We start from the raw sequence: 227,988 nt of genomic DNA on the forward strand, positions 1-227,988 counted from the left end.
AGGAGATCATGTCCCTCTCCGATGAGATCGTCGTGCTCTACAACGGCAGGCTCGCCGGTCCCTTCCCTCGTGGCGCCCTGACGAATTTCGAGATCGGTGCGCTCATGGCTGGACACGATCCTGCGGATGCGGCCGAGGCTCAGCTCATCCCGGAGGAGAGGTGACATCGATGGCTCGGCAGATCCTGGTCGCCGACCACGTGGTCGTGGGAGACGAGGCGGGCACCGTGCTCGAGCCCGGAATCGTCGTCGTGGCGGACGGGCGCATCACGGAGGTCTCAGCGTGTGTCGGGCCGAGACCGCGCGGAGAGGACGTCGTCGATCTGGGGCGCAGCGTTCTGCTCCCCGGACTCGTCAACGCGCACGCGCACACGCCGATGTACCTTCTCCGCGGAGTCAGCGAAGGGCACTCCCTGCTGACGTGGGAGGGCTGGCTCGGAGCCATACGGTCGCGCGAAGAGCATCTGACTCCCGACCTGCTGCCCGCCGCCACCCGTGTCGGGTGCGCGGAGTTGATCGGCAGCGGGACGACGGCGTTCGCGGACCAGTATCTGTTCGCCGAGGCGTATCTCCCCGAGATCGAGGCTTCGGGCCTGCGTGCGCGCGTGGCCTACGGAATCGTCGACCTCGGCGACGACGCCCGGGCGCAGGCATCGCTCGCCGCGGCAGCCGACTTCGTTGCTCGGAACCAGGAGCACCCGGTCGTGAAGGGGTGGGTGGGGCCTCACGCGTTCTTCGTCGACAACCGTGTCGAGACGATCGAGAGCGAGCTAGCCATCGCGCGCCGGCACGGCGCCGGCCTGCACGCCCACTACGCCACCTCCACCGAGGAGGACGACGTGTGCACGGAGCGCTTCGGGCGCGGCGCACTGACGCAGCTTTCTCGTATGGGAGTCCTGGAGGTACCGGTGATTCTTGCGCACGCGAACAGGATCCGCGTCGACGAGCTCGGCGTGATCGCAAGCACGGGGGCGACCATCGCCGTCGCCGCCTCGGTCGCGATGATCTCGGGAGCAGCAGCGCCGCCGGTGCGCGAGGCGATGGACGCCGGCGTCAACGTCGCCATCGGCACCGACAACGTCTGCGGAAACAACAACTCCGACATGTTCGAGGAGATGCGCACGCTCGGCAAGCTCGCCGCCTTCGTCGCGCAGACGCCCGACACCATCACCGCTCGGGAGATCCTGACTCTGGCGACCGTGAACGGACACCGTGCGCTGGGGGGAGGGCCGGACGACGGTCGTCTGGTGCCGGGAGCGGTCGCGGACCTGATTGCCCTTCCCGTTGCGGCGCTGCACCGCGGGCCGACGGGCGCACAGTCGGTGCACTCGGCGCTGGTTTACGGCGCATCGGGTTTCGATACCAGCCACGTCATGACCGCAGGTCGTTTCCTGAAGCGCGACGGGGAGCTGACCACGATCGACCTCGATGCCGCGATGGCCCAGCGCCAGGCGGACTTCGACACCCTCGCGGCCCGCATCGCGGCTCGCTGAGAGCGGAATCCATAGGAAGGACCTCACCATGCCCGTTCCCCATGTCGAAGACCCCTGGACGCGCGTCACGAGTGTGCGCGGGTACGCGGCCGATGAACTCATCTCCGCGTTGCAGAAGTCCATCCGCCGTGGAGACCTTCGTCTGGCCCTGCACATCGCACGCGAGATGTACGAGACGAGCCCGGAGCTGGAAGCTGTCATGTGGTCGCGACTGTGCGTCATCTCGGCCGAAGACGCCGGCGACTCCAGCTACCGCGAACCCGTCGTGGTCAATGCCCTCTTCCAGATGCATGAGCGTCTCGACCGGGCGGCGGGTGACCGATGGCTCTTCGCGGTGCACGCCGTGCGTTTTCTCGCGGAGTCGCTGAAGGACCGCACCTCCGACGAGTGGGCGAACCTCATCCCCCTGCTGCGGGAACGCGTGCAGCGTCCGTTCGAGATCCCCGACTACGCCCTGGACGTCCACACGCGTCGTGGCCAGCTCGCGGGTCGCTCCGTCGACGACTTCTGGGAAGAGGGTTCGCAGCTGGCCCATGAACGACCCGGGCGCGACACCTCCGCACGCGACGAACTGCTGGCGCTACGAGCCGCTCAGCGCGAGACCGCGTCGTCCCATCCCTGAGCCACACGGGCACGGATCCGCTCGCGCAACTCGGGCGGGGCGAAGCTCGCGTCGGCGGCGGCGAGACTCGCGTCGCGAAGCTGTGGCATCGACCAGCCGAACGCCTCGCTGACCCGCCGCATCTCGCGCGTCACGCTCGTCGCGCTGATCATTCGGTTGTCGACGTTCACGCTCACGCGCACTCCCACGGCGGCGAGCAGGTCGATCGGATGCTGGGGGAGAGCGTCCACGACATGCCCCACGTTGGAGGTGGGACACAACTCGAGCACGATCGCGTCGTCGATGATCTGCTGGGCGATCTCTCCCGGCTCCAGGTCGGCTGCGCTGCGTCCGATGCGGTGCCAGCTGTCTCCCGCTGCTCGCACGTCGAGCCGGACGCCGGCCAGTGCGATGTCCTCGGCGAGCCGTGCTCCGTGACCGATGCGCTGGGCATGACACAGGGCGACGGCATCCCTGATGCTCTCCGCCCCATCCGCCTCGCCGGCGTGGACGGTGCGGGAGAGGCCCGCTCGCGCGGCATCCTCGAAGATGCGAGCGTGGTCGCGAGCGGGGTGGCCCTCTTCGTGTCCTGCCAGGTCGATCCCGACGACACCGGCGTCGATTCCCCGCCGAGCTGCGGCGAGCACGGCTGCGCCGGCGTGAGCCGTGCGCATCACCGAGAGCACCTGACGCACGACGATCTCGTGACCCCCGCGTGCGGCGTTCACGGTTCCCTCCGCGATCCCGTCGGCGACGGCGGACACGGCCTCGTCCATCGTGAGCCCGCCCGCGAGATGCTTCTCGGGTGCCCATCGTGTCTCGGCGTAGACGACGCCGTCCGCGGTGAGCGTCTCGACGTACTCCGCCGCGACCCGTCGCAGCTGCTCCCTGGTCTGCATCACCGAGGTGCTGAGCCCGAAGAGCAGTTCCCAATCTGCGCCGGGTTCCTCTTCGGCGAAGTGGGAGAGCCAACGCTGCAGGGCCGCGGGCGTGCGTCGTGGAGTCGCGACCCGCGCCTCCTCGGCCAGTTCGAGGATCGTCGCGGGGCGCAGAGAGCCGTCGAGATGATCGTGCAGGGACACCTTCGGTCGTCGCACCAGCGGGTCGTCCGCATCCACCCAGAACGTCGTCATGCGCGCCACCTCTCGTCGTCTCGATCTCCGTCGCCGCCAAGGGCATCGGCCAGTGTGCTCAGTCGCCACCCCGCGGTGGCCGGCAGCAGGATGCCGCGCAGCTCATCGACCGCGCTCCACTCCGGCCACGAGAGCTCCCCTGTTGCAGCGCAGAGCGCGCCGACGAGGGCCGGCACGCTGTCGGCGGTGCGGGCGAAGGTCAGCGCGAGGGGGATGCCCGCCTCCGGATCGCCGTCCGCCAGCTCCGCGAGGGCAAGGGCCAGCGGGAGGGTTTCGGCGGCGACGCCGCCGAACGAGTAGGTGCGCGGGGCGACGGTGCGCTGCAACGCAGGCAACGCGGCGAAGGGGCGCCGTGCCTCGGCGACGATCGCGCGGGCGGCATCGAGGTTGTCGCGGGTCCACGCATCGTCGGCGAGCTCGGTGCGCGCGGCGTCGATTCCCTCCCTGAGCGGTGATCCGCCGAGCACGGTGGCGATCGCGGCAGCCAGCGCGCGGGCGGCGCTGATGCCTTCGTCGGCGTTCGTGATCGATGCGTATGCGCCGGCGTGCGTCGCAGCCAGCGCCGCATTCCCCGCGAAGCGGATGCCGAACGGGACCGCGGCGGCCAGGGCGGTGTCGTCCATCCGTGCGGGATTGTCGCTTCCCGTTCGCGGCGGCTTGTCGCCTCGCGCTGCGACGCGGACGGCGTTGCGTGCGGCGATCCCCATCCACGCTTGCGGATCCGCGTGCACCGAATGCCACGTCGCGAACATGACCGACGACGGCGTCGCGCCGTCGTCGGCGGCATCCGCGTCCAGGATGGCTCGAGCTGCCACCGAGGCGGTCTCCGCATCGTCGGTGGCCACGACGCCGTTTCGATCGGCGAGCGTCGGCGTGAACGGCAACAGCGGGTGGCTGACCTGCTGGGCGTCGAGCTCGGAGGTGCGCTCCCACAGTGCGCCACGCACCCACGGCGTGCGAACGGAGCGGTGGTAGTCGGCAGGGAGCCCCAGGGCGTCCCCGACGGCGAGAGCGAGGAGAACGGATCGTGCCCGGGCGTTCATGCCGCACCGACCAGTCGCGACGCGAGCGTCGACAGGCGTGTTCCTGCCGTCGCCGTGATGCACCGGCCGCGTACGCGGTCGACGCGCTCAGTCCATGCCGCGGGAAGCGCTGCGGTGCCCGTCATGGCTCCCGCAATGGCGCCGGCCATCGCCGCGATGGTGTCGGAGTCTCGTCCGATGTTCACTCCCGCGAGGATGCAGGGCACCGGGTCGGCACGTCGTGACTGCAGGATGCCGAGCGCGAGCGCGAGCGCCTCCGGGGCGAGATCGGCCCAGGGATAGTGGGGGAGTGCGAGTTCGTCGAGCAGATGTGCATCGACGGCATCCGGGTCGTCTTCCGCGCGCGCGATGTCCAGCGCCCTCACCGCCCAGCGGCGGGTCCAGCTGTCAGCGGGCAGAGCATCGACGGCTGCGTCGCGCACAGCCGCCCAGGGCGCACCCGTCATCGCGGCGGACACGGCGGCGGCCATGGCCCGGGCCGCGTGGATGCCGTCGCCGTAGTGACTGATCGCGGCATCCTCGGCGGCCAACCGGCAGGCCTCGGCGGCGTCGCCGGCGCACAGGATCCCCCACGGCGCGACGCGCATCGCCGCGCCGTCGCTGTCGCGTTCGGCATTGCGGATACCCGTATCCGGCGGCGTCCTTCGGTCGAGGAGACCGCCGAGGGCGATCATCTCGGAGAACCCCGCTCCGGCGAAGCCGCGGTCCTGCTGTGCGAGGGCCGTGCGCCACGTCGCCGCCGTGTCCGCCGCCGTGCTCGCACGTCCGTGGGTGATCGCGGTCCACGCGGACAAGACGGCGTACTCGGTATCGTCCGTGCCGGCCTGATCCTCCGTGAGAAAGCCGCTCACCGATCCGAACCGTGCGCGAATCGCCGCGCGCGACATGCCCTCGGTGGGAGCACCGAGAGCGTCTCCGGCCGCGAGTCCCCACAGACACGCCCGCGCGCGGTCCTCGCTCTCGTTCGAGACCGTGTCCGAGCGGTCCATCCGAACCTCCATCGCCGAAGTATTGCACAAATCGATTTGCATGGTGTCGCATAGGAGCATGGACATCCCTCCGCGGTTCGTACTGGACACCGATATCGGGACGGACGTCGACGACGTCCTTTCCCTGGCGATGCTGTGGGGCGCGGGGCGCCCGCCCGAACTCGTCACCACGGTCTACGGCGACACCGCCCTGCGCGCGCGGCTGACACAGCGGTACGCGAGGCTCGCGGGGCGCGACGTCCGTGTGCGTGCAGGCGAGCCGGTCCCGCTGTCGGGTCGCGAGGTGTGGTGGGCGGGCACCGAGGGCAGCCTCCATGACGGCCTCGACGGCGAGGCATACGAATCGGGCGCGGCCGTCGAGGCGATCGTCGCGTGTGCGCGAGAGGCGCGCGGTGCGCTCGATGTCATCGCGATCGGGCCGCTCACCGACATCGCTGCGTCGATTCTGGCGGATCCCGTCTTTGTCGCGTCGGTGCGCCGCCTCTGGATCATGGGCGGAAGTTTCGCCGCCGAACCGTTCGAGCACAATCTGCGCAGCGACTCCGCGGCCGCTCGCATCGTTTTCGACAGCGGGATCCCCATCCGTCTCGCGCCGCTGGAGGCGACGCGACAGGTGCGACTGACCCCTGCGCACCGTGCCCGTATCGGCGCGGCGGGGCCGCTCGGGGCCGCCCTTGAGCGTGACATGCGTCAGTGGTGGGACTACTGGGGCGAGACCTGGGGTGTGCCCCACGATCCGCTCCTGGTCCTCGCGGCCCTCGACGAGGATGCGTTCGGCTGGAGCGTGCCCGGTCGTGTCGAGATCGAGGTCGGCGGCGACCAGGACGGGGCGTCGAGGTTCGTGCCCGACCCGACAGGTGCGACGGTGCTGATGGAGCGCCTTGACGCCGATCGCGCGGCGGAACGCATCGTGGACCTTGTCGTAGCGGGCTGCCGCCCCGGCGGGCTACCGCATGCTCAGGGCGGCCACGACCTCCGGTGAAGCGGGTGGCGTGGAAGCGAGCAGGGAGACGAGCATGTCGGCGAAGCGGGCTCCGTCGATGGCGGTGGGTGCGTCCACGTTGGGTTCATCCGAGTTGGCGTAGAACACCGTGGCGCCGCGGGTGAGGTCACTCGTCGTCTCGACGTCGACCCGGTAGGCGCGCTGCGAGATGATGAGGTCTTCGTCGAGCGCGAGGGCGACCGACAGCGAATCGGGATGGGTGGAGCCCTCGATCCCGACCGCGACGTCGAAGTCGAAGGTCGCCTGATTCGCGCGCACGAAGAAGGATGAGAGCGCGGTACCGAGAGCGGCGATGCGATCGATCTGCGCCTGATCGAAGACGGCGTCGCGCAGGGTTACAGGGTCCCAGGTGAGCATCTGGATGCGGCCGAAGCCGGCCCCGAGGACGATGGCGGCCGCCTCGGGGTCGACGTAGATGTTGTACTCCGCGGCCGGCGTGATGTTGCCGCGGCCGTTGATGGATCCGCCCATGATGGTGAGCCGGTCGACCCGACCGGCGAAGCCCGGGTCCTTGCGCACGGCGAGGGCGATGTTCGTCAGCGGCCCGATCGCGACGATCCGCAGTTCGCCCGCGTGCTCCTTCGCGAGGCGGATCAGCGTGTCGACCGCGTGCTCGTCGTCCGGTTCGGCCCCGTCGGCGGGGCGACGGATGCCGCCGACGCCGTCGCCGTGCACCTCAGATGCGCTCACCCACGGGCGCAGGAGCGGCACCGTCGCACCGAGGTGGACCGGCACCTGCCCGCCTCTCCCGGCGAGATCGAGGGTAAGCAGCGCGTTGTGCACCTGCTGGTCGAAGCCCACGTTCCCGGCCACGATCGTCACCGCCCTCAGGTCGGCATTCGGATGAAGCAGGCCGACCAGCAGGGCGAAGCAGTCGTCGGCGGCGGTGTCGGTATCGATCACGAGAGGGATCACAGGTTCTCCGGAGGGCGGCGTGCAGGGGGCGGTGTCATCCTTCCTGCGGTGGCGTCGTCGTGCCCCATCGGCCGGTCGGTTTTACACACAGGTAATCAGATGGACCCCTCGATGACATGCAAATCGATTTGCATCTTAGGAAGGGGGATCTTCCCGGATCGGAGTACGGCATGGCCAGAGTCCTGTTGGCGGGAGAATCGTGGTTCGTCCACGAAATCCATCAGAAGGGGTTCGACACCTTCACCGCCTCACGCTACGAGGAGGGCGGGGGCGAGTTCGTCGCGGCGCTGACCGGGGCGGGGCACGAGGTCACGCGCATACCCTCGCATCTCATCGCCGATGAGTTCCCCGAGAACGCATCGAGCATCCACGAGCGATGGGATGTGGTCGTGCTCTCGGATGTCGGCGCGAACACCTTCCTCCTGCCGCCCTCGACATTTCGCGAGTCCCGTGTCGCAGCGGACCGGCTCGCGGCCCTGCGGGACTTCGTGCGGGACGGCGGCGGCCTGGCTGCGATCGGCGGTTACCTCAGCTTCTCCGGCATCGATGCGAAGGCACGGTGGGGGCGCAGCGCGATCGCCGACATTCTTCCGGTCCGCGTACTGAGTCGCGATGATCGCGTCGAGGTCCCGCAATCGATCGCGCCCGTCGTCTCCGGGGACCACCCCGTCACCGCCGGATTGGAGAGCGTGTGGCCCGGGTTGCTCGGATACAACGAGGTCGCCATGCGGGAGGGGGCCCGCCTGCTCGCCTCCATCGGCGATGACCCGCTGCTCGTCGTCACGGAGGCCGGGCGGGGGCGCGCAGCCGCCTTCACCTCCGATCTCGCGCCGCACTGGTGCCCGCCGGAGTTCCTCGCGTGGGCCGGGTACGCCCGGCTGTTCGACCGTCTCATCAGTTGGCTGGCTCGGGAGGAGCTCGCATGACCACGCCTCACATCAACGCACCTGAGGGAAGCATCGCCCCTCTCGTCATCATGCCGGGAGACCCGCGCCGAGCCGCCCGCATCGCTGAGCGACACCTGACCGATCCGGTGCTGGTCACCGATGTGCGCGGAATCCTGGGATTCACGGGAACGCACGACGGTGCACGGATGACCGTCATCGCCTCCGGCATGGGCGGGCCCTCCATGACGATCTACGCGACCGAGCTCGCACGGTTCTACGGAGTGCAGCGCATCGTGCGTGTCGGCACCGCCGGTGCCATGCGCCCCGAGGTCGCGGTGTCCGACGTCGTCATCGCCGCCGGAGCACACACCGACAGCGCCATGACGCAGTCGCGTGTGCCTGGGGTCGCGTTCAGTCATATCGCCGACGTGGGTCTCATGCAGGCCGCGCTCGCCGCGGCAGGGCGGGCGGGCACCGCGGTGCACGCCGGCGCGGTCTTCAGCTCCGACCACTTCTATCTCGACCGCCCCGAGCTCACCGCGGCTCTCGCCGCGCACGGAACCCTCGCGGTCGAGATGGAGGCGGCGGCGCTGTACGCGGTGGCGGCGGCCGAACGCTTCGCCGCACTGGCCGTGGTCACCGTCAGCGACCACCTGCTCACACAGCAGGCGATGACCTCGCTCGAACGTGAGACTGCCTACGAGGGTGCGCTCGCGCTGGCTCTCGCTGCACTGCTCGCCGACCTGCCTCCCGGCGCCTGAGAACCTGGCTCGCGACATCGGCGGCAACGAGGTGTTCGACGTGCGCACGCGCCTCGACGCCACCGTGCGCTTCGTCTGATCGCACGAGCGGGGACCGGATGCGGGGAACAGCCCGCCGCTAGCGTGGAGGCATGGACCCGATCGCCGCGACCTTCCTCATCCTGGGGCTTGCGGTGCTCGCGTTCCTCTCGGGCCGGGTGCCTCTGGAAGTCGTGGCGACAGGCGTCGCTCTCGCCCTCTGGGCGACCGGTGTGCTCACGCTTCCCGAAGCGCTCGCCGGGTTCGGCGACCCCACGGTGCTGTTCATCGCGAGTCTGTTCGTCGTGGCCAGCGCGCTCGAGAGAAGCGGCATCACGCGCTGGCTCGGGGGACTGATCGTCGCACGCGCCGGCCATCGTCGCGGCCCGGTCATCGCCGCACTCGGTGCGCTCGTGGCGGTGCTGACCGCCTTCCTCAGCATCAACGGCGCAGTGGCAGCCCTGGTGCCCGTCGCCACGGTGATCGCCCGGCGCGCCCGTATTCCCGCGTCGAAGGTGATGATCCCGCTGGCCTTCCTGGCATCGGCGGCCTCGCTGCTCACGCTCACCGGGACGCCGGTGAACGTCGTCGTCTCAGAGCTCGCCGAGGCCGAGACCGGCCGAGGGTTCGGCTTCGCGGAGTTCGCGCTCGTCGGGCTGCCCCTGCTGGGTGCGGCCGTCGCCGTCATCATCCTGTTCGGGGACCGTCTGCTGCCCTCGCGACCCGACGCCCTCGCGGATCCCGCGCCCGGGCCGCGTGAGTCGGAGACGCTGTCGCTGGTTCCCGAGACCGTACGCACGGGCGCCGTGCGGACCGTGCCGACGGGGATGCGGCGGGGAGCCCGGCGCACCCTCGTGATCACCGGCATCATGGTCGTGCTGCTGGCGACGGGAATCGCGCCGCCGGCGGTGTCGGGCCTCGCGGCGGCCGGTGCCCTCGTCCTCACCCGCGTCGTCACGCTGCCCGCCCTGTATCAGGATATCTCGTGGACGACGCTGGTGCTCATCGCCGGCATGATCCCGCTCTCGGCCGCCTTTCTGCAGACCGGGGCCGCGGAGGTCGTGGCCGACGGCGTCCTCCGCGTCGTGGGCTCGGCCGATCCGCACCTCGCGCTGCTCGCGGTCTGCGTCGTCACCGTCGTTCTCGGCCAGTTCATCTCGAACGTCGCGACGGTGCTGATCGTTGCGCCGGTCGCCACGGCGATCGCGGTGAACCTCGGGGTCAGCCCCGTCACCTTCCTCATGGCGCTGACCGTCGCGGGCGCGGCGTCCTTCCTGACACCCCTCGCGACGCCGGCCAACTTGATGGTGCTGACCCCCGGCGGATACCGGTTCGGCGACTACTGGCGCCTCGGACTTCCGCTCGCCCTGCTGTTCCTCGCCGCGGCCGTGCTGTACGTGCCGCTCATCTGGCGGTTCTGAGCCGACGCCTATCCGGCTCTGGCAGGCTGAGGCGGTGATCACCGACGCAGCGCGCGAGTTCCTGTCCGAATACCACCTCGCCACGCTGTCGACGCTGGACCGGCAGGGCCGCATCCACTCGGTGCCGGTCGGCATCACGTACGAGGACGGCATCGTGCGGGTGATCGGCTCCCGCGGCACGCAGAAGTTCCTCAACGTCGAGCGCACCGGCCGCGCCAGCGTCAACACCGTCGACGGTCGTCGCTGGCTCAGCTTCGAGGGGTCGGCTCGCGTCGTCGAGGATGCGGATGCGGTCGCCCACGCCGTCGACCTCTACACCCGTCGCTACCGCGAGCCCCGTCCGAACCCCGACCGGGTCGTGCTGGAGATCACCGTGGAGCGCGTGCTCGGCTCTCCCGACTTCCGCGCCTGAGCGCCGTCGGCCGGATCGCTCAGACCAGGCCGAACAGCTCGAGCGGGTGCGTCAGCCGCCACCAGGGGCTCGGTCCGTCCACCTCGCCGTCGAGCACGACGTCCACCGTCGATGCGTTCTTCGGGCCGGTCGCGACGAGAGACCCGACGACCTCGCCCTGCTCGTGCACGTCGCCGAGGTCGAACGAGGTCGCCAGCGACGCGGCGGAGCCGTTCCACAGCACCACATCGGCGTCGGACGCGGTCACGATCGGAACGGTCGTGCCCCAGCGCGTCTCCACCCGTCCGACCATCGTGCCGGCCGCAACCGAGGGCGTGAGCTGCAGCTCCTGCTCGACCTGGGCGAACAGCGCGCGCGTGACCGCATCCCGCGTCTCGACGTCGGGCTGTCCGAGCGTCGCGGCGTAGATGCGCACGGTGGTGTCGCCGATCGTGACGTCCTTCGCGGCGAGCAGGTTGTACGAGTCGAGGGTGCCCGTCTTGAGGCCGACGACGCCGGGGTCCGCGAGCAGGTTGTTCGTGTTCTCGACGAGGCCCGCGCCGGGAAGCTCGACGGAGGACGTGCGCACGATCTCGGCGATGACGGGGTCCGCCATCGCGCGCTTGGCGACCTCGAGCAGAGCCTCGGGGGTCGCCGTGTTCTCGGCCTCGATGCCGGCGGGGCCGGCGATCGTAATCCCCGCCAGGCCGTGCGCGGCGAGCCAGTCGTTGGCCGCCCGTGCATAGACGGCGTTGTTGGGCCAGATGGTGTCGGCCAGGCGGTCGGCGTAGTTGTTCGCGGAGCCCATGAGCATGCCCTGCAGCATCTGGTACTCGGTGAGCGTTCCCCCCACGGGAACATCCAGCGCCGATTCTCCGTTGCGGCGGTACGACCAGTATTCGCGCTCGTCGGCGGCGCTGAAGGCGAACTCCCTGCCTTGTTCGCCTGTCGCCAGAGGCATCTGGTCGAGGACGACCATCGCCGTCACGACCTTGGTGATACTCGCGATCGACCGGGCATCGGCGCTGGACGCGATGGCGGAGCCCACACCGTCGACGACGACAGCGGCGCTGCCCTCGCCCGGCCACGCGCCGACTGCCGCTGCCGCGGGTGTGGGCTCGACGGCCGACGCCTGCACGGTGGGGGCGATCGCATGCAGCGGCCAGAGGAGAGTGGTGCCGCAGTACGCCGCGATCACGGCGACGATCAGCGCGATCGGAACGAGGACCCCGGGGCGCCACGGGGTGCGGCGCGGGGCGCGGGCGAGCAGGTCCGCGGCGACCGGGGTGAACGACGCCGCGCCCGCGGCCTCGAGCTGCGGAACCGCCTGGGACACGCGGGTGACGGTGATCTCATCGACCCAGCTCAGCGCCGTGGTCACCGGCGGCACCACGACCGGCACCGACGCGGTCGCATCCTGCGCGGGAAAGTAGGAGTTCTCCATCGCGGTATCCGTGGACGTGTCGTCGAAGCTCGCGGCCGCGATCATCGCCGGAGTGGATGCCGCATCCGCCGGTACGCGCGGCACGTCGATCTGGAGGTCGTCGGGCGGCAGCGGCGCCTCGTCGACCGGCGGCTCAGCGCGTCCGCCGCGGCGCAGCGAACGCCGAGTGGGCGGGGTCGGGCCAGTCACGGTCACTCGCCTACGGTAGCGCGAGCTGCGGGTCTATACTCGGCACGTCAACCACGGGAGTCCGGTGAGCCGGGCTGAGAGGAAGCGGATCCACGCTTCGACCGTCGAACCTGATCCGGATCATGCCGGCGCAGGAAGGAGCATCAATGCACACGTCCACGTCCACATCCGCTCGTCCTTCTCTCACGTCCAGGTGGCGCTGGCGGGTCGTCGACATCGTCGTCGCCAGCGTGATCGGCGTCGCCGCCGGCGTCATCTTCTGGGTCTGGGGTCAGGCCTGGACGCCCCTGAGCACCGCGCTCGCGTTCCTGCCGGGACTCGAGGGGCTCCTCGCCGGCGGCTGGCTGTTCGCAGGGGTGCTCACCGCCCTCATCATCCGCAAGCCCGGCGCCGCGCTGTACGGCGAGGTCGTCGCCGCGGTCGTCTCCATGGCGCTCGGCACGCAGTGGGGCTTCACGACGTTCATCTGGGGCGTGGTGCAGGGTGTGGGTGCCGAACTCGGCTTCGCGCTGTTCGCCTACGCCAACTACCGGCTCTGGGTCGCGCTCGTCTCGGGTGCGCTCACGGGACTGGCTGTGGCGCTGCTCGACACCAACTTCTCCTCCATCGCCGCCTACGACGCGGGCCCCCGCGCGATCTACTTCGTCTCGGCGATCGTCTCGGGCATCCTCATCGCGGGGCTCGTCTCGTGGCTGATCGCCCGTGCGCTCGCCGCGACGGGAGCGCTCGACCGGTTCGCGTCCGGACGTCAGGCGCGCATCGTCGAAGCCGCCGACGCGGCGTGACTCCCGGCGCGCGGGTCGTCGGCCGCGGGTGGGGCTGGCGGCACGCGGGTCGCAGGCGCTGGGCCGTCGCCGACATCGACCTCACGATCGAGCCCGGCGAGCGGGTGCTGCTGCTGGGAGCGAGCGGTGCGGGTAAATCGACGCTGCTGCGCGCCTTCGCCGGTGTGCTGGGCGGCGACGAGGACGGCGAGGCGGCGGGGGAGCTGACCGTCGACGGCCAACCCCCCGCATCCGTCCGCGGCGTCGCGGGCATGGTGCTGCAGGACCCCGACGCGCAGGTCATCCTCGCCCGCGTCGGCGACGACGTCGCGTTCGGGTGCGAGAACCTCGGAGTTGCGGCCGGCGAGATCTGGCCGCGGGTCGGTGAAGCGCTGGATGCGGTGGGGCTGTCGGTGCCGCTGGACCACCCCACATCCGCGCTGTCGGGCGGGCAGAAGCAGCGGCTCGCGCTCGCCGGCGCGCTGGCCATGCGCCCGAAGCTCCTCCTGCTCGACGAGCCGACAGCCAACCTCGATCCCGACGGCGCTCGGCAGGTGCGGGATGCGGTCGCCGCCGTCGCCGCCCGCACGGGGGCGACGCTCGTCGTCGTCGAACACCGCGTTGACCTGTGGGTCGATCTCGTGGACCGCGTCGTCGTGCTCGCGCCCGAGGGCGGGGTGCTGGCGGACGGCGTTCCCGCCGACGTCTTCGCCACGGCGGCGGATGCCCTGACGCAGGCCGGGGTGTGGGTGCCGGGAGTTCCCGTCGAGATCACCGGGCGCCCGCGCACAGCCGAGGCATCGCCGCTCGTGGTCGGCGCCGGCCTCGCGGTCGGGCGGCGGATCGGACGCCGCGAGGCGCTCGCGGCCGCATCCGGGATCGACGTACAGCTGAGCGCGGGACGGGCGCTCGCGATCACGGGAGCCAACGGCGCCGGCAAGTCCACGCTCGCGCTCACCCTCGCGGGACTGCTGCCGTCGATCGGCGGCGAGGTGCGAGCGGCGGATGCGTTGGCCGCCGGCGTCGGACCCGATCCGTCCCGGTGGCGCGCGGCCCAGTTGCTCACGCGCATCGGCACCGTGTTCCAGGAGCCGGAGCATCAGCTGCTCACCGCGCGCGTACGCGACGAGCTCGCTGTGGGTCCGCGTGCGCTGGGTCTCTCCGAGTCGGAGGTGGCCGCGCGGGTCGATCCACTGCTCGAGCGTCTTCGCCTGGGACGCCTCGCCGAGGTGAACCCTTTCACGCTCTCCGGCGGGGAGAAACGCCGCCTGACCGTCGCGGCGGTCCTCGCGACCGCGCCCCGCGTCATCCTGCTCGACGAACCGACCTACGGGCAGGACGCGCGCACCTGGCGGGAGCTCGCGGACCTGATCGACGAACTGCGCTCCGACGGCACCGCGATCGGCTTCGTCTCGCACGATCCCGCCCTCGTCGGGGCGCTCGCCGACGACGAGCTGCGGCTGGGTCGGGCCTCATGAGCCTGTTCGCGATCGACGCCTCGGCCAGCCCGTTGGGCCGGATCAACCCGGTCGCCAAGCTCATCGCGACCCTCGTCGTCTCCGTCACCCTCTTGCTTTCGATCGACCCTGTCTCTGCGGCCGTCACTCTCGCCGCCACGCTCGTGCTCCTCGCTTTCTCGCGGCTGCGGGCGCGCGAGGTCTGGCTGCGCGTGTGGCCGATCGGCGTCGCGGCGCTCATCGGCGGCGCGGCGACGGTGCTGTACGGCCGGCCCTCCGGCACGGTGTTCTTCGAGTGGGGGCTCGTGCGTGTCAGCGAGGGATCCCTCTTGCTCGCAGCCGCCATCGTTCTGAGGGTGCTCGCGATCGCGCTGCCGTCGGTCGTCCTGTTCATCACGACCGACCCGACGGACCTCGCCGACGGTCTCGCCCAGTTGCTGCGCCTGCCCGCCCGGTTCGTGCTCGGCGCGCTCGCGGGCCTGCGTCTGGTGGGGCTGCTCGTCGACGACTGGCGCGAGCTCGCCCTGGCCCGGCGTGCACGAGGGGTAGCTGACCGCGGCCGCATCCGTCGATTCCTCGGTCAGGCGTTCGCCCTCTTCGTGCTGTCCATCCGCCGCGGCACGAAGCTTGCGACGGCGATGGAGGCCCGCGGCTTCGGGTCGGACGCACCGCGCACCTGGGCTCGGCCGTCGCGGCTCGGCTGGCGCGACGCGGTGCTGCTCGCCCTCGCGGCGGTGATCGCCGCCGCATCCGTGACCACAGCGGTGCTCGCCGGCACCTGGACCCTGGTCTTCGCCCTCTGACGCCGCGGCGCCCCGCGCACGTTCCCCTGTCTCAGATCGAGCCGCAGGCGTCGATCTGAGACAGGGGAACGAGAGGTCCGCGTGCTCGCCTGTCACAGATCGAGCGCGGTGCGTCGATCTGTGACAGGCGAGCCGGGGTGGGGTGGGGCCAGGGGAGCAGGCGAGCGGGGTGGGCGGGCTGCGGAGCGGTCGGAGAGGGAGGGCGTGACGGTGGGACCCGGTGCCGCGTAGGGTGGAACCCGATACCGACGTACGAAGGAGAACGTATGGATGTCGCGGGTGCATCCGCGCTGGTCACGGGCGGCGCGAGCGGACTCGGCTGGGCCACGGCGCAGAGACTCGCCGCCGACGGCGCGCACGTGGTCCTCGTCGATCTGCCGTCCTCGGCGGGCGCGGAACGGGCGGCCGAGTTGGGCGGCACGTTCGCCGCGGCAGACGTCACGAGTCCCGAGCAGATCGCGGATGCGGTCGCCGCCGCATCCGCCGTCGTGCCTCTTCGCGTGGTCGTCAACTGCGCGGGCATCGCCCCGCCTGCCAAGGTGCTCGATCGTGAGGGTGAACCGACGCCGCTCGCCGACTTCGAGAAGCTCGTGCGCGTGAACCTCGTCGGCACCTACAACGTCATCGCCCAGGCGTCTGCTGCCATCGCCCGCACCGAGCCGACCGCGGGAGGTGATCGGGGCGTCATCGTGAACACGGCGTCGGTCGCCGCGTTCGACGGTCAGATCGGGCAGCCGGCGTACTCCGCGTCCAAGGGCGGCGTGCACGCGATGACCCTGCCGATCGCGCGCGAGCTCGCCCGCCACGCGATCCGGGTGGTCACGATCGCGCCGGGCATCATGGAGACGCCGATGCTCGCGGGTCTGCCGCAGCCGGCGCAGGACTCGCTCGGCCAGCAGGTGCCGTACCCGGCCCGCCTCGGGCGCCCGGACGAGTATGCCGGCCTCGTGGCCGAGATCGTGCGCAACGGCTACCTCAACGGCGAGACGATCCGTCTCGACGGCGCGATCCGGATGGCTCCGCGATGAGCGCCGATTCGATCCTGGTGGAGGTGGCCGACGGTCTCGCCCGCGTGACGCTGAACCGTCCCGATCGCCTCAACGCGATGGACTTCGCGATGGGCGAGCGCTGGCGGGATGCCGCACGACAGGTCACCTCCGACCCCGCGGTCGTCGCCGTGCTGCTGGATGCGGCGGGGCCCGCGTTCTGCGCCGGCGGCGACGTGATCTCCATGGCGACCTCCGGCGCCGCAGGCAGCGATGTCACGGCCGCCGCGTACGTGATCCACGAGGGCATCCGCGCATTCACCGAGTCCCACGTGCCCGTCGTCGCGGCGGTCCAGGGGGCGGTCGCCGGCGGAGGGCTCGGCCTGATGCTCACGGCGGACTACATCGTCGCGGCGGATGTGGCGAAGTTCGTCAGCCGCTACGCCAACATCGGTCTCACGCCCGACCTCGGTGTCTCGACCCTGCTGGCCGCCGCCGTCGGCCCGCGTCGCGCGCTCCAGCTGCTGCTCCAGGACCGCACGCTGTCAGCAGCCGAGGCGCTCGAATGGGGGCTGGTCGCCGAAGTGGTCGCCGACCCCGCCTCCCGCGCTCTCGAGATCGCACGCTTCTGGCTCGAGGGTGCGACGGGCGCGTTCGGCCAGGCCAAGCGGCTCGTCCGCTCCGGCGCCGACCGCTCCTTCGCCGAGAACCTTCACGACGAGGCGCACACGATCGGTGCCGCCTTCGACACCCCCGAGGCGAAAGCCCGCATCCAGGCGTTCGCCGCCGCATCCGTCCGCCGCGGGTGAAGCCGACGCTTCAGACGTACCGAGGAGACCCCATGACCGAACAGAAGCCGCTCGCAGGCAAGACCATCCTCATGTCCGGCGGTAGTCGCGGCATCGGCCTCGCGATCGCGCTGCGCGCCGCGCGCGACGGCGCGAACATCGCCCTGCTGGCCAAGACCGACACCCCGCATCCGAAGCTCGAGGGCACGGTGCACACCGCGGCGGCGGCGATCGAGGAGGCGGGCGGGCAGGCGCTCCCCCTCGTGGGCGACGTGCGCAACGAGGACGACATCACGCAGGCCGTGCTGACCGCGCACGGGGAGTTCGGCGGCATCGACATCGTCGTCAACAACGCGTCGGTCATCGACCTGTCGGGCTCTCTCGAGCTCGCGACGAAGAAGTACGACCTCATGCAGGACGTCAACGTGCGCGGCACGTTTCTGCTCTCCCGTGCCGCGGTGCCGATGCTGAAGGATGCGCCGAACCCGCACATCCTGTCGCTGTCGCCGCCGCTGAACCTGTCGCCCAGGTGGCTCGGCGCCCACACGGGCTACACGCTCGCGAAGTACGGGATGACGATGGCGACCCTCGGCATGGCTGCGGAGTTCGCGGATGCGGGCATCGCCGCCAACACGCTGTGGCCGCGGACGACGATCGCGACCGCCGCCGTGCAGTTCTCCCTGGGCGGCGAGCGGATGATGGCCGTCAGCCGCACGCCCGAGATCTACGCGGATGCGGCGTACGAGGTGATCACGCGACCTGCGCGCGAGTACACGGGGCAGACGCTCATCGTCGAGGAGGTGCTTGCCGAGGCGGGCGTCACCGACCTCTCGGGATACGCCGCCGTGCCCGGCACGCCCGATTCGGCGATGTTCCCCGACATCTTCCTCGACTGAGCGCGGGCGCCCGCTCGCACCTGGCACTCAGGGACGGCCTCCTACCCTTGCGCAGTGTCATTCTCCGCGCATCGACCCGGCCGATTCGGCTCCGACGGCCGCATCGACCTCGAATCGCAGGCCGAAGAAGAAGCGTTGTATCTGAGCGACGTCCGTCCCTCCGACGACGTCTCGACGGGTCCGACCGAGGTGATCGACCCGATCGACGAGCCCGAGGTCGAGGCGTCCGTTCCTGACCCCGCGCCTCCCGTGGTGCGCGAGCGCCGGAGTCCGCGCCGCCGTCCCCGGCGGCCCCTCTCGCGCACCCTCGCCGTGCTCGGCGGCGCCGACGGAGAGGTGCTCGACGACGTGCCCGGCGAGACGCCGCGCTTCGTGCAGATGTTCTTCGTGCTGGTCGGCACCGCGCTCGTCTCCGCCCTCTCGATGGGGTTCGCGCTCGTCACCGGTGTGCAGATCGCCGTCTGGGCCGCCGTGCCGCTCGCGATCATCTGGGCGCTCATCATCTTCAACCTCGACCGCTTCCTCACCTCGACGATGCGCTCGACCCGCAACGTGTGGCGCCTGCTCGGTCTCGCGTTCCCGCGCGTCATCATGGCCGCACTCATCGGCATCGTCGTCGCCGAGCCGCTTGTGCTGCAGGTCTTCCACAACGACATCGCCCGAGAGGTCAACTCGACCAACGTGGTGCAGGCGCAGTCCGACCAGGATGCGGTCACCAACGGACCCGAGAAGCAGGCGCTGGATGCCGCATCCGCCTCGCTCGCCGCCCTGCAGAACCAGGCGGCCACCGGTATCGTCGCGGGAACCTCCTCGACCTCGGCCGAGTCGGTGGCGGCGCAGGCGAACGTGGACCAGCTCACCCAGCAACTCGCCGACCAGCAGAAGGTGATCGACCAGGCCCGCGCGCTGTACCAGTGCGAGCTGACCGGCGAGGGAGCGGGCACCGTCCCCGGCTGCACCGGGGTGCAGGGGTCGGGCACGAGCTCGGACGCCGCCCAGGCGCAGCTGACGCAGGCGCAGTCCGCATACGACGCCCTCGCGACCCAGCTCAGCCAGGCGCAGGCCGCCCTCACCGCGGCCAACGCCGCCGGAACGGATGCGGCCGCCGCATCCGCCGAGCAGAACAAGAAGCAGGCCGAGGACCAGCTGCCGGCGGCGCAGGCGCAGTACGACGCTGCTCTCGCCGCCTATAACGAGCGCGCCGCATCCATCGCCGGCGGCAACGCGCAGGCGGTCGGGCTGCTCAGTCAGATCAGCGCGCTCGAACGGCTCTCCGAGCGCGAGCCGACCCTGGCGTGGGCGCACTGGCTCATCGCGGCGCTGTTCTTCATGATCGAGCTGCTGCCCGTGCTCGTGAAGGTGCTGACGAGCTTCGGTGACCCGTCCATCTACGAGAAGGCCGATGCCCTCCGCCGGCAGGTCTCCCTCGACAGGGTGACCGCGAAGACGTGGCACGAGCGCGCAGCGATCGTCACCGCGCCCGCCCCGCCCGCATCCGGCCCTACCGCCGCCGCGGCGCCGTAGCGCTAGCGGCTCGGGACCGCCCCTCCACCCGCGAGACTGCATTTCGAGCACGAGATCACGGGTATTACGCGTGATCTCGTGACGGAGATGCAGTCTCGCGCGCCGGGAGGCTCCGCGGATGCGGTTCCCAACGGAGCACGGCGTCGAGCAGGTCCGCGGTGGGGTGGAGGCCGTCCAACCGGAGTGTGGGCTTGCCGAGCGCGGCGAGCCACGCTTCGTGGGTCGCTCGGCTCCGCCCCTCAAACGCCGGATCGTCGTAGCTCTGCGCCCAGTCCCGGAAGGCGTGCCAGGCCGGGTCATCGAGGGGGCGGCCCTCTCGCCGGCGCCGCTCGCGTGCCTCGAGCCGCCGCATCCGTTCCGCCGGATCCAGTGTGACGAAGACGACCGCGTCGCATTCGGCGGCGATGCTGTCGCCCCAGCCCATCATCGATCCGGAGAGCACCCATGCCGGCCGCGGCGCGAAGATCGCCCGCATGAGCGACACCCGATCGGCATCCGCCCGCTTCTCGGTGAAAGGCGGATCTGTGGGAACCCAGAAGTAGTCATCGGCGTCCGCGTGCGGCACGCTCCAGGTCGAGGCGAGCGCCGCGCCCAATGTGGTCGTCCCGCTGCCGCTCGCTCCGAGGATGTGCACCCGTCCGCGTTGCATGTCTCTCATCCTCGCAACGTGTGCCGCATCCGTCACGCCGTTCTGTGGGTGGGGCCGGGTCAGGATGCGGTGGCGTGCCGCATCCGTTGCCGCGCCCACGTGCCGCCACGCAACTCGGGCAGGGAAAGGGGGAGCCCCGGGGTCAGATGAGGCCGTGGCGAGCGAAGGCGTTATGGATGCCGTCGTCGAGCACCGCGGTCGTGACTTCGTCGGCAAGGTCCTTCAGCTCCTGCGCGGCATTGCCCATCGCGATGCCCGTGCCGCACACCTGGAACATCTCGACGTCGTTCCAGCTGTCGCCGATGCCGATCGCGTCGGCGGCGTCGATGCCGAGGTGGTCGAGCACCGCGGTGATCGCCGAGCCCTTCGTGACGCCCTGCATGCCGATCTCGCCGTTGGTTCCCCCGGGAAGCGGGATGCTGCCGGGGACGACGTGGAAGCGGTCACCCAGTTCGGACTGCGCGCGAGAGACCGCATCCGTCGAGTCGCTGAGGAAGACCGCCTTGGCGACGCGGGTGCGATCGATCGTGGCCAGATCCCGGAAGCGCGGTGCGCCCTGCGGTGCCGTCTGCGGCCCGTCGCCGGCGGGCCGGGGGCGCAACGAGGAGAGCATCGCGGCGACGGCGGCCTGAACCTCGGCGGATGCGTACACGGCCTCCTCGGTCTGGAGGAAGTAGTGGATGTCGTGGGAGCGGAAGAACCGCTCGAGGCGGTCGACCGCATCCGCCGGCATCGGATCGGCGACGATCTCCTCGCCGCCTGCGATCGCATATGCGCCGCCGTTGGTGATCGCGCCGTCGAAGCCGATCTCCCGCACAGCCGGGTGGATGTCGCCGGCCGAGCGTCCGGTGCTCAGGTACACGAGTGCGCCGCGTTCACGGGCGGTACGGATCGCGGTCACGGTGGACGGGGCGATCGTGGTGCCGTGATCGAGGATCGTGCCGTCGACGTCGAGGAATGCGATGCGGGGAGGGGTCACGATGATCCATTCTCCCCGCTTCCGCCTGGGAGGCGCGTCGGGGTGGGTCGGCAGGACGGCGTGCGCGTGTGCCCACGAGACGTCCGCGAGGGGACGCCCGTGGGCACACGCGCGGCGAGTGGCGTCAGCGGGTCAGGCTGGCGCCGTTCGTACGGATGACCTCGGCGTACCAGCCGAACGACTTCTTCTCGAAGCGATCGAGCGTGCCAGTGCCGTCGTCGTTGCGGTCGACGTAGATGAAGCCGTACCGCTTGCTCAGCTGGGCGGTGGAGGCGCTGACGATGTCGATGCAGCCCCAGGAGGTGTAGCCGAGCACGTTCACGCCGTCGGTGATGGCCTCGCCGACCTGCACGAGGTGGTCGTTGAGGTAGGCGATGCGGTAGTCGTCGATGACGGTCTTGACGCCGTCGACCTCGACCAGCTCGTCCTTGGCGCCCAGGCCGTTCTCGACGATGAACAGCGGCTTCTGCCAGCGGTCCCAGAACTGGTTGAGCACGAGGCGCAGACCCACGGGGTCGATCTGCCAGCCCCACTCGCTCGCTTCGAGCGTGGGGTTGGGCACACCGCCCATGATGTTGCCCTCGCCGGTGACCTTCTTGGCGGGGTCGGCGGTCTGAGCGACGGACATGTAGTAGCTGAACGAGACGAAGTCGACCGTGTTGGTCAGGTCTTCGCGGTCCTGGTCGGTGATCTCCAGCTCGATGCCCTTCTCGCGGAGAGTCCGCAGGAAGTAGCCGGGGTAGGCGCCGCGGGTGTGCACGTCGCCGTAGACGAGATTGGAGTGGTCGAAGTCCATGACCGCGACCGCATCCGCCGGCGACGGGGTCAGCGGGTACACCGGCATGGAGAGCACCATGCAGCCGATCTGCGCGTTCGGCGCGACCTCGCGCGCGATGCGCGTGGCGCGGGCGGATGCGACCAGCTCGTGGTGCATGGCCTGGTACAGCTGCGTGTCGGTCAGCTGCTCCTTCGGGGTGTTGATGCCGCCGGACATGAACGGCGCGTGCAGCAGCGAGTTGATCTCGTTGAAGGTCAGCCAGTACTTCACGCGCGAGCCGTAGCGCTCGAACAGCGTGCGGGCGTAGTTCTCGTAGAAGCCGATGAGGCGGCGGTCGGTCCAACCGTCGTAGGTCTCGGCGAGGTGGAGAGGCGTCTCGTAGTGCGAGATCGTCACGAGCGGCTCGATGCCGTGCTTCTCCAGTTCGTCCAGGACGCGGTCGTAGAACGCGAGGCCCTCCTCGTTGGGCTCTGCTTCATCGCCCTTGGGGAAGATACGGCTCCACGCGATGGAGAAGCGATAGACGCCGAAGCCCATCTTGGCGAACAGCGCGATGTCCTCCGCGTAGCGGTGATAGAAGTCGATGGCCTCGAGCTTGAGGTTGTCGGCCGTGGGCTCAGCCGTGCGCGGGCCGACGATGCCGCGGGGCATGACGTCCTGGACCGACAGGCCCTTGCCGCCCTGATCGTAGGCGCCCTCGACCTGGTTGGCGGCGGTGGCGCCGCCCCAGAGGAAGCCTTGGGGGAACGGGGTGGTGGTGCTCATGGTTCTCTTCCGTTTCGTATCTGGGATGCGGCGTGCGGGCGGGAGCATGCGCCCCGCCCGCACGGGGTGTCACTTGGCTGCGACGGCCTGCTCGACGGCCACGGCGAAGAACAGCGGCTCGCCGTGCGCGATCGGACCGGATGCCGGCGAACCGATGGTCGGGTACAGATCGGCGTTGGTGACGATGACGGGGGTCGTCAGGTCGTAACCGGCCGCGGCGATCGCCTCGAGGTCGAACTCGACGAGCAGGTCGCCCTTGCTCACCTGCTGTCCGCTGGTGACCTTGAGGCTGAAGTGCTCACCCGCGAGCTTGACGGTGTCGATGCCGACGTGGATCAGCAGCTCAGCGCCGTCTGTGTGACGCAGGCCGATGGCGTGGCCGGTCGGGAACGCGGCGACCACGGTCGCATCGAACGGGGCGTAGAGTGCGCCGCTGCGCGGGATGATGGCGACGCCCTGGCCGAGTGAGCCGTCGGCGAAGGCGGCATCCGGCGTCTCGGACAGCGGCACCACGGTGCCGTCGACCGGGCTGAAGACCTCGAGATCGGTGCTCTCGGCGGGGGCGACGGCATCCTCGGCCGGCTCCTTGAAGCCCACGATCACCGTGAGCAGGAAGGGCACGACGATGGCCGCGCCGAGGCCGAGGGCCAGGAAGACCATGTTGCCGTTGCCGAACAGCGCCGGCAGCGCCAGGCCCGAGGGGACGACGAAGGCCGTGGAGAAGACCCCTCCGAGGGAGATGATCGCGCCGCCGATCGCGCCGCCGGCGATGCCGAAGGCGAACGGGCGCTTGAGCGGGAGGTTGATGCCGTAGATCGCCGGCTCCGTGATGCCGGCGAGGAAGCCGGAGAGTGTGGCGGGTGCGGCGAGGGACTTGAGGTTCCTGTTGCGTGCACGCACCCACACACCGGCCACCGCCGCCGCCTGGGCGAGCACCGCGGCGAAGACCGGAGCGATGAGCAACATCTGCCCCGTGGTCTGGAGCTCGAGCTGGAACAGCGGCACGAGACCCCAGTGCAGACCGAAGATCACGAACACCTGCCACAGGCCGCCCATGACGGCACCGCCCAGCCACGGCACGGTCTCGAAGACCCAGCCGATGCCCGAGCCGACCCAGCCGCTGATGATCGCGGAGATCGGGCCGATGACCACGAAGACGAGCGGCACGGCGATGAGCACGACGATCATGGGGGTCACGAACCGGCGGACCGCGGCCGGGAGCTTCGCGTAGAGGAAGCGTTCCGCGTGGCTCTGCAGCCAGACCACGATGATGATCGGGATGACGCTCGAGACGTAGTTGACCATCGTGAACGGGATGCCGAAGAAGGTGAGATCCGGCGCTCCGACGAGCGCCGTGACGCTCGGGTACAGGAGCGCGCCGGCGATGGCGAGCGAGGTGAACTCGGACGCCTTGAAGTACCGGGCGGCCGTGATCGCGAGCGCGAGCGGCAGGAAGTTGATGAACGCGTCCGACAGGGCGTTCAGCACGACGTAGGTCGAGGTGGTCGTGTCGATCCAACCGAACGTGACGGCCGCCGCCAGGAAGGCCTTCAGCAGTCCGGTGCCGGCGAGGGCCCAGAGCGCGGGTGTGAAGATCGCGGAGATCATCGCGATGAAGCGGTTGAACAGGTTGCCCTTCGGAGCGTCCTGTGCCGGAGACGACGCCCCGCCCGATCCGCCGAACTTGGAGATCTTGCCGATCTCCGCGTACACCTCGGGCACCTCGTTGCCGATGACGACCTGGTACTGGCCGCCGGCCTGGGCGACGGTGACGACGCCGGGAACGGCCTTGATCGAGGCCGCATCCGCCTTGCCCTCGTCCTTGAGGACGAAGCGCAGTCGGGTGGCGCAGTGGACCAGCGAGGTGATGTTCTCCTCGCCGCCGACGCCCTTCAGGACGCCTGCTGCTGTCTTCGAGTAGTCCATCTCGGACTCCCTCTTTCCGCCGCATCAGCGCGGCACTCGCGTGGGTGACGCGCCGGGTCGGGCCGTTTCCGGGCAACAAAAAAACCTGAACTCGTTCACCGCCGATCAAGACGATGTGAGTTCAGGTTTTGCCTGCTGCCGCAGTAACAATCCGTCGCGTCGCAGGGCATCTCCGCCCTGCGCGAGTTACCGTAGCACCTCTTCGATGCCGCCGCCACCGTCGCTCGGGTCGGCCTTGGCGCCGACCTGCGCGGCCAGCCGCTCGACGTGCACGATGAGGTACAGCAGCTCCTCGTCGGTGAGGTCGGAGCCTGTCGCCGCGCGCACATAGGCCTTCACCTGCTCGGCGATCGCGTAGGAGCGCGGATAGCTGTGCTTGGCGAACTCGAAGAACGAGGTGTCGCTCGATCGCAACATGGTCTTGGACACCAGCCGCTGCAGCAGGAACTGCACGTGCAGGATGAACCGCGCGTAATCGGGGCTCTCGACGTCGAGGGTGACCCCGAGACCCGTCTCCACCGTGGTCGCCACGTGTTGCACGCGTCGGAACAGCAGGGCCGCCGTGCCATTGGGCTCGTCGCGGGTCGCGTTGAGCAGGTGCATCGTGAGGAAGACGGCCTCCTCGGGCGGAAGCTCGCGCTCGAGCGCCGTGCCGATGTGGGCGGCCATGTGCTCGGCGGCGCGGAACTCGTGCGGATGCAGCACCCGCAGCTCGGGCATGTGGGTCGCCGGGATGCGCACGCCCTGGTCGAGGCGTTCGAGCACGTACTGGATGTGGTCGATCACCGGGATGACGAGGCGTCGACCGAGGTGATGGCCGAGTTCGCGCTCCGCGAGGTCGACCGCGCCGGTCACCGCTTCGATGACCGGATAGGGCACATCCGTGAGCAGCTGACGCTCTCGCTCGCCCTCGGCGCCGGAGTCGAGGACGAACGTCTTCTCGACCTTCGCCGGGTCCAGCCGGTCCTCGGGCTTCAGCTGGAATCCCAGCCCACGACCCATGAGCACGCGCTCGCGGCCGTGCTCGTCGATCGAGATGACCACGTTGTTGTTGAGGACCTTGTGCGCGACGACGTGATTCTCGCGCGCGCCGTCGCGCCCTTCGGGTGAGGGCATGCGTGCATCCTAATGGGGTCGGGGACTCCTGGCCCGGCCTCGCGCCGTTCATCGAGCGAGCATCCGTTCGTCGAGTGAGCACCTCATCGGATACTCACTCGCGCAATGAGTGCTCGTTCGACGCGGTCTGTCGGCGCTGTCGCGCCCAGGGCCCTGGCAGCCGCGCACCGGTAGCCTGGAGGGTATGACCGACCAGCCTCCCATCCGCACGACTGTGCCGCGCGATGCCGCATCCGCCGTGCGCCAGGTGCGCCCCCGCACCGAGGGCTGGTCGCAGCAGAAGGACGAGAGCGGCCGGCCGCTCCTCCAGTTCGCCAGCCCCAAGCGCGGCAAGCCGCCGGTGCACCTCGCCGACCTCACGCACGAGCAGCGCGCCGAGAAGCTCGTCGAGCTCGGGTTCCCGAAGTTCCGTGCGGCGCAGCTCGAGAAGCACTACTTCACGCACTATACGAGCGATCCCGCGCTCATGACCGACCTTCCCGCATCCGGTCGCGAGGAGCTCGTCGCGGGCCTGCTGCCGCCGCTGCTGACCGAAGTGCGCCGGCTCGAGACCGACCGCGGCGACACGATCAAGTTCCTCTGGAAGCTGCACGACGGCGCCCTCGTCGAATCCGTGCTCATGCGTTATCCCGGCCGCATCACGCTGTGCGTCTCGTCGCAGGCCGGATGCGGCATGAACTGCCCCTTCTGCGCGACCGGTCAGGCGGGCCTGACCCGCAATATGAGCGCGGCGGAGATCGTCGAACAGATCGTCCGCGCCAACCGGCTGATCCGCGACGGCGGCCTCGGACCCGCCGAGCACCCGGACGAGCGCGTCACCAACATCGTGTTCATGGGCATGGGGGAGCCGCTGGCGAACTACGCCCGCGTCATGCACGCGGTGCGGGTGATGACCGACAAGAAGCACGGTCTGGGCATGAGCGCCCGCGGCATCACGGTCTCCACCGTGGGGCTCGCCCCCGCCATCCGCAAGCTCGCCGACGAGGACATCCCGGTGACCTTCGCCCTTTCGCTCCACGCGCCCGACGATCAGCTGCGCGACGAACTCATCCCCGTGAACTCGCGGTGGAAGGTCGACGAGGTGCTGGACGCCGCGCGCGGCTATTTCGAGAAGACCGGCCGGCGCGTGTCGATCGAGTACGCGCTGATCAAGGACATGAACGATCACGCGTGGCGCGCGGATCTTCTGGCTGAGAAGCTCAATGCGCGCGGTCGCGGCTGGGTGCACGTCAACCCGATTCCGCTGAACCCCACTCCCGGATCGGTCTGGACCTCGTCCGAGCGCCCGGTGCAGAACGAGTTCGTGCGGCGGCTGAACGACGCCGGCATCCCGACGACGCTCCGCGACACCCGCGGCAAGGAGATCGACGGGGCGTGCGGGCAGCTGGTGGCGACCGAGGAGGACCAGGCGGTCGCCGCGGCGACCCCGGTCGACTGATCCGCCGCCGATAGCCCCCCGGTGGCGCCCCCGACGCGATAGCGTCGTCGCACAGGGGAGGGTGCGATGCCGCAGATCGTGTGGGTGATTCTGTTCGTCCTCGTGTTCGCGAGCGTCGCTGCCTGGGTCGCACGCCGGCTTCTGGGGATGCCGATCGGGTGGATCCGGCCCTTCGTGACCGGAGTGCTCGTGGTCATCGCCGGCGCCCCGCTGGCGCTGTGGGCCCTGCAGCAGGCGGACGTCGTCGACGGCGACGTCCTCACGGTCGACGACGCGATCGGCGCGCTGTTCCTGCTGCTGACCATCGGGTGGCTTTTCGCGGTCGACGTCATCGCGATCGTCGCGCTGGAGTTCCTCTGGCCGACCAGGCCGCTGCGCAATCCGATCGTCGTGGTGCGGGAGATGTTCCGCCGCCGCGACCGCGCGCGCCGCTACGCCGAGATCATCGCGATCGCCTCTCGGCACGGGCTCGGCGTGTATCGCGGCAGGCATCGGCCCGATCGCGAGGAACTGCCGGCGGCGATCGTTGCGGCGCTGAACGACGCGGGCGTCACGTTCATCAAGATCGGTCAGGTGCTCTCCGCCCGCGACGACGTGCTGCCGCCGGAGTTCACGACCGCCCTGTCGACGCTGCAGATGGAGACCGTGCCGATCCCGTGGGCCGAAGCACGCCACGCGATCGAGACGCAGCTCGGCCGGCCCCTCGAGGAGGTCTTCGCGCGCGTCGACGAGACGCCGTTGGCGGCCGCATCCGTCGCGCAGGTGCACGCGGCGACGCTGCAGGACGGCCAGGAGGTCGTCATCAAGATCCAGCGCCCGAGCGCGCGCGCCCAGGTCGCGACCGACCTCGACATCGTCGAGCGTCTGGCGGCGGATGCGGAACGCCACACGACATGGGCGCGCGACTACGGCGTGACGGCGCTGGCCGCGGAGTTCGCGAGGTCGCTGCGGGAGGAGCTGGACTACCGCATCGAGGCGGCGAACAGTGAAATGCTGCGCGGGGCTGCAGCCCGCTCGAAGCTCACCCCGCTCGCCGTGCCGAAGGTGTACGCCCAGTACACGACCGCGCAGATGCTCGTGCAGGAGCGCGCCGAGGGCATCCCCTTCGGACACGTCGATGCGTCGACGCTGGACCCGGATGCGGCGACGAGGATCGCTGACGGAGTCGTCGACGCCGTCTTCGAGCAGATCGCGGTGCGGGGCGTCTTCCACGCCGACCTGCATCCGGGCAACCTCATGCTCGCGGCCGACGGGACCGTCACCCTCATCGACTTCGGCTCCGTCGGAGTGCTCGAGAAGAGCATGCGCCGCCTGCTGCTGCCGCTGTTGGTGGCGATCGCGAACGAGGACGACGTCGCCGCGACCGACATCGTGCTCATGCTCGTGACCCCTCCCGACACAGACACCTTCGACCAGGTCGCGCTGCAGCACGACATCGGCGTGATCCTGACCCGCATGCATAACGCGGGAGTGGACCAGAACGTCTTCGCCGCCCTCGTGGACGTCATGCGGCATCATCGGCTCGCTCTGCCGCCCTCGCTCCTGCTGGTCTTTCGCACACTGGCCTCGTTGGAGGGGTCGCTGCGGCGCCTTCGTCACGACTACGACATGGTGGGCCGTGCGCTGTCGCAGGCGCCCGCCTTCACGCGCGCGTTGACCTCGCCGAGGAGCTTCGCACTCGCGGCGCAGACGCAGGCGGCGATCGTCGGCGAGCAGCTGCGGCGAATGCCGCGCACGATCTCGACCCTCAGTCAGCAGCTCGAGGACGGCACCTTCTCGGTGCGTCTGCGCAGCTTCGACGACGCGACCGGTCGAGGGTTTGTCGAGCAGCTGTTCTCGCGCTTCACGACCACGCTGGTGGGCATCGCCCTCGTCATCTCGGCGGTGCTGCTCGGTGTCTCGGATGCGGGGCCGCACCTGACCGCGCAGGTGCCGCTGTTCCCGTTCCTCGGCGCGGTGGTGGGACTCGGCGGGCTGCTCCTGCTGCTGCGCAGTCTTCGCGCCGCCTTCGAGCGACGACGATAGGGCTCGGGCGACCCTCACCGTCTCAGACCCGGCTAGCGTGGACGGGTGCGGCGAAGAAGCGACGGGATGCGGCGATGACCGCGTACAGCGCGGGGCTCCTCCTCTTCCGACCGGACACCGCCGAGGTGCTGATCGCGCACATGGGTGGCCCCTTCTGGCAGCGCAAGCAGGCGGGGGCGTGGTCGATCCCGAAGGGGGAGTACGACCCCGCATCCGAGGATGCGCTCGCCGCGGCCGAGCGGGAATTCCACGAGGAGCTGGGGCTCACTCCACCCGCCGGCGAACGGGTGGAGCTCGGCGAGTTCCGCTACTCATCGGGCAAGCGCCTGCGCGTCTTCGCGCTGGACGCCGACGGCTTCGCTCTCGTCGGCATGCGGTTCGGGGAGTTCGCGCTGGAGTGGCCGCCGCACTCGGGGCGCATGGAATCGTTCCCCGAGGTCGACCGTGCCGAATGGGTGCGGGTGGACGATGCACGAGACCTGTTGGTTGCCGCACAGCGTCCCGTGCTCGACGCCCTCGCCCCGCACCTGGACGGGTAATGCTCACGACGCATTGTGTATACCCAAAGAGCTCTGAGTGTCGAAGAGTGGCGCCCAGGCGCTGATTGTGCATACACTGTGCGAGTTCATCGGACGGTGCCAGAGGAGGCGGGATGCGGGCCAGTGACCGTGCGTACCGCACTCTTCTCGAGCAGATCCAGTCCGGCGAGCTGGCGCCGGGAACGGTGCTCGCCGAGGTGGAGCAGGCGCGCCGGCTCGGCGTGAGCCGTACTCCGCTGCGAGAGGCCATCGGCCGGCTCGCCGCCGACGGCCTCGTCGCACAGGCCTCGCCGCGGGTCACCGTCGTGACCGACATCGACGCCGACGACATCCGCGCCCTCTTCGCCGTGCGCCGCGCGCTCGAGGAGTCCGCGGCCCGCATCGCGGCGGAACGCGTCGCCGACGGAGCTCCGGGCGAGCCCTTCGCCGCGCTCGCCGAACGCTGGTCGGCCGAGGACCCCCAGGCGGATGCGGACGCCTACTACGCCACGATCGCAGAGTTCGATCAGGCGCTGGACGCCGCCGTCGGCAACGACTATCTCATCGCCGCGCTGCGGACCGTGCGCACCCACCTCGTGCGGGTGCGCCGCCTCGCGCGCGACAACCCCGCACGCCTCGCCGCCTCCGCCGCCGAGCATCGCCTCATCGCGCGCGCGATCGCCGACGGCGACGCCGAACTCGCAGCCCACGCCACCCACGTGCACCTGCACCACGCCCTGACCGCCATCCTCGCGTCGCTCGCCGACGCATCCGACGCCCCCCGCGTCGCACGATCCACCCCGGGAGCAGCATGATCACGCACCACCTCCGTGTCCACACGAGCGAGGAGAAGCTCGCCCGCGAAGGCCAGCTGGCCTGGCACATCGCCGAGGTCGCCACCGACCCCGTAGCGGTGGAGCCGGATGTCGTCGACATGATCGTCAACCGCCTCATCGACAACGCGGCGGTCGCCGCCGCATCCCTTACCCGCCGACCCGTCGTCGCCGCACGTCAGCAGGCGCTGGATCATGCCGTCTCGGTCGGCGGCGCCGGTGCGACGGTGTTCGGATGCGCGCTCGAGCGCCGCACCTCGCCCGAGTGGGCAGCGTGGGCCAACGGGGTCGCCGTGCGCGAGCTCGACTATCACGACACCTTCCTCGCCGCGGACTACTCGCACCCCGGCGACAACATCCCGCCGATCCTCGCCGTCGCGCAGCACGTGGGCGCCGACGGGGAGGCGCTCGTGCGGGGCATCGCGACCGGGTACGAGATCCAGATCGACCTCGTGCGCGCGATCAGCCTGCACAAGCACAAGATCGACCACGTCGCACACCTCGGCCCCTCGGCGGCGGCCGGTATCGGCACGCTGCTGGGCCTGGACACCGAGACGATCTCCCAGGCCGTCGCGCAGGCGCTGCACACGACCACCGCGACCCGTCAGTCCCGCAAGGGCGAGATCTCCACCTGGAAAGCCCACGCCCCCGCGTTCGCCGGCAAGATGGCGGTCGAGGCCGTCGACCGCGCGATGCGCGGCGAGACCTCCCCGTCGCCCATCTACGAGGGCGAGGACGGCGTCGTCGCGTGGCTGCTCGACGGCAAGGATGCCTCTTACGACGTGCCGTTGCCGGCCGCGGGCGAGCCCAAGCGGGCGATCCTGGACTCGTACACGAAGGAGCACTCGGCCGAGTATCAGGCGCAGGCGTGGATCGACCTGGCGCGCAAGCTCGGCACGGAACGGCCCGAGCTTCGCGACCCCGCGAATGTGGCCTCGATCGTGCTGCACACCAGCCACCACACGCACTACGTGATCGGCTCCGGAGCGAACGACCCGCAGAAGTACGACCCGACGGCTTCTCGCGAGACGCTGGACCACTCGATCCCGTACATCTTCGCGGTCGCGCTGCAGGACGGCACCTGGCACCACGTCGACTCCTACGCGCCCGGGCGCGCCGCGCGTGCGGACACCGTCGAGCTGTGGCACAAGGTCACCACCGCTGAGGACGGCGAGTGGACCCGCCGCTACCACTCCGAGGACCCGAACGAGAAGGCGTTCGGCGGGCGCGTGGTCATCACGCTCGCCGACGGATCGGTCATCGAAGACGAGATCGCGGTCGCCGACGCGCATCCGCTCGGCGCCCGCCCCTTCGCGCGCGAGGACTACGTCCGCAAGTTCCGGCTGCTGGCGGAGCCCGTGCTGGAGGAGGCGGAGATCGAGCGGTTCCTCGAGCTCGTGCAGCGCCTGCCGGAGCTGACCGCCGACGAGGTGCGCCAGCTCTCGATCGTCGCGAAGCCGGGGCTGCTGCTCTCGCAGCCGGCGCCGAAGGGGCTGTTCTGATGCTCGGGTCGAGCGCCTCCGCATCCGACAAGCGCCGCGCGTTCCGCGCCGGCCTCGCATCGGGCGAGCTGATGCGGCTGCCGGGTGCCTTCAACCCGCTGTCCGCGCGCCTGATCGAACGCAAGGGCTTCGAGGGCGTCTACATCTCCGGCGCGGTGCTGTCGGCCGATCTCGGTCTTCCCGACATCGGCCTGACGACCCTGACCGAGGTCGCCGGGCGCGGGGCGCAGATCGCCCGGACGACGGAGCTTCCGGCGCTCATCGACGCCGACACCGGATTCGGCGAGCCCATGAACGTCGCCCGCACCATCCAGATGCTCGAGGACGCCGGAGTCGCCGGGGCGCACATCGAGGACCAGATCAACCCGAAGCGCTGCGGGCACCTCGACGGCAAGGCCGTGGTCGACGAGCAGACGGCGCTGCGCCGCATCCGTGCCGCTGTGGATGCGCGCCGGGACCCCGACTTCCTCGTGATGGCGCGCACCGACATCCGCGCGATCGAGGGCCTGGATGCGGCGATCGACCGCGCGAAGGCGCTCGTGGATGCGGGAGCGGACGCGATCTTCCCGGAGGCGCTGGCGACCCTCGACGAGTTCGAGGCGATGCGCAAGGCCGTCGACGTGCCGATCCTCGCCAACATGACCGAGTTCGGCAAGAGCGAGCTCTTCTCGGTCGATCAGCTGCGCGACGTGGGCGTGAACATCGTGATCTGGCCGGTCTCGCTGCTGCGCATCGCGATGGGCGCCGCCGAGCGCGCGCTGGACGAGCTCGTCGACAAGGGGCATCTGCGTGACAAGGTCGGTGAGATGCAGCATCGCGCCGAGCTCTACGACCTGATCGACTACGAGCAGTACAACAGCTTCGACGACAGCATCTTCACCTACACGCGTCCGTGACGCGCGGCCCAGCACAAAGGAGTGACATGACCGAGCAGGAGCAGATCCGGAAGGGACTGGCGGGGGTCGTCGCGGACGAGACCGCCATCTCCAAGGTCAACCCCGAGACGAACTCGCTGCTGTACCGCGGCTACCCCGTGCAGGAGCTCGCCGCCACGCAGCCGGTTGAGGCGGTCGCGTACCTGCTGTGGCACGGCGAGCTACCGAGCGACGACCAGCTCGCGGAGTTCCGACGGGCCGAGCGGGAGCACCGGCCGCTGATGGCGGCCGTGCAGGCGGCGATCGAGCTCGTGCCGCTCGACGCGCACCCGATGGACGAGGTGCGCACCGCGCTGAGCGTGCTCGGCGCCGCGGATCTCGCCGGTGTCGCGTCGGTGCTCGATGCGGTCGGCACCCCGGAGGAGAACCTCGCGCGCAGCCTCCGGCTGTTCGCCGCACTCCCGGCGATCGTCGCCTACGGTCAGCGCCGTCGCCGCGGACAGCTCCCGATCCCGCCCCGCGACGATCTGGACTACGCGGCGAACTTCCTCTGGATGACTTTCGGTGAAGAGGCGGATGCGGTCGTCGTCGACGCCTTCAACCGATCGATGATCCTGTACGCCGAGCATTCGTTCAACGCGTCCACCTTCACCGCGCGGGTCATCGCCTCGACGCTCAGCGATCTGCACTCCGCGGTCGTCGGCGCGGTCGGCGCGCTGAAGGGTCCGCTGCACGGCGGCGCGAACGAGGCGGTGCTGCACATCTTCGACGAGATCGGCGAGGCGGAGAACGTCTCCGCCTGGCTCGACGACGCACTCGCGAACAAGCGCAAGATCATGGGCTTCGGCCACCGCGTCTACAAGCGGGGCGACTCCCGCGTGCCCACCATGAAGGCGGCGCTCGACGATCTCGTCGCCCACTACGACCGACCGGATGTTGCCCGCCTCTACGACGCGCTCGAGAGCGAGTTCGTGGCGCGCAAGGGCATCTATCCCAATCTCGACTATCCGTCGGGGCCCGCCTACAACCTCATCGGGTTCGACACGGTGACCTTCACCCCGTTGTTCGTCGCAGCGCGCGTGGTGGGGTGGACGGCGCACATCATGGAGCAGTACAGCCGCAACGCCCTCATCCGCCCCCTGTCGGTCTACACCGGCCACGAGGAACGGCACGTCGCGGGCTACGTCCCCGACGACGCGGCAGAGCATGTCAGCGAGCGGCCCGAAGAGAAAGGCTGAGACCGTGCGCGAGGCGGTGCTGGTCGACGCGGTGCGCACGCCCTCGGGCCGCGGCAAACCCGGGGGTGCGCTGAGCGGGGTGCACCCCGTGGATCTCGCGGCCGGCGTGCTGCGCGCCCTCGTCGAACGCAGCGGTCTCGACGATGCGCTCGTCGACGACGTGCTGCTCGGCTGCGTCAGCCAGGTCGGGGAACAGTCGACGAACATCGCGCGCCAGGCCGTGCTCGCGGCCGGGTTCGCCGAGACGGTGCCCGCCGCGACCTTCGATCGTCAGTGCGGCTCTGGCCAGCAGGCCGTCCACTCGGCGGCGCAGGCGATCATGGCGGGGGCGGCGGACGTCGTCATCGCCGGCGGCGTCGAGTCGATGAGCCGTGTGCCGCTGGGGTCGGCGGCCGCATCCGGATCCCCGGTGTCGCCGCTGCTCGGTGAGCGCTACCCCGACGGTCTCGTGTCGCAGGGCATCTCCGCCGAGCTGATCGCTGCGAAGTGGGGTCTGTCGCGCGAGGCATTGGACGCGTACGCCGCCGAGTCCCACCGCCGCGCCGCGTCAGCCGCTGCGGAGGGGCTGTTCGCCTCGCAGATGGTGCCCGTCGAGACGCCCGCAGGGCTCGTCGAGGTCGACGAGACGGTCCGTGCGGCCACGACAGCGGCGGCGCTCGCGGGGTTGCCGCCGGCGTTCCGCACCGATGCTGCAGCGTCCCGCTTCCCCGAACTGGAGTGGCGCGTCACCGCCGGGTCGTCGTCGCCGCTGACCGACGGCGCGTCCGCTGTGCTGCTCATGAGCGCCCAGCGCGCGGCGGAGCTCGGTATGCGGCCCCGTGCCCGCCTGCGTTCCTTCGCCGTCGTGGGCGACGATCCGCTCATGATGCTCACCGCGCCGATCCCGGCGACGCGCCGCATCCTGGATCGTGCGGGGCTCACGATCGACGACATCGACGCGTACGAGGTGAACGAGGCGTTCGCCTCGGTGCCGCTCGCCTGGCTGGACGAGCTCGGCGCCGACCCCGCGCGTCTGAACCCCTGGGGCGGCGCGATCGCGCTCGGGCACGCGCTCGGCTCGTCCGGGACTCGCCTGCTGGGAACCCTCGTCGCGCACCTGGAGCACACCGGTGGGCGCCTGGGGCTCCAGGTCATGTGCGAGGGCGGCGGGATGGCGAACGCGCTGATCGTCGAACGGATCTGAGGAGAATTCCCCGGGGGTCGACCCTGCCGAACCCGCGAGCGCTCATGCCACGATGGGCAGATGAGCACCTACGAGACGATCCTCGTCGAGCAGCACGGACGCGTCGGTTGGATCACCCTGAACCGTCCCGACGCCCTCAACGCCCTCAACTCGACCCTGGTCGGTGAGCTCGCGGCGGCGGTCGCAGCATTCGACGCCGACGAGGGCGTCGGGGCGATCGTGCTCACCGGGAGCGAGCGCGCGTTCGCCGCGGGCGCCGACATCAAGCAGATGGCCGACAAGTCGACGCGGGACATGCTCGTGGACAACCCGTTCGCGGCCCTCGAAGGCGTGGCGCGGGCTCGGACGCCGCTGATCGCGGCGGTCGCCGGCTTCGCCCTCGGTGGCGGGTGCGAGCTCGCCATGATCTGCGACATCATCCTCGCCGCCGACACCGCGCAGTTCGGTCAGCCCGAGATCGCGCTCGGAGTGATCCCGGGCCTGGGCGGAACGCAGCGGCTCACCCGTGCCGTCGGGGCGTACAAGGCCGCCGAGCTCGTGCTGACCGGCCGGCGCATGGGGGCCGAGGAGGCCGAGCGTGCGGGACTCGTCTCGCGCGTCGTTCCCGCGGCCGAACTACGGGATGCGGCGATGGAGGTCGCCCAAGCCGTCGCCGCGAAGTCACTCCCGGTCGTCTACGCCGCCAAGGAGGCCCTGCGTGCCGCGCAGGAGACGACGCTGGCGGAGGGTCTCCGGTTCGAGAAGCAGAGCTTCGCCACCCTCTTCGCGCTCGAAGATCAGAAGGAGGGGATGGCCGCCTTCCGCGAGAAGCGTGCGCCTGAGTTCCGCCATCGCTGACACCGAGTGTCGTCTAGACTCGTCCTGTCGAAGGAGCACCGCCCCATGAGAATCGTCGTGCTGGTCAAAGAAGTCCCCGACACCTACGGTGACCGCGTCCTGGATCTCGAGACCGGACTCGCCGACCGCGCCGCCAGCGATCGCGTCATCGACGAGATCGGGGAACGCGCCCTCGAGGCCGCACTCTCCTATGCCGACGCGCATCCGGGCACCGAGGTCGTGGCCATGATGATGGCCACCGAAGAGGCGACGCCCACCCTGCGCAAGGCGCTCGCGCTCGGCGCGGGCTCCGCCGTGCAGATCGTCGACGAAGCGCTCCGCGGTGCCGACCTCGGACTCACCGCCCAGGTGCTCGCCGCCGCCATCGAGCGGACCGGTTTCGACCTCGTCATCGCGGGCAACCAGTCCACCGACGGCGTGGGCGGCGTGATCCCCGCCATGATCGCCGAGCGGCTCCACGTGGCCTCGGCGACGGGCCTTGCCCGCGTCGAGCTCGCCGAGGACGCCGTCGAGGGTGACCGTCCCGGCGACGGCGCCGTGCGCCGCATCCGTGCCGAACTGCCCGCCGTCATCTCGATCACGGAGGCCATGCCCGAGGCGCGGATGGCGGGCTTCAAGGGTGTCATGGCAGCGAAGAAGAAGCCCATCGAGACAATGTCGCTCGCCGACCTCGGGATCGACGCCGATGATCCCGAGGCCGCACGCTCGATCATGATCGCCATCGCCCCCCGCCCCGCGCGGGCAGCGGGGCAGGTGATCGTCGACGACGGCGACGGTGGCAACCGCCTCGCCGAGTTCCTGATCCAGAACCGCCTGGTCTGAGAGGTGACGACGATGACCGACTTCGCCGACGACGCCGTCCTGGTGCTGCTCGAGGCCTCGGCAGCAGGGGGACTTGCCGCATCCGGGGCCGCACTCATCGGGGCCGCATCCCGCGTGGGGACACCCGTCGCGCTCGTCGTGGGCGATGCGTCGCTCGCCAAAGCGGCCGGGCAGTGGGGCGCGGGCCACGTGCTGGTCGCGCCCTCCGGCGAGGGGCTCGGCCTCGCCGAGATCGACGCACTCGCCGCCGCCGTGGCCCAGGTCGTCCCCGAAGCGGTGCTCGTCTCTCACTCGCTTGACGGGCGCGATGTCGCGGGTCGGCTGGCGGCGCGGATCGGTGCGGCCCTGGCCGTCGACGTGGTCGGCCTCGATCGCGACGAGGAGGGGATCATCGCGCACCACTCGGTGTACGGCGGGGCGTACTCCGTCGACGCGGCGGCGACGTTCGGGCCGCTCGTGGCGACCGTGCGTCAGGGGGCAGTGGAAGACCGTGCGGCGGCGGTCGAGTCGGTCGTGACGGAGCTCGCCGTGGCTGCCTCCGGTGCGCCGACCGCATCCGTGCTGTCGGCCGAGGTGGTGGAGAAGTCCTCGTCGCGGCCAGAGCTGCGAGGAGCGACGCGGGTCGTCTCGGGCGGACGCGGACTCGGATCGGCGGAGAAGTTCGCCCTCGTGGAACAGCTCGCCGATGCGCTCGGCGCCGCCGTGGGCGCCTCTCGCGCGGCGGTGGATGCGGGCTACATCCCCTACGAGCATCAGGTCGGCCAGACCGGCGTCTCGGTGTCGCCGCAGCTGTACGTCGCGCTCGGGATCTCGGGCGCCATCCAGCACAGGGCGGGCATGCAGACGGCGAAGACCATCGTCGCCGTCAACAAGGACGCCGATGCGCCGATCTTCCAGATCGCGGACTTCGGTGTCGTGGGCGACGTGTTCCAGGTGGTGCCGCAGCTCATCGACGCCCTCGCGGCGAAGCGAGGCTGAGCGTGGAGGATCGCCCGCGTCGGGTGCGCCGGGGACTTCCGCGCGTCGCCGGCGGGGAGCCGTGGCCCCCCGCATCCTTCGTCGCGGCTGTCGCCACCGCGGATGGTGCCGACGGTTCCCCTGTCGCGAGTGGTGGCGACGTCGCCGGTGGCGCCGATGCCCCCGATGCTCGCGGCGTCCCCACGTCGCCTCTTCCTTCGCCTGTCACAGATCGCGGGGTACCCCCGCGATCTGTGACAGGCGAACATGCTCAGCGACCGATGCGCCGAGGGCTGCCGAGGACAGCGGGGGGTGATCCGTGGCCCCCCGCCTCGGTTGTGCTCGCGTCTGCCGCCGTTCAGGTATCCGGATCCGGCGGCGCGGCCGGCGGACCTCCCGCAGGGGAACGGGGGGCCAAGCACGTCCGGCGGGGACTGCCTCGCGTTGCGGGCGGCGAGCCTTGGCCTCCGGCGGGGAGGATGCGGCCGGCCGCCTCTCCGGCGCGCACCACGGACGCGGCCGCCGCCACCAACGCGGCCGCCGCCGCGGCACCCGCATCCGCCACGGAGTCCGCCGCCGCCGCGGACACCGCACCCGCCGCACCCGTGACGCCCGCATCCGTGACGCCCGCCGGAGCGGCGCCCGCCGGAGCGGCGCCCGTGTCGGTCACGCCCATGGCGAGTGTTCAAGAGACGCGACCTGCGCCGGAATCGGGCGCGGAGCCGCATCCGGAGTCCCTCGAACAGGGGAGTATGGACGTCGAACGGATGCGGGAGCCGCTGCCGTTCACGCCGACCGTCTTCCCCGGACGCGCCGCGTTCGAGCGCCCGGCACCGAGGCCACAGCCCCGCCGCTACGGTCCGTTCACCGCATTGCAATGGCTGGGCGCCTCCATCGTCGCCGGCGCGGGGGTGTTGTTCGCGCTCGCGATGATCGTGTTCGCGACGCGGTGGCTCGTCTCGCTAGACCCGCTGCGCGACTTCCTCGCGACCTACCCGGGCGAGTACCACCTGCCCGAGAGCGCCCCCGTGGGGCTTCCCGCATGGCTGGGGTGGCAGCACTTCCTCAATGCGTTCTTCATGCTGCTGATCATCCGGTCGGGTCTGCAGGTGCGGCGCGAGAAGCGACCGTCAGCGTTCTGGACGCCGCGATGGAACAGCAAGCGCAAGACGAGCCTGACGATCTGGTTCCACCAGTCGCTCGACCTGCTGTGGCTCGTGAACGGGCTCGTGTTCCTCGTGCTCCTGTTCGTGACGGGGCAGTGGATGCGGATCGTGCCGACCAGTTGGGAAGTGCTGCCCAACGCTCTGTCGGCGATGCTGCAGTACGCGTCGTTGGACTGGCCGACCGAGAACGGCTGGGTGAACTACAACAGCCTCCAGCAGCTCGCCTACTTCACCACGGTGTTCGTCGCCGCGCCGCTCGCGATCCTGACGGGGGTACGGATGAGCGGACTGTGGCCGCGCAAGGCGGAGGCCCTGAACCGCGCCTATCCGATCGAGTGGGCGCGCAAGGTGCACTTCCCGGTGATGCTCTTCTTCGTCGCGTTCATCATCGTGCACGTCGCTCTCGTCTTCGCGACCGGTGCGCTGCGCAACCTCAACCACATGTACGCCGCGCAGGGGTCGACGGATCCCACCGCCTACGCGGACAACTGGGCCGGGTTCTGGATCTTCGCCGCATCCGTGCTCGTGATGACGGGCGGATGGATCGCCGCGCGTCCTCTCGTGCTCGCACCCATCGCGCGGCTCTTCGGCACGGTCAGCTCCCGCTGATCCGCGTCTCCGGTCAAACGGCCGCGAGACTGCATCCTTGCCACGAGATCACGGGTGAATACCGTGATCTCGTGACGAAGATGCAGTCTCGCGAAAAAAGCGGGGCGGCGGATGCGGGCCCCGAGTCAGCGGGTGAAGCGGACCTCGGTCAGCGTCTCGCCGAGGAACGGCTCCGTGTGTGTCGCGCCGTCGAGGGCGAAACCGTTGCGCGTGTAGAAGCGGTGGGCGCGGGGGTTGTCCTCGGCGACCCAGAGATACAGCCCTTCGCCCTCCTCGACCGCGGCGTCGAAGAGCTTCTGGCCGATGCCGGTCCCGTGCCACGCATCCAGCAGGTAGATGAAGTACAGCTCGCGCTCGCGCGGTGCGTCTTCGTCGCGCGCGGGGCCCGAGCCCACGAAGCCCACGATCTCGCCCTCCACGAGCGCGGCGGACATGCGGTAGTCGGGGCCCTGCTCGGCCCAGTGGGTCCAGAGCTCGGCGAGCCTCCGGGGCGAGACGCGCTCCAGTGCGGCCTTGCTGATCAGGTGGTCGTAGGTCTCGTGCCAGCACGTGGCGTGCACGCGACCGAGGGCTTCGGCGTCCACATCGCGTACCGGGCGGACGATCACATCGGTGGTGAGGTCGGCTTCCATGGCCAGACTCTACGCGGGCGGCTCGAACGGCGGAAATCGACTGCGCCGGGTCATTGCGGGCCACCAGCGACGAGCCGGATGCGGCCGCCGCCGCTGTCGGGATCGCACAATCGAATCCCGCCGCCGTCTGCCTTCTCCTACGATCTGTCGTCGTGAACGTGATCTGGCGCACCCTGCTTCTGCTCGCCTCCTCCCGCCGCCGTTACCGTCGCGAAGGTGCGATGGACTCGCTCGGCGTCGGCCGTATCCGGCTGACGACGCTTCCCACCGACCTCGACGTCGTGGGGCACATGAACAACGGGCGGTACCTGTCGCTGTTCGACCTCGGACGCTTCGACCTGCTCATGCGCACCGGGCTCTGGGACCTCATGCGCGAGCGCGGCTGGTACCCGGTCGTCGCCAATGCGACCATCAGCTATCGCAAGTCGCTGCACCTGTGGCAGCGCTTCGACGTGGAGTCACGCGTCATCGCCGCCGACGACCGCGCCGTCTACCTCGAGCACCGCGCTGTCGTCGACGGCGAGATCTACGCACAGCTCATCGCGCGCGGACGGTTCGTGCGCCGCTCGGGCGGCACGGTCGGTCTCGCGGAGCTGTTCGAGGCGCTCGGGCAGGATCCCGCCACCGTGCCTGCTCCCGAGGAGTGGATGCTGCGCTGGGCCGAGGATGTGGCACTCCCCTCGACGCGTCGCCCCGCCCCCAGCATCTGGCGCTGATCCGGCGCCGCCGGCGGGCTCGTGTCACGCCCGTGGGGCCGCAGGGCCCCGACGTAGGCTGAGCGCATGTCCTCCAGCACCGAGGCGGGGGCGCCACGAGCGCCGCGTCCCGCATCCCTCGCCGACGACGCGGTCACCCTCGCGCGCCGTTGGGTCACCGAAGCAGCAGACGCCCATGCCGACCCCGCCGCGGAACGCCTCGCGGGAGTGCTGCGCGACCCCAACGGACTCCCGTTCACGATCGGGTTCGTCGACGGCGTCATGCGTCCCGAGAGCCTCTCCGCCGCGGCGGCGAACCTCAGCCGCATCGCTCCGCTCGTGCCCGACTTCCTGCCCTGGTACCTGCGCTCCGCGGTGAGGGTCGGCGGGGCGGTCGCCCCCGCGGTGCCGACGCCGGTGGTACCGATCGCCCGCCGCGCCCTTCGCGACATGGTCGGCCACCTCATCGTCGATGCGCGCCCCGAGAAGCTCGGTGCGGCGATCGGCAAGCTGCGCGAAGGCGGCGCGAAGCTGAACCTCAACCTGCTGGGCGAGGCCGTACTCGGCGAGAACGAGGCACGGCGCAGGCTCGACGGCATCCACGAGCTCATCCGCCGACCCGACGTCGACTACGTCTCGGTCAAGGTCTCGGCCATCGCCGGGCACATCTCGCTCTGGGCCTTCGCCGAGGTCATCGAGCGCGTCGTCGAGCGTCTGCTGCCGCTGTATCTGAGCGCCGCCGCCGACGGCACCTTCATCAACCTCGACATGGAGGAGTACCGCGACCTCGACCTCACGATCGCGGTGTTCACCCGCATCCTCGAGGACGAGCGACTCTCAGCTCTCGAGGCGGGCATCGTGCTGCAGGCGTACCTGCCTGACGCGCTCCCGGCTCTGCGGGAGCTGACCGCGTGGGCCCGGCAGCGCGTCGCGGGCGGCGGCTCCGGCATCAAGGTGCGTCTGGTCAAGGGCGCGAACCTTGCGATGGAGCGCGTCGATGCGATCATGCACGGCTGGCCGCAGGCGCCCTACGACACGAAGCTCGACACCGACGCGAACTATCTGCGGTGCCTCGACTGGGCGCTCGATGCCGATCACGCCGCCGCGGTGCGCGTGGGTGTCGCCGGTCACAACCTCTTCGACGTCGCCTACGCGTGGCTCCTCGCCGGAGAGCGGGGCGTGCGCGAGCGCATCGAGTTCGAGATGCTCCTGGGTATGGCCGCCGGTCAGGTCGCCGCGGTCTCGCGCGAGGTGGGCGCCGTGCTCCTGTACGTGCCGGTCGTGCGTCCCGACGAGTTCGACGTGGCGATCAGCTACCTCGTCCGCCGACTCGAGGAGAACGCCTCCAGCGAGAACTTCCTCTCCGCCGCGTTCGATCTCGACACCGATCCGGAGCTGTTCGCGCGGGAGCGCGACCGCTTCCTCGCCTCGATCGAGCGGTCGACGGATGCGGCGCTGCGCACCGGGCCCCGTCGCGGGCAGAACCGCCTGCAGAGCGCGCCGGATGCGGCCGAGCCCGCCATCCTGCGCGACCCGGCACCCACGCAGGAGGTCGCCGGCCTCACCCAGGCAGTCCTCGGCATCGCCGCCGACCGCACCGAACCCGACGCGCACTCCGTCCTGTTCGGCGGAGCGGAGTTCGTCGAGACGGCGGTCTTCTCCCCGCGCGAATCGAACGCCGGCGTGCACGGCGCGCCCGGTTTCCGCCCCGCGGCCGACACCGATCCGGCGCTTCCGGCGAACCGCGAGTGGGCGCAGCGCATCATCGAGCGGATCGAGACCTCGACCGCCGGCGACGCGACCATCGGCGGCGCCCGCGTCGGCGACACCGACACGCTCGAGCGCACGATCGCGCGAGTGCGTGACGCGGCCGCCGGCTGGGGGACGCTGCCGGCAGCCGACCGTGCCGTGGTGCTGCAGGCGGCGGCGCGCTCGCTCGAGGCGCGCCGCGACCTGCTCATCGAAGTCGCCGCATCCGAGACCGGCAAGGTGCTCGCCGAGGCGGATGTCGAGGTGAGCGAGGCGGTGGACTTCGCCAACTACTACGCGGCGACCGCGCGCGAGTTGGATCGGGTCGCCGGCGCCGTCTTCGTCCCGGCCCGCCTGACGGTCGTCGCGCCGCCGTGGAACTTCCCTCTCGCGATCCCCGCGGGAGGTGTGCTCGCGGCCCTCGCGGCCGGATCCGGAGTGGTGTTCAAGCCCGCCCCGCAGGCGCGCCGCTCGGCGGCCGTCGTCGCCGAAGCGCTGTGGGATGCGGGCATCCCCCGCGACCTGCTCGCTCTCGTTGACATCGACGAGGGCGAACTGGGGGAGCAGCTCATCGCCCACCCCGCGGTGGACCGTGTGATCCTCACCGGGTCCTGGGAGACCGCGCAGTTGTTCCGCTCCTGGCGGCCCGACCTTCCGCTGCTGGCCGAGACGAGTGGCAAGAACGCCATCATCGTCATGCCGTCGGCCGATCTCGACCTCGCCGCATCCGACCTCGTCAAGAGCGCGTTCGGGCACGCCGGACAAAAATGCTCCGCCGCATCCCTCGCGATCCTCGTCGGATCGGTGGGACGCTCGACCCGCTTCGCGCGCCAGCTCGTCGATGCCACGCGCTCCCTCGCGGTCGCGTCGCCCGCCGACGCCGCCGCCGAGATCGGCCCGGTGATCGAGCCGCCGCAGGGCAAGCTGGCGTGGGCGCTGACCACGCTCGACGACGGTGAGAAGTGGCTCGTGGAGCCCGAGCGGATCGACCAAGCGCCGGAGCTGGCGGGTCGGCTGTGGCGTCCCGGCATCCGCACCGGGGTCGCGCCGGGGTCGCGCTTCCACCTCGAGGAGTTCTTCGGGCCGGTTCTGGGCATCATGCACGCGTCGTCGTTGGCCGAGGCCATCGAGTTGCAGAACGCCGTCGCCTACGGCCTGACGGCGGGCCTGCACACCCAGAACCCCGATGACCTCGCGCTGTGGCTCGACCGCGTCGAAGCCGGCAACCTGTACGTGAACCGGGGCATCACGGGCGCGATCGTGCAGCGCCAGCCGTTCGGCGGCTGGAAGCGGTCATCGGTGGGCGCGGGCACGAAGGCCGGCGGTCCGAACTACCTGATCGGCCTCGGCAGCTGGCGACCCACCGCCGCCGGCGGATCGACGACGTTGCACCTGCGCGGGCTCGACTCGCGCATGACCGCCATCATCGAAGCCGCCCAGCCGTCGCTGGACTACGAACGGTTCGAATGGCTGCGCCGTGCCGCGCTGTCGGATGCCGTGGAGTGGGATCGGGAGTTCGGCCGCATCAAGGATGTGACGGGCCTCGGCGTCGAGCGGAACCTGTTCCGGTACCGCTCGGTCGATGCGGCCGTGCGGGCGACCGCGGGCGCGGAGGTGCAGGAGGTGCTGCGCGTCGCTCTCGCCGCCCTGCGCGCGGGCTCCGCCGCATCCCTCAGCACGGCGACGGGGCTTCCGCCTGCCGTGCGCCGCGCGCTGGGCGAGGCGGGCCTCACGGTGCACGTCGAGACGGACGCGCAATGGATCGAACGCCTGACCCGCGCCGAGGCGGATGCCGCCGGTATCAGCGTCAAGCCGCGCGTCGCGCGGGCACGCCTGGTGGGACCCGCATCCGAGACCGAGATCCTGCACCGCGCCCTCGCCGAGGCGATCGCGGGAGACCCGGATCTCGCCGTCTACGCGAATCCGGTCACCACGGCCGGGCGGCTCGAGCTGCTGCCGTTCCTGCACGAGCAGGCCATCGCGATCACCGCGCACCGTTTCGGCAACCCCGACGCCTGGAGCGAAGCCGTCATCTGAGCATCGCCCGGGCCGGCCGCCCTGTCGTTGCGCCGGCCGGCTCCCGCATCCATGTCCCACTTGCCGCAGAAATCAGCCCCGATTCCTGCGGTAAGTGGGACATGCCGTGCGGTAAGTGGCGGCAAGTGGGATATGCCGGGCGGGGCGCCGTCGTCGGTCCCGCCGGTGAGAGCGGGGCCGACGGAACTCAGTCGCGGACGTCGCGTCTGGTGAGCGGTCGGTCCGCGGTGGGCACGGGGCCGGTGTCGGGCGCGACCAGCGCACCCGCATCCGCCGCCGCGGCCTGCGCGAGCACGGCCGGATCGTGGGCTTCGGATGCGGCGGCCGCCTCATCCGCCGCCTCCTGCAGCGCGGACTTCGCCCGCAGCGGCGGTGTGCGGAAGAACAGCGTCAGCACGAAGGCGAGCAGCACGACACCCAGCGCCACGCGGTAGACCACCGTCGCCGAGTCGTTGAACCCGACGAGGATCGGCGCCGTCAGGCGGGGGTCTGCGCCGTTGAGGAATGAGGTGTCGTTCATGACCGAGCCGTCGAAGCTCTGGTCGTCGTTCTTCGTGGCGAGAGCCTCCTGCACCTGCGGCACGGCCTGTGCGACGAACGCCTCGCGGGCGGCCTCGTTCGACAGATCGACGGATGCGGCACTCGCCGCCTGCTGCAGGTTCGCGACAATCGGGTCGTAGATCGTCTTCATGATCGCCGCGTTCTCGGGCGCCTGAGTGACGGCGGGATCGAGCGCCGCCTCCAGCGCGTTCGTGACGGTCCCTTCGTCGGCGAACGAGTTCTGGATGTTCGCAGGCACCAGCGTGAACAGGAGCGAGAGGAGCACGGCGGTGCCGAGGGTTCCGCCGATCTGACGGAAGAAGGTCGACGCGCTCGTGGCCACACCCATGTCGCGCAGCCCGACGGAGTTCTGGCTGGCGATCGTCAACGTCTGCATGAGCTGGCCGAGGCCGAGGCCGAGCAGCAGCATGGCGCCGGCGAGGAACCAGTACGAGCTGTCGACGCGGAGGAAGGTCAGCAGCACGTATCCGCCCGACAGGAACAGCGTGCCGAGGATCGGGAACATGCGGTACCGACCGGTGCGCGCGATGATCTGACCGCTCGCGATCGAGGCGATCATGAGTCCGAGGATCATCGGCAGCATCTGGAAGCCGCTCTCGGTGGGCGTGGCGCCCAGCACGAGCTGCAGATACAGCGGCAGCGTCAGCATCGCACCGAACATGCCGAAGCCCACGAGCACGCCGATGACGGTCGCCATCGAGAACGTCGACGAGTGGAAGAGCGTCAGCGGGATGAGCGCATCCGTCTTCATGGCGCGCTCGACGAACACGAACGCCACCGCACCCAGAGCGCCCACGACGTAGCAGGCGATCGCGATGGGGGAGTCCCAGCCCCACTCGCGGCCCTGTTCGGCCACCAACAGCAGCGGGACGAGGGTGACCACGACGAGTGCCGCACCCCACCAGTCGATGCGCACGGATTCGCGCGGGTGGTGCGGAATGTGCAGGAAGCGCACGACGATGAACAGGGCGATGATGCCGATGGGCACATTGATGAGGAACACCCAGCGCCATCCGGCGATCCACAGGATCTGGTTCGCGCCGGAGAAGAGCCCGCCGACGAGGGGGCCGATGACGCTCGAGATGCCGAAGACGGCCAGGAAGTAACCCTGGTACTTGGCCCGCTCGCGGGGCGCGAGGATGTCGCCCATGATCGCCAGGGGCATCGACATGAGACCGCCGGCGCCGAGGCCCTGTACCGCGCGGAAGGCGGCGAGCTGCACCATGTCGGTCGAGAAGCTCGCGAGCACGGAGCCGACGATGAACACGATGATCGCGAAGAGGAACAGCGGTCGGCGGCCGAAGATGTCGGAGAGCTTGCCGTAGATGGGTGTGGCGATCGTCGAGACGATCAGGTAGGCCGTCGTCACCCATGCCTGCAGGCTCAGCCCGTGCAGGTCGTCGCCGATCGTGCGGATCGCCGTGCCGACGATCGTCTGGTCGAGGGCGGAGAGGAACATGCCGGCCATGAGGCCGAAGATCACCAGCAGGATGGCGCGGTGCGTCATCACGGGCTGGTCGGTGCGCGCAGTCTCGGACATGGAGCCTCCGGTGGGATGAGGCGGAAAAAGTTGACTATCCGCAACTATCGGACGTCTGATCATAGACCCGTCGTGTATCCGCAGGGCGCCAGGGGCGGGGTGCCCCGAGGGCGAGCGGCGGAGTCGCACCAGTACAACGTTGTACAGTGAGCGGATGGGGGAGCGATGACACCGACACTGCACGACGTCGCCCGTCTCGCCGGGGTCTCGATCAAGACCGTCTCGAACGTGATCAACCATCACCCGAACGTGCGTCCCGCTACGCGTGAGCGCGTCGAGCAGGCGATCGCGGAGCTCGATTACACCCCTAATCTCACTGCCCGGAACCTGCGCAGCGGGCGAACCGGCGCCTTTGCGCTCGCGGTCCCGGATCTGGGGCTGAGCTACTTCGCCGAGCTCGCCGCGACCATCATCCAGCAGGCGGAGAGTCGCGGGGTCGGCGTGCTGGTCGAGCAGACCGGCGGCGACCGGGAGCGTGAGATCGAGCTCTTGCGCTCGCCTCGGCGCGGCCTCACCGACGGGCTCATCTTCAGCCCCTTGGGTATGGGGCAGGAGGATGTGGCGTACCTCGACGTGCTCTATCCGCTCGTGCTGCTGGGTGAGCGCATCTTCGACGGCCCGAGCGATCACGTCACCATGCAGAACGTGGCGGCCGCGCGCGCGGCGACCGAGTACCTGTTGGCCCAGGGGCGGCGCAGGATCGCCGTCGTCGGCGCCCACGCGGGCGAGGTCATCGGTTCGGCGGGTCTCCGGCTGGCGGGGTACCGCGAGGCCCTGGATGCGGCGGGCATCGCCTACGACGACACGCTGGTCGGCTACACCACGATGTGGCACCGCGCCAACGGCGCCGACACCATGCGCGAGATGCTCGATCGGGGGGTCACGTTCGATGCGGTCTTCGGATTGAACGACACTCTGGCGCTGGGCGCGATGCGCGCCCTGCAGGAGTTCGGACTGCGCGTTCCCGACGACGTGTGGGTCGTGGGCTTCGACAATCTCGACGAGGCGCAGTACTCGATCCCTTCGCTTGCGACGATCGATCCGGGGCAGGACTGGATCGCGCGCACGGCCGTCGAGACGCTTCTCGCGCGCATTGCGAGCCCCGGTGAGCAGGGCCCCGCGCGGCGGCTGCTGGCCGACTTCCGCCTCGTGCGCCGGGAGTCGGCGCCCGGCGACGCGCCGCGCGACTGACCTCTTGACACAGTCCGTCCCCGCGCGGCATCATGCATTTACAACGTTTACTTACAACGTTGTAAAGCGGGTGCAGCGTGGCACGGGAAGATGCCGGGCTGACCGCATCCACTGACGCGAGACACAGTTGTCCGCACCGCGAGAGGAAGCACACAGCCCCATGAAGAACAGACTCATCGCCGGCTTCGGCGTCGTCGCCGTGGCCGCCGCGGCGCTCACCGGATGCGCGGCATCCGGCTCCGCCGAGGCATCGTGCACGAACAAGATCCTCAAGCCCGACGCCACGCAGGTCTCGGTGTGGGCCTGGTACCCGTCCTTCGAGGACGTCGTCGATCTGTTCAACGAGAACCACGACGACGTCCAGATCTGCTGGACCAATGCCGGTCAGGGCAACGACGAGTACACGAAGTTCTCGACCTCGATCGAGTCCGGTTCGGGCGCTCCCGACGTCATCATGCTGGAGGCGGAGGTGCTCTCGAGCTTCTCCATCCGCGACGCGCTCGTCGACCTCTCGCAGTACGGCGCAGCAGACGTCAAGGCGAACTACACGGATGGTGCCTGGAAGGACGTCTCCAGCGGTGACGCCGTCTACGCGATCCCGGTCGACGGCGGCCCGATGGGCATGCTCTATCGCAAGGACATCCTCGACAAGTACGGCATCGCAGCGCCGACGACGTGGGCGGAGTTCGCGGACGCCGCGCAGAAGCTGAAGGATGCCGGAGCCCCCGGCGTCCTGGCCAACTTCCCGCCCAACGGTCGCGCCTTCACGCAGGCGCTGTTCGCGCAGGCCGGTTCCGCGCCTTTCCAGTACGACAGTGCGTCGCCGCAGGACATCTCGATCGACGTCAACGACGCCGGCTCCAAGAAGGTGCTCTCGTACTGGCAGGACCTCGCCACCAAGGGGCTGGTCGCGGTCGATGAGGCATTCACCGCGGACTACAACACGAAGCTGGTGGACGGGTCGTACGCGATCTACGTCGCCGCCGCCTGGGGTCCCGGCTACCTCCAGGGTCTCGAGGGGACCGACGAGAGCGCACAGTGGCGCGCAGCTCCCATCCCGCAGTGGGATGCGGCCCAGCCGGTGCAGGTCAACTGGGGCGGTTCGACCTTCGCGGTGACCAGTCAGGCCAAGGACAAGGAGGCGGCAGCCACCGTGGCCAAGGAGATCTTCGGCACCGAGGAGGCCTGGAAGATCGGTATCGAGAAGGCGGCGCTGTTCCCGCTGTGGAAGCCCATCCTGGAGTCGGACTACTTCCGCGACCTCGAGTACCCCTTCTTCGGCGGGCAGCAGATCAACAAGGAGGTCTTCCTCCCCGCGGCGGCAGGCTACAGCGGCTTCACCTTCAGCCCGTTCCAGAACTACGCCTACGACCAGCTGCAGCAGCAGGTGACCGCGGTCGTCGTGGATAAGTCCAAGGATGCCGCGCCCGCACTGGACGATCTCCAGACGACGCTCGAGCAGTACGCGAAGGATCAGGGCTTCACGCTCGGCTGATCGGCCGGTGGGCCGGCCGTGTGTCGGCCCACCGCATCCGCCCGTTCGTCCACGCCCGCAGGGAGCTCTCATGTCCACGCACGCCATCGCCGCGCCGCGACGCGCCAGCGGCCACATCCGCCGCCAACGCGTCGGCTGGCTCTTCATCGCCCCGTTCCTCGTCGTCTTCGCCGCCTTCCTCGTGTTCCCGCTGATCTACGCGTTCGGGATGAGCCTGTTCAGCTCCACGCTGGCCACCGGCACGAAGTTCGTCGGCATCGACAACTACCTGAAGGCTTTCACCGATCCGCTGTTCCTGGGCGGGCTCGGGCGAGTGGCACTGTATGCGATCGTCATGATCCCGGCGCAGCTGCTGGTCGCTCTGGTGGCGGCCCTCGTTCTCGACAACCTCGCGACCTGGCTCTCCAAGCTCTCGCGACTGCTGATCTTCGCCCCGTACGCGATCCCCGTGGTCATCGGCGCGCTGATGTGGAGCTTCCTCTACAGCCCCCGCTTCGGCCCGGCAGGGACCATCTTCGGATTGTTCGGACTGGATGCGCCGAACTTCCTTGCGAGCGACACGATCTTCGGCAGTCTCGTGAACGTCGTGACATGGCAATGGTCCGGCTACTACATGATCGTCATCTACGCCGCCCTGCGCTCGATCGACCCCGCCATCTACGAGGCGGCACGCATCGACGGCGCGAGCGGCTGGCAGATCGCGACGCGCATCAAGGTGCCGATGATCTCGTCCTCGATGGTCATGGTCATCACGTTCGCGCTGATCGGCACCCTGCAGTTCTTCACGGAACCGACGGTGCTGAGATCGATCGCGTCCGGGGCGCTCCCCGCGGAGTACACCCCCAACATGTACGCCTATGCGCTGGCCTTCAGCTACAGCCAGTTCAACTACGCCTCGACCATCGCGTTCTCCCTCGCGATCGTCGTCTTCATCGGATCGTTCGGGTTCCTGTTCCTGACGCGCAAGCAGAGCGGACTGAAGTGATGGCCATCCCCACTGCCGTGACAGACCACACCCGCGCCGTCGTGACCGCAGGCACCCCACGACTCGACCGCGCCGCGCGCCGCGATGCCCGGCGCCACCGCATCCGGATGCAGGGTGGACGGCGCATCGGCTCGCACGTCCTGCTGCTGATCCTCGCCCTGTACTTCGTCATCCCGATCTGGTGGCTGTTCGTAGCCTCGACCAAGAGCACCGGCGGCCTCTTCTCCAGCCCGGCTTTCTGGTTCGACGATCCCGCCCAGTTCTTCACGAACCTGGCGGGCCTGTTCGAGCACCAGGGCGGTATCTACTGGAGGTGGCTCGGCAACTCGTTCCTCTACGCGTTCGTGTCGGGTCTCGGAGCGACGGTGGTCGCGGTGCTCGCAGGCTACGGATTCGCCAAGTACCGCTTCCGCGGGCGCGGGTTCGTCTTCGGCATGATCCTCGGCTCGGTCATGGTGCCGCTCACGGCCCTGGTCATCCCGCAGTTCATGCTGCTCAGCCAGTACGGGCTCGTGAACACCGGCTGGGCCGTCATCCTGCCCTCGCTGCTGAATCCCTTCGGCGTCTACCTCATGCGCGTGTACACGCAGGACACTGTGCCGGACGAACTGCTGGAGGCGGCGCGCATCGACGGTGCGGGGGAGTGGCGCACCTTCACCCGGATCGTGCTGCCGCTGCTGCGCCCCGCGATCGTCACGGTGCTCCTGCTGTCGATCGTGGGCACGTGGAACAACTTCTTCCTGCCGCTGGCGATGCTCACCAACCCCGACACTCTGCCGGTGACGGTGGGCCTCAACCGCTGGCTCGCCCTCTCGAACGCCGGGGCGGGCGGCGAGCAGGTGTGGAACCTCATCACTTCCGGCGCCTTCATCTCGGTGCTGCCACTGCTGCTGTCGTTCCTGCTGCTGCAGCGCTACTGGCAGGGCGGCTTGACCCTCGGCAGCGTCAAGTGACCGCATCCGGCCGCGAATCGACCCCGACCTCCTCGACAGAAAGCACATCCATGCCCGCTGCACGCCTCACCCTCGACCCCGCGTTCGCGATCGGGCCGATCCGCCGCAAGATCTTCGGCGGGTTCGTCGAGCACCTCGGCCGGCACGTCTACGACGGCATCTACGAACCCGGTCACCCCACCGCCGATGCGGACGGGTTCCGCCAGGACGTCATCGAACTGGTGAAGGAGCTCGGCGTCGACACCATCCGTTACCCCGGAGGCAATTTCGTCTCGGGCTTCCGCTGGGAGGACTCGGTCGGTCCCCGCGAACTGCGCCCTCGCCGACTCGACCTGGCCTGGCACTCCACGGAGACCAACGAGGTGGGGCTGCACGAGTTCTCCTCGTGGTTGGAGAAGGTCGGCAGCGACCTGATGATGGCGGTCAACCTCGGCACCCGCGGCACGCTCGAGGCGCTCGACCTGCTCGAGTACTCCAACATCCGCTCCGGCACCGCCCTCAGCGAGCGTCGCATCGCCAACGGGCGCGCGGAGCCCTTCGACGTCCGGATGTGGTGCCTGGGCAACGAGATGGACGGACCCTGGCAGCTCGGCCACCGCTCGGCCGATGACTACGGCAAGATCGCCTCGCAGACCGCGAAAGGGATGCGCCAGCTCGACCCCGACATTCAGCTCGTGGTGTGCGGTTCCTCCAGCGCGCACATGCCGACCTTCGGCGAGTGGGAGCGCGTCGTGCTCACTCACACTTACGACGACGTCGATCTCATCTCGTGCCACGCGTACTACGAGGAACGCGGCGGAGATCTCGGCAGCTTCCTCGCATCCGCGGTCGACATGGACGGCTTCATCGAGACGGTCGTCGCCACGGCCGACCACGTCGGAGCGGTGCGGGGATCGAGCAAGCGCATCGACATCTCGTTCGACGAATGGAACGTCTGGTACATCGACCGTTTCCACGGCGTCGACAAGATCACCGGCATCGACAACTGGCCGATCGCCCCCCGTCTGCTCGAGGACATCTACTCGGTGGCGGATGCGGTCGTGTTCGGCAACCTGATGATCTCGCTCCTCAAGCACGCCGACCGTGTCGCGAGCGCCTCGCTCGCGCAGCTGGTGAACGTCATCGCCCCGATCATGACCGAGCCGGGCGGTATCGCCTGGCGTCAGAGCACGTTCTATCCCTTCTCGATCACGTCCCGGCTCGCGCGGGGCGAGGCGCTGCGACTCACCCTGGACGCCCCGACGTACCTGACCGAGGCGTACGGCGAGGTTCCCCTCGTCGACGCCGTCGCCACCCACGATGCCGAGAGCGGATGCAGCGCCGTGTTCTTCGTCAACCGGTCGACGACCGAGTCGATCGAGGTCTCGGTGGACGTCACCGCGCTCGGAGAAGTGGGTGTGCTCGAGGCGCACACCCTGTCGGATGACGATGTGTACGCGAAGAACACGCTCGAGGCCCCCGAGCGCGTCGCGCCCCGGGTGAACGACTCGGTCGCGCTCGCGGACGGCGTGCTTACGCTCTCGCTGCCGCCGGTCTCGTGGAGTGCGATCGCCCTCGGCTGACGCTTCCGCCTGGGGAGGCGGAGGAGTGGCGGCGGGGGAGCGAACGCGCGCGGGCACCTCCTCCGCTCGCCGCGCGTTCGTCCTCCCGCCGCCGGGTGATCAGGCGTCGATGCCCACAGAGAACGACAGCCGCTCGATCTCGTCCGCGGACAGCTCCAGGTCGGCCGCCTTGGCGCTGTCGGTGATGGATGCGGCGCGCCGCGCACCCGGAATCGGGATCACGGTGTCGGCGAGCGCGAGCTCCCACGCGAGCACCACCTGCTGCGGGCTGACGCCGTGTGCCTCGCCGACCTCGGAGAACACGCGGAAGCGCTCGCCGACCGAGCGTCCGCCGCCGCCGGTGCCGCCGAGCGGGCTCCAGGGGAGGAACGCGAGTCCCGCATCCGCGCAGTGGGTCAGCTCCTTGTAGCTGCCGGGGTGGCGCGGCGAGAACTCGTTCTGCACGCTGACGAGCGCATCGCCGAGCACCTCCTGGGCGATCTGGATCTCCTCGATGCTCGCGTTCGAGATGCCGAGGGCCCGCACCTTGCCCTCTTCGTGCAGGGTCTTGAGGTTCTGCATGATCTCGCCGTAGACGATCCAGCGGTCGGGGCGGTGATACTGGTACAGGTCGATGACGTCGGTGCCGAGGCGGCGCAGCGACGACTCGACGGCGCCGCGCAGATAGGGGAGCGAGCCGTCGCGGCCGAAGTCCTTCTCCTCGGTGCGGGTGATGCCGCCCTTCGTCGTCACCACGATCGACGATCTGTCGCCGCCCCAGGAGGCGAGGGCCTCGGCGACGAGCTCCTCGTTGTGCCCCATCGCGTCCCAGCTGGGGGCGTAGATGTCGGCCGTGTCGATGAGCGTCACGCCGGCGTCGAGGGCCGCGTGCACGGTCGCGATCGCGCTCTGCCGGTCGGGAAGTTCGTTGTCGTTGTTCATCGAGAGAGGCATGGCTCCGAGGCCGATGGCCGAGACGGAGAACGGGCCGAGGGTGCGCTGCTTCATGGGTCTCCTTCGACAGGTGGTGTGTTCTCCAGACTGGCACGACCGCATCCGGCTGCACGCTTCCGGTCGCGAGGCGTCTCGTCGTGCGAGAATGTCATCCGGCGTGCCCGTGTCGCCGGCTCTCTGACAGCTCCGCCGGGCCCCAGGACAGCGTCCGCCGTGTGCCGAAGGAGCTGAATGTCCACCGCATCTGTGCCCTCATCCCGTATCGCCCAGCGTCGCAGCTACCTGATGTGCCGTCCCGAGCACTTCACGGTCAGCTACTCCATCAATCCGTGGATGCGGCCTGCCGACCCGACCGACACGGCCAAGGCCGTCGCGCAGTGGCAGACGCTGCACGACGCCTACGTCGCTCTCGGCCACGAGGTTCGCCTCATCGACGGCGTGCCCGGGCTTCCCGACATGGTCTACACGGCCAACGGCGGCTTCGTCATCGACGGCACCGCCTACGGCCCGAAGTTCCGCTTCGCGGAGCGCGCCGAGGAGGCGGAGCCGTTCATGGACTGGTTCGCCGCCAACGGGTTCCGCGTCGCCCGGCCCGAGGAGGTCAACGAGGGCGAGGGTGACTTCCTGCTGGTCGGTAACACGATCCTCGCCGGCACCGGCTTCCGCTCGACCGGTGACAGCCACCGCGAGGTCGGAGAGGTGTTCGGCCGTGAGGTCGTCTCGCTCACGCTCGTGGATCCGCGGTTCTACCACCTCGACACCGCGATCGCCGTGCTCGATCCGGTCGAAGGTCCGGGCGGCGTCGAGAAGGCGAACATCGCCTACCTCCCCGGTGCGTTCGACGAGGAGAGCCAGAAGATCCTCGCCGAGCGCTACCCCGACGCCATCCGCGTCTCGGATGCGGACGGCGACGTCTTCGGGCTGAACTCCGCCAGCGACGGCTACAACGTGTTCATCTCGCCCCGCGCGAAGGGGTTCGAGGCGCAGCTGCGCGAGCGCGGCTACAACCCCGTGCTGATCGATCTGTCCGAGCTGCTGCTCGGCGGCGGCGGCATCAAGTGCTGCACGCTCGAGCTGCGTCGATGACGTCGATGAAGGAGACCGACATGTCCGTGCTCGACACCACCACGAGCGACATCATCACGGCCGAGGACGCGCACCTCGCCCACAACTACCACCCGCTGCCGGTCGTCATCTCTCGCGCCGAGGGGTCGTGGGTCACCGACGTCGAGGGCAAGCGCTACCTCGACCTGCTCTCGGCGTATTCCGCCCTCAACTTCGGACACCTGCATCCCGCGATCGTGGCGGTCGCGCAGGAGCAGCTCACGCGCCTCACGCTCACCAGCCGGGCGTACCACAACGATCAGTTGGGCGTGTTCGCCTCGGCGCTCGCCGAGCTCTGCGGCAAGGACCTCGTCCTGCCCATGAACACGGGTGCCGAGGCGGTCGAGACCGCGATCAAGGTCGCCCGTGCGTGGGCGTACCGGGTGAAGGGCGTCCCCGCGGGCGCGGCCGAGATCGTCGTGGCAGGCGGCAACTTCCACGGGCGGACGACGACCATCGTCGGCTTCAGCGACGACCCGGAGGCGCGCGGCGATTTCGGTCCGTTCACGCCCGGGTTCGTGGCGGCGCCGTTCGGCGACGCGGACGCGCTCGAGGCGGCCATCACCGACAACACCGCGGCCGTGCTGATCGAGCCGATCCAGGGTGAGGCGGGCGTCATCGTGCCTCCCGCCGGCTACCTCGCCGCGGTGCGCGAGATCTGCACCCGGCGCAACGTGCTGTTCATCGCCGACGAGATCCAGTCGGGCCTCGGCCGCACCGGGTACACGTTCGCGTGCGAGCGTGAGGGTGTCGTGCCCGACATGTACGTGCTCGGCAAGGCGCTCGGCGGCGGCATCCTTCCCGTGTCCGCCGTCGCGGCCGACGCGGCGGTGCTGGGCGTCATCCGTCCGGGCGAGCACGGCTCGACGTTCGGCGGCAACCCGCTGGCCGCGGCCGTGGGGCATCGTGTGGTCGAGATGCTCGCCACGGGCGAGTTCCAGCAGCGCGCGAAGGCCCTCGGTGAGCACCTCGAGACACGGCTGAACGATCTCGTCGGCCACGGCGTGACCGCGGTGCGTGTGGCGGGACTCTGGGCCGGCGTCGACATCGACCCCGCGCAGGGGACCGCGCGGGAGGTCGCCGAGCGACTGCTCGGGCGCGGCGTGCTCGTGAAGGATACCCACGGTCAGACCATCCGCATCGCGCCGCCGCTCGTCGTGCGCGCGACGGAACTCGACTGGGCGATCGAGCAGCTGAAGCTCGTCTTGACCGCCTGACGCGCGTCGTCGCCGCCCGATCCCGCGGGTGGCCCGCCTGACCCCTCGGGTGGCCCGCCCGCCCGCCCGGTGTGCCGCCCATGTGGCCGGTGGCCCGCCCGCGCGGCCGGTGTGCCGCCCATGTGGCCGGTGGCCCGCCCGCGCGGCCGGTGTGCCGCATCCCCCTGCGTGTCTCGGTTGTGCACGTTTGGGGTGCGCTGCGCGTGCATAAGTGAGACACGGATGCGGGTGCACCACCGGCACCGCCACCGCCACCGGCACCGCCACCGCCACCGCCACCGGCGCGGGGCGCGGCACGGATGCGGCGGGGCGCGGCGAGTTCCGCCCAGCGGAAACGGGACATAGCCAGGGCGGGAAGCATCCGCGATGATGGGGGCATGGCGATGGCGCTGGAGGGGACGTCCGATGACGGTGCGCGCTCTCTGATCGACCGGGCTTTCGCCATCCTCGGCACGTTCCAGGGCGGCCGCGTGCGTCAGTCCCTCTCGGACATCTCCCGCCGCACCGGGCTGCCGATCGCGACCTGTCACCGCATCGTGAAGCGCCTCACGGAGTGGGGTGCGCTGGAGCGAGACGCCGACGGGCGCTACAACATCGGCCTGCGTCTGTGGGAGACCGCATCGCTCGCGCCGCGATCGGTGGGGCTGCAGCGCCTCGCCCGGCCCTACCTGCTCGACCTGTACGAGACGACGGGATACGCCGCGCACCTCGCGATCCGCGAGGGGTTGGAGCTCGTCTCGATTGAGCTGCTGCAGAGTCCGCGTCGGCCCGCGGCGAGGCCCCGCGTCGGGAACAGGTATCCGCTGCACGCGACGGCGATCGGCCTCGTGCTCCTCGCCCACGCGCCCGAGGAGGTGCGGGCGGAGGTCCTCGCACGCCCGCTCACCGCCTTCACCTCGCGGACCTACACCGACCCGGTGCTGCTCGAGCGTCTACTCGCCGACATCCGCCGCAGCGGCTACGCCGTCAGCGACCGGCAGGTGGACAACGTGCACATCAGCGTGGCCGCTCCCGTCTACGCCGCGGACGGCTCCGTCGTCGCCGCGTGCTCCCTCGCTTTGACCGAGCAGGATGTGGACGGCAAGAACATGATCCATCTGGTGCGGCTGACGGCGACCTCCATCTCGCGGCAGCTCGCCGCGGCGGGGTATGCCCGCCCCGAGTCCTGATCCTCAGCGTGTGAAGGCGCTCAGTCCCGTGACGGCGCGTCCCACGATCAGCGCGTTCATCTCCCGCGTGCCCTCGAACGTGTAGAGCGCCTCCGCGTCGGCGAAGAAGCGGGCGACGTCGTTGTCGACGCGGATGCCCTCGGCGCCGCAGATCTCCCGGGCGAGGGCGACCGTCTCGCGAGCGCGGTCGGCGGCCCAGCCCTTCACGAGCGCGGCCTGCATCTCGTCCGCGCCGCCGTTCTGGCGGGCGTCGGTGATCGCCACGGCCAACGCGAGCGTCGCGGTGGCGTTGCCCAGCATCCGCGACAGCTTCTCCTGCACGAGCTGGAACCCGGCGATCGGCCGTCCGAACTGCCGTCTGCGCGACGCGTAGGCGAGCGCCGCCTCGTACGCGCCGATCTGGAGCCCTGCCGCGTTCCACGCCACGACGAACCGCAGATCGGCGAGGATCGCGGCGAGGTCGGCGAACGAGTCGATGCGCTGCAGCCGGTCGCTCTCTGGCACACGCACGTCGCGTAGTTCGATGTCGCCGTTGCGCACCATCCGCAGCGCGATCTTGCCCGTCACATCGCGCACCGTCACGCCCTCGGCTTCCCGCGGCACGAGGAACGCCTTCACCCGGTCGTCGGCGGTGTCGCGGGCGACGACGACGATCACCTCGGACAGCGCCGCATTGCCGATCCACCGTTTGTGCCCGTCGATGCGCCACGTGTCGCCCTGGCGGGTCGCGGTCGTCTCGAGGCCGCCGGCGACGTCGGAGCCGTGGTCCGGCTCGGTGAGCGCGAAGCATCCGGTGAGATCGAACGAGCGGATGCTCCGATCCCACCGCTCGACCTGCTCGGGGGAACCGCCCCGGCGCACGAGCGTGCGGAACATGCCGACCTGCCCGCCGTAGAGGGTGCCGATCGACATGTCGAAGCGGGCGAGCTCGAGGTGGCGGAAGCCCACGTACAGCGGCCGCGGTTCGCCGTCCGCGTCGATGATCGACGGGTCGTCCTCGAGGTGCAGCGCCGCGATCTCCTGTCGGAGGTGGGCGGGGCAGTGCGCGTCCTCCCACCAGGTGGCCAGATGCGGGCGGGCGCTGCGCTCCAGCAGCTCCCTCAGCTCGCTGAGCTTGGCCGCCTCGGCATCCGTCAGCCGCGCGGCGTAGCCGAAGACGTCGGTGGGAGCGCCCGTCACGACAGTCCCAGCAGTCGGGCGGCGTTCTGCTTGACGATCATCTCGTGTACGTCGGCGGGGAACTCGAGCGTCTGCACGTCGTTGAGCCACCGGTCAGGGGTGAGGGCGGGCATGTCGGAGCCGAAGAGCATCTTGTGCTTCAGATACGTGCGCGCCGCCCGCACGAGCGCGGGCGAGAAGTACTTCGGCGACCAGCCGGAAAGATCGATCCACGTGTTGAGCTTGTGCGTGGCGATCGAGAGCGCCTCGTCCTGCCAGGGCACGCTCGGGTGGGCCATGATCACCTGCAGATCCGGATGCCGGGCCGCGACGTCGTCGAGGAGCATCGGGTTCGACAGCGAGAGTCGGAACCCCCAGCCTCCGGGGGTGCCGGCGCCGGCGCCGGTCTGTCCGGTGTGCACGATGATCGGAACGCCGAGCTCCTCGATCGTCGAGAACAGCGGGTCGAACTCCCCGGCGGACGGGTCGAAGCCCTGCACCGAGGGGTGGAACTTGAAGCCGCGGACGCCGAGCTCCCCCACTTGGCGACGTGCCTCCTCGACCGCCGCATCGCCTTGCAGCGGATCGACGCTGCCGAACGGGATCAGCACGTCGGCGTTGCGGTGGGCGCCCGCGGCGAGGTCGTCGATGCTGTTCGGGGCGTGGCCGAGGTTGGTGGTCGCGTCCACCGTGAACACGACCGCCGCCATCTTTCGTTCGCGGTAGTAGTGCGCGGTCGCATCCACCGTGCGCGGCGGTTCGCTGCTGCCGAAGTACGCCGCCATGGCGGCGGTCAGGGCGGGCGGCGATGCGGTGCGCCCGCTGTCGTCGATCTGCACGTGCACGTGCACGTCGATCGCGGTGACGGCATTCAGATCGATGGTCATCGTGCTCCCTGCATCCGTTCTGCCTGTTCGGCGGCGGCGTCGGCCTTGACGCGCGCGAGTTCGATCTTGCCGGTCTGGCTGCGCGCGAGTGTCGAGCGCACGAAGACCTGGCGGGGCTTCTTGTATCCGGCGAGGCGCTCGTCGAGGTAGGCAGCGAGGGCGTCGAGGTCGACGGCGACGCCGGCGACGGGCACGATCATCGCGGAGACCACCTCGCCGAATCGCGGATGCGGCAGACCGAATACGACGGCGTCGTCGATGTCGGGGTGCGCGAGCAGCTGCTCCTCCACTTCGGCCGGGAAGACCTTCTCGCCGCCCGTGTTGACGACGGCGCTGAGCCGGCCGAGGAGCTCGATCGATCCGTCGCCGCGCGCCAGGGCCCAGTCGCCGGGCATCACGTAGCGGTGCTCGCCGATCGTCGGGAAGGTGCGCGCGGTCTTCTCGGGGTCGCCGTAGTAGCCCCGGGGGAGGACGCCGCGGAAGGCGAGGATGCCGCGGGCGCCGGCGACCGGCGGGATCTCGGCGAGATCCTCGTCCAGCAGCACGGTGCCCGGGGTCAGCATGAGCTTGGCGGGCAGGTCCTCGGCGGTGCGCGTGATGCCGAACGCGAACGGACCGCCCTCGCTGGAGGCGAGCAGGTCGACGATCATGACGTCGCCCTGCTCGTGCAGCCGACGCTTGACCTCGTCGCTGAAGCGCATCCCGGAGCTCATGATCGAGTCGATCCGGCCGAGACCCCGCCCGTCGGCCTCGACGGCGTCGACGAAGGGGAGCGCGACGGCGTCCCCGGCGACCACGACGCGCGTCACCCCGTGCTGGTGCACGAGGGCGAGGGCGTCGGAGACATCCAGGTGGGCGTTCTCGAGCAGCACGATCGTGCCGCCGAGGGCGAGGGTGCCCATCGTCGTGGACTGCGCGGTGCCGTGCAGCATCGGTGGCAGCGGCAGCGTCACGACCCGCGGGGTGGCGGGGTCGGTCGCGATGCGCGTCGCCTCGTCGAGGTCGTCCGGCGGGTCGATCCCGATGACGCCCCACGTCGACTGGCGGCGCGCCTGCAGCAGGGTGTCCATCTCCCAGACGACGGCCTTGGGAGCGCCCGTCGTGCCGCCCGTGTAGAGCCGCAGGTCCGCGCCGCGGGGAGCGGGCACCGGGATCTCGCCGCCCGCCGCGACGATCGCGGCGTAGTCCTCAGCGCCGGGGATGGATGCTGCGCCGTCCTCGTCGTCGACCGCGATCAGCCGCACGGCGGGGTCGAGCCCTGCCACGGCCTCGGCGGCGACGGTCGCGAGCGAGGTCGGCGCGATCAGCACCTTGGCGTCGCAGTCCTCGAGGAGCGCTCGCACCTCGCCCGCCCGGTAGCGGTAGTTGATCGCGACGGGTGAGGCGCCGACGGCCAAGCATGCCCAGAAGAAGGTGAGGTACTCGACCCGGTTGTACAGCAGGAGGGCGGCGGCGTCGCCGAGGCCCACGCCGCTCTCGCGCAGGTGCCGGGCGAGCGCACCCGCCTCGGCGGCGAACCGCGCGTAGCTGAGGCGCCGGGTCGGCGTGGCGATGGCGGTGCGGTCGGGGTCCGCCTGCGCGATTCTCGCCCACAGATCGCTGTAGTGGATGCCGATCACGCGTCCTCCCTCCGCGACGGAGGTCCCGAAGGCTGCGCCTGTGCGGCGAAGCGGTCGGCCCAGGCGGCATCGATCTCCTCCGCGCTCCACCCGCCGTCCCGATGGTCGGTGTCGAGCACCTGCGGGTGGGCATAGAGGGTGAGCCGATCGCCGCCGATCCCGATCGCCTGGCCCGTCACGTGCGCTGCGCGCTCCGAGGCGAGCCACACCACCAGCGGTGCCACGTCGTCGGGGGTGCCCAGGGCCTTCTCGCGGCGGAGCTCCGGCGGAACCGGAAGGCCCGCGAGGTGGTCCTCCCACGCCTGCGCGTACGCGGGGATCGTGGCCGTCATCGGTGAGAGCGCCGTCGGGACGACCGTGTTGACGGTGATGTCGGCGCGGGCGAGTTCGAGCGACCACGTGCGCGCCATCGCCACGATTCCCGCCTTCACGGCCGCATAGTTGGTCTGGCCGAAGCTGCCGAACTGGCCGGCCGGCGAGCCGATCAGAATGATGCGCCCGCCCTCGCCCTGCTCGCGCAGGAAGGATGCGGCGGCCCGGGCGCACGTGAAGGTGCCGCGCAAGTGCGTCTCGACGACGAGGTCGAACTCCTCATCGCTCATCTTCCACAGCACCCGATCGCGCAGCACGCCGGCGTTGGCGACGAGGATGTCCAGCCTGCCGAAGGCGTCCACGGCGGCGCGGACGAGCTGCTCGGCGGCGGCCGTCGAACCCACAGCCGCGACGGCTGCCGTGGCCGACCCGCCGGCGGCCCGGATCTCGTCGACCACGGTGTCGGCCGATGCCGCATCCACGTCGTTCACGACGACCGCAGCGCCCGCGGCCGCGAGGGCGAGCGCGTAGGCCCGGCCGAGGCTGCGGCCCGCGCCGGTGACGACCGCGACCCGTCCGTCGAGACGAATGCCGCTCACCGGAAGTGCCTCAGGATCAGTTCGGCGACGACTCCGGGCTTGGCGGAGCCCTCGACCTCGAACGTCAGCGCGAGGGTCACCTGCAACGCGTCGCCGCGGTCTTCGACCTCGGCGATGCGACCGGAGAGGCGGATGCGTCCGCCCGACGGCGTGGGGGCGGGGAAACGGATGCGGTCGAACCCGTAGACGATGCCGGCGCTGGCCCCGCTCACGCGGTAGATCTCGCGCAGGGGCAGCACCACCATGCTGAGGGTCAGCATGCCGTGCGCGATGCGCCCTCCGAACGGCGAGGCGGCTGCGGCGGCCTCGTCGACGTGCAGCGGGTTGTCGTCGCCGGTCAGATCCGCGTAGACGTCGATATCGTCCTGCGTGATCGGGTACCAGGAGGACGGGCCCAGCTCTCTGCCGCGCGCGGCGGGAAGGTCCTCGATCGCAATGGCGTCGGTCGTCATCGGGTCTCCTCTTCTCGGATACGTCGGGGGATGATGATGGCCCGACCGGTGATCTCGCCTCGTGCGAGCGCCGCGTAGGCGGCGTCCGCATCCTCCAGGTCGAAACGGCGGGTCACGAGTCGGTCGGTGTCGAAGGCGCCCTCGGCGGCGAGGCGCACGACGGCGGGGAGGTCTTCGCGGGTGCGCGCGCCGAACGAGCCGACGATCTGCTGTCCGCGACGCACGAGAGGCGTGATCTCGACCTGCGCCCGGGTGCCGGCGGCGGCGATGCCGATCGCGACGAGGCGCGCACCGTCGGCGAGCATCCCGAGCCCCTGCTCCAGGGTCTCGGCGCGGCCCAGCGCCTCGAAGACGACGTCGGCCCCGCCCGACAGGGCGCGCACGGCCGCGATCGGGTCCTCGATCGACGCATCGACGGTCGCGGTCGCGCCCAGCTCGCGGGCGCTGCGCAGCTTGTCCGCCGCGATGTCGACCGCGATCACCTCGCGTGCGCCCGCCGCGAGGCACAGGGGGATGAGGCTCGAGCCGATCCCTCCGACGCCGATGATCGCCACGGTCGTCCCCTCGCCCACCTCGCCGGCACGGAAGACGGCGCCGTAGGACGTGAGCCCCGCGCAGCCGAGGATGCAGGAGGTTTCGGGATCGAGCTCGGGGGAGAGGGCTGCGAGCGCCGAGATCGGCACCACGCAGTACTCGGCGAGACCGCCCATCGAGTACATCGCGAGGAACGATCCGTCCGGCATCCGCAGCCTGCTGCGTCCGTCGAACAGCGTGCCCTCGAGGCGGTTGCGTCGGAAGAACTGCTCGCACAGGTCGTCGCGACCGCGCAGGCACGCCGGGCAGGTACGGCAGGGCATGATGAACCCGGCCACCACCGTGTCGCCGATCTCGAACGACGTGTCACTGCCGCCTCCGATCCCGACGATGCGTCCGCTCACCTCGTGGCCCATCACCGCGGGGCGCGGGAAGACGACCTCGCCCTTGATCACGTGCAGGTCGGTGTGGCAGACGCCGCACGCGGTCACCTCGAGCAGCGCCTCGTCGGGGCCGGGCTCCGGGACGGCGATCGTCATCATCCGCATCGCCGGGCGGTCGTCCTCCAGCACCGCTGCCCGCATCGTCGCGGGGATGGGAGTCAACACGGATCGTCCTCGTTCCTGTGGTCTCCCAGCATCCTGTCCGCTGCCCTCCGGACGAGCACGCACTCTTCCGTGGAGTGAAAACGGGCCTCCGGTCGGGGTGAGCCTGCGTGTCATCCTGACCGCCGCGTAACTGGCGCGACGAAGGGAGAGCGAGATGGCACCGCAGGAAGCGCTGCTGGATCCGACCGGGATGGGGGCGGGCGCCGACGACGGCACACTCGCCGCTCGTCCGGTGAGCCTGCGAGGGCTCCGGGTGGGGCTGCTGGACAACACGAAGCCGAACGCCACGATGCTGCTGGAGGAGATCGCCGCGATCCTCCAGCGCGATCATGCCGCGGGCGAGGCGACGCTGTACACCAAGGACTACTTCGGGACCCCCCTGTCCGAACCGCTGCTGGAGCGCATCGCGGCGGAGAACGACATCGTGATCACCGCCGTCGGCGACTGTGGCAGCTGCTCGGCGGCGACCGTCGCCGACGGGATCATGTTCGAGCGCGCGGGGGTGCCGACGGTGTCGATCACCTCGGACTCGTTCTTCATGTCGGGTCGCGCGATGGCCTCGGTGCAGGGATTCCCGGGGTTCGAGTTCACCGCCGTCGCGCATCCGATGGCGAGTCTGACGGAGACCGAGGTGCGCGAGCGTGCGGCCGCGGTGATGCCCGAGGTCCTGCGGATCCTCGGCGTGGAGGAGGGATGACGATGATGCTTCTGACGGACGAGACGCCCACGGTCGACGCCGACCGCGTGCGCGAGCTGGTCGAGTACTACTACGAGAACGACTGGACCGACGGCCTGCCCGTGGTGCCGGCCACCGAGACCCTTCTCGGGGAGTTCCTCGCCGCCACGGACCGCGGCGCCGACGAGGTGCTGTTCACGATCTCGCACCTCAACCGCTCGATGACGGTGCGTCTCGCTGCGATCAACGCGGCGATGGCGGGATGTCGGGCGGACTACTTCCCGACCGTGATCGCGGCATGGGAGGCCATCGCGAAGGAGCCGCATCCGGCTCGCGGGATCTGGCAGTCGACGACCGGCACGGCGCCCATGCTCGTGGTCAACGGCCCGGTTCGCGAGCGGATCGGCCTGAACGGGAGTGGCAACGTGTTCGGATCGGGCTTCCGAGCCAACGCCACGATCGGACGCGCGATCCGGCTCGGATGCATCAACGTGTTCGGCCTGCATCCGCACAAGCTCGACCAGGCGACGCAGGGCACCCCCGCGAAGTACTCGGCGTGCATCGCCGAGAACGAGGAGCAGAGTCCGTGGGAACCGCTGCACGTCGAGCACGGCTTCGCGCCCGATGACGATGTCGTCACGGCGTTCGTCATCCGCTCGGTCGTGCACATCGAGGCGCGGCACACGCAGGAGCCCGAGCAGCTGGCGCGGGACCTGATCGACACGATCGCCCGCACCGGTGCGCTCATCCACGAGTACACCAGCGCCCTGCTGGTGCTCACCCCCGAGCACGCGCAGGTGTTCGCCCGAGCCGGCTGGAGCAAGGACGATCTGCGGTCATTCGTGTTCGAGAACGCCCGTCGCGCCCGTGCCGAGCTCGCGGCCGTCGGCAAGGACGCCCTCTCGCACAAGACGCGCTGGCGGTTGCCGAGCACCCACCCCGACTCGATGCCGGACACGGCGAGCACGAGCGAGGACCCTGACACGGTCGCATCGCTGCACAACCCGAGCTCGGTGCAGATCATGGTCGCCGGCGCCGACAACGCGGGCGTCTCGGCTGTCGTGGAGATCTTCACCCTGAACCCGCCGCGCGAGATCCCCTTCTCGCAGAGCCGGATCGGAGCTGAGCGATGAGCGCCGTAACTTCGGTCGACGAGGCTCTCGCCCCCTTCGGGGAGATGATGGGAGCCGACGGGTATCTGCTCAGCTGGGAGCCTTCCGGCGACGATCGGATCGTCGTACGCATCGCGGCGGGCGAGGGGGCCTGCGCGGACTGTCTCGTGCCGCTGAGCGTCATGGAGGCGATCATGGGACAGGCGCTCGCGCCCACCGCCTACGAGCTGGATCACGTCGTGCTGCCCGAGGGCGCCGCGCACTGAGCGGGCCGCGATCATGCACCTCACCGACGAGGAGAAGCGCATGCGCGACGGCGTCGAGGGCGACGCCGTCGCGGTCGCGATGGACCTGCTGATCCGCTACGGCGATGCGCTCCAGGCCGAGCGGTTGGTCGCCACCCGCAACGTCGCCGGAACCATGACCCAGCCCTCGCCCGCCAAGGCGAAGCTCGTGGCCGAGGGCGGGTGGGCCAAAGCGTTCGCGGTCATGAACCTCGACAGCGATCGCGAGCTCGACATCCCCTCGATGCGCGTGCCCACGTGTCAGCTGCAGCACGGGTTCGGCGCCGACGCGGAGGGACTCACCCGCTACCCGGCCGACAGCATCCGGCTGCAGGAGGATGCGGAGTCGTACTTCACCGACCGCGGGGTCCGGGTACTGGGCACCTGCACCCCTTATCAGGTGGGGAACCTTCCCGCCCTCGGCGAGCACTGCGCCTGGATGGAGTCCTCGGCCGTCGTCTACGCGAACTCCGTGCTGGGCGCCCGCACCAACTGCGAGGGAGCGGCATCCACCGGCGCCGCGTCGCTGACCGGCCGCATCCCGTACTGGGGCAACCATCTGCCCGCGAACCGTCTCGCCACCCACCTCGTGCGGGCCGAGACGCCCGTCGAGGGATTCCGAGAGTGGGGGCTGCTCGGCTACTTCGTGGGCGAGCTCGTCCAGGAGGCGAGACCGGCGGTCGTCGGCTCGCTCGCGCCGGCATCGGATGCGGACCTCAAGCACTTCGGTGCGGCCACCGCGACCTCGGGCGGTGTGGAGCTGTACCACCTGCCCGGTGTCACGCCGGAGGCGCCGACCCTGGAGGCCGCGTTCGGAGGCGCCCGGTTACCCGACGCGGTGACCTACGGCCAGCGGGAGCGGCGGGCGACATACGAGACGCTCAACGCGCAGGGCGAGAGCACGGAGGTCGATTTCGTGCTGCTCGGCTGCCCGCACGCCTCGCTCGCCCAGATGCAGGAGATCGCGGGGCTCCTCGAGGGGCGTCGCCTGGCCGACGACGTGCAGCTGTGGATCATGCTGCCGCGTGCGCTCGCCACCGACGCCCTGCGTCGGGGCTGGACGCGTACGATCACCCGCGCCGGCGGGCGGGTGCTGACCGAGTCGTGCCCCGCGATGTCGCGCGCCGCCCCGCCCGGCACCCGCGTCATGGCGACGGACTCGGCCAAGCAGGCCCACTACCTTCCCGCGATCCTCGGCATCGAGGCGTGGTTCGGCACGACGCGCGAGTGCGTGGATGCCGCCGTGACGGGCCGCTGGCGGGGGGAGCTGACGTGATCGAGCTGGTGGGCCGGGGGATCGTCCCCGGACGCGTGCGCGCGCCGGCGCTCGTGACGCGGGAGCCGATCTCGGGCTTCGGGGGCATCGACGTCGCGACCGGCACGGTGATCGAGCCGCGGCACGAGCTGTTCGGGCAGTGCTTCACGGGTCGTGTGCTCGTCTTCCCCGGCGCCAAAGGCTCCTCAGGGTGGTCGGGGTTCTTTCAGAGCACGCGACTCATGGGCACCGCTCCCGCCGCGCTCGTGTTCGATGTGATCACGACCAAGGCCGTGCTCGGTGCCATCGTGACGCGGGTTCCCACGGTCGTGCAGGCCGCCCCCGCGCCTCTGGACACGATCCGTACCGGCGACGTCGTGGACGTCGACGGCGACACCGGCCGGATCGTCGTGATCCGGACCGACGGGGTGGCGGTGCATTCCGGTGAGTGAAAAGGTGGTTGGACCCCGGCGTACTGGTTCGCAGACTCGTCGTGTCGCTCGCAATGGCGTGAGCGGATCATCCCGACACAGGAGTCAGACATGATCACAGCAGTTCGTCGTCCGAAGGCCCGCCGTCTGTCGCTGGTCGCAGCGTCGCTCGCGGTGGGCGCGCTCGCGCTCACGGGATGCGGCGCAGGCGCCGCGGAGGAGTCGGGCTCCACGCCCGGCGCGGGCGGTGATCTCGGCTCCATGACGGTGGTCACGTTCCTGCCTCTGGAGTCGTTCAGCTTCGGCCCGGAGATGTTCGCGTACTCGGGCGGGTACTTCGAGAAGCACGGGCTCGATGTGACGCTCCAGCCGGTGCAGGGCACGTCGGCCGCCATCCAGTCGCTGCTCGGCGGCGCGACCACCCTGACCCGTGCGAGCACGGTCGACGTGTTCCCGCCGATGGCCGACGGGCAGCCGATCCGCGCCGTGGGCACGATGGCCTACAAGTCGAACCTGCGCATGATCTCGGTCGAGGACAACCCCATCACGACCCCCGCCGACATGGAGGGCAAGGTCATCGGAATGGGCTCGATCGGCGGCACCAGCGAGAAGCTGTTGAACCTCACGCTGGACGACGCGGGCATCGCGGAGGACACTGTCACCCGCCAGGCCGTGCCCGTCACGGCGGCGACCCTCGAGGTCGTGCGCCAGGGACAGCTCGACGGCTACATCGTCAGCCTCGACACCTCGCTCGCCATCGGCCAGCAGAACCCGGATGCCGTGGTCGACGATGCCGGACTCGGCGACGCCCCCGACATCCAGACCTGGATCACGACCGAATCCAACCTCAAGGACGAGAAGAAGGTCGCGCAGATCGAGGCGTTCATGGCCGCCATCCGAGAGGCCGTGCAGGACATGATCGACGACGCGCCGAACGACTTCGCCAATGTGCTCAAGACACTGCGCGACAGCGGCGACTGGAACTTCCCGGCGCTCGCCGACGACAAGATCGCGGCGGCCGCACTCGAGATCTACACGACGCAGACCTGGGTCGATGCCGACGGCGGCGTGCCGCTGCTGGAGAACAACCTGGATGCCTGGCAGGCGACGTACGACACCTACGTCAAGGCGGGGATGCTCGAGGGCGGCCAGAACCCGGGCGACTGGATCACGAACGACTACGTGCCCGCGGGCTGAGCACGGGAAGGAACGATCATGAGCAACGACACCGTCGTCACGGCCGATCCGCCGCTGACGGAGACCGCGACGCAGCCTCGTCTGCGCATCCGGGGCGTCGGGCGCGACTTCCAGACCCGGGCGGGGGTGACCCACGCCGTGTCGGGCGTCGACCTCGACATCCAGCGCGGCGAGTTCGTCGCCCTGATCGGGCGCTCGGGATGCGGTAAGACGACACTTCTGCGCATGATCGGCGGCCTGCTCGCGCCGACCGCGGGGTCGATCGAGGTCGACGGCCGTCACCTCTGGCGCGACGGGCGCGTCGAGCCGTCCGCCGTGACCCGGCTCGGGTTCGTGTTCCAGGAGAGCAACCTGTTCCCCTGGTTCTCCGTGCTCGACAACATTGCGCTGCCGCTCAAGCTGCGCGGAGTCGGCAAGGCGGAGCGCCGGGCGCGCGCAGCGGAGTTGGCCGACCTCGTGGGGCTCAAGGGGTTCGAGCGGTCGTATCCGCGTGAGCTGTCGGGCGGGATGCGCCAGCGCGCCGCCATCGCGCGCTCGTTGAGCACCGAACCCGATCTGCTGCTCATGGACGAGCCCTTCGGGGCGCTCGACGCGCTGACGCGCGAGCGGATGAACCTGGAGCTGCAGCGCATCGTCCTGCAGACCACTTCCACGGTCGTCTTCGTGACGCACGACATCCCGGAGGCCGTCTTCCTCGCCGACCGGGTCGTGCACATGACGCCGCGGCCGGGCCGCATCCGACAGATCCTGACCGTTCCGGACGCCAAGCCGCGCGACATCGAGCTGCAGACGACGCCCGGATTCAACGACATCGTGCGCAGCCTTCGCCACGACCTCGACGAGGAGGAATGAGCGCATGACCACCGTGCAAGCGCCCCCGGACCAGCCGACGACCACCTCGGTCGTCACCCTCGAGCGCCGCCGCGCCCGCGCTCGAACGATGAAGATCCTGCCGTGGATCGTGACCCCGGCCCTCGTCGTCGTGATCGTCGGCCTGTGGCAGCTCTACGTCAGCGTGTTCGAGGTGAACCCGTTCGTGTTCCCGCCGCCGGCCGCCGTCGGCGAGGCGTTCGTCGCACTCGTCTCCGACGGCAAGACGTGGGCGGAGGCGGGGGTCACCGTCACCGAGATCCTCGTCGGCTTCGCCGTGGCCGTCGTCCTCGGCGTGGTCGTGGGCGTCGTCCTCGGCAAGCTCCCGTGGCTCGAGGTCAGCATCCGCCCGTTGATCGTCATCGCGCAGGTCGCCCCCAAGGTCGCCTTCGTGCCCCTGTTCGTCATCTGGTTCGGCTTCGGCATCACCTCGAAGATCGTCCTGGCCGCGCTGCTGGCGTTCTTCCCCGTAATGCTCAACGTGCTGCTAGGCGTGCGATCCGTCGAGCGGGGACAGCGCGAGGTGATGCGCAGCCTCAACGCCTCCAGGGCGCAGACCTTCACGCAGCTCGAGATGCGCAGCCTGCAGCCGTACCTGTTCGCCGGTATGGAGGTCGCGATCGTCCTGGCCACGATCGGCGCCATCGTCGGCGAGTACCTCGGCGGCAGCGTCGGGCTCGGCGCGATGGTCGTCAGAGCCATGAACTCGCTGGATGCGGCGCGCACCTTCGCCCTGATCCTGCTGCTCTCGCTCATCGGTCTCGTGCTGTACCTGATCGTCAACGAGGCCAAGCGGTTCTTCATCCCGTGGCACGAGTCGGTCTACGGCCTGCGCGAGAACCTCTGATCCGCACATCCCCGACGCCGCGCTCTCCCAGGGGCGCGGCGTCGGCGCGCGTCGTGGGAAGGTAGCCAGGTGACGCAGGAGGACAGATCGCGCGACCGCATCCAGAGTGTAGAGCGCGCCGTCGCGGTGCTGCGCGCCTTCGGTGGCCACGACGCGACCTCGAGCGTGAGTGAGCTGGCGGCGCGCGTTCAGCTGCCGAGGCCCGTCGTGCGCCGCATCCTGCTCACGTTCGAGCACATCGGCTACGTCCGAAACGAGAACGGTCGCTGGGCGCTGACGGCCCGCATCCTCGAGCTCGGTGCGGGCTACTTCGCCGCCTCGTCGCTACCGGAGATCGCGCAGCCGATCATGGCCGAGATCGTCGCGCGCACGGGGGAGACCTGCAGCATCGGCGAGCTCGATCTGCCCGATGTGATCCACGTCGCGCGCGTCGAGGAACGGCGTCCGCTTCCGGACGCGGTGCGGGTGGGCACACGCCTGCCGGCGCACGCGACGGCGGTCGGGCGCGTGCTGCTGGCGGATCTGCCCGCGTCGGAGCTCGACGCCTACCTGGCGCGCCCGCGTGAGGCATACACCCCGCTCACGATCGTCGCGACCGAAGCTCTCCGCGAGCGCCTGCGGCAGGTGCGCGTCGACGGCTACGACGTGTCGATCGAAGAGCTGCACCCCGGGATGATCGCGGCCGCCGTGCCGATCGTCGTCGCGGGACGAGCCGTGGCGGGACTGACGGTGTCGTCCACCACGCTCCGCTCGCGCGACGCGGCGCTGCGTGAGGAGATCGTGCCCGTGCTGCGGGATGCGGCCGAGCGCATCGCTGACGCCTATCGCGCGGCGAACCCCGGCGTGTACCGGACGCCGCCCGCGGGCGGCTGACGCGGTCTCAGCGCGCCGAGGCGGGCGTGGGCACCACCATCTCGGCGGTCGGCTCCTCGGTGCCGAGATAGGCGCCGTCCGTGATCAGTCGCGCCTGGAGCCCCGAGACGTCCACGTCGCCCACCGCAACGCCCGCACCCAGGGCGAGAGCGGCTGCGGTGCCGGCCGCCTGGCCCATCGCGAAGCAGGGACCGGTGACGCGCCCCGACGACTGCCCGCCCTGGGTCATCGACGCGCAGCGCCCCACGACCAGCAGGTTCGGCACGACCTGGGGCACCAGCATCCGGTACGGCAGCTGGTTGAAGCCTCTGCTGTCTGCGGGGGCGAAGCGGAACTCGACGTCTCCCGCCACGTGGGCCTCGACCGGCCAGCCGTTGACCCCGATCGCGTCGGTGAAATCGGCGCAGCCGAGCACGTCCTGCTCGGTGAGCATGTAGCGGCCGCGGATGCGCCGGGTCTCGCGGATTCCGATCTGCGGGGCGATGTCGACGACGTAGGAGTCCTCGAAGCCGGGCGTTCGCTCGCGGATGAAGGCGAAGGTGTCGCGCACCTGGCGGCGCCCCTGCAATTCCCCGTGCGAGAGCTGCCGCACATCGGTGCCGTCGACGGCAGAACCGTCGTCGTTGCTCAACTGTGTGAGGTTCGAGCGCCACTCCAGCGGATTGCGCTGCGGACGCACGATGGGCTTCTTGCGGGGGAAGCGATGCGTGCCGGCGGCCTCCGCATCCTCCATCAGGCGACGGATGGTGCGCCAGGCCGGGCCCGCCTTGTCGTAGTCGACCCCGTTGATGCGGAACATCAGCGAGGGGTAGAGCAGCTGTTCCGAACGCTCGAACGGCGCACCCGCGAAGGCGGCGATGTCGGCGTCGCCGGACCCGTCGATGAAGACCGATCCGCGCACGGCCTGCCGGCCCGACTTCGATTCGATGACGACCGCGTCGATCGCGCCGTCGTCGGCGAGCACCGTGTCGACGGCAGTCGTGTGGAACAGCACCTCCGCGCCGGCCGAGACGAGCAGCTCGTCGGCGGCGATCTTGTAGGCCGAGATGTCGAACGCCTGCGCCATGATGCGGTCGTCGACGCTCAGGTGCGGGTCGTTGAGCCCGTCGAGGGCGACGAGGCGGTCGAGCAGGTCGTCGGTGATCCCCCGGATGACGCGCGTGTCGACCCCGTGCACGCGCGCGTGAAGGCCGCAGAAGGTGCTCAAGCCGCCCATGGTCCCCGCGCCGCCGAGGAACCCGTAGCGCTCCAGCAGCACCACGGAGCGGCCCGCCCGCGCGGCGGCCGTGGCGGCGAACAGGCCGGCGGGCCCCCCGCCCACCACGACGACGTCATACTCGCCGATGACGGGGATGCGGGCGGCGGGCAGGGTGATCGTCGAATCGGTCATACGTCCTCCAGGCTCGGGGTCTCGGTGTCGTCTCGGTCGCAGAGCCCCGGCCGCGCGCACAGCACGGCGCCGCATCCGAGGGGCTGAACGAGGTGCTCGTACTGGTCGAGCATCCCGCCGCCGGAGTCGCGGTCGAGGGGAGGGCGGTAGGGCTCGCGCGCGGCGAGCTCGGCGGCGTCGACGAGCAGGTCGACGCGCCCCTCGGACAGATCGATGTCGATCACGTCGCCGTCCTGCACCCGGCCGAGCGGCCCGTCGTCCGCGGCCTCGGGGGAGACCTCGCCGATCGAGATGCCCTGGTTGACCAGTCCGCTGAACTGCCCGTCGGTCACGAGTGCGACGTCATCGGCCAACCCCCGCGCGTGCAGAGCGAAGATGAACGCGGAGGTCAAACCCATCCCGGGCGCCCCCCGTACGCCGATGCCGCGGATCACGGCGACATCGCCGCGCTGCAGCCGACCGTCGCCGATCGCCCCGATCGCCTCCTCCCGGTTCGCGAACACGCGCGCCGGCCCGCGGAAGCGGTGCGGGCCCGGATCGGGGACGGGACGCTTCGCGACGGCGCCGCCCGGGGCGAGCGAGCCGCGGAGCACGGAAATCGCGGGATCTGTGCCGAACGGGTCCTCGAGCGAGCGGATGACCACCCCGTCCGGAGTGGGGGCTGCCGCCGCGTTCTCGGCCACGGTCGTGCCCGCGACAGTGGGTCGCTCACCGTGCAGCAGCGGCAGCAATGCGCGCAGCAGCGTGGCGCCGCCGCCGGCGTCATCGAACTCCTCGATGAGGGCGGGGCCGTTGGGGCGCACGGATGCGAGCAACGGGGTCTGGCGCCCGAGCGTGCGGAACAGGCCCCAGACGTCGACCTCCACCCCGGCCTCGATCGCGATGGCCTGCAGATGCTTGATCGTGTTCATCGAGCCGCCCACGGCGAGCATGGCGCGCACCGCATCCCGGATCGCCTCGGCAGTGATGATCTGGCGCGGGCGGATGTCGCGGGCGATCAGATCGGCCATGGCGACAGCCGAGCGGCGCACGCTGTCCCACATCCGCGCGCCGCCTGCACGGACCGGAGCGGCACGGGGAACGGTCATGCCGAGCGCCTCGGCGACCACGTGCATCGAGTTCGCGGTGGCCATGCCCGAGCAGACGCCGGGACCCAGGATCGCGTCGTCGGCGAGGTCGATGAGGTCGTCGGTGGGAGCCCCCGTGACGGCCGCCTGGGCGGCGAGCAGGAAGACCTCCTCGACGTCGGCCTCGCGCCCCTCGGCCAGGCCGGAGTGCTGATAGCCGCACGGCACGATCACCGTAGGTACGTTCAGGCGTCCCGCCGCCATGAGGTGCGCCGGCGTGGTCTTGTCGCACGAACTGAGACAGATCATGCCGTCGAGCAGCGCGCCCTCGACGGCGGCCTCGATGTCGTTCACGATGAGGTCGCGACTCGGCAGGATGTAGCGCCCGGCGCGTCCCGCGCTCGTGACGAAGTCGGAGGGGGCGGCGGTGCGGATCTCGAACGGCAGCAGGCCCTGTGCGCGAAGCTCCTTCTTGAGCACGACGACGATGTCGTCGAGATGCGCGAAGCACGCCGCGAGATCCGACGACGTGTTGACGATCGCGATCTTCGGGCGGTTGAGCTCCGCCGCGGGGATGCCGAGGGAGCGCCACTGCGCGCGACGGGCGACTCCGAGCGCGGAGGTGGGAGGGAGATTGCTGCGCAACGCGGACATCGGCCGTCCTTCCATGTCGTCATCGACAGACCCGAGTGTACGCATTGCGATCGTCTGCACGCAATGCGTACACTCGGGTCTCGTGCAAGCGGTCCTCCGATGACGGCGTCGCGCCCGCTGACCGCGGGCCTCGTCCTTGTTCTCGGTCTGCTCATGACCGCCAACCCGCTCGCGGCGAGCCTCTTCCTTCCCGGGCTCGGTGTGATCGTCGACGAGCTCGGCACCACCACCGCGGGCGGTCAGATGGTCTACACCGGGTTCCTGTTCGGCGTCGCAGGCGGGCAGCTGCTGATCGGACCGCTCTCGGACGTGACCGGTCGCCGTCCCGCTCTCCTGTGCGGACTGGGGCTGCTCACCGCATCCGCCGCCGCATCCGCCGCCGCCGGCTCGATCGAGGTGCTCGTCGCGACGCGCGTCGCACAGGGGCTGGGGGCTGCGGCAGTCGTCGTCGTCGCGCGAGCGGTCGTGGCCGACCTCGCGAGCGGCGTCGCCGCGGCTCGCGCATACAGCATCCTCATGTCCGTGATCGCGGCGGGTCCGTTCGCCGCTCCCATCCTCGGGGCCGCGGCGTTGCGGTTCGGCGGATGGCGGGCGGGCTTCCTCGTGCTCGCGGTGTTCGCCGCGCTCGCACTGGCCGCGGCGGCCGTTCTCGTCCCCGAGAGTCTGGAACGCGAGCGGCGCCAGACCCTGCGGTTCGGAGCCATGGCCGCCAACTACGGGCGCCTGCTGCGCGATCGAGGGTACGTCCTGCCCGCCCTGTCGATGGCGTTCGGTTTCGCGGCGCTCGCGGTGCACTCCGCCGCATCCTCCTTCGTCGCGCAGGAGATCCTGCACACCGGGCCGTGGGGCTTCGCGCTCGTCTACGCGCTCTACGCGGGCTCCGTGCTCGCCGGCAGTACCGTCAACGCCGTGCTGGTCGGGCGCTTCGGCATCCGACGGATGATGGCGGCCGCCCAGGGTGCGGCGCTCGTGGCCGCCAGCGCGCTGCTGGCGTTCGCACTGTGGGGGCCGTTCACGCTCGTGACCTTCCTCGTGCCCGTCCTCGTGAGCGGGGCCGCGGCCTCCGCGGTGCTGGCCAGTGCGAGCGCCCTCGCCCTGTCGCGGGCGCGATTCGCGGCGGGTGCGGGAGCGGCTCTCATGGGTTCGGCGCAGTACGCGGTGGCCGCCGCCGCGGCGCCCGTGGGCGGCATCCTGGGCTCGCACACCGCCGTCCCCATGGCGGCGGGCATGCTCGCATGCCTCGTCGTCAGCGCGCTGTGCGCCGCCCGCACCCGTCCCTGACGCGGCTGCTCGGAGTGGGGTGCGGGGCGGGCTGGTGTGTGGGGTGCGGCGCGCGGAGTGCGGGGGGCGGGGGCCGTGTGTCTCACTTGTGCACGTGTGCGAGGCGCGTCGCGTGCACGTTTGAGACACGCAAGCGGGCGTGGGAGGCGCCGGGTGGTGCGTGTCTCACTTGTGCACGCGTGGGGGGCCTTGCGCGTGCATGTGTGAGACACGGATGCGGGCGTCGAGCGGACGCGCGCCCCGAGCGGACCCCTGCGCGCCCGATCGGATGGGGATGCGCGCCGGAGCGGACACGTGCGCCCCGGGGTGGATGGGGATGCGTGCCCGCCGGCACCCGCCCGTATCCGCAACGCGGAGTGCGGAGAAACATCCTGGCAATACGCGCCCGATTAGGCTCATCGCATGGGCGACTTGTTCGACGGCTACGGCTCCACTCTCGCGCCGCGCAAGACCCCGCAGGGGCTGCCCGCTTTCGACGAGATGTTCGGTCATCCCGCGCACCCCGGGGCGGCTGCGGAGTCGCGCAGCGCCTATCGGGAGCTCTACCAGGCGCTGGCCCGCATGACGCAGGAGGAGCTGCGCGGACGCACTGAGTCGCTCGCCTCCAGCTACCTCGCGCAGGGCGTCACCTTCGACTTCGCAGGCGAGGAGCGGCCGTTCCCGCTGGATGCGGTGCCACGCATCATCGATTACGCGGAGTGGAGCGAGATCGAGGCGGGCGTCAAGCAGCGCGTCCGGGCCCTCGAGGCGTTCCTCGACGACGCCTACGGTCGCCAGAACTGCGTGCGAGACGGGGTGATCCCCGCTCGTCTGATCGCGTCGAGCCAGTACTTCTACCGCCAGGCCGCCGGCATCCATTCGGCGAACGGCGTCCGCATCCAGGTATCAGGCATCGACCTCATCCGCGACGAGCACGGCAAGATGCGCGTGCTGGAGGACAATGTCCGGGTGCCCTCGGGCGTCAGCTACGTCATCTCCAACCGGCGAGTCATGGCGCAGACGCTGCCCGAACTGTTCCTCTCGATGCGGGTGCGTCCCGTGGGCGACTACCCCAACAAGCTGCTCGCCGCCCTGCGTGCCTCGGCCCCGCCCGGGATCGACGACCCCAACGTCGTCGTGCTGACGCCCGGCGTCTACAACTCGGCGTACTTCGAGCACACACTGCTCGCGCGACTCATGGGTGTGGAACTCGTCGAGGGACGCGACCTGCTGTGCATGGGCGGGCGTGTCTTCATGCGCACCACGCGCGGGCCGAAGCGGGTCGACGTCATCTACCGCCGTGTCGACGACGACTTCCTCGACCCGCTGCAGTTCCGCGCCGACTCGATGCTGGGCGCGCCGGGGCTCATGCTCGCCGCGCGCATGGGCAACGTCACGATCGCCAACGCGGTGGGCAACGGCGTCGCCGACGACAAGCTGCTCTACACGTACACGCCCGATCTCATCCGCTACTACCTGTCGGAGGAGCCGATCCTGCCGATCGTCGACACCTGGCGGCTGGAGGATCCGGCGGCGCTCGAAGAGGTGCTCGACCGGCTCGACGAGCTCGTCGTGAAGCCCGTCGACGGCTCCGGCGGCAAGGGACTCGTGGTCGGTCCCGACGCATCGCGCGCCGAGCTCGATACGCTCCGCAAGACGTTGCTGGCCGACCCGCGCGGGTGGATCGCGCAGCCCGTGGTCATGCTCTCCACCATCCCGACGCTCGTCGAGGACGGGATGCGGCCGCGCCACGCGGACCTGCGACCGTTCGCCGTGAACGACGGCGACGACATCTGGGTGCTGCCCGGCGGGCTCACCCGGGTGGCGCTGCCGGAGGGCCAGCTCGTCGTCAACTCGAGCCAGGGCGGCGGCTCCAAGGACACGTGGGTGGTCGGCGGAGCAGCCCCCGGCCACGTCGAGTACGGGCAGGGCCAGGGTCTGGCGGGGCTCGTGGCCGATCAGGCCTCGACGATCACGCAGGCCATTCCGATCATCACGGATGCGGCACTCGAGGTCACTCCCGACGAGGTCGATCACTCGCCGTACGACCGTCCGCGCTCCAACGTCGAGCAGCAGGAGCAGCAGCAACAGGTTCGCGCCGCCGCATCCGCCCCGGGGCATGTCCCGCTTTCCGCAGGAATCGACCTCGAAAACTGCGGCAACTGGGACATGGGTTGCAGCAATCGGGACGTGGAGGGGGGTGCGGAATGCTGCTGAGCCGGATCGCCGAGAGCCTGTTCTGGATCGGGCGCTACATCGAGCGCAGCGACGGCACCGCCCGCATCCTCGACGTGCACCTGCAGCTGCTGCTGGAGGACCCGTGGATCGACGAGGACACCGCCTGCCGCTCGCTGCTCGCGGTCATGGGATCCTCGCCGCCCGACGGTGTCGAGACGGTCACCCGCGAGCACGTGCTCGCGCGTCTCGCCGTCGACCGCATGAACCCCTCCAGCATCCTCTACTCGTTGACCTCCGCGCGCGAGAACGCCCGCCGCGCGCGCGAGATCGTCTCGACCGAGCTGTGGGAGTGCCTCAACACGACCAACGCGCGGATGCCGCGGCGACTGCAGACCGACAAGGTGCACGAGTTCTTCCAGTGGGTGCGCGAGCGCGCCGCCCTCGCCGTCGGCGTCGTCGACTCCTCGACGAGTCGCGACGAGGCCTGGCAGTTCTTCACCCTCGGCCGATCGATCGAGCGCGCCGACATGACGGCGCGGCTGCTCGCCACCAGATCGCTGACCGAGGCATCGGGCCCGTCATGGACCACCATCCTGCGCTCCTGCGGCGCGTACGAGGCGTACCTGCGTACCTACCGCGGGATGCCGAGTGCGCGCAACGCGGCGGAATTCCTGCTGCTCGACCGCCTCTTCCCGCGCTCGATCATCTACTCGATCTCGCGGGCCGAGGAGTGCATCTCGGCCATCGACCCGCGCGAGGACCGCGTGGGGCAGTCCAATCAGGTGCTGCGGGCGCTCGGCCGCATCCGCAATGACCTCGAGTATCTGCCGATCGGTGACATCCTGAGCGAGCTTCCCGCCCATATGCTGCGGGTGCAGACGGTGACGCGCGAAGCGTCCGACGCCATCCGCCAGCGCTTCTTCCCGACGCAGGCCGAGCCCAGCTGGATCGGAGAGACCTCATGAAGCGGCTGCGGATCGAGCACGAGACGGGCTTCCGGTACGGCGGCGACGTCTCGGCCTCCTACAACGAGGCGCGGATGCTTCCCGGCACCACCGAGAGCCAGTTCGTGCTCAGCGCGGCGCTCGAGATCGAGCCGTCGACCGCCGTGAACACCTACGTCGACTACTTCGGCACGCGGGTGAGTGCGTTCGACGTGCTCTCGCCCCACCAGGCGCTGACGATCACCGCGCGCTCCCTGGTCGAGGTGCGTCCGCGGCCGATCGAGCACACCGGTATCACCTGGGAGCGGCTCGCGGTCGAGGCGGCGAGATCGCTCGAGACGGTCGAGCAGCTGACGCAGACGAACCGCACGCGCCCGCATCCCGAGGTCGCGGAGCTCGCCGCATCCTACGCAGCGCGTCACGACGACCCCGGCCGCGCGGCGCACGAGATCTGCGTCGCGATCGGGGATGCGGTGGAGTACATGCACGGTGTGACCGGCGTGCACTCCACGGCCATCGACGCGTGGGAGGCGCGCAAGGGCGTGTGCCAGGACATGGCGCACATAGCCATCGGTGCGCTGCGCTCGGTGGGGATCCCGGCGCGCTACGTGTCGGGCTACCTGCATCCGCGTCCGCAGGCCGAGGTCGGCGTCGCGGTGACGGGGGAGTCGCACGCGTGGGTCGAGTGGTTCGCCGGCGAGTGGACCGGCTTCGACCCGACGAACAACATCGAGATCGGCGACCGCCACGTGCTCGTGGGGCGCGGCCGCGACTACAACGACGTGCCGCCGCTGCGCGGCGTGTACGCGGGCCCGTTCAAGAGCAACCTGCACGTGAAGGTCACGATCACCCGAGAGGCCTGACCCGCGCGCTGCGGTTCGGCCCGGTCGGAGAATCGGCCGAATGTCGGAGGATGCGACCCGAAAACCCCCGACATCGGGCCGAATCTCCGACGTTCGAGCGGGGCATCGGGCCGGGCGCGTCGCGCCGGGCCCGTCGGGTCAGGGGCGCGGAGCGCGGGCGGTGCGCGGCGAGCGGCGGCGGATGCGGCGGCGGGCGGCCGCATCCGGGAGCGCGACGGGAGCGGTGGCGGCGGCGACCTCGTCGCTGAACTCTTCCGGGGCGACGACGCGGACGGGCCGGGTCTCGTCGATCTCGAATCGCAGGCGGGCCTCGGGGTCGCGATGCACCCGGCCGGACGCGAGGAGCCAGGTGACGCCGATCGCGCAGCCGATCAGGCCCGCGACCGCGCCGACGTCGATCGCTGTGCGCGGGCCCCAGGCGTCGGCGACCCAGCCGGCGATCGGTGCGCCGATCGGCGTGGCACCCATGATGACCGCCATGTACAGCGCGAGCACGCGGCCGCGCAGGGCCGGATCCGTCGTGGTCTGCACGTAGCCGTTCGCGGTCGTGAGGATCGTGACGGTGCTGAACCCGACGAACACGAGGCTCACGGCGTAGAGCGGGTAGGTCGGCATCGCCGCGGAGATGAGGGAGAAGACCCCGAAGGCGCCGAGAGCGGCGATCACGACCCGCATCCGGGCGCGATCGCGCCGCGCGGCCAGCAGCGCGCCCGCGAGGGAGCCGATGGCGAGTACGGAGCTCAGCAGCCCGTAGCCGTCGGCCTGCTGTCCGAACTGCACCGCCATCGTGGAGGCGAAGATCGGGAAGTTCATGCCGAACGCCGCGATCAGGAACACCATCGCGAAGATCACCGTCAGATCCGGCCGCCCCGCGACGTAGCGGAAGCCGTCGGCCAGTCGCGCGCCGCCCGGTGCCCGCGTGCGCGGGACGAGCTCGCGCACGCGCACGAGCATGAGCGCGACGAGCATCGCGAGGAAGGTGCCCGCGTTGACCATGAAGACCCACCCCGTGCCCACCAGCACGATCAGCACGCCGCCGATCGCCGGTCCCAGCAGACGCGCGGCGTTGAAGGATGCGGAGTTGAGGGCGACGGCATTGGAGGCGTCGTCGCGCGAGACGATGTCGGTCACGAACGCCTGGCGCGCGGGTGCGTCGAACGCGTTCGCGACGCCGAACGCCGCCGCGAAGCACCACATGAGCGGCAGCGTCATGACGTTCGTCAGCAAGAGGACGCCGACGGCGACGGCGAGCAGCATCAACGTCGACTGGGTGACCAGCAGCATCCGTCGGCGATCGAAGCGGTCGGCCGCCCAGCCGGTGACGCTCACGAGCACGAGGGGCGGCCCGAACTGCAGCGCCATCGTGATGCCCATGGCCGTGGCGTCGTTGTCGGTGAGCTGCGTCAGCACCACCCAGTCCTGGGCGGTGGCCTGCATCCACCCGCCGATGTTCGAGACGAGAGCTCCGAGGAACCAGACGCGGTAGTTGAACAGCCGCATCGAGCGGAACATGGCGCTCATCGCTCGGCCACCTTCCGCAGGATCTCGGATGCGGCGTGCAGCGTCGCGCGCTCGTCGGGATCGAGTTCGTCGAGCGCCTCCTCAAGCCACGCGTTGCGGCGGCGCACGGTCTCTTCGACGACGGCGCGGCCCGCATCCGTCAGGACGATGTTGACCTTGCGGCGGTCGATGTCGTCGCTGCGCCGCTCGAGGTAGCCCGACTCCTCGAGGCAGTTGACCGTGCGGTTCATGGATGGCGCGGTCACCCGCTCGCGCGCGGCGAGCTCGCCGAGCGTGCGCGTGCCGTTGACCTTCAGAGCCATGAGCACCGAGAACTGTCCGTCGCTCATCGAATCAACCGCGCGCTGGGCGCGCAGGCGCCGGGCGAGACGGAAGACGGACATGCGCAGCTCCGCCGCTTCGGCGGCGCGGGGGGATTCGTCGGTCATCTCGATCCTTAGCATAGCTCATTAGTCTTGCTAAGGATCTGTCGACTATCCGGACTCAGCCTGCTCGCGGCGACGTCCGCCGAGGGTGAGGGTCGCCGCCAGGCCCACGGCGATGAACCCCGCCGCGGTGAACGCGGCGTAGCGGGTGCCGTCGGAGAAGGCCGTCTCGGCGGCGGTCGCGATGTCTGCGGTCTGCGGGTTCGCGGCGAGTCCCGCGATGGCGCCGCCCGCGGAGTCGACGACGCTCGAGACGATCTCGTCGCGCTGGGATGCGGGCACGCCGGCATCGTCGAGCGAGCTCGCCAGCAGGCCGCCGGTCGAGGTGAACAGCACCGTGCCGAGGATCGCGACGCCGAGTGCCGCGCCGACCTGGCGGGACGTGGACTGCGTGCCCGACCCTTGCCCGGAGAGCTCGACCGGGACGTCCTGGAGGATGACGCCGGTGAGCTGCGCGGTCGCGAGTCCCACGCCGAACCCGTAGACGAACAGCGCCGGCAGCAGCCAGCCCCACGCCGCATCCGGGGCGACGACGAGACCGACCCAGACGATGCCGATGATCTCCGCGAGAAGTCCGACCCGCACGATCGCGACCGGCGTCACGCGGCCGGATGCGGCGCCGGCGAATCCGCTCGCGACGAAGGAGCCGATCGCCAGGGCCAGGAGCACCAGCCCCGTCTGCAGCGCGTCGAAACCGAGCACGAACTGCAGCCAGAGAGGCAGCGACAGGATGATGCCGAACTCGCCGAGCGCGACCGTGAGTGCGACGAGGTTGCCGTCGCGGAAGGTGCCGATGCGAAAGAGCGAGAGATCGAGGAGAGCGGCGCGTCCGCGGTGGACCCGGTGAACGCTCCACGAGATGAAGGCGACGAGCGCGACGACGGCGATCGCGAAAGCCACGGGGACGGGCGAGATCGAGAACGGCCAGGTGAACGAGCCGAGCGAGAAGGTGGTGTCGGTGTTCTGCCACCAGCCGTAGGTGCGCCCCTCGATGAGGCCGAACACGAGCGAACCGAAGAGAACGACGGACAGGAAGGCGCCCACCCCGTCGATGCCGCGTCGGGCCGATTCGCGGGACTCCGGAACGGTCAGCAGGACGCCGATCACGATGATGACGGCGAGAGGCAGGTTGATGCCGAACGCCCAGCGCCACGACAACGCCGTGGTGAGCCAGCCGCCCAGCAGCGGTCCGACGGCAGCCATGCCGCCGATCGTCGAGCCCCACACGGCGAATGCGATGCCACGCTCCTTGCCGCGGAAGGTTGCGTTGATGAGGGAGAGGGTCGTCGGCAGGATCATCGCACCGCCCACGCCCTGCACGAGTCGGGCGAGGATCAGCAGACGCCCGTCCGGGGCGAGAGCTGCGCCGATGGAGGCGAGAGCGAACAGGATCACGCCGATGAGCATGAGCCGGCGCCGGCCGATCCGATCGGCGATCGACCCGAACAGCAGGAGGAACGCGGCGAAGACGAGGGTGTACGCCTCCTGGATCCACTGCACCTCGGTCGAGGAGACACCCAGCTCGTCGACGATCGAGGGCACGGCGACGTTCACGATCGTCGAGTCCACGATGATCAGCGACACGGCGACGCTGATGAAGACCAGGCCCGCCCAGCGGCGGGATGGCGGAGCGTTCATGATGTATCTCGCTTTTCTAGCTTTCTCGACGAGAGATTACACCCGTCGGAGCCGCGCGCGACCCATAGCATCGAGACCATGCCGGAGTTCACCGACGCGCACGGCGTCGCGATCGTCTATGACGTCCATCCCGCCCAGGGCACCCCGCGCGGTGTCATCCAACTGCTCCACGGCGTCGGTGAGCACGCCGGCCGCTACCCGGCGCTCATCTCCGCCCTCACCGCCGCGGGCTTCACGGTGTATGTGGACGACCACCGCGGGCACGGACGCACCGGCCTGAAGCAGTGGGGCGATCCCGCGCGGCTCGGCCGGCTCGGCCGCGGCGGGCACCGGGCGGCGGTGGATGCGGTCTGGCAGCTGACCCGCCGCATCCGCGACGAGAACCCCGACCTGCCGCTCGTGCTGCTGGGCCACTCGTGGGGGTCCTTCCTCGCGCAGATCCTGGTGAACCGGCATCCGGAGGCCTACGACGCCGTCGTGCTGTCCGGGTCGGCGCTGCGCCTGCCGGGAACCCTGAACGCCGGCAACCTCAACGCCCCGTGGCGGCGCGAGGATGCCACGGGTACTGCATGGCTCTCGAGCGACCTCTCGGTCGGACGCGCGTTCGTCGACGACCCGCTCACCACGGGCACGCCCCTGCTGAAGCTCTTCGGCCCCGTCGACGCCGCGCGATTGTTCGGGCGTCCGCGCCGGAATCTGGGCCGCGACATCCCGATCCTGCTCATGGTCGGTCGCGAGGACACCGTGGGCGGCCCGCGCAGCGTCCACAAGCTCGCCGCCGAGTACCGCGAGCGCTCCGGGCTCACCGACGTCACGACGCTCGTCTACCCCGGCGCGCGCCACGAGATCTTCAACGAGGTGATGCAGGCCGACGTGCGCGCCGACCTCCTTGCCTGGCTCGACGCCCGCATCCCCTCCCGCGTCTGAGGGGCTCTCTCCCGCGAGACTGCATTTCGAGCACGAGATCACGGGTAAGCACCGTGATCTCGTGCGGGAAATGCAGTCTCGGCGATGGGTGGAAGCGGATGTGGGGAGCGCTGGGTCGAACGGATGCGGCGAGTAGCCGGGTGTGGGCCGAGGATGCGGGGCCGCGGGGGAGCGGGCGACCTAGGCTGAGAGCATGCACGGTGAGTACAAGGTCCCCGGGGGCAAGCTCGTTGTCGTCGATCTCGAGGTGCGGGAGGGGCGCATCGCCGATGTGCACCTCGCGGGCGACTTCTTCCTCGAGCCGGACGAGGCCCTGATCGACATCAACCGTGCGGTCGAGGGACTCTCGGTCGAGACGGATGCGGCCACGATCGCCGCCGCGGTGCGCGCGGCGCTTCCGGAGGGCGCGCAGCTGCTCGGGTTCTCGCCCGAGGCGGTCGGCACGGTCGTCCGGCGGGCGCTGGTCACCGCTCCCGGATGGAAGGACTTCTCCTGGGAGGTCGTGCACGACGCGCCCGTCTCGCCGCGGATGAACCTCGCCCTCGACGAGGTGCTCACCGCCCGCGTGGGCGACGGTCGGCGCAACCCCACGCTCCGGCTCTGGGAGTGGAACGAGTCCGCGGTGGTCATCGGCTCGTTCCAGTCGCTGCGCAACGAGGTCGACCCGGAGGGTGCGGCCCGCCACGGCTACGACGTCGTGCGGCGGATCTCGGGCGGCGGCGCGATGATGATGGGCGCCAACGCGATCATCACCTACTCGCTGTACGTACCGGCATCCCTGGTGGCGGGCATGACGTTCGCCGACTCGTATGCGTTCCTCGACGACTGGGCGCTGCAGGCGCTGCGCTCGCTCGGCGTCGAGGCGACGTACCAGCCGCTCAACGACATCTCCTCCCCGCAGGGCAAGATCGGCGGCGCCGCGCAGAAGCGCCTCGCCAACGGCGGCGTCCTGCACCACGCGACCCTGAGCTATGACCTCGACGGCGAGGTCATGACCCAGGTGCTGCGCATCGGGCGCGAGAAGCTGAGCGACAAGGGCACGGTCTCGGCGGCCAAGCGCGTCGACCCGCTGCGGCGCCAGACGGGACTGCCGAGAGAGCAGATCATCGAGCGCTTCATCAGCACGTTCTCCACGATGTACGGCGCGACGACCGGGCATATCACCGAAGAGGAATACGCCGAGGCGGAGGCGCTCGTTCAGAGCAAGTTCGCCACGGATGCGTGGTTGCAGCGCGTGCCGTGAGCGGGCCCACCCCCGGAACCGTCGCCATCCACCACGGCGACAACCTCGCCATCGCGAAGGAGCTCCCCTCCGGAGCCTTCACGCTCGTGTACCTCGATCCGCCGTTCAACACCGGGCGCTCCCGCATCCGCGCGATCGAGACGGCGACCGCGTCCGCGCCGGATGCGGTCTCCCAACCCGGCTTCCGCGGGCAGGAGTACGCGCGGCTGCGGGGCGACCTGCGCGCGTACGACGACCGGTTCGACGACTACTGGGGCTTTCTCGAACCGCGGCTGATCGAGGCGTGGCGTCTGCTGGCCGACGACGGCACGCTGTACCTGCATCTCGACTACCGCGAGGTGCACTATGCGAAGGTCATGCTCGACGCGCTCTTCGGTCGCGACCGGTTTCTGAACGAGATCGTGTGGGCCTACGACTACGGCGCGAAGAGTCGGCGCCGATGGCCGACGAAGCACGAGACGATCCTCGTGTACGTGAAGGATCCGGAGCGCTACTTCTTCGACGCGGATGCGGTGGATCGGGAGCCGTACATGGCGCCGGGACTCGTCACGGCCGAAAAGGCCGCGCGCGGCAAGCTCCCCACCGACGTGTGGTGGCACACGATCGTGCCGACCTCGGGCAGCGAGAAGACCGGATATCCGACGCAGAAGCCCGAGGGCGTGCTGCGCCGTATCGTGCAGGCATCCAGCCGACCCGGCGACGCGGTGCTGGACCTCTTCGCGGGCAGCGGCACCACCGGCGCGGTCGCCGCTCCCCTCGGCCGGCATGCCGTGCTCGTCGACGACAACGCGGATGCGGTCGCCGTCATGCGTCAGCGGATGCCGCGCGCCGTGCTCATCCCGCCCCTGCCCCGCGAGGCCTGAGCCCCGCTCGGGGAGGGCGGGCGTCAGAGCAGGGCGGCGGTGCCGGCGTAGCCGTCGGGGACGACGGGGGAGTCGACGTCGAAGACCTGCGTGGTGCCGGGCGCCTCGCTCCATGGCGTCCAGGACGCCCGATGGTCGCGGATGAAGTCCACCGCCGTCGCGTGCATCTGCGCGGCGAGGGATGCGGGCGCAGTGGTGCCCGCAATCCGGGCGACACCGTCGGCCTCGAGGCGTCCGAACCAGAAGGGCACGTCGAGGCAGTGGCAGGCCCAGCCGATCGTGGGCGAGGGCCAGGTGAACCGGTACGCCCACGTCGGAGCGGCCGACCGGCGGGCGTTTGCGACGCGCGGCACGAGCGCACCGAACACGCGGTCGGTCACGTAGCGCCCGAGCACGGCCGCCGTCCCCTTCCCGCGCGGACCCGGGTTGTCGCGCAGGTAGGCGCGTCGCCGCCGGCGGTCGAGCCCGAGGGCCGCCAGTGCCAGCCAAGCCGGGATGAGGCGCAGCTTGTGGGCGAACGAGTCGGTGACCATCGTGAACTCGTCGGCCGTGGAGCCGAGCAGCAGGGGCTTGTCGGCGCCGACGCCCGCGGCGATCGAGGTCGGGGTGTCCGTGCGGAGCAGGTCGCCGTCGACCGCGGGCCCCCACGCGCGTTCGGCGATCATCTCGCGCAGCGGTGCGAGCCGTCCGCGGTGCGGGGCGAGCTCGATCGTGCTCTGCAGGGCGTGCAGTCTCTCCTCGGGCACCGAGGCGAATCCGTGGCGGTCCGCGCTCACGCCGGCCGCGGCCGCCAGGCGTGCGCCGCGGGCGCGCGCCTCGTCGAGCGGGACATCTCCCAGTGCGCCGGAGATCGACCACGCCGCCGCGAAGAGGTGCTGCGCCGACGGCATCCCGAGCAGCGTCAGCACCGCACCCCCGCCGGCGGACTGCCCGCCGATCGTCACGCGTGCGGGGTCGCCGCCGAACGCGGCGATGTTCTGCTGCACCCACTCGAGGGCTGCGATCCAGTCCCGCACGCCGCGATTGCTCACGGCGCCATCGATCGCCCCGAACCCGTCGAAACCGAGCCGGTACGAGAGGGTCACGACGACGATCCCCGCGCGGGCGAACGTGTCACCGTCGTACCAGGGGCTCGCGGGAGAGCCGGAGATGTACCCGCCGCCGTGGATCCACACGAGGACGGGGAAGGGGGCCGCCGCATCCGTCTCCGGTGCGAAGACGTTCACGTTGAGCGTCGCGTCGCCCGGCACCGACGGCTCGGGGATGAGCGTGATCCCGGTGTCGCCGCGCTGCGGGGTCGGGCCGTAGGCGGTCGCGTCGCGCACGCCGTCCCAGGGCGAGGCGGGCCGCGGGGCAGCGAAGCGGTTCTCGCCGACCGGAGCCGCCGCGAAGGGGATGCCGAGGAACGCGAGGGAGCCCGGGCGGCGGAGGCCTCGGAGGGTACCGGTCGAGATGGTGACGAGAGGATCGGTCATCGCAGCTGCGCCTGGTGTCCGGTCAGGGCGCTCTGGAACGCGGCGCGGAGGATCGCGGCCATGTCGACTGACGGATCCAGCAGCCACTGCAGCTGGGCGCCGTCCCACGCGGCCTGCACGAGCCTGCTGGCGGTGGCGGGCGAGACGTCAGACCTCATCCGCCCGGCATCGGCGGCCTCCTGGAACCACTCGCGGAGGCCGTCGAGGAATCCGGAGGTGCGATCGGCGAAGTACGCGTGCGCCGGGTGCGCGCGATCGCTCGCCTCCACCGACATCCGCGCGAACAGGTGCACGAGCCCGGGAACCTGGGCATTGTGCGCGATCATCCGCTCGTACGCCGCGGGCAGGTCGTCCGTGCCTTCGGGGTGGTAGGTACGCAGGTCCAACTCGTCGCGCTTGCGGAGGATCTCCACGAACAGGTGCTCTTTGCTGTCGAAGTAGTGCAGCAGCCCCGCCTGGCTGAGCCCCACGGTGTCCGCGATCTCGCGCACGGACGCGGCGCGATAGCCCTCGCGGGCGATCACCGCGAGCGCCGCCTCGAGGATCTGCTCGCGCCGGGCGACGCCCTTCGCATAGGCCCCCCGCTGCGTCATGTTCCCGAGGATATGCCCGAAACCGCTTGTGCGACGAAAACCGAGCGACATAAGCTTTTCGCGTCGGCGCGGAGCAGCGCTGCGATCACGAAGGAGCACCATGACGGATGTGTCCCCCGCCGAGCTGACGCTCGAGGAGAAGGCTTCGCTCACCAGCGGCCGCGATTTCTGGACCACCAAGCCGATCGACCGGGTCGGGGTGCCCTCGATCATGATGACCGACGGTCCTCACGGGCTGCGCAAGCAGTCGGCGGCAAGCGATCACCTCGGGCTCGCGCAGAGTATTCCCGCCACGTGCTTCCCTCCCGCTGTGGGCCTGGGCTCCTCGTTCGACCCCGAGCTCGCGGAGCGGGTAGGGGTCGCCCTGGGCGCGGAGTCCGCGCTCGAGGACGTCGCCGTGATCCTCGGCCCCGGTGTCAACATCAAGCGTTCGCCGCTGTGCGGCCGCAACTTCGAGTACTTCTCCGAGGACCCGATCGTCTCGGGCGTCATGGGTGCCGGTCTCGTGCGCGGCATCCAGTCGCGGGGCGTGGGAGCCTCGCTCAAGCACTTCGCCGCGAACAACCAGGAGACCGACCGCCTGAGGGTTTCGAGCGACGTCGATCCCCGGCCCCTGCGTGAGATCTATCTGCGCGGCTTCCAGCGCGTCGTCGAGGACGCGCAGCCGTGGACGCTCATGTGCTCGTACAACCGCATCAACGGCGTCTACGCCTCCGAGGACCCGTGGCTGCTCACCTCCGTGCTCCGCGGCGAATGGGGCTTCGAGGGACTCGTCGTTTCCGACTGGGGCGCGGTCAACGACCGCGTCGCCGGCGTCGTGGCGGGGCTCGACCTCGAGATGCCCTCGAGCGGCGGTCGCACCGACGCGCAGCTCGTCGCCGCCGTGAGAGACGGCTCGCTGGACGAGGCCGCCGTGGATCTCGCCGCCGGCCGCGTGCTCGATCTCGTACGCAAGGCCGAAGCGCGGCCCGCCGCATCCGGGACACTGGACGTCGACGCGCACCACGCGCTCGCCCGCGAGGCGGCCGGTCGCTCGATCGTGCTGCTGAAGAACGACGGCGGCATCCTCCCGCTTGGTCGCTCGCAGCGCATCGCTGTCATCGGTGCGTTCGCCGCCGAGCCGCGCTTCCAGGGCGCGGGCTCCTCTCTCATCAACCCGACGCGGGTGGATGCGGCCCTCGACGCGATCCGCGACGCCGCCGACGGCGAGGTCGCTTTCGCCGCCGGCTTCACGTTCGACGGCAGCGGGGATGCGGACGCGCTCCGCGCCGAGGCGGTCGCTGCCGCCGCATCCGCCGAACGCGTCGTGGTGTTCCTGGGCCTTCCCGCCGCGGAGGAATCCGAGGGCTTCGACCGCACGCACATCGACCTGCCTGCGGCGCAGCTCGCGCTCGTCGAGGAGGTCGTGACGGTCAACCCGAACGTGGTGGTCGTGCTCTCCAACGGCGGCGTCGTCGCCCTGCCCTTCGCCGAGCGCGTGCCGGCGATCCTGGAGGGATGGCTGCTCGGCCAGGCCGGCGGCTCGGCCACGGCCGACGTGCTCTTCGGCGACGTCAACCCGTCGGCCAAGCTCACCGAAACGATTCCGCTGCGGCTGGAGGACACCCCCTCCTACGGCAGCTTCCCGGGCGAGTTCGGCCACGTGCGCTACGGCGAGGGGCTCCTCGTGGGCTACCGCGGGTTCGACGCGGCCGCGAAGGACGTCGCCTTCCCGTTCGGCCACGGACTCTCCTACACGAGCTTCTCCTACGGGGATGCCGCCGTCGAGGTCACCGAGGCGGGTGACCTGCTCGTACGGGTCGACGTCACCAACACCGGGGACCGCGCCGGGCGCGAGATCGTGCAGGTCTACTCCTCGCTGCCGGACTCCGCCGTACAGCGGGCGCCGCGGGAGCTGAAGTCGTTCCTGTCGGTCGCGCTGGATGCGGGCGAGACCCGCACGGCCGAGTTGATCGTCCGCCGCGGCGACCTCGCCTACTGGGACATCCGGATCGACGGCTGGGCCGTGGAGCCGGGCGAGTACGTGTTCGAGGTCGCGGCATCCAGCCGCGACATCCGCTCGTCCGTCGCGCTCGAGCTGGCAGGCGACGAGGTGCGTCCGCCCCTGTCGCGCGAGTCGTCGATCGGCGAGCTGTTGCAGAACCCCGCAACCGCCCCGATCATCGGCCCGGCGATCACCGCGATGTTCGGGGACGACGCGGGGATGATCAAGATGATGGCGTCGTTCCCGATCGGCCGCCTCGCCGCTTTCCCGAATGCGCCCGTGAGCGACCAGCAGGTCGACGAGCTGATCGCGGCCGGCAACGCCTGAGGCTCAGGATGTGGCAGAGCGAAGGGCCCCGGGAAGTCGCCTTCCCGGGGCCCTTCGACGTCACTTGAGCGTGTAGGTCACGGCATCCACTCGCATGACATCGCCCGAGACCTTCTCCAGACGCAGCACATGGTCGCGGTTCTTGAGCTTTTCGCTCGTGAAGAGCGGCTGCTGGGTCAGGCGGGCAGGACCCGAGGTGTCGATCGTGTCGACGAGTTCGCCGTCGATGTAGACCGCCACCTCCCCCTGATCCGGCGCGATCGGACCCGTGACCGCGACCGAGGTGCCGCGGAAAGCGAACTCGACTGCCGCGCCGTTCTCGGTGGTAGCGTGCACGTCGCCGCGCACATCGCCGCGGAAACGGAACTCGAGACTGCTCTCGCCATCCGGCAGCGACGAGAGGAAGCCCTCGCGCAGCGTCACCGTGTCGCCGTCGACGTCGTAGTCCTCGCCGCCGACCAGGACGCGCTCGCCGACCGCGATACCGGCGAGCTCGCCGCCGGGGCGCTGCAGCGTGACCTGCGCGTCGGCCGGCGCAGCCCGGTCGAACGAGATCTCGTCCTGGCCGAGCAGACTCTCCTGCACGACATCGAGCTTGTCGAGGAGCATGAACTGCCCGGACTTCTTCACGGCGCGCAGGGTGTGCTGCGCGCTCGGAAGATCCCGCACGCTATAGACCGCCTGCTGCACGCCACGTGGCGTGCCGGCCGGGAGCGAGGTATCGACGGTGTCAACGAGCTGGCCGTCGAGGTAGATCTCCACCTCGCCCTGCGACTCATGCGTCTCCGTCACGTAGTCGATTCCCGTCCCGACGAACGTGTACTCGAACGCGCTGCCGTTCGCCTCCGCGTACTGCACGTCGTCGTTGTAGTCGCCCATTCCGCGGCCGCTGCTCCGGCTCCACGTGCCGGAGTACGTGATGGCCGGGTCATCGTTGTTGACGGCGATGGTGCGCTCGGCCCCCGCGTCGCGCGCCGCGGCGGAGTCGGTCACCGAGACGGTCAGCGGCTGCGATGCGGGAGCGACCTCGCGGCCGTTGTTGCGCTGCCAGTCGCCTTGATACGTCAGGCGCAGGTCGTCGTCGTTCAGGCTGAGCGTCGACTTCTTCGCGGGCGTCACCGTGAACAGACGCGCGCCGTGAATCGGCACATCCTCCGCGGTGAACGATCCGTCCTGCGATCCCAGGTTCTTCTTCGCCCACAGGTCCCGGACCTTGGCCTTGCCGTCCAGGCCCAGATCCGCCCAGTTGATGGTGATGTCGGCGTCGGTGCGGCCGAGGTTGAACACGGCGACCGTGAGTGAACCGTCGGTGTTGACCGAGTACCAGGTCTGGTGGTTGCCGCCGGTGCTCACGGGGCGAGCCGGACGTCCGGCCTGGTTGACCGCGATGACCTCGTCGTTCGTGAGCAGTTCGAGCCCGTACTCGTCGAGGTTCGTCAGGTCGTTACCGACGTACATCGGCGCGGCGGACACGGCCCAGAGCGTTGCGGCGGTGCGACGCTCGTCGCGAGTCAGGCCGTCCATCGCTCCGTTTCCCACGTTGAGGGAATCGAGGTCGTTCCATCCGCCGGGACCGCCGTGGCGCCACCACTCGTTCAGCCGCGGGAAGAGGCGGGCGATGTTGTCCCACGTCGTGAGGGCTTCGCCTTCGCAATAGCACTCGACATCCCAGTCGATCCGCCAACCCTGCGCGTACTGCTTCCAATAGTCGATGTAGCGGATGTCGAGGGCCCACGACAGTTCCATCCAGATGTCGTTGCGCTTGAGCGCCTGAGACCACGCCGCGACGTCGTCGCGCGCGTCGAGCGACAGGTCGCCGACGCCGGATCCGGGGGTCACGCTGTCGAACTTCACGAAGTCCACCCCCCAGCCGCCGATCATGTCGGCGATGGAGTCGATGTACTTCTGCGAGCACGGGTTGGAGAAGTCGATCCGGTACCCGAGGTCCCAGTAGTCGGCCTGTTGCAGCGGTTGCAGGGCGATGTCGCCCGTCGAGCATTCGGGTGCGCCGTAGATCGGTAGGTCGTCCTCGTACACCTGAGGGGAGAGCCCCGGGATGAAGTAGAGGCCGAAGGTCTGGCCGTTGGCGTGCACGTGGTCGATGACGGCCTGCAGCCCGTTCGGATAGAGCGTCTCGCTGGGCGTCGGGCGACCGTATTCGTCGACGCCGCCGTTCCAGCCCGCGTCCACATTGATGCTGTTGTAGCCGTGTGACTGCAGCTTCTCGTGCATCGCGTCCGACTGCGCCATGATCTGGTCGGCGTTGATCCACTGTCCGTCGCCGGTGAAGACCTGCATGCTGAAGCTGCTCCAGCCCATGTAGGGCTTGAGAGCGCGTTCCGCCAGAGAGGAACCGGACGAATCCTCGGTGGTGAGGGGGACGGATGCGGCTGGCTCCGCGGCGTGCGCCGGGGAGAGGACGGCCAGCCCGGCCGCGACGAGCGCGACCGTGGACAGAGCCGCCGCGCTTCGACGTCGCCAGAGCGAGGGGGGAGCGGACATGGGGAATCTCCTTTTCTGCGGTGGGTTCATCGGCGAACTCCGGCGCGCTTCGTTGCGCGCCGCCGGAGGCGAAAGGGTCAGCGGGAGGAGAGCTCCTCACGCAGGTCGGTGGTCGCGGCGAGCCAGAGGCGCGCCAGTGCGGTGTGGCCCGCCGGCGAGGGGTGCACGCCGTCCGGCGCGAGAGCCGCCGGATCGCCCAGCGCGGAGAGCGCCGCGTCGGCCGGAACAAGGACGGCGCGGTACTCGAACGCGAGGCGATGGACGACCTCGATCTTGGCCTCGAGGTCTGCTCGCCACTCGTGCTGCTCGGCGCGCACCGGCAGCAGGAACGGCTCGACGAGCACCACACGGGCACGGGTGGCGTCGAGCATCGCCCGATAGTCCGCTTCGAATCGCTCGGCGGAAGTGGGATCGTCGGCGTCGAATCGCCGCCACGTGTCGTTGACGCCGACCAGGATGCTGACGAGCGCGGGCTCTTGCGCCGCGACGTCGGAACGCCAGCGGGCGCGAAGATCCCGTGCGCGATCGCCGGAGACGCCGCGGTTGATCACGCGGCATCCGGCAAGGGCGGGGTCGTTGGCGAGCAGGCGCACATAGCCGTCGCCGAGGCCTGAGGGATCTTCGCGCCGGCCGCAGTCGGTCACGCTGTCGCCGGCGAAGAGCACCGTAACCCCGGTCACGAGAGCCGCCGGACGTCGAAGAGCATCGCCTGCTGCGGATCGAGTGTCGGCAGAGGCACGCCCGCGACCGCCAACACGCTGCCGGGCAGCGCGAGAGCGTCGCCCGTGGCGTCGATCACCCACGTGGGATCCGCGGCCTCGCGGCGCGTGGCCTCGCCCAACTCGGTGCGCACGCGGATGCTGTAGTGCGCCTGCGGGTCGAGCCCGGGCAAGGCGATGCGCCCGCTCTGTCCTTCGGAGGAGCTGGCGAGGCGAGACCACGTGTACACCGCCCGGCTTCCGTCCTGCGCGACGATGCCGGTGAGCTGCGTCGCATCCCCGGAGAGATCGGCGTTCACGATGCGACCGGTGTGCACGAGAGGGCGCAGTTCGCGGTACAGCGCGGCCCACGCGGCGACCGCGGCCAGCTGCTGCGCATCGGCCGTCGTGAGATCCGCCTCGATGCCGGCGTGCGCCGTAAGAGCGGTGACCAGACGGAACGAGAGGTCCGTGACGCGGGACGTCGTGTGCGAGCGGGCATCGCCCAGGTGCGATCCGATCAGCTCGGGAGGAACGACGGTGCGCGTCCAGCGCTCGATGCGGGACCGCTCGACGGGGTCGTTGCAGTCGGACGCCCACACGCGGTCCGTGCGCTCGAGGATCCCCAGGTCGACGCGCCCCCCGCCGCCGGAGCACGTCTCGATCTCGAGGCCGGGGTGTCGCCGCCGCAGCTCGTCGAGCAGCCGGTAGAGCGCGAGGGTCTGTGCCCGCACCGCGGGGCGATCACCGTCGGGGCGGCGTGCGACCGCCTCGAGGAGATCGCGGTTGTGGTCCCACTTGAGGTAGTCGATGTCGTACGCCGAGACGATCGTGCTGACGCGATCGAGCAGATACTCCCATGCCTCGGGGCGCGCGATATCCAGCACCTGCTGATTGCGCGCGGTGGGCCCGGCGCCCTGGCTGGGTGCCAGGATCCAGTCCGGATGCGCGCGAGCCAGGTCGGAGTCCGGGCTGATCATCTCGGGTTCGAACCACAGGCCGAACTGCATGCCGGCGCCGCGCACCAGGTCGACGAGAGGCGCCAGTCCGTCGGGCCATACGCCGTCATCGATGTACCAGTCGCCGAGTCCCGCGCGGTCGGATCGGCGATGACGGAACCAACCGTCGTCCAGGACGAGGCGTTCTACGCCGACCTCGGCTGCCCGCTCGACGAGCGCCGCGAGACGGGGCAGGTCGTGGTCGAAGTACACGGCCTCCCAGGTGTTGAGGGTGAGCGGGCGAGGCGACGAGGGATGGGTGGACCGCGCGCGCAGGCGACGGTGCAGGCGATCCGACACTCCGTCGAGGCCCGCGCCGGAGTACACGAAGACGACCGGCGGTGCGTCGTAGCGCTCGCCGGCGCCGAGTCGCACCTCGCCGGCGCGCAGCAGTTCGCCGGCGCCGAGCACGGAACGCAGCGCACCGGCACTTTCCGGGAGTCGCTCAGCGAGGTACTCGCCGTCGCCCGAGTAGGCGAGGTGCGCGGCCCAGACCTCACCGTGGCCGAACCCGAACCCCTCGGTGCCGAGGGCGAGCAGGAACGGTGAATCGTGACCGGGCTTACCCCGTCGCGCTCGGCGCACGTGGGACCCCTCCCGCAGCGGCCCGCGCTGCGGGGCGCGCTCGCGCACCCACTTTCCCGTGAAGTCCAGGAGCTCGCTCGCGCGCGCCGGCACGGGCAGAAGGGCCCGTAGCCCGTCGAGGTCGTAGAGCGCGCCCTCGCTCGCAGCGGGACGCTCCACCGCCAGCGAGACGGTCAGCACGCCGAAGCGGTCGAGCGCGTAGGCGGCCTCGCCATCGAGACCGGTGACGTCGTCGTGCAGGCGGATGCGGATGCGGCCGCCCCCGGCCGGGTCGATGTCGACGTCCACGGCCACGAGTCGAGGGCGTGGCGTGGTGGCGGTTCCCGCCGCGTGTCCGGACTGCGCGGGCGTGCCCGACCACCCGTCGTGCTCGGTGGGCCAGATTGTGAAGGAGCGGGGCACATCGGGCGCGTTGTTCAGGATCGCCGGTGTTCCGGTCAGTCGCAGCGCGGCGGTCGTCGCGACGTCGTCACCGAGGTCTGCGCCCCAGTGCAGGACGCGCGGAACCGCGGCCTCGAGGTCGATCACGAGGCTGACGCCGGCAGCGCGCAAGTGGGGGGCGGCATCATCGCCGTGGTACATCGGAGCTCCCTCGGTGGGTTTCTTGACAGCGTCAATAAACCATGTTTACTCTGACGCTGCAAGCACGGCCGCCGGATCACGACCGGCGGATCGCGCATCCCCCACAGCGCGCCCAACGCGGTCGTTCGGCGCGGAACAGGAAGATCGATGTCGCTCTTGGAAGTCGAAACGGCAGCGCCCGACGCGCCGCCGGAGAAGCCGCGCCGGCGTAGGGCCCCGCGCCGGCCGCTCAACGCCGGTGCCCCCTCCCACCGCGGAGACGCCCGTCTCGCATGGGTGCTCATCGCGCCCGCGCTGGTCGGGTTCCTCGTCTTCGCGGTCTATCCCACGGTCCGTGGGATCTACTTGAGCTTCACCGAGTTCCGCGTTCTGACCCCACCGACGTGGATCGGGCTCGACAACTATGTCGAGCTGATCGGCGACGACGTGTTCTGGGCTTCCCTCAGCGTCACCGCCTACTTCGTCGTGGCGGCGGTGTCGATGACGATGATCGTCTCGGTGCTGACGGCGGCGGTCCTGCACCGGCTCACGCGCTCCACCGTCATCCGGGGGCTCATCATCCTGCCCTTCCTCATCTCGGGAGTCGTGGCCGCCACGGTGTGGTCCTGGATGCTCGACACGCAGCTGGGCATCGTGAACATCGTCATCGAGGGTCTGGGCGGCGACGCTCAGCAGTGGCTCAGCTCGCGCGCCCTCGCGATCCCGTCGCTCGCCCTCATCCATGTCTGGAAGAACATGGGCTACACCTCGATCATCATCTTCGCGGGGCTGCAGACGATCCCGCCTCAGATCTACGAGGCGGGTCGGATCGACGGCGCGAGCGAGACCCAGATGTTCTTCCGACTCACGCTGCCGCTGCTGCGCCCCATCATCGCGCTCGTGCTGGTGCTGAATGTGATCGGTGCATTCCAGATCTTCGACATCATCGCGGTCACCACCAAGGGCGGCCCGGCCAACGCATCGAACGTGCTTCAGATGTACATCTACGACAAGGCCTTCGGGCAGTTCGACTTCGGGTACGCGTCGGCGATGTCGATGGCCCTGTTCGCCATCCTCATCGTCATCACCTTCTTGCAGATGCGGCTTCTCCGCGCGAACGAATCGGACAACTCCTGATGCGCACCCTGCACCGTCTCAGCGTGGGTCGGCTGATCGCCTGGATCTACCTCATCGGCGTCATCTTCGTCACCGTCTTCCCGTTCTACTGGATCCTGCGCACCGCGCTCAGCAACAACTACGCCCTGCTGACCGATCCAGCATCCCCGGTGCCCGTCGATTTCACGTGGGGACCCTTCCGCCGTGTTCTCGGCCTCGCCACCGCGGAGGAGGCGGTCGCCGAAGGGGGGTCGGGCGCCTCTATCGAGTTGGGCCGCTACATCCTCAACTCGGTCATCTACGCCACCGTGTCCACCACGCTGATCGTGCTGTTCTCGCTGCTGGCGGCCTATGCCTTCGCGCGACTGCAGTGGCGCGGCCGCGAACTCGTGTTCTCGCTCTTCCTCGCCGCGCTGATGGTGCCCGGCATCCTCACCCTGCTTCCCAACTTCGTGCTGGTGAAGGAGCTGGGTCTGCTCAACACCTTCGCGGGCATGATCCTGCCGGGGGCCCTGTTCTCCGCCTTCAACATCTTCTTCCTGCGCCAGTTCATGCTGGGGTTGTCGACGGAGACGGAGGAAGCGGCGTTGCTGGACGGTGCCGGGCGTGTCCGCATCCTGTTCGGGATCACTCTGCCCATGACCAGCGGCCCCATCATCACGCTGTTCATCCTCGGCTTCATCGGGATGTGGAACGACTACTTCTGGCCCTTGCTGGTGACCAGCGACGCGAGTGTGCAGCCGCTGACCCTCGCGCTCGCCGTGTTCAAGCAGTCCTCGCCGCAGGCGCAGCCGGACTGGGCGGGGCTCATGGCGGCGACGCTCGTGGCCGCCCTGCCGATGCTCGTGCTGTTCATGGTCTTCGGACGCCGCATCGTCAACTCCATCGGATTCACGGGGCTCAAGTGAGCGCGGACACTCTGCAGCTCAGCTGGCCCGCCCCCGCTCGCCTGTGGGAAGAGGCGACCCCTCTGGGCAACGGCCGCATCGGAGTGATGGCGTTCGGCGGAGGCGCCGCCCGCTTCGCCATCAACGACGCGACGGTATGGTCGGGATCCCCGCAGGGGCCCTCCGTGGCGCTCGGCGAGGTGCTCGCGGGCGGGGCGGGGCCGGTTCGACTGGCGCAGGTGCGCGACCTGCTGGAGCGCGGGGAGGTGCGCGAGGCGGAGCGGCTCCTGCTGACGTTCGAGGGTGCCTACTCGCAGGAGTTCCTGCCCTTCGCCGAGCTCGTGCTCACGTCGGAGGGCCGCACCGAGAGCATCGTCCCGGCGCGGGTGCTCGACCTCGACGACGCCGTCCTGAGCGAGCAGCTGCGAGTGGATGGGATCGACGTCACTCGTCGGTCCTGGGTGTCCGCTCCGGCGCAGGCGCTCGTCGTCGAGATCGTCGCCGACGCTCCTGTCACGATGACGGTCTCCCTCGCCACGGCGCTCGTCGAGCGAGCGCGGAGCATCACGACCGAGGGCATCGGCCTCGAGGTCGTCGTGCCCGTCGACGGTCCGCCGCTGCATGAGCCGGACCTGCCCGCACACAGATACCCGAACGTGGGCGATGCCTGGGACGGTGCGGCAGCCATCGAAACCGCCGTGCGCACCGACGGCGCGGTGACCGCGGGCGATGCTCAGCTGCGCATCGTCGGCGCTCGCCGCATCCTGATCACCCTCTCCACCGCCTCCCGTGCCGCGTCGTGGTGGGCCGGGACGGGAGAGGAGAGGCGGATCTCCACCGAGGAGATCCGGGACCGTGCCCGCGAGCTGGCGCGCGACGCCGTGGTGCGCGAGGTCCGCGACGTGCTGTCCGAGCACGTCCTGGATCGCCGCGCGCTGTCGCGGGCACGGTTCGCCATCGGCGACGTGCGAGAGGGGCGATGGGATGCGGAGGACCTGCTGCGCGATCCGCAGCTCGCTGCGACGATGATGGCCGAGTACGGCCGGTACCTGCTGTGCTCCGCCTCGCGGGCCGGCGCGCCCGCGGCCAATCTCCAGGGCATCTGGAACGCCGAGGCGCGGCCGGCCTGGTCCTCGAACTACACGATCAACATCAACACGCAGATGAACTACTGGGCCGCGGGGTTGCTGGGCCTCGACGACCCCGCGGAACCGCTGATCTCGATGGTGGAGCGTCTTGCGAGCCACGGCGCCGACGTCGCCCGCGAGCTGTACGGCGCGCGGGGATGGGTCGCCCATCACAACAGCGACCTCTGGGGGTGGGCGCTACCCGTCGGGCGCGGTCGGGGCGCCGCCAGCTGGGCGATCTGGATGATGGGGGGCGTGTGGCTGTGCCACAGCCTGTGGGAACTGTGGGCGACGTCGGGAGACGACGACCTGCTGCGCACCCGCATCCTGCCGCTGATGCGCGGGTCGGCGGAGTTCTGTCTCGACTGGCTGGTCGCCGACGCGGACGGCGCTTTGCGCACCTCGCCGTCCACGTCGCCGGAGAACTCCTTCGTCGGCCCCGACGGGGCTCCGACCCCGCTGGGCCTGTCGGCGACCAGTGATCTTTCACTGATCGGCGCGCTGCTACAGCGCACGGAGGATGCGCTCGCTGTCGTGGATCCCGCCGATCCGCTGCGCGCGGAGATCCGCGCGGCGCTCCCGAGGCTTCTGCCGGTGGAGATCGACGCCGACGGTCGTGTGCGCGAATGGGCAGGGGAGGTGGTGGAGAACGAGCCGGCCCATCGCCATCTCTCGCACCTGGTCGGGCTCTACCCGCTCGACACCATCACGCCCGAGGCGACGCCCCGACTGGCGCAGGCGGCACGTCGCTCGCTCGAGGCGAGGGGGCCGGGCGCCATGGGATGGTCGTGGGCCTGGAAGACGGCGCTGCGCGCGCGTCTCGGCGACGGCGAGCACGCGGCAGAGTTGCTCGGGGAGGCGTTCCAGCCCTATCGAGGCGATGTGCGACGGCACGGACCCGTCGACGGCTCGGAGTGGGGCGGGCTGCTGCCCAACCTGTTCAGCACGCATCCGCCCTTCCAAATCGACGGCAACCTGGGCTTTCCCGCAGCGATCGCGGAGATGTTGGTCCAATCGCACACCGGACAGATCCACCTCCTTCCCGCTCTTCCTGCGGCATGGGACAGGGGGAGCGTGCGCGGACTCCGCCTGCGCGGCGGCGTCGAGATCGATCTGGCCTGGCGGGAGAGTCGACCCGTCGGGGTCCGCCTCCGGTGCGTGCGCGCCGTCGATGTCGTCGTTCGCCACGGCGACATCCGCGTCTCCGTCGCGCTGCCCGCCGGCGTGGGCGTCGAGGTGGATGCGGCGCTTTTCCTGAGGTCGGAGGCGATCGATGCGCGGTGAGTTCACGGTCGTCGACGTCCCCACGACCCAGACCGAACCCGAGGACTTCGACGAGTTCTGGAGTTCCACGCTGGCCGAGGCCGACGCGTACCCGCTGGATGTACGGGTGGTGCCGCATCCGACCTCGCTCACCGTGATCGACGTGTTCGACGTCACCTTCCGCGGCTTCGGCGGCGATCCGGTGCGGGCATGGCTTCGGGTACCGCGTGCGGCGACCGCGCCCCTGGCGGGTGTCGTCCAGTTCTTCGGATACGGCAACGGGCGCGGTCACGCGCTACGGGACCTGCGATGGGCTGCGGCGGGATATGCGCACCTCGCGGTGGACGCACGCGGTCAGGGCCACGGCGACACGGCCGATCCCCACGCCGGCGATCCCTCGGCCGGCAGCTACCTGACCCGCGGCCTCGGCTCGCCCCGGGACTACTACTACCGACGCGTCTTCGTCGATGCGGTGCGCGCCGTGGCGGCGCTGCGGCAACTGCCCGCGGTCGACCCTCGGGCCGTCGGCGTGGTGGGTGCGAGCCAGGGCGGGGGCATCGCCCTCGCGATGTGCGGGCTCATCCCGGATCTGGCCTTCGCCGTCATCCAGGCACCCTTCCTCTGCGAACTGAACCTGGCCGCGGGTTCGACCGAACGGCTGCCGTACGCGCTGCTGCGCGAGCACTTCGCGTCCCGGCCGTTGGACGCAGAGGCGGCGCTGGACACGCTGCGCTACGTCGACGGTGTCAACCACGCGAAACGAGCGAGCGCTCCCGCGTTGCTGAGCACCGGCCTCTCCGACGACATGACGCCGCCCGCGACCGTGTTGCCCGCGTTCACCGCCTATGGCGGCCCGTCGCAGTGCGTGCTGTGGCCATACAACGGCCACGAGGCAGGCGGTGAGCTCGATGACGAGAACGCCCTCGAATTCGTCGCGGCCACGCTCGCCGCGACACAGACCCACCACAACCCACACCCGGGCGCCGACGAAGGCAGTCCGGATCACCGAGTGAGGAACACATGAACAGACAGCGCAGAACCATTGCGGTCCTCGTGACCGCCGGCGTGGCCGCGGCCGCGCTCTCCGCCTGCTCGTCGGGCGGCTCCGACGGGGGCTCCGACGGTGGCGTGACGGTCAACTGGTGGACGTGGAGCGACACGCAGGCCGCCTCCTACCGCAAGTGCATCCCCGCTTTCGAAGAGGCCAACCCCGGCATCAAGGTCGAAATCTCGCAGTACGCGGTGGACGACTACTTCACCAAGCTCACGACCGGGTTCGTCTCCGGTACTGCCCCGGACGCCTTCCAGAACAGCGTCCCGCAGCTGGGCGAGTACGCCGGCCAGGGCCAGATCATGGCGCTCGACGACCTCATCGCCGAGTCCGACTACGACACGTCGATCTTCGACATCGGGATGGACTCCTGGGTCTTCACCGACGGCAAGCAGTACGGCATTCCGCTGGACTGGGCCGGGGCGGCGATCTACTTCGACGAGGCGAAGGTCGCCGAGGCGGGCTACACACCCGAGGACATCCAGACGATGACCTGGAACCCCGATGACGGCGGCACGTTCGACAAGATCGTCAGCCACCTCACCGTGGACAAGAACGGCGTGCGCGGCGATGAGGCTGGCTTCGACCCGAAGAACGTGGCGACCTACGGCATCGGTTCGCTCGCGTCCTCCGACTTCAACGGCCAGACCTCCTGGAACCCGTTCGTATCGACCCTCGGCTGGCGACTCGGCGGCGACGCGACTGCATGGCCGACCGTGCTGCCCTTCGACGATCCCGACCTCGTCGCGACGCTCGGCTACGTGCGCCAGCTCGGTGAGCGCGGGTTGATGCCGAAGTTCGGTCAGTTCAGCGTGTCGAACCTGGAGCAGATCGGCTCCGGCTCTGTCGCGATGTTCCAGGGCGGCACATGGGATGCCACACCCGCATCGAAGCTCCCCGGGATGAAGATCGGCATCGCACCGACGGTCGAGGGACCCCAGGGACGCATGATGATCTCCAACTCCAACGCGAACAACATCTACTCCGGAACCAAGCATCCCGAGGAGACCTGGAAGTGGGTCATGCACATGGGATCGGAGCAGTGCCAGACGCTCGCCGGTGCCGACGGCACGTTCCTGCCCTCCATCGCCGCGTCGCTGGACGCATCCGTCGCCGCGCAGGCGGAGCAGGGCGTCGATATGTCGACCTTCATCACGGCGCTCGAGGACGGGCAGCTCTACGCAGCGCCGCCGACCGTGAACGGCAGCGAGCTCGTCTCGGTGCTCCAGCCGCTCATCGAGGCGTATTTCACCGATGAGGTGGGCAACGAGGTCTTCACGCAGATGACGGAGAAGTCGGCGGAGATCCTCGCCGACTGAGCCGGCCCGGGTGGGGCGGGACCGTCCGTCCCACCCGGGAGCGCTACCGTGATCTCCATCCCGCAAGGACTTCTATGAACCACGACACCGCCACTCGCACCCGTCTGCTGCGATCGGCGTCGGATGCGGCGTCGCAGGTCTTCGCCACGATCCTCACGCGCAGCCCGATCAGCCGGATCGATATCGCACGACTGACGGGCCTCTCTCAGGCCGCCGTCACCAAGGCCGTCTCCCCTCTGGTCGGTGCGGGTCTGGTCGATGTGACGCTCGGCTCGAACCGCCAGGGCAGCCCCGGGCGACCGGCGAGCCCGGTCGCCGTGATCCCCGACGCCATCGCGCTCATCGGGGTGAAAGTGAACGTCGACGAGCTGATCGCGGTCGCCACCGACCTCACGACGCGCGTGATCGCCTCCGAGCGTCGCCCTCTCGCCGCGCACGATCCCGAGACCGTCGTGGCTGGGATCGCGGCGGTCGTCGGGGAGCTCCAGCAGGTTCTGGCAGAGCGCGCCGCCTCGATCGCGAGCGTGGGCGTCGCGGTGTCCGGCGACGTCGACTCCGCAACGGGAGTGGTGCGTGAGTCGGGCATCATGGGATGGACCGCCGTGCCGATCGGTGAATTCCTCGCCGAGAGGCTGGGGCTCACCGTGATCGTCGAGAACGACGTGCGCGCACTGACGATCGGCGAGCACTGGTTCGGGGTGGGCCTGGGCACCGACTCGTTCGCCATCGTGACGATCGGGCGAGGGATCGGCAGCGGCCTGCATCTGAACGGCGAGGTCGTCGAGGGTGCCTTCGGCGTGGCGGGCGAGATCGGTCATCTTCCCCTGGCCTCGCGCGACCGAATCTGTCCGTGCGGAAGGCGAGGCTGCGTGGAGGCCGTGGCTGGGACGGGGGCGATCGAGGTCACCGTGTCAGCTGCCCATGGCCGCACTGTCGGCATCGAGGAGGCCGTGGCGCTCGCCCACGCCGGCGATGAGGCTGCCGCCGGAGCCTTCCGCGAGGCGGCCGAGCTGACCGGCACGGCGATCGCGAGCCTCGTGAACCTCACCGGGCCCGAGCTGGTCATCATCGGCGGTGAGGGCGTGTCGAACTTCGACCTCTTCGAGAAGAGCCTGCACGACGCGTTCCAGGCGCACGCATTCGGCGCCGCCGCCGATTGCCGCATCGTCACGCGGCCGCACACTTTCGAAGACTGGGCTCGCGGCGCCGCTGCGGCCGCCGTGCGCGAGCTCGTGGGCTGACGCCCGCCGTCAGGCCGGGCGCAGACGCAGGTTCTGCATCCCGCCGTCCACTGCGATCGAGGCTCCGGTGGTCGAACCCGCGCGCGGGCTGGCGAGGTAGGCCACCGCCTCCGCCACCTCTTCCGCGCTCACGAGCCGGCCGTGCGGCTGGCGGGCCTCCAGCGCTGCGCGCTCGCCTGTGGGGTCGGCCGCGGCATCCAACAGTCGTTGGACCCACGGAGTATCGGCGGTTCCGGGATTGACGCAGTTGATGCGGACGCCCTCACGAAGGTGATCCGCGGCCATCGCGCGGGTGAGGGCGGCAACCGCGCCTTTCGTTGCGGAGTAGAGCGCTCGAGCGGGAAGTCCCGCGGTCGCGGCGATGGATGCGGTGTTGACCACCGCCGCCGCGGGCGACCTGCGCAGATGCGGCAGCGCGGCCCGGGTCACACGCACCATGCCCACCACGTTGACGTCGTAGACGCGGTGCCACTCCTCGTCGGTGTTGTCGGCGACCGTGCCGACAGCGCCGATCCCCGCGTTGTTGACCACGATGTCCAGCCGCCCGAAGCGCGTGATGGTCTCATCGACGGCGGTGCGGACGCTCTCATCGTCGGTGACATCGGCGATCACTGCCGTGATGCCCGGGGCGGACGTCGCGACGCGGTCGAGGGCGACGACGGTGGCGGAGCCGTCTCTCAGACGCGCCGCGATCGCTGCGCCGATGCCCGAGGCGCCCCCGGTGACGAGGGCCACCAGCCCCGCGAACTCACTCATGCCCGTCTCCTGACGCTCCCGCTTTCGCATCGACGAAACGCTGTCGCTGGCGGCCGAGTCCCTCGATCTCCAGTTCGCAGACATCCCCGGCCCGCAGATAGGGGAAACGTCCGGAGAGCGCGACGCCCTCGGGTGTGCCGGTGAGGATGAGATCCCCGGGTTCGAGCTCCATGTACTGGCTGAGCTGGAAGATGATCTCCTCCACGCTGAAGATGAGATCCGATGTCCGCGAGTCCTGACGAGGCTCGCCGTTGACCCAGCTGCGCAGTCGCAGATTGCGGTGGTCGATCTCGTCGGGGGTCACCAGCCACGGGCCTAACGGCGAGAACCCGGGCGCGTTCTTACCCTTCGACCACTGACCGCCCGAGATCTCCAACTGCCAGGTGCGTTCGGACAGATCGTTCGCGAGCACGAACCCGGCGACGTGGGCGAGGCTCTCCTCGGGGCTGTCGAGATACGAGACGCGTGTGCCGATGACGACGCCGAGCTCGACCTCCCAGTCGGTCTTCGTGCTTCCGCGGGGAATGCGAGCGACATCGTCGGGACCGACGACCGTCTGGGGAGTCTTCAGAAAGACGATGGGCACCTCCGGCGGCGCGGACCCCGACTCTGCCGCGTGAGCCGCATAGTTCATGCCGATGCACAGGATCGCTCCGGGACGGGCGATGGGCGAGCCGATGCGAAGCCCCGCCGGATCGATCTCGGTCAGCTGGCCGCTCTCGAGGGCCGCGCGCACGCGGTCGGGGCCGCGGGTGGCGAAGAACTTTCCGTCGATCTCGGCGGTCACCCCTGACAGGTCGAAGTAGCGGCCGTCCTCGAGAAGCGCAGGGCGCTCCGATCCGATGTCGCCCAGTCGGACAAGTCTCATGTGGGGACTCCTCTCGATCATGAAACATAGGAACTCTAACTCCGAAATAGGCAATCTTTCTGCCCTGGGCCACAATTGCATGTCTAAACATCCTATGTCTAGACTGAGGTGCGCCAAAGGAGGTCACATGAGCACGATCGTCGGTCTGGAGACCAGCGACATTCGATTCCCGACGTCGACCCTGCTCGACGGGTCCGATGCGATGAATCCCGACCCCGACTATTCGGCGGCGTACGTGAGGATCCTCACGGATGCCGCGGACGGGATGGAGGGGCACGGATTCGTCTTCACGATCGGTCGGGGCAACGACGTGCAGACTGCTGCGATCGCTGCGCTCGCCGACCGCCTGGTCGGATGCGAGCTCGAGCCGCTGCTCGCGAGGATGGGGTCCACGGCGCGCGCCTTCGTGGACGACTCTCAACTGCGTTGGCTCGGGCCCGAGAAGGGGGTCATGCACATGGCCATCGGCGCCGTTGTCGATGCTCTTTGGGACCTCAAAGCCAAGCGTGCGGGCGTCCCGCTCTGGCAACTGCTCGCGCGGATGAGCCCGGAGGAGCTCGTCGAGGCGGTCGACTTCCGTCACCTCGGCGATGCCCTCACCGAGCGGGACGCGCTGGAGATCCTCCGCGCGGCCGCTCCCGGCCGGGCCGAGCGCGAGCGCGCCCTTCTCACCACCGGATATCCCGCCTATACGACGTCGCCGGGATGGCTCGGCTACAGCGACGAGAAGCTCGCACGGCTGTGTCGCGAAGCGGTCGCCGCCGGCTTCGCTCAGATCAAGCTCAAGGTGGGCGGGAACGCGGATGACGACGTGCGCCGGCTGGGTGTGGCGCGGCAGGCCATCGGTCCGCAGGTGCGTCTGGCCGTCGATGCGAACCAGCGCTGGGACGTACCGGAGGCCATCGCGCGCATCGGCGAACTCGCGCACTTCGACCTGGCCTGGGTCGAGGAGCCGACGCACCCGGACGACATCATGGGGCATGCGGCCATCGCTCGTGCGATCGCCCCGACGCCGGTGGCGACCGGCGAGCACATGGCGAATCGCATCATGGCCAAACAGTTCCTCGCATCGGGTGCTCTGCAGGTGCTGCAGATCGACGCGAGCCGCGTGGCCGGGGTGAACGAGAACATCGCCATGCTTCTGCTTGCCGCGCGGGCGGGGGTGCCGGTGTGCCCGCATGCCGGCGGTGTCGGCCTGTGCGAACGCGTCCAGCACCTGTCCTTCTTCGACGCGATCGCCGTCAGCGGCACCGTCGCGGACAGGATGATCGAGTATGTCGACCACCTGCACGAGCACTTCGTTGTGCCCGTCGACGTGCGTGACGGGAGATACTGGCCGCCGACGGACCCCGGGTCCGGCGCCGAGATGCGCGCGGACAGCCGTCGCGCCTACGCGTTCGAAACGGAGAGATGACGTGACCGCGCTGATCGATGCCCACCTGCACCTCTGGGACATCGGGTCTGGGGGATACGGCTGGCTGACGCCGGAGGCGGGGCCGCTGTACGCCACCTTCGACGCGGCGATGGCGGAGCAGGAACTGCGTGCCGCCGCGGTGACGGGCGCGGTACTGGTGCAGGCGGACGATACCGATGCCGACACGGATGCGATGCTCGCCGTCGCCGACGTGCACACCTGGGTGGCGGGTGTCGTCGGTTGGCTGCCGCTGGACGATCCCGAGCGCGCCGAGCGCCGACTGGCCGAGCTGCGCCTGCACCCCGCCTTCTGCGGCGTGCGCCATCTGGTGCACGACGACCCGAGGCGGGGCTTTCTCGACCTGCCGACTGTGCGTCGCTCCCTGCGCCTGCTCGCCCAGGCGGGTCTCGCCTTCGACGTGCCCAACGCCTGGCCGCACCATCTCGGGCAGACCGTCGACATCGCCGACGATGTCGCGGATCTGGTGATCGTGATCGACCACCTCGCGAAGCCGCCGCGTGGGCGCGAGGATTTCGATGACTGGCGTGCGGAGTTTCGCCGCGCGGCCTCGCGGCCGAACACCGTGGCGAAGGTCTCGGGGCTGCGTGCGCCCGGCGCGGCGTACTCCGTCGGCGCACTGCGCGAGGTGTGGGAGACGACGCTCGAGGCGTTCGGGCCGGAACGCATGATGTGGGGCAGCGATTGGCCCGTGACCGTGCCGGAGGGCGGCTACGCTCCGACCTTCGCGGTGCTCATGTCATTGATCGACGAGCTGGCGCCGGCGGAACGGGATGCGGTTCGCCGTCGGACGGCCTCCCGGGTGTATCGCCTCCGTTGATCGAGAGTCTCATCCGTCCGAACGGCGGCGCAGCCACGCCTCGACCCCGGCGATGTGGGCCACCGCAAGGGATTGCGCGAGGGCGGCATCTCCCGCTTCGACCGCATCCAGCAGCGCGGCGTGTTCGTGCAGCGTCCGTTCGATCGCCTGGTCCTCTCCGAGCCCGCGCCAGAGTCGTGCGCGGACGGTGCGGGTGGAGAGAGCATCCAGGAGGGCGGTGAGATAGCCGTTGCCGGCGGCCCGGGTGATGCGCGAGTGGAACTCGAGGTCGTGCGCGACCAGAGCTTCGACGTCGGCAGAGGTCTCCGCAGCCTCGAGCGACGCGCGCAGCTCGGCGGTGTCGTTCGGGTCCATCCGCCCCGCGGCCATCCCCGCGGCGGCGGACTCCAGGACCCGGCGCACCGCGAACAGCTCCAGTACGGCGCGGTCGTCGTTCTGCACATCGGTGACGAAACTCAGGGCATCCAGGAGCAGATCCGGGGCGAGGCTCGTCACGTAAGTGCCGTCGCCGCGGCGGACATCGAGGACCCGCATGACCTCGAGCGCCTTCACGGCTTCTCGCAGCGAGTTGCGCGACAACCCGAGGCGCTCACTGAGCTCCTTCTCCGGAGGCAGGCGATCGCCGGGGCGAAGCTCACCGGTGCGGATCATCTCCTTGATCGTGAGGATCGCAGCATCGGTGAGGGCCATCGCCTCATCGTACGGCCGACGCACGCTCGGCGTCGTTCAGCCGACGAGGGCGCGAGCGGCGCGCTCCAGGGTCGCGGTCGTCGTCGTCGCGTGCGGTGCGAGACGGATGCGGCCGGCCCCGTGGCGGGTGAACGTGATACCCGCGGCGGCGAGACGCTCCGCAGCCGTCGTCGTCGTGGCCGGGTCGCCGCCCGCGACGACGATGCCGCTTCGCGCGCCGGACTCACGCGGGGAGAGCAGCTCCAGGCCTGCCGTGTCGACCGCGTCGATCACCGCATCCACCCGATCCGCGATCGCACGCGCGATACGCCCCGCCCCGGTGTCGGCGAGCAGCTCGGCCGCGCTCGCCAGGGCGCCGGTGGCGAAAGGCGACAGATTCGTCACGGAGAACCGTGCGGCGTCGGTTCGCAATGTATGCGGCACGCCATCATAGACGCCGGGTTCCACGACGCCCGTCCAACTCGAGAAGACAGGGGCGACGCGTTCGAGCGCCCGGGGGGAGAGGGCGACGAATCCGGTTCCCCATCCCGCACGAAGCCACTTCTGGCCGCCCACGACGAGGACGTCGGCCGCCGACCACTCCGACTCCACGACGCCGAAGGCCTGGATCCCATCGACGATCAGCAGGCGGTCCGGACCGAGGACGTCGCGCAGGGCCGCCAGATCCGCTCGGTACCCGGTGCGGAAATCGACCGCGCTGACCGCCAACGCGGTGACCTCGTGCGTCAGCGCGGCTGAGACCCGCTCGGGTGTCACGGGTGCGAGCGTGCCGCTGTGGGGCAGCTCGGCCACCCGCAGCAGCCCCGCCCCGGCGGCGCGCCACCAGGGATAGAGGTTCGCGGGGAACTCGTCGGTGCTCACCAGCACCGTCCCGCTCATCCCGAATGCGGTCTGCGCCAGCCCCTGGGACGTGCTCGTGGTCAGTGCGATCGCGTCGGCCGGTCGTTCGACGAGGGCGGCGACCGCCGTCCTCGCGCGGGCGTCCTGCGTGTGCAGCTGCGCAGCGGATCCGCCGCGTGCGGCGAACTCCATGAGCGACGCGACGGTGTCGACGACATCCCGCGACGGCGGCCCGTACGACGCGAAGTCGAGGTACCCCTCCGCTTCGGAGAACCTCTGGGTGTAGGCCTTCATCCGCGGAGCAGTCGCAGGGTCACGAGCTGGAAGGGGCGCAGGGTCACCGTTCCATCCTCGTCGAGTACGGGGTCGCGCCGGAAGGGGATCTCCTCCAGCGGTTCCTCGAGCAGGCCGACCTCGATCAGGCGGCCGGCATCCGGGCTGTGCAGCGCGGCACGTCCGCCTGTGCCCTCGCTCTCGTACAGCCGCACGACCACGTCACCGGAGCCGTCGTCCGCGAGTTTCACCGCTTCGATACGCACGGTGCGATCGCCGTCCACCTGCACCACGGGCTCGACCCCGCGCCCGCCCGCCCTCCACCGCAGCGGCAGATTGAGGTCGTACCCCGCTGTCACCGCGTCGGCGACGCTCGCGTCGGGGACCAGCACGTGCCGGAAGGTGTGACGGCCCTGATCCGTCTCGGGGTCGGGGTACCGCGGCGCGCGCAGCAGCGTGGCGCGGATGACGCTCGCCAGCCCGCCGCCTCGGCGCGGCACCGTGCGCACGTCATGGCCGTAGGTCGTGTCGTTCGCGAGCGCCACTCCGCGCGGCTCGCCGACGTGCACCCACCGGTGCGCGGCGACCTCGAACCGCGCCGCGTCCCAGGACGTGTTCTCGTGGATGGCGCGCGTGACGTGCCCGAACTGGGTCTCGAAGCGTGCGCTCTGCGCGTGGACGTCGACCGGGAAGGCGAGTTTGAGCACCTTCTCCCGTTCTCGCCAGTCGATCGTGGTCGTCACCTCGACCGACCCCGCGCCGCTGTGCACGCGCACGATCTGTTCGGCCTCGGAGGCGCCGAAGCGGCGACGGATGCGGACGGCGGCCGTCTCAGCGGGTGAGTGCGGCGTGCCGCCCTCCAGCTCGACTGCGGCGACGTCGTCGATGTCGGCGGTGCGGTTGCGGTAATAGTCGTCGAGGTCCCACGCATCCCACGCGGCCGGCTTGTCGTCGTGCAACTGCAGGAGGCCGGCGCGACCGCCCGGTGCGATCGCCTCGGCACCGTCGGGTCGACGCACCGACACGATCGTGCCGGCCGCATCGAGTCGCACCGAGAGTTCGGCGGTGCGCAGGAGCCAGCCTCCCTCCGCCACGGCGACGACGCTCGCGGAGGGGGCGACGGATGCGGGAGTCCCGGCGCCTCCGGCCGGGATCCCGAGGACGGGATGTGGACGAGGGTTGAAGGCGAGCGGAGCATCGCCGGGGCCCGTCAGTGCGGCGCGCGCTGCGTCCGAGATCGCCTCCAGCTCGTCGGAGATGCGCTGGTAGTCGGCCGAAGCCTCGCGGTGGACCCATCCGATCGACGAGCCCGGGAGGATGTCGTGGAACTGGTAGAGCAGCACGCGACGCCAGAGCTCGCGCAGCCGTTCTCTCGGGTACTCGGCTACGCCGCGCACCGCCGCCGTCGTGCACCAGAGCTCCGCCTCGCGCAGGAGATGCTCGCTGCGGCGGTTGCCCCGCTTCATCGCCGCCTGTGAGGTCAGCGTGCCGCGGTGCAGTTCGAGGTAGAGCTCGCCGTGCCAGCGCGGCGGCGTGGGGAGCTCGGCCTGCGCGCAGCGGAAGAAGTCTTCGGGGCTCTCGATCTCGACCCGCGGCAGTCCCTCCGCGTCACGCGCACGGCGGGCGCGCTGCAGCATCTGACGCGTGGGGCCGCCTCCGCCGTCGCCGAGGCCGAAGGGGAGGAGCTGGCGGGAGGCGGCGCCCTTCTCGCGGAAGGCGTCCTGCGCGCGGATGAGCTCGCCGGGGGTCAGGACGCCGTTGTAGGTGTCGGCGGGCGGGAAGTGGGTGAAGACGCTCGTCCCGTCGATGCCCACCCACTCGAAGCTGTGGTGAGGGAAACGATTGGTGCGGTTCCACGAGATCTTCTGGGTGAGGAATCCTTCGTACCCGGCGAGCCGGACGATCTGCGGCAGGGCCCCGGAATAGCCGAAGCTGTCGGGCAGCCAGACCACTCGGCTGCGGATGCCGAGCTCCTCCCGGAAGAAACGCCCGCCCTCGAGGAACTGGCGCACGAGCGCCTCGCCGCCGGTCAGCACGACGTCGGATTCCACCCACATGCCCCCGACGGGCACGACGCGGCCCTCGGTCACCCGCTCGCGCAGCCGCTCGTACAGCTCGTTGCGGTCCTGACGCAGCCAGTCCCACTGCTGTGCGCTGGACATCGCGAACACGAGTGTCGGGTCCTCCTCCATGAGGGCGAGTTGATTGGCCGCGGTCCGGGCGACCTTGCGCACGGTCTCGCGCGTCGGCCACAGCCAGGCGGAGTCGATGTGCGCATGGCCCACTGCACTCACGCGCTGCGCGGATGCTGTGGCGCCGGCGGTGAGGGCGGGCACCAGCTCTGCCCGGGCTGCGGGGGTGCTGCCGGAAACATCGTCAGGATCGAGTGCGTCCAGGCAGCGCCCGATCGCGCGCAGGATGTGCCAGCGGCGTGTGCTCGCCTCGTCCAAGGCGCTCGCGAGTTCGCCGAGGAACTCGAGATCCGCGACGAGCTGCTCGACAGGCTCGTCGATCTGGACGATGTCGGCGCGCGCGAGACGGTAGAGCGGCTCCGATCCGGCGGTCGTGCGCTCGCCGAGAGGTGTCGGAGCGAACGGAGCGTGTGTGAGGTCAAGCACGATCGGGTTGGCCGCGGCCTCCACGTAGAACTCCAGCTCCGTGGTCCCGATCGGAATCCATTGATTCAGCGGATTGAGCCCTTTCACGGCGCGCCCGTTGCGGGTGTACACGAGTCCTTCCGCCTGGAACCCGGAGAGGTCGGTGCGCCAGCCGAGGTCGACGGCGAGCTCGATCCTGCCCGTCACGGGATGCGGCGGCACGGTGCCGGTGAGCCGGAACCATGTCGTGTCCCAGGCGGCACCCCAGGCATCACCCACCTCGAAGGGGGCGTACTCGGCGGCGAGCGCCTGCTCCGGCGGCACCGGCTCCCAGACATGCCAGGCATCGACGGTGAGCCGAGCGAGAACCCGCTCGCGTGCGGGAACCAGTCGGTCCCGCAGGACACGAGACAGACGGGACAGGATCAGGTCGGCATCATCGTGCACGGAGAACTCCAGGCTTGCGTCGGCGAAAGCGTCCCTCTATCCTATAGGAAATAGTCACTGTCTCAAGGGAGAGCGCCGTGGCCCTGGTGCCTGATTCGTTCATTCGTCCGGTTCCTTTCTCACTGCCCGGCGGTGAGTGGTTCGTCGGCGCTGGCTTCGGCCTGTTCGTGCACTGGGACCACGCGAGTCAGCAGGGCATCGAGATCTCCTGGCCGCTGGTCGGCCGCTCGATCATCCCGGGCGTCGACGTCGTCGAGGACGCCGTCAGCGTCGCGGAGTATCACGCCAGCGCGGCGACGTTCGATCCGACGCAGTGGGACGCGGTGGCTCTGGCGCGTCTGGCTCGCGAGGCGGGCGCGCGGTATGTGGTCTTCACGGCCCGCCACCACGGCGGATACTCGATGTTCCACAGCGACTACACCGACTTCGGTGTGCAGCACGGCCCCTTCGGGCGCGATATCACCCGCGAGTTCGTCGAGGCCATCAGAGCCGAGGGCATCAGGGTCGGCATCTACTTCAGCCTCCCGGACTGGCACCATCCCGATTACCCCGCGTTCCGCGACGAGGATCGTCCGTACCCGGAGGAGCACTGGCCGGCCGCGGGTCTGGAGGAGAACATCGGGTTGCCGGTGCGTGAGGACCGGCACCGTCGTGCCAGCGCCGAGCAGTGGGCGCGCTACCAGGCATATCTGCGGGGACAGCTCACCGAGATCCTCACCAACTACGGAACGATCGACCTGCTGTGGTTCGACGGCGAGTGGGAGCGCAACGAGCAGGAATGGGACACAGCGGGTTTGCGCGCACTCATCAAGGGGCTCCAACCCGACGTCGTGATCAACGAGCGGCTCCTCGGGCAGGGAGACTACAAGACCCCCGAACAGGCCTTCCCATTGCACGCGCCGGACGGGCCGTGGGAACTGTGCCTGACGATCGGCGACATGTGGGCCTGGCGCCCGGCGGACACGAACAACAAGTCCGTCCGCACCCTGCTGGCGACACTCATCGAGGTGGTCTCGCGCGGGGGGAACCTGCTCTTGAACATCGGGCCGCGCGGCGACGGGAGCCTCAACCCGATTCAGGTCGAACGCCTCGAGGGGATCGGCGAGTGGATGCGGCAGCATCGCGAGAGCGTCATCGACGTCTCGCCGACGACGGGTGTGGACTTCCACGGACCGACCACCGCCCGGCCCGGGACGCTCTACCTACATCTGGTCTCGCTCCCCGTCGAGGAGGTCGTGGTCCGCGGTCTTCCGGTGCGGCGTGTCTCGCGGGTACGGCTGCTCGCCACGGGGGAATCGCTCGACTACACGGTCGGCTTCGAGGTGCACGAGCTCGCCTCGCGCGACGCTGAGCCCACCGGAGAGCTGCGCATCGCGGCGCCGACGCCCTCCGGAGCGTCGATCGACGTGATCGCCATCGACTTCGCCTGACGCGAAGGCATCAACAGTGAATCCAATGGAGGAAGCACGGCAATGACGACACGAACGAGAACGGCGCGCATCGCCACCGCGGTGGCAGCAACAAGTGCGCTCGCACTGCTCGCGGGATGCGCGGGCGGCAGCGGCTCGGGCGGTGGGGTGCAATCGGACGGCTCGCTCGATCTGTACACCTGGGTCTCGAGCGAGAGCGACCGGGCGCAGTGGGAGTCCTTCGTCTCCCTCGCACAGAAGCAGGACCCGGATCTGAAGATCAACATCGAGGGCCCGAGCTTCGCCGACTACTGGACGAAGGTGAAGACCCGACTTTCTGGCAGCAACCCGCCCTGTCTACTCACCACCCAGGCGGCGCGTGCGCAGGAGTTGAAAGGACTGCTCAAGCCCTTGGACGATCTGATTGCCGGGGCGGACTTCGACACCTCGGACATCGACGCGTCCATGCTGGCAGGAATGACCGTCGACGGCACGATCCGGGCGATCCCGTACGACGCGGAACCTGTCGTCCTGTTCTACAACGCCGACCTGTTCGCGGCTGCCGGCCTCACACCTCCGGGGGTGAGCTACACCCGCGAGCAGTTCGTGTCGGACGCGAAGACGCTGACCACCGGGGACCAGAAGGGGCTCGCGATCTCGACCGGCATCTTCATCCCGAACGCGTGGTCGATCGCCGACGGTGTCGAGGCGGTCGACGGTGACGCCAAGCTCGATCTCACCAACCCCGACTTCGTCGCGCAGGTGCAGAGCTTCTTCGATCTCGTCGCCGTCGAAGGAGTGGCCAACGCGCCCGAGGCGGCCGACGGCTCCGACGTCTCCCAAGCGGCCTTCACCAGCGGCAAGGCCGCAATGTTGATCGAAGGGCCGTGGATGTACGGCACCTTCGACGAAGCCGCCGACTTCACGATGGGGATCTCCATCGTCCCGTCGACCTCCGGCGAGGCGGCCGCCATGACCGCAGGCTCGGGATTCGGCATCGCCGAGACGTGCAGCGACCCGGAGGCGGCCTTCGCCGCAATCACCGAACTCACCGCCACCCCCGTGCTCGAGGCGCAGGCGGCATCCCGCGGTATCGTGCCGGCCCGCTCGGAGGCCGTCCCGGCCTGGGCCGAGGGCAAGGCCGCGGGCGCGGGCGACGTCGTCGACGCCCTGCTCGCGAACGCGACGGCGCAGATCACGACGGAGAACTGGAACCAGGTCGATACCCTGTTCACCCAGTACGGCGTCGAGGGCTTCCGCGGACAGAAGAGCGCGCAGGAGATCCTGGAGACGATCCAGAACTCGGTGGGCGGCTGAGCCGATGGCAGCCCTCCTGCAGCCGGGGACCGTCGCGCAGGCGGCGGCCCCCGGCCCCCGGACCCCGCGAACGGGCAGCGCCGGCCGCGCCGCAGGGCGGTCGCGCAGCGACGCGCTGGCCGCGGCGGCCTACCTCTGGCCCGGGCTGACGGGCTTCATCGTCTTCATCATCGTCCCGCTCGTCGGCTCTCTGGTCATCAGCCTGTTCGAGTGGCCGCTGTACGGTGCCCCGACCTTCATCGGGTTCGACAACTACGTCAAGCTCTTCGGCGACCCGACCTTCTACACGGTGCTCGGCAACACCGTCGTGTTCGCGTTCGTGTACACGGCGCTCAACCTTCTGCTGGCGTTGGCGATCGCGCTCTGGTTGCAGACCCGCATCCGCTTCGCCGGCTTCTGGCGGGTCGTCTTCTTTCTCCCGGCGATCACCCCGATGGTGGCCAACGCGCTGATCTGGCGCCTCCTGCTCTCGCAGGACGGGCTGGTCAACTCCCTGTTGAGCGGGATGGGGATCGACGGGCCGTCGTGGCTCTCGGACTCCCGGTTCGCGCTCGCATCCGTGATCGCGATGTCGGTCTGGCAGTCGTTCGGCTACAACGTGATCGTGTTGTCGGCGGGGCTGAGTGCTATCCCGAAGGAGATTCTGGAGGCGTCGCGCGTGGACGGCACGAGCGCGTGGTCGCGTCTGCGCCATGTGACGCTGCCGATGCTCTCGCCCGCCCTCTTCTTCACGTCGACCATGACCATGATCGGCGCGTTCCAGGTCTTCGTGCAGCCGCAGATCCTCACGCAAGGCGGGCCCGGAGAGTCCACCAACACCTTCGTGCTCTACCTCTACCGCAACGGCTTCGTGTTCGATCGTCTCGGCTACGCCTCCGCGCTGGCGTGGATGCTCTTCCTCGTGGTGATGCTCATCACCGCGCTCCAGTTCGTGGGTCAGCGCAAGTGGGTGAACTATGACAAGTGAGACCGTCGCCCGCACGCGGCTGCGTCCCGCTCAACGTCGCGAGCACGCGCGCATGTGGGCGAACACCGTCGCAATCGGTGTCGTCGCGCTCGTGTTCACCTTTCCGTTCATCTGGATGTTCTTCTCCGCGCTGAAGCCGGAGGGCGAGGTGTTCTCGCCGACCCCGTCGCTGGTCGGCTCCGAGGTGCGCTGGCAGAACTTCCTGGACGCCTGGACACTCGTGCCCTTTGGAAGGTTCATCCTCAACGGTTTCCTCGTCGCGACTCTGGGGGCTCTCCTGTCGGTCGTCGTGGCGGTGCTCTCGGCCTATGCGTTCTCTCGGCTGCGATTTCGCTTCCGCGATCGCATCTTCCTGCTCTACGTCCTGACGCTGGTTCTGCCCCAGGAGGTGCTCGTCGTCCCGCTCTTCATCATGATGAACAAGGCTGGGCTCGTCGACACGTACGCGGCGCTCATCATCCCCTTCGCCTTCACGGCCTTCGGCACCTTCCTGCTGCGCCAGTTCTTCCTGACGATTCCCATCGAGTACGAGGAAGCGGCGTTGATCGATGGCGCGTCCCGGTTCCGGACGCTGAGATCGGTCCTGCTGCCGCAGCTCACCGCGCCGCTCTCGGTGCTCGCCGTGTTCTCCTTCATCGGGTACTACAACTCGTACCTCTGGCCGCTGATCATCATCAACAGCCAGGAGCTGGCGACCGTCCCGCTCGGGCTGTCGATGTTCACGGGGGAGCACGGCACGCAATGGAGCCTGCTCATGGCGGCTTCGACCATCTCCGTCGTGCCCTCGCTCGTGATCGTCGCGCTGCTGCAGCGACAGCTCGTCAAGGGCGTCGCGTTGGGCGGGTTCGGAGGCCGATGACGAATGAACACACATGAGGAGAACGAGATGACCGCCACACCGCCGCTCCAGCGCGCTCGGATCGGAACGGGGACCCGTATCGTCGCGGCCGACGCCTGGCTGTGCGACATCCCGGTCGAGACGGTTCGCACGGACGCCGTGCAGGCCTTCCTCAAGCAGGAGACGATCTTCGTCCGCATCCGCACGGCCGACGGCGTCGAGGGACTCGGCTACAGCTACACCATCGGCACGGGAGGTGTCGCGGTGCTCAGCATGCTGCGCGGCGGCCTGCTCGATGCCCTGATCGGGCAGGATGCGGCGCGGCCCGAGGCCGTCTGGCGCCGACTGTTCGAGTCGACCCGCGCCACCACGGTCGGGGTGATCACGGCGCTCGCGCTCGCGGCAGCCGATACGGCCGTGTGGGACGCGCGGTGTCGGAGTGCGGGGCTGCCGCTCTGGGTCGCCGCCGGCGGGGCTCGGGATCGGATCCCCCTGTACGACACCGAGGGCGGTTGGCTGCACCTGCCGACGGATGAGCTCGTGACCCAGGCGCTCGCCTCGAGGCAGCGGGGCCTTCGAGGCGTGAAGATCAAGGTGGGAAAGCCTCGTGGGTACGAGGACGTGGAGCGTATCGCTGCCGTGCGTGCGGCCGTCGGGGCGGACTTCGACATCATGATCGACGCGAATCAGTCGATGACGTCGGCGGAGGCGATCCGCCGAGCCGCCGCGCTCGAGCCCTTCGACATCTTCTGGTTCGAAGAGCCGTTGCCCGCCGAGGACATGGCCGGCCACCGCGCTCTGGCCCGCGCGACGAGCATTCCGGTCGCCGTGGGGGAGAGTATGTACTCCGTGGGTCACTTCCGCGAGTATCTGCAGGCGCAGGCGGCATCCATCGTGCAAGTGGACGTGGCGCGCATCGGCGGCATCACGCCGTGGCTCAAAGTCGCTCATCTGGCCGAAGCGTTCAACGTGCAGGTGGCGCCGCACTTCCTCATGGAACTGCACGTCTCGCTGACCTGCGCCGTGCCCAACGCGGTGTATCTCGAGCACATCCCGCAGCTGCGTGCGGTGACGCGCAGTGAGATGCCCATCGTGTCGGGTGCGGGCTGCGCCCCGGTCGAGCCCGGGCTCGGTATCGAGTGGGACGACGATGCTCTCGTCGCTCTGAGGGTTTCGTGACCGTCGAGCTAGGGTCGATCGGGTATGGCGTCGCCGCGCTCGGCAACCTCTTCACCGCCCTCGCCGAGGACGTCTGGCCCGCCTGCGTCCCCGCGGCGTGGGATGCCGGCGTGCGCTATTTCGATGTCGCGCCCCACTATGGGCTCGGCCTCGCCGAGGAGCGCCTCGGCGCGTCCTTGGCCGCCTACCCCCGCGACGAGTACGTGATCTCGACGAAGGTGGGGAGGGTCCTCGAGCCGGACCCGGACGGCGCGGCGCGCACCGACATCGCGAATCTGTTCGACGTCCCCGCCACGCGACGGCGCGTTCTCGACTACTCACGCGACGGCGTACTGCGATCCTTCGAGCAGAGCCTCGAGCGCCTGGGACTCGATCGCATCGACATCCTCCTGGTCCACGACCCCGATGCGCACGAGCGCGAGGCTCTCGAGGGAGCCTTCCCGGCGCTCGCCGAGCTCAAGTCGCAGGGCGTGATCCGGGCGTACGGCGCGGGGATGAACCAGTCCGGCATGCTCACGCGCTTCGTCGAGGAGACAGACCTGGACCTGGTCATGTGTGCGGGCAGATACACGCTGCTCCAGGATGCGGCGGCGCATGACCTGCTCCCCGCCGCGCGGCGACGCGGTGTCGAGGTCGTCGCCGCGGGCGTGTTCAACAGCGGAATCCTCGCGACAGCGCGTCCACGATCCGACGCGCACTTCGACTACGGCGGTGTTCCCGACGAGGTGCGTCGGAGAGTCGAGCGGATCGCCGACCTCGCCGACGGGTGGGGTGTGACGATCCCCGAGCTCGCGGTGCAGTTCCCGCTGCGGCATCCCGCGATCACGACGGTGGTGCTGGGCGCGGCCTCGCCGGAACAGGTGCGGGCGAACAGTCGTCTCACAGCACGGCCGGTGCCCGAGGAAGTGTGGGGGGAACTCGCCGCTCACGGCCTGCTGCCCGCATCCGCTGTCTCCGCGTGAATACGATGGAGCCCATGACCACGCCGCAGCCGGGATCGCGCTCGCTTCCGGTGCGCCGTGCGCTCGCCGACGACGTATACGACGCCGTGCTCGGGCTCCTGATGGACCAGGTCATCGAGCCCGGCGCCCGGGCGAGCATCGACGGCATCGCGCGTGAACTCGACGTGTCGCCCACCCCCGTGCGTGAGGCCCTCGCCCGGCTCGAGTCCGAGGGGCTCGTCGTGAAGAAGGCACTCCGCGGATACACGGCGGCACCGCTGCTGGACGACGAAGGGCTGCGTCAGCTGTACGAAGTGCGCGGGATCCTCGAACCCCATGCCGCGGGCGCCGCTGCCGCGCGCCTCGACGCCGAAGGGATCGCCGAACTCGAGCAGCTCTCGCGTCAGATGGCGACCAGCGCAGAAGCCGCACAAGCGGGCGCCGACCGGTTCCAGGACTATCGGGATTTCGCCGACCGCGACGCCGCCTTCCACCACCGGATCGCCGCGGCGGCCGGCAACGATCTCCTCCTGGACGGCATCGTGCGACTGCGCTCGCACCTGCACCTGTTCCGGCTGTACTTCGTGCACGGCATCGCTCAGCGCGCCGTCGAGGAGCACGAGGCGATCCTCGAGGCGTTGCGGGCGGGTGACGTGGACGGTGCGCGCGACGCAATGAGCGCGCACATCGCCCGTTCCTACGAGCGGATCTCGTCGGGTACGCGCGACTCGCCGCGCTGATCCGACAACCGCCAGACCTGCGGCACGATCATCTGCTCGGCACGCGGGCCGTCCTGAACGAAGTGATCGACGACGGGGCCTATCGTCCTCTGCCACGCGATGTTCGCCGGGTCGTGCTCCAGTGCGCGCATCGCGGTTCCGAAGTCGTCGCAGTCGACGAGGTGGAACAGGTCGTGCCCGCTGCGCCAGATGGTCCAATCGTGGATCCCGACCCGGGCGAAACTCGCCACGAGCGCTTCGGGGATCCGTTGATGGCGTCGTTCGTACTCGGCTTCACCGTCCGGCACGATCACCGAATGAAGAGCTACGCGCATGAGAGAACTCCTTCGTCCATGTCCTCGTCATCGTAGCGAATCGGATACCCTGTTTCCTGTAGGATCGGCCGCCGCAACGAAGGAGATGCGAGATGGCGATGTTCGTGCGAGACGCGGTGCGTCCCTCGGAGTACGAGCGGTTCCGGCATCCGGTTCCGGACTGGTTCACGGCGGCGAAGCTCGGGATCTTCGTGCATTGGGGACCGTACGCGGTGCCAGCGTGGGCGGAGCCGATCGGGGCGCTGGGGACGGTCGAGAAGGAGCACTGGTACCGCCACAATCCCTATGCGGAGTGGTACTTCAACACGATCCGCATTCCCGGCTCTCCCGCCGCTCGTCATCAGGAACTGGAGTACGGCGGAGCGCCCTACGACGACTTCCTCGATCAGTGGCGCGCTGAGGAGTTCGACGCCGACGCGGTGATGGCGCTCGTGGCGGCAACGGGGGCGCGCTACTTCGTGCCCACCTCGAAGCATCACGACGGCGTGACGCTGTGGGACGCCCCGGGCACCGGGGGGCGCAACACCGTGCACCGCGGGCCGCGCCGAGATCTTCTCGAGGAGTTCCGCTGCGCCGCCGAGGCGCGGGGTATCCGCTTCGGCCTCTACTACTCCGGCGGACTCGACTGGCATTTCGGAAAGAACCCTCCGATCACGTCCGACGATGGCCCGGACAGCCGCCCGGTGGATGCGGCGTACGCGGCGTATGCCCACGCCCACGTCGCCGATCTAATCGCGCGGTATCGCCCCGAGGTGCTGTGGGGCGACATCGAGTGGCCGGATGCGGGGAAGGAACCCGGGCCGTACAGCCTCATCGATCTGTTCGACCGGTTCTATGCGGCCCGCCCCGAGGGGGTCGTCAATGACAGGTGGGGAGCCACCCACTGGGACTTCCGCACCAGTGAGTACCAGCACGGGCTCGACCTCGAGGCGGACGAGCCGTGGGAGAACTGCCGCGGAGTGGGGTACTCGTTCGGTTACAACCGACTCGAGGACGAGAACTCCTCGCTCTCGGCTGCGGCCGTCGTGCGGCACTTCATCGACGTCGTCTCGCGCGGCGGCAACCTCCTGCTGAACATCGGTCTCACCGCATCCGGCCGTGTGCCCGAGCTCCAACGCCGCGCGCTCGAGGGACTGGGGGTCTTCAATGCCGCGCACGGGGACGCGCTGTTCGGCAGCGCGCCCACGGTCGGCCTTGCCGCGGGCGGCGACGATCCCTGGGTGCGGTGGACGCGCACGCAGGACACGCTCCATGCCTTCGTCGTCGCGGACGGCGCGGATGTGGTCCTCGACGTCGACCGCGAACGAGTGCGGGCCGAGAGCGCGTCATCGCGCGATGGGCTGCGGATCGCGAGCGACGGCGCGGGGCCGGTCATCCTCTCGGTGCCGCCCGCCGGTGACGCGATGCCGCGTCGCCTCGATCTGCCGATGCGCTGATCGACACCCACCGGGTGTGCCGGAGAGCGCACATCCCTGAAGCGCTCCCCGGCGACTCGTTCCGAGGGGCGACGCCGTGGCGGCCGCCCCTCGAAATCGGATTCGGTCTCAGGCGTCGCGGTGCGCGCCGGCCGACGGGATCACGGTGAAGATCGTCGGCGCGGCGAACCCGGCGTCGGCGAAGCCGCGGCGCACCGCATCCGACACCGTGTCGATCCGGTCCGCATCGACGAGCGCGATGGCCGCGCCGCCGAAGCCGCCGCCGGTCATGCGTGCGCCGATCGCCCCCGCTGCCATGGCCGCCTCGACCGCCGTGTCGAGCTCGGGAACCGAGATCTCGAAGTCGTCGCGCATGGAGGCATGGGAGGCCAGCAGCAGCTCGCCGATGGCGCGCGGACCCTGTTCACGGAGCGTCCGGACGGTGTCGAGCACGCGCTGATCCTCGGTCACGACGTGCCGCATCCGACGGAACGTGACATCGTCGGTCTTCGTTCGTGCCTCTTCGAGGTCCTCGACGCGCACGTCGCGAAGCGCCGGAACGCCCATGATCGAGGCGCCGAGCTCGCACGACGCGCGGCGCTCGCGGTAGCCGCCGGTCGAGTGCGAGTGCTTCACGTTCGTGTCCATGACCAGCAGCTCGAGGCCCGCGGCCGCGAAACCGAGGTCGACGACCGTGGTGTCCAGCGTGCGGCAGTCGAGGAAGATCGCCGCATCCTGCTCGCCGAGCATCGAGGCCATCTGGTCCATGATGCCGGTGGGCGCGCCCACCGCCTCGTTCTCGGCGACGCGGCCGACCTTCGCGAGGGCCACGCGATCCAGACCCAGCTCCCAGACATCGTTGAGAGCGGATGCGGTCGCGCCCTCGATCGCGGCGGAGGAGGAGAGCCCTGCCCCGACCGGTACGTCGGACGCGATCGCGATGTCGACGCCGGTGACGCTCCCGGCATCCCGTCCCGACGCCCTCAGCAGTGCCCATGCGACGCCGAGCGGGTAGGTGGACCACTCGGGGACGTCGCCGCGGCCCTCGGGGAAGAGCGCGTCGAGCTGGTCGAGCGCGACCTCCACGGGCACCGGGTCGAACGTCGACACGACGCGGATGCGGCCGTCCTCGCGCAGACCCAGCTGGACGTGCGTGCGGTGCTCGATCGCGAAGGGCAGCACGAAGCCGTCGTTGTAGTCGGTGTGCTCGCCAATGAGGTTCACCCGCCCGGGCGCCGACCAGTGACCGACGGGGGCGTTCCCGGTCAGCTCGACGAACAGGTCGCGGGCGGCGGCGGCCGCATCCATCTGGGTCACAGCGATACTCCTTCTACGGCCTCGCGCAGGCGTGCGGCGGCGGTCTCGGGCGGGACGTCGCCGATCCAGGCGCCCATGGCCGCCTCGCTCCCGGCGAGGTACTTCAGCTTGTCGGCCGCGCGGCGCGGCGAGGTCAGTTCGAGGTGCAGGCGAGCGCCGGCGCGTCCGGTGTGCACGGGGGCCTGGTGCCAGGCCGCGATGTAGGGCGTCGGAGTGTCGTAGAGCGCATCGACGCCGCGCAGCAGTCGCAGATACAGTGGCGCCAGCTCGTCGCGCTCGGCGTCGTTCGTCTCGGCGAAGTCGGCGACGTGGCGGTGCGGCACGAGGTGCACCTCCAGCGGCCACCGCGCGGCGAACGGCACGAAGGCGGTCCAGTGCTCGCCGCGGAGGATCACGCGCTCGCTTTTCGACTCCATCTCGAGGATGCGGTCGAACAGGTCGTCACCGGTGCGCTCGAGCGCGGCCAGCAGTCGCTGCGTGCGCGGGGTGACGTACGGGTATGCGTAGATCTGCCCGTGCGGATGCGGCAGCGTCACGCCGATCTCTTGCCCGCGGTTCTCGAACGGGAAGACCTGCTGGATGCCGGGCAGCGCCGAGAGCGCTGCGGTGCGGTCGGCCCACGCCTCGATCACGGTGCGTGCGCGCGTGACGGTCTGAGTGCCGAACGAGCCGGCGTGCTCGGGGCTGAAGCACACGACCTCGGTGCGTCCGACGGAGGTGCGGGTGCGGCCGAGTCCGTACTCGGCCAGATCGGCGAGGCTCCGCGGCGGGTCGACGGCCGCGGGGACGTCGTCGGTCGCCGCGGAGAGGGCAGGGCCGAACGAGGGCGACTTGTTCTCGAAGACCGCCACGTCGTAGCGAGACGGGATCTCCGAGGGGTTCGTGGGTGTCTGCGGGGCGAGCGGGTCGAGCTCCGCCGGCGGTAGGAACGCGCGGTTCTGACGGTTGGCGGCGATGGAGATCCAGTCGCCGGTCAGCACGTCGAGGCGCATCGTCGCGGTCTCCGGACGCGGCGCCAGCTCGCGGGCGTCGACGCTGCGCTCGGGCGGAAGGGTCGTGTCGGGATCGTCGTAGTAGATCAGTTCGCGGCCGTCGGCGAGGCGCGTGGGTCGCTTCACGACGCCCGCACCGAGGAGTGCGACATCCTGCTGAGGTGTGTTCACGATAACACGCTACATTTCGGGCGTGATATCGTCAACATGACGACAGGGGCGGGATGGTTCGAGTATCGATGGCGGATGTCGCCGCGCACGCGGGCGTCTCCGCGCAGACCGTCTCGCGCGTCGTCAATCAGAGCCCGCGCGTCGACCCGGCCACCCGCGCCAGGGTCGAGGCGGCCATGAGCGCGCTGGGCTATCGGATGCACCGCGCGGCGCGGGCGCTGCGCACCGGGCAGACCCGCACGATCGGCCTCGTCGTTTCCACTCTCGCCTCGGTCGGCAACTCGCGGATGCTGCAGGCGATCGCGGAGGCCGCCGCCGCACGCGACTACGCGCTCGCGATCGTCACGGTCGCCGGCACCCGCGACATCACGGAGGCGTTCTCGCAGCTGCGCGATCAGGGTGTGGACGGCGCCGTCGTCCTGAACGAGGCGACGCGACTCGCCCGCGGTGCCGAGCCGCCCGCGGGACTGCGCCTCGTCGTGGTCGACTCGCCGCCGGACGACCGCTTCACGATCGTGCAGACCGATCACGCGGGCGGCGCGCGGCTCGCGACGCGGCACCTGCTGGATGCCGGCCATCGCACGGTGCACCACCTGGCGGGACCGGTGACCTCTTTCGCGGCGTCCGAGCGTGAACGCGGTTGGCGCGAGGAGCTCGCCGAGGCGGGCATCGACGCTCCCGAGCCGGAGCGCGGCGACTGGACTTCCCGCTCGGGCTACGAGCGTGGCGCGGCCTTCGCCGCCGCATCCGCCGTCTTCGTCGCGAACGACCAGATGGCCCTCGGTCTGCTGCGCGCCCTCGCCGACGCGGGCCGACGCGTGCCCGAGGACGTCGCCGTCGTGGGCTTCGACGACATCGTAGACGCGAGCGAGTACCGTCCGCCGTTGACGACCGTGCGGCAGGACTTCGACGCGCTGGGCTCTCGCGCCGTCGAGGTGCTCGTGCGCATGATCGAGACGGACGAGGCCGCATCCGCGCAGGAGATCGGCGCGACGCTCGTCGTCCGCGACAGCGCCTGAGGCGTTCCGGAAGCGCGTCATGCCCCGGGACGCGGTGGCATCCCGGGGCATCACGGTCGGCGTTACTTCTGGACCGGGATCGACTGCGACTCGAGCGTCTTGACGGTCGAGTCCTGACCCTTCTGCAGAGCGTCGGCGAGTGTGCCCGACCCCGAGACGGCGGCCTTGAAGCCGTCGGAGACGTCGGCGTAGGTCTGCGTCATCGTCGGGCCCCACACGAAGTCGGGGGTGACCTCGGTGGCCGCCTGCGCGAACACGTCGTAGATCTTCTGCCCGCCGTAGAAGTCGACACCCTCGGCCAGCGACGGGAGCTTCAGGCCCTCGGTGGTCGCGGGGTAGATGTTTGCGGCCTTGTTCAGCGCGGTCAGCGCCTCATCCGAAGTGTTCAGCCACAGGGCGAACTTCGACGCCTCGTAGGGGTGCTTGCTTCCCTTGAGTACGGCGATCGAGGAGCCGCCCCAGTTGCCGGAGACGGCATCGCCGGCCTTCCACTGCGGCATCTGCGCGACGGACCACTTGCCGGACGTGTCGGGTGCGCCGCTGGAGATCGAGTTGGCGCCCCAGACGGCCGAGTTCCACGTCCAGACCTGGCTCGAGTTGTACGCGTTGTTCCACTCGTCGGTCCATGCCGGGTAGGTGCTGACGAGGTCCTCGGAAATCAGGTCCTGCCAGTAGTCGGCGACCTTGGTCGATGCGTCGTCGGTCAGCGAGACCTTCCAGCCGTCGGAGCCGTTGTCGAACCACTGCCCGCCGGCCTGCCAGACGAAACCGGCGAACTGGTTGATGTCGGACTGCGAGAAGTTCGTGATGTAGCCGCCCAGCGCCCGGATCTTCTTCGCGGCCTCCTTGTACTCGTCCCAGGTCGTCGGCACGGGGATGTCGTTGGCCGCGAAGAGGTCCGAGCGGTAGAACAGGCCCATCGGGCCGATGTCCTGCGGGATGCCGTAGACGCCGCCGTCGAGAGCCACCTGGCTCCATGCCCAGCCCACGAACTGGTCCTTGGCGGAGCTCACGTCGCCGCAGTTCGCGATGTTCTCCACGCCGTCCTGCACGAGGAAGTTGGGGAGTGCGTCGTACTCGATCTGGCCGAGGTCGGGCGCGTTGCCGGCCGCGATCTGGTTGAAGAAGTTCTGGTAGGTGCCGCTGTTGCCGTTCGGGCCCGTCTGCACCTTGACCTGGACGTCGGGGTTCTCGTCGTTCCAGATCTTCACGACATCCTCGATGCCGGGGATCCACGAGGTGAACTCGAGCGTGACCGGGCCGTCGGCCGGTGCGCAGTCGCCGGCAGCGGCGTCGCTGCCCTGCTCGCCGCCCGCGGCGCAGCCGGCGAGCAGGAACGCCGACAGCGCGAGGGCTGCGACCGCCTTCTTTCTGGGGTGCTGCATTTCCATCCCTTTCTTGGTGGTGCGTCCTCCGGGCCTTTCCGTCGGACGAGGGCCGGGCGGTTCCTTCCGCCCGGAGTCTGGGGTCACTTGATGGCGCCGGCTCCGAGGCCGCCGCGCCAGAAGCGCTGCAGCAGCAGGAACGTGACGATCAGGGGGATCACCGACAGCAGGGCGCCGATGAGGACGAGCCCGCGCAGTTCGGGCAGCTGGTTCAGCTGGTTGTTCCAGCCGAACAGGCCGTAGACCACGGGGAAGAGCTCTTCGCTTCGCAGCATGATCAGCGGCAGGAAGAAGTTGTTCCAGATGGCCACGAACTGGAAGAGGAACATGGTCACGAGCGCCGGCGTCATCAGCCGCATGCTCACGGTGAAGAAGGTGCGGATCTCGCCCGAGCCGTCCAGGCGCGCCGCCTCCAGCAGTTCGTCCGGTACGGAGGATGCGGCGAAGATGCGCGCGAGGTAGACGCCGAACGGGCTCACGAGCGAGGGGAGGAACACCGCCCAGAACGTGTTCGTCAGCTGCACCTGGCTGAAGATCAGGAACAGCGGCAGAGCCAGGGCCGTCGCGGGAACGAGGACGCCGCCGAGCACGACGTTGAAGAGGAACTCGCGCCCCGGGAAGCGGTACTTCGCGAGGGCGTACCCCGCCATCGCCGCCAGCAGCGTCGCAATCGCGCCGCCGAGACCGGCGTACAGCAGCGAGTTGCCGAGCCAGCGCAGGTAGATGCCGTCGCGGTAGGCGAAGAGATCGCCGATGTTGGCGAACAGGCGGAAGTCGGCGAACCAGAGCGGATTGGTCGTGAGGATGTCGCCGGTGTCCTTGCTGGAGGCGACCAGCAGCCACCACAGCGGCAGCAGGAAGTAGACCGTGAACACGGCCATGATGAGCATCGCCGAGCCGCGCGAGACCAGGGGCTCGCGCACGCGACGGGTGGCGCCGGTGCTCCGGCGGGTGGCGACGGTGGCGCTCATGCGTTGCCCTTCCGCTGCATGTACTTCATGAATCCGAACGAGAGCACGAAGGTGGTCACGGCCAGCACGACCGAGAACGCGGCCGCGAGGTTCGGGTTGGGAATGGAGGCGGTCGCGTAGACCGTCATGTTCGGCGTGTACGTGCTGGTCACCGCCGAGCTGAAGGAGCGGAACACCTGCGGCTCCGCCAGCAGCTGCAGGGTGCCGATGATCGAGAAGATCGCGGTCATCACGATCGCGGGTCGCACGAGGGGGATCTTGATCGACCAGGCGATGCGGAACTGCCCCGCCCCGTCCAGGCGTGCCGCCTCGTAGATCTCGGTCGGAATGGACAGCAGCGACGAGTAGATGATCAGCATGTTGTAGCCGACATAGACCCAGGTGACGACGTTCGCGATCGACCACAGCACGAGATCGGCGCCGAGGAAGTCGACGTTCTTGGTCAGGGCGGTGAACGGCGACAGGTTCGGCGAGAACAGCGAGCCCCACATGATCGCGGCGATGACGCCGGGCACGGCATACGGCACGAAGAACGCGAGGCGGAAGAAGCGTTTGCCCTTCACCAGAGGCGAGTCCAGCAGCAGCGCGAACAGCAGCGCGAGACCGAGCATGACGGGCACCTGCACGACGCCGAACAGCAGCATCCGCCCGACCGAGCTCCAGAACGCCTCGTTCTGGAAGACCAGCACGTACTGGGCGAACCCGCCGAAGACCTGCTCGGCCTTGCCGAAGGTGCCCTCGCGGCGCACGACGAGCGTCGACTGCACGATCGCGAAGAGGATCGGCGCGACGTAGAAGAGGGTGAACAGGATGCCGAACGGCACCAGCAGGAACGCGATCGCCGCCTTGTGCGGCGCCCGCGTGCGGCGCCGCGCGGGCGCGTGGGTCATGGTCACAGGGACTCCTCGATGATCCGGACGGCGCCGGCGGCCACGACCGCGGTGCCGTCGACCGGCTGGTCGGTGAGCAGGTCGCGACCGCGGGCGTCGACGGCGACCTCGTTCTCCGAGTGGTTGATGACGAACAGGTACGAGCCCCCCTCGCCCTCCCGGCGCACGACCTCGACGCCCGGGATGCGGGAGGCGTCAGACTCGAGTCCCGCCTCGGCCGCCATGCGCGAGATCAGCTCGGCGTAGGCCGCCGCATCCGGCTGGGTCGCGAGGTACCACGCGGAGCCTGTGCCGACGGTGCGACGGGTGAGTGCGGGCATGCCGCTCGCCGGACCGTCGACGAACGTGTCGAGGATCTCCGCATCCGTCGCCCGCATCCGCTCGGTCCACACGCTCCCGACGGCGCCCGAGCCGAGGCGCACCGTCTGCCCGGGTTCGAGCGGGGCGAACTCCTCCGCGCTGACCCCGAGCAGCTCGCGGAACGCGCCGGGGTAGCCGCCCAGACGAACCGCGTCGCGCTCGTCGACGGTGCCGCTGAAGAAGGTCACGAGCACCGCGGCGCCGGATGCGGCACGGTCGGCGATGACGGCCGCATCCGCATCCCGCACGAGGTGGAGCGCCGGGACGACGACGAGGCCGTACGCGTCGAGGGAGGCGCCGGGGCGCACGACGTCGACCGTGAGGCCCGCCGCGCTGAGCGCGGCGTGCGCGGCGTGTACCTGCTCGAGGTAGGCGAGCGCCTCGCTCGGGCGTCCCTCGCCTTCTGCGGCCCACCAGCTCTCCCAGCTGAAGAGGAGGGCGGCCTGCGCCTTGACCCGCGTGCCCACGACGGGGGCGAGCGCGCGCAGCGTGCGGCCGAGCCCGAGCACGCGCTGCCAGGCCGCGGTCTCGGTGCCGGCGTGGGGAACCAGGGCCGAGTGGTACTTCTCCGCACCCTGAGCCGAAGCGCGCCACTGGAAGAAACAGATGCCGTCGGCGCCGCGCGCGACGTGCGTGACCACGTTGCGCAGGAGTTCGCCCTCGCTCTTGGCGAGGTTGTAGGGCTGCCAGTTGACCGCGCCGGTCGAGGTCTCCATGAGCAGCCACGGCTCGCCCTGGGCGAGCCCGCGGGTCAGATCCGCCGCGAACGACAGCTCCGCGCGGGGAAGCGGAAGGCGGTTGTCGAGGTAGTGGTCGTTGGCGATGACGTCCATCTCCCCGGCCCACGTCCAGTAGTCGAGGTTGCGGATGTGGGCGGTCACCATGAAGTTGGTGGTCACCGGAACCGCGCTCGCCGCGCGGATGATGGCGGCCTCCGCGCGGTAGAGGCCGAGCTGCTCGTCGGAGCTGAAGCGGTGGAAGTCGAGCATCTGGCCGGGGTTGCGCAGCGACAGGGCGCGGCGCGGGGGCAGGACGTCGTCCCAGGTGCCGTAGCGCTGGCTCCAGAACGCCGTGCCCCAGGCGTCGTTGAGCGCCTCGATGGTCTCGTAGCGCGTCTGCAGCCAGCCGCGGAAGGCCTCGGCGCTGGCGTCGCAGTGGCACAGCGCGTTGTGGCAGCCGAGCTCGTTCGACACGTGCCACAGGGCGACGGCCGGGTGGCTCCCGTAGCGCTCGACGACACGGGTGACCACCTCGGCGGCGTAGGCGCGGAAGACGGGGGAACTGGGGCAGTAGGCCTGGCGGCCGCCGGGCCAGGCACGCACGCCGTCCTCCGACACCGGGAGGATCTCGGGGTGGATGCGGCTCAGCCACGGCGGCGGGGAGGCGGTGCCGGTGCCGAGGTTCACGCGGATGCCGTGGGCGTGCAGCAGCTCGATGATGGCGTCGAGAGCGGTGAAGTCCCACTCGCCGGGCGCCGGGTTGATGTCCGACCAGCCGAAGACGTTGATGGCCACGAGGCTGACGCCGGCCTCGTTCATCAGGCGGACGTCCTCTTCCCACACCGACCGGTCCCACTGTTCGGGGTTGTAGTCGCTGCCGAAGACGATGCCGTCCGCGGCGAGGGTGGCGAGATGGGCGGCGTCGGGCATCCCGTGGCGCTCCTTTGCGTGGCTGTGAACGTGCACACATTTGCGTGCGAAGAATCTCGGTTGAGAATCTGTGAACGTGCACAGATTGTCACGGTTGGCCGCGTCCGTCAAGCGGAGCGTCGCCGATAGGCTGGCGCCCATGGCCGCATCCCCATCCGGACCCCGCCGTTCCACGGTGCACGACGTGGCGCGTGCCGCGGGGGTGTCGCGGGGCACGGTCAGTCGTGTGCTCAACGGCGGGTACGTGTCGGAGCAGGCGCGCGAGGCGATCCACCGCGCCATCAGCGAGGTCGGCTACGTGCCCAATACCGCGGCGCGCAACCTCGTACGACAGCGCACGCAGGCGGTCGGGTTCATCGTGCACGAGCCGCACTCGCTGTTCCTCGAGGACCCCAACATCGGCGGCATCATGCTGGGTGCCAACACGACGCTCTCGCAGGCGGACTACCAGATGGTGTGCGTCGTCGTGGACACCGCGCGCGACACCGACCGGGTCGCCCGGTACCTCTCGGGCGGTTTCGTCGACGGAGCCGTCATCGTCTCCGCCCGTCATCAGGACCCCATCTCCGACGTGGTCGAGCGGCTGCGGCTCCCCGTCGCCTTCGTCGGCCACCCGCCCGGGATCAGTGGCGCCTGGGTCGGCATCGACAACCGCGGCGCGGCCGAGGCCGTCGTCACCCGACTCCGCGAGACGGGTCGCCGTCGGATCGGCATGATCGCCGCGGCACTCGACCGGGACTCGGGCAGCGACCGTCTGGCCGGCTTCCGTGCGGCCCTGGGCGACGCGTTCGACCCCGCGCTGGTGGAACCCGTCGACCTGTACGCCTTCGCCGACGGTGCGGCCGGCATGACGCGGCTGCTCGAGCGCGCCCCCGACCTCGACGGCGTGTTCGCCGCATCCGATGCCGTCGCGGCGGGCGCGATGCAGGCACTGCGCGCGGCGGGGCGGAGAGTCCCCGAGGACGTCGGGGTCGTCGGCTTCGACGACAGCGCCTGGGCGACCCGCACCTCGCCGCAGCTGTCGACCGTGCACCAGCCCGCCGAGGGGCTGGGCGCCGCGGCCGCTGCAGCCGTACTCGCACAGCTCGACGGCGATCAGAGTGTGCGCACCGGCATCCTCCTCGACGCGCCTGTCGTCTGGCGCGACTCCGCCTGACGTGCGGGTTCTGCGGGCCAAAACTCCTGCAGAACCACCGGTGGGCTTCCGGCGGGTTGTGCAGGAGTTGGGGCGCACAACTCAGCCGGAACCGACCGGTACCGGGACCGCACAGACCCGGCCGGCCGGGGCTGGCTGAGTAGTGCTGGGTTGGATACCGGGCCGAGGCACCGGGGAGGTCGCCGGGGGTGGGCGCCGCCATTGCCGTGCCCGAACTCCTGCAGAATCGTCCGGCGGGGCCGGATGTGGGGGCCGCATGCCGGTTGTGCAGGAGTTGGGGCGCACAACTCAGCCGGGATGTGCCGATCACCCGTCCTCGGACACCGAATGCGCCGCAGTCGACTGAGTTGTGTTGCCGACACCACGAACTGTGAATCGCACACCGGCATCGCCCGGAAACCGGAAGCGGGCGCTCGCGGCCGCGATCCGGAAGGATGCGGCGGCGAACGCCCGCTCGACGTGCAGTGATCAGGCCCGGCGGCGAGCCTCCCAGCCCGAACGCACCATCTCGTCGACCGAGTAACGGTTCGCCCACTCGAGGTCGCGTGCGGCGAGCTCGCCCGTGGCGACGATGCGGTCGGGGTCGCCGGCGCGGCGCGGGCCGACGACAGGGGTGAAGTCGATGCCGGTGACCCGTGCCATCGCGTCCATGATCTGGCGTACCGACAGGCCGTTCTGCGAGCCGAGGTTGTACGCGGCCTCGAGCGGCTCGCCCGCGGCGAGGCGACGGGCCGCCACGGCGTGGGCTGCGGCGATGTCGGCGACGTGCACGTAGTCGCGCACGTTCGTGCCGTCCTCCGTGTCGTAGTCGTCGCCGTTGATCTGCGGGGTCTCGCCCGCGATCAGCTTCTCGAACACGATGGGGAACAGGTTGTGCGGGCTCGTGTCGTAGACCTCGGGGTCGCCGGAGCCGACGACGTTGAAGTACCGCAGCGAAGTGTGCCGCAGCGGCGCATCCTCCTCGGCGGTCGCGACGGCCTGGTCGCGGATCAGCCACTCGCCGATCAGCTTCGACTCGCCGTACGGCGACGCCGGGCGCTTCGGCAGATCCTCGACGACCAACGGCACATCCGGGGTGCCGTAGACGGCGGCGCTGGAGGAGAACACGAGCTTGTCGACGCCCGCCGCCGCCATCGCGGCGAGCACGACCCGCGTGCCCTCGACGTTCTGCTCGTACGTGTGCAGCGGCCGCTTCACGGAGACGCCGGCGTACTTGTACCCGGCGACGTGGATGACGCCGGTCACCTCGTACTGGCGCAGGGTCTGCTCCACGAGGTCGCGCTGCAGGATCGAGCCGCGCACGAACGGGACGCCCTCCGGTACGAACGGTGCGTGACCGCTGGAGAGGTCGTCGAGCACGATGGGCGTCAGGCCCGCCGCGGTGAGCGCGCGCACCACGTGCGCGCCGATGTATCCGGCACCGCCGGTCACAAGCCAGGTCATGTCATCCATCCTGCCCGAGTCGGGCGCTCACTCTTCACGGTGGCCGAGGTCGGGGTCGGACACGAACGCCGCCACGGCCTTCGCCACCTGTTCGAGCTCGAGCACCACGATCTCGTTCTCGCCCGCGCGGGTCGCCGGTGCCGGCACGTAGAGCGTACGCTGCGGGCCGTTGGCCCAGTAGCGACCGAGGAAGAAGCCGTTCACGAACGCGAAGCCCTTGCCCCAGGATGCGGTGTCCAGGAACAGGTCGGCCGGCGTCTCGAGCGTGAATGCGCCGCGCAGAGCGGTGCGTCCGGCGATGGATCCGGATGCGGCGACGCCGAGACCCGCGGCGATGCGCTCCACGTCGACGAGCGTTCCGGTCCACCCGGTCAGCGCAGTGCCGCCGAGGGTCACCGGGCCGATGAGCCCCTTGGTCTCGCCGAGGCGGTGGTCGTAGTTGACGCGGCCCTGGTCCTCCACGAGCACGGTCAGGTGTGCGCCGCGCGGGATCGTCAGGGTGCGCTCGTGCAGCGCCCGCGAGAGCCGACCGACGGCGACGCCGTCGACGGACACCCAGGCGAGGTCGCGCACCTCGGCGAATGCGAGCACGGCGGCGTCGTCGTCTCCGAAGGCCGCTGCGGGCAGCTCGACGTCGTAGCGGACGAGCGGCCCGAGCTGACCGAGGTCCTCGAACGTGCAGGGCTCGGCGCTGGCAGGCCCGGCGGATGCGGGGAGCCAGTCGCCGGCGGCGGTGAGTGCGACGGACAGCTCGGGGGCTGCCGGACGCGAGGGCACCGTCTCGGCCGGGACGTCGGTGTACTTGGCGAGCACCTCGCGGAACGCGTGGAACTTCTCGGTCGCGTAGCCGGACTCGTCCAGCGGGGCGTCGTAGTCGTACGAGGTGACGATCGGCGCGTAGCGGCCCTTGTCGTTGGCGCCGTTGGTGGTGCCGAAGTTGGTGCCGCCGTGCAGCATGTAGATGTTCACGGAGGCGCCGGCGGCGAGCAGCGCGTCGAGTTCGGCGGCGGACGCGGCGGCGCTGGTGGTGTGGTGCACTCCGCCCCACCAGTCGAACCAGCCGTCCCAGAACTCGGAGCACATGAGCGGGCCCGTCTCCTGGTGCTCGCGTAGGGTCGCCAGGCGCTCGGTGGCTCGCGAGCCGAACGAACCGGTGAGGTGGAGCTCCGGAAGGCTGCCGTTTTCCAGCATCCACGGCTCGGGCTGGTCGACGGTCGTCAGCGGCACCGTGATCCCCGCCTCCCGCGTGAGGTCCGTGAGGATGCGCAGGTACTCCTTGTCGGAGCCGTAGGCGCCGTACTCGTTCTCGATCTGCACCAGCACGACGTTGCCGCCGCGGTCGATCTGACGCGGCACGACGATCTCGTACACGCGCTGGAGGTACTCGCTGACGGCTGCGATGTACTGCGGCTCCGAGCGGCGCAGACCGATGCCCGGCGTCCGGGTGAGCCAGACGGGCAGCCCGCCGTTGTGCCACTCGGCGCAGATGTAGGGCCCCGGGCGGACGATGGCGTGCATGCCCTCGGCGGCGACGAGGTCGAGGAAGCGCCCGAGGTCGTTCCAGCCGGTCGCATCCCACTGCCCGCGCACGGGCTCGTGGGCGTTCCACGCGACGTAGGTCTCGATCGTGTTCAGGCCCATCAGGCGCGCCTTGCGGATGCGGTCGGCCCAGTGGTCGGGGTGGATGCGGAAGTAGTGGAGCGCGCCGGAGAGGATGCGGTGCGGCTCGCCGTCCAGCAGGAAGTCGGTCTCGCCGACGGTGAAGGTGCTCACGGTGTCTTTCGTTTCGATCAGCGGGCTGCGCGCAGAGTGATGCGTGCCCAGGACAGCGGGGGGAGGGTGAGGCGCACGCGGGTGCCGTCGACGACCGCCGTGAGGGATGCGGGTGCGACGGGCTGCGCCTCGGCGGAGTTGACGGTGTGGCGGTCGCCGCCTTCGGGCACGGTGACCACGAGCGCGTCGGCCGCGGCGATCTCGCGGTCGAGCTCGATCACGACCTCGGTGGCCTCGTCCAGCTCGCGGTGGGCGGCGAAGACGACGATCTCGTCGCCGTTCACGGTGGCGACCGCATCCACGGCTGCGACGGCGCCGTGCTTGGCGGTCTCGATCGACGCGCTCTCGACGGTCGGGACGACGACGGTGCCGTGTGCCGCGGCCGCCGTCAGCTGGAACGGGAAGAACGTCGTCTGCCGCCAGGCGGGGCCGCCCGGCTCGGTGCGGATGGGGGCGATGACGTTCACGAGCTGCGCCAGGTTGGCCATCGAGACCCGGTCCGCGTGGCGCAGCAGAGTGATGAGCAGGGAGCCCACGACGACCGCATCCGTGACGGTGTAGTCGTCCTCGATGAGGCGCGGGGCGATCGGCCAGTCGCCGGTGAAGACGCGCGGCTTGTCGACCTCGTTCCAACGTGTCTGGTTCCAGACGTTCCACTCGTCGACGCTGATGCCGATCTCGCGGGTCGAGCCGGTCTCGCCGCGCACCTCGTCGATGATCGCCGCGACGTCGTCGAGGTAGCGGCTGAGTGCCACGCCCGAGGCGAGGAAGCTGGCGGGGTCGCCCGGCGTCTCCTCGTAGTAGGCGTGCACGGAGATGTGGTCGATGAGCTCCGCGGTATGGCGCAGCACGGTACGCTCCCACTCGCCGAAGGTGGGCATCTCGTGGTTGGAGCTGCCTGCGGCGACCAGCTCGATGTCGGGGTCGATGAACCGCATGAGGCGCGCGCTCTCGGCGGCGAGGCGGCCGTACTCGTCAGCCGTCTTGTGGCCGATCTGCCACGGTCCGTCCATCTCGTTGCCGAGGCACCACAGGCGGATGTCGAAGGGCTCGTCGCGGCCGTTCTGGCGGCGGCGCTCGCTGAGGGCGGTGCCGCCGGGGTGGTTCGTGTACTCGAGCAGGTCGGCGGCCTCGGCGACGCCGCGCGTGCCGAGGTTCACCGCTTCCATGAGCTCGAGGCCCGCGGACTCGGCCCAGTCGGCGAACTCGTGCAGGCCGACCTGATTGGTCTCGGTGGAGTGCCAGGCCGCATCCAGGCGCACAGGGCGCTCCTCGCGGGGTCCGACGCCGTCCTCCCAGCGGTAGCCCGAGACGAAGTTGCCGCCCGGGTAGCGCACGACGGTCGCGCCCAGCTCGCGCACGAGCTCGAGCACGTCGGCACGGAAGCCGTTCGCGTCAGCGGTGGGGTGCGCGCTCTCGTGGATGCCGTCGTACACGCAGCGGCCCATGTGCTCGACGAAGGTGCCGAAGACGCGACGGGGGACGGCGGGGCCGTCGGCGCTCGTCGCGACGGCGATGCGGGTGGCGGAGGTCATGATCGCTTTCGGGTCGGGATGCGGCAAAGGGTGGGTCGGATCGGCAAGCGATGCGACCCACCCCTTGTCGGTGATTACTTGTTGACGCTGAAGCCCTGCTCGTTGCCGTAGCTGACGAGCTGGTCCTGCCAGGTCATGAGGCCCTCGTTGAGGTCGCTCTTGTTGGCGTAGGACTGGCCGACGGTGTCGCTGAAGATGCTGTTCGCGTAGACCTGGAAGGGCAGGTACTGCCATCCCTTGCGAACGTCGGATGCGGCCTGCACGAGCACCTGGTTGATCTGCTGTCCGCCGAAGTAGTCGCTCTTGGCGTTCAGGAACGCGTCCGACTGCAGGTCCGCCGTGGTGGAGGGGAATCCGCCCGACTTCGCGAAGATGTCGATGCTCTCCTGGTCGTTGTTCAGCCACTTGAGGAAGGCCGCGGCCAGCGCCGGGTTCTTGCTCTGCTTGGTGACCGCCTGGCCGCCGCCGCCGTTCTCGGCCGACACGGGGGTGCCGTCGTAGGTCGGCATGGGCGCGACGCGCCAGTTGCCCGCGGCGCTGGGCACCGAGGACTCGAGGTTGCCGGGCATCCAGGCGCCGATGATCAGTGTGGCGATCGAGCCGTCACCGAGACCCTTGAACCACTCGTCGCTCCAGCTGGAGGCGTCCGAGAGCAGGTTCTGGTCGACGAGCTGGTTCCAGGTGTCGGCCCACAGCTTCGAACCCTTGTCGGAGAGGTCGATCTTCACGTTCGTGCCGTCGACCGTGAACGGCTGGCCGCCGGCCTGCCAGATCATCGAGGTCGCGAAGCCGGCGTCACCGGTGTCGTTCGTGATCTTCTTGGTCGGGTCGGCTGCGGTGAGCTTCTTCGCGGTCTCGATGTACTCGTCCCAGGTGGTGGGAACGGTCAGGCCGTACTGGTCGAAGACGGCCTTGTTGTAGAACATGGCCATGGGGCCGGAGTCCTGCGGCAGGCCGTAGATCTTGCCGTCGAAGTCGACCGAACCCCACGTGGAGGCGGTGTAGTCCTTCTCGAGGTCGCCGAAGCCGTACGACGAGAGGTCGAGCAGGCCGTCGGTGAGGGCGAACTGCGGCATGGCGTAGTACTCGATCTGCACGACGTCGGGGGCGCCGGAGCCGGCCTTGATCGCGTTCTGCAGCTTGGTGTACTCGTCCTTGTTGGTGCCCGCGTTGACGACGTTCACCTTGACGTTCGGGTACTTCTTCATGAACGCGGCCGCCTGGTCCTCGGCGGAGGGCGTCCACGACCAGTACGTGATCTCGCCGCCGGCCTCGAGGGCCTTGTCGAGGTCGTCGGCGCTTCCGCCGCCGGAGGCTGCACCGCCGCCGCCGGCGCAGGCAGCCAGCGCGATGCCCGCGATGGTGGTCATGGCCACGACGGATGCGGCGCGACGCAGCACCGAACCCTTGCGCATGTGTGACATGGGACTTTCCTTCACTTCGTTGTTGTGGATGCCGGAGCAGGACGCGCCGGTGGTGAGGGGGAATCGGGTGTCAGACAGTGCCCCTCGTCACTGCTTGACGCTTCCGGCGCTCAACCCCGACTGCCAGAACCGCTGCAGCATGAGGAAGGCGACGACGATGGGAATGATCGACAGGAGCGAGCCCGTGATCACGAGGTTGTAGATCGGCTCGGCGGCGGCACCCGTCGCCTGCGCGTTCCACTGGTTCAAACCGACCGTGAGCGGATACCAGGCGGGGTCGCTCAGCATGATCAGGGGCAGGAAGTAGTTGTTCCAGGTGGCGACGACCGTGAAGAGCACGACCGTGACGATGCCGGGGGTCAGCAGCTTCACCGAGATCGTGAAGAAGGTGCGGAACTCGCCTGCGCCGTCCATACGGGCCGCCTCCAGCAGCTCGGTCGGCACGGCGTCGCTGGCGAACACCCACATGAGGTAGAGGCCGAACGGGCTGATGAGCGAGGGGATGATGATCGACCACGGGGTGTTGGTCAGACCCATCTGGCTGAACATGAGGAAGGTGGGAACGGCGAGGGCGGTGCCGGGTACGGCCACCGCGCCGATCACCACCGCGAAGACCGCCTTGCGGCCGCGGAAGTTGTACTTCGCCAGGCCGTATCCGGCGAGGGTCGCGAGCAGCGTCGCGCCGCCCGCGCCGACGACGACGTAGAGCAGGGTGTTGCCGAGCCACCGCAGGAAGATCCCGTCGCGGTAGGTGAAGGTCTCCACGATGTTGTCCCACAGGTGGAAGCCGTTCCCGAACCACAGGCCGAAGGTCGTGAACAGGTCGCCCTGTTCCTTCGTCGCGTTGATCAGCAGCCAGAACAGCGGCAGCAGCGTGTAGAGGATGAACAGGCTCATCACGATGGTGAGGATGAGCGACTTCCGCCGCATGAACGGCGACGTACGGGCGAAGGCGGGGGCGGTCATCGCATCTCCTGACGGGATCCGCGCAGCTGCACGACGTAGGCGACGATCGCGGTGATGAGGCCCATGATGATCGCGACGGTGGCGGCGTAGTTGTACTGCTGGCCGGCGAACGACAGGTTGTACGCGTACATGTTGGGCGTGTAGAACGTCGTGATCGTGTTGGGGGCCAGGGGCTTGAGGATGTTCGGCTCGTTGAAGAGCTGGAAGCTGCCGATGATCGAGAAGATCGTGGCGATGACGATCGAGCCGCGCAGCGCCGGCAGCTTGATCGAGAAGATCGTGCGCCAGGTTCCGGCACCGTCGAGGGATGCGGCCTCGTACAGCTCCCCAGGGATGGTCTTGAGCGACGAGTAGAAGATCAGCATGTTGTAGCCGACGAACTGCCAGGTCACGATGTTGCCGATCGAGACCATCATCCATTCGGGCACGAAGGGCGTGATCACCTGGGCGCCGAACAGATCGTTGATGTTGCCTGCGAGACCGAACTGGTCGCCGTAGATGTAGCCCCACATGAGGACCGCGACGACGGCCGGCACCGCGTAGGGCAGGAAGATCACGATCCGGTAGAAGCCGGAGGCGTGCAGGCGTGCACTGTCGATCGCGAGGGCCGCGGCGAGCGCCAGCACGAGCATGATCGGCACCTGGATGATCAGGAACAGCAGCACGCGCAGGAAGCCGTCCCACAGCTTGGTATCGGTGAACGCGGTGAAGTAGTTGTCGAGTCCGACGAACGCGTTGCCGCCCACGATCTGCTCGCGGAAGAAGCTGAGGTACAGCGAGTAGACGAGCGGTGCCAGGAACACGAGTGCGAACACGATCGCGAAGGGGGCGACGAACAACCAGCCCTTCTGGTCGACCGCGAAGCGCCGCCGCTTGGGGGTGCGGAGCGCGGGTGGGGGAGCCGCTGTGGTCGTCATCGTCCGATGCCTCTTCTGTGAACGCAATGCTCCGCAGAATTCGGGTTCCGCGGTATGTTGACGTAAACATAACTCCGCTCTCGCTAACATGTCAACGTCAACATCGAGGAGGATCCGGGCATGAGCCACGTCACGGCAGCAACACCGGGCGAACCTCGTGCGCGCCGCCGCGAAACTTCGATGGCGGATGTGGCGGCTCTCGCCGGCGTCTCCGGGCAGACCGTGTCGCGGGTCGCGAACGGGCGGGCCAACGTCGATCCCGACACTCGCGCCCGCGTCCTCGCCGCCATGGACGAGCTGGGCTACCGGCCCAACAGCGCCGCGAGGGCGCTGCGCTCGGGCAAGTTCCGTTCGATCGGCGTGATCATGTTCTCGCTCTCGAGCTACGGCAACACCCGGACCCTGGATGCGGTCGCCTCCGTCGCCGCATCCGCCGGGTACTCGCTGACGCTCATCACCGTCGAGACGGCGTCGCAGACCGACGTCTCCGGGGCCTTCGTCCGGTTGCGCGAGCACGCCGTCGACGGCGTCGTCATCCTCATCGAGTCGCACCGCCTCGACGAGTCGGAGATCGCGCTGCCCACGGGTCTGCCCGTCGTGGTCGTCGACTCGCACGCTGCCTACGCCTACCCCGTCGTCGACAACGACCAGGCGCAGGGCGCCCGCCTGGCTACGGAGCACCTGCTGGATCTCGGGCACGAGACCGTGTGGCACGTGTCGGGCCCACTCGAGTCGTACGCGGCCGAGCGTCGGCGTGACGCGTGGCGCGAGACCCTCGAGCGCCGGGGGGCGCCTGTGCCCGAGGTCGAGGTCGGCGATTGGACGGCCGACTCGGGGTACGAGATCGGCACGCGGCTCGCCGAGGACGCCTCGGTCACCGCGGTGTTCGTCTCCAACGATCAGATGGCGCTCGGGCTCGTGCGCGCCCTGCACGAGGCGGGTCGCGCGGTGCCCGCAGACGTCAGCGTCGTGGGCTTCGACGATATGCCCGACTCGGCGAACTACTGGCCGCCGCTCACCACCGTGCGCCAGCACTTCGACCGCGTCGGCTCGGGCGCCATCCGTGCTCTCCTCGCCGAGATCGAGGGCGAGCGGGTGGACGACCGCACCCTCGTGCCGACCGAGCTCGTCGTGCGCGCGAGTTCGGGTCCCCGCACCCGCTGACGCACGCGCCCGCTGGTTCGCCGCGGGCCTGCCGTAGCGGGCTCGCCCCTCCCACCGCATGGGCCGGGAGCCCCCATCCATCCGCCGAGACTGCATTTCGAGCACGAGATCACGGGTAATAACCGTGATCTCGTGACGGAGATGCAGTCTCGCGGAGAGTGGCGAGCCCCCGAGCGGATGCGGCGCTGGGCGAGCCGGGCGGATGCGGATACGCGCCGGTGCAGGCGGGACGTAGACGTTGTGCGGGCGACTGGGAATCCGCTATGTTTCGTGTTGACGTCAACATGTTTACGTCAACACGAAACACCATCCCCTCAGGGCTGCGACGACGCGGCCGGAAGGATCGACGATGAAGTCCCTCAGATTCCTGTCGCTGCTGTGCGTCGGAACCCTCAGTGCCGGTGCACTCGTCGCGGGAGCCGCGGTCTCGCCGCCGCCGGCCCAAGCGGCGAGCAGCGTGCGCATCACGCCGAATCCCGCGATCGCATCCGACCCGTTCGAAGGATGGGGCACGAGTCTCGTCTGGTTCGCGAACGCGACCGGCGGCTACCCCACCGAGGTGCGGCAGAAGCTGTTCGACGCCGTGTTCGGCGAGGACGGCCTGAACCTCAACATCGCGCGCTACAACATCGGCGGCGGCAACGCGACGGACGTCCCGTCGTATCTGCGTCCCGGCGGCGCGGTGCCGGGATGGTGGAACCCGGACCTCGGGGAGAGCGACGACGAGGGCGAGATCACCTCGAACTACGCCGACCGGGACCGCTACGCCGCCGCTTGGGATGGCGAGAACCCCGATCATTACAACTGGGATGCGGATCAGGGCCAGCGCTGGTGGCTCGACGCGCTCAAGGACAAGATCACCCACTGGGAGGCCTTCAGCAACTCCCCGCCGTACTTCCTCACGCAAAGCGGCTACGTCTCTGGCGGCATCAACAACGCCACGAGTGAGCAGCTCGCCCCCGAGGACATGGCGGCGTTCTCGAGCTACCTCGTGAACGTGGTCGAGGAGCTGGAGAAGGCTCACGGCATCACGTTCGACACGTTGGACCCGTTCAACGAGCCCAACACCGACTACTGGCAGACCCGCATCCCGAACGGCGCGACCTGGCCCACGAGTGCCAGCCGTCAGGAGGGTGCCCACATCGGTCCGACCCGCCAGGACCAGATGATCAAGGCGCTCGCTGCGCGCCTGGCCCAGCCCGGCACGACGACCGATGTGAGCATCTCGGCGATGGACGAGACGAACCCGTCGAAGTTCGTGCAGAACTGGAACGGCTGGAGTGCAGAGTCGAAGGGGCTCGTCGACCAGCTCAACGTGCACACCTACGGCACGGGCGACCGACTGATCGTCCGCGACATCGCCAAGGCCTCCGACAAGCCGCTCTGGATGAGCGAGGTCGAGGGCGACTGGAACGGCGGCAGCGGATTCAACCAGACGAACATCGAGAACGGCATCGGCATGGCGACGCGGATCGTCGATGACCTCCGCGAACTCGAGCCCACCGCCTGGGTGTTCTGGCAGCCGGTCGAGGACCTCTACAACATGGAGAAGGTCGAAAAGCTCAACTGGGGCAGCGTCTTCATCGACTTCGACTGCAACGCCGAGGGCAAGTCCGAGCGGCGTATCGCCGACGGCGACGCAGACCCCTCGTGCCAGGTGCTGACGAACTCGAAGTTCAACACGGTGCGCAACTTCACGCACTACATCGAGCCGGGCGACCGCCTCATCCCCACCGACGACACGCAGACCACCGCGGCACTCACCGCCGAAGGCGACGGCGTGACCCTGGTGCACATCAACTCCGAGGCGTCCGAGCGCGCGGTGCAGGTCGACCTGTCCCGCTTCGCGAACATCGCCCCCGGCGCCACGGTCACCCCCATCGTGACGACCGAGTCGTCGGCCGGTGACGTCACCGACCATGCGCTCGTGGCGGGCGCCGCCGTTCCGGTCGACGCGGCGTCCAAGTCCGCGACGGTGACGCTGCCGGCGAAGTCGGTCACGACGCTCGTCGTGTCGGGCGTCTCGGGCGTCGCGACGGATGCGGCCGTCTTCGAAGACGGCGAGACGTACCAGCTCTTCGGCGTCCAGAGCGGCAAGGCCCTCGCGGCCGATCCCAACGGCCTCGCGATCCGCACCGGTGCGACGACCGCGGATGCGGCACCTGCGCAGGCGTGGACCGTGCACTCGATCTCCGGCGAGGGAACGAACCGACACCGTATCGCCCTCGAGGCCGGCGACGGTCGCTTCCTCGCGGTGAACGGCACGAGCACGACGCTCGTGTCGGCGGATGCGGCGGCCGCCGCATCCGATCCGGCGCTCCAGTGGATTCCGTCCACGACCGACGGGCGCACGTTCTCGCTGCTGAGCGCCTCTGCCGAACGGGTCCTCGATGTGAACGGACAGGGCACGGCGGACGGCACGGCGGTCGGCACCTGGACCTCGAACAACGGCGGCAACCAGCGATGGACACTCGCCTCCACGCGGGTGACGAGCGTCACGCCGGTCACGGCAGCGACTGCCGTCGGTGAGACGCCCGAGCTTCCGACCTCGGTGACGCTGAACTACCGAGGTGGCGTGCAGCGCACGGCCGCCGTGACGTGGGATCTGACCGGCGCGGACTTCTCCGCCGCGGGAACCGTGCAGGTGCCCGGCACCGGGACGGACGTCTTCGGTGCGGGCTTCGAGGTCGCGGCCACGGTCGAGGTCGGCGCCTACACGGCGACGCGTCCCGTCTCGATCACGACGTATGCCGGCGCGACCATCGACAGCGTGACGGCGGCGGCGCCCGCAACGGTGCCCGCGGAGGTGCGTCTGGGCGGAACGGCCTACGACGCTCCGGTGACCTGGGACTTCGGCGGAGTCGCAGACGCCGACTTCGCGCAACCGGGCACCGTCACGGTTCCGGGGGCCATCACCGTGCCCGGCGGTGCCACGATCGAGGCGCGCCTGAGCGTCATCGTGACGGCACCGGGTACGCGTAACGTCGCCGGCGACAGCAAGGCGTCGGCGACCTTCACCGAGAGCCCGAGCTACAGCGTCGACCGCACGAAGAACGGCATCACCACCGACAAGGGCTGGTCCAACTGGCGCTCCGGCACGAAGAACACGCAGGACACCCTGACGTACGTGCTGAGCTCGCGGCAGCAGGTGTCCAACGTGAAGGTGTACTTCTATCGCGACGGCACAGCGAGCTGGGCCCAGTCCCTTCGCGTGGAGCACCGCACCTCGGGCGGCAGCTGGATCGCCGGCGACGACATCGCGGTTCCCGTTCCGGAGTCCGGCGCGCCGATCGTCGAGGTTCCGATGGGCGGTGTCGTCGCCGACGAGGTGCGCATCGTGATGCAGGCCCGCGAGAACACGCACATGATCGTGTCCGAAGTCGAGATCAACGCGCTCGCCGCATCCGCGTCCAGCGTCACCGACCTCGCCCGCGTCACGGTCGACAATGCGCTGCTCGACGGATTCGACCCGGCCCGCGACGAGTACACGATCGACACGGATGGGGCGGCCTGGCCGAGGATCGGGGCCGTGGCGGTCGACGACGAGGCGTCGGTGGAGATCGTGCAGCCCGCGGATGCGGATGGTGCGGGATCCGTCACGGTCACCGCCGTCGACGGCACCTCCCGCACGGTGAAGATCGCGGTCACGCGTCACGTCGTAGTGGGTGCCGTGTCGCTCTCGGGCGCCGCCGAGGTGGGCGCGACCCTGACCGCACAGGTCGGAGCGAGCGACCCCGCCGACGCCGTCCTCGCCTACGCCTGGACGCGTGACGGTCAGCCGATCGCGTCCGCGACCGCGGCCGCGTACACCGCGACCGAGACCGACCTCGGCCACGAGCTGCGCGCGGTCGTCACCGCATCCGCCGACGGCTTCGCCTCGGGCACGGCCACGTCGGCCGCCGTCGTGGTGGTCGCGGCTCCCGGCAACCCCGGGGGCCCGGGCGGACCCGGCACGCCGGGCGAGCCCGGCAACCCGGGTCTGCCGGGCACAGGTGGCGCCGGGGCGCCCGCGGAGTCGGCGCTGACCGACGCGACGCGGGGCGGCATCACGGCTCCGAGCGTCGTGACGGCGGGATCGTCCATCACGATCGGCGTCGGTGCGTCCCGTGCCGGTTCGTCGGTCGACGCGTGGCTGTTCTCCACGCCGATGCATCTCGGGACCAAGGTCGTCTCGACGGCGGGCGCGATCACGGTCTCGATCCCGGCGGATGCGCCCGCGGGCCAGCACCGTTTGGTCGTGACGGATGCCTCCGGCGCGGTCATCGGCTGGGTGCAGCTCGAGGTGCGCGCCGCATCCGGTCCGCTGGCCGTGACCGGCCTCGAGCTCGGCCCGACCCTGCCGTTCGCTCTCGGGTCGCTGCTGCTGGGCTCGCTGCTGGTCGGCGTCTCCACGCGGCGACGCTCACCCGCGGAGTAACCACGAAGGGGGGCGGAGCCGCACACCGGCTCCGCCCCCCTTCGCGCGCCCCGAAGACCGCGAGACTGCATCTTCGGTACGAGATCACGGGTAAACACCGTGATCTCGTGCTCGAAATGCAGTCTCGCGAAAAAGGGGGATGCCGAGGGTCAGGCGCCGGAGAGGGCCTCGGACACGACGGCACGGGCCTCGTCCTGCACGTCGTGCAGGTGCGCCTCACCGCGCAGCGACTCCGCGTACAGCTTGTAGACGTCCTCGGTGCCGGACGGGCGCGCAGCGAACCAGGCGTCCGCCGTGACGACCTTGAGGCCGCCGATCGCCGCGCCGTTACCGGGGGCGTGCGAGAGCTTCGCAGTGATGGGCTCGCCGGCCAGCTCTGTGGCGGTGACCGCATCCGGCGAGAGCTTCGCCAGCGCCGCCTTCTGCTCGGGGGTCGCCGGGGCGTCGACGCGCTGGTACACGGATGCGCCGTAGGTGTCTTCGAGCTCCGCGTAGCGCTGGGAGGGGGTCTTGCCGGTCACCGCGAGGATCTCCGCGGCGAGCAGGCACAGCAGGATGCCGTCCTTGTCGGTGGTCCACACGGTGCCGTCCTGACGGAGGAAGGATGCGCCGGCGGACTCCTCGCCGCCGAACGCGACCGACCCATCGAGCAGGCCCGGCACGAACCACTTGAATCCGACCGGGACCTCGTACAGGGTGCGGCCGAGCGCCTCGACGACGCGGTCGATGATCATCGACGACACGAGCGTCTTGCCGACGGCGGCCTCGGCGGGCCAGCCGGGCCGGTGCGAGAAGAGGTAGTCGATCGCGACCGCCAGGTAGTGGTTCGGGTTCATGAGGCCCGCGTCAGGGGTGACGATGCCGTGACGGTCCGCATCCGCGTCGTTTCCGGTGAGGATGTCGTACTCGTCGCGTCGGGCGACGAGCGCTGCCATCGCATTGGGCGAGGAGGGATCCATGCGGATCTTCTCGTCCCAGTCGAGGGTCATGAACTTCCACGTCGGATCGACATCGGGGTTCACGACCGTGAGGTCGAGGCCGTAGTGCTCGGCGATCAGCGCCCAATAGTCCACGGATGCGCCGCCGAGCGGGTCGGCGCCGATGCGGATGCCGGCCTTCTTGATCGCTTCGATGTCGATGATCGCGTCGAGGTCGCGCACGTACGCCTCGCGGAAGTCGTACTGCGCGAGGGTGTCGCTGTCGAGGTCGGCGTAGGGCGTTCGCTTGACGCCCTCCAACCCCGCGGCGATGAGCTCGTTGGCGCGGTCCGCGATCCACGAGGTGGCGTCGGTGTCGGCGGGTCCCCCGTGGGGCGGGTTGTATTTGAATCCGCCGTCGCGCGGCGGGTTGTGGGAGGGCGTCACCACGATGCCGTCAGCGCGCCCCGCGTCGTCGGCTGCGCGATCGCGGTTGTAGGTGAGGATCGCGTGGCTGAGCGCGGGGGTGGGAACCCACGAGTCGCGGGCGTCGACGCGCACATCCACGCCGTTGGCGACCAGCACCTCGATGGCCGTGCGTTCGGCCGGCAGCGACAGGCCGTGGGTGTCGCGGCCGAGGAAGAGCGGGCCGGTGATGCCCTGACCCGCCCGGTAGTCGACGATCGCCTGGGTGGTGGCGAGGATGTGGTTCTCGTTGAAGCTGGTCGACAGGCTCGATCCGCGGTGTCCGCTCGTGCCGAACACGACCCGCTGCGCGGGCACCGAGGCGTCGGGCTTCAGGTCGTAGTAGGCGGCGATCAGCTCGTCGATGTCGATCAGATCAGAAGGCTCAGCAGGCTGTCCGGCACGGCTCATGCCCCTAGTCTGCCGTGCCGACAGGGCCTCGTCACGCTCCGCGCGCACAGCGGCCTCATTTCCGGTGTTCACCGGAGGCCGCCGGGTGCGGTCTAGGCTGAGTGCCCGTGAGCACCGCATCCGTCGCCCGTCGTACCTACAGCTATCTGGGTCCGGCCGGCACCTTCACGGAGGCGGCCCTCGCGCAGGTGCCTGAGGCGCGCGGTCAGATCTGGCGTTCGGTGCGCAACGTGGGCGAGGCGCTCGCCGATGTCGTCGAGGGCCGGTCGGATGCGGCGATGATCGCGATCGAGAACTCGGTCGACGGCGGGGTCTCCACGGCGCAGGACGCACTGGCCACGATGCCGGGGATCCGTATCGTCGGCGAGTACCTCGTGCCGGTGAACTTCGTCCTCGTCGGTCGGCCCGGGCAGCGCCTCGAGGATGTCTCGCTCGTCGCCGCGCACCCGGTCGCGTATGCGCAGTGCCTGCAGTGGCTGAGCCGTGAGCTTCCGGCTCACGCGCACCTGCCCGCATCCAGCAACGTCGCCGCGGCCCTCGGCCTGCTCGACGGAACCAGCGATGCGGATGCGGCCATCGCCCCTCCCGGCATCCTCGAGCACCACGAGCTCGACCTGCTCGCGGAGGGCGTCGGCGACAAGAAGGACGCCGTCACCCGCTTCGTGCTCGTGGCTCGCACGGTGGCGCCGCCGGCGCCCACCGGAGCGGACAAGACCTCGCTGATCGTGGAGCTGCCGGAGGAGTACCCCGGCGCGCTCATGGAGATGCTGGAGCAGTTCGCGACGCGCGGGATCAACTTGTCGCTGCTCGCGTCCCGTCCGATCGGCGATGCGCTCGGACGGTATCGATTCGTGATCGACGCCGACGGGCACGTCCTCGACGAGCGCGTCGCCGACGCCCTCATGGGGCTTCGCCGTTTCAGCCCGAAGGTGATCTTCCTCGGCTCCTACCCGCGTGCCGACCGAGCGATCAACCGCTATCCAGAGCGCTACTCCGACGACGTGTTCGTCGAGGCCCGTGACTGGCTGCGCGCGCTCGTCAGCGGCGAGCCCGAGGCCTGACCCGCCCGCATCCGGCGCCCCGCATCCGGGACGCTCGCCTGTGGGGCGCCCGCCTGTGGGACGCCCGCCTGTGGGACGCCCGCCTGTGGGGCGCCCGCCTGTGGGACGCCCCGTCCACCCTGCTCGCCTGTCACAAACCGGGCCGATGAGCCCGATCTGTGACAGGCGAAGCGGGCCGACAGGCGAAGCGGGCCGACAGCCGGAGCGGGCTGAAGCCGGGGCGGGCGGAGGAAGGAGAGGGGACCCCGCCTCAGGCGGCGAGTAGCGGCGTGAGCAGCTCGAGCGTCTGGCCCCGCCCGCCCGCGGTGTCCAGCGGCTCCGCGTCGTAGGCGCCGGCGACGGGGGAGACCATGATCTCGTCCACGCCGTAGCGCGCCGAGAACGCACGGAGCGCATCGGCGGTCTGCTCGGGCGCCCCGACGAACCAGGTGCGCCGGGCGTTGTCGATGATGTGCGCAGCGAGGTTGTCGTGCCCCTCCGCATCCCGCGCCTGCTCGACGGTCTCCATCGGCACGAGCGGGCGGCCGGAGCGGATGCGGGACATCATGCGCAGCTGCGGCAGCGCACGCTCCCACGCTTCGGCCTCCGTCGGCGCGACGACCGCGTTGGCGGTGACGAAGGTGCGCGGGCTCGGGTGCGCTTCGGAAGGCTGGTACTGGTCGCGGTAGAGCGTCAGCGCGCGTTCGAGGCCGTCGCCGGCGAAGTGGTTCGCGAAGACGTAGGGCAGGCCGGATGCGGCGGCCAGCTGCGCGGAGTAGTCACTCGATCCGAGCAGCCACACCTCGGGAAGGGTCGTCGCGGCGGGCGTCGCGTGCACGCTGTAGGTGTCGCCGGAGGTGAAGCGCACCGTGGCGCCCGCGTCGCTGGTGAGCGAGAGGATGTCGGAGATGTGCTGCGGGAACTGTTCCACATCGCTCGTGGTGCCGCTGCGGCGCAGCAGCTGCGTGATGACGGGATCGCTCCCCGGCGCACGCCCGATGCCGAGATCGATGCGCCCCGGCGCCAGCGCCTCGAGCGCGGCGAACTGCTCGGCCACGATGAGGGGCGAGTGGTTGGGGAGCATCACGCCGCCCGACCCGACCCGCATCCGCTTCGTCCGTGCGGCAGCGGCGGCGATCAGCACCGGCGGACTTGTGGAGGCCACCGCCGGCATGTTGTGGTGCTCCGCGAACCAGTAGCGGCCGATGCCCAGCTCGTCGGCGCGTTCGGCGAGGTCGAGGGATGCGGCGACGGCCTGGGCGCTGGTCTGGCCGGTGCGCACGGGAACGAGGTCGAGGACGGAAACGGTGATGCTCATCCCCGTGGGCAACCCCGGTGCGGGCTTCCGCATTCCGCGGCGCGCCGGGTCAGGGCGGCTACGGCTTCCAGGTGACGGGTTGCCCGGCGTAGGGGTGGTCCTCGTTCGGGAAGGTGTCGTTGCGGCTGGTGCCGTTGAACTCGACCCCGCCCAGGTCCGGTCCCGTCGTCAGCGCCACCCAGCATTCCAGGGCGGTCCCGTCCTTCGGTTCCGGAAGCGACAGGCCGCACGCGTCCGCGTCGCCCATCCCGACGTTTCCGATGTCGTTGGCGAGCCAGCCGGCGAACGAGCCGTCCGCCTCGATCGGGATGAGGGGGACGCTCCGCGTCGTGCTGTCGTACTCGCTCACCGGCGTCCACGTGTACTGGACCACGATCGCGAACGGATGCCGGCTGCTCAGCTCCGCCTTGTCCTCGAACCCGTCGATGCTCTCGGGATCCATGGGATCCATCGAGAGCACCGTCGCGCCCACGAGTTCCGTGTCGCCGCTGGCGGCGGGTACCTTCACCCAGGCGGTGTCGCCGACCGACAGCGTGGTGCCGGGGGCGGTCGCTTCCGTCGGAGCGTCTCCGACCTCGACGGGGGAGACATCGGAACCGGCAGCCGCGCACCCGGCCAGTGCGAGTGCGGTGGCGGCCACGAGCGGCAGCAGGAGTCGGCGGGCGGTTCGGGGCATGTGGGGGTCCTTCCAGGAGCGCTCAGCGCGCGGCAGCTTTGACGTCCTCGTACGCGTCCAGCGCGCGCTTGCGCGATGCCCCCAAGTCGACGAGCGGGTCCAGGGATGCGGAATCCGGAGCCCACTGCGAGACGTAGAGACCATCCTTGTCGAACTTCTCGGCTTGCGTCTGGGGGTTGAAAATCCGGAAGTACGGTGCTGCATCGGCGCCCGAGCCCGCCACCCACTGCCAGTTGAAGGGGTTGGAGGCCGCATCCGCGTCGACGAGGGTGTCCCAGAACCACTGCTCGCCGCGGCGCCAGTCGATCATGAGGTTCTTGATCAGATACGAGGCCGTGACCATCCGCACGCGGTTGTGCATGATGCCGGTGTGCCAGAGCTCCCGCATCCCCGCGTCCACCAGGGGGACGCCGGTGCGTCCCCGTTGCCACGCATCGAGGTGCGAGGGCTGCAGTCGGGGCCACGGGAAGGCGTCGAACGCCGGACGCAGATTCTTCCGGGCGAGATCGGGGAAGTGGAACAGGGTGTGCCACGCGAACTCGCGCCAGCCCAGCTCGGAGAGGAAGCGTCCCGCATCCGCGCCGGTCGCGAGCGTGTCATGCCAGACCGTGAACGGGCTCAGCTCCCCCCAGCGCAGGCGCGGCGACAGCTGGGAGGTGACGCCGGCGGCGGGCTCGTCGCGCGCGGTGCCGTAGCCCGGAAGGTCCTCCTTCAGGAAGTGCCTGAGGCGCGCGCGGGCGGCCGGCTCGCCGGGCTCCCACGTCTCGCGCAGGCCACCGGCCCAGTCGGGGCGCGTCGGCAGCAGCTCCCAGTCCTCGAGGGCATCGGATGCGGGTGGCCTGCCCATCCCCTCGATCTCGCGCGGCTCGGGCAGGGGCGCTCGCGGGGCGGGAAGATGCAGGCATGCGCGCCAGAACGGCGTGAACACGGAGAAGTGCGTGTCGGAGCCGGTGCGCACGGTCCACGGCTCGAACAGGAGCGACGCGTGGAACGAGCGCACCTCGAGACCGCCTTCACGGAGGCTCTGCTTGAGGCCGGCGTCGATCTCGCGTTCGGTCCCGCCGTAGCGGCGGTTCCAGAAGACGGCGCCCGCGCCCGCATCCGACACCAACTGGGGGAGCACGGATGCGGCGGCGCCGCGGCGCAGCACCAGGCTGCCGCCTCGCTCGCGCAGGTGCTCGCCGAGGGAGGCGAGCGAGTGGTGCAGCCACCAGCGGGCGGCGCCGCCGAAGGCGCGGACACCGGGCGACTCCTCATCCAGCACGTACACGCCCACGACCGGTTCGCCGCGGTCGATCGCCGCGCGCAGGGCCGGGTTATCGGCCAGGCGCAGATCGTCGCGGAACCAGACGAGGGTGGGGCTGCTCACCCGCTCATCCTCGCGAATGGGCCGCAGTCGGGGTCGAAGGGTTGACAGTCAGAGTCGGCTGAGGTCGTGCCCGGCCGGCACGGTCACCCGCAGCGCGCCCGCGTCGATGCGGCTCACGATCCGCACCGCCTCGCCGAACTCGTCGCCGTCGAGCTGAACCGGATGCGGCTCGGCCGCTGCGATCTCCATCGTCCGCCCGCGCATGTAGCGCACGGCGGTGTCGCGGGTGCGCAGCTGCAGCACCCGACGGCCGGCGCGGAAGCGGCGCAGCACGCTGTTGTCCCAGGCGACCCGGCGCCAGACGAACAGCCACCCCCACCATGCCTTGGGCTGGAACAGCACGACGTCCATGGTCCCGTCGACCACCGACGCCTCGGGCACGAGGGAGAGCCCCGCCGGCAGCGACCCGCAGTTGGCGTAGAGCACACTCTGCACGCGAGCCGAGTGCAGGCGCTGGTCGCCCACCTGGTAGACGATGCGAAAGGGCGCAGCTCCGACGAGCGAGCGCGCCGCTCCGTCGACGTAGGCGACCCAGCCGACGCTCTTCTTCAGCGACGGGCGGGTGTTGGCGATCATCGCCGCATCCAGTCCGATGCCGCCCATCACCACGTACGCGTGGGTCTCACGCGCCCCGTCCACGCGGTGCAACTCGGCGAAGCCGACGTCGATCATCACCGTGTCGCCGGCGAACGCGGTGGCGATCACGCGGTCGGGATCGTCCAGCGGAAGCCGCAGGTTGCGGGCGAGGAGGTTTCCCGTGCCGCTGGGCACGATCGTCAGCGGCACGCCCGTGTGGGCGAGGGACTCGGCGACCGCGCGTACCGTGCCGTCGCCGCCCGCGACCAGTACCGCATCTGCTCCCTGCGCGAGGGCTGTGCGCGTCTGACCCTGGCCCAGATCCTCAGGGGTCGTTTCGAAGAAGAGGGGCGCGCCCCATCCCGCCCGCTCGGCGGCGTGCACGACCTGGGCGCGCAACCGGCGGGCGTCGACTTTCACCGGGTTGTACACCAGCGCCGCGCGCCGGACGGCGGCGGCATCCGAGGTCATGCTCACAGAGTAGGGCCGCGCGCCCGCCGGTGGCTCGCGGGGTCGCGCTCGGGGTCGGCTTCCTCCGCATCCGGATGCCGACCCCTCTGCGTGTCCCACTTGCCGCAGTTTTCGGGGTCGGCTCCTCTGCGTGTCCCACTTGCCGCAGTTTTCGGGGGCGATTTCTGCGGGAAGTGGGACATGCGTTGCGGGAAGGGGGACATGGTGAGCGGAATCCGAGGCGCACCCGCCGCGTCTAGACTTCACGGGTGATCGATCTGGCCCTCCTTCGCGATAACCCCGACCTCGTCAAGCGTTCCCAGGAAGCCCGCGGCGAGTCCGCGGAGACGGTGGATGCGGCGCTCGCCGCCGATCGCGAGCGGCGTTCGGCCATCACGGCGTTCGAAGAGCTCCGTGCTGCACAGAACGCGCACGGTAAGCGCGTGGCCGCCGCCCCCAAGGAGGAGAAGGCCGCGCTCGTCGCCGAGGCGAAGGAACTGAGCGCTCAGGTCAAGGCCGCCCAGGCCGCCGTGACCGAGGCGGAAGAGGCTGCCGCGGACGCGCTCGCGAAGATCGAGAACATCGTCATCGAGGGTGTGCCGGTCGGCGGCGAGGACGACTTCGTGACGCTGCGCACGCACGGCGAGATCCCCTCGTTCGACTTCACCCCGCGCGACCACCTCGAGATCGGCGAGCTTCTGGGCGCGATCGACATGGAGCGGGGAACCAAGGTCTCCGGCAGTCGCTTCTACTTCCTCACGGGTGTCGGCGCGCGCCTCGAGATCGCGCTGATGAACCTCGCGCTCGATCGCGCCCTGCAGGCCGGGTTCACGCCCATCATCCCGCCGACGCTCGTGAGACCCGAGGTCATGCGCGGCACCGGATTCCTGGGCAAGCACGCGGCCGAGGTGTATCACCTCGACGATGAAGACCTGTATCTCGTCGGAACGAGCGAGGTGCCCCTGGCCGGGTATCACATGGACGAGATCCTCGACCTCGGCCGCGGTCCCAAGCGCTACGCGGGCTGGTCCACCTGCTACCGCAGCGAGGCGGGCTCGTACGGCAAGGACACCCGCGGCATCATCCGGGTGCACCAGTTCAACAAGCTGGAGATGTTCGTGTACGTCGACCCGGCAGAGGCGGAGGCCGAGCATCTGCGCCTCGTCGGGATGCAGGAGCGGATGCTGCAGGATCTCGGCCTGTCCTACCGCGTCATCGATGTCGCCGCGGGCGACCTCGGTTCCTCTGCGGCGCGCAAGTACGACATCGAGGCGTGGGTCCCGACGCAGGGTGCGTACCGCGAGCTCACCAGCACGAGCAACTGCACGACGTACCAGGCCCGGCGCCTGTCCATCCGGTACCGCCCCGAAGAGGGCAAGACGCAGCCCGTCGCGACGCTGAACGGAACCCTTGCGACCACGCGCTGGATCGTGGCTCTTCTCGAGACGCACCAGCGCGCCGACGGATCGGTCACTGTGCCGGAGGTGCTGCGCCCGTTCCTCGGCGGCCTCGAGGTTCTGGAGCCGATCGCGTGACCGAGGCGCGGCTGCCGGAGACCGGAGAGATCGAGATCGAGACGCCGGCCGAGGCTGCCGCTCTCGTCGAGGAGATCGCGACCGCGGATGCGGAGCGCATGCTGATCGTGCTCGACATCGACGGCACGGTGCTGCTCGAGGACGAGTCGCCGAGCCCCGGGATCGTTGAGGCCGTGGCGGATGCGCGCCGCGCCGGTCACGAGGTGATGCTCGCCACCGGGCGCAGCTGGGAGGCGACCCGCGGCATCCAGGAGCTGCTGCAGATCGCGCCGGACTATGCCGTCTGCTCGAACGGCGCCGTGATCATGGCGCGCGTCGGCGCGGCGGATCCCGCATCCCTCGTCTACGAGCGCAGACACGTCGAGACGTTCGATGCGGCCGAGGTGCTGACGCTGCTGCGCGAGCACCTGCCCGACGCGCACTACTTGGTGGAGCTGCCCGACGGGCGCCGCGAGTACACCGACTACATGGACGACTGGAACCTCGACCGCGCGTCGAAGGTCGCGTTCGAAGAGCTCGCGCGCCAGCCGGTGACCCGCGTCGTCGTGGTCTCGCCGGAGCACGACGAGAGCGACTTCGTCGAGCTGGTCGATCGGGTGGGGCTCAACCAGGTCTCGTACGCCGTGGGCTGGACGGCCTGGCTCGACATCGCCCCGAAGGGCGTCGACAAGGGCACCGCGCTCGCGCTCGTGCGCGACTGGCTCGACGTGGCGCCCGAGAATGTGCTCGTCATGGGAGACGGCCGCAACGACGTCGGCATGTTCGCGTGGGCGAAGCAGCACGGCGGACGCGCGGTCGCCATGGGGCAGGGGCCTCAAGAAGTGCAGGATGCGGCGGGTGAAGTCACCGCATCCGTGCTCGACGGGGGCGTCGCCGAGGTGCTGCGCCGCCTTTGAGTCGCCACCGCGTCGACTAGACTCGGCCCGTTCGGCGCGTGCGTTCTGCGCGTCGGGAGGGTTGTCCGAGCGGCCGAAGGACCCGGTCTTGAAAACCGGTGGGCAGCAATGTCCCGTGGGTTCGAATCCCACACCCTCCGCCATGCGAAGAGAGCGGCCCCCGCAGGGGGTCGCTCTCTTCGCATCTCCGGCTGAGCGGGTTCGAACGGAGTTGGGCCCACGCCGCCCGAGGCTCCGCGCGTCGCGAAGCGGCGGGTGGAGAAGGCGGTGGGGAGAATCCCACACCCTCCGCCATGCGAAGAGAGCGGCCCCCGCAGGGGGTCGCTCTCTTCGCATCTCCGGCTGAGCGGGTTCGAACGGAGTTGGGCCCACGCTGCCCGAGGCTTATCGGCCGATATTGCATTGTCTTTCTCGCATCAGTCTTCTTTCCCGCCTGCAAGCTGCGGAAATGCAAAAGCTTGATGTGTCATACTCCCTGGTTATGGCTAAACAGCATTTCACCCGACTCATCGACGACCTCGACGGCGAAGTTCTCGAAGAGGGAAAGACGATCCATTTCTCTCTCGAGGGGCGCTCGTACGAAATCGACCTTTCCGAGAAGAACGCCGAAAAGCTCCGTGAGGCATTCGAGCCGTTCATCAAGGCGGGCCGCTCCATCGGCAGCGCGTCGCGCACCGCGACGCGCGGTCGCAGCGCGAAGAAAGACACGCGTGACCTCGGCGCCGTGCGTGAATGGGCCGCGGCGAACGGTCACGAAGTGAGCGCACGCGGACGCGTTCCCGCGGCTGTTCTCGAGGCCTACGACGCCGCGCACTGAGTCGCGCATTCGAAGTAACCCTCGCGCCCGAACTCCTGCAATTCCTGTTCGGCGGGAGCGCGAATGGGTGATCGATTCAGATCTGCAGGAGTTCGGGCACGTGCGGGTGCCGGAACCACGCGTCGAGCCGAGCCCGCCGGGCGCACGGTGACGCCGTCCATGATGAAGCCCCGGCGGGGAATGCTCGCCGGGGCTTCATCATGTGCTCAGGCGGCGCGGCGGCGACGCCGCACGAGGTACGCTCCCGCGCCCAGCAGTGCGAGTGCGGCCGCCCCGACCGCCCACAGCGTCGAGGTGTCGACGCCGGTCTGCGGCAGGGACCCGCGAGCCGGCGCGGCCGGTACCGCGGCCGACGGATCGGATGCGGCGGGCGCGCGCACCGTGGGTGTGAACGTCGCCGTCACCTCGGTGCCGCGCGTGTCCGCCACGCGATAGGTCACCGGGGTCGCCGTGCCGACGAAGCCAGCCTCGGGGGTGAAGACGATGCGCTCGCCGTCGAGGTCGTACCGCCCTTGACCCGCGATCGTCACCGAGGTCGCGGGAGCCGCGGCCGCCCGGGTGAAGGTGTCGCCGGTGCCGTCCAGCAGCGTCAGCGTCGCGGCATCCAATGGGATGTCGGCGTCGCCGGCGCGGTCGTTCGCGAGCGGCTCGATCGCGAACGGCTCGCCCGGTGCGCCGGATGCGGTGTCGTCGACCGCGACGGGAGTGACCGGGACGAAGCCGTCACCCAGGTCGGCGACGAAGGACGCCACCCACGCGAGCGCGGAGTTCCAGTTGACCGTGATCTCGTTCACCGACCACGCGCCGATGTCGTCGACGTAACACGCCTGCGGTGCGCAGCCTGCGAGCCAGGCGCTCGCGACCGGATCCTGGATCGACGAGTTCGGTCCGCCGGCTACCGTGCCGACAGGCGGATGCGGCAGCTGCGGGTCGAGTGCGTTCGCGTACCACCGGCTGTGCTGGTTGCGAGAGTCGTTCGTGCCGTAGCCGGTTACATACGACTGCCCCAGCACGTTGCGGCCGAACAGGTAGTCGTACGCCTCGATGACGGCATCCGCGTAACGCGGGCGGTGCGTCAGATCGAACGCCGTCGCCAGCACGACCTGGTTGTTCAGCACGGCCGAGTTCGAGCCCCAGTCGTACAGGCCTTCCTTCGGGGCGTAGGGCTGACCGAACGGCTGCGCCTTCTGGTCGGCGATCAGTTTCTCAGCCGCATCCACGACGGACTGACGGATGCCGTCGATGTCGGGAAGATCGGTGCCGAAGCGCGCGAGCTGCATACGCCCGAGGGCCGCCACGTCGCCCCAGTAGAACCCGCCGGCCGTGAAGATATCGGCGGTGTGCAGGGGGTTGTTCTCGACCTCGTCGCGGTAGCGGTCGCTGCCGGTCGTCAGGTACAGCTCTGACGCCGCCCAGTAGAACTCGTCGGTGACGGTGTCATCGGCGTAGGTGCCGCCGCCCACGCCATCCTCTTCGGGTGCGAGCAGGTCGGGGTGTGCGAGAGCCGCGTCGTACGCCGTCCGCGCCGCGTCCAGCAGGCGCGCCGCGAACGCCGCGTCGTACGGCTCGAACAGCCGCGACGCCTGCGCGGCCGTGGCGGCGAGGTTCAGCGTGGCGGCCGTTGACGGGCGGTGCAGCAGCCGCTCCTGCGGGTCGTCGTGCGGCATGAGCGGCAGGCCCGTCCATGCGCGATCGGTGACCTTGTGCCACGCCATTCCCGCCAGCGGATCGCCCGCGGGAACCTGCATCTTCAGGAGGAACTCCAACTCCCACCGCGACTCGTCGAGGATGTCGGGCGTGCCGTTGCCGCGCTCCGGGACCGCCAGGGTCGAGTCGCCGAGAGCGGCCTCGGTGCCGGCGGGGATCGAGCGCTCGTACGCCGACAGCAGCTGGGCGACCGCGATGCCGCCGTTGACCACGTACTTGCCGTGGTCTCCCGCGTCGTACCATCCGCCCGTGACGTCGTGACGGTCGGAACAGGTCCACCCGTCCGACCACGTCTGCGGTTCGAGGCAGCCGACGTTGCTGTCGCCCTGGTTCGCGCCTTCGTTCAGGTGCCCGGCCGGGCGCGCGTACTCGGCGCCCGCGATGTCGCCGTCGATCGCGATGCCGGATCGGTTCGTGTAGAAGAAGCGCAGCGAGTCGGTGCGCAGCGACTGGAACACGTCGGCGGCGATGCGGAACGGGTGGCTCAGCTCTGTGCCGACGCGCAGCCGCATCCCGTCACCGGTCGCCGTGACGTCGGAGAAGTCGATCGTGTGCACGTCGACTCCGGCGCTCGGATCGAACCCGGCGGGCGTCGTGGCGCCGGTAGCGACAGCGGCGCCGTTCGCGTCCTCGAGCGTCCAGGTGAGCGGCTCGGCCGCATCCGTCACGACGGTCGCGCGCTTCGGTCCGCGCGGAAGGTAGCCGACCTGATTGACCTTCACCGCCGGGCCCGTGTCGGCCTGGTAGGTGTACTTCGTGCCCGTGAGGGTCACGTCATCGAAGCAGATGACGGTGCCCGCGGGCACGCCGCCGACGCGGAACTGCACCTGCGAGAGGTGGAACGTGTCGGCAGATGTCGTCTCGAACGTGTACGAGTAGGTCTGCGGCGAGGCTCCGACGGAGAAGGTGCGTTCGATGAAGTCCTCGGTCGATGCGCCCGAGTAGGTCCCCACCTTGGTCGATGCCGTCACCGGTGCCGAGGCGGATGCGGTGAAGTCGAGTCGGAAGGCTGTGTCGCCGGGCAGGGGGATGTCGTTGTGACCGACGAGGACGTCCCAGAGATTGGCCGTCGCATCATCGACCGTGGCGCAGAGGTTGCTGTCGGGGTTCGACAGTGCCACGGGGCCGGCGGTCCACCACGGGCTCGTGCCGCTGTCGAACGTGGGATTCGGCAGCAGCTGGTCCGTGCCGATGACCGGGTCCACGGGGTCCGGGTCGACGGGCGGCACGGAGTCCTCCTCGATGAGAGAGACGTTGTCGAGACAGAAAGTGGTGGGGGTGCTGTTGGCGCCGAGGCGGAATTGCAGATCGGAGACCGTGCCCTGGCCGAAGTCGCGGGCGGTGAAGGTGTAGCTGAGCGTCTGCCACGCATCCATGAGCGAGGCGGTCTGGCTCGTGTAGGTGCTGAACGACGCATCCGCGACCTTCGGAGCCACTTGGGTCACGAGCGTAGCGGGATCGCTTGCGCGCACGTCGGCCTTGAGGATGTAGTCGACGCCCGCCGTCAACGGCAGGTCGCTCTGCCCCACCAGGACGTCCCACGGGTTGGCCGTAGGGGGAACGTCGGCGCAGAACACTCCACCGTCGGTGCGGAATGCATCCACCCCTGCTGACCACCACGGTTCATGGCCCGAGGTGAACGTGCCGTTCTGCACGTAGTCCGTGGGCGCCGCGCTCGCGGCGGTGGGCAGGGACACCGCGCCGGCCGTCGCCAGCGCTCCGATCATCAAGACGGCAAGGTCGCGTCTTACGTGCCGCGTCGTCGCGCGCATTCAAGCTCCTTCGCTCTGGGAGCGCTCTCAGAGAGCGCTCCCACGGAACTTAGCAGAACGCATGCACGCGTATCGAAAGATTTCGACGATCTGTGGATCACGGGGCCGTACGCCGGATCGACCGCACGAGAGGCTCGGTCGAGGCGAGCGAGGCCAGCACGAGCGCGACGCCGACGGCGAAGGTCCCGGCGATGATCAGCAGCGACGTCGGGGCCAGCACGAGGGTGATGCCGATGATCGGCAGACTCAGCGCGACGCCCGCGAACGCTCCGCCGAGCGCCGCCCAGCGCAGCGGGAGCAGCACCGTGATGCGGCGGGCGCGGGCGAGGTCGGCGGGGGGCACGCCGAGGCGGTCGAGACCGACGATCAGCTCGCGATCCTCGAGCACGGATGCGGCCTGCGTGACCCCGACGGAGCACGCCAGGAGCAGGAAGGCCGACGCGAGCGTGACGAGGACCCCTGTTCGGATGTCGGCGAAGACCGTGCCGGTCTCGGGCGCATCGTCGCCGGCCAGCGCGACCAGGCTCATCCCCGCCCCGCCGACCACCGCGATGAACGAGACCATCGCGATCGCGGAGACGCGTCGCCAGGCGACGGATGCGTGTGCGGCGAGCTCGCGCCCGGCGATCAGGTGCGCCGCATCGCCGGCGCGGCGAGCCATCGCGCGACCGCGCGCAGCGACGATCGGGGTGCCGATGAGATTGAGCAGACCCAGGGATCCGGCGAAGAGCGCCAGCAGCAGCGCGATCGAGACGGCGGGGCCGACCAGCTGACCGATCGTCGAGAGATTAAGGACGATGAGGGTGACGGCGGCGACGCCGACCAGACCGACGACCACCGCGGTGCGCCGACGGGGTGCGGGATCGGAACGCCGGCGCACACCGAGCGGCGTGAGTGCGACGCGACGCAGTCCGAGCGTGGCGCTCACGGTCGCGAGGGCAACGACCCCCACGAGCACGAGAGCGAGCACGTCGAAGCCGGCCCACGCCGCGCCCGCTCCGATCGGGCCGCCGAAGAAGGGCAGCAGGCCCACGAGCGGCAGGACGGCGGCATAGACGATCGCGCCGGCGACGGCGCCGGCGGCCGCCGTCGCGGCGGCTTCGATCACCGTCATGGCCGCGACCTCGCCGGAGGTGGCGCCCAGCAGTCGCAGTGTCGCCAGGCGATCGTCGCGCCTCCGGCTCGACAGTCGCGCGGCGGCGGCGCCGAGCGTGGCCAGCGGAACGGCGAGCAGCACGAGGGCGAGCACCGCCAGGATGCCGTACATCCCGGTGAACGCCCCGCCGCGATCATCGGTGAGGAACATGCGCGTGCCGCCGGCGACGATCAGCAGCAGTGTCGTCGTGGCCGCGAAGGCGACGATCGGGAGCACGATCGCCGCGCGGGACTGCCGCGAGGGCCGGGCCAGCAAGCGTGACAGCGTGAGCGTGCGCCGCACCGCGCCCTGCGAGGCGAGCGCGCTCATCGCTGCGCCTCGCTCATCGACGCGGTGTCGAGGATGCGGCCGTCCCGCATCCGGACGACGCGATGGCACCGGGCCGCGACGTCGGCGTCGTGGGTGACGACGACGAGGCTGCGACCCTGACCGACCGTGGCGTGCAGGAGTGCCGACATCACGTCGGCGGAGGTGGCGGAGTCGAGGGCGCCGGTGGGTTCGTCGGCGAAGACGAGCGGTGCGCCCGTCACCTGGGCGCGGGCGATCGCCACGCGCTGCGCCTGGCCGCCGGAGAGCTGGCCGATGCGGCGATCCTCCATGCCGGCCAGCCCCAGGGCGTGCAGCCATCCGGCGGCGTGCTGCTCTGCGTCTCGCCGCGGCACGCCCTGCACCAGCAGGGGGAGGGCAGCGTTCTCCAGGGCGGTGAGTTCGGGCAGCAGCAGGTGTTCCTGGAACACGAAGCCGAGCTGGCTGCGACGAATCGCCGAGCGTCCCTTCTCGTCCATGCCGACCAGCTCGACCGGATCGTCCTGGCCGAGGCGGACGGAGCCGCCGTCCGGGGCGATGACCGCGGCGAGGCAGTGCAGCAGTGTGGTCTTCCCCGACCCCGATGCGCCCATCACCGCCACGGCCTCGCCTGCCGCGATCGTGACATCGACGCCCGCGAGGGCGGTGAGCGTGCCGTAGCGCTTGACGAGACCGCGCGCGACGAGAACAGGACGAGAAGGTGAGGGAGCGTGCATGTCTTCGAGCCTCGTCGGAGGCCGCGGCGATGTCGTCGGCCTCGGGCAGCATCCGCATCATCCTCGGGGATGATCGGGGCCGTGTCGCGGGATTGATACACAGGTGCGACGGAGCTGCGACCGGCGGGCGGGGCCCGCTCGATACGGTCGTTGCATGAGCAGCACCGCCCCCCGCATCCTGGCCCTCGTCGCGGCCGTCGGCGTCCTGGCCGCCGGATGCGCCGCCGAGCCCCGCCCGGCCGAGTCCGGGCCCGTCGCCGCGAGCACGTCGAAACCGTCGCCGACGCCGACCGTCCCCGTCGTCGCGGGGTACGCGCCCGGTGAAGTGCCGCCGGTCCCTCTGTTCACGATGCCCGACCTGTCACTGCTCGACAGCTCCCTCGGCGGCTTCGCGATCCAGGTGGACCGCCAGATCGCGCCGCGACCAGGCATCGAGGTGCGCCCCGCCGCGTGCGGCGACGTCACGGAGCGGGCGAGCGCGCAGGGCTCGGTGCTGCTGTACGGCGACGGTTCGGGAACCTTCACCGGGCCCGACGGTACGGTGCACAATTACGGCGACGGCTCGGGGAGCTTCACGGTCAACGGGGTGACCGCGAACGTCTACGGCGACGGTTCGGGCTCCTACATCGCCGACGGCATCGAGATCCACAACTACGGCGACGGCTCCGGCTCGGTGACCACGAGCGGCGGCGCCACGTGGGTCTACGGCGACGGCTCCGCCTCCCGCACCGGCGACGGCGTCGAGCACTGGAACTACGGCGACGGCTCCGCGCTGTACCGCGACGCCGACGTCGAGATCCACAACTACGGCGACGGTTCCGGCTCGTACGTCGCGAAGGGGCTCGACATCCGCAACGACGGCGACGGCACAGGCGCGGTCAACGGCACGCCCGTCGAGGTCGACCCGCTGCCCGCCGTCGCACCGGTCGGCGTCTTCCCGCCGCTGGGCGCACTCGCCCCCCTCACCTCCTGCGGCACCACGATCACCCTGAGCGACGGCGTGCTCTTCGACTTCGACCGTTCCGAGCTCCGGGCGGATGCGGCGGGCGTGCTCGACGAGCTGGCGGAGGCGATGACGGAGCTCGGCGTGCCGACGGCCGAGATCGGCGGGCACACCGACGCGATCGGCTCCGACGGCTACAACCAGGAGCTGTCCGAGCGCCGCGCCGCATCCGTCGTCGCCGCGCTGAAGGACCGCGGTGTCACCGCCTCGCTCACCGCGGTCGGATACGGCGAGAGCGCGCCCGTCGCCGCGAACCAGATCGACGGCGTCGACAACCCCGCCGGACGCCAGCTCAACCGCCGCGTCGAGATCTTCATCCCGGCCTTCTGATCGGACGAGACGATGAAGAAGACACTGCCGCTAACGCTCGCCGCCCTCGCCGTCCTCCTGACCGGATGCTCCGTCGCCTACGAGCCTCCGGGAGCTCCCGCCGCTGAGTCCGCTCCCTCATCGACGCCGGCGCCGGCGACGTCGGCATCGAAGGAGCAGGAGTCGAGCGTCTCGACGCCGCCGTCCGCCGCATCCGACGACCTGCGCGAGCGCTACGCCGACGTGGCGCAGCAGACCTCGTGCGCCTCGGGGGAGGTCGTCGTCTCGCAGGCGGGCGCGACGGTGTCGATCACGGGGGAGTGCGCCCTCGTGAGCGTCACCGCGAGCGGTGCCGTGGTGCTCGCCGATCGCATCGGTGCGCTCGAGATCACCGGAGCCGCCAATCAGGTGCAGGCTGCATCCGTCGACGTCGCCCGACTCGGCGGCAGCGGCAACGACGTGCGGTGGGAGAGCGGAACCCCAGAGGTGACCGATACCGGCGCAGCGAACACGGCACGCGCCACGACCGGAGGATGAACACGATGTCCCAGCCGCAGCAGCAGTACGTCTCCGTCACTCGCCCCACCGACGGGCTCGCCATCACGTCGTTCGTGCTTGCACTCCTGGGGTTCAATCTGTTCGCGGTGATCTTCGGCCACGTCGCGCTCGCCCGCATCCGCCGTACCCATGCCGGGGGAGCGGGCTTCGCGATCGCAGGGCTCGTGATCGGCTACCTCACGATCGCGGCGATCGCCGTTCTGATCCTCGCCGCGTTCGGCATCGGCATCTGGGCGGTGAATGCCTCGTGAGCGCCCAGGCGCGCACCCGCGTGCTGCTCGTGGACGACGAGGAGGCGATCACCTCCACCCTCGCGCCGTTCCTCGAACGCAGCGGATTCGATGTACGTGTGGAAGCCGACGGGCAGAGCGCCCTCGACGCACATGCCGCCTTCGCGCCCCACATCGTCGTCTCCGACGTGCTCATGCCCCGCATGGACGGCCGCGAGCTCGTGCGGCGCCTTCGCCGTGCGGATGCGTGGACCCCGGTCATCATGCTCACGAAGGTGGATGCGTCGTTCGAGCGCACCGCTGCGTTGGAGGAAGGCGCCGACGACTATCTCGGCAAGCCCTTCGACCCGCCGGAACTCGTCGCCCGCATCCGTGCCGTCCTGCGCCGCACGGCGGGCGGGGGCAAGCCGCTGACCGCGTCGTCGCAGCTGGTCAGTGCGGGGCTCCGGCTCGACCGGGTGGCCCGTCGCGTGCACCGCGACGGTGCGACGCTCGAGCTGACGCCCAAGGCTCTCACCCTGCTCGAGTACCTGATGTCGCACCCCGAGGAGGTGCACACGAGGGAGCACCTGCTCGAGACCCTCTGGGGCTTCGAGTTCGCCGTCACCACGCGCGCCGTCGATCACCGCATCGCGGAACTGCGTCGAGCGCTGGGCGACGACGCCCAGCAGCCGCGCTGGATCGAGACGCTGCCGGGCGCGGGCTACCGCTTCTGCGCGCCGGTGAGTGCGTCGTGAAACCCGTGCGCCTGGTGCTCGTCGCCGCCCCTCTCGCCCTGGCCGCGCTCATCGCCGTCGTGCTCGCACTCACCGGCGGCAACGGCTCGATCGTGCTGCGGATGCCGCTGGCCACCGTGCTCGTCGTGTCCGGTGCGCTCCTGTCCGGTGTCCTGATCCTTGCGCTTGTCGTGCGGCCGATGCGGATGCGACGGCGTGACGCCGCCCTCGCCGAGGCCCGCGTCGACGGCGCCCTCGCAGAGCGCGACGCGCATCGGCGGTTCCTGCGCCGCCTCGACCACGAACTCAAGAACCCGGTGACCGCCATCCGCTCAGCGCTCGCCGCGGAGGAGCACACACCGCCGGAGAACCTGGTGATCGCATCGGCGCAGGCCGCTCGGCTGAGCGGCGTCGTCACGCAGCTGCGGGCCCTGTCGTCGCTGGAGACCCGGCCCATCGAGGCTTCCCGCGTCGACCTGACGCTCATCGTGGAAGAAGAGGTGGCCGCGCTGCGTGACGAACTCGCCGCACGCGGCGCACACCGCAGCGTGGAGACCGTGCTGCCCACCGTGCCCTGGCCGCTGCCGCCCGTCACCGGCGACCCCGACCTCCTCGCCGTCGCCGTGCGCAATCTCCTGCTGAACGCCGTGAAGTACTCAGACGAGGGCGCACGTATCGAGGTGCGCGGCACGGAAGAGACGGATGCCGTTGTGATCGAAGTGGCCGACACGGGGTGGGGCATCCGGGGCGAAGACCTCCCCTTCGTGTGGGAGGAGCTGTGGCGCGCCCAGGACGCTCGGGGCGTCGAGGGAACCGGTCTCGGTCTCTCGCTCGTGCGCGTGGTGGTGCACCGGCACGGCGGCGAGGTCTCCCTCCGATCACAGTTCGGACGCGGAACGAGCGTGCGCCTCGCGCTGCCACGGGCGCCGCGCTGAGGCGCCCAGGCGATCCGCACGTCGTTCTCAGGTCGTCGCTTCTAGGATGGGCTCTGATCTATGGGGGCAGGGCGTGTGGATCGCGCCGCGCCTGCAGCTTGTGCATACGAGAGGACCCGCGTGAGCCCGACCCGAAGCGGGCGCCGCCAGACGGTGGCGCGCCACGGCCGATTGCGCTCGCCGCATCCCGTCGCACAGTTCTTCAAGCTCGTCGCCGTCTCGCTCGCCGTGGTGCTCGTCGCCGGTCTCGGCGTCGTCGGCTACAACGTCTGGAGCCTGACGACCAACCTCACGCAGGACGCGGTCCCGCTCGAGGGCCAGAGCGCCGTGCCGCCGGACATCGGGGCGATCGAAGGCGGAGTGAACCTCTTCCTCGCAGGCACCGACGCGTGCGAGCCCGAGTACGCCGCGCTCTTCGGCGAACGGTGCACCGGCGCCGACTCCGAGGGCGATCTCAACGACGTCAACCTGCTGCTGCACATCTCCGACAACCCGCGCCGGGTGACGGTGATCTCCTTCCCCCGGGATCTCATGATCCCGATCCCCTCCTGCACGCGACCGGATGGTTCGGCGGGCTCGGCGATGAGCAAGCAGCAGCTCAACTCGACCTTCTCCTACGGGGGCCTCAGCTGTGCGGTGAAGACCATTTCACAGCTCACGGGACAGAACATTCCCTTTGCGGCATCCATCACGTTCGGCGGCGTGATCCAGATCACGAACGCAATCGGCGGCGTGGACGTCTGTATCGCGAACGGCATCCGGGACTCCTATACGGGAATCGACTGGCCCGCCGGGATGCGCAACGTGCAGGGTCTCGAGGCCCTCCAGTTCTTGCGCACGCGGCACGGCGTCGGAAACGGCGGCGACCTCGGCCGCATCTCGAACCAGCAGCAGTACATGTCGCGTCTTGCGCGCAAGCTCGTCGGCGAGGGCGTTCTCAGCGATCCCGCCACGCTGTACAAGCTGGCCACGGTCGGAGTCGAGAACGTCACCCCCAGTGAGAGCCTCACGAACCCGATGACGCTCGTGCAGATCGCGCTCGCCGTCAAGGAGGTGCCGTTCGACGACATCGTCTTCGTGCAGTACCCGACGCTCACCGACCCGGACGACGCCAACCGGGTCGTGCCCAACAAGAGCGCCGCCGAGGCTCTGTTCGATGCGATCGACGCGAATCAGCAGCTCGTGCTGACGGGCTCGACGAGTCAGGGTGACGGCACGATCGTGGCCGAACCCTCCGAGGCTCCCACCGATCCGACGACGCCCGCGCCGACGCAGTCCGCCGACGTCGCGCAGCCCACCGCCCCCACCGACAGCGTCGCGCTGCCGTCCTCCATCGCGGGGCAGACCGCCGCCGAGGAGACGTGCTCGAACGGAAACCTGCGCTGATGCCGAAACGGCGCAGCCACAGCGCTCCGGTGGCCCGGCACGGCCGGTTGCGGTCTCCGCATCCGCTGATGCAGGCGCTGTCGATCGCGGCCGTCGCCCTGGTCGTCGGCATCGCCTCCGCCGCCGGGATCGTCGGTTTCCACCTGTGGGATGCGGCCGCCACCATCCAGGACAACGCCGTCGACATCGGTAATGACGGCGACCCCGCTCTGCCTCCCGGCCTCGGCGAGATCGAAGGCGGGGTGAACCTGCTGCTCGTGGGCACCGACTCGTGCGAGGGGCAGGACCTCGCCCTGTTCCCGCGGTGCGGAATCGACGATGACGGTGGCGAGCGCAACGACGTGACGATGCTCGTCCACATCAGCGATGCGCCGCGCCGGGTGACGGTCGTGTCCATCCCGCGCGACACCTTCGTGCCGATCGCCGAGTGCCAGGATGCCGACGGCAACACGGTGGGTGGGGGAACCGACCGGATCAACGCGTCGTACATGTACGGCGGGCTCCCGTGCACCGTGCGGACCGTCGAGGAGCTCACCGGCGAGGACATCCAGTTCGCGGCCGCCATCCGATGGACCGGTGTGATCAACCTCTCCGACGCCGTCGGCGGAGTCGATGTCTGTGTGCAGGGTGACATCTCGGACCGCCACACGGGCCTGGCCCTTTCGGCGGGGACGCACACGTTGCAGGGCCAGCAGGCGCTGCAGTTCCTGCGTATCCGTCACGGCATCGGCGACGGTTCGGACCTCGGCCGCATCTCAAACCAGCAGCAGTTCATGTCGTCGCTCGTGCGCAAGCTGAAGGGTGACGCCGTCTTCGGGGATGCGGGCAAGCTGCTGAACTTCGCGAACGTCGCTATGACGCAGGTGCGCGAGAAGCAGCTCGTTCTCGATAAGCAGCTCGCCAATCCGACGCGCATGGCACAGATCGCAATGGCGTTGAAGGACGTCCCGTTCGAGGACATCGTCTTCGTGCAGTACCCCGCGGCATACTCCGGCAGTGGTCTCGTGCCGATCTCCGGCGCTGCAGACGCGTTGTTTGCCGCACTGCGCGAGAACCGGCCGCTGCAGCTCACGGGGGAGGCCAGCGGCGGGTTCGGCGTCGAGGTGACCGGTGAGGTGCCCGACACGGCTGCTCCCGACCCGAGCGCGACTCCTCCTGCACCCGCGGGCACGGAGGGTGGCGAGGCGCTCCCGTCCGACACGGCCGTCGAGCTGCCGTCGTCGATCTCGGGGCAGAACGCCAGCCAGGTGACCTGCACGGTTCCGCAGAAGTAGACCTCAGAGGTCGAAGCGATGCGGGATGACGTCCGCGCCCTCCCGGTATGGCGAGAAGCCCATGGCGGAGTAGTACGCGAGGGCAGGGGCGTTGTCTGTGCCGATGCTCGCGTCGATGTGACGCACACCCGCTGACCTCGCTGCCGCCAGCGACACCGCGAACAGGCTCCGCCCGATGCCTCGACGGCCGGCCTCGGGGTGGATGTGCGTGCCGATGATGCCCCAGCCCTCCGGAACGTCGTACGGGTTGCCCGGCCATGCCCGCTTGAGTGACTGGAACCCGAGGATGCGCTCGTCTTCTACGGCGACCGTGCAGGCGATGCGGTGCTCGGGGCTGAGGTAGCGGTCCCGAACGAAGGCGACGTCGACCGGATTGGCGCGAAGGCCGGCGCGGTGGATGGCGTTCTGCACCTCGGCCATGCTCGCGGCATCCGTCGGTTCTGCCGGTCGGAATCCGATCATGGTCTGATCGTCCTCCTCATCGGTTCGACCTCGCTGACGGGGCTCGTCGGTACAGGATCAGGACGGCCGCCGTGGCGGTGGCGGCGACCGCAGGAAGCCAGAGCGCGACGGCGCCGACCAGACGCGCTGCGGCGGCGCCTCCGATCGCGCCGATCGCGATCGCGAGCCACAGAGCGAGATGGCGGCGCCACGTGCGTCGGTCGCCACCGCGGAAGGCCGCGACGATCGCCTCGGCCAGCTTCATGAGCTGTCCGGTCATGTAGGTGATGCCGAAGGGTGCGGCGCCGTCGTGCGAGAAGACGGCGTTCGTCGCGCCCATGGCCGCCGCCAGCACTGGCCCCGCGATCCCTGGCCATCCTGCCGCGGTGATCGCCGCGGCGATCAGGAGTGCCGCGGCGACCAGGGTCATCACGCCGCGGCTGCCAGTTCTGATCGACAGGGCGGTGCCGCTCGCGCCCCCGACGACGAAGCTCAGCACGAGCAGGCCCGCGTAGCCGGCGGCGCCCCAGTGGCCGCCGGTCAGCTCCGCGGATGCCTGCGTCGTGTTGCCGCTCATGAATGAGACGAAGAAGCCGCCCAGAGTGACGAACGCGAAGCCGTCGACGTAGCCTGCGAGCAGAGCGAGCGCCGTCGAGGCTCCCAGGTGTTTCGGGTCCACCGCATGCCCTTCCGGATGCGGTGCGCACCGCATCCGCTATCGAGTATCCGGGACCTGTTCGATGCGAGCGAACCGACCCGTTATGATGGAAGGGTGTGTTCGGCGCAAGCCGCCACTGGAGACGTCGCATAGTCAGGCCTAGTGCACCACCCTGCTAAGGTGGAGTCCCCGTAAGGGGACCGAGGGTTCAAATCCCTCCGTCTCCGCCATGAGCCCCGGTATTCCGGGGCTTTTGTGTTCTGTGACTCTGCGCCCCACATAATGGGGACGTGTCCTACACCGTCGAACGTCGCCGCAACCCGAGCGCCTGGGCCGGATTCTGGTTCGGCCTCGCGGGTCTCGTGCTCATGCCCATCCCGCTGTTCATCGGTCTCATCCTCGGGGGCGGTCTGTCGATCGTCGCGGCCGTGTTCACGGTGATCGGCCTGCTCAAGGGGCTCTCTCGCAGCGGACAGGGCATCGCGCCCGTCGTGTTCGCGATCATCTTCATCCTGCTCACGTGGGGTGGCATCTCCGTCGGCGGCGGCACCATCTGGTGATTCACCCTCCTCGCTGAGTCAACCAACCGCAGGCTCTTCCGCCTCGACGAACTCGCGTGCGAGCGACCGAGGACCCCGGATGCGGCGAAGCGGTGACGCACCCACCCACACCACCGTCAACAGCACCCCCGCGCAGCCGATCGCCATGCCCCGTCGGGTGCCGATGATCTCGCCCACCGCGCCGCCGGCGGCCGCGCCCACGGTCACGACGCCATACGAGATCCACCGCATGGTCGCGTTGACGCGACCCAGCAGGTGGTCGGGTGTGCGTAGCTGACGCAGCGTCACGGCCACCACGCTCGACAGCGACGTCCCCGCTCCGTTGACGGCGAACACGATCACGAGGGCCGCGACGAGTGCCGTCCCGCCCCACGCGCCGGGGAGCAGCGGAAGTGGAGCGAGGACGATGCTCTCGGCGGCAGCGCACGCCGCCAGTACGGCGCCCGCCTCGAACTGTGCCACACTCGCCGGCGCGGCGGTGGCGCCGATGACGGCTCCGATCGCGCCGAGTCCGAACACCACGCCGAGGTGGCCGGCCTCCAGCCCGAGCTCTCGCATCGCGTGCAGCGTGAAGAGCACCATGATCCACTGCGCGAACAGGTTGTAGATCGCAGCGAAGCCGAGCAGGGCGACGAGATACCTGTCGCGGCGGACGAACGCGAGGCCCTCGCGCAGGTCCGCCATCGCGCTGCGGCCGGACGACGCGGGGATGGCCTCGGGTGTGCGGATGCGGAGAAGAGCGGCCGCGGAGACGACGTACGAAACGGCGTGCACCGCGAGCGCCCAGGCGGCCGAGAGGGCTTGGATCAGTAATCCTGCCAGCCCGGGACCGCCGATCTCGGTTGCGGCGACTGTCGCCTGGAGCCTGCCGTTCGCCCGCTCGAGCTGGTCGCGCCCGGCGACCGTCGGCAGGAACGACTGAGAGGCCACTTCGAAGGCGACGGTGAAGGCGCCGAGCACCCCGACGAGAAGGACGAGGACGGGCAGGGTCAGCGCGCCCGCGAGAGCGAGCGCGACGATCACCGCGGTCACCGCCGCGCGGGCGAGGTCCGAGGAGATCAGGATGCGGCGGCGCCGGGAGCGATCGACGAGCACCCCGAGCGGCAGTGCGAGCAGCAGGAACGGCAACCAGCGTGCCGCTCCGAGGAGCCCCGCTTCACCGGCGGAGGCGTGGAGCACGAGCACCGCCAGCATCGGAACCGCGAGCTCGCTGATCTGCGCGCCGACCGATGAAGCGCCTTGCGCCAGCCAGAAGCGACCGAAGTTGCGCCCGAGACCTGCGGCAATCGCAACCGCGTTGCGCGCCACCAGGCCCGCAAGGCGGCATGACTCTCCCTCGGCTCTGGGTCATTCGTGAGGCGCAAGTCGGAGATATACCGATTTAGTAACGCGTCAAGGAGGACGACTTTGACTATTGACGCTATGCGCAAGAACCGGTTTACTAAGGCTGCAACCACTCGACGAGACGACTGAGAGCGCCACCCGCGGGCGTGGATCAGTGCGACCGCGCGCGACCCGTGCGCACGGACGCTCTCCGAAGGTCCGAATCACAGATACGCAATGGCTGGCGTGGGCAGCATTGCGAGAAGGAGTCCGCGCAATGAAGCGTTCCATCAGCGCTGCTGTCGCCCTCGTCGCCGTTGCCGTTCCGCTGGCAGCGTGCAGCTCAGGAGGCGGCGAGGCAGCGAGCACAGAGCTCACCTCCGGCCCGATCACGATCTGGTACTCGACGAACGAGCAGGAGATCGCCTGGGGCAAGGCCGTCGTCGAGGCGTGGAACGCCGAGCACCCGGACGAGCAGGTGACGGCTGAGGCGATTCCGGCAGGAAAGTCGTCCGAGGATGCGATCTCGGCGGCGATCACCGCGGGCAACACCGCCTGCCTCGTCTACAACACGGCGCCCGCCGCAGTGCCCTCGTTCCAGAAGCAGGGCGGCCTCGTCAACATCTCGAAGACGTTCGACGACGGCGAGTCGTTCATCACCGAGCGCTCGGGCGACGCGGCGGACGGCTTCCGCTCGCCCGACGGCGACCTGTACCAGGTGCCGTGGAAGGCCAACCCCTTCATGCTCTACTACAACAAGACGGCGTTCGCCGCGGCCGGCCTCGACGCCGAGGCTCCGAAGCTGTCGACCTACGACGATGTGCTCGCCGCCGCCAAAGCGATCAAGGATGCGGGCGCCGCCGACTACGCGCTGTACCCGCCGGCATCCGGTGACTACACGAACGCCCTGTTCGACTTCTACCCGTTCTACCTGGCCAACTCCGACGGCACGCAGCTGGTCGCCGACGGCGCGGCGACGTTCACGAGCGATGCGGGCCTGCAGACGCTCGAGTTCTGGAAGACGCTCTACGCCGACGGCTATTCATCGGCCGAGGCGTACAGCGGTGACGCGTGGGCCGGCCCGTTCGCCGACGGTGTCGCCGCCATGGGTATCGCCGGCCCCTGGGGTGCGGCGCAGTTCGACGGCAAGGTGGAGTACGGCGTCGTGCCGCTGCCGACCGCCGACGGCAAGACGCTCGAGGAGACCTACACGTTCGGCGACTCGAAGAACGTCGGCCTGTACACCTCGTGCCAGAACAAGCAGACCGCCTGGGACTTCGCGAAGTTCTCGATGGATGCCGACAACGATCTGGCTCTGCTCGAGACCACCGGTCAGTTCCCGATCCGCACCGACCTCACGGAGGTCGCGGGGGACTACCTCGCGGCGAACCCGCTGCTGGCGACCTTCGCCCAGGCGGTCCCGCTGACGGTCGACGTGCCGAACATCGCCAACGCGACGGAGATCTGGCAGACCTTCCGCGATACCTGGGGCGCCGCGGTGCAGTCCGGCCAGGGCGATCTCGCCGAGCAGATGAAGAGCGCCGCCGACAAGATCGACTCGCTCGCAGCCCAGGGCTGATCACACGAGGGCCGGGGAGCGTGATGCTCCCCGGCCCTCCTTCTCTCGTCCGCGTCGACGTACGACGCGTCGGGCCTCTTGCCCGCATCCTCTCTTCGCGCACGCGTGCGCGCATCTCTCAACCGGCCGAAGGAGCCCGTCATGAGAAGAATCAGGGCCTCGCTGGCTCTCGTCGTCGCCCTGGTGCTCGCCTTCACCGGGCTCGCCGCCGTGCCCGCGACGGCAGCAACCCCCGACGAGGACGTGAACACGATCGTGTCGCGTCTGCAGGAGTACTACCTGGCGCAGGGCGACGAGATCATCATCGCCAACGGCATCTACCTGGCGCGGGTCTCGGAAGCGCAGGAGTACGCCGCCTCCCAGAATCCCGACGGCTCCTGGTCGGACGTGGACTACGCCGACCGGACGAGCTCGGCCAACGGGGCGACGTGGTCCGCCTACATCGCGCTCTACCGGATGCTCGCGATGGCTTACGCGTACCGTGACGCCGATGCGAAGGGCTTCGAAGATCCCGCCCTGGTCGCCGCGGTCGACCGCGCCCTGACCTACTGGGATGCGGTCGACCCCGGCAACCAGAACTGGTGGGAGACCGAGATCGGCGAGTCCATGGCGATGGGCCGCATCTCGATCTTCCTTGGAGGAGTGCTCAGCGACGAGGCCTTCGCCGCCAGCCTGAAGCACAACACCGGGAAGCTCGACCCGGTCGGTGCCAACGGCGCCTGGCGCACGACGAACTACCTGTTCGAGGCGGTCGCCTCGCGCAACTTCGAGAACATCGCTTCCGGCTTCGACACGATGGCCGCGACGGTCGCCGTGGACAACTCCGGGAACGTCAACGAGGCCGTGCAGCCCGATGCCAGCTTCTGGGCCCACGAGGCGCAGCTCTACAGCGAGGGCTACGGCATGGCGCTGTTCACCAACGTCGCGCTGTGGGCGGATGCGGCGCGGGGGACCAGTCTCGGCTTCACGCGCGCGCAGCTCGACGACATCGCGTTCTACATCATCAACGGCACACGGTGGATGATCCGCGGCGAGGTGGGGATGCTCTACCTCGGCTACCGACCGCCCAAGACGATCGACGGCGTCACGAGCTACGCCTCCGAGTTCCTCGAACCGCTCGACGAGATGGCGCGCACCGACGCGCTTTACGCCACGCAGTACCGTGCGCTCGCCGACAACATCCGCGGTAAGGCCGCCGGTAGTGGCATCACGGGCGACAAGTACTTCTGGCGTTCCGAGTTCTCGTCCCACATCCGCGACGAGTACGGGATCTTCACCCGTCTCAACTCCAGCCGCACCGTCGGTGCGGAGTATCGCTCCACGTTCCGTCCCGAGGTCGGCAACGAGGTCTTCTGGAACTCGGCTTCGGCCACCGCCATCCAGGTGAACAACCGTGAGTACCTCGACCTCGGTCCCGCCTTCGACTGGTTCCACTACCCGGGCGTCACGGCTCCCTACGTGAAGGAGCAGACGCGAGGAACGAACGGCCGCGTCGGCAACGGCGGCAGCTTCACGGGCGGCGTCTCGGACGGCCGGTACGGCGCGAACGTGTACACGCTCGACCGCGCGAAGACGAAGGGTCTGAAGAGCACCTTCCTCTTCGACGATGAGATGGTGGCGCTGGGCACGGGCATCGGTTCGACGGCGGATGCTGCCGTGCACAGCGTCGTCAACCAGGCCGCCGCCAAGGACAACGCCACGGTGGACGGCAAGTCCGTCGCCGACGGTGCGGACGGTGTCGTGGTCGACGATCCTTCGTGGGCGTACAACGACGAAGTCGGCTACGTGTTCCCGTCCGATCAGCCGGTCACCGTCTCGAACAAGACGCAGACCGGCAGCTGGGTCGACGAGGATGCGGTGAGTCGCGACGCCTTCACCCTGTACTTCGACCACGGCACGAAGCCGACGGATGCGGGCTACGAGTACATCGTGCTGCCCGCCGCATCCCCGGCCGAGGTCGAGCGCTACGCCGCCGCTCCGGCGGTACGCATCCTGCAGAACGACGCAAACGTGCAGGCCGTGCGACACGCGGGTCTTCAGCGCACGATGGCGACGTTCTTCCAGGCCGGCGCCCTCGATCTCGGCGACGGACGTACGCTCGAGGTCAATCAGCCCGCCATCGTCATCCTCGACGAGTCGGGTGCGGAGCCCGTCGTCAGCATCGCGAACCCCGACAAGCCCGGGCTCGTCGTCGCCGTCACTCTTCGAGGGGCGGACGCGCTGCACGCCGGAACCTTCGCTCTGGGGTCGGGGCCGAACCTGGGTAAGACCGTCACGGCGTCCTTGACGCCGACCGACGGAGCTCAGGCGTCGGCCTACTCGGCAAGCAACTCGGCCGAGGGGCACGGTGCCGCACTCGCGGGCGACGGCGACGCCGCCACCTCGTGGGCATCCTCCGAAGGCGGGGTGCAATGGGTCGCCAAGGATCTCGGTGCCGGCGCGTTCGTGACCGGGCTGACCCTCGAGTGGGGCGCCGATGCTGCCACGCGATACCTCGTGCAGACGTCGCAGGACGGTGCCAACTGGAGCGATCTGCGGTTCGTGCAGAATGCGGATGGAGGCACCGAGACGCTCGAGTTCCCGCCCACGGCGGCGACCTTCCTGCGTGTACTGCTCCTCGAGAGCGCCGGGAAGAGCGGCTACTCGATCGCCGAGATGTCGGTCGAGGCCAGTCGCAATCTCGCGCTCGGTCGATCGGTGACGGCGTCGGGCGGTTCCGCGGCCGGCAGCATCACCGACGGCAACATGGCCAGTCGCTGGAGCGCCAACCTCTCCGACACGGCCTGGACCCAGGTGGACCTCGGCTCTGTGCAGCCGATCGGCACTGTCCGATTGTGGTGGGAGGCCTCGTACGCCAAGCAGTACCGCATCCAGGTCTCCGACGATCAGAACACCTGGCGCGATGCGTACGTCACCCCCACGGGCGGCAGCGACGGCGGACTCGACGTGATCGCGGTGCAGGAGAACGCCCGCTATGTGCGCATGCAGTCCGTCCAGCGCAGCACGACGCAGTACGGCGTCTCGATCTGGGAGATGGAGGTGTTCGAGGGCGACGCGATCGCCACGGCACCCACGACGCCCGTCGGGCGGGAGAACCTCGCGCTCGGCCGTCCCACGACCGCCGAGTCCTCGTACAACGCGACCCTCGAGCCCCGCTTCGCCACGGACGGCATCGGGACGACCCGCTGGGCGTCCCGCCGGGAAGACGCTCCCTACAAGACGGAGCGCTGGCTGCAGGTCGACCTGGAGGCGCCCCGCACCGTCAACCAGGCGGTGCTGACGTGGGAGTCGGCGACCTCCAACGACTTCCGGCTGGAGGGCTCGCTCGACGGCCAGACCTGGCAGGAGCTCGCGCGGGTGCAGAAGTCGTCCGCGGAACTGAAGAACACGGTCGACTTCGCCGACGCCGAGGTGCGGTACGTGAGGGTCGCCGGCCTCCCGGTGACGAAGTACGGGATCTCGCTGTTCGAGTTCGAGCTGTACGGCGGTTACAACTTCTCGTGCACCTCGCCCGACGTCAGCGCGGCCCATGGCGACATCGCCGCCGTGACCGCATCCATCGCCCCGCTCGACGCCGATGACGTCTTCACCGCCTACCCGGTGGATGCGGCCGTCGCCCGCGTCGAGGGTGCGCCGCGCATCGGTGCGGACGGGTCGGTCGCCTTCGATCTGCGTGCGGGCGAGTCAGGCTCCACGCGGGTGCTTCTCACGCACGCGAAGGGCGACGAGATCAACTGGTGCTCGGTCAATGTCGCCGTCGACACGGCCGCGCTGCAGGAGCTCGTCGACCGCGGCAACGCGCTCGACAGCACCGTCTACACCCCTGAGAGCTGGCGTCCGGTGCTGCCCGCGCTGGAGGCGGCCAAGGAGGCGCTGCGCACGAGCGGGATCGGACAGTCGGCGATCGACCAGCGAGCCGAGGCGCTGCGCGCCGCGCTGGACGGCCTCGTCGAGATCGGTCAGGAGCCCGAGGTCACGGTGCCTTCGGCGCCCGCCTCGCTGACGGCGGCTGCCGAAGGCGCCGCGGTCATCGCGACGTGGCTGGCGCCGGAGGATGACGGCGGGGCTGCGGTCTCGGCGTACGAGCTCACGATCGGCGACCGGGTGAGCGTCGTCGGCGGCGACGTGCTGACCGCGCGTGTCGACGGGCTCGCTGCGGGGATCTACTCCGTGTCGGTCCGTGCGCAGAACGAGGCCGGTTGGTCGCCCGCGACCACGCCGGTCTCGGTGGAGGTCGTCGAGCAGTCGGACCGGACGCCGACCGTGACCGCCTCGGGTGGCCTGCGGGCCGGAGGGAACGTGACGGTGACGGGCGCGCAGTTCACACCCGGCGCGGAGTACCTCGTGCAGCTGCGCTCGAGCCCGCGGGACCTCGGCACCGTCACGGCGGATGCAGCCGGAGCGTTCACGCTCACCGCGGACATCCCCGCCGACGTCGCCGGTGGGGCGCACACGATCGTCGTGATGCGTGACGGCGTCGACATCGCCTCGACGGAGGTGCGGATCGATGCCTCGGTCGGTGGTGGCACTGATGCGCAGAACCCGGCCGACGGAGCGCTGCCGAGCACGGGCGCCGACCTCGCCTGGGTGCCGTGGTTCGCGGCGGCGGGGCTGCTCATGCTGACCCTGGGCGGTGCGCTCGTGCTCGATCGACGCCGGCGCCGCACGGGCGACTGACGTCAGAGCGCACATGCGGATGGCCGGGTCTTCGGACCCGGCCATCCGTCGTTCTGGCTCACCGGCAATGGACGACCACCTCGCCGTCGATGGTTCCTGTGGTGGGCATACGATGTGATGCGATGCCTCCTGGGAACGTGTCCTGATGGGGACCTTTCACGTCGTGCTGGCGTTCGTCATCGTCTCGACGGTGGCGGCTTTCATGATCGGCTGGTGCATCCCGATCGGTCGATTCGTCGGTGAGTACATCGCGCCGGCTCTGGGCGTCATGGCCTTCTTCTGGAGGAGTCGGGCGTCGTGGTTTCTCCTCCTGTTCTCGGGACTCGGTACCCAAGCGATCGTCTTCGCCGCGCTGGCTTACCGTGCTGATATCGATGACCTTGTCGCCGGGTTCGACCGCTCGCCGGTTCTGTTCTCCGTCGGAGTCGTGACGTGTGGCGCGACATTGGTGACGCTGTGGGCCGGCGTGCCCCTGCGGGCGCTGTTGCGACGAACGTACGGACGCGACGAGGTCGGATCCGCGGTGGCGCTGGGTGCGCCGCTTCTCCTGTCGCTCGTGTCAGTGCTCTGCGTCTGCCTGACGCTCCTCCCCGTCTGAGCGAGCGCGCGGCGCCGTCGACGAGAACACGGATGCGGCGAGGCCCAAGCCCCGCCGCATCCGTGCGAACGCTCCGTCGCGCTCAGCCTTCGGCGCGCTCCAACTCGGCGACGCCGATCGAGGAGTCGGCCATGCCGTAGAACACGAACCAGCGTTCGCCGATCTTCTCGATCGCCGTGGGGAAGACGACATTGCCGAGCGTGCCGGAGAGCTCCTCGGCGGTCTCGGGCGCGAGCAACGGCTCCGGTGTGCGCGCGAGCACGCGGCGCGGATCGGCCGCATCCAGAAGGATGGCGCCTGCGCTGTACTTCGACCCGTGCGCCAGCTCGAATCCGCGCGGCGTCGCACCGGAGACGCCGTGGTGCAGGAGCAGCCAGCCCTCGGGAACACGCAGGGGCGAGGGACCGGCGCCGATCTTCGCCGATTCGTACGCGGCTTCGGGCGCGACGATCTGCGACGAGTTCTCGACCAGCGTGAGTGCGGCGATATCGCGCGTCGCGGCGTCGAGGTCCACGTAGCCGATCCAGATGGACGGGCGATCGTCGGTGATGCCGGCCGGAGGCCGCGCACCCTCGCCCGGTCGCAGCCAATCGAGGTCCCACATGGGGCGGTGAAGCAGCGCCAGCGACGGGCGTCCGTCCGGCCCCGGCACAGCTTCGGGGAAGAAGACGATGTCCTTGTTGGGGTAGAGGTTCAGATCCGCGTCGAGCTCGGGCTGATACGCGAAGCGGATGGGGCCGAGGCGCCGCCAGTCGACGGTGTCCGTCGACACGGCGATCGCGGACTTGGGGCCGAGCGGGCCGTACGCCACGTACGTCATCACGTGGATGCCCAGGGGCTCGACGAAGGTGATCCGAGGGTCTTCGACTCCCGCGTTCTGGCGCCCGTGCTCCCAGCCCTCATCGGGGGAGAGCACCACTCCGAGGCGTTCGACGCCCGTGGGCACGCCGTCCTCGATCACCACGCGGGCGCGGGCGATGCGTGAGACATTGCCCGTCGCGACGATCCGCGGGTAAAGGTAGAGCTCGCCGTCGGGTCCCCACGCCGTTCCGGGGTTGAGCACGCCCTCCACCTCATGGGGGTCGTTCGTGTCGGCTTCCATGAGGTTGCCGACCCGGCGCAGTGCGTACGCGATGGTGGCGTCGGGTTCGAGTTCGTCGGTCTGGGTCATCTGCCTTGCCTTGTCGAGGGACGGGTCGGGGATGCGGCTGCCGTGGCGATCAGCCCTTCACGGCCGAACCGAGGTTCGCCGAGGTGAAGTGCCGCTGGAAGACGAGGAAGAGCACGACGACGGGAACGGCGAGCACGCACGCACCGGCGAGCACCGCTCCCATCGGGTTCGCGAGGAAGGAGCCGTTCGACTGCGAGAAGTTCGCCAGACTCACCGCGAGGGTCTGCAGGTTGGCGTCCTTGGTGACCAGGAACGGCCACAGGAACTCGTTCCAGGGGCCGATGAAGGTGACGAGCATCGCGGTCAGCACCGCGGGGCGCACGAGCGGCACGGCGATCGAGCGGAGGATCCGCAGCTCGCCTGCTCCGTCGATGCGCGCGGCGTCGAAGATCTCCTTCGGGATCTGCAGGAAGTACTGCCGGAAGATCAGCACGGCGACGGAGTTGATCGCGAACGGGAGGATCATGCCGAGGTAGCTGTCGGCCAGGTTGAAGTAGCGCACGACCATCACGTAGAGCGGGATCATGAGCAGCTGGAACGGGATGGCCTGCACGAGCAGCACGAGGGCGAACACCAATCCTTGGCCGCGGAACTGCAGCACCGACAGCGCATAGCCCACGAGCAGCCCGAAGATGAGCGTGCAGCCCACGACGCCCGCCGTCATGATCAGCGAGTTCAGCAGCGAGCGGAAGAGGTTGATCGACTCGTTGACCTCGACGAAGTTGTCGAGCGTCAGGTTTCCGGGGAGGGGGAGCAGCCCGAAGAGCGTCGTGTCGCGCTGGCGCTGCAGTGCACCGAGCACCATGTAGTAGAACGGCACGAGCGCGGCGAGGGCGCCCAGGCCCAGCGCGACGAAGCGCAGCGCAGCGAGGGCGCGGGAGCCGCCGACCGAGCGAGGCTGTTCCTTCGCGCGACGGGTGCGCGGAGCGATCGAGGCCATCAGTTCTTCCTCTCGGTGAGGCGACGCGACACGAGCGAGACGATCATCACGAGCAGCACGAGGATCATGCCGATCGCCGCCGCGATATCCGGCTGCCCCTGCTGGATGCCCTTCTGGTACATCAGCAGCGCGGGTGTGAGGGAAGCGCCGTTGGGCCCGCCGCCGGTGAGCAGGTACGGCTCGGTGAAGATCTGCCCGGTCGTGATGATCGACAACAGGATGACCAGCGAGGTCACCGGTGCCACCCCGGGCAGGGTCACCGAGCGGAAGCGCTGCCAGCGACCGGCGCCGTCGAGCTGAGCCGCCTCGTACTGCTCCTGCGGCACGTTCTGCAGCGCGGCGAGATACAGCAGGATGTAGAAGCCGAGGTTCTTCCAGGTCACGTAGACCGCGATCAGCGGCATGATGATCGCGGGGTTGGCGAGCCAGGTCGGGTCGGGTGCGAGCTCACCCAGCAGTGTGTTCACCACTCCGTTGCCGTTGAAGAGGAAGATCCAGACGGCGATGGTCGCCACCGAGGCGGTCACGTAGGGGATGTAGTACGCGACGCGGAAGAAGCCCTTCCAGTGCACGACGGCGTTCAGGCCGCTCGACAGGAGGAGGCCGAGGACGACGGTCAACGGCACGTTGATCACGAGGAAGACGAGCAGGTTCAGGAACGCCTGATGCACCTGCGGGTCGGCCAGCACCTGCGCGAAGTTGTCGAAGCCGACGAAGGGCTGCGGCACCTGCACCCCGGGCGCCGTGAAGAAGAAGTCGTGGAACGACATCCAGATGCCGAAGCCGAAGGGCACCAGGAACACCACGACGACGAAGGCCACGTACGGCGCGCTCAGCAGCATCCCGAGCGGATTCTCACCGAGCCAGCGCTGCAGGCGCCGGCGGCGACGCGGCGACCCGTCGCGTCTGCTGATGAGCGCAGTCACTGCTGTCCGGCCTCTCGCCCTGGTCGCGACATCTCGCGTACTCCCTCGTCTCGCTCCGCGCTCGGCGACATCGCGACCGCGGGCGTGCTGTGCACGTCCCCCGAGTAAACCGGTTTTTGTTCGTGAGATCAACTCTGGATCTGATCGCGCGTGATTCCGCGTTATGGCGAGGGTTGCGCGGGGGAGAATTCAACTAAATCGCACTAAACGACGTTATGATTCTGAGGTGCAGAACGAGCCTTCCCCTCCCCGCGGTGCGAGCGCCGGCGCTGCGCCCGTTCGGGGCAAGCGCAAGGGTGAGACTCGTAAGGCCACGATCGGAGACGTCGCCGCGATGGCCCGTGTCTCAAAGAGCGCCGTCTCCTTCGTCTTCAACGGCCGCGGCGGTGTGGGCGAGGAAGCGCGCGCCCGGATCCTCGACGCGGCCGCGGCCCTGAACTGGAAGCCGGATGCGCGCGCCCGGGCGCTCTCGCGCAGCCGGGCGCAGGCACTGGGCTACATCGTCCGGCGCGAACCGGAGCTCTTCAGCACCGACCCGTTCTTCCCGCAGTTCATCGCGGGCGTCGAGAGCACGCTGTCCGGCGAGGGCTACGCTCTCGTGCTGCAGGTCGTCGACAGCGAGGAGACCGAGCGCGCGGCGTATGCGAGCTTCGCCAACGAGGCGCGAGTGGACGGGGTCTTCCTCGGCGATCTGCGGATCGGGGACCAGCGGCCCATCGAGCTGGCCGAGCTCGGTCTGCCCTACGTTCTCGTCGGGCCGGACGCGCCGTCCGGCGCGGGGCCGGATCCCATCGGCCTCGACGACGCCGCCGGTGTCCGTCGCGCCGTGCGTCACCTCCATGCGCTCGGACACCGGCGCATCGCCCACGTCGGCGGCTCCGACCGGTACGTCCATTCCGCGGTGCGCCGCCGGGCGTGGGAAGACGAGATGGCCGAGCTCGGGCTGGAGCCGGGCCCCACGGTCGTCGCAGATTTCACCGGAGCCGCAGGAGCCAAGGCGACCCATGAACTGCTCGATCTGGCGGCTGCGCCCACCGCGATCATCTACGCGAACGACCTGATGGCGATCGCCGGGATGTCGGCCGCGATCGATCGCGGCCTCCGTGTGCCTGCAGACCTCTCCGTCGTCGGCTTCGACGACATCCCGCTCGCACCCTACGTGGTGCCCCCGTTGACTACCGTCCGGCAAGACGTCATCCAGTGGGGTCGGGCGAGTGCCAGGGTACTCATCTCCCTCGTGGAGGGGCGGGAGCCCGCTCCGATCGACCTGCCCCCCGTCGAGTTCATCATGCGCGGCAGCACGGGCCCGGTGCGCGCCGGCGCGTGAGCCGCCGCCGCGATTCGCGCAATCCGTGATCCTGCTCCTTCCGCGGCCGATATCCTCGCTGAGGGCATCTGCCCCTGCAGCCGTTCGGCTGCGGCCCTCGCATCCGGGAGAGTGCGTATGTCGGTCGGCCTGCTCGCCGTCGTCGATGACATCCTGACCGCCGCCATCAAGGCGAGCGCGAAGACCGCCGGTGTCGTGATCGACGACGCCGCCGTCACCCCGCAGTACGTGCAGGGCATCACTCCGGCTCGGGAGCTGCCGGTGGTGTGGAAGATCGCGCTCGGCAGCCTCATCAACAAGTTCGTGATCATCATCCCGATCGCGCTGCTGCTGACCGCGTTCGCGCCGTGGGTCCTGCCGTTCCTGCTGATCCTGGGCGGCGGCTTCCTCTGCTTCGAGGGTGCCGAGAAGGTTCTCGAGTGGTTCGGTGCGCACCACGAGGATGCCGACGAGGACGGTCCCCGCGACGAGAAGAAACTCGTGTTCGGCGCGGTCCGCACGGACCTGATCCTCAGCACCGAGATCATGCTGATCGCGCTCTCGAGCCTCGATCCCGACTTCGGCATCTGGATGACCCTCGGCGCGCTGCTGGTCATCGGTCTCGCCATGACCGCGTTGGTCTACGGCGCCGTGGCGCTGCTCGTGAAGATCGACGACATCGGCCTGCGTCTCATGAAGAGCGACGCGCGCCGCATCCGCCGTTTCGGTGTGCGCGTCGTCGCGTCGATGCCCGCCGTCTTCCGGGTCATCAGCGTCGTCGGTACGGTCGCCATGCTGTGGGTCGGCGGTCATCTCGTCGTGGGCAACCTGGCCGAGACGCTCTGGGGTGGTCCCGAGCACCTGGTTCACGCCATCACGCACCTCGTAGAAGCGGCCGGCCCCGTGGTGGTGTGGACCGTCGAGACGATCCTGTCGGCCGTCTTCGGTCTTGCCCTCGGCCTCATCATCGTCGCCGTGGTCACCGGAATCTCACGTCTCACGAAGCGCGGCCCCCGCGCGGATGCGGCCCACTGAGCGCTGAGGTGTGCACTGCGGGATCCGGCGGGATTGCGCCGCAGATCGTACCGGCGCGCCTCGCCGACTGTCATGATCGCGGCGTGAAATCTCTCAAGCCGCTCGTCTTGGTCGCGGCAGCCCTGGTGCTCACCGGCTGCTCGCAGGCTGCGACGGACACGGCCGAGCCAGCGGGGAGCTCGGCTACGGCGGGCGCCGATTCGGGTTCGGCGCCCGCGCCCGAGGCGGGGTCGGGCACGGGCGACGCATGCGCGCTCGTGCCCTCCGCCGATATCGCCGCAGCTCTCGGCGTCGATGCGATCGAGGGGGTGGCCGCCGAGGGGCAGCAGGGTCTGCAGCAGTGCACGTGGACGTACGCCGAGACGCACTCCGCCATCGCGCAGTACACGGGCGATGCCGACGCCTTCCTGCCCGCTGAGCTCTACCCGCAGGGGCCGAACGCCCAACCCGTCCCGGGCGTCACGCGCGGCTGGGCCGATGCCTCCATCGGCACGATCCTCGTCGTCAAGGGCAACGAGGGTCTGCTGCTCGTCGACATCGATCCCGGCGGATCGGGCGCCGACCCGGGTCTGTGGGCGAGCCTCGGGGAGACGATCGCGAACCGCTTCTGACCCGTCCGCTGCGGGTTTCGGCGGATTCCGCATCCGGTTCGTATCGCGGCAGGCCTCCTGCGTGGCACGATTCCCCCGAAACCGGCAGAGGGGCGGACCGCGTGGGGGACGACGTCGACGGCAGCGCCGAAGCGTGGCAATTCGTCACGGGCGTCCTGCTGCGCGTCTTCGGCGGGGATGCGGCCCTCGAACTCGCCGGTGCCTCGGCGCGCTCAGAAGCGGCGACACACCGCGCCGACCGCGCGCTCTTCCGGGTCGCCGCCACGATCGCCGCGGTGATCGCCTGCCGCTTCCCGGATGCGGCCGCCAACGCCCGTCGCGCGCTGGACGAGAGCGACGGGTGCGCGGCTCCCGTCATGCGCCTGGCAGCATCCGCGATGCTGACCGCAGATGCCATGGTGGGCACCGAGCATGCGCACCGTCTCGGAGTAGACGCGACCGCCGTGGCCGGAGCTCTCTCCGGGGCAGGCGAGGGGTCGCTGCTGACGAGGTATTTGCTAGCCGAGGCCGCGCTCAGTTCGGGGGGCTTCGATGTCGCCGACGCGCTGATCCGCGGCGCCGAGCTCGCCCCGGGGCAAGTGGCGACGCGCGACACCGAGCGCGCTGACCCGGCCGCGGTGGCCTTGCAGTTGCTCGCCGCGCGCAGCGGTGCCTTCCACGGGCGCCGCGACGAAGTGCGCTCCATCGCGGAGGGACTCTTCCGCAGTGCGGCGATCGTGCCGCCGCGGGCGCTCGTGGTGCTGCAGGCCATCGGGAGCTACGGCGCCGCTGTCGCCGGCGACCGGGACCGGTTCTTCCCCCTCGCGGATGCGGTGATCGCACGCACGCGCCGCGACGAGAACTATCTCTCCGTGGGCTCGTCGCTCTACGTGGCCTGGGGCTTGCGCGCCGTCGGGCAGCTGCAGCGCGCGGCGGCGCTGCTCGTCTCAGCGGCGGGCGCCGACCTGTCGCGTTGCAAGGTGTGGGACCGCGCCTTCGCCACGGAGGTGCTCGTCGAGGCGGCGCTATCGCGGGGGGACACCTATCGCGCCGGCGTCCTTTTGCGTCGCAGCGGCGCTCTGGCCCGCCATCGCGTGGCGGCCTCGTCGCTCACGCGCGCCCGTGGTGCGCTCGCCCTGTCGCAGGGACAGACGGCGGATGCGGAGGCGCTGGCCGCGGCATCCGTGCGCATCGATGAAGCCGCGGGAGCGGCGACCGAGGTGCTGCGCGGCGAGCTCGTGCGTGCGGACGCGCTCGCCGCCGCCGAACCCGCGGCGGCGCTGGAGCTGCTGCTGCGCCTCGCGCGGCAGGCCGATGCGGTGGGCTATGAACGCCACCGCATGCTCGCCGCTCGTCGCTGGCGGGAGTTGGCCGCGCGGGTCGGCGGAGCGCGGGGCGATCTCGCCGTCATGACCGAGAAGCAGCGCGAGGTGGCGGTGCTTCTGGTCGAAGGGAACACGAACGCCGCCATCGCGCAGGTGCTCTACCTCTCGCCGCGCACCGTCCAGAGCCACGTCGAGGACATCCTGCGGATCACGGGAGCGCCGACGCGTGGTCGCGCGGCCGCCCTCCTCGGCCCACGGCGCGGGCTCGACCTGGCGCAGCTGAGCCCGCGTCAGCGCCAGGTCGCGGCGCTCGCCGCGGCGGGAAGCCGCAACGCCGAGATCGCCGCATCCGTCGGGCTCAGCGTGAAGACCGTCGAGCACCACCTCGCCGAGGCCCTGCACCGGCTCGGACTCCCGTCCCGAGCGGGCCTGGCGACGGTCGCCTTCGAGCCGGTGGCGCCGGAGCCGGCCGACCTCACCGGACGACCGACTCCTTCTCCGTCTCGGTGACCTCGCGGCGCGCCCGACGGCGGGCCACGATGCGTCCGCGCACCGAGAACACGAGGACCGCGGCCAGCAGCACGTAGAGCGTGACGGTGATCGGGCTGTGCACCAGCACCGAGAAGTCACCGTTCGCGCTCATCGCCGCATCCCGCAGGCTCGTCTCGGCCAGCGGGCCCAGCACCATCCCGATGATCAACGGCGCGAGCGGGAAGTCCATCGCCCGCATCAGGAACCCCAGAACGCCGATGCCGAGCAGCATGAGCAGGTCGAACGTCGATCCGGAGGTGGCGTAGATGCCCAGCGCGCAGAAGACGGTGATGCCCGCGTACAGGTAGGGCCGGGGGATCAGCAGCAGCTTGGCCCACAGCATCGCGAACGGCAGGTTGAGGATCAGGAGCACGACCATCGCGATGAAGAAGCTCGCCAGCAGCGCCCAGACGAGCTCGGGGGCGCGGTCGAACAGCAGCGGGCCGGGCTGCAGGCCGTACTGACGGAACGCCGCCAGCATGATCGCGGCCGTCGCGGAGATCGGCAGGCCCAGCGCGAGCAGGGCGCCCATCGCCATTCCCGTGGTCGCGTTGCCCGCAGCCTCGGGGGCTGCGAGACCGCGGATCGCCCCTCGCCCGAACTGCGGCTTCTTGCGTCGGGCATCCAGCCGCTTCTCCAGCCCGTAGGCGAGGAAGGTCGGGATCTCGGATCCGCCGGCCGGCACGACGCCGAACGGCAGACCGATCGCGGTGCCGCGCAGCCACGCCGGCGTCGCCTCCTTCAGTTCCTTCCGGCTCAGCCACGGCCGACCGGTGGGCGTGATGATCTTCTTCGCGGTGTCGTGACGCGCGAGGCAGGCGACGAAGATCACCTCGCCGAGCGCCAGGATGGCGACCGTCACGGTGACCAGCGAGACGCCGTCGAACAGCTGCGGCGACTCCATCGTGAAGCGCGGCGCTCCCGACACCCCGTCGATACCGATCACGGCGATGCCGAGGCCGATGAACAGCGACGTCAGCCCCTTGATGACGTTGTCGGTGACGACGGACGAGGTTGCGGCGAACGCGAAGACGGCGAGGGCGAAGAACTCCGCCGGGCCGAACCGGCTCGAGAAGTCCGCGAGGGCGGGGGCCAGGAACACCACGACGATCGACGCGATGAACCCGCCGATGAAGGCGCCGATGGCGGCGGTGGCCAGGGCTTGGGCGGCCCGGCCGTTCAGTGCCATCTTGTGACCCTCGAACGTGGAGGCGATGGCCGATGCCTGCCCCGGCGTGTTCATGAGGATGCCCATCGTCGAGTCGCCGAACAGGCCGCCGAAGTAGACGCCCGCGAACATGATGAACGCTGCAGTGGGATCGAGCGAGAACGTGATGGGCAGCAGCAGAGCGACGGCCATCGAGGAGCCGAGGCCGGGCAGGACGCCCACGGCCGTTCCCAGAAGGCAGCCGACGAGCACCCACAGCAGGTTCTCCGGGGTGAAGGCACCCGCGAAGCCCTGGGCCAGAAGTTGCAGAGCATCCATGTCAGAACCCCCCGAGGATGCCGGACGGGAGGGGCATCCCGAGCAGCATGTCGAATCCGATGTAGGCGAGCGAGCTGAGGGTCGCGCCGACCGCCAGCATCTGGATGGGCTTCGATGCCCCGAATCCCCGGGCGATGCACCAGAAGAGCAGGGTCGCCGCGATGATCCAGCCCAGCAGATCCAGCAGCAGCGCGAAGGCGAAGAAGGAGACGATCACCCATGCCAGCGAGCGCACGTCCACCCGCACCGGGCGCGGCGGCGGTGCGTCGTCGTCGGCCTCGGCCGCCAGCAGCTCCGCCGTGAGCGGGTCCGGCATGGCCCGGATCTCCCGCACCGCCGTGATCGCGAGCGAGACGGCGAACACGTAGAGGCCGGCGGTGACGATGCCGGGGAAGAACTGCGGCCCGGGGAAGGCGGCACCCTCCGGCACCCGCATGGTGAGGATGCCGATCAGCAGGTACGTCGCGAAGGCCGCGACGATGAGGGGCATGGTGAGGCCCTTCAGCAGCGCTGCGATGCCGGGGCCGGAGACGAGTCGCAGGCGCTCGCCGAGGACGGCGGAGGTGGCTGTGGGATTTGCGGGGAAGGTCACAGGCCCATCTCCTCGTAGAGCGTACGGATGCGGGACTCCTCGTCGTCGAGGAACCCGGTGAGCTCGTCTCCGGTGATGACGCGCTCGGTCCAGCGGTACCGCTCGACGGCGTCCTGCCATTGCGGTGTCTCGACGGAGTCGAGGATGAGTTGCGTGAGCTGATCCACCTCGTCGTCCGTGAGCCCTGCGGGCGCCGCGAGCATGCGCCAGTTGGTGAGGGAGATGTCGTAGCCCTGTTCGGCCGCGGTGGGGATGTCGATCCCGTCCACGGGCTCTTTGGCCACGAGGGCGAGCGCGCGGAGGCGTCCGGCCTCGATCTGGTCGATGTTGTCGGGGTATCCGCCGGCCGCGGCCTTGGCGGTGCCGTTGAGAAGCGCCTGGATCGCCTCGCCGCCGCCGTCGGACGAGATGTAGGTCGTGTTCACCGGGTCGATCCCGGCGGCGAGGGCGAGGTCGGTCACGACGAGCTGATCGAACGAGCCGCCGCCTGTCCACGGCAGCGCCTTGGGATTCTCCTGCCACGCCGCGACGAGATCGTCGAGGCTCTCATACGGAGAGTCGGCGGGTACGACGATGACGTCGTACTCCTCGACGATGACGGCCAGCGGCGTGACGTCGGCGAGGGTCGCGGCGGAGTTGAACTGGATGGTGGCGGCCAGCAGGCCCGTGCCGCCGACGAGCAGATTGTTCGCCTGACCGTTCAGCACGGACACGTTGCCGAGGGCGATCGTGCCGCCGGCGCCCGGCATGTTCACAACCTGCACGTTGTTCACGAGGCCGTTCGCCTTCTGCGCCTGTTGCAGCTCGCGCGCGACGCCGTCCCAGCCGCCGCCGGCGGCCGCCGGGGCGACGATGGTCATCGAGGCGTTGATCTCCTGCCCGCTGGCGGCCGAGCTGATCGAACCGAACGCGGCGACGCCGACGGCGGCGGCGGTCACGACGCCGCCGATCACGCGGCCGATCACGGTCCTGGTGGTGGTCTTGGTCCGGCGGGCGGACTCATCCGAGGGGGTGGTCATCATTGCTCCATTCGCGCGGACATCGTCGTCTCCGCGAGATCGACCTAGGATGGCAGCGCGCGAGCCGGCGAGGCCGTTCGCGCCGATTTGTTCCCATAAACACGCACGCGGCGACGGAGCCGTAGGGCGAGGAAGCGAGCACGATGGCGTTCGGGCACCGGCAGCGCGCCGTCCGGCTCGCCATGCTCGTGCTGCCCTCCGTCGTCACCGTCGCGGCCCTCGGGCTCACGACGGCGGTGGCTCTGTCGCTGCAGGAGACCCGCATCCGTGACGCGACGGCGCAGCGCGTCCAAGAGGTGGCGACGAGCCTCGCCGCTCTGAGCGAGGTGCGGCAGACCGTCGCATCCGTCTCCGACGCCGGCGCGCCCGGAGACCTCGCGGACGCCTCGGACCTCGCCCCTGCGACGGCCGCCCTGCAGCCGATCGCGGAGCTGGTGGCGCGGGCCGCGGGTGTGTACTACGTCGTCGTGACCGATGACGAGGGGGTGCGCATCACGCATCCGCTCGCGTCTGAGCGCGGCGTGCAGGTGTCGACCACGAACGCCTCGGTGCTCGCGGGCACGCCTTTCCTCGGCACCGAGACGGGCCCGTCGGGGCCGTCGCTGCGCGCGAAGGTGCCGGTCGTCGACGGGGAGCGCGTGGTGGGGATGGTCGCGGTCGGGGTGCTCGAATCGGACATCGCCGCGGAACGCGAGCAGGCCCTGGGGGCACTGCTGCCCTGGGCCGTGGGTGCGCTCATCGTCGCGACGCTCGCCAGCTCCGCGCTGACGGCGGCGGTCGAGCGCCGCTTCCGCCGCCTCGACGAGCTGGCGATCGAGCACGCGCAGATGGGGCGCACGACCGCGGCGCTGCGCGAGCAGTCCCACGAGTTCACGACACGCCTTCACGTCGTCCACGGGCTCGTCTCCCGCGGCGACGCCGACGAGGCGCTCTCTTACATCGAAGACATCGTGCCCGTCTCGGGTGCTCGGCACGATGAACGGGATGCGGGGATGCCGCTGCGCGATGCCGCCGTCCACGCCGTGCGTTCCGACGTCCTCGCCCACGGTGCTCAGGTCGAATTCGACATCGCCGTCGAGCGCGACATCGATGACGAGGTCGTCACCGTGCTCACCAACCTCTGCCGCAACGCCGCGGAGGCGGGGGCCACCCGCATCCGCTGCACCCTGCGCGAGCGCGGCGACCTGCTCGTCGGCGCGGTCGACGACGACGGTCCCGGTGTGGACCCGCGTCAGGCGACGCGGATCTTCGCCCTCGGGTTCTCTTCGAAGCCGGACGCCACGGGCAGCGGACGAGGCATCGGGCTCGATCTAGTACGCCGGCTCGTCACCTCGCGCGGGGGCGCGATCGAGGTGGGCACCTCCACGCTGGGCGGCGCCCGGTTCTCCTTCGAGATGGAGCGGCGCGCGTGAACGGCAACATCCGGGTGCTGGTCGTCGACGACGACAGGGGGGCCCGCGCGCTGCACAGCGGCTTCGTCGCCGCGACGAGCGGCTTCACAGTCGTCGGCACCGCGGCGAGCGGACGGGAGGCTCTGGGCTTCGAGCTCGACGCGGTCGACCTCATCCTGCTCGACATGCGGCTGCCCGACATCAGCGGCGTCGAGGTGCTGCACCGCCTCCGCACGATCGGCGGCTCGGCGGTGGACGTGCTGGTCATCAGCTCCTCGCAAGACCAGACGACCGTGAGGCAGGCGCTCGCGGCGCATGTGGTGGGGTACCTGATCAAACCGTTCACCGAGTCGGCGCTGCGCGCACAGCTCGAGCAGTATCGAATGCGTCGTCAGCAGGCGCTGGAGGATGCGCGCGAACGCCCGATGAGCCAGGGGGAGATCGACAGACTGCTGACGACGGGAGGCATCCGTACCGGGGAGCGCATTGCAGCGGCGTCCGCTGCTGCCCCCGCGTTGCCGAAGGGGCTGGCGCAGCCCACTCTCGATCGGGTGGCGGCGGCGCTCGATCCCGTCATCGCGCGCTCGGGCGCCGAGGTCGCCGACACGTGCGATCTGTCGCGTGCGACGGCGCACCGTTACCTGACGCATCTCGTCGAGCTCGGGCTCGTCGACCGCGCCCACCGCTACGGCAAGCGGGGTCGTCCCGAGGTCCTCTACCGGCTCGCGCCGTCTCACGCCGCGGGCGCGACGGCCCGCTGAGACCCCTCGCTCTGGACGGGCGAGTCGTGATTGTGTGGGCGCACGCGAACAACGCCCCGGAGGCAGCAATGAACGCTCGTCGAGGTCCCCACCGCCCGCCCGCCGGAAGCGAGAGCCGGCTGAGTATCAATCCCGTGTTCGTGCGTCCGGGGGAGGCCGCGGAGTTCGACCGCTATCGGCTCCCCGCAGGACCGAGCCTGCCCGAGACGGCGTACCAGATCGTGCACGACGAGGCGATCCTCGACGGCAACTCGCGCCTGAACCTCGCCACCTTCGTCACGACGTGGATGGACGATCACGGGCAACGGCTTTACCGCGAGGCCTTCGACAAGAACATGATCGACAAGGACGAGTACCCCGCGACCGCCGAGATCGAAGAGCGGTGCTGGCGGATGCTGGCAGACCTCTGGAACGCACCGGACGCCGCCGAGACGATCGGCACCTCGACGATCGGCTCGTCGGAGGCCTGCATGCTGGGCGGGCTCGCCCTGAAGCGGCTGTGGCAGGAGCGTCGCAGGGCCGACGGGAAGCCGACCGATCGGCCCAACCTCGTCATGTCCGCTGCCGTTCAGGTGGTGTGGGAGAAGTTCTGCAACTACTGGGAGATCGAACCGCGGTACGTGCCGGTCACCCCGGATCACCTCGTGCTGGACGGAGAGGGCCTGGAGCAGTACGTCGATGAGAACACGATCGGCGTCGTCGCGGTGCTCGGACGGACGTTCACGGGACTCTACGACCCGGTCGCCGCCATCGCGGCGAAGCTCGACGAGATCGAGGCCGACACCGGGTTCGACGTCCGCATCCATGTCGACGGCGCATCCGGCGCCATGATCGCCCCCTTCTGCCAGCCCGAGCTGGACTGGGACTTCCGCATCGCCCGCGTCAACTCGATCAGCACCTCGGGGCACAAGTACGGGCTCGTATACCCCGGCGTCGGCTGGGTCGTGTGGCGGGATCCGGGGGTGCTGCCGGAGAGCCTGGTCTTTCATGTCAGCTATCTCGGCGGCGACATGCCCACCCTCGCGCTCAACTTCTCCAGGCCGGGCGCGCAGGTGCTGCTGCAGTACTACCAGTTCCTCCGCCTCGGACGAGAGGGCTATCGGGCCGTGCAGCAGAACTCGCTCGACGTGGCGCAGTTCCTCTCGGGCGAGATCGAGCGCATGGGACCCTTCGAACTCGTGAGTCGCGGAGACACCATCCCGGTCTTCGCCTGGACGCTGAAGGCCGGCCACACGGACATCTGGAATCTCTACGATCTGGCGGACCGCTTACGGATGAAGGGGTGGCTCGTGCCGGCCTATCCGATGGCCGACGACATGAGCGACACGGTGCTGCAGCGCATCGTGGTGAAGGTCGGGCTCAGCCGGGATCTCGCGGCCTCGCTCATCGCCGACCTCCGCGCCGAGGTGGACTTCCTCGATCGGCTGGATGCCCCTCTGCCGCGCGAGCGCACGACGGGCTCAGGTTTCCACCACTGAGCCGGGCGTACGCTCCCGGGAGGACGCTCCCTCCGTTCCTGGACCCAGGCGCCGGAGCCAGCGCGGCAAGGTTACGCTCGGCGGGTGAGCGCCGACCTCGACCGCATCGTCTTCCGTGCCGCACGCGGGGATGACCTCTCCGCAATCCTGGCCTTCTGGGCGGAGGCGGCCGAGAACGAAGCCCGACCGGCCGACGACATCGCGATGCTGGCGGCGCTGCTCGAGCGGGATGTGGACGCGCTCGACCTGGCGGTGTACGACGACGGCGTGGTCGGCACGCTCATCTCGGGCTGGGACGGCTGGCGCGCGCACCTCTATCGCCTCGCCATCCGCCCCGATCTGCGCGGCCGGGGGATCGCCGCCGAGTTGCTTCGTCGCGCGGAGGCTCGCCTCGCGGCCCTGGGTGCTGTGCGACTCGACGCGATGGTGCTCGAGCAGAACGGACTCGGACAGTCGTTCTGGGCGACAGCCGGATTCAGCGCACAGCCCGAGTGGCGGCGGTGGGTGCGACCGACCGGTCGTTGAGGCACTCGGCGGCGCCGCGTTCCGCTCAGTTCGGCACCGACGGCAGGACATGATCGATCTATAGGGTTGCCGCATGGGTTCTTCGACAGCGGGGCCGACCGCTGTGCGGCCGGCGCCCCGACCTCGCATGATCGAGCTCGATGCCGTGCGCGTCGTCTCCGGTGATGTCACGCTGCTCGACACGATCACCCGGCGTGTGGACGCGGGCAGGGCGCTGGCCGTGCGGGGAGGCAACGGATCCGGGAAGACGACGCTCTTGCGCGTCCTGGCCGGGATGCAAGCGCCGTCGACGGGATCCGCGCGCATCGCCGGCGCTGCCGTCTCGCAGCGCGATCGCGCCTATCGACGACGCGTCGCGGCGATGATCGGGCTGCCGCCGTTCGCGCCCGATCTCACGGTGCTCGAGCACGTCCGACTCGTCGCGGTGACGTGGTTCACGCCGGAGGAGGCCGATGCCCGTGCGCGCTCGGTGCTCAGCGAGCTCGGATTGCAGACGCTGCACGAGCGGTTCCCCCATGAGCTGTCCTCGGGGCAGGCGCAGCTCTTCGGCCTCGCGCTCGTACTCGTGCGTCCCTCCGAGGTGCTGATCCTCGACGAGCCCGAGCAGCGCCTCGACCCCGACCATGTGGATGCGGTCATCCAGGCCTTGCGGACGCGACGCGACGCGGGAGCCACCCTCGTGGTCGCGACGCACCATCCACGGCTGGCGGAGCTCGTCGCCGACGAGTCGGTGCACCTGGAGCGCGTCGCGTGAGCGGCAGTGTGCGCACCGCCGTCGCCCTCTGGCGGCAGCGGGGTGCAAGGAGCGGCGGCGAGCGAGCCTTCGCGGTGTACCTGCTCGCGATGGTCGCCCTCGTCGCGGTGGCGCCGCTCGTGCGAGCGGTCTGGCTGAGTGCGGCGGCTCCCGACGGGGTCGCGCTGTTCGCAGACCCGCGCGCTCCCCGCGTGATCGCGCTGATGACGTCGGTGGTCTGGGCGGCCGCGCTCGCGTGGGGGCCTTCTCGCGGCCCGGCGCTCCGGCCGTCCGCGCTCACGTACGCCCTGGGTGCCAGCGCCCTTCCCCGCTCGCGAGCCTTCCTGGGTCCGGTGCTGACCGCGGGGATCTTCTCGATCGTTCTGTGGACCGTCCCGGCGGTGCTGGCGGGCGGGAGCCTCGCCGTGAACGGCGTAGCCTCGGCGGACGCCGCCATTGGCTTCGCCACGGCCGGTGCTCTGGGGGGAGTGGTCACCCTCTGCGCCTGGCTGCTCGGGCAGGCGCTGCCGCGCCTCGCCCTCCCGGCGGCGGCGCTCGTGCTCGGTCTCGGGGTGCTGGCGGCCGCCGTTCCCGCGGCGAGCACCGTGACGCCGATGGGCTGGGTCGCCGCGGCCTACCCCCTCCGCGAGGCGACGAGCGGTCTCGTCCCCCTGGCGGCTCTCGCGCTTGCGCTCTCGGCGCTGGTGCCGTGGCTGCTGGACCGGCTGCGGACGGACGAGCTGCTCGCGCAGGCGGCACGCGCGGATGCGGCGCAGACATCGATCGTCGGACTGGATCTCGGACAGGCCGCGGACGTCTACCGCGCCCGTCCCGCGTACGCCCGACGCCTGGGCGCCGTCGGTGCGCGCGGTCGGCCGTGGGCGGTCATCCTGCGCCGGGATGCGGTCGGTGCGCTGCGCACGCCGCTGCGCCTCATCCTGGGCGCGGCGGCGTTGACGCTCGCCGGCGTCGCGGCGGTGCTCGCGGTCGTACCCGGCACGCCGGCGCTCGTGCTCGGCGCTGTCGCCGGGCTGCTCTCCTTCGCGGGCCTCGGCCCGGTGACCGACGGGATCCGTCACGCCGCGAGCGCCGCGGGCGATGTGCCGCTGTACGGGGTGACGGACGCGTCGCTCGTCGCGCTCCACGCGCTGTTCCCGCTCGTGGCCGCGATCGCCCTTGCGACGCTCGCCGCCGGGCTCGCCGCGGCGGTCTCGGCGATGGGGGCGGTGGCCGTCCTGGCGGTAGCGCTCCTGGTGCTGATGACGCTCGCTCTTCGCCTGGCGGGCGCGCTGAAGGGCCCGATGCCGGTGGCGCTGCTCGCCCCGGTATCGACGCCGATGGGTGATCCGATGGCGGGCGTGCGGCTCGTGTGGGCGCTGGATGCGGCCGTGCTGGCCGCGGCGTCCGGAGCGGCGATCGTGCTCCTTCCCGCGGCCCCGATGGCGACCTGCGCACTGGCGGGTGTGATCGCCGTCATGATCGCAGCGCGCTGGCGCGGCCGGCGCTGAACGGGCCGCGTGCCCGGCGAGCGAGCACTCTGTCATCGAGCGAGCACATGATCGGATGCGCGCTCGGCGGCGGCCCGACCACCGCGTAGGCTCGAGGGTTATGGCTGCCGGCGCGACGATGTACACGTTCGATGTGACGCTGTCGGATGTGGACCGCGGGGTCTACGAGCAGTTCACGGTGCGGGCGGCGCGCCACCCTTCCGAGACGGATGCGTTCATGCTGACCCGCGTGCTCGCGTTCTGCCTGGAATACGAGGAAGGCATCGCCTTCAGCGAGGGGATCTCGCAGGCCGAGGAGCCCGCGGTGCTCGTGCGGGACGCGACGGGTGCGATCACCGCATGGATCGAGGTGGGTGCTCCGGATGCGGCGCGGCTGCACTTCGGAAGTAAGCTCGCCGGCCGGGTGGCGGTCTACACCCACCGTGATCCGGCGAAGGTCGCCGCGCAGTGGGATGGCAAGAAGATCCACCGGGGCGATGCGATCCGCCTGGTCAGCTTCACGCCGGGGTTCATCGACGAGGCTCGTCCCGCCCTCGAGCGCCGCAACACCGCGACGGTCTCCGTGGTGGAGTCCCGCCTCTATCTCGAGCTGAACGGCACTGCCGTCGACGCAGAGGTCATCGCGCAGCCCGCGCAGTAACGCCGCTCAGCGGGCCGCGAGCACCCGGGCCAGCCGATCGGCGAGACCCGGTGCCGAGTCCGACGGCAGTGCCGTCACCGGCCACCACGCGACCGCATCCGATTCGTCGCTGACGACGAGGGGAACGGCGAGGTCCGAAATGCGGCCCACGACGCCGATGTCGAGGTGCGACGCGCACCGGCCGAACCCGCCGCCGAGTGCGTGATGGTCCAGATCCGCCACCGCGATGCCGTCCAGCAGCGCGGGAGACACCCCGGTCTCCTCCTGCAACTCGCGCAGCGCGGCACCTTCCACGGAGGTGTCGCCCGCCTCCAGGTGCCCGCCGGGCTGCACCCAGAATCTGCCCTTGCCATGGAAGCACAGCAGCACGTGCGCGGCGTCCTCGTCGAACACGAAGGCGCTCGCCGTGACGTGCGTCGGCGGGCCCGAGCGCTCCAGGGCCGCCTGGCCGTGATCACGCAGCGCTGCGGCGAAGTCCGCGCGCGTCGTCGCCTCCGCCTCGTCGCGGGTGCGCCAGTCGTCGACGGCGGCGGTGACGGATGCGAGGAGCGCGCTCATCCTTCGACGGTAGGCGATGCGCTTAGCCCTCCGCGCCGCCGGGGTCAAGGTTCCGCCGCCGTGTGCGGAGCGGGAGTAGGAATATCGGCGGCAGGGGCAGCGGTGCCGCCTGCGGAAGGAGTGAGTCATGTCGCTGCAGCCCACCGAGATCAGATCCCTCGTTCCCGCCCGCATGGATCGCCTGCCGTGGTCGAGATTCCATTGGATGATCGTCGTGGGCCTGGGCTTCTCCTGGATCCTCGACGGACTCGAAGTGCAGATCGTCGCGGCGACCGGTTACGCCGCCACCCTCGGCATGGGCTCGTTCGAAGTGGGGCTGGCGGCCACCTTCTACCTGCTGGGGCAGGTGACCGGCGCCCTCGTGTTCGGACGCCTGACCGACAAGCTCGGGCGCAAGAACCTCTTCCTCATCTCCCTCGCGATCTACCTCGTCGGCAGCGCGGTCGCCGGCCTCGCCTTCGCCCCCTGGTTCTTCTACATCTGGCGCTTCGTCGCCGGCGCGGGCATCGGCGGCGAATACGCCGCGATCAACTCGGCCATCGACGAGATCATCCCGGCGAAGTACCGCGGACGCGTCGACATCGCGATCAACGGCACCTACTGGGGCGGCGCGGCGCTCGGTGCCGTGGCCAGCTCCTTCTTCTTGAACCAGGACATCTTCGCGGAGGACCTCGGCTGGCGGCTGAGCTTCTTCGTGGGACCCGTGCTGGGCATCCTCATCATTTGGCTGCGCCGCCACATCCCGGAGAGCCCGCGCTGGCAGATGACGCACGGGCGCGAGGAGGAGGCCGAGCGCGGTGTCGACGAGATCGAGGAGCGCATCCGCAAGGAGGGTAAGGAGATCCCGCCGGTCGATGAGAGCAAGGCGATCGTCGTGAAGGAGTACGGACGCGTGCCGTTCCTCGTGATCGCGAAGGTGCTCTTCCGCCAGTACCCGCGGCGCACCCTGGTCGGGGTGACGATGATGGTGACGCAGTCGTTCCTGTACAACGCGATCTTCTTCACCTACGCGCTCGTGCTCGAGAACTTTTACGACGTCCCGCCCGCATCCGCGTCGCAGTACTTCATCGTCTTCGCCCTGGGCAACCTCGCCGGTGCGCTCGTGCTGGGGCACTTCTTCGATACCTGGGGTCGGCGACGGATGCTGTTCGGCACCTATGTGCTCGCCGGGCTCATCTTGCTGGTCAGCGCCTTCTTGTTCCACGTCGGTGCCCTGGACGCGGTGACGCACACGATCTTCTGGTGCGCATCGTTCTTCTTCGCCTCCGCTGGGGCCTCGGCGGCATATCTCACGGTGAGCGAGATCTTCCCGCTGGAGCTGCGCAGCCAGGTGATCTCCTACGTGTTCTCGATCGGTCAGCTCGTCGGAGCAGCGGCGCCCGCGCTCTACGGAGCCCTCATCGGGGACGGATCGGATCGCGGGCCGCTTTTCTGGGGCTATGTGCTCGGCTCCGCGGTGATGATCCTCGGCGGCGTGGTGTGCGGCATCTTCGGGGTCAGCGCCGCAGGCAAATCCCTTGAGGACATCGCCGATCCGCTCTCGCTGGTCGACGCGAAGGACGAGCAGCGCTCGTGACCCGAGGGGGCTCAGCCGTCCTGGCGACGCAGGGCGCGCAGGCGCGGGAAGCTGTCGCGCCAGGACGCGCGCGCAGCAGGGATGTCGCCGACGAGCACGACGGCAGCAGGGGAGCGCGTGTCTCCGAGCGCGTAGCCTTCGGGGAGGTCGTCCACGAGCTGCCCGGCTCGGGGTCCGCCGTCCAGCATGTACATCCCGGCAGGATAGCGCGCGGCGATATCAGGGTGCCGAGGGGTTGCGCGAAACCGCGTCGTCGGTCTCGGCCCCCGGGTTGTGGTCGTCCCGCCGGTCGGCGAGGATGTTCGCTAGACAGACTAGTAGTTAACCTGTGAGTGGAGTGACATGGCGGGCAGCACGGCAGAGGAACGCACCATCGATCCGGCGGTCTCCGCCATCGAACGGCTGAGGCTCGCTGAAGCGAGCCTCAGCCGTCGCCGCCAGACCGCCTGCGGTCCGAGCGAGAACGCGCGCGCCGCGATGCGTCTCATCCTCGAACGGGCGGATGCGGGGGAGGACCTCACCCCCGGCGACATCGCGGAGCATCTCGGTGTCTCGCCCGCGGCGGTCAGCGGCATCCTCGACAAACTCCACGCCGGCGGGCTCGCCACCTTCCGCATCAATCCCGATGATCGCCGCAGCAAGCTCGTCGTGCCCTTCGACCGCGACACCGACATCGATGAGCTCGATCCGGTGGGCGCCCGCATCCGCGAGGCGGTCGCGGAGCTCGACCCGGAGACGTCGGCGGCGGTGGTTCAGTTGATGGAGAAGATCACGCAGGCTGTCGATGCGGAGTGTCGCTGACCGCCGGCTCCGGAGACAGCGTCAAGCCGTGGGGCCCATTGGCCTCGGCCATCATGGCGTCGAGCCACTCCCGGTTGAGGGCCGGATTGCGGCTGCCGTAGAAGGCGAACACCAGGGAGATGCCGGGGTGCACCCAGAGGCTGCGGGTGCCGATGCCGCTCGTGTCGGCCAGGTGCAGCAGGAACGGCTCGCCGCGGCGCAGTTTGTTCATGAAGACGAGGCGCAGGTGTGCGAGGGCTCGGTCGTCGATGTCGAAAGACTGGCTACCGCCGTCGTAAAGCAATTGGCCCATTGTCCAAAGGTAACCCCGGGTGGACGCTTAACTAATTCTAGTTTAACTAGCTTAACTACTTTGGGTGTGGTGTCGGAGCCGGTGGCGCAGGACGACCCAGAGCCCGATCACGAGCGCCGCGCCGACGACGAGGGTTATCGCGCCGGCCGTGCGGCCGAGCGCGACATCCACGATGAGGGCAGTGACCCCCAGGCCGAGCAGGGCGATGACGCCTCCTCTTGTGCATCCCGTGACTAGCAGATCGCCTGCTTCCCTGCCAGGGGCAGTCGGATGTCGCAGGTGCGACGCAGACTCTCGGATGTGGAAGCTCACACGATGATCCAGCAGGTGCCCGACGCGGCTCCGCGGGCGCTGTGGGTGCAGGTCGAAGACGGACTCCACGTCGCCAGCACCGCGTCCGCGTTCGTCGGCACCGTCACAGAGAAGGCGAACGGCTTCGAAGCCGTCGACGGTCTCGGCACCTGCCGAGGTGTCTTCGGCAGCATCGACGACGCCAAGGCGGTGCTCGAGGCGGCGGCGTACGCCGACGCGATCCTCTGACGCGTCAGGCGATCGTCACGGCGGTGCCGTAGGCACAGACCTCCACGCCCCCGGTGTCGCCGTAGTCGTTCGTCTCGAACCGGAACGCGACGACGGCGTTGGCGCCTTTCTGCTGCGCCTCCGCAGCCAGGCGCGACAGTGCCTCGGCGCGGGTCTCCTGCAGCAGCTCGGTGATGCCCTTCAGCTCGCCGCCGGCGAGAGCCTTGAACGAGGCGCCGATGTTCGAGCCGATGTGGCGCGAGCGCACGGTGAGGCCGAAGACCTCGCCGTGCACCTCGGTGATCGTTCGACCGGGGATGTCGTTCGTCGTGACGATGATCATGCGCCACACCCTAGGGCACGCCGTCCCGCCCCGACAGGGGTGTCGACGAGACGCGCACCGGGATGAGGAGTGCGTGAGGATCCGAACGCCGACCGTTCGGATTCCGTAAGGACGACGGGATGGGCCCCACCCAGGGCGTTCGATCGACGAGTGCCCCGAGTGGGGTGCCCGCGCAGGCTGCGCGGCCTTGTCCCCTGGAGAGTTCCGTGCTCGATCTCGTCTACGTTCTCGCGACGCTCGCGCTGTTCGCGCTCGTCGCCCTCGTGCTGAAGGGGGTCGACGCCCTGCAAGCGGGCGACCGCGCGTCGACCCGCCACGCCGCCACCACCCGGAGCGAGCGCGCATGATCGTCATCTCCCTCGTCGCCGCGGCGCTGGCTGTCGCTGCCGTCGTGTATCTCGTGATCGCGCTCGTGCGCCCGGAGAAGTTCTGATGGATGCGGAATCGATCACCTTCGGCATCCTCCAGATCGCGACGCTGCTGCTGGCACTGGGCCTCGCCTACAGGCCCCTCGGCGATCTCATCGCCTTCGTCTTCACCTCTCCCCGGCACGCGCGGATCGAACGCGGCGTCTACCGCGTCATCGGCGTCGACGCGGACGCGGAGCAGAGCTGGCAGGCCTACGCGCGCGGCGTCCTGATCTTCTCCGCGGCTGGCGTGCTGCTCGTCTACCTCCTGCAACGCACGCAGCAGTTCCTCCCGTACGCGCTGGGCCTTCCTGCGGTGCCGGAGCCACTCGCGTTCAACACCGCCGTCTCCTTCGTCACCAACACGAACTGGCAGTCGTACTCCCCCGAGGCCACCCTCGGCTACACCGTGCAGTTCGCGGGGCTGGCCGTGCAGAACTTCCTCTCGGCGGCCGTCGGGCTCGCGGTCGCCATCGCGCTGGTGCGCGGCTTCGCGCGGCGCGGCTCCGGAACGATCGGCAACTTCTGGGTCGACCTGGTGCGCGGTGTCGGCCGCATCCTGCTGCCCCTCGCGATCGTCGCGGCCATCGTGCTCATCGTCGGCGGTGTCGTGCAGAACGTCGCGGGCTTCACCCCCGTCGACACCATCGGCGGTGCGGTGCAGAACCTGCCCGGCGGCCCCGTCGCCTCGCAGGAGGCGATCAAGGAGCTCGGCACGAACGGCGGCGGCTTCTTCAACGCCAACTCCGCGCATCCCTTCGAGAACCCGACACCGTGGACCAATCTCTTCGAGATCTTCCTCATGCTCGTGATCCCCGTCTCGCTGCCTCGTGCCTTCGGCCGGATGGTGGGCGACAACCGTCAGGGCTACGCGATCCTCGCAGTGATGGGGACCCTGTTCGCCGTCTCGCTCTCGTTGCTCACGTGGTTCGAACTGCAGGGCTTCGGCAGCGCGCCGCAGCTGGCGGGAGGGGCGATGGAGGGCAAGGAGACCCGATTCGGCATCTGGGCGTCCACCCTGTTCGCCACCTCGACGACCGTCACCTCCACGGGAGCGGTCGACTCGATGCACGATTCATTCACCGCGGGCGGCGGTGCCATGACCATGATCAACATGATGCTCGGCGAGGTCGCGCCCGGCGGTGTCGGGTCGGGTCTGTACGGGATGCTGATCCTCGCTGTGATCGCGGTGTTCATCGGCGGCCTGCTCGTAGGACGCACGCCCGAGTACCTCGGCAAGAAGATCGGTCCCAGCGAGATCAAGCTCGCGAGCCTGTACATCCTCGTGACACCTGTGCTCGTGCTCGCCGGCACCGCGTTGAGCTTCGCGCTGCCGGGCGTGCGCGACGACATCGCGTCCACCTCCATCCTCAATCCCGGACTGCACGGCTTCAGCGAGGTGCTCTACGCGTTCACCTCGGCGGCCAACAACAACGGCTCCGCGTTCGCCGGCCTCACCGCGAACACCCCGTGGCTCAACACCGCGCTCGGCGTCGTCATGCTGCTCGGACGCTTCGTCCCGATCGTGCTGGTGCTGGCCCTCGCGGGCTCGCTCGCCGCGCAGGAGCGCGTTCCCGGCACCTCCGGCACCCTGCCGACCCACCGACCGCAGTTCGTCGGCCTCCTCGTGGTCGTAAGTGTGCTGATCACCGCACTCACCTATTTCCCCGTTCTCACGCTGGGTCCCCTGGCGGAAGGGCTTCTGTGACCATGTCCCGACTTCCCGCATCCCCCGATCTCGTCCGGCCGGCCGAGTCTGCACCCTCCGATGCCGCGCACGGTGCCCGTCGCGCGTTCGGCGCGGCGCAGATCGCCGAGGCGCTGCCCGGCGCGCTCGCCAAGCTCAACCCGGCAGCCCTGTGGCGCAACCCCGTCATGTTCCTCGTGTGGGTCGGCGCCGCGCTCACGACCGTCATCGCGATCGCGGAACCCTTCCTCGGCGGCCCCGAGAGCACGGGCGGCTCGGCCGTGCCGTTCGGCTTCACGTGGGGCATCGCCCTCTGGCTCTGGCTGACCGTGATCTTCGCGAACCTCGCCGAGGCCGTCGCGGAGGGGCGCGGCAAGGCGCAGGCGCAGGCGCTGCGCTCGACGCGCACGAGCACGATGGCCCGGCGCCTGCCCGCCTACGACCCCGAGCGCGACCGCGCGGCCGAGAAGACGGCGACGACCGAGGTCGCCTCGAGCGAGCTGACTCTCGGCGATGTCGTCGTGGTGTTGGCGGGCGAGCTCATCCCCGGCGACGGTGACATCGTGTGGGGCATCGCGACCGTGGACGAGTCGGCCATCACGGGCGAGTCGGCGCCGGTCGTGCGCGAATCCGGGGGCGACCGCAGCGCCGTCACCGGCGGCACGCGGGTACTCAGCGACCGCATCGTCGTGCGCATCACCTCCCGCCCCGGCGAGACCTTCGTCGACCGGATGATCGCGCTCGTCGAGGGCGCGTCGCGCCAGAAGACGCCCAACGAGATCGCCCTCAACATCCTGCTGGCGAGCCTGTCGATCGTCTTCGTGGTCGTCGTGCTGACGCTGAACCCGATCGCGTCATACGCCGCAGCCCCCGTCTCGGTGCCGGTGCTCGTGGCGCTGCTCGTCTGTCTCATCCCCACCACGATCGGCGCTCTCCTCTCGGCCATCGGCATCGCCGGCATGGACCGTCTCGTGCAGCGCAACGTGCTCGCGATGTCGGGGCGTGCCGTCGAAGCGGCGGGCGATGTCACGACGCTGCTGCTGGACAAGACCGGCACGATCACCTACGGCAACCGCCGCGCCACCGCGTTCGTCGCGCTACCGCAGGTCGGGGCCGAAGAGCTGGCCCGGACGGCTGCGCTCTCCTCGCTCGCCGACCCGACTCCCGAAGGCACCTCGGTCGTCGACCTCGCCCGCGCGCAGGGCATCGACGCCGCAGAGCCCGAGGGTGCGGTCGTCGTGCCCTTCACCGCGCAGACCCGGATGAGCGGGCTCGACCTTCCCGACGGCACCCGTATCCGCAAGGGCGCCGGCTCCGCGATCATCGCGTGGGTGGAGTCGGAGGGGAGCGCCATTGCCACGGCGACCAGGGCGCAACTGACGAGCGAGGTCGAGGCGATCTCGTCCGCCGGCGGAACCCCGCTCGTCGTCGCCGTGGCGGATGCGACGGGTAGCCGCATCCTGGGTGTCATCCACCTCAAGGACATCGTCAAGGAGGGCCTCCGTGAGCGCTTTGACGAGCTGCGGGCCATGGGCATCCGCACCGTGATGATCACGGGCGACAACCCGCTCACCGCCCGGGCGATCGCCGCCGAGGCCGGTGTCGACGACTACCTCGCCGAGGCGACTCCCGAGGACAAGCTGGCGCTCATCCGCAAGGAGCAGGCCGGCGGCAACCTCGTCGCTATGACCGGTGACGGCACGAACGACGCGCCCGCTCTCGCGCAGGCGGATGTGGGCGTCGCGATGAACACGGGAACATCGGCGGCGAAGGAGGCGGGCAACATGGTCGACCTCGACAGCGACCCCACCAAGCTGATCGACATCGTCCGCATCGGCAAGCAGCTGCTCATCACCCGCGGTGCGCTCACCACGTTCTCGCTGGCGAACGACATCGCGAAGTACTTCGCGATCATCCCGGCGATGTTCATGGGGGTCTTCCCCGGGCTGGCGGCGCTGAACATCATGCAGCTCAGCTCGCCCGCATCCGCGGTCACGAGCGCGATCATCTTCAACGCGATCGTGATCGTCTTCCTCATCCCGCTCGCGCTGCGCGGTGTGAAGTACCGCCCCGCCTCCGCGTCGCAGGTGCTGACGCGCAACCTCCTCATCTACGGACTCGGCGGCGTGATCGCCCCGTTCCTCGGCATCAAGCTCATCGACCTCGTCGTGAGCCTCATCCCGGGCTTCTGAGCCCTCTTTGGAGACGAGACCATGTCCCTTCGTTCCGCCCTCCGCCAGTCCGGCGTCGCCGTGCGCACCCTGCTCGCGGCGACCCTCGTCCTCGGTGTCGGCTACACCGCGCTCATCACGGGCGTCGGCCAGCTCGCGCTGCCCGCGCAGGCCAACGGCTCGCTCGTGACGGACGCCGCGGGCACCGTCGTCGGCAGCGCCCTGATCGGCCAGTCGTTCACGGATGCCGACGGCGCAGCCCTCCCGCAGTACTTCCAGTCGCGGCCCTCCGCTGCGGGCGACGGCTACGACGGGGCGGCGTCGTCCGGCTCCAACCTCGGTCCCGAGAACCCCGACCTGCTCGACTCGATCGCCGAGCGCCGCCAGGCGGTCGCCGAGCTCGAGGGCGTCGATCCCGCATCCGTGCCGGTCGATGCGCTCACCGCATCCGGGTCCGGACTCGACCCGCACATCAGCCCTGCTTATGCCGATCTGCAGGTGGCCCGCGTCGCCCGCGCACGCGGGCTGGATGAGGCGCAGGTGCGCCGGCTCGTGGCCGCGCACACCGCCGGTCCCGATCTCGGCTACCTGGGCGAGCCGCGGGTGGATGTGCTCGAACTGAATCTCGCACTCGATGCCCTGAAGCAGTGACCCGGCCGCGCGCGCTCCTCACCCCTGCTCGCCTGTCACAGATCGACGCGTGCGGCTCGATCTGGGACAGGCGAGCGGGTGGTGGTGTTGCTCGCCTGTCACAGATCGACAGCCACGGCTCGATCTGCGACAGGGGAAGCGGCTCTTCACCGAGCGAGTCCGAGCCGAGGAGTGTCAGAACCAGCGAGCGCGGGGGAGATCAGCGGGCTATGCCGGCGGACATTAGGGTGAGGGCATGAAGCGCGGGAAGCTGCGCGTGCTGCTGGGTGCGGCGCCGGGCGTCGGTAAGACGTTCCAGATGTTGCGCGAGGGAGCAAGGCTCGCCCAGGAGGGCGACGACGTCGTCATCGCCGTCGTCGAGACCCACGGTCGGGCAGCCACCGCGCAGCAGGCCGAGGCGCTCGCGCAGATCCCGCGGCGGCGGTGGGCGCACCGGGGCGTCGAGCTCGACGAGATGGACGTGGATGCGGTCATCGAGCGGCATCCCGACGTCGCCCTGATCGACGAGCTCGCCCACACGAACGCCCCGGGCTCGCGAAACGAGAAGCGCTGGCAGGACGTCGAAGAGGTGCTCGCGGCGGGCATCGACGTGATCACCACGGTCAATGTGCAGCACATCGCCTCGCTCGGCGATGTGGTGGAGCAGATCACGGGCGTGGCGCAACGCGAGACCGTGCCCGACACGGTGGTGCGCGGTGCCGACCAGATCGAGGTGGTCGACCTGGCACCGCAGTCGCTGCGCGACCGCCTGTCGGCAGGACTCGTCTATCCCGCCGAACGCGTGGATGCGGCGCTGTCCAACTACTTCCGGCTCGGCAACCTCACGGCGCTGCGCGAGCTCGCGCTGCTGTGGCTCGCCGACGAGGTCGACAGCGCCCTCAACGACTACCGCAGCGCGAACGGCATCCGCGGCACCTGGCAGACGCGCGAGCGCGTGGTCGTCGCGCTCACGGGCGGTCCGGAGGGCGAGACGCTGCTGCGTCGCGGCGCGCGGATCGCGGCGCGCTCGGCCGGCGGCGAACTGCTGGCGGTGCACGTGTCCAGCGCCGAGGGGCTGCGCCGTGCGACGCCGGGTGCGCTCGCGCAGCAGCGCGCGCTGGTCGAATCCCTCGGCGGCACGTACCACCAGCTCGTCGGCGACGACGTCCCGCGCGCCCTCGTTGACTTCGCGCGCTCGGTCAACGCGAGCCAGCTCGTCATCGGTGTCAGCCGCCGCTCCCGGTGGACCGCCGCCGTCACCGGCCCCGGCATCGGTGCCACGGTCATCCGGCTCTCGGGCGACATCGATGTGCACATCGTGAGCCATGCCGCCGCCGGCGGAAGGATGCGGCTGCCCTCGGTGCAGCGCGGGGCGCTGAGCGTGAAGCGCCGCATCCTCGGCTTCGTGATCGCCCTGACCGCCGGCCCGCTGTTGTCCGCCTTGCTGTTCACCTTCCGCAGCGACGAGTCGATCACCTCCGACGTGCTCGCCTTCCAGCTGCTCGTGGTGGTGGTCGCGCTCGTGGGCGGCATCTGGCCGGCGCTGTTCGCCGCGGTCCTGTCCGGGTTGACGCTGGACTTCCTGTTCGTCGCGCCGACCTTCACCGTGTCGATCGCGCATCCGTTGCACGCGCTCGCCCTCGGGCTCTACGTCGTGATCGCGATCCTCGTCAGCTACATCGTCGATCAGGCAGCCCGCCGCACCCGCCGCGCGGAACGCGCCGCCGCGGAGTCGGAGCTGCTGGCCACCGTGGCCGGATCCGTGCTGCGCGGCGAGAGCGCCGTGCCCGCCCTCATCACCCGTACCCGCGAGGCGTTCGGCCTCGCGGGGGTCCGCCTGATCGCCGCCGACGGAGCGGTCATCGCTACCGACGGCGAGCCGGTGCGCGGCGGTGACTTCACGACGCTCCCCGTCGGTGAGGCGGTGCTCGAGCTGCACGGACCCGATCCGGATGCGTCGACCCGCCGCCTGCTGGACGTGATCGTCGCGCAGCTCGCCGCCGCCCTCGAGCACACCGACCTGTCGGCGGCAGCCCGTGAGGTCGACGCGCTCGCCGCCACCGACCAAGTGCGCACCGCGCTGCTGTCCGCGGTCAGCCACGACCTCCGCCGGCCTCTGGCTGCGGCGGTCGCGGCCATCGGCGGCCTCCGTGCCGCGGGAGCGCACATGACTCCCGCCGATCGGCGCGAGCTGCTCGACACCGCCGAGGAGAGCCTCGCGACCCTGTCGACGCTCGTGACCGACCTGCTCGACGTGAGTCGCGTCGAAGCCGGCGTGCTCGCGGTCGCGCTCGCACCGGTGGATGCCGCCGGCTCCGTCCTCGCCGCCCTCGACGAACTGGGGCTCGGTCCCGATCGGGTCGAACTCGCGCTCGACCCGGCGCTGCCCGCGATCGCGGCCGACCCCGTGCTGCTGCAACGGGTCATCGTGAATGTGCTCGCCAACGCCGCGCGCCATTCGCCGCCGGACGCGCGGGTGCGGGTGGGAACCAGCAGCCTCGGCGAACGGGCCGAGATCCGCATCGTCGACCGCGGCCAGGGCGTGCCGGTCGAGCGTCGGGACGACATGTTCGCGCCCTTCCAGCGACTCGGCGACACCGACAACACGGTCGGCCTCGGCCTCGGTCTCGCGCTGTCTCGCGGCTTCACGGAGGGCATGGGTGGCACGCTCACCGCGGAGGACACCCCCGGCGGGGGGCTCACCATGGTGGTCTCGCTGCCGCTATGGCCCGCGGACGCGGCATCCGAGGGGAGGATGGGCTCGTGAAGATCTTGGTCGCGGACGACGATCCGCAGCTCGTGCGAGCGCTGCGGATCACCCTCGCCGCGCACGGCTACGACGTGGTGGCGGCCGCGGACGGCGCGGCGGCGATCACGCTGGCGGCGCAGTCGCATCCCGACATCGTGCTGCTCGATCTCGGTATGCCGCACCTCGACGGGGTGCAGGTGATCGAGGCGCTGCGCGGGTGGACGAAGGCGCCCATCATCGTCGTCTCCGGCCGCACCGGTTCCGCCGACAAGGTGGACGCCCTGGATGCGGGTGCTGACGATTATGTGACGAAGCCGTTCCAGATCGACGAGCTGCTGGCACGCCTGCGGGCGCTCGGGCGGCGAGCCGCCGCATCCGTCGACGATCCTGTCGTGCGCTTCGGGGACATCGAGCTGGATCTGGCGACGAAGACCGTCACCCGCGGGGGAGCCCGGGTGCACCTGACCCCCACGGAGTGGCGGATGCTGGAGTTCCTCGCACGGCATCCGGGAGCCCTCGTGACGCGCCAGAGTCTGCTGAAGGAGATCTGGGCGAGCGAGAACGTCAACGACTCGGGGTATCTGCGCCTCTACATGTCTCAGCTGCGCAAGAAGCTGGAGGCGGACCCCGCCAGCCCGGTGCATCTGCTCACCGAGACCGGAATGGGATACCGCCTCCAGCTCTGAGGAGGGCGTCAGTCCTCGACGACGCGGACCGTGACCTCGATGTTGCCGCGGGTGGCGTTGGAGTAGGGGCAGACCTGGTGGGCGGCGTCGGCGAGGGCCTGCGCCTGATCGGCCGGGAGGTCGGGGATGACGACCTCGAGCTCGACGGCCAGCTGGAAGCCGCCCTGGCCGTTGGGGCCGATGCCGACGCGCGCGCCGACGCTCGTGTCGTGGATCGCGACCTTTTGCATCCGGGCGACGGACAGCAGAGCGCTGTGGAAACAGGCCGAGTAGCCGGCGGCGAACAGCAGCTCGGGGTTCAGCGCGCCGCCCGCGCCGCCCATCTCCTTCGGAACGCGCACGTCGGCGTCGAGGAGTCCGTCGCTCGTGGCGACATGGCCGTTGCGGCCGTCTCCGGTGGCGAGGGCCTCTGCGGTGTAGAGGATGTCCATGGGGGATACCTTTCGTTGATTCTTCGGGGGTTCTTCGGGCTCAGTCGGCGTCGGCGTGCAACGTGTCCGTGAGCGAGTGGAGTGCCGTCAGCAGCGCGCGGGCGGCATCCGGCTCGAGTCCGTAGCAGTTCCACATCTGGGAGGGCAGCTCGGACATCTCGGCACGCAGGGCCGTGCCGCGCTCGGTCGGTGCGACCGTCACGACGCGCCCGTCATCGCCCTCGCGGGTGCGGGTGACGAGGCCCGCCTTCTCGAGGCGCTTGAGAAGCGGCGACAGCGTGCCCGAGTCCAGGCCGAGGCCCTCGCCGAGCTGGCTGACGGTGCGCGGCCCGCGGTCCCAGAGCTCGACGAGCACGAGGTACTGCGGGTAGGTGAGCTGCCACGGTTCGAGCAGACGGCGGTACACCTGGGTCGTCGCCCTGCTCGCCGAGTACAGCGAGAAGCACAGCATCCGATCCAGCGCCGGTCCGGTCGTCTCCGTCATGCCAAAAGCATTGCACGCAATTGAGTTGTGCGCAATTCAAGCGACATGTCAACGATGGCGACGATCTGTGACGGGGTGTGACGTCGGGTGACGTGCTGTTGCGGCGGGCCGTGAATGCCGGATGCCGGGCGTGCAGGCTCGCGGTATGACGTCCCCACCCGTCATCGGCCCCCACGACCTGCGCGACGCCCTCGCAGCCGCTCGGCGCGCCGTGCGGCTGCTCGACGTGCGCTGGCGGCTCGACCTGCCCGAGGGGCGCCCGGCCTACCTCGCCGGGCACCTGCCCGGTGCCGTCTACGTCGACCTCGAGCGCGAGCTCGCGCGTCCCGGACATCCGGAGGAGGGCCGGCATCCGCTGCCGACGCTCGCGGACCTGGAACGTTCCGCGCGGGCGTGGGGAGTGGATGCGGGGGATCTCGTCGTGGCTTATGACGACAACGACGGCGTTGCGGCGGCGCGTGCCTGGTGGCTGCTGCGCCGCCGAGGCGTCGATGTACGCGTGCTGGACGGCGGATTGCGCGCATGGATCGGATCCGGCGGGCTGCTGGAGGGCGGCGATGTGCGTCCGGAGCCGGGGAACGTCCGGCTCGTCGACACCGATCCCGGCATCGCCTCGATCGAGGCCGCGGCGGGCGCCCCGCAGCGCGGCGCACTGATCGACGCGCGTGCACCGCAGCACTACCGGGGACTCGCTCCCACCGCCGATCCCGCGGCCGGTCACATCCCCGGCGCGATCAACGTGCCCACCCTCGCCCACATGCAGGCCGACGGGCGGCTGCGACCTGCCGCCGAGGTGCAGCGGACGCTCGCGGATGCGGGTGTCGACGCATCCGCCGAACTCGTCGTGATGTGCGGCTCCGGGATCGCCTCGGCACACAGCGCTCTCGCGCTCGCCGCCGCGGGGATCGACGCGCGGGTGTTCCCCGGCGGCTGGAGCCGTTGGTCGCGCACCCCGGGACGTCCGATCGCCGTCGGACCCACCCCCTGGGGCGAGGTCTTCGCGCGCTGACCCCGCTCCGTCTCTCGCGCCGTCGAGCGTGTGCTCTGGGGTGCTGCGTGTCTGGGCCTGCGTGTCTGGGGGGCGATGCGCGTCTCACTTGTGCACGCGGGTGGGTGCTTTGGCGTGAACGGTTGGGACGCGGAGGTCGGGGCTCGTTGGGCGGATGGCTGCGTGTCTCACTTGTGCACGCGGGTGGGTGCTTTGGCGTGAACGGTTGGGACACGCGGATGCGGATGCGCACGCCGACGGATGTGGCTGGTCCATCCCCGCGGATACCGGTGGATGCGGGAAGGGCAGAGGAGCGACGTGGAGGTCTGGTAGGGTCGCAGCGTGCTTACCTGTCGTTGTTGTCGCTGAGTGATCCCGTGCGCCCTCTCGCGCACCCTCACCGATAACCTCCGACAACCCGCGGGCTCCCGCATCCGGACCCCGCCGCACCCAGGGACACCTCCATGCGTTACGCATCCAGCGTCGCCGCGCTCGTCGGCAACACCCCGCTCGTCAAGCTCAACCGCGTCACCGACGGCATCGCCGCCACGGTGCTCGCCAAGGTCGAGTACTTCAACCCCGGCGGCTCCGCCAAGGACCGCATCGCGAAGAACATCATCGACGCCGCGGAACAGGAGGGCTTGCTGCAGCCCGGCGGAACGATCGTCGAGCCGACCAGCGGCAACACCGGCGTGGGTCTCGCTCTGGTCGCCCTCGAGCGCGGCTACCGGATGATCTTCGTCGTCCCCGACAAGTTCGCCGGCGAGAAGGTCGCGGTGCTGCGGGCCTATGGCGCCGAGGTCGTGATGACGCCCACCTCGGTTCCGCCCGAGCATCCGGACTCCTACTACAGCGTGTCCGACCGGCTGGCGCGGGAGATCCCCGGGGCGTTCAAGCCGAACCAGTTCGCCAATCAGAACGGCCCGCGCGGACACTTCGAGACCACGGGGCCGGAGATCTGGGCCGACACCGACGGCGCCGTCACGCACTTCGTCGCAGGCATCGGCACGGGCGGCACGATCAGCGGCACGGGCCGATTCCTCAAGCAGGCGTCCGAGGGGCGCGTCACCGTGATCGGTGCCGACCCCGAAGGATCGATCTACTCCGGCGGTCCCCTGCACGGCTACCTCGTCGAGGGCGTCGGCGAGGACTTCTGGCCCGCCACCTTCGACCCCGCCGTCGTCGACCGCTACGAGCGCGTGGACGACGCCGAGGCCTTCGCGATGACGCGCCGCCTCGCTCGCGAGGAGGGCCTGCTCGTGGGCGGATCGGGCGGGATGGCGGTGGTCGCCGCCCTCCGGGCCGCGCAGGAGCTCCCCGCCGATGCGGTGGTCGTCGTGGTGCTGCCCGATCACGGCCGCGGCTACCTCAGCAAGATCTTCGACGACACGTGGATGAGCGACCACGGATTCGCCGTCGAACAGACCACGAGCCGGCTCGCCGAAGCAGGCACCGACGAAGGAGCACAACGATGACCAACCCCGCAGCCCGCGCCTTCGCCAGTCTCGCGGTCCACGCCGGGCAGGACTTCGACCCCACCACCGGTGCGGTCATCCCGCCGATCCACATGAGCACCACGTTCGCCCAGGACGGCATCGGCGGCCTTCGCGGCGGCTACGAGTACGGCCGCAGCGGGAATCCCACCCGCACCGCCCTGGAGACGCAGCTCGCCGCCATCGAGCACGGCGAGCACGCGCTGTCGTTCTCGTCAGGACTCGCCGCCGAGGACGCGCTGTTGCGCGCCGTGCTGAAGCCGGGCGACGAGGTCCTCCTCGGCAGCGACGTCTACGGCGGCACCTACCGGTTGCTCGCCCGGGTGCTCGGCCCGTGGGGCGTCACGCTCCGCGTGGTCGACATGAGCGATCTGGATGCGGTCGCCACCGCCCTCGAGGAGCGGCCGGCACGCATCCTCTGGGTCGAGACGCCCTCCAACCCTCTGCTGAAGGTCAGCGACATCGCGGGGCTCGCGCGCCTCGGACACGCGGCGGGCGCGCTGGTCGTGGTCGACAACACGTTCGCCACCCCCGCGCTGCAGCAGCCGCTCGCCCTCGGCGCGGACGTGGTCGTGCACTCCACGACCAAGTACCTCGGCGGCCACTCCGACGTCGTGGGCGGCGCCCTCGTCACGAACGACGCGGAGCTCGCCGAGGCGGCGCGCTTCCTGCAGTTCGCCGTCGGCGCGGTCTCGAGCCCGTTCGACGCCTGGCTGACCACGCGCGGCATCAAGACCCTCGGGGTACGGATGCAGCGCCACAGCGAGAACGGCGCCGCCGTCGCGGACTTCCTCGCCGGCCACGAGCGGGTCGCAGCCGTCTACTACCCGGGCCTGTCGACGCATCCCGGCCATGACATCGCACGCAGTCAGATGAGCGGGTTCGGCGGCATCGTGTCGCTGGCGCTCGCCGACCAGGCCGCTGCCCGCCGCTTCGCCGAGTCGACGCGCCTGTTCACCCTCGCCGAGTCGCTCGGGGGTGTCGAGTCCCTCGTGAACTACCCCGACGCGATGACCCACGCGTCGGTGCGCGGGACCGAGCTCGCAGTGCCCGTGGAAGTCGTGCGGCTCTCGGTGGGCATCGAGGACGCGGAGGATCTTCTCGCCGATCTGGATGCGGCGCTCGCCGCGATCTGAGCGCGCACGTCCCCTGGCGGTCGCGTACGCAAGACCCCGCGTCACGCCCGTTCCGGCGTGGGGCTGGGTACAGTAGTCGCGCAAAGCAGGTCGACCCGACGGCCTGAGGGGATCTATGAGATCGATGGTGCGCGCGAATTCCGTGTCGTCGAATGCGTCGAGCGACGCCGTGACCGGACGGAACCGGCGATGACCCCTGCCCGCGCGTACGCCGAGATGCGCGGAGGCGGCGCCGTGGGCGGTGTGCGACGCGTGGCACGGATCTGGTGGGGCACCCTCACCAGCGGTGGCTTCTTCAGCGAGTGGAGCGCCGCCGTCGCCCTCCTGATCGCGGTGACCGTGCTCGGCGCCTACCGGTCCGTGAGCTCGACGGTGGAGTATCTGCCCGCCATCGGCATCTCGGTTCTCGTCTGGGCCGTGCTGGTCGTGCTCGTGCTACCCGTGGCGTGGGCCGAACGCCGGATACGGCGCCGCCGCTGGCGTGCCATGCTCGTGCTCGCCGCGGTGGTCGCCGTCGGGGCGGTGCGCCCCCTGCTCAACGACGCCGCGGGCTTCCTGCTGCTGCACGAGCCCAGTACGGGGTCTTGGGTCGAGCGCATCACGACGAACGTGGTCATCTGGCTCATCGTGCTCTCTCTCGTCGCCACGGCGACGGTGGCCTACGACGCCACCCGCGACGCGAGCGCGCGCCTGCGGGTCGCGCTGTCCGATCTGAACGAGGCCGATCGCCGCGCCGACGCCTACGCGCGCCGTGCCCGCATCCTGCTGCACGAGCAGATCACGAAGCTTCGCACAGAACTCACGCAGCTCGTGGCGACAGGTCCCGGTTTCGACGATGTCAGCGCGTTCTCGCAGTCGGTCCGCGCGGTCAGCCACGATCTGGAGGACGAGGCGGCGCTACCGCTGTCGGAGATTCCCGCGGGGACCGGTCCCGTGGAGGTGCCCGCCCCTGCGCGGCGCCCGCTGCTGGCGCGGCTGCGCCCGCCGAGCCCGGTCGTCGTCAGCATCGCCTACGCGGTCGGCAGCCTTCCGTACACGCTGACGACGGTGCCCATGGCGCTCGCTCTGTTCGCCGTCGTGCTCGTCTTCGCCTGCGGCTTCGTGGCCGACGCGGTCGCCCGTCGCTCGTCGCGCCGACGCTCGGCCACGGCGCGCGGCGGCGCCATCCTGTTCGCCTGGTTCGCGACCGGGGTGCTCTTCTCGTCGGCCGCGATCCTCCTGGCGCCGCAGACTCTACCGACGGCGCTCGTGCCGATCCTCGCCTTCCCTCTGCTCGCGGCCATCATCGGTGTCTCCTCCGATGCCATCCACAGTGCGATCGTGCAGACGCGTCGGCTGTCGCGCGCTCTGGCCGCGCAGACGGATGCGGTGGCGACGCGCACGACGCGCGCGCGCCTCGAGCTGCGCAGCGCGGCCGAACAGCTGCACGGGAGGGTGCAGGGGCGGTGCGTACTGTTCGCCGCGACGGTCGACGAGCGCGCGGCGACCACGGAGGAACTCGACGCCTTCGCCGCGACGATCGCGCTGGCCCTCGCGGAGATCGAGGGCACGGCCCCGATGTCCGCCGTGCCGACATCGGTCGCGCCTTCGGATACTCTCGCCCAGATGATCGAGACGTGGTCGCACGTGCTGGAGATCTCGAGCGACATCGATGCCGACGCACGGATCGCGTTGGGGCGGGAGGACGTGACGCGCCGGGTCGTCGACATCGCGAGCGAGGGCTTCCTGAACGCGGTCAAGCACTCGGGTGCGAAGCGGGCGACGCTCGAGGTGACCCACGGCGACCCGGATGCGGCCCCGGAGCTGCGCGTGCAGGTGTCGTCGCCGGGACGGCTCGGCTCGGCGTTGCCGCTCACCGCGGGCCGAGGAATCGCCAACCTGGGCGGCGCGCATCTGTTCCAGCGGGGCCGCGATGTCGTGCTCGAGGCACGCGTGCCGTTGCCCGCCGCCTGAGCCGTTGCGCGCGTCGGCGCCCGCATCCCTGCCGTTCCCGATCTCCGTGTCTCACTTGTGCACGCTGGGGCGTTGACTTTCGGGCATAAGTGAGACACGCAGGGGGAGTGGTGTGTCCCGCCCTGCGGCGGTGTGTGGGCGTTTTGTGTCTCAGTTGTGCACGTCTGGGCGCGGATCTGCGTGCATAAGTGAGACACGCATGAGGCGATCGCGAGACGCGCAGGAGGCGACAGCGAGACGCGCAGGCGCGGGACGAGGCGCGCACGAGACGATGCGACGCGAGAGGGTGCTGCGCAAGACGCCGGATGCGGGAGTGTGACGCTCAGGCGGGTTGAGCCGCCGCCGGCAGCCGGAGCACCGCGCGCAGTCCACCGGATGCGGGCGAAAAGAGCTCGAGTGTCCCGCCGTTGCGTCGCGCGAGTCGCTGCGCGATCGACAGGCCGAGGCCGACGCCGGGCGTACCGGACTGCTCCGCCTCCGGGGCGCGGAAGAACCGGTCGAACGCTCGCTCCCGGTCACCGTCGCTCATGCCCGGCCCGCTGTCGCTGATCGAGAACTCGGTGGTCCCGCCGTCGTCGCGCACGCGCACGAGGACGTCGCCGTCGGCCGGTGTGAACAGGATCGCGTTCGACAGGAGAGCCGTCAGGGAGCGATGGATGTCGGCGGGAACGCCGTGCACGTTGGTTCCGGCGTCGATGTCGATCTCGAGCCGCAGCCGCTTCTCATCGGCTGCGGCACCGTGCGCGGCGACGACCTCCGCCACGACGGAGCGGGCCGAGAGCGTGCGCCGCTCGCCGGGGCTCACGGGCGTCGCGTGGGCACCGCCGACCATCAGCAGATCTTCCACGAGGTCCGACAGGCGTAGGCCGTTGCGTCGGATGCGGTCGACCCAGTCGCGTTCGAGCGGAGTCAGCGCGGGCGACTCCTCGAGAAGCTCCGCGTAGCCCAGCACATTGCTCAAGGGCGTCCGGAGCTCGTGACTCGTGGTCGAGACGAAGTCGTCGCGCTGCCGGCTGAGATCGGCGCGCAGTTCGGTGGCCGCGGCACGCTCACGCTCCGCATCCGCGCGCGCCTGGATCATGCGGACGGTGTTCGACACGTCGAGCAGCTGCACGGCGAACAGTCCGGGATCGTTCTCGATCGGGTTGGCCACGAGGCGGAGCGAGGTGTCTCCGTCGATGTGCACGCGCTCGACGCCGTCGCGGCTCGCGTGGCGGGCGACCTGCTCGAGGGGACCTTTCCAGTCGTCGCCGTCGAGCTCGAGTGCGATCATCGATCGGGCAGCGGGATTCGCCCACAGCAGACGCGTACTCTCTCCGTCGCGGCGCGCGACGGCGAGGCCCACCTCGGCCTCGACCAGCCCGCCCGAGAGCAGGAAACTGGTGCGCGCTGCCACCCGCGCCGCCTCACGCTGCTCCGCCCGCGCGGTGAGCAACAGGAGGGACACCGTTGCCAGCGCGATGAGGAAGATCTCGACGGTGACCGCGCGCTCAGCCGGGGAGAGCCCGAGGGCGAACGGCCCTCGCCCCACCAGGGTGACCATGAGGATGGCGACGCCCGCGGCCAGCGCCTCGATGAGGGCGATGACGAACGGCAGGCGCAGACATCCCCAGGCGATGATCATGAACGGCAGAAACGTGAGGGGGATCTCCACGCGCGGAAAGGCGACGAACGCGAGCACGCCGAGCAGCAGCGCGGGCTGCAGCACCGCCTCCCAGCGCGGCAAGGCCACTGGGCCGGAAGAGGGCGGGATGCAGGCGAACGGGGCGATCAGAAGCACGGCCGCTGCGTGGGAGGGAAAAACGCTCAGCGCCGTTGTCGAAAAGTCACCGCCGCCCAGCAGGGCGGCTGTGGCCGCAGCGATAAGCGCGGCCACGAGGGCGCCCGCGAGGCCGGCGACGACGAGCACGAGCGCCTCGCGGGTGCGGCGCAGCACGAACACGCGGGATCCTCGGTAGCCCCAGATCGCCAGCACGGCCAGCAGAACCGCGATCTCCGTGGCGTTCGCCAGTGCATAGCCGACCGACACCGCGAGCGAACGGCCGTACATGAGGTTGGGGATCACCGTCACGACGAGAACGAGCAGCACGGATGCCGCGCGGCGACGCGGCGGATTGAGGAGCGCGAAGAGGGCTGACGCGCCCGCGGCCGGCCACCATGCGGCGGCGCCGCCTCCGGGAGGCGTGAAGATCGTCCCGGTGAGGCCCAGGACGGCGATGACGATCGCGGCGATCGGCCAACTCCACCACGGGGGGATCCATTCGGACCTCGACGGGGTGCCGAGTGTCGCGAACGGGGCCGCAGCCTTCATACTGTGAACGTACCCTCTCGGCGGCGCCCGCCCCGTACACGAGGCAAGGGTTGCAAGGAGGTGGCAGCCGTGGCGAGCATTCTGGTCGTCGAAGACGATTCCGATGTGGCGCAGCTGATTCAGCACCGCCTGGCAGCGTCAGGGCACGAGGTCGCCGTCGCACCGGACGGCGAGCAGGGCCTCGTGGCAGCGCGCGACGCGCATCCCTCCCTCGTGATCCTCGACTGGATGATGCCGCACCGCACCGGCTTGGAGGTGTGCGCCGAGCTCCGTGGTGACGCCTCGTTCGCCGACACCCGCATCATGATGCTCACCGCCAGGGCGCAGGACGAGGACATCGCCCGTGCGCTCTCCGCCGGTGCCGACGACTTCATGACGAAGCCCTTCTCGCCGCGCGAGCTCGTCGCGCGGGTGGGTGCCCTGCTCGCCTCATGACGCGTTGCCGCGCCGCGTTCGCGCCGGTGCGGGTGCTCGCCGCCGGCGTACTCGCTGTCGCACTGGCCGGCGCGGTCGCGTGCGCGAGCGAGCCGGCCGCGGGCCCGAGTCCCGGTTCGGTGATGGGGTGGCCGCCCGCGGCGACGCCCGTCGACTATCAGCTCGGCGGCGCGTATCCGCCGGACCCGCGGGTGGGGATCGTCGCCCGCGACCGCGCGGCCGAACCTGTGCCCGGGGTGTACTCGATCTGCTATCTCAACGCGTTCCAGACGCAGCCGAGCGAACGCGACGAGTGGCCCGACGACCTGGTCCTGCGGCAGAACAATGCCGACCTGATGGACCCGGATTGGCCCGACGAAGCGCTCCTCGACACCCGTTCGGATGACGGTCGCCAGGCCATCGCGGCGCGCGTCGGCGAGTGGATCGACGGCTGTGCGGCGGCGGGCTACGCGGCGGTGGAGTTCGACAACCTCGACACGTACACTCGTTCCGAGGGGCTCCTCAGCGCCGACGACAACCTCGCCCTCGCGACGCTGCTCGTCGAACGGGCGCATCGCGCGGGCCTCGCGGCGGGTCAGAAGAACGCGGCGGAGGATGCGGAGCGCCTGCGGGCCGAGGCCGGCTTCGACTTCGCCGTGGTGGAGGAGTGCGCGTACTACGACGAGTGCGCGGCCTACACCGATGTCTACGGCGACGCCGTGGTCGCGATCGAGTACACCGACGCGACCGACCGCCCGTTCGACGAGCTCTGCGCCGACCCCGCGGTGCCCGCATCCCTCGTGCTGCGCGATCGCGACCTCACGATGCCGGGGGATGCGGACTACGTCTTCGAGATCTGCCCGCGCTGACGCGGCGCCTCGCCGGGCGACGGGAGTCGGCGGTCAGTGCTCGTCGACCTCCGCGGTGGCGACGGGGCGCCCCTGCACCCGTTCGCGGTCGGCCTTCAGGCGGTCGCCTCGGGTCTTGAGCAGGCTCGCGACGGTGGCCACGGCGATCGTCGCGCCGATGAACAGCAACGAGAACCAGATCGGGATCTCCGGGACCCACTCGATGTGCTGGCCGCCGTTGATGAAGGGCAGCTCATTGACGTGCAGCGCGTGGAAGACCAGCTTCACGCCGATGAAGGCCAGGATGACGGCGAGGCCCTGTGCGAGATACACCAGGCGCTCCAGCAGCCCGCCGATGAGGAAGAAGAGTTGACGCAGGCCCATCAGGGCGAAGGCGTTGGCGGTGAAGACGATGTACGCCTCCTGGGTGAGCCCGTAGATCGCGGGGATCGAGTCGAGGGCGAAGACCAGGTCGATGAATCCGACCGCCACGATCGTGAGCAGCATCGGGGTGACGAAGCGCTTGCCGTCGATCTTCACGGTCAGCCGGTCGCCGTGGTACTCGTCGCGCACCGGAAGGATGCGGCGCATGAACCGCACGATCCGCCCGTTCGAGGGGTCGGACTCGTGGCTCGAGAACGCTTGCTGCCAGGCCAGGTAGAGCAGGAACGCGCCGAAGATGTAGAACACCCACGAGAAGTTCTCGATCAGGGTCGCGCCCAGCGCGATGAAGGCGCCGCGCATGATGAGCGCGATCACGATGCCGATCATGAGCACCTTCTGCTGGTACTCCTTCGGCACCGCGAAGCCCGTCATGATGATGAGGAAGACGAAGAGGTTGTCGATCGACAGGGCCTTCTCCGTCAGGTACCCGGCGAAGTACTCGCCGCCGAACGCCCAGCCCGAGACCATCCCGATCCCGACGCCGAACAGCAGCGCCAGGCCGATGTAGAAGACCGACCAGACGGCGGACTCGCGGATCGTGGGGGCGTGCGGCTTGCGCACGTGCACGAAGAACTCGAAGACGAAGAAGGCGATCGTGATCGCGATCGTGATGAGCCAGATGGCGGGGGTGACGTTCACGGAGAACTCCAAGGGGTGGGCGTACGGTCATGACGCCAAGGTCTCCTCCGCCCCGATGCTGGTCGGGACCGGCGGCCCGGGATCCGACGTTGGATCCGTACTGACGAGCCGACCGCGAGCGGGAGTACTCCCCTTGCTTGAATGACAGAATACGGCATCCCGGGCGCACCGAGAGCACGTCACCGGTAGCGTCGGATGTGTGACGCATCCCTACGACGAACGCGGCCGCGAGACGCTCGATCGTCCGGAGAGTCGCAAGTGGAGTCTGCATCCGGGCAAGATCGGCGCGTGGGTGGCCGAGATGGACTTCGGAACCGCGCCCGTCGTGACGGCGGCGCTGCATCGCGCGGTGGAGGAGGAGACGCTCGGCTATCTGTCTCCCGCGCTCGCAGAGCGGATGTCGGTCGCGACGGCGGGATGGATGCGGCGCGCCTACGACTGGAGCATCGAACCCGGGCATGTGCACCCCGTCGCCGACGTGATGGCGGCGCTGGGGGTCGCGGTGCGAACGTTCGCCCCCGCCGGGTCTCCGGTGATCGTTCCCACACCCGCGTACATGCCGTTCCTCACCTATCTCCCGGCGATCGGGCACCCGGTGGTCCCGGTGCCGGGGCGCGTGGTGGCGGGGCGATGGGAGCACGACATCGACGGAATCGATGAGGCGTTCTCCGCCGGCGCGCGCACGCTCGTGCTGTGCAACCCGCACAATCCGACCGGCTCGGTCCTCACTCGTGAAGAGCTCAGTCGGATCGCCGATGTGGTCGAGCGCCACGGGGGCCGGGTCTTCGCCGACGAGATCCACGCGCCGCTGCGCTACGGCGGCGTCGCGCACGTGCCGTACGCCTCCCTCTCCGAGGTCACCGCCGCGCACACCGTCACGGGCACGAGCGCGTCGAAGGCGTGGAACATCCCGGGGGTCAAGGCCGCGCAGCTCATCACTTCGAATCAGAACGACGACGACATCTATCGACGAGTGGGCTTCGCCCACGTGCACGGTGCTTCGACTCTCGGCGTCGTCGCATCCATCGCCGCATACGAGGAAGGAGAGTCCTGGCTCGCCGAGACGCTCGACTACCTCGACGGCAATCGGATGCTGCTGGTGGACCTGCTCGCCCAGCACCTTCCGGGGGTGCGGTACACGCCGCCGGAGGGCACCTACCTCGCTTGGCTCGACGCGCGCAGCCTCGAGCTTCCGGGCGTGCCCGCCGACTTCTTCCGCGAGCGCGCCGGTGTCGTACTGACCGATGGGGCACTGTGTGCCGCTCCCGGATTCCTGCGACTCGTTCTCGCGATGCCGCGGCCGCTGCTCGCTGAAGCGGTCGCGGCGATGGGCGCGAGCGCGCGCGAGTAGACCGCTCGCCACGGATACGCAACCCCCGTGGCGTGCCGCGTCCGCCGATTTACCGTGATCGCAGCAGGAGGCGGTCATGAGTACCAAGGAGCACGATGATCTCCGCGATGACGCGGACTATTTCGAGGATGACGTGCGGCGGGAGTTCGAGGAGCGCTTCGGTGCCGCCGCGCCGGAGCCGGCGAGCCCGATCAGCAAGCCCATTCCCATCCCGAGCTTTCGGCCGCTGCGCCGGCGGTAGGCGAACGGGGTTCTCCGCGCTGGGCTGACGGGCGACATCCTCCCGCGCGTAGCATGGCGTTCTCATTCTGCGGTGGAAGGGACGGCCATGAACGCGATGACCGGCCTGCCGCTGGTGGGCGTCAGCATCGTGGCGACGTTCGTCGTTCTTGCGGCCTTTCTTTGGGTGCGCGGTCCCTCGTACCGCTCCGGGTCCTTCCTCGGCATCGCCACCGCCTCCGCGGTGTTCGCGGTCTTCTCCAGCATCCTCTACGTCATCTACTTCTCGTTCGAGCACGAGGTATGGACGCTCGCCGCGGGCGACGCGGCCATGGTGCTGGCGCCTGCTCTGCTGTGGGTGGCGGTCGGCGCGCTCAACGACCGGCCGCCGTGGCGACTGTGGGCCGTGATCGCCGGCGGCGTCGCGATGTTCGCGTGCAGCATCCTGCTGTCCGAAACGGTGTCGTCCGGGATCAAGATCCTGCTGCTGATCGCAGGATGCGCGCTGACGGCGATCGAGGCGCGCGTCGGCCGCGCGCGTGCCACGAGCGGCACGTTGGCGATCGCGGCGACGATGGTCGGGTACGCGCTCTTCTCCGTCGGCCGCGCCGTCTTCCTCGCGATCGACGGTCTGTACGACGGGGTCTACGCGCAGTACTTCTCGACCGGCCCCACCACCATTGCGGGAGTGATCGCGGTGATCCTCCTGGCCTTCGGCGTGCTCGCCGCCGCCCGAGACGAGCGAGCCAGTCGACGCGTGCAGGAGGTGGGCACACGCGACCGACTCGCCTCTCGCGCCAGGACGATCCTCGACGAGCACGGTGCCGTCTCCTGGCGCGTGGCGACCGTCGACGAACTGGAGCTGATCCGCGAATCGTTCGGCCCGGAGTACATCGACGAGGTCAACACGGCGCTCGTCGCCGCCTGCACGCGGACGCTCGCGGACGACGCCGAGGTCGGGCTCATCGGGGCCGGTCGGGTCGCCATGGTCTGCGCCGTCACCACGCCGGACGTCGCGGCGGACGAACTCCGCCAGCGGTTCGCGCAGAGCTCGACCCGACTGCGGGAGACCTATGTGCCTGACCTCGAGGTGGCCGCGACGACGATCGAGTCCGCCGTCGTGCTGGACAGCGTCGTCGCCCACAGCTGAGTGTGCAGGGAACGGCCCCTCGCCGGCGATGGCGAGGGGCCGTTACGGGGTGCGAGCGCTCGGGCCTTCGCGGGGAGCGGGCGCTCGGAAGGAGTAAACCACGAGCGGCAGCCGCGGCGGAAGGGCGGGGCCGTGAGAATGCCCTCACCGGCCGTCGATGGGCAGCGTGAGCGTCACCACGGCGCCCGATCCAGGCTCGCTGACGATGTCGATGGTGCCGCCGTGAGCGTGAGCGATCGCACGCGAGACGCTGAGTCCGAGCCCTAGGCCGGGCACGGCGTTGGCGCGTGCGTCGCGGCCTCGGTGGAAGGGCTCGAAGACCCGGGCGAGCTCGGGCGGGCGGAAGCCGGGGCCCTCGTCGATCACCGTGATATCGATCCGTCCCGCGGAGGTGTCCGACGTGAGCGCCACAGTGACGGTGGAGCCGCGCGGGCCGAATCTGACGGCGTTGCCGATGAGGGCGTCGACGGCCATCCGCACCCGGTGCGCATCTGCGTGGACCGTAGCCGGGGTGACGTCGACGAGGATGCGGATCTCGTGCGCAGACGCGTCCTCGGCGCGCGCCGCGACCGCCTCCTCGACGATCTGGCCGGCATCGCACTCCGCGAGCGTGAGCCGTGGCGCGAGGTGTTCCAGGAGCAGGAGCTCGTCGAGACGGTGGATGATCCGGTCGACATTGCGCCGCAGCACCTCGAGCCGCGCCGACGCGTTCGATTCGCCCCGCGCGAGGTCGTCGGTCAGCAGATCGAGGTGTCCCACGATCGGGGTCAGCGGGTTTCTCAGTTCGTGGGAGGTCGAGGCGAGGAAGTCGTGGGGAAGCCGGTCGTGGTGAGCGCGTCGTGAGACGTCCCGTGTGAGCAGCGCCGTCGCCTCGAGTTCCGTCGTCGCCGACATGATTCGATGCGACGACTTGCGCAGCGCTCGGCGGCGATCGACGGGGCCAGCCCATACCGTGCGCTGCGCCTCGCGGCCCTCGGCTGCGGCGAGGATGACCGATTGTTCTGTGCGCAAGGGGGCGTCGTCGATGTCGTACCCTGGCGGGCTCTCGCGTACGGAGCGCGCCAGGTCGAGGTCGTCCAGATCCACGCCCTGCAGCCGCGCGTAACGGTGCGCGGCCGCGTTGGCGGCGCGCAGACGCCCGTCGGGGTCGAAGATCGCGATCCCGGTGTCGAGGTGGTCGAGCAGTCCGTCTTCGACGGAGAAACCCCCGCCTGCCGATGCGCCCATCGCGGCCTCTCTCCTTTGTCGCATTCTGCCCGCCGCCGGGGGTGGGTCGTGATCGGCGACGGGAAAGTACTCACCCGCAACCTGCAGGAAAACATGCGTGGGTATCTTCGGGGGAGGCCGGCGGATGAGGGGGCTCCCGACTCTGATGCTCCGGCGTCTCGACGGTCGTCCGGCTCCAACCATTGAGTCCTTGGGAGGACGCATGCAGGCACCGTACTCGCGCTCAGAATATCGCTCGAGCGTCGGAACCCGTGAGGCGGCGGTCGGCGACCGTGAGGCGAAAGCGCGCGCCCGTCGTCGCCGTCGCCTCCACCGCCAGCTCTCGCAGCGTCCGCATTGGTCCCTCTACGTCGGCGTTCTCCTGCTCGCCGGCGGCGTCGTGGCTCTCGTCGCCGCCGCGGTGCTCACGCGCTGACCACGAAACGCAGAACCCCCTCCTCGGCGCCGCCGGGGAGGGGGTATGAGCATCTGGCCAGGGCCCCAGCTCGGGTGCGAGTGGCCGGGCCTTCGCGGGGAGCGACCACTCAGATGAATTCAACCACATGGATCACAGGAGATTCATGGATCTGAGCATTACCGCTCAGGCGTGTTCGCCATCATCTTCGAGGTCGTCGCCCGCCGCGTCGGCTGTCGCTTCGTCCGCGCCGACCGCCGCAGCGAGCACGCCCTCCGGACGGATCAGTTCACGCACCTCCGACATGAAGCTCGTGAGCTGCTGCTGCTGCCATCGCAGTGCGCGGGTCCGGTCCTCCGCATCGCGCAGAACCGCGGTCGAATGATCGATGACGGTGGACACGATCTTGTGCGCCTTGGTGCGTGCGCGGTCGAGGTTCTCCTGCGCCCGCACATGCGCGTCCGCTTCGATCTGCGCGGCCTGAGCCCTCATGAGCTTCTCGTAGTCGTCCGCCTTCGCCGAGATGCGCTGAGCGTGCTCGAGGGAGGCGGCGACCTGATCGTTGGCATCGGAGGTGATGCGTTCGGCGTGCGCGACCGCTTGATTGTGCAGCACCAGGAACTCCTGCTGCGCGTCATCCTGACGACGAGTCAGTGTCTCCTCGAACTCCAGCAGGCGTGCGTTCATCTCGCGGACGTCGCGCTCGGTGTCGCTGCGCAACTGCGCCGTCTCGCGCGTCACCATTGCTCGCAGCGCCGCGGCCCCCTTCTCCGCCTCGGAACGGATCGTCTCGGCCTCTCGTTCGGCCTGCGCGAGCTTCTCGGCGGCGTGCGCCGCCTCGCGCTGGATGGTCGCCTCGTGCGCCGTGTACTCGGTATCGATGCGCAGACGCACCTGATCGGCATCGTGCTGCGCCTGTGCCTGGATGCGGGAGACGTCCGCCTGCGCCTGGGCGCGTTGGGTCGCCACTTCCTCGCGCGCTGCCTCGAGCAGGCGCTCCGCCTGCGCGGCGGCGTTCTGCACGATGAGGCTGGCCTGCTCCTCGGCGACGCGGAGCACGGCCTCGAACTGGTCGCGCGTCGACGGGTCGGCGGATTCTGACGCCGCGCTCTCCGTCCCTTCTGCACCCTCCGGACGCTCGACGAGCTGCGCGGTCAGGGCCGCGATGCGCGATTCGGATTCGGCGATCTGCGCGGTCGCCGTCTGCAGATCGGCCTCCAGTCGTGCCGCCTGCTCGTGGTGCTCCTCGCGCAGCCGGTTCACCGACTCCTCGGTCTCGGAGACGAGGCGTTCGATCTCGGCCTGCTGCTGCTCGCGCAGCCGATCGAGGGTCTCTCGCTGGCGCGCCTCGGCTGTCCCGAGCTCCGCCGTGGTGCGCTGCAGTCGGGTGGTCAGCTCGGAGATGGCCGCATCGACCTCGTGGCGGTCATAGCCCCGGAACCCCACCGAGAACGTGCTGCCGTCTTCGCCCGAGGATGGGCGCATCAGTTCATCGAACGGGCTGGAGCCAGCCTGCGAGTCGTCGGGGGAGTCTGGGCGCGCGTCGCTCATGCCGTGCCTTCCGGAGGATTCGGGTGTGTTCTCCTACTTTGCCCGTTCTCGGCTATCGATGGGCGATGTGATTCTCGTCTGTGCGCCCTCGTCGCGCTCAGAGAGCGGTGGCGAGCTTCTTGATCCAGTCCGCGAGATCGGGTCCGAGGTCGGGGCGGTCGAGGGCCAACTGCACGTTGGACTTGATGTAGTCGAGCCGGTCGCCCGTGTCGTAACGGCGGCCGCGGAAGACGACGCCCAGGACCGGGCCGCCGATGCTCTCATCCTCGGCCAGTGCTTCCAGTGCATCGGTGAGCTGGATCTCGCCGCCCTTGCCCGGCGCGGTCTTCTCGAGCACGTCGAAGATCTCGGGCTTGAGCACGTAGCGCCCGATGACCGCGAGATTGCTCGGTGCGTCGGCGGCCGACGGCTTCTCGACGAGGCCGGTGATGGCCACGACGTCGTCCTCGGCGGTCGGGACGACGGCCGCGCAGCCGTAAAGGTGGATCTGCGACGGATCGACCTCCATCAGTGCGACGACGGTCGCAGAACGGGCCTGGGACACCTCGATCATGCGCGCGAGCAGCACATCACGGGCATCGATCAGGTCGTCGCCGAGGAGAACGGCGAACGTCTCATGACCCACGTGCTTGCGGGCGCGCAGCACGGCGTGGCCGAGTCCGAGCGGGTCGCCTTGCCGCACGAAGTGCACGTCGGCCAACCTGCTGGCCTCCATGACCTTCTCCAGCTTGGCGGCGTCGCCCTTCCTCTCCAGCGTGTGCTCGAGCTCCGCGACGCGGTCGAAGTGGTTCGCGAGGGCGTTCTTGTTGCGCCCGACGATGACCAGCACGTCGTCGCTACCAGCGGCCACGGCCTCTTCGACCACGTACTGGATCGCGGGCTTGTCGACGACCGGCAGCATCTCCTTCGGCATCGCCTTCGTCGCGGGGAGGAACCGGGTCCCGAGCCCTGCGGCGGGGATGACGGCCTTGATCGGTGCGTGTGCCATGCGCCGAACACTAGAGATGGTTCATGAACACGGTGTTTCCGGTTGAGCAGTTCTCCGCATCCGTACGGCGGGTGAATCGCCGGGCGAATTCACCGCATCCGCAGAGTCCGCACCGGGATTGGTCGACCATGATGGGCGCTGCAAGGTCCCCGCGAAGGCTCTTGCGCGGCGGGCCCCGGTCCCGAACATCCGAGGCCCGCCGTTCATTTCGCTTCGGAATCGATCCTCGCGGATCGTTGCCGAGCGGGCGCGGAGGAGTAGTCTTCCCGTGAAGACCTCGTGTGCCAGCTCTGACGGGCCACCCGACCCCCTCCGAGCGCGGCACGATCCGCGACGCTTGCGTCCGGATGCCGCAGCGGAAGAGGAAGCGTCATGGACCTGATCGTCTGGGCACGCGAGAACCCCGTTCTCGTCGTCACGGCCCTCGCGATCGCTGCCCTGATCGTGGTGGCGATGCGGATGGCGCGCGTGCCCGAGAGCGCAGAGGAACCGCATCCGGCGGCCACGGAACGTCCGACCGTCGAGCGGGCGATGCCCACGCGCGCGTCATTCGCGACGACGAGGCCGGCGTCGTTCGCGACGACGAGGCCGGCGCCGGTCGCGCCGACGGTAGCGTCCGTGGCGCCACCTGCCACCCGCCCGGCGCCCACCGGTTACGTCCCGCTCGAGGTCCCCGAACTCTGGGAGCCCCCGGTCGGGTACCTCGGCAATTCGGGCGCGCCGTCGTTCGCGCCGGCGGGGCCCGTGCACCGCGCCGCCTCCGACCCGACGGCTCAGACGGGATATCCGGCGAGGTATCCCTCGCGTAGCGCTCCGTTCGTGCAGCCTGCTCCGCGCCTGCAGACGCCCCCTTCCGCTCCGATCGCGCCGTCCGCGCCGATCCGCCTACCGCGGTCCTTCGATGACCTCCGCCACGGCGCGTTGGCGGGTCGCACGTTCGAGTCGCTGCAGCAGTTCGCCGTCGCCGCGGTCGTCGAGGCGGGGCACCCGGTCGTGCTGGTCGCGCGGATCTTCCGCGTGCCGACCTGGAAGCTCGAGAGCTGGGTGGAGGCGGCGTTCCATGCTGTCCCCGCCCCCACCCGCCGCCCGTGGCGGGGCACGATGCCACGCGCGGTGTGACGGTCATCACGCGAATCGTCCCCGAGGCGGATGCGGGTCATCCCGACGTCTGATGCGCCCGGGCGCGCGTGTCGCGAGGCTGGGGGCATGACCACCGAGAACCTCCGCACGCTGTCCCTCCACCCGCCGCTGCGCCCGCGTGGCGGCGGGTCCGCGCTGGCGCTCGTCGTGCTCGGATGGATCGGCGTCATCGGTCTCGTGGCGGTCGCTGCGGCGGCTCCGTTCGTCTTGGCGGGCGGATGGATGCTCACCCAGGTGATGGGTCGCTGACGCCGACCCTGATCCGTCAGCTCAGCCCGAGCCGTCGAGCGGCGGCCTCCGCCTCCTTACGAGAGGCGACGCCGAGTTTGCGGTACGCGCTGCTGAGTTGTGTCTTGACGGTATTGGGGCTCACGAAGAGTCTTTCGGCGATCTGGGCCGTCGTAGCGCCCGTGGTCAGCTCACGCAGCACCGCCCGCTCCCGAGCGGTGAGCGAGGGCGCGGATGCGGCCTCGGGAAAGCGGGCCGATGCGCGGATGTGCGTGACCAGCGCGTCGTCGGCCAGCCCCGCCGTCTCCACCAGCAGATCGAAGTCGCCGCGGGACACGGTGGACATGCTGCCGGCGAGGTCGTATTCGCGCGCCAGGCGGAGAGCGTGCGCGGTCGCCTCGCCTGCATTGGCCGGCTCGCCCAGACGCAGACTCGCGACGGCCACGGTCATGAGGGCCTCCACCAGCAGTCGCGGCCGGGAACTCGCTTCCTCGATGAG

199 protein-coding genes, 2 tRNA genes and 1 riboswitch (2 of these 202 only partly in view) are annotated in these 227,988 nt (G+C 69.9%); of the genes, 125 read left to right on the forward strand and 76 right to left on the reverse strand.

Annotation, left to right across the window (positions count from 1 at the left end; all coding sequences use genetic code 11):
- The 3 genes in view from ACYVJS_RS09290 to ACYVJS_RS09300 are tightly spaced (at most 28 nt apart) and all read left to right on the forward strand, a layout consistent with a single transcriptional unit that may run on beyond the window.
- Positions 1-164, forward strand: partial view of an ABC transporter ATP-binding protein gene (locus ACYVJS_RS09290; protein ID WP_460739661.1) — the final stretch only. Its footprint begins 1,393 nt before the window's first position; only the last 164 of its 1,557 coding nucleotides appear in the window; the start codon falls outside the window, past its left edge; its stop codon occupies positions 162-164.
- Positions 165-169: 5 nt separating this feature from the next.
- Positions 170-1,492 (forward strand): amidohydrolase family protein, encoded by a 1,323-nt coding sequence (locus tag ACYVJS_RS09295; protein WP_460739662.1) that lies wholly within the window; start codon positions 170-172, stop codon positions 1,490-1,492.
- A gap of 28 nt (positions 1,493-1,520) precedes the next feature.
- A complete protein-coding gene (locus ACYVJS_RS09300; RefSeq protein WP_460739663.1) occupies positions 1,521-2,114 on the forward strand; it encodes a hypothetical protein in 594 nt (197 codons plus the stop codon).
- Here the strand turns inward: ACYVJS_RS09300 and ACYVJS_RS09305 are convergent.
- The 3 genes from ACYVJS_RS09305 to ACYVJS_RS09315 are packed head-to-tail and all read right to left on the reverse strand — an operon-like array spanning position 2,084 to position 5,258.
- Complete coding sequence (locus ACYVJS_RS09305; RefSeq protein WP_460739664.1) at positions 2,084-3,226, reverse strand: adenosine deaminase family protein; 1,143 nt, start codon at positions 3,224-3,226, stop codon at positions 2,084-2,086. The genes ACYVJS_RS09300 and ACYVJS_RS09305 overlap by 31 nt on opposite strands.
- Entirely contained in the window at positions 3,223-4,269 is a 1,047-nt protein-coding gene (locus ACYVJS_RS09310; protein ID WP_460739665.1) for an ADP-ribosylglycohydrolase family protein, read from the reverse strand. The genes ACYVJS_RS09305 and ACYVJS_RS09310 overlap by 4 nt, the downstream gene beginning before the upstream one ends.
- Positions 4,266-5,258, reverse strand: coding sequence for an ADP-ribosylglycohydrolase family protein (locus ACYVJS_RS09315; RefSeq protein WP_460739666.1), 993 nt, complete (start codon positions 5,256-5,258; stop codon positions 4,266-4,268). The genes ACYVJS_RS09310 and ACYVJS_RS09315 overlap by 4 nt, the downstream gene beginning before the upstream one ends.
- A 58-nt stretch (positions 5,259-5,316) precedes the next feature.
- Here ACYVJS_RS09315 and ACYVJS_RS09320 point away from each other — a divergent pair, with 58 nt between their 5' ends.
- Entirely contained in the window at positions 5,317-6,240 is a 924-nt protein-coding gene (locus ACYVJS_RS09320) for a nucleoside hydrolase (RefSeq protein ID WP_460739667.1), read from the forward strand.
- Here the strand turns inward: ACYVJS_RS09320 and ACYVJS_RS09325 are convergent.
- Positions 6,205-7,176, reverse strand: a complete 972-nt coding sequence (locus ACYVJS_RS09325) for a nucleoside hydrolase (protein ID WP_460739668.1) — start codon at positions 7,174-7,176, stop codon at positions 6,205-6,207. The genes ACYVJS_RS09320 and ACYVJS_RS09325 overlap by 36 nt on opposite strands.
- 170 nt (positions 7,177-7,346) lie before the next feature.
- Here ACYVJS_RS09325 and ACYVJS_RS09330 point away from each other — a divergent pair, with 170 nt between their 5' ends.
- From ACYVJS_RS09330 to ACYVJS_RS09345, 4 genes are all read left to right on the forward strand, one after another.
- Positions 7,347-8,102 (forward strand): glutamine amidotransferase, encoded by a 756-nt coding sequence (locus ACYVJS_RS09330; RefSeq protein ID WP_460739669.1) that lies wholly within the window; start codon positions 7,347-7,349, stop codon positions 8,100-8,102.
- Complete coding sequence (gene deoD, locus ACYVJS_RS09335; RefSeq protein ID WP_460739670.1) at positions 8,099-8,824, forward strand: purine-nucleoside phosphorylase; 726 nt, start codon at positions 8,099-8,101, stop codon at positions 8,822-8,824. The genes ACYVJS_RS09330 and deoD overlap by 4 nt, the downstream gene beginning before the upstream one ends.
- Before the next feature lie 131 nt (positions 8,825-8,955).
- Positions 8,956-10,263, forward strand: coding sequence for an SLC13 family permease (locus ACYVJS_RS09340; RefSeq protein ID WP_460739671.1), 1,308 nt, complete (start codon positions 8,956-8,958; stop codon positions 10,261-10,263).
- Positions 10,264-10,297: 34 nt separating this feature from the next.
- Positions 10,298-10,675, forward strand: a complete 378-nt coding sequence (locus ACYVJS_RS09345; RefSeq protein WP_460739672.1) for a PPOX class F420-dependent oxidoreductase — start codon at positions 10,298-10,300, stop codon at positions 10,673-10,675.
- Between the two features lie 19 nt (positions 10,676-10,694).
- Here ACYVJS_RS09345 and ACYVJS_RS09350 read toward each other — a convergent pair whose 3' ends face one another.
- Entirely contained in the window at positions 10,695-12,293 is a 1,599-nt protein-coding gene (locus tag ACYVJS_RS09350) for a D-alanyl-D-alanine carboxypeptidase family protein (protein ID WP_460739673.1), read from the reverse strand.
- A 37-nt stretch (positions 12,294-12,330) separates the two neighbouring features.
- Positions 12,331-12,441, forward strand: a riboswitch (TPP riboswitch).
- Here ACYVJS_RS09350 and ACYVJS_RS09355 point away from each other — a divergent pair.
- The 7 genes from ACYVJS_RS09355 (at position 12,434) to ACYVJS_RS09385 (ending at position 19,505) form a co-directional block, all read left to right on the forward strand.
- Positions 12,434-13,072 (forward strand): ECF transporter S component, encoded by a 639-nt coding sequence (locus ACYVJS_RS09355; RefSeq protein WP_460739674.1) that lies wholly within the window; start codon positions 12,434-12,436, stop codon positions 13,070-13,072. Its footprint overlaps the riboswitch before it by 8 nt.
- A complete protein-coding gene (locus ACYVJS_RS09360) occupies positions 13,069-14,529 on the forward strand; it encodes an ABC transporter ATP-binding protein (RefSeq protein ID WP_460739675.1) in 1,461 nt (486 codons plus the stop codon). Before ACYVJS_RS09355 ends, ACYVJS_RS09360 begins: the two co-directional genes overlap by 4 nt.
- The gene (locus ACYVJS_RS09365) at positions 14,526-15,311 is read left to right on the forward strand and encodes an energy-coupling factor transporter transmembrane component T family protein (protein WP_460739676.1); all 786 of its coding nucleotides are present in this window, start codon (positions 14,526-14,528) and stop codon (positions 15,309-15,311) included. The genes ACYVJS_RS09360 and ACYVJS_RS09365 overlap by 4 nt, the downstream gene beginning before the upstream one ends.
- A gap of 266 nt (positions 15,312-15,577) precedes the next feature.
- Positions 15,578-16,339: an SDR family NAD(P)-dependent oxidoreductase gene (locus ACYVJS_RS09370; protein WP_460739677.1), complete on the forward strand. Its 762-nt coding sequence runs from the start codon at positions 15,578-15,580 to the stop codon at positions 16,337-16,339.
- Positions 16,336-17,106, forward strand: coding sequence for an enoyl-CoA hydratase/isomerase family protein (locus ACYVJS_RS09375; protein WP_460739678.1), 771 nt, complete (start codon positions 16,336-16,338; stop codon positions 17,104-17,106). Before ACYVJS_RS09370 ends, ACYVJS_RS09375 begins: the two co-directional genes overlap by 4 nt.
- A gap of 32 nt (positions 17,107-17,138) precedes the next feature.
- The gene (locus tag ACYVJS_RS09380) at positions 17,139-17,981 is read left to right on the forward strand and encodes an SDR family oxidoreductase (RefSeq protein ID WP_460739679.1); all 843 of its coding nucleotides are present in this window, start codon (positions 17,139-17,141) and stop codon (positions 17,979-17,981) included.
- A 54-nt stretch (positions 17,982-18,035) separates the two neighbouring features.
- Positions 18,036-19,505 carry a DUF4407 domain-containing protein gene (locus ACYVJS_RS09385; RefSeq protein WP_460739680.1) on the forward strand — a complete coding sequence of 490 codons (1,470 nt, stop codon included), beginning with the start codon at positions 18,036-18,038 and terminating at the stop codon, positions 19,503-19,505.
- 64 nt (positions 19,506-19,569) lie between these two features.
- On the opposite strand, the gene ACYVJS_RS09390 is transcribed toward ACYVJS_RS09385, so the two are convergent.
- The 5 genes from ACYVJS_RS09390 to ACYVJS_RS09410 all read right to left on the reverse strand — a co-directional run bounded on the left by ACYVJS_RS09390 (position 19,570) and on the right by ACYVJS_RS09410 (position 25,718).
- Positions 19,570-20,154, reverse strand: a complete 585-nt coding sequence (locus ACYVJS_RS09390) for a P-loop NTPase family protein (protein ID WP_460739681.1) — start codon at positions 20,152-20,154, stop codon at positions 19,570-19,572.
- 142 nt (positions 20,155-20,296) lie between these two features.
- The gene (locus ACYVJS_RS09395; RefSeq protein WP_460739881.1) at positions 20,297-21,139 is read right to left on the reverse strand and encodes a Cof-type HAD-IIB family hydrolase; all 843 of its coding nucleotides are present in this window, start codon (positions 21,137-21,139) and stop codon (positions 20,297-20,299) included.
- A 118-nt stretch (positions 21,140-21,257) separates the two neighbouring features.
- Positions 21,258-22,676: a glycoside hydrolase family 1 protein gene (locus ACYVJS_RS09400; RefSeq protein WP_460739682.1), complete on the reverse strand. Its 1,419-nt coding sequence runs from the start codon at positions 22,674-22,676 to the stop codon at positions 21,258-21,260.
- Between the two features lie 69 nt (positions 22,677-22,745).
- Positions 22,746-24,602, reverse strand: coding sequence for a beta-glucoside-specific PTS transporter subunit IIABC (locus tag ACYVJS_RS09405; RefSeq protein WP_460739683.1), 1,857 nt, complete (start codon positions 24,600-24,602; stop codon positions 22,746-22,748).
- Between the two features lie 186 nt (positions 24,603-24,788).
- Positions 24,789-25,718, reverse strand: coding sequence for a PRD domain-containing protein (locus ACYVJS_RS09410; RefSeq protein ID WP_460739684.1), 930 nt, complete (start codon positions 25,716-25,718; stop codon positions 24,789-24,791).
- Between the two features lie 184 nt (positions 25,719-25,902).
- On the opposite strand from ACYVJS_RS09410, the gene rlmN reads away from it, so the two are divergent.
- The 12 genes from rlmN (at position 25,903) to ACYVJS_RS09470 (ending at position 39,721) form a co-directional block, all read left to right on the forward strand.
- On the forward strand, positions 25,903-27,156 hold the full coding sequence (rlmN, locus tag ACYVJS_RS09415) for a dual-specificity RNA methyltransferase RlmN (RefSeq protein ID WP_460739685.1): 1,254 nt from the start codon (positions 25,903-25,905) through the stop codon (positions 27,154-27,156).
- 66 nt (positions 27,157-27,222) lie between these two features.
- Positions 27,223-29,181, forward strand: a complete 1,959-nt coding sequence (locus tag ACYVJS_RS09420; protein ID WP_460739686.1) for an ABC1 kinase family protein — start codon at positions 27,223-27,225, stop codon at positions 29,179-29,181.
- 74 nt (positions 29,182-29,255) lie between these two features.
- A complete protein-coding gene (locus tag ACYVJS_RS09425; RefSeq protein WP_460739687.1) occupies positions 29,256-29,720 on the forward strand; it encodes an NUDIX domain-containing protein in 465 nt (154 codons plus the stop codon).
- Between the two features lie 113 nt (positions 29,721-29,833).
- Entirely contained in the window at positions 29,834-30,514 is a 681-nt protein-coding gene (locus ACYVJS_RS09430; RefSeq protein ID WP_460739688.1) for a GntR family transcriptional regulator, read from the forward strand.
- Positions 30,511-32,034, forward strand: coding sequence for an MmgE/PrpD family protein (locus tag ACYVJS_RS09435; protein WP_460739689.1), 1,524 nt, complete (start codon positions 30,511-30,513; stop codon positions 32,032-32,034). The genes ACYVJS_RS09430 and ACYVJS_RS09435 overlap by 4 nt, the downstream gene beginning before the upstream one ends.
- Complete coding sequence (gene prpB / locus ACYVJS_RS09440) at positions 32,034-32,930, forward strand: methylisocitrate lyase (RefSeq protein ID WP_460739690.1); 897 nt, start codon at positions 32,034-32,036, stop codon at positions 32,928-32,930. The genes ACYVJS_RS09435 and prpB overlap by 1 nt, the downstream gene beginning before the upstream one ends.
- Before the next feature lie 26 nt (positions 32,931-32,956).
- On the forward strand, positions 32,957-34,147 hold the full coding sequence (locus ACYVJS_RS09445) for a bifunctional 2-methylcitrate synthase/citrate synthase (RefSeq protein ID WP_460739691.1): 1,191 nt from the start codon (positions 32,957-32,959) through the stop codon (positions 34,145-34,147).
- 4 nt (positions 34,148-34,151) lie between these two features.
- Complete coding sequence (locus ACYVJS_RS09450) at positions 34,152-35,330, forward strand: thiolase family protein (RefSeq protein WP_460739692.1); 1,179 nt, start codon at positions 34,152-34,154, stop codon at positions 35,328-35,330.
- Between the two features lie 60 nt (positions 35,331-35,390).
- A complete protein-coding gene (locus ACYVJS_RS09455) occupies positions 35,391-36,167 on the forward strand; it encodes an enoyl-CoA hydratase-related protein (RefSeq protein ID WP_460739693.1) in 777 nt (258 codons plus the stop codon).
- A 45-nt stretch (positions 36,168-36,212) separates the two neighbouring features.
- On the forward strand, positions 36,213-36,989 hold the full coding sequence (locus tag ACYVJS_RS09460; protein ID WP_460739694.1) for an electron transfer flavoprotein subunit beta/FixA family protein: 777 nt from the start codon (positions 36,213-36,215) through the stop codon (positions 36,987-36,989).
- A gap of 12 nt (positions 36,990-37,001) precedes the next feature.
- The gene (locus ACYVJS_RS09465; protein WP_460739695.1) at positions 37,002-37,967 is read left to right on the forward strand and encodes an electron transfer flavoprotein subunit alpha/FixB family protein; all 966 of its coding nucleotides are present in this window, start codon (positions 37,002-37,004) and stop codon (positions 37,965-37,967) included.
- Between the two features lie 458 nt (positions 37,968-38,425).
- Entirely contained in the window at positions 38,426-39,721 is a 1,296-nt protein-coding gene (locus ACYVJS_RS09470) for a cytochrome b/b6 domain-containing protein (RefSeq protein ID WP_460739696.1), read from the forward strand.
- Positions 39,722-39,846: 125 nt separating this feature from the next.
- On the opposite strand, the gene ACYVJS_RS09475 is transcribed toward ACYVJS_RS09470, so the two are convergent.
- A complete protein-coding gene (locus ACYVJS_RS09475) occupies positions 39,847-40,353 on the reverse strand; it encodes a GNAT family N-acetyltransferase (protein ID WP_243226628.1) in 507 nt (168 codons plus the stop codon).
- Between the two features lie 152 nt (positions 40,354-40,505).
- On the opposite strand from ACYVJS_RS09475, the gene ACYVJS_RS09480 reads away from it, so the two are divergent.
- Positions 40,506-41,069, forward strand: a complete 564-nt coding sequence (locus ACYVJS_RS09480) for an acyl-CoA thioesterase (protein WP_137418857.1) — start codon at positions 40,506-40,508, stop codon at positions 41,067-41,069.
- Between the two features lie 66 nt (positions 41,070-41,135).
- Positions 41,136-44,834 carry a bifunctional proline dehydrogenase/L-glutamate gamma-semialdehyde dehydrogenase gene (locus ACYVJS_RS09485; protein WP_460739697.1) on the forward strand — a complete coding sequence of 1,233 codons (3,699 nt, stop codon included), beginning with the start codon at positions 41,136-41,138 and terminating at the stop codon, positions 44,832-44,834.
- 187 nt (positions 44,835-45,021) lie between these two features.
- On the opposite strand, the gene ACYVJS_RS09490 is transcribed toward ACYVJS_RS09485, so the two are convergent.
- Positions 45,022-46,935, reverse strand: coding sequence for an MDR family MFS transporter (locus tag ACYVJS_RS09490; RefSeq protein ID WP_460739698.1), 1,914 nt, complete (start codon positions 46,933-46,935; stop codon positions 45,022-45,024).
- A gap of 165 nt (positions 46,936-47,100) precedes the next feature.
- Here ACYVJS_RS09490 and ACYVJS_RS09495 point away from each other — a divergent pair, with 165 nt between their 5' ends.
- From ACYVJS_RS09495 to arfA (ACYVJS_RS09515), 5 genes are all read left to right on the forward strand, one after another.
- A complete protein-coding gene (locus ACYVJS_RS09495) occupies positions 47,101-48,126 on the forward strand; it encodes a LacI family DNA-binding transcriptional regulator (protein ID WP_460739699.1) in 1,026 nt (341 codons plus the stop codon).
- Positions 48,127-48,286: 160 nt separating this feature from the next.
- Positions 48,287-49,621 (forward strand): ABC transporter substrate-binding protein, encoded by a 1,335-nt coding sequence (locus tag ACYVJS_RS09500; RefSeq protein WP_460739700.1) that lies wholly within the window; start codon positions 48,287-48,289, stop codon positions 49,619-49,621.
- Between the two features lie 70 nt (positions 49,622-49,691).
- Positions 49,692-50,606, forward strand: coding sequence for a carbohydrate ABC transporter permease (locus ACYVJS_RS09505; RefSeq protein ID WP_460739701.1), 915 nt, complete (start codon positions 49,692-49,694; stop codon positions 50,604-50,606).
- Positions 50,606-51,559: a carbohydrate ABC transporter permease gene (locus ACYVJS_RS09510; protein ID WP_460739702.1), complete on the forward strand. Its 954-nt coding sequence runs from the start codon at positions 50,606-50,608 to the stop codon at positions 51,557-51,559. Before ACYVJS_RS09505 ends, ACYVJS_RS09510 begins: the two co-directional genes overlap by 1 nt.
- 50 nt (positions 51,560-51,609) lie before the next feature.
- Positions 51,610-53,121: an arabinosylfuranosidase ArfA gene (gene arfA, locus ACYVJS_RS09515; protein ID WP_460739703.1), complete on the forward strand. Its 1,512-nt coding sequence runs from the start codon at positions 51,610-51,612 to the stop codon at positions 53,119-53,121.
- A gap of 99 nt (positions 53,122-53,220) precedes the next feature.
- Here arfA (ACYVJS_RS09515) and ACYVJS_RS09520 read toward each other — a convergent pair whose 3' ends face one another.
- Positions 53,221-54,108 (reverse strand): aldo/keto reductase, encoded by an 888-nt coding sequence (locus ACYVJS_RS09520; RefSeq protein ID WP_460739704.1) that lies wholly within the window; start codon positions 54,106-54,108, stop codon positions 53,221-53,223.
- Between the two features lie 177 nt (positions 54,109-54,285).
- Between ACYVJS_RS09520 and ddaH the strand changes: the two genes are divergently transcribed.
- The 3 genes from ddaH (at position 54,286) to ACYVJS_RS09535 (ending at position 57,544) form a co-directional block, all read left to right on the forward strand.
- Positions 54,286-55,140: a dimethylargininase gene (ddaH, locus tag ACYVJS_RS09525; RefSeq protein WP_460739705.1), complete on the forward strand. Its 855-nt coding sequence runs from the start codon at positions 54,286-54,288 to the stop codon at positions 55,138-55,140.
- 20 nt (positions 55,141-55,160) lie between these two features.
- Positions 55,161-56,375, forward strand: coding sequence for an ornithine--oxo-acid transaminase (gene rocD, locus ACYVJS_RS09530; protein ID WP_460739706.1), 1,215 nt, complete (start codon positions 55,161-55,163; stop codon positions 56,373-56,375).
- Between the two features lie 377 nt (positions 56,376-56,752).
- Entirely contained in the window at positions 56,753-57,544 is a 792-nt protein-coding gene (locus tag ACYVJS_RS09535) for an IclR family transcriptional regulator (RefSeq protein WP_234073753.1), read from the forward strand.
- Between the two features lie 3 nt (positions 57,545-57,547).
- On the opposite strand, the gene ACYVJS_RS09540 is transcribed toward ACYVJS_RS09535, so the two are convergent.
- Genes ACYVJS_RS09540 through ACYVJS_RS09565 form a run of 6 tightly spaced genes read right to left on the reverse strand, consistent with a single transcriptional unit; the run spans position 57,548 to position 63,713 of the window.
- Positions 57,548-58,723 carry an acyl-CoA dehydrogenase family protein gene (locus tag ACYVJS_RS09540; RefSeq protein WP_460739707.1) on the reverse strand — a complete coding sequence of 392 codons (1,176 nt, stop codon included), beginning with the start codon at positions 58,721-58,723 and terminating at the stop codon, positions 57,548-57,550.
- The gene (locus ACYVJS_RS09545; RefSeq protein WP_460739708.1) at positions 58,720-59,589 is read right to left on the reverse strand and encodes an amidohydrolase family protein; all 870 of its coding nucleotides are present in this window, start codon (positions 59,587-59,589) and stop codon (positions 58,720-58,722) included. Before ACYVJS_RS09545 ends, ACYVJS_RS09540 begins: the two co-directional genes overlap by 4 nt.
- Positions 59,586-61,208, reverse strand: coding sequence for an AMP-binding protein (locus tag ACYVJS_RS09550; RefSeq protein ID WP_460739709.1), 1,623 nt, complete (start codon positions 61,206-61,208; stop codon positions 59,586-59,588). The genes ACYVJS_RS09545 and ACYVJS_RS09550 overlap by 4 nt, the downstream gene beginning before the upstream one ends.
- Positions 61,205-62,119, reverse strand: coding sequence for an SDR family NAD(P)-dependent oxidoreductase (locus ACYVJS_RS09555; protein ID WP_460739710.1), 915 nt, complete (start codon positions 62,117-62,119; stop codon positions 61,205-61,207). The genes ACYVJS_RS09550 and ACYVJS_RS09555 overlap by 4 nt, the downstream gene beginning before the upstream one ends.
- On the reverse strand, positions 62,116-62,571 hold the full coding sequence (locus ACYVJS_RS09560) for a MaoC family dehydratase (protein ID WP_460739711.1): 456 nt from the start codon (positions 62,569-62,571) through the stop codon (positions 62,116-62,118). The genes ACYVJS_RS09555 and ACYVJS_RS09560 overlap by 4 nt, the downstream gene beginning before the upstream one ends.
- Complete coding sequence (locus ACYVJS_RS09565; RefSeq protein WP_460739712.1) at positions 62,568-63,713, reverse strand: zinc-binding dehydrogenase; 1,146 nt, start codon at positions 63,711-63,713, stop codon at positions 62,568-62,570. Before ACYVJS_RS09565 ends, ACYVJS_RS09560 begins: the two co-directional genes overlap by 4 nt.
- 154 nt (positions 63,714-63,867) lie before the next feature.
- On the opposite strand from ACYVJS_RS09565, the gene ACYVJS_RS09570 reads away from it, so the two are divergent.
- From ACYVJS_RS09570 to ACYVJS_RS09610, 9 genes are all read left to right on the forward strand, one after another.
- The gene (locus tag ACYVJS_RS09570) at positions 63,868-64,410 is read left to right on the forward strand and encodes a UGSC family (seleno)protein (RefSeq protein ID WP_460739713.1); all 543 of its coding nucleotides are present in this window, start codon (positions 63,868-63,870) and stop codon (positions 64,408-64,410) included.
- The gene (locus ACYVJS_RS09575; protein WP_460739714.1) at positions 64,407-65,522 is read left to right on the forward strand and encodes a hypothetical protein; all 1,116 of its coding nucleotides are present in this window, start codon (positions 64,407-64,409) and stop codon (positions 65,520-65,522) included. The genes ACYVJS_RS09570 and ACYVJS_RS09575 overlap by 4 nt, the downstream gene beginning before the upstream one ends.
- Positions 65,519-65,767: a hypothetical protein gene (locus ACYVJS_RS09580; RefSeq protein WP_460739715.1), complete on the forward strand. Its 249-nt coding sequence runs from the start codon at positions 65,519-65,521 to the stop codon at positions 65,765-65,767. Before ACYVJS_RS09575 ends, ACYVJS_RS09580 begins: the two co-directional genes overlap by 4 nt.
- A gap of 13 nt (positions 65,768-65,780) precedes the next feature.
- Positions 65,781-67,061 carry an aconitase X gene (locus ACYVJS_RS09585; protein WP_460739716.1) on the forward strand — a complete coding sequence of 427 codons (1,281 nt, stop codon included), beginning with the start codon at positions 65,781-65,783 and terminating at the stop codon, positions 67,059-67,061.
- Positions 67,058-67,492, forward strand: a complete 435-nt coding sequence (locus tag ACYVJS_RS09590; RefSeq protein WP_460739717.1) for an aconitase X swivel domain-containing protein — start codon at positions 67,058-67,060, stop codon at positions 67,490-67,492. The genes ACYVJS_RS09585 and ACYVJS_RS09590 overlap by 4 nt, the downstream gene beginning before the upstream one ends.
- 90 nt (positions 67,493-67,582) lie before the next feature.
- Positions 67,583-68,668, forward strand: a complete 1,086-nt coding sequence (locus ACYVJS_RS09595) for an ABC transporter substrate-binding protein (RefSeq protein ID WP_460739718.1) — start codon at positions 67,583-67,585, stop codon at positions 68,666-68,668.
- An 18-nt stretch (positions 68,669-68,686) separates the two neighbouring features.
- On the forward strand, positions 68,687-69,520 hold the full coding sequence (locus ACYVJS_RS09600) for an ABC transporter ATP-binding protein (RefSeq protein WP_460739719.1): 834 nt from the start codon (positions 68,687-68,689) through the stop codon (positions 69,518-69,520).
- 4 nt (positions 69,521-69,524) lie between these two features.
- Complete coding sequence (locus ACYVJS_RS09605) at positions 69,525-70,385, forward strand: ABC transporter permease (RefSeq protein ID WP_460739720.1); 861 nt, start codon at positions 69,525-69,527, stop codon at positions 70,383-70,385.
- A 69-nt stretch (positions 70,386-70,454) separates the two neighbouring features.
- A complete protein-coding gene (locus tag ACYVJS_RS09610) occupies positions 70,455-71,258 on the forward strand; it encodes an IclR family transcriptional regulator domain-containing protein (RefSeq protein ID WP_460739721.1) in 804 nt (267 codons plus the stop codon).
- Between the two features lie 7 nt (positions 71,259-71,265).
- Here ACYVJS_RS09610 and ACYVJS_RS09615 read toward each other — a convergent pair whose 3' ends face one another.
- Together ACYVJS_RS09615 and ACYVJS_RS09620 are read right to left on the reverse strand one after the other, a co-directional pair.
- Positions 71,266-72,648: an FAD-dependent oxidoreductase gene (locus ACYVJS_RS09615; RefSeq protein WP_460739722.1), complete on the reverse strand. Its 1,383-nt coding sequence runs from the start codon at positions 72,646-72,648 to the stop codon at positions 71,266-71,268.
- Entirely contained in the window at positions 72,645-74,369 is a 1,725-nt protein-coding gene (locus tag ACYVJS_RS09620) for a dihydroxy-acid dehydratase domain-containing protein (protein ID WP_460739723.1), read from the reverse strand. The genes ACYVJS_RS09615 and ACYVJS_RS09620 overlap by 4 nt, the downstream gene beginning before the upstream one ends.
- A 99-nt stretch (positions 74,370-74,468) precedes the next feature.
- Between ACYVJS_RS09620 and ACYVJS_RS09625 the strand changes: the two genes are divergently transcribed.
- From ACYVJS_RS09625 to ACYVJS_RS09640, 4 genes are all read left to right on the forward strand, one after another.
- Positions 74,469-75,650, forward strand: coding sequence for a Bcr/CflA family efflux MFS transporter (locus ACYVJS_RS09625; RefSeq protein ID WP_460739724.1), 1,182 nt, complete (start codon positions 74,469-74,471; stop codon positions 75,648-75,650).
- Positions 75,651-76,052: 402 nt separating this feature from the next.
- Positions 76,053-77,846: a circularly permuted type 2 ATP-grasp protein gene (locus ACYVJS_RS09630; RefSeq protein WP_460739725.1), complete on the forward strand. Its 1,794-nt coding sequence runs from the start codon at positions 76,053-76,055 to the stop codon at positions 77,844-77,846.
- The gene (locus ACYVJS_RS09635; protein WP_137419271.1) at positions 77,840-78,772 is read left to right on the forward strand and encodes an alpha-E domain-containing protein; all 933 of its coding nucleotides are present in this window, start codon (positions 77,840-77,842) and stop codon (positions 78,770-78,772) included. Before ACYVJS_RS09630 ends, ACYVJS_RS09635 begins: the two co-directional genes overlap by 7 nt.
- Entirely contained in the window at positions 78,769-79,614 is an 846-nt protein-coding gene (locus ACYVJS_RS09640; protein WP_460739726.1) for a transglutaminase family protein, read from the forward strand. Before ACYVJS_RS09635 ends, ACYVJS_RS09640 begins: the two co-directional genes overlap by 4 nt.
- Before the next feature lie 138 nt (positions 79,615-79,752).
- Here ACYVJS_RS09640 and ACYVJS_RS09645 read toward each other — a convergent pair whose 3' ends face one another.
- From ACYVJS_RS09645 to ACYVJS_RS09655, 3 genes are read right to left on the reverse strand one after another with little or no spacing between them, the layout of a single operon-like run.
- Complete coding sequence (locus tag ACYVJS_RS09645; protein ID WP_460739882.1) at positions 79,753-81,126, reverse strand: MFS transporter; 1,374 nt, start codon at positions 81,124-81,126, stop codon at positions 79,753-79,755.
- Positions 81,127-81,131: 5 nt separating this feature from the next.
- On the reverse strand, positions 81,132-81,563 hold the full coding sequence (locus tag ACYVJS_RS09650; protein WP_460739727.1) for a MarR family winged helix-turn-helix transcriptional regulator: 432 nt from the start codon (positions 81,561-81,563) through the stop codon (positions 81,132-81,134).
- Positions 81,564-81,608: 45 nt separating this feature from the next.
- Positions 81,609-83,198 (reverse strand): DHA2 family efflux MFS transporter permease subunit, encoded by a 1,590-nt coding sequence (locus ACYVJS_RS09655; protein WP_460739728.1) that lies wholly within the window; start codon positions 83,196-83,198, stop codon positions 81,609-81,611.
- A 78-nt stretch (positions 83,199-83,276) separates the two neighbouring features.
- Between ACYVJS_RS09655 and ACYVJS_RS09660 the strand changes: the two genes are divergently transcribed.
- The 3 genes from ACYVJS_RS09660 to ACYVJS_RS09670 all read left to right on the forward strand — a co-directional run bounded on the left by ACYVJS_RS09660 (position 83,277) and on the right by ACYVJS_RS09670 (position 86,231).
- On the forward strand, positions 83,277-84,125 hold the full coding sequence (locus tag ACYVJS_RS09660) for an alpha/beta fold hydrolase (protein ID WP_460739729.1): 849 nt from the start codon (positions 83,277-83,279) through the stop codon (positions 84,123-84,125).
- A 193-nt stretch (positions 84,126-84,318) separates the two neighbouring features.
- Complete coding sequence (locus tag ACYVJS_RS09665) at positions 84,319-85,368, forward strand: lipoate--protein ligase family protein (RefSeq protein ID WP_460739730.1); 1,050 nt, start codon at positions 84,319-84,321, stop codon at positions 85,366-85,368.
- A complete protein-coding gene (locus ACYVJS_RS09670) occupies positions 85,347-86,231 on the forward strand; it encodes a DNA-methyltransferase (protein WP_460739731.1) in 885 nt (294 codons plus the stop codon). Before ACYVJS_RS09665 ends, ACYVJS_RS09670 begins: the two co-directional genes overlap by 22 nt.
- A gap of 23 nt (positions 86,232-86,254) precedes the next feature.
- On the opposite strand, the gene ACYVJS_RS09675 is transcribed toward ACYVJS_RS09670, so the two are convergent.
- Together ACYVJS_RS09675 and ACYVJS_RS09680 are read right to left on the reverse strand one after the other, a co-directional pair.
- Positions 86,255-87,706: a carboxylesterase/lipase family protein gene (locus ACYVJS_RS09675; protein WP_460739732.1), complete on the reverse strand. Its 1,452-nt coding sequence runs from the start codon at positions 87,704-87,706 to the stop codon at positions 86,255-86,257.
- Entirely contained in the window at positions 87,703-88,299 is a 597-nt protein-coding gene (locus ACYVJS_RS09680) for a TetR/AcrR family transcriptional regulator (RefSeq protein ID WP_460739733.1), read from the reverse strand. Before ACYVJS_RS09680 ends, ACYVJS_RS09675 begins: the two co-directional genes overlap by 4 nt.
- Positions 88,300-88,399: 100 nt before the next feature.
- On the opposite strand from ACYVJS_RS09680, the gene ACYVJS_RS09685 reads away from it, so the two are divergent.
- Positions 88,400-90,610, forward strand: a complete 2,211-nt coding sequence (locus ACYVJS_RS09685) for a glycoside hydrolase family 3 C-terminal domain-containing protein (protein WP_460739734.1) — start codon at positions 88,400-88,402, stop codon at positions 90,608-90,610.
- A gap of 60 nt (positions 90,611-90,670) precedes the next feature.
- On the opposite strand, the gene ACYVJS_RS09690 is transcribed toward ACYVJS_RS09685, so the two are convergent.
- The 3 genes from ACYVJS_RS09690 to ACYVJS_RS09700 all read right to left on the reverse strand — a co-directional run bounded on the left by ACYVJS_RS09690 (position 90,671) and on the right by ACYVJS_RS09700 (position 95,975).
- Positions 90,671-93,112 carry a X2-like carbohydrate binding domain-containing protein gene (locus ACYVJS_RS09690; protein ID WP_460739735.1) on the reverse strand — a complete coding sequence of 814 codons (2,442 nt, stop codon included), beginning with the start codon at positions 93,110-93,112 and terminating at the stop codon, positions 90,671-90,673.
- A gap of 77 nt (positions 93,113-93,189) precedes the next feature.
- Positions 93,190-93,792 (reverse strand): SGNH/GDSL hydrolase family protein, encoded by a 603-nt coding sequence (locus ACYVJS_RS09695; RefSeq protein ID WP_460739736.1) that lies wholly within the window; start codon positions 93,790-93,792, stop codon positions 93,190-93,192.
- A complete protein-coding gene (locus ACYVJS_RS09700) occupies positions 93,789-95,975 on the reverse strand; it encodes an alpha-galactosidase (protein WP_460739737.1) in 2,187 nt (728 codons plus the stop codon). The genes ACYVJS_RS09695 and ACYVJS_RS09700 overlap by 4 nt, the downstream gene beginning before the upstream one ends.
- Positions 95,976-96,122: 147 nt before the next feature.
- Here ACYVJS_RS09700 and ACYVJS_RS09705 point away from each other — a divergent pair, with 147 nt between their 5' ends.
- The 6 genes from ACYVJS_RS09705 (at position 96,123) to ACYVJS_RS09730 (ending at position 103,958) form a co-directional block, all read left to right on the forward strand.
- Positions 96,123-97,091, forward strand: coding sequence for a carbohydrate ABC transporter permease (locus ACYVJS_RS09705; RefSeq protein WP_460739738.1), 969 nt, complete (start codon positions 96,123-96,125; stop codon positions 97,089-97,091).
- Positions 97,091-97,978, forward strand: a complete 888-nt coding sequence (locus ACYVJS_RS09710) for a carbohydrate ABC transporter permease (RefSeq protein WP_460739739.1) — start codon at positions 97,091-97,093, stop codon at positions 97,976-97,978. Before ACYVJS_RS09705 ends, ACYVJS_RS09710 begins: the two co-directional genes overlap by 1 nt.
- Positions 97,975-100,368, forward strand: a complete 2,394-nt coding sequence (locus ACYVJS_RS09715) for a glycosyl hydrolase family 95 catalytic domain-containing protein (protein ID WP_460739740.1) — start codon at positions 97,975-97,977, stop codon at positions 100,366-100,368. Before ACYVJS_RS09710 ends, ACYVJS_RS09715 begins: the two co-directional genes overlap by 4 nt.
- Complete coding sequence (locus ACYVJS_RS09720) at positions 100,358-101,371, forward strand: acetylxylan esterase (protein WP_460739741.1); 1,014 nt, start codon at positions 100,358-100,360, stop codon at positions 101,369-101,371. Before ACYVJS_RS09715 ends, ACYVJS_RS09720 begins: the two co-directional genes overlap by 11 nt.
- Positions 101,368-102,717 carry an extracellular solute-binding protein gene (locus ACYVJS_RS09725; protein WP_460739742.1) on the forward strand — a complete coding sequence of 450 codons (1,350 nt, stop codon included), beginning with the start codon at positions 101,368-101,370 and terminating at the stop codon, positions 102,715-102,717. Before ACYVJS_RS09720 ends, ACYVJS_RS09725 begins: the two co-directional genes overlap by 4 nt.
- Positions 102,718-102,791: 74 nt before the next feature.
- Positions 102,792-103,958: an ROK family protein gene (locus ACYVJS_RS09730; protein ID WP_460739743.1), complete on the forward strand. Its 1,167-nt coding sequence runs from the start codon at positions 102,792-102,794 to the stop codon at positions 103,956-103,958.
- Positions 103,959-103,967: 9 nt separating this feature from the next.
- Here the strand turns inward: ACYVJS_RS09730 and ACYVJS_RS09735 are convergent, their stop codons facing one another.
- Positions 103,968-104,714: an SDR family NAD(P)-dependent oxidoreductase gene (locus tag ACYVJS_RS09735; RefSeq protein WP_460739744.1), complete on the reverse strand. Its 747-nt coding sequence runs from the start codon at positions 104,712-104,714 to the stop codon at positions 103,968-103,970.
- Positions 104,707-105,582: a fumarylacetoacetate hydrolase family protein gene (locus ACYVJS_RS09740; RefSeq protein WP_460739745.1), complete on the reverse strand. Its 876-nt coding sequence runs from the start codon at positions 105,580-105,582 to the stop codon at positions 104,707-104,709. Before ACYVJS_RS09740 ends, ACYVJS_RS09735 begins: the two co-directional genes overlap by 8 nt.
- 127 nt (positions 105,583-105,709) lie before the next feature.
- Between ACYVJS_RS09740 and ACYVJS_RS09745 the strand changes: the two genes are divergently transcribed.
- Complete coding sequence (locus ACYVJS_RS09745; RefSeq protein ID WP_460739746.1) at positions 105,710-106,996, forward strand: enolase C-terminal domain-like protein; 1,287 nt, start codon at positions 105,710-105,712, stop codon at positions 106,994-106,996.
- A 1-nt stretch (position 106,997) separates the two neighbouring features.
- Positions 106,998-107,834: an amidohydrolase family protein gene (locus ACYVJS_RS09750; protein ID WP_460739747.1), complete on the forward strand. Its 837-nt coding sequence runs from the start codon at positions 106,998-107,000 to the stop codon at positions 107,832-107,834.
- Positions 107,835-107,843: 9 nt separating this feature from the next.
- Here the strand turns inward: ACYVJS_RS09750 and ACYVJS_RS09755 are convergent, their stop codons facing one another.
- The 3 genes from ACYVJS_RS09755 to ACYVJS_RS09765 are packed head-to-tail and all read right to left on the reverse strand — an operon-like array spanning position 107,844 to position 112,681.
- Positions 107,844-108,524, reverse strand: coding sequence for a FadR/GntR family transcriptional regulator (locus ACYVJS_RS09755; RefSeq protein WP_460739748.1), 681 nt, complete (start codon positions 108,522-108,524; stop codon positions 107,844-107,846).
- 36 nt (positions 108,525-108,560) lie between these two features.
- The gene (locus tag ACYVJS_RS09760; protein WP_460739749.1) at positions 108,561-109,658 is read right to left on the reverse strand and encodes an aminotransferase class V-fold PLP-dependent enzyme; all 1,098 of its coding nucleotides are present in this window, start codon (positions 109,656-109,658) and stop codon (positions 108,561-108,563) included.
- Complete coding sequence (locus tag ACYVJS_RS09765; RefSeq protein ID WP_460739750.1) at positions 109,655-112,681, reverse strand: alpha-mannosidase; 3,027 nt, start codon at positions 112,679-112,681, stop codon at positions 109,655-109,657. The genes ACYVJS_RS09760 and ACYVJS_RS09765 overlap by 4 nt, the downstream gene beginning before the upstream one ends.
- A 77-nt stretch (positions 112,682-112,758) precedes the next feature.
- Here ACYVJS_RS09765 and ACYVJS_RS09770 point away from each other — a divergent pair, with 77 nt between their 5' ends.
- Genes ACYVJS_RS09770 through ACYVJS_RS09800 form a run of 7 tightly spaced genes read left to right on the forward strand, consistent with a single transcriptional unit; the run spans position 112,759 to position 120,072 of the window.
- On the forward strand, positions 112,759-114,111 hold the full coding sequence (locus ACYVJS_RS09770; protein ID WP_460739751.1) for an alpha-L-fucosidase: 1,353 nt from the start codon (positions 112,759-112,761) through the stop codon (positions 114,109-114,111).
- A gap of 42 nt (positions 114,112-114,153) precedes the next feature.
- Positions 114,154-115,407 (forward strand): ABC transporter substrate-binding protein, encoded by a 1,254-nt coding sequence (locus tag ACYVJS_RS09775; RefSeq protein ID WP_460739752.1) that lies wholly within the window; start codon positions 114,154-114,156, stop codon positions 115,405-115,407.
- A gap of 4 nt (positions 115,408-115,411) precedes the next feature.
- Positions 115,412-116,374: a carbohydrate ABC transporter permease gene (locus ACYVJS_RS09780; protein ID WP_460739753.1), complete on the forward strand. Its 963-nt coding sequence runs from the start codon at positions 115,412-115,414 to the stop codon at positions 116,372-116,374.
- Positions 116,364-117,233, forward strand: a complete 870-nt coding sequence (locus tag ACYVJS_RS09785) for a carbohydrate ABC transporter permease (protein WP_460739754.1) — start codon at positions 116,364-116,366, stop codon at positions 117,231-117,233. Before ACYVJS_RS09780 ends, ACYVJS_RS09785 begins: the two co-directional genes overlap by 11 nt.
- A 27-nt stretch (positions 117,234-117,260) precedes the next feature.
- Positions 117,261-118,391 carry a mandelate racemase/muconate lactonizing enzyme family protein gene (locus ACYVJS_RS09790; protein WP_460739755.1) on the forward strand — a complete coding sequence of 377 codons (1,131 nt, stop codon included), beginning with the start codon at positions 117,261-117,263 and terminating at the stop codon, positions 118,389-118,391.
- Entirely contained in the window at positions 118,388-119,353 is a 966-nt protein-coding gene (locus ACYVJS_RS09795) for an aldo/keto reductase (RefSeq protein ID WP_460739756.1), read from the forward strand. Before ACYVJS_RS09790 ends, ACYVJS_RS09795 begins: the two co-directional genes overlap by 4 nt.
- A 14-nt stretch (positions 119,354-119,367) precedes the next feature.
- Positions 119,368-120,072 carry a GntR family transcriptional regulator gene (locus ACYVJS_RS09800; protein WP_460739757.1) on the forward strand — a complete coding sequence of 235 codons (705 nt, stop codon included), beginning with the start codon at positions 119,368-119,370 and terminating at the stop codon, positions 120,070-120,072.
- Here the strand turns inward: ACYVJS_RS09800 and ACYVJS_RS09805 are convergent.
- Entirely contained in the window at positions 120,030-120,386 is a 357-nt protein-coding gene (locus ACYVJS_RS09805) for an L-rhamnose mutarotase (protein WP_460739758.1), read from the reverse strand. The genes ACYVJS_RS09800 and ACYVJS_RS09805 overlap by 43 nt on opposite strands.
- A 92-nt stretch (positions 120,387-120,478) precedes the next feature.
- Between ACYVJS_RS09805 and ACYVJS_RS09810 the strand changes: the two genes are divergently transcribed.
- The gene (locus ACYVJS_RS09810; RefSeq protein ID WP_460739759.1) at positions 120,479-121,822 is read left to right on the forward strand and encodes an alpha-L-fucosidase; all 1,344 of its coding nucleotides are present in this window, start codon (positions 120,479-120,481) and stop codon (positions 121,820-121,822) included.
- A gap of 108 nt (positions 121,823-121,930) precedes the next feature.
- Here ACYVJS_RS09810 and galK read toward each other — a convergent pair whose 3' ends face one another.
- Complete coding sequence (galK, locus tag ACYVJS_RS09815; RefSeq protein ID WP_460739883.1) at positions 121,931-123,109, reverse strand: galactokinase; 1,179 nt, start codon at positions 123,107-123,109, stop codon at positions 121,931-121,933.
- A gap of 5 nt (positions 123,110-123,114) precedes the next feature.
- Positions 123,115-124,281, reverse strand: coding sequence for a galactose-1-phosphate uridylyltransferase (gene galT, locus ACYVJS_RS09820; protein WP_460739760.1), 1,167 nt, complete (start codon positions 124,279-124,281; stop codon positions 123,115-123,117).
- Positions 124,282-124,334: 53 nt separating this feature from the next.
- Here galT and ACYVJS_RS09825 point away from each other — a divergent pair, with 53 nt between their 5' ends.
- Positions 124,335-125,300 (forward strand): LacI family DNA-binding transcriptional regulator, encoded by a 966-nt coding sequence (locus ACYVJS_RS09825; protein ID WP_460739761.1) that lies wholly within the window; start codon positions 124,335-124,337, stop codon positions 125,298-125,300.
- A gap of 62 nt (positions 125,301-125,362) precedes the next feature.
- Here the strand turns inward: ACYVJS_RS09825 and ACYVJS_RS09830 are convergent, their stop codons facing one another.
- From ACYVJS_RS09830 to ACYVJS_RS09845, 4 genes are all read right to left on the reverse strand, one after another.
- A complete protein-coding gene (locus ACYVJS_RS09830; RefSeq protein ID WP_460739762.1) occupies positions 125,363-126,685 on the reverse strand; it encodes an ABC transporter substrate-binding protein in 1,323 nt (440 codons plus the stop codon).
- A gap of 83 nt (positions 126,686-126,768) precedes the next feature.
- A complete protein-coding gene (locus ACYVJS_RS09835) occupies positions 126,769-127,656 on the reverse strand; it encodes a carbohydrate ABC transporter permease (protein ID WP_307320198.1) in 888 nt (295 codons plus the stop codon).
- The gene (locus ACYVJS_RS09840; protein ID WP_460739884.1) at positions 127,653-128,546 is read right to left on the reverse strand and encodes a carbohydrate ABC transporter permease; all 894 of its coding nucleotides are present in this window, start codon (positions 128,544-128,546) and stop codon (positions 127,653-127,655) included. Before ACYVJS_RS09840 ends, ACYVJS_RS09835 begins: the two co-directional genes overlap by 4 nt.
- A 2-nt stretch (positions 128,547-128,548) precedes the next feature.
- Positions 128,549-130,555, reverse strand: a complete 2,007-nt coding sequence (locus ACYVJS_RS09845) for a beta-galactosidase (protein WP_460739763.1) — start codon at positions 130,553-130,555, stop codon at positions 128,549-128,551.
- A 139-nt stretch (positions 130,556-130,694) separates the two neighbouring features.
- Between ACYVJS_RS09845 and ACYVJS_RS09850 the strand changes: the two genes are divergently transcribed.
- Positions 130,695-131,711, forward strand: a complete 1,017-nt coding sequence (locus ACYVJS_RS09850) for a LacI family DNA-binding transcriptional regulator (RefSeq protein ID WP_137419276.1) — start codon at positions 130,695-130,697, stop codon at positions 131,709-131,711.
- Between the two features lie 468 nt (positions 131,712-132,179).
- On the opposite strand, the gene galE is transcribed toward ACYVJS_RS09850, so the two are convergent.
- The 6 genes from galE to ACYVJS_RS09880 all read right to left on the reverse strand — a co-directional run bounded on the left by galE (position 132,180) and on the right by ACYVJS_RS09880 (position 139,769).
- Entirely contained in the window at positions 132,180-133,154 is a 975-nt protein-coding gene (gene galE, locus ACYVJS_RS09855; RefSeq protein WP_460739764.1) for a UDP-glucose 4-epimerase GalE, read from the reverse strand.
- A gap of 27 nt (positions 133,155-133,181) precedes the next feature.
- Positions 133,182-134,927, reverse strand: a complete 1,746-nt coding sequence (locus ACYVJS_RS09860; protein WP_460739765.1) for a glycoside hydrolase family 35 protein — start codon at positions 134,925-134,927, stop codon at positions 133,182-133,184.
- 17 nt (positions 134,928-134,944) lie between these two features.
- A complete protein-coding gene (gene arfA, locus ACYVJS_RS09865) occupies positions 134,945-136,462 on the reverse strand; it encodes an arabinosylfuranosidase ArfA (protein WP_460739766.1) in 1,518 nt (505 codons plus the stop codon).
- Between the two features lie 74 nt (positions 136,463-136,536).
- Positions 136,537-137,886: an ABC transporter substrate-binding protein gene (locus tag ACYVJS_RS09870; RefSeq protein WP_460739767.1), complete on the reverse strand. Its 1,350-nt coding sequence runs from the start codon at positions 137,884-137,886 to the stop codon at positions 136,537-136,539.
- An 87-nt stretch (positions 137,887-137,973) separates the two neighbouring features.
- Positions 137,974-138,852, reverse strand: a complete 879-nt coding sequence (locus tag ACYVJS_RS09875; protein WP_192900654.1) for a carbohydrate ABC transporter permease — start codon at positions 138,850-138,852, stop codon at positions 137,974-137,976.
- Positions 138,849-139,769 carry a carbohydrate ABC transporter permease gene (locus ACYVJS_RS09880; protein WP_309733348.1) on the reverse strand — a complete coding sequence of 307 codons (921 nt, stop codon included), beginning with the start codon at positions 139,767-139,769 and terminating at the stop codon, positions 138,849-138,851. Before ACYVJS_RS09880 ends, ACYVJS_RS09875 begins: the two co-directional genes overlap by 4 nt.
- Before the next feature lie 120 nt (positions 139,770-139,889).
- Here ACYVJS_RS09880 and ACYVJS_RS09885 point away from each other — a divergent pair, with 120 nt between their 5' ends.
- Both ACYVJS_RS09885 and ACYVJS_RS09890 read left to right on the forward strand, forming a co-directional pair.
- Complete coding sequence (locus ACYVJS_RS09885) at positions 139,890-140,933, forward strand: LacI family DNA-binding transcriptional regulator (protein WP_460739768.1); 1,044 nt, start codon at positions 139,890-139,892, stop codon at positions 140,931-140,933.
- 349 nt (positions 140,934-141,282) lie between these two features.
- Positions 141,283-145,350 carry a glycoside hydrolase gene (locus tag ACYVJS_RS09890; RefSeq protein ID WP_460739769.1) on the forward strand — a complete coding sequence of 1,356 codons (4,068 nt, stop codon included), beginning with the start codon at positions 141,283-141,285 and terminating at the stop codon, positions 145,348-145,350.
- 149 nt (positions 145,351-145,499) lie between these two features.
- Here the strand turns inward: ACYVJS_RS09890 and pgm are convergent, their stop codons facing one another.
- The gene (pgm, locus tag ACYVJS_RS09895) at positions 145,500-147,143 is read right to left on the reverse strand and encodes a phosphoglucomutase (alpha-D-glucose-1,6-bisphosphate-dependent) (RefSeq protein ID WP_460739770.1); all 1,644 of its coding nucleotides are present in this window, start codon (positions 147,141-147,143) and stop codon (positions 145,500-145,502) included.
- A gap of 107 nt (positions 147,144-147,250) precedes the next feature.
- On the opposite strand from pgm, the gene pheA reads away from it, so the two are divergent.
- A complete protein-coding gene (gene pheA, locus ACYVJS_RS09900) occupies positions 147,251-148,204 on the forward strand; it encodes a prephenate dehydratase (RefSeq protein WP_460739771.1) in 954 nt (317 codons plus the stop codon).
- 250 nt (positions 148,205-148,454) lie between these two features.
- Here the strand turns inward: pheA and ACYVJS_RS09905 are convergent, their stop codons facing one another.
- The 4 genes from ACYVJS_RS09905 to ACYVJS_RS09920 are packed head-to-tail and all read right to left on the reverse strand — an operon-like array spanning position 148,455 to position 152,593.
- A complete protein-coding gene (locus tag ACYVJS_RS09905) occupies positions 148,455-149,501 on the reverse strand; it encodes an LLM class flavin-dependent oxidoreductase (RefSeq protein ID WP_460739772.1) in 1,047 nt (348 codons plus the stop codon).
- Positions 149,502-149,559: 58 nt separating this feature from the next.
- Complete coding sequence (locus ACYVJS_RS09910; RefSeq protein ID WP_460739773.1) at positions 149,560-150,177, reverse strand: hypothetical protein; 618 nt, start codon at positions 150,175-150,177, stop codon at positions 149,560-149,562.
- A 22-nt stretch (positions 150,178-150,199) separates the two neighbouring features.
- Positions 150,200-151,546 (reverse strand): cryptochrome/photolyase family protein, encoded by a 1,347-nt coding sequence (locus ACYVJS_RS09915; protein WP_460739774.1) that lies wholly within the window; start codon positions 151,544-151,546, stop codon positions 150,200-150,202.
- Between the two features lie 48 nt (positions 151,547-151,594).
- On the reverse strand, positions 151,595-152,593 hold the full coding sequence (locus tag ACYVJS_RS09920) for a diacylglycerol/lipid kinase family protein (protein ID WP_460739775.1): 999 nt from the start codon (positions 152,591-152,593) through the stop codon (positions 151,595-151,597).
- 248 nt (positions 152,594-152,841) lie between these two features.
- On the opposite strand from ACYVJS_RS09920, the gene serS reads away from it, so the two are divergent.
- The 4 genes from serS (at position 152,842) to ACYVJS_RS09940 (ending at position 155,820) form a co-directional block, all read left to right on the forward strand.
- Positions 152,842-154,107, forward strand: a complete 1,266-nt coding sequence (gene serS, locus ACYVJS_RS09925; RefSeq protein WP_460739776.1) for a serine--tRNA ligase — start codon at positions 152,842-152,844, stop codon at positions 154,105-154,107.
- Positions 154,104-155,003 (forward strand): HAD family hydrolase, encoded by a 900-nt coding sequence (locus ACYVJS_RS09930; protein WP_460739777.1) that lies wholly within the window; start codon positions 154,104-154,106, stop codon positions 155,001-155,003. Before serS ends, ACYVJS_RS09930 begins: the two co-directional genes overlap by 4 nt.
- 55 nt (positions 155,004-155,058) lie before the next feature.
- Positions 155,059-155,146: transfer RNA gene (locus ACYVJS_RS09935), tRNA-Ser, on the forward strand.
- A gap of 338 nt (positions 155,147-155,484) precedes the next feature.
- The gene (locus tag ACYVJS_RS09940; protein WP_460739778.1) at positions 155,485-155,820 is read left to right on the forward strand and encodes a histone-like nucleoid-structuring protein Lsr2; all 336 of its coding nucleotides are present in this window, start codon (positions 155,485-155,487) and stop codon (positions 155,818-155,820) included.
- A 206-nt stretch (positions 155,821-156,026) separates the two neighbouring features.
- Here ACYVJS_RS09940 and ACYVJS_RS09945 read toward each other — a convergent pair whose 3' ends face one another.
- The 3 genes from ACYVJS_RS09945 to ACYVJS_RS09955 all read right to left on the reverse strand — a co-directional run bounded on the left by ACYVJS_RS09945 (position 156,027) and on the right by ACYVJS_RS09955 (position 161,477).
- Positions 156,027-159,299 (reverse strand): glycoside hydrolase family 9 protein, encoded by a 3,273-nt coding sequence (locus tag ACYVJS_RS09945; protein ID WP_460739779.1) that lies wholly within the window; start codon positions 159,297-159,299, stop codon positions 156,027-156,029.
- Between the two features lie 97 nt (positions 159,300-159,396).
- Complete coding sequence (locus ACYVJS_RS09950; RefSeq protein ID WP_460739780.1) at positions 159,397-160,764, reverse strand: FtsX-like permease family protein; 1,368 nt, start codon at positions 160,762-160,764, stop codon at positions 159,397-159,399.
- Positions 160,761-161,477, reverse strand: a complete 717-nt coding sequence (locus ACYVJS_RS09955) for an ABC transporter ATP-binding protein (RefSeq protein WP_460739781.1) — start codon at positions 161,475-161,477, stop codon at positions 160,761-160,763. Before ACYVJS_RS09955 ends, ACYVJS_RS09950 begins: the two co-directional genes overlap by 4 nt.
- A gap of 154 nt (positions 161,478-161,631) precedes the next feature.
- Between ACYVJS_RS09955 and ACYVJS_RS09960 the strand changes: the two genes are divergently transcribed.
- The 7 genes from ACYVJS_RS09960 to ACYVJS_RS09990 all read left to right on the forward strand — a co-directional run bounded on the left by ACYVJS_RS09960 (position 161,632) and on the right by ACYVJS_RS09990 (position 167,888).
- On the forward strand, positions 161,632-162,810 hold the full coding sequence (locus tag ACYVJS_RS09960) for an OmpA family protein (RefSeq protein ID WP_460739782.1): 1,179 nt from the start codon (positions 161,632-161,634) through the stop codon (positions 162,808-162,810).
- Positions 162,811-162,822: 12 nt separating this feature from the next.
- The gene (locus ACYVJS_RS09965) at positions 162,823-163,326 is read left to right on the forward strand and encodes a DUF3060 domain-containing protein (protein WP_460739783.1); all 504 of its coding nucleotides are present in this window, start codon (positions 162,823-162,825) and stop codon (positions 163,324-163,326) included.
- A 5-nt stretch (positions 163,327-163,331) separates the two neighbouring features.
- Positions 163,332-163,598, forward strand: coding sequence for a DUF4190 domain-containing protein (locus tag ACYVJS_RS09970; protein WP_460739784.1), 267 nt, complete (start codon positions 163,332-163,334; stop codon positions 163,596-163,598).
- Positions 163,595-164,314, forward strand: a complete 720-nt coding sequence (locus tag ACYVJS_RS09975; RefSeq protein ID WP_460739785.1) for a response regulator transcription factor — start codon at positions 163,595-163,597, stop codon at positions 164,312-164,314. Before ACYVJS_RS09970 ends, ACYVJS_RS09975 begins: the two co-directional genes overlap by 4 nt.
- Positions 164,311-165,228 (forward strand): sensor histidine kinase, encoded by a 918-nt coding sequence (locus tag ACYVJS_RS09980; protein WP_460739786.1) that lies wholly within the window; start codon positions 164,311-164,313, stop codon positions 165,226-165,228. The genes ACYVJS_RS09975 and ACYVJS_RS09980 overlap by 4 nt, the downstream gene beginning before the upstream one ends.
- Positions 165,229-165,348: 120 nt before the next feature.
- Positions 165,349-166,614: an LCP family protein gene (locus tag ACYVJS_RS09985; RefSeq protein ID WP_460739787.1), complete on the forward strand. Its 1,266-nt coding sequence runs from the start codon at positions 165,349-165,351 to the stop codon at positions 166,612-166,614.
- Entirely contained in the window at positions 166,614-167,888 is a 1,275-nt protein-coding gene (locus tag ACYVJS_RS09990; RefSeq protein ID WP_460739788.1) for an LCP family protein, read from the forward strand. Before ACYVJS_RS09985 ends, ACYVJS_RS09990 begins: the two co-directional genes overlap by 1 nt.
- A gap of 3 nt (positions 167,889-167,891) precedes the next feature.
- Here ACYVJS_RS09990 and ACYVJS_RS09995 read toward each other — a convergent pair whose 3' ends face one another.
- Together ACYVJS_RS09995 and ACYVJS_RS10000 are read right to left on the reverse strand one after the other, a co-directional pair.
- Positions 167,892-168,350 carry a GNAT family N-acetyltransferase gene (locus tag ACYVJS_RS09995; protein ID WP_460739789.1) on the reverse strand — a complete coding sequence of 153 codons (459 nt, stop codon included), beginning with the start codon at positions 168,348-168,350 and terminating at the stop codon, positions 167,892-167,894.
- A gap of 16 nt (positions 168,351-168,366) precedes the next feature.
- Entirely contained in the window at positions 168,367-169,008 is a 642-nt protein-coding gene (locus ACYVJS_RS10000) for a YoaK family protein (RefSeq protein ID WP_460739790.1), read from the reverse strand.
- 117 nt (positions 169,009-169,125) lie between these two features.
- Between ACYVJS_RS10000 and ACYVJS_RS10005 the strand changes: the two genes are divergently transcribed.
- Positions 169,126-169,217, forward strand: a tRNA-Ser gene (locus ACYVJS_RS10005).
- 60 nt (positions 169,218-169,277) lie between these two features.
- Positions 169,278-169,547: a hypothetical protein gene (locus tag ACYVJS_RS10010; RefSeq protein ID WP_460739791.1), complete on the forward strand. Its 270-nt coding sequence runs from the start codon at positions 169,278-169,280 to the stop codon at positions 169,545-169,547.
- 18 nt (positions 169,548-169,565) lie between these two features.
- Here the strand turns inward: ACYVJS_RS10010 and ACYVJS_RS10015 are convergent, their stop codons facing one another.
- Positions 169,566-170,855 (reverse strand): MFS transporter, encoded by a 1,290-nt coding sequence (locus tag ACYVJS_RS10015; protein ID WP_460739792.1) that lies wholly within the window; start codon positions 170,853-170,855, stop codon positions 169,566-169,568.
- A 292-nt stretch (positions 170,856-171,147) separates the two neighbouring features.
- Here ACYVJS_RS10015 and ACYVJS_RS10020 point away from each other — a divergent pair, with 292 nt between their 5' ends.
- From ACYVJS_RS10020 to ACYVJS_RS10030, 3 genes are all read left to right on the forward strand, one after another.
- Positions 171,148-172,449 carry an ABC transporter substrate-binding protein gene (locus ACYVJS_RS10020; RefSeq protein ID WP_460739793.1) on the forward strand — a complete coding sequence of 434 codons (1,302 nt, stop codon included), beginning with the start codon at positions 171,148-171,150 and terminating at the stop codon, positions 172,447-172,449.
- 141 nt (positions 172,450-172,590) lie between these two features.
- Positions 172,591-177,126 (forward strand): discoidin domain-containing protein, encoded by a 4,536-nt coding sequence (locus ACYVJS_RS10025; RefSeq protein WP_460739794.1) that lies wholly within the window; start codon positions 172,591-172,593, stop codon positions 177,124-177,126.
- Positions 177,127-177,271: 145 nt separating this feature from the next.
- Positions 177,272-177,724, forward strand: coding sequence for a hypothetical protein (locus ACYVJS_RS10030; RefSeq protein ID WP_460739795.1), 453 nt, complete (start codon positions 177,272-177,274; stop codon positions 177,722-177,724).
- An 82-nt stretch (positions 177,725-177,806) separates the two neighbouring features.
- Here ACYVJS_RS10030 and ACYVJS_RS10035 read toward each other — a convergent pair whose 3' ends face one another.
- From ACYVJS_RS10035 to ACYVJS_RS10045, 3 genes are read right to left on the reverse strand one after another with little or no spacing between them, the layout of a single operon-like run.
- Positions 177,807-178,895, reverse strand: coding sequence for a glycoside hydrolase family 130 protein (locus ACYVJS_RS10035; protein ID WP_460739796.1), 1,089 nt, complete (start codon positions 178,893-178,895; stop codon positions 177,807-177,809).
- Positions 178,896-178,944: 49 nt separating this feature from the next.
- The gene (locus ACYVJS_RS10040; RefSeq protein WP_460739797.1) at positions 178,945-179,835 is read right to left on the reverse strand and encodes a carbohydrate ABC transporter permease; all 891 of its coding nucleotides are present in this window, start codon (positions 179,833-179,835) and stop codon (positions 178,945-178,947) included.
- The gene (locus tag ACYVJS_RS10045; protein WP_460739798.1) at positions 179,835-180,761 is read right to left on the reverse strand and encodes a carbohydrate ABC transporter permease; all 927 of its coding nucleotides are present in this window, start codon (positions 180,759-180,761) and stop codon (positions 179,835-179,837) included. Before ACYVJS_RS10045 ends, ACYVJS_RS10040 begins: the two co-directional genes overlap by 1 nt.
- Positions 180,762-180,987: 226 nt before the next feature.
- Here ACYVJS_RS10045 and ACYVJS_RS10050 point away from each other — a divergent pair, with 226 nt between their 5' ends.
- From ACYVJS_RS10050 to ACYVJS_RS10065, 4 genes are all read left to right on the forward strand, one after another.
- The gene (locus ACYVJS_RS10050) at positions 180,988-182,088 is read left to right on the forward strand and encodes a LacI family DNA-binding transcriptional regulator (protein WP_460739799.1); all 1,101 of its coding nucleotides are present in this window, start codon (positions 180,988-180,990) and stop codon (positions 182,086-182,088) included.
- Between the two features lie 117 nt (positions 182,089-182,205).
- Positions 182,206-183,102: a DUF808 domain-containing protein gene (locus ACYVJS_RS10055; protein WP_460739800.1), complete on the forward strand. Its 897-nt coding sequence runs from the start codon at positions 182,206-182,208 to the stop codon at positions 183,100-183,102.
- A gap of 83 nt (positions 183,103-183,185) precedes the next feature.
- A complete protein-coding gene (locus tag ACYVJS_RS10060; RefSeq protein ID WP_460739801.1) occupies positions 183,186-183,713 on the forward strand; it encodes a hypothetical protein in 528 nt (175 codons plus the stop codon).
- A gap of 101 nt (positions 183,714-183,814) precedes the next feature.
- Positions 183,815-185,527, forward strand: coding sequence for a LuxR C-terminal-related transcriptional regulator (locus ACYVJS_RS10065; RefSeq protein WP_460739802.1), 1,713 nt, complete (start codon positions 183,815-183,817; stop codon positions 185,525-185,527).
- On the opposite strand, the gene ACYVJS_RS10070 is transcribed toward ACYVJS_RS10065, so the two are convergent.
- The 3 genes from ACYVJS_RS10070 to ACYVJS_RS10080 are packed head-to-tail and all read right to left on the reverse strand — an operon-like array spanning position 185,493 to position 188,645.
- Complete coding sequence (locus tag ACYVJS_RS10070; protein ID WP_460739803.1) at positions 185,493-187,034, reverse strand: tripartite tricarboxylate transporter permease; 1,542 nt, start codon at positions 187,032-187,034, stop codon at positions 185,493-185,495. The two genes, ACYVJS_RS10065 and ACYVJS_RS10070, sit on opposite strands and share 35 nt — an antisense overlap.
- 1 nt (position 187,035) lies before the next feature.
- The gene (locus ACYVJS_RS10075) at positions 187,036-187,626 is read right to left on the reverse strand and encodes a tripartite tricarboxylate transporter TctB family protein (protein ID WP_460739804.1); all 591 of its coding nucleotides are present in this window, start codon (positions 187,624-187,626) and stop codon (positions 187,036-187,038) included.
- The gene (locus ACYVJS_RS10080; protein ID WP_460739805.1) at positions 187,623-188,645 is read right to left on the reverse strand and encodes a tripartite tricarboxylate transporter substrate binding protein; all 1,023 of its coding nucleotides are present in this window, start codon (positions 188,643-188,645) and stop codon (positions 187,623-187,625) included. The genes ACYVJS_RS10075 and ACYVJS_RS10080 overlap by 4 nt, the downstream gene beginning before the upstream one ends.
- A gap of 143 nt (positions 188,646-188,788) precedes the next feature.
- On the opposite strand from ACYVJS_RS10080, the gene ACYVJS_RS10085 reads away from it, so the two are divergent.
- The 7 genes from ACYVJS_RS10085 to ACYVJS_RS10115 all read left to right on the forward strand — a co-directional run bounded on the left by ACYVJS_RS10085 (position 188,789) and on the right by ACYVJS_RS10115 (position 195,681).
- On the forward strand, positions 188,789-190,057 hold the full coding sequence (locus ACYVJS_RS10085) for an ATP-binding protein (RefSeq protein WP_460739806.1): 1,269 nt from the start codon (positions 188,789-188,791) through the stop codon (positions 190,055-190,057).
- Positions 190,054-190,797 carry a response regulator gene (locus ACYVJS_RS10090; protein ID WP_460739807.1) on the forward strand — a complete coding sequence of 248 codons (744 nt, stop codon included), beginning with the start codon at positions 190,054-190,056 and terminating at the stop codon, positions 190,795-190,797. The genes ACYVJS_RS10085 and ACYVJS_RS10090 overlap by 4 nt, the downstream gene beginning before the upstream one ends.
- Positions 190,798-190,865: 68 nt before the next feature.
- Complete coding sequence (locus ACYVJS_RS10095) at positions 190,866-192,275, forward strand: glutamate decarboxylase (RefSeq protein ID WP_460739808.1); 1,410 nt, start codon at positions 190,866-190,868, stop codon at positions 192,273-192,275.
- An 84-nt stretch (positions 192,276-192,359) separates the two neighbouring features.
- A complete protein-coding gene (locus tag ACYVJS_RS10100; protein ID WP_460739809.1) occupies positions 192,360-192,800 on the forward strand; it encodes a GNAT family N-acetyltransferase in 441 nt (146 codons plus the stop codon).
- A 73-nt stretch (positions 192,801-192,873) separates the two neighbouring features.
- Positions 192,874-193,554, forward strand: coding sequence for an ABC transporter ATP-binding protein (locus ACYVJS_RS10105; protein ID WP_460739810.1), 681 nt, complete (start codon positions 192,874-192,876; stop codon positions 193,552-193,554).
- Complete coding sequence (locus tag ACYVJS_RS10110) at positions 193,551-195,041, forward strand: hypothetical protein (protein WP_460739811.1); 1,491 nt, start codon at positions 193,551-193,553, stop codon at positions 195,039-195,041. The genes ACYVJS_RS10105 and ACYVJS_RS10110 overlap by 4 nt, the downstream gene beginning before the upstream one ends.
- A gap of 100 nt (positions 195,042-195,141) precedes the next feature.
- On the forward strand, positions 195,142-195,681 hold the full coding sequence (locus tag ACYVJS_RS10115) for a YaeQ family protein (protein WP_460739812.1): 540 nt from the start codon (positions 195,142-195,144) through the stop codon (positions 195,679-195,681).
- Positions 195,682-195,687: 6 nt separating this feature from the next.
- On the opposite strand, the gene ACYVJS_RS10120 is transcribed toward ACYVJS_RS10115, so the two are convergent.
- Positions 195,688-196,239 (reverse strand): NUDIX hydrolase, encoded by a 552-nt coding sequence (locus tag ACYVJS_RS10120; RefSeq protein ID WP_460739813.1) that lies wholly within the window; start codon positions 196,237-196,239, stop codon positions 195,688-195,690.
- Positions 196,240-196,366: 127 nt separating this feature from the next.
- Between ACYVJS_RS10120 and ACYVJS_RS10125 the strand changes: the two genes are divergently transcribed.
- The gene (locus ACYVJS_RS10125) at positions 196,367-197,815 is read left to right on the forward strand and encodes an MFS transporter (protein WP_460739814.1); all 1,449 of its coding nucleotides are present in this window, start codon (positions 196,367-196,369) and stop codon (positions 197,813-197,815) included.
- An 11-nt stretch (positions 197,816-197,826) separates the two neighbouring features.
- Here ACYVJS_RS10125 and ACYVJS_RS10130 read toward each other — a convergent pair whose 3' ends face one another.
- Positions 197,827-198,009, reverse strand: a complete 183-nt coding sequence (locus ACYVJS_RS10130) for a hypothetical protein (protein WP_309733243.1) — start codon at positions 198,007-198,009, stop codon at positions 197,827-197,829.
- A gap of 148 nt (positions 198,010-198,157) precedes the next feature.
- On the opposite strand from ACYVJS_RS10130, the gene ACYVJS_RS10135 reads away from it, so the two are divergent.
- On the forward strand, positions 198,158-198,616 hold the full coding sequence (locus ACYVJS_RS10135) for a MarR family winged helix-turn-helix transcriptional regulator (protein WP_460739815.1): 459 nt from the start codon (positions 198,158-198,160) through the stop codon (positions 198,614-198,616).
- Here ACYVJS_RS10135 and ACYVJS_RS10140 read toward each other — a convergent pair.
- A complete protein-coding gene (locus tag ACYVJS_RS10140) occupies positions 198,585-198,908 on the reverse strand; it encodes a DUF7882 family protein (RefSeq protein WP_234073662.1) in 324 nt (107 codons plus the stop codon). The two genes, ACYVJS_RS10135 and ACYVJS_RS10140, sit on opposite strands and share 32 nt — an antisense overlap.
- Positions 198,909-198,977: 69 nt before the next feature.
- On the opposite strand from ACYVJS_RS10140, the gene ACYVJS_RS10145 reads away from it, so the two are divergent.
- The gene (locus tag ACYVJS_RS10145) at positions 198,978-199,145 is read left to right on the forward strand and encodes a hypothetical protein (protein ID WP_460739816.1); all 168 of its coding nucleotides are present in this window, start codon (positions 198,978-198,980) and stop codon (positions 199,143-199,145) included.
- Between the two features lie 63 nt (positions 199,146-199,208).
- Positions 199,209-199,448 carry a hypothetical protein gene (locus ACYVJS_RS10150; protein WP_460739817.1) on the forward strand — a complete coding sequence of 80 codons (240 nt, stop codon included), beginning with the start codon at positions 199,209-199,211 and terminating at the stop codon, positions 199,446-199,448.
- Between the two features lie 4 nt (positions 199,449-199,452).
- Here ACYVJS_RS10150 and ACYVJS_RS10155 read toward each other — a convergent pair whose 3' ends face one another.
- Complete coding sequence (locus ACYVJS_RS10155; RefSeq protein ID WP_460739818.1) at positions 199,453-199,770, reverse strand: YbjQ family protein; 318 nt, start codon at positions 199,768-199,770, stop codon at positions 199,453-199,455.
- 206 nt (positions 199,771-199,976) lie between these two features.
- Here ACYVJS_RS10155 and ACYVJS_RS10160 point away from each other — a divergent pair, with 206 nt between their 5' ends.
- The 7 genes from ACYVJS_RS10160 to ACYVJS_RS10190 all read left to right on the forward strand — a co-directional run bounded on the left by ACYVJS_RS10160 (position 199,977) and on the right by ACYVJS_RS10190 (position 208,100).
- Positions 199,977-200,117 carry a hypothetical protein gene (locus ACYVJS_RS10160; protein ID WP_460739819.1) on the forward strand — a complete coding sequence of 47 codons (141 nt, stop codon included), beginning with the start codon at positions 199,977-199,979 and terminating at the stop codon, positions 200,115-200,117.
- Positions 200,114-200,203 carry a potassium-transporting ATPase subunit F gene (locus ACYVJS_RS10165; protein WP_137418923.1) on the forward strand — a complete coding sequence of 30 codons (90 nt, stop codon included), beginning with the start codon at positions 200,114-200,116 and terminating at the stop codon, positions 200,201-200,203. The genes ACYVJS_RS10160 and ACYVJS_RS10165 overlap by 4 nt, the downstream gene beginning before the upstream one ends.
- Positions 200,203-201,885, forward strand: coding sequence for a potassium-transporting ATPase subunit KdpA (gene kdpA, locus ACYVJS_RS10170; RefSeq protein WP_460739820.1), 1,683 nt, complete (start codon positions 200,203-200,205; stop codon positions 201,883-201,885). Before ACYVJS_RS10165 ends, kdpA begins: the two co-directional genes overlap by 1 nt.
- A gap of 2 nt (positions 201,886-201,887) precedes the next feature.
- Positions 201,888-204,056 carry a potassium-transporting ATPase subunit KdpB gene (gene kdpB, locus ACYVJS_RS10175; protein ID WP_460739885.1) on the forward strand — a complete coding sequence of 723 codons (2,169 nt, stop codon included), beginning with the start codon at positions 201,888-201,890 and terminating at the stop codon, positions 204,054-204,056.
- Between the two features lie 21 nt (positions 204,057-204,077).
- Positions 204,078-204,686, forward strand: a complete 609-nt coding sequence (gene kdpC, locus ACYVJS_RS10180) for a potassium-transporting ATPase subunit KdpC (RefSeq protein WP_460739821.1) — start codon at positions 204,078-204,080, stop codon at positions 204,684-204,686.
- A gap of 235 nt (positions 204,687-204,921) precedes the next feature.
- The gene (locus ACYVJS_RS10185) at positions 204,922-207,432 is read left to right on the forward strand and encodes an ATP-binding protein (protein WP_460739822.1); all 2,511 of its coding nucleotides are present in this window, start codon (positions 204,922-204,924) and stop codon (positions 207,430-207,432) included.
- Positions 207,429-208,100: a response regulator gene (locus ACYVJS_RS10190; RefSeq protein WP_460739823.1), complete on the forward strand. Its 672-nt coding sequence runs from the start codon at positions 207,429-207,431 to the stop codon at positions 208,098-208,100. Before ACYVJS_RS10185 ends, ACYVJS_RS10190 begins: the two co-directional genes overlap by 4 nt.
- An 8-nt stretch (positions 208,101-208,108) precedes the next feature.
- On the opposite strand, the gene ACYVJS_RS10195 is transcribed toward ACYVJS_RS10190, so the two are convergent.
- Both ACYVJS_RS10195 and ACYVJS_RS10200 read right to left on the reverse strand, forming a co-directional pair.
- Positions 208,109-208,531 carry an organic hydroperoxide resistance protein gene (locus ACYVJS_RS10195; protein ID WP_460739824.1) on the reverse strand — a complete coding sequence of 141 codons (423 nt, stop codon included), beginning with the start codon at positions 208,529-208,531 and terminating at the stop codon, positions 208,109-208,111.
- Between the two features lie 40 nt (positions 208,532-208,571).
- Positions 208,572-209,015, reverse strand: coding sequence for a MarR family winged helix-turn-helix transcriptional regulator (locus ACYVJS_RS10200; RefSeq protein ID WP_460739825.1), 444 nt, complete (start codon positions 209,013-209,015; stop codon positions 208,572-208,574).
- A 145-nt stretch (positions 209,016-209,160) separates the two neighbouring features.
- Between ACYVJS_RS10200 and ACYVJS_RS10205 the strand changes: the two genes are divergently transcribed.
- From ACYVJS_RS10205 to ACYVJS_RS10220, 4 genes are all read left to right on the forward strand, one after another.
- Positions 209,161-210,024: a sulfurtransferase gene (locus ACYVJS_RS10205; RefSeq protein WP_460739826.1), complete on the forward strand. Its 864-nt coding sequence runs from the start codon at positions 209,161-209,163 to the stop codon at positions 210,022-210,024.
- 443 nt (positions 210,025-210,467) lie between these two features.
- The gene (locus tag ACYVJS_RS10210; RefSeq protein WP_460739827.1) at positions 210,468-211,478 is read left to right on the forward strand and encodes a pyridoxal-phosphate dependent enzyme; all 1,011 of its coding nucleotides are present in this window, start codon (positions 210,468-210,470) and stop codon (positions 211,476-211,478) included.
- Positions 211,475-212,632, forward strand: coding sequence for a cystathionine gamma-synthase (locus ACYVJS_RS10215; protein ID WP_460739828.1), 1,158 nt, complete (start codon positions 211,475-211,477; stop codon positions 212,630-212,632). The genes ACYVJS_RS10210 and ACYVJS_RS10215 overlap by 4 nt, the downstream gene beginning before the upstream one ends.
- A 189-nt stretch (positions 212,633-212,821) precedes the next feature.
- On the forward strand, positions 212,822-214,585 hold the full coding sequence (locus ACYVJS_RS10220) for a sensor histidine kinase (protein WP_460739829.1): 1,764 nt from the start codon (positions 212,822-212,824) through the stop codon (positions 214,583-214,585).
- A 322-nt stretch (positions 214,586-214,907) separates the two neighbouring features.
- Here the strand turns inward: ACYVJS_RS10220 and ACYVJS_RS10225 are convergent, their stop codons facing one another.
- A complete protein-coding gene (locus tag ACYVJS_RS10225) occupies positions 214,908-216,896 on the reverse strand; it encodes a sensor histidine kinase (RefSeq protein WP_460739830.1) in 1,989 nt (662 codons plus the stop codon).
- 69 nt (positions 216,897-216,965) lie between these two features.
- Between ACYVJS_RS10225 and ACYVJS_RS10230 the strand changes: the two genes are divergently transcribed.
- A complete protein-coding gene (locus ACYVJS_RS10230) occupies positions 216,966-217,331 on the forward strand; it encodes a response regulator transcription factor (protein ID WP_460739831.1) in 366 nt (121 codons plus the stop codon).
- The gene (locus ACYVJS_RS10235) at positions 217,328-218,179 is read left to right on the forward strand and encodes an endo alpha-1,4 polygalactosaminidase (protein WP_460739832.1); all 852 of its coding nucleotides are present in this window, start codon (positions 217,328-217,330) and stop codon (positions 218,177-218,179) included. The genes ACYVJS_RS10230 and ACYVJS_RS10235 overlap by 4 nt, the downstream gene beginning before the upstream one ends.
- A gap of 33 nt (positions 218,180-218,212) precedes the next feature.
- Here the strand turns inward: ACYVJS_RS10235 and ACYVJS_RS10240 are convergent, their stop codons facing one another.
- On the reverse strand, positions 218,213-219,241 hold the full coding sequence (locus tag ACYVJS_RS10240; protein WP_460739833.1) for a TerC family protein: 1,029 nt from the start codon (positions 219,239-219,241) through the stop codon (positions 218,213-218,215).
- A gap of 199 nt (positions 219,242-219,440) precedes the next feature.
- Between ACYVJS_RS10240 and ACYVJS_RS10245 the strand changes: the two genes are divergently transcribed.
- The 3 genes from ACYVJS_RS10245 to ACYVJS_RS10255 all read left to right on the forward strand — a co-directional run bounded on the left by ACYVJS_RS10245 (position 219,441) and on the right by ACYVJS_RS10255 (position 221,961).
- Entirely contained in the window at positions 219,441-220,592 is a 1,152-nt protein-coding gene (locus ACYVJS_RS10245) for a MalY/PatB family protein (RefSeq protein ID WP_460739834.1), read from the forward strand.
- A gap of 76 nt (positions 220,593-220,668) precedes the next feature.
- Complete coding sequence (locus tag ACYVJS_RS10250) at positions 220,669-220,833, forward strand: hypothetical protein (protein WP_460739835.1); 165 nt, start codon at positions 220,669-220,671, stop codon at positions 220,831-220,833.
- A gap of 87 nt (positions 220,834-220,920) precedes the next feature.
- Positions 220,921-221,961, forward strand: a complete 1,041-nt coding sequence (locus tag ACYVJS_RS10255) for a hypothetical protein (RefSeq protein WP_460739836.1) — start codon at positions 220,921-220,923, stop codon at positions 221,959-221,961.
- 144 nt (positions 221,962-222,105) lie between these two features.
- Here the strand turns inward: ACYVJS_RS10255 and ACYVJS_RS10260 are convergent, their stop codons facing one another.
- Positions 222,106-223,188 (reverse strand): sensor histidine kinase, encoded by a 1,083-nt coding sequence (locus ACYVJS_RS10260; RefSeq protein ID WP_460739837.1) that lies wholly within the window; start codon positions 223,186-223,188, stop codon positions 222,106-222,108.
- 202 nt (positions 223,189-223,390) lie between these two features.
- Here ACYVJS_RS10260 and ACYVJS_RS10265 point away from each other — a divergent pair, with 202 nt between their 5' ends.
- Positions 223,391-223,603: a hypothetical protein gene (locus ACYVJS_RS10265; RefSeq protein WP_460739838.1), complete on the forward strand. Its 213-nt coding sequence runs from the start codon at positions 223,391-223,393 to the stop codon at positions 223,601-223,603.
- Positions 223,604-223,768: 165 nt separating this feature from the next.
- Here ACYVJS_RS10265 and ACYVJS_RS10270 read toward each other — a convergent pair whose 3' ends face one another.
- Positions 223,769-225,133 carry a coiled-coil domain-containing protein gene (locus ACYVJS_RS10270; protein ID WP_460739839.1) on the reverse strand — a complete coding sequence of 455 codons (1,365 nt, stop codon included), beginning with the start codon at positions 225,131-225,133 and terminating at the stop codon, positions 223,769-223,771.
- Between the two features lie 97 nt (positions 225,134-225,230).
- Positions 225,231-226,121 (reverse strand): UTP--glucose-1-phosphate uridylyltransferase GalU, encoded by an 891-nt coding sequence (gene galU / locus ACYVJS_RS10275; RefSeq protein WP_460739840.1) that lies wholly within the window; start codon positions 226,119-226,121, stop codon positions 225,231-225,233.
- A 372-nt stretch (positions 226,122-226,493) separates the two neighbouring features.
- On the opposite strand from galU, the gene ACYVJS_RS10280 reads away from it, so the two are divergent.
- Positions 226,494-227,240 (forward strand): hypothetical protein, encoded by a 747-nt coding sequence (locus tag ACYVJS_RS10280; protein ID WP_460739841.1) that lies wholly within the window; start codon positions 226,494-226,496, stop codon positions 227,238-227,240.
- A gap of 87 nt (positions 227,241-227,327) precedes the next feature.
- Entirely contained in the window at positions 227,328-227,510 is a 183-nt protein-coding gene (locus tag ACYVJS_RS10285) for a hypothetical protein (protein ID WP_460739842.1), read from the forward strand.
- A 16-nt stretch (positions 227,511-227,526) separates the two neighbouring features.
- Here ACYVJS_RS10285 and ACYVJS_RS10290 read toward each other — a convergent pair whose 3' ends face one another.
- A protein-coding gene (locus ACYVJS_RS10290) for a helix-turn-helix transcriptional regulator (RefSeq protein WP_460739843.1) crosses the window boundary here: on the reverse strand, positions 227,527-227,988 show its end. Its footprint extends 1,113 nt past the window's final position; the window shows 462 of its 1,575 coding nt (coding positions 1,114-1,575); the start codon falls outside the window, past its right edge; its stop codon occupies positions 227,527-227,529.

The sequence above is a fragment of the Microbacterium neimengense genome, from assembly GCF_054782995.1.

What these genes read in the sequence shown, in the direction of transcription:
- ACYVJS_RS09650 (WP_460739727.1), bottom strand. Translation starts at nt 81,563, where the DNA reads ATGACCGACGAATCCCCCCGCGCCGCCGAAGCGGCGGAGCTGCGCATG.
- arfA (WP_460739703.1), top strand. Translation starts at nt 51,610, where the DNA reads ATGCCCGCTGCACGCCTCACCCTCGACCCCGCGTTCGCGATCGGGCCG.
- ACYVJS_RS09780 (WP_460739753.1), top strand. Translation starts at nt 115,412, where the DNA reads ATGGCAGCCCTCCTGCAGCCGGGGACCGTCGCGCAGGCGGCGGCCCCC.
- ACYVJS_RS09785 (WP_460739754.1), top strand. Translation starts at nt 116,364, where the DNA reads ATGACAAGTGAGACCGTCGCCCGCACGCGGCTGCGTCCCGCTCAACGT.
- ACYVJS_RS10215 (WP_460739828.1), top strand. Translation starts at nt 211,475, where the DNA reads ATGACCAACCCCGCAGCCCGCGCCTTCGCCAGTCTCGCGGTCCACGCC.
- ACYVJS_RS09300 (WP_460739663.1), top strand. Translation starts at nt 1,521, where the DNA reads ATGCCCGTTCCCCATGTCGAAGACCCCTGGACGCGCGTCACGAGTGTG.
- ACYVJS_RS09680 (WP_460739733.1), bottom strand. Translation starts at nt 88,299, where the DNA reads ATGACGCAGCGGGGGGCCTATGCGAAGGGCGTCGCCCGGCGCGAGCAG.
- ACYVJS_RS09905 (WP_460739772.1), bottom strand. Translation starts at nt 149,501, where the DNA reads ATGAGCATCACCGTTTCCGTCCTCGACCTCGTTCCCGTGCGCACCGGC.
- kdpB (WP_460739885.1), top strand. Translation starts at nt 201,888, where the DNA reads ATGTCCCGACTTCCCGCATCCCCCGATCTCGTCCGGCCGGCCGAGTCT.
- ACYVJS_RS09875 (WP_192900654.1), bottom strand. Translation starts at nt 138,852, where the DNA reads ATGACCGCCCCCGCCTTCGCCCGTACGTCGCCGTTCATGCGGCGGAAG.
- rlmN (WP_460739685.1), top strand. Translation starts at nt 25,903, where the DNA reads ATGACCGACCAGCCTCCCATCCGCACGACTGTGCCGCGCGATGCCGCA.
- ACYVJS_RS09955 (WP_460739781.1), bottom strand. Translation starts at nt 161,477, where the DNA reads ATGCACGCTCCCTCACCTTCTCGTCCTGTTCTCGTCGCGCGCGGTCTC.
- ACYVJS_RS09615 (WP_460739722.1), bottom strand. Translation starts at nt 72,648, where the DNA reads ATGACCGATTCGACGATCACCCTGCCCGCCGCCCGCATCCCCGTCATC.
- pgm (WP_460739770.1), bottom strand. Translation starts at nt 147,143, where the DNA reads ATGAGCCGTGCCGGACAGCCTGCTGAGCCTTCTGATCTGATCGACATC.
- ACYVJS_RS09340 (WP_460739671.1), top strand. Translation starts at nt 8,956, where the DNA reads ATGGACCCGATCGCCGCGACCTTCCTCATCCTGGGGCTTGCGGTGCTC.
- ACYVJS_RS09465 (WP_460739695.1), top strand. Translation starts at nt 37,002, where the DNA reads ATGACCGACTTCGCCGACGACGCCGTCCTGGTGCTGCTCGAGGCCTCG.
- ACYVJS_RS09755 (WP_460739748.1), bottom strand. Translation starts at nt 108,524, where the DNA reads ATGGCCCTCACCGATGCTGCGATCCTCACGATCAAGGAGATGATCCGC.
- ACYVJS_RS10130 (WP_309733243.1), bottom strand. Translation starts at nt 198,009, where the DNA reads ATGTACATGCTGGACGGCGGACCCCGAGCCGGGCAGCTCGTGGACGAC.
- ACYVJS_RS09620 (WP_460739723.1), bottom strand. Translation starts at nt 74,369, where the DNA reads ATGTCCGCGTTGCGCAGCAATCTCCCTCCCACCTCCGCGCTCGGAGTC.
- ACYVJS_RS10080 (WP_460739805.1), bottom strand. Translation starts at nt 188,645, where the DNA reads ATGACCACCCCCTCGGATGAGTCCGCCCGCCGGACCAAGACCACCACC.
- ACYVJS_RS10210 (WP_460739827.1), top strand. Translation starts at nt 210,468, where the DNA reads ATGCGTTACGCATCCAGCGTCGCCGCGCTCGTCGGCAACACCCCGCTC.
- ACYVJS_RS09495 (WP_460739699.1), top strand. Translation starts at nt 47,101, where the DNA reads ATGACACCGACACTGCACGACGTCGCCCGTCTCGCCGGGGTCTCGATC.
- ACYVJS_RS10020 (WP_460739793.1), top strand. Translation starts at nt 171,148, where the DNA reads ATGAAGCGTTCCATCAGCGCTGCTGTCGCCCTCGTCGCCGTTGCCGTT.
- ACYVJS_RS09910 (WP_460739773.1), bottom strand. Translation starts at nt 150,177, where the DNA reads ATGCCCCGAACCGCCCGCCGACTCCTGCTGCCGCTCGTGGCCGCCACC.
- ACYVJS_RS09330 (WP_460739669.1), top strand. Translation starts at nt 7,347, where the DNA reads ATGGCCAGAGTCCTGTTGGCGGGAGAATCGTGGTTCGTCCACGAAATC.
- ACYVJS_RS10220 (WP_460739829.1), top strand. Translation starts at nt 212,822, where the DNA reads ATGACCCCTGCCCGCGCGTACGCCGAGATGCGCGGAGGCGGCGCCGTG.
- ACYVJS_RS09830 (WP_460739762.1), bottom strand. Translation starts at nt 126,685, where the DNA reads ATGCAGCACCCCAGAAAGAAGGCGGTCGCAGCCCTCGCGCTGTCGGCG.
- ACYVJS_RS09990 (WP_460739788.1), top strand. Translation starts at nt 166,614, where the DNA reads ATGCCGAAACGGCGCAGCCACAGCGCTCCGGTGGCCCGGCACGGCCGG.
- ACYVJS_RS09430 (WP_460739688.1), top strand. Translation starts at nt 29,834, where the DNA reads ATGCGGGCCAGTGACCGTGCGTACCGCACTCTTCTCGAGCAGATCCAG.
- ACYVJS_RS10140 (WP_234073662.1), bottom strand. Translation starts at nt 198,908, where the DNA reads ATGGGCCAATTGCTTTACGACGGCGGTAGCCAGTCTTTCGACATCGAC.
- ACYVJS_RS10120 (WP_460739813.1), bottom strand. Translation starts at nt 196,239, where the DNA reads ATGAGCGCGCTCCTCGCATCCGTCACCGCCGCCGTCGACGACTGGCGC.
- ACYVJS_RS09960 (WP_460739782.1), top strand. Translation starts at nt 161,632, where the DNA reads ATGAGCAGCACCGCCCCCCGCATCCTGGCCCTCGTCGCGGCCGTCGGC.
- ACYVJS_RS09945 (WP_460739779.1), bottom strand. Translation starts at nt 159,299, where the DNA reads ATGCGCGCGACGACGCGGCACGTAAGACGCGACCTTGCCGTCTTGATG.
- ACYVJS_RS10280 (WP_460739841.1), top strand. Translation starts at nt 226,494, where the DNA reads ATGGACCTGATCGTCTGGGCACGCGAGAACCCCGTTCTCGTCGTCACG.
- ACYVJS_RS09370 (WP_460739677.1), top strand. Translation starts at nt 15,578, where the DNA reads ATGGATGTCGCGGGTGCATCCGCGCTGGTCACGGGCGGCGCGAGCGGA.
- prpB (WP_460739690.1), top strand. Translation starts at nt 32,034, where the DNA reads ATGCTCGGGTCGAGCGCCTCCGCATCCGACAAGCGCCGCGCGTTCCGC.
- ACYVJS_RS09315 (WP_460739666.1), bottom strand. Translation starts at nt 5,258, where the DNA reads ATGGACCGCTCGGACACGGTCTCGAACGAGAGCGAGGACCGCGCGCGG.
- ACYVJS_RS10250 (WP_460739835.1), top strand. Translation starts at nt 220,669, where the DNA reads ATGAGTACCAAGGAGCACGATGATCTCCGCGATGACGCGGACTATTTC.
- deoD (WP_460739670.1), top strand. Translation starts at nt 8,099, where the DNA reads ATGACCACGCCTCACATCAACGCACCTGAGGGAAGCATCGCCCCTCTC.
- ACYVJS_RS09950 (WP_460739780.1), bottom strand. Translation starts at nt 160,764, where the DNA reads ATGAGCGCGCTCGCCTCGCAGGGCGCGGTGCGGCGCACGCTCACGCTG.
- ACYVJS_RS09400 (WP_460739682.1), bottom strand. Translation starts at nt 22,676, where the DNA reads ATGAGCACCACCACCCCGTTCCCCCAAGGCTTCCTCTGGGGCGGCGCC.
- ACYVJS_RS10285 (WP_460739842.1), top strand. Translation starts at nt 227,328, where the DNA reads ATGACCACCGAGAACCTCCGCACGCTGTCCCTCCACCCGCCGCTGCGC.
- ACYVJS_RS09745 (WP_460739746.1), top strand. Translation starts at nt 105,710, where the DNA reads ATGAGCACGATCGTCGGTCTGGAGACCAGCGACATTCGATTCCCGACG.
- ACYVJS_RS09475 (WP_243226628.1), bottom strand. Translation starts at nt 40,353, where the DNA reads ATGGAAGCCGACCTCACCACCGATGTGATCGTCCGCCCGGTACGCGAT.
- galE (WP_460739764.1), bottom strand. Translation starts at nt 133,154, where the DNA reads ATGACCTGGCTTGTGACCGGCGGTGCCGGATACATCGGCGCGCACGTG.
- ACYVJS_RS09725 (WP_460739742.1), top strand. Translation starts at nt 101,368, where the DNA reads ATGAACAGACAGCGCAGAACCATTGCGGTCCTCGTGACCGCCGGCGTG.
- ACYVJS_RS09700 (WP_460739737.1), bottom strand. Translation starts at nt 95,975, where the DNA reads ATGTACCACGGCGATGATGCCGCCCCCCACTTGCGCGCTGCCGGCGTC.
- ACYVJS_RS10040 (WP_460739797.1), bottom strand. Translation starts at nt 179,835, where the DNA reads ATGGCCTCGATCGCTCCGCGCACCCGTCGCGCGAAGGAACAGCCTCGC.
- ACYVJS_RS09840 (WP_460739884.1), bottom strand. Translation starts at nt 128,546, where the DNA reads ATGACCCACGCGCCCGCGCGGCGCCGCACGCGGGCGCCGCACAAGGCG.
- ACYVJS_RS09310 (WP_460739665.1), bottom strand. Translation starts at nt 4,269, where the DNA reads ATGAACGCCCGGGCACGATCCGTTCTCCTCGCTCTCGCCGTCGGGGAC.
- ACYVJS_RS10195 (WP_460739824.1), bottom strand. Translation starts at nt 208,531, where the DNA reads ATGGACATCCTCTACACCGCAGAGGCCCTCGCCACCGGAGACGGCCGC.
- kdpC (WP_460739821.1), top strand. Translation starts at nt 204,078, where the DNA reads ATGTCCCTTCGTTCCGCCCTCCGCCAGTCCGGCGTCGCCGTGCGCACC.
- ACYVJS_RS09845 (WP_460739763.1), bottom strand. Translation starts at nt 130,555, where the DNA reads ATGCCCGACGCCGCCCATCTCGCCACCCTCGCCGCGGACGGCATCGTC.
- ACYVJS_RS10135 (WP_460739815.1), top strand. Translation starts at nt 198,158, where the DNA reads ATGGCGGGCAGCACGGCAGAGGAACGCACCATCGATCCGGCGGTCTCC.
- ACYVJS_RS09425 (WP_460739687.1), top strand. Translation starts at nt 29,256, where the DNA reads ATGACCGCGTACAGCGCGGGGCTCCTCCTCTTCCGACCGGACACCGCC.
- ACYVJS_RS09600 (WP_460739719.1), top strand. Translation starts at nt 68,687, where the DNA reads ATGAGCAACGACACCGTCGTCACGGCCGATCCGCCGCTGACGGAGACC.
- ACYVJS_RS10095 (WP_460739808.1), top strand. Translation starts at nt 190,866, where the DNA reads ATGAACGCTCGTCGAGGTCCCCACCGCCCGCCCGCCGGAAGCGAGAGC.
- ACYVJS_RS09705 (WP_460739738.1), top strand. Translation starts at nt 96,123, where the DNA reads ATGTCGCTCTTGGAAGTCGAAACGGCAGCGCCCGACGCGCCGCCGGAG.
- ACYVJS_RS09810 (WP_460739759.1), top strand. Translation starts at nt 120,479, where the DNA reads ATGGCGATGTTCGTGCGAGACGCGGTGCGTCCCTCGGAGTACGAGCGG.
- ACYVJS_RS09675 (WP_460739732.1), bottom strand. Translation starts at nt 87,706, where the DNA reads ATGACCGATCCTCTCGTCACCATCTCGACCGGTACCCTCCGAGGCCTC.
- ACYVJS_RS09520 (WP_460739704.1), bottom strand. Translation starts at nt 54,108, where the DNA reads ATGAAGCAGCGCACCCTCGGCCCGTTCTCCGTCTCGGCCATCGGCCTC.
- ACYVJS_RS09445 (WP_460739691.1), top strand. Translation starts at nt 32,957, where the DNA reads ATGACCGAGCAGGAGCAGATCCGGAAGGGACTGGCGGGGGTCGTCGCG.
- ddaH (WP_460739705.1), top strand. Translation starts at nt 54,286, where the DNA reads ATGTCCACCGCATCTGTGCCCTCATCCCGTATCGCCCAGCGTCGCAGC.
- ACYVJS_RS09585 (WP_460739716.1), top strand. Translation starts at nt 65,781, where the DNA reads ATGCACCTCACCGACGAGGAGAAGCGCATGCGCGACGGCGTCGAGGGC.
- ACYVJS_RS10125 (WP_460739814.1), top strand. Translation starts at nt 196,367, where the DNA reads ATGTCGCTGCAGCCCACCGAGATCAGATCCCTCGTTCCCGCCCGCATG.
- ACYVJS_RS09420 (WP_460739686.1), top strand. Translation starts at nt 27,223, where the DNA reads ATGCCGCAGATCGTGTGGGTGATTCTGTTCGTCCTCGTGTTCGCGAGC.
- ACYVJS_RS09720 (WP_460739741.1), top strand. Translation starts at nt 100,358, where the DNA reads ATGCGCGGTGAGTTCACGGTCGTCGACGTCCCCACGACCCAGACCGAA.
- ACYVJS_RS09970 (WP_460739784.1), top strand. Translation starts at nt 163,332, where the DNA reads ATGTCCCAGCCGCAGCAGCAGTACGTCTCCGTCACTCGCCCCACCGAC.
- ACYVJS_RS09835 (WP_307320198.1), bottom strand. Translation starts at nt 127,656, where the DNA reads ATGAGCGCCACCGTCGCCACCCGCCGGAGCACCGGCGCCACCCGTCGC.
- ACYVJS_RS09570 (WP_460739713.1), top strand. Translation starts at nt 63,868, where the DNA reads ATGGCACCGCAGGAAGCGCTGCTGGATCCGACCGGGATGGGGGCGGGC.
- ACYVJS_RS09730 (WP_460739743.1), top strand. Translation starts at nt 102,792, where the DNA reads ATGAACCACGACACCGCCACTCGCACCCGTCTGCTGCGATCGGCGTCG.
- ACYVJS_RS09510 (WP_460739702.1), top strand. Translation starts at nt 50,606, where the DNA reads ATGGCCATCCCCACTGCCGTGACAGACCACACCCGCGCCGTCGTGACC.
- ACYVJS_RS09625 (WP_460739724.1), top strand. Translation starts at nt 74,469, where the DNA reads ATGACGGCGTCGCGCCCGCTGACCGCGGGCCTCGTCCTTGTTCTCGGT.
- ACYVJS_RS09965 (WP_460739783.1), top strand. Translation starts at nt 162,823, where the DNA reads ATGAAGAAGACACTGCCGCTAACGCTCGCCGCCCTCGCCGTCCTCCTG.
- ACYVJS_RS10030 (WP_460739795.1), top strand. Translation starts at nt 177,272, where the DNA reads ATGGGGACCTTTCACGTCGTGCTGGCGTTCGTCATCGTCTCGACGGTG.
- ACYVJS_RS09485 (WP_460739697.1), top strand. Translation starts at nt 41,136, where the DNA reads ATGTCCTCCAGCACCGAGGCGGGGGCGCCACGAGCGCCGCGTCCCGCA.
- ACYVJS_RS09870 (WP_460739767.1), bottom strand. Translation starts at nt 137,886, where the DNA reads ATGTCACACATGCGCAAGGGTTCGGTGCTGCGTCGCGCCGCATCCGTC.
- ACYVJS_RS10205 (WP_460739826.1), top strand. Translation starts at nt 209,161, where the DNA reads ATGACGTCCCCACCCGTCATCGGCCCCCACGACCTGCGCGACGCCCTC.
- ACYVJS_RS09355 (WP_460739674.1), top strand. Translation starts at nt 12,434, where the DNA reads ATGCACACGTCCACGTCCACATCCGCTCGTCCTTCTCTCACGTCCAGG.
- ACYVJS_RS09365 (WP_460739676.1), top strand. Translation starts at nt 14,526, where the DNA reads ATGAGCCTGTTCGCGATCGACGCCTCGGCCAGCCCGTTGGGCCGGATC.
- ACYVJS_RS09595 (WP_460739718.1), top strand. Translation starts at nt 67,583, where the DNA reads ATGATCACAGCAGTTCGTCGTCCGAAGGCCCGCCGTCTGTCGCTGGTC.
- ACYVJS_RS10260 (WP_460739837.1), bottom strand. Translation starts at nt 223,188, where the DNA reads ATGGGCGCATCGGCAGGCGGGGGTTTCTCCGTCGAAGACGGACTGCTC.
- ACYVJS_RS09825 (WP_460739761.1), top strand. Translation starts at nt 124,335, where the DNA reads ATGGTTCGAGTATCGATGGCGGATGTCGCCGCGCACGCGGGCGTCTCC.
- ACYVJS_RS09295 (WP_460739662.1), top strand. Translation starts at nt 170, where the DNA reads ATGGCTCGGCAGATCCTGGTCGCCGACCACGTGGTCGTGGGAGACGAG.
- ACYVJS_RS09575 (WP_460739714.1), top strand. Translation starts at nt 64,407, where the DNA reads ATGACGATGATGCTTCTGACGGACGAGACGCCCACGGTCGACGCCGAC.
- ACYVJS_RS09880 (WP_309733348.1), bottom strand. Translation starts at nt 139,769, where the DNA reads ATGACGACCACAGCGGCTCCCCCACCCGCGCTCCGCACCCCCAAGCGG.
- ACYVJS_RS10035 (WP_460739796.1), bottom strand. Translation starts at nt 178,895, where the DNA reads ATGACCCAGACCGACGAACTCGAACCCGACGCCACCATCGCGTACGCA.
- arfA (WP_460739766.1), bottom strand. Translation starts at nt 136,462, where the DNA reads ATGACCTCCGCCACCCGCATCGCCGTCGCGACGAGCGCCGACGGCCCC.
- ACYVJS_RS09940 (WP_460739778.1), top strand. Translation starts at nt 155,485, where the DNA reads ATGGCTAAACAGCATTTCACCCGACTCATCGACGACCTCGACGGCGAA.
- ACYVJS_RS10115 (WP_460739812.1), top strand. Translation starts at nt 195,142, where the DNA reads ATGGCTGCCGGCGCGACGATGTACACGTTCGATGTGACGCTGTCGGAT.
- ACYVJS_RS09790 (WP_460739755.1), top strand. Translation starts at nt 117,261, where the DNA reads ATGACCGCCACACCGCCGCTCCAGCGCGCTCGGATCGGAACGGGGACC.
- ACYVJS_RS09490 (WP_460739698.1), bottom strand. Translation starts at nt 46,935, where the DNA reads ATGTCCGAGACTGCGCGCACCGACCAGCCCGTGATGACGCACCGCGCC.
- ACYVJS_RS09850 (WP_137419276.1), top strand. Translation starts at nt 130,695, where the DNA reads ATGGCCGCATCCCCATCCGGACCCCGCCGTTCCACGGTGCACGACGTG.
- ACYVJS_RS09885 (WP_460739768.1), top strand. Translation starts at nt 139,890, where the DNA reads ATGAGCCACGTCACGGCAGCAACACCGGGCGAACCTCGTGCGCGCCGC.
- ACYVJS_RS09690 (WP_460739735.1), bottom strand. Translation starts at nt 93,112, where the DNA reads ATGTCCGCTCCCCCCTCGCTCTGGCGACGTCGAAGCGCGGCGGCTCTG.
- ACYVJS_RS09500 (WP_460739700.1), top strand. Translation starts at nt 48,287, where the DNA reads ATGAAGAACAGACTCATCGCCGGCTTCGGCGTCGTCGCCGTGGCCGCC.
- ACYVJS_RS10085 (WP_460739806.1), top strand. Translation starts at nt 188,789, where the DNA reads ATGGCGTTCGGGCACCGGCAGCGCGCCGTCCGGCTCGCCATGCTCGTG.
- ACYVJS_RS09505 (WP_460739701.1), top strand. Translation starts at nt 49,692, where the DNA reads ATGTCCACGCACGCCATCGCCGCGCCGCGACGCGCCAGCGGCCACATC.
- ACYVJS_RS09410 (WP_460739684.1), bottom strand. Translation starts at nt 25,718, where the DNA reads ATGCCCTCACCCGAAGGGCGCGACGGCGCGCGCGAGAATCACGTCGTC.
- ACYVJS_RS09710 (WP_460739739.1), top strand. Translation starts at nt 97,091, where the DNA reads ATGCGCACCCTGCACCGTCTCAGCGTGGGTCGGCTGATCGCCTGGATC.
- ACYVJS_RS09320 (WP_460739667.1), top strand. Translation starts at nt 5,317, where the DNA reads ATGGACATCCCTCCGCGGTTCGTACTGGACACCGATATCGGGACGGAC.
- ACYVJS_RS09460 (WP_460739694.1), top strand. Translation starts at nt 36,213, where the DNA reads ATGAGAATCGTCGTGCTGGTCAAAGAAGTCCCCGACACCTACGGTGAC.
- ACYVJS_RS09685 (WP_460739734.1), top strand. Translation starts at nt 88,400, where the DNA reads ATGACGGATGTGTCCCCCGCCGAGCTGACGCTCGAGGAGAAGGCTTCG.
- ACYVJS_RS10270 (WP_460739839.1), bottom strand. Translation starts at nt 225,133, where the DNA reads ATGAGCGACGCGCGCCCAGACTCCCCCGACGACTCGCAGGCTGGCTCC.
- ACYVJS_RS09805 (WP_460739758.1), bottom strand. Translation starts at nt 120,386, where the DNA reads ATGCGCGTAGCTCTTCATTCGGTGATCGTGCCGGACGGTGAAGCCGAG.
- ACYVJS_RS10255 (WP_460739836.1), top strand. Translation starts at nt 220,921, where the DNA reads ATGAACGCGATGACCGGCCTGCCGCTGGTGGGCGTCAGCATCGTGGCG.
- ACYVJS_RS09665 (WP_460739730.1), top strand. Translation starts at nt 84,319, where the DNA reads ATGCACGGTGAGTACAAGGTCCCCGGGGGCAAGCTCGTTGTCGTCGAT.
- ACYVJS_RS09380 (WP_460739679.1), top strand. Translation starts at nt 17,139, where the DNA reads ATGACCGAACAGAAGCCGCTCGCAGGCAAGACCATCCTCATGTCCGGC.
- ACYVJS_RS10235 (WP_460739832.1), top strand. Translation starts at nt 217,328, where the DNA reads ATGACGCGTTGCCGCGCCGCGTTCGCGCCGGTGCGGGTGCTCGCCGCC.
- ACYVJS_RS09305 (WP_460739664.1), bottom strand. Translation starts at nt 3,226, where the DNA reads ATGACGACGTTCTGGGTGGATGCGGACGACCCGCTGGTGCGACGACCG.
- ACYVJS_RS09630 (WP_460739725.1), top strand. Translation starts at nt 76,053, where the DNA reads ATGGGCGACTTGTTCGACGGCTACGGCTCCACTCTCGCGCCGCGCAAG.
- ACYVJS_RS09640 (WP_460739726.1), top strand. Translation starts at nt 78,769, where the DNA reads ATGAAGCGGCTGCGGATCGAGCACGAGACGGGCTTCCGGTACGGCGGC.
- ACYVJS_RS09660 (WP_460739729.1), top strand. Translation starts at nt 83,277, where the DNA reads ATGCCGGAGTTCACCGACGCGCACGGCGTCGCGATCGTCTATGACGTC.
- ACYVJS_RS09405 (WP_460739683.1), bottom strand. Translation starts at nt 24,602, where the DNA reads ATGGACTACTCGAAGACAGCAGCAGGCGTCCTGAAGGGCGTCGGCGGC.
- ACYVJS_RS10265 (WP_460739838.1), top strand. Translation starts at nt 223,391, where the DNA reads ATGCAGGCACCGTACTCGCGCTCAGAATATCGCTCGAGCGTCGGAACC.
- ACYVJS_RS09655 (WP_460739728.1), bottom strand. Translation starts at nt 83,198, where the DNA reads ATGAACGCTCCGCCATCCCGCCGCTGGGCGGGCCTGGTCTTCATCAGC.
- ACYVJS_RS09375 (WP_460739678.1), top strand. Translation starts at nt 16,336, where the DNA reads ATGAGCGCCGATTCGATCCTGGTGGAGGTGGCCGACGGTCTCGCCCGC.
- ACYVJS_RS09545 (WP_460739708.1), bottom strand. Translation starts at nt 59,589, where the DNA reads ATGACCATCGATCTGAATGCCGTCACCGCGATCGACGTGCACGTGCAC.
- ACYVJS_RS10055 (WP_460739800.1), top strand. Translation starts at nt 182,206, where the DNA reads ATGTCGGTCGGCCTGCTCGCCGTCGTCGATGACATCCTGACCGCCGCC.
- ACYVJS_RS09535 (WP_234073753.1), top strand. Translation starts at nt 56,753, where the DNA reads ATGGCGATGGCGCTGGAGGGGACGTCCGATGACGGTGCGCGCTCTCTG.
- ACYVJS_RS09760 (WP_460739749.1), bottom strand. Translation starts at nt 109,658, where the DNA reads ATGAAGGCCTACACCCAGAGGTTCTCCGAAGCGGAGGGGTACCTCGAC.
- galU (WP_460739840.1), bottom strand. Translation starts at nt 226,121, where the DNA reads ATGGCACACGCACCGATCAAGGCCGTCATCCCCGCCGCAGGGCTCGGG.
- ACYVJS_RS09800 (WP_460739757.1), top strand. Translation starts at nt 119,368, where the DNA reads ATGACCACGCCGCAGCCGGGATCGCGCTCGCTTCCGGTGCGCCGTGCG.
- rocD (WP_460739706.1), top strand. Translation starts at nt 55,161, where the DNA reads ATGTCCGTGCTCGACACCACCACGAGCGACATCATCACGGCCGAGGAC.
- ACYVJS_RS10200 (WP_460739825.1), bottom strand. Translation starts at nt 209,015, where the DNA reads ATGACGGAGACGACCGGACCGGCGCTGGATCGGATGCTGTGCTTCTCG.
- ACYVJS_RS09740 (WP_460739745.1), bottom strand. Translation starts at nt 105,582, where the DNA reads ATGAGACTTGTCCGACTGGGCGACATCGGATCGGAGCGCCCTGCGCTT.
- ACYVJS_RS10225 (WP_460739830.1), bottom strand. Translation starts at nt 216,896, where the DNA reads ATGAAGGCTGCGGCCCCGTTCGCGACACTCGGCACCCCGTCGAGGTCC.
- ACYVJS_RS09890 (WP_460739769.1), top strand. Translation starts at nt 141,283, where the DNA reads ATGAAGTCCCTCAGATTCCTGTCGCTGCTGTGCGTCGGAACCCTCAGT.
- ACYVJS_RS09995 (WP_460739789.1), bottom strand. Translation starts at nt 168,350, where the DNA reads ATGATCGGATTCCGACCGGCAGAACCGACGGATGCCGCGAGCATGGCC.
- ACYVJS_RS09470 (WP_460739696.1), top strand. Translation starts at nt 38,426, where the DNA reads ATGCGGCCGGCCGCCTCTCCGGCGCGCACCACGGACGCGGCCGCCGCC.
- ACYVJS_RS09605 (WP_460739720.1), top strand. Translation starts at nt 69,525, where the DNA reads ATGACCACCGTGCAAGCGCCCCCGGACCAGCCGACGACCACCTCGGTC.
- ACYVJS_RS09645 (WP_460739882.1), bottom strand. Translation starts at nt 81,126, where the DNA reads ATGTTCCGCTCGATGCGGCTGTTCAACTACCGCGTCTGGTTCCTCGGA.
- ACYVJS_RS09735 (WP_460739744.1), bottom strand. Translation starts at nt 104,714, where the DNA reads ATGAGTGAGTTCGCGGGGCTGGTGGCCCTCGTCACCGGGGGCGCCTCG.
- ACYVJS_RS09560 (WP_460739711.1), bottom strand. Translation starts at nt 62,571, where the DNA reads ATGACGACCGACGCCATTGCGATCGAGGACCTTCCCGCCGCGCGCGGC.
- galK (WP_460739883.1), bottom strand. Translation starts at nt 123,109, where the DNA reads ATGGATGCGGCCGCCGCCGCCCGCGACCTGTTCGTCGAGCTGACCGGG.
- ACYVJS_RS09390 (WP_460739681.1), bottom strand. Translation starts at nt 20,154, where the DNA reads ATGCAACGCGGACGGGTGCACATCCTCGGAGCGAGCGGCAGCGGGACG.
- ACYVJS_RS10025 (WP_460739794.1), top strand. Translation starts at nt 172,591, where the DNA reads ATGAGAAGAATCAGGGCCTCGCTGGCTCTCGTCGTCGCCCTGGTGCTC.
- ACYVJS_RS09775 (WP_460739752.1), top strand. Translation starts at nt 114,154, where the DNA reads ATGACGACACGAACGAGAACGGCGCGCATCGCCACCGCGGTGGCAGCA.
- ACYVJS_RS09435 (WP_460739689.1), top strand. Translation starts at nt 30,511, where the DNA reads ATGATCACGCACCACCTCCGTGTCCACACGAGCGAGGAGAAGCTCGCC.
- ACYVJS_RS10155 (WP_460739818.1), bottom strand. Translation starts at nt 199,770, where the DNA reads ATGATCATCGTCACGACGAACGACATCCCCGGTCGAACGATCACCGAG.
- ACYVJS_RS10070 (WP_460739803.1), bottom strand. Translation starts at nt 187,034, where the DNA reads ATGGATGCTCTGCAACTTCTGGCCCAGGGCTTCGCGGGTGCCTTCACC.
- ACYVJS_RS10105 (WP_460739810.1), top strand. Translation starts at nt 192,874, where the DNA reads ATGGGTTCTTCGACAGCGGGGCCGACCGCTGTGCGGCCGGCGCCCCGA.
- ACYVJS_RS09580 (WP_460739715.1), top strand. Translation starts at nt 65,519, where the DNA reads ATGAGCGCCGTAACTTCGGTCGACGAGGCTCTCGCCCCCTTCGGGGAG.
- ACYVJS_RS09455 (WP_460739693.1), top strand. Translation starts at nt 35,391, where the DNA reads ATGAGCACCTACGAGACGATCCTCGTCGAGCAGCACGGACGCGTCGGT.
- ACYVJS_RS10165 (WP_137418923.1), top strand. Translation starts at nt 200,114, where the DNA reads ATGATCGTCATCTCCCTCGTCGCCGCGGCGCTGGCTGTCGCTGCCGTC.
- ACYVJS_RS09920 (WP_460739775.1), bottom strand. Translation starts at nt 152,593, where the DNA reads ATGACCTCGGATGCCGCCGCCGTCCGGCGCGCGGCGCTGGTGTACAAC.
- ACYVJS_RS10185 (WP_460739822.1), top strand. Translation starts at nt 204,922, where the DNA reads ATGAAGCGCGGGAAGCTGCGCGTGCTGCTGGGTGCGGCGCCGGGCGTC.
- kdpA (WP_460739820.1), top strand. Translation starts at nt 200,203, where the DNA reads ATGGATGCGGAATCGATCACCTTCGGCATCCTCCAGATCGCGACGCTG.